At 54.4% G+C, this 230,686-nt stretch carries 198 protein-coding genes, 3 tRNA genes and 1 pseudogene (2 of these 202 only partly in view); 77 read left to right on the forward strand and 125 right to left on the reverse strand.

Features of this window, described 5'->3' with window-relative positions:
- The 15 genes from fliQ to AC5S16_RS18260 all read right to left on the reverse strand — a co-directional run.
- Nucleotides 1–127, reverse strand: partial view of a flagellar biosynthesis protein FliQ gene (gene fliQ / locus AC5S16_RS18190; RefSeq protein ID WP_493931530.1) — the 5' end (the start) only. The gene continues 140 nt to the left of window position 1, outside the view; 127 of the gene's 267 nt are visible here — the first part of the coding sequence; its start codon is at nucleotides 125–127; its stop codon lies beyond the left edge, outside the window.
- A gap of 22 nt (nucleotides 128–149) precedes the next feature.
- On the reverse strand, nucleotides 150–926 hold the full coding sequence (locus AC5S16_RS18195) for a hypothetical protein (RefSeq protein ID WP_493931531.1): 777 nt from the start codon (nucleotides 924–926) through the stop codon (nucleotides 150–152).
- 29 nt (nucleotides 927–955) lie between these two features.
- Entirely contained in the window at nucleotides 956–1,360 is a 405-nt protein-coding gene (locus AC5S16_RS18200) for a flagellar biosynthetic protein FliO (protein WP_493931532.1), read from the reverse strand.
- A gap of 1 nt (nucleotide 1,361) precedes the next feature.
- Nucleotides 1,362–2,690 carry a type III secretion system cytoplasmic ring protein SctQ gene (gene sctQ / locus AC5S16_RS18205; protein WP_493931533.1) on the reverse strand — a complete coding sequence of 443 codons (1,329 nt, stop codon included), beginning with the start codon at nucleotides 2,688–2,690 and terminating at the stop codon, nucleotides 1,362–1,364.
- 109 nt (nucleotides 2,691–2,799) lie between these two features.
- Nucleotides 2,800–3,405, reverse strand: coding sequence for a flagellar hook-length control protein FliK (locus tag AC5S16_RS18210; protein ID WP_493931534.1), 606 nt, complete (start codon nucleotides 3,403–3,405; stop codon nucleotides 2,800–2,802).
- Nucleotides 3,402–3,887 carry a hypothetical protein gene (locus AC5S16_RS18215; protein ID WP_493931535.1) on the reverse strand — a complete coding sequence of 162 codons (486 nt, stop codon included), beginning with the start codon at nucleotides 3,885–3,887 and terminating at the stop codon, nucleotides 3,402–3,404. The genes AC5S16_RS18210 and AC5S16_RS18215 overlap by 4 nt, the downstream gene beginning before the upstream one ends.
- A 1-nt stretch (nucleotide 3,888) precedes the next feature.
- Nucleotides 3,889–5,220 (reverse strand): type III secretion system ATPase SctN, encoded by a 1,332-nt coding sequence (gene sctN / locus AC5S16_RS18220; protein WP_493931536.1) that lies wholly within the window; start codon nucleotides 5,218–5,220, stop codon nucleotides 3,889–3,891.
- Nucleotides 5,204–5,833 (reverse strand): FliH/SctL family protein, encoded by a 630-nt coding sequence (locus AC5S16_RS18225; RefSeq protein WP_493931537.1) that lies wholly within the window; start codon nucleotides 5,831–5,833, stop codon nucleotides 5,204–5,206. The genes sctN and AC5S16_RS18225 overlap by 17 nt, the downstream gene beginning before the upstream one ends.
- A gap of 292 nt (nucleotides 5,834–6,125) precedes the next feature.
- Nucleotides 6,126–6,929, reverse strand: a complete 804-nt coding sequence (locus AC5S16_RS18230; RefSeq protein WP_493931538.1) for a hypothetical protein — start codon at nucleotides 6,927–6,929, stop codon at nucleotides 6,126–6,128.
- Between the two features lie 12 nt (nucleotides 6,930–6,941).
- Nucleotides 6,942–7,478: a hypothetical protein gene (locus tag AC5S16_RS18235; RefSeq protein ID WP_493931539.1), complete on the reverse strand. Its 537-nt coding sequence runs from the start codon at nucleotides 7,476–7,478 to the stop codon at nucleotides 6,942–6,944.
- Nucleotides 7,479–7,496: 18 nt separating this feature from the next.
- A complete protein-coding gene (locus AC5S16_RS18240; protein ID WP_493931540.1) occupies nucleotides 7,497–8,210 on the reverse strand; it encodes a sigma-70 family RNA polymerase sigma factor in 714 nt (237 codons plus the stop codon).
- Nucleotides 8,207–9,130 (reverse strand): protein kinase domain-containing protein, encoded by a 924-nt coding sequence (locus AC5S16_RS18245; RefSeq protein ID WP_493931541.1) that lies wholly within the window; start codon nucleotides 9,128–9,130, stop codon nucleotides 8,207–8,209. The genes AC5S16_RS18240 and AC5S16_RS18245 overlap by 4 nt, the downstream gene beginning before the upstream one ends.
- A gap of 158 nt (nucleotides 9,131–9,288) precedes the next feature.
- Nucleotides 9,289–10,056, reverse strand: coding sequence for a protein phosphatase 2C domain-containing protein (locus AC5S16_RS18250; RefSeq protein WP_493931542.1), 768 nt, complete (start codon nucleotides 10,054–10,056; stop codon nucleotides 9,289–9,291).
- A 2-nt stretch (nucleotides 10,057–10,058) separates the two neighbouring features.
- Entirely contained in the window at nucleotides 10,059–11,249 is a 1,191-nt protein-coding gene (locus tag AC5S16_RS18255) for a hypothetical protein (RefSeq protein WP_493931543.1), read from the reverse strand.
- Entirely contained in the window at nucleotides 11,246–14,230 is a 2,985-nt protein-coding gene (locus AC5S16_RS18260) for a protein kinase domain-containing protein (protein WP_493931544.1), read from the reverse strand. Before AC5S16_RS18260 ends, AC5S16_RS18255 begins: the two co-directional genes overlap by 4 nt.
- Nucleotides 14,231–14,726: 496 nt before the next feature.
- On the opposite strand from AC5S16_RS18260, the gene AC5S16_RS18265 reads away from it, so the two are divergent.
- Nucleotides 14,727–15,308: a sigma-70 family RNA polymerase sigma factor gene (locus AC5S16_RS18265; RefSeq protein ID WP_493931545.1), complete on the forward strand. Its 582-nt coding sequence runs from the start codon at nucleotides 14,727–14,729 to the stop codon at nucleotides 15,306–15,308.
- Nucleotides 15,309–15,359: 51 nt separating this feature from the next.
- Here the strand turns inward: AC5S16_RS18265 and AC5S16_RS18270 are convergent, their stop codons facing one another.
- The 3 genes from AC5S16_RS18270 to AC5S16_RS18280 all read right to left on the reverse strand — a co-directional run bounded on the left by AC5S16_RS18270 (nucleotide 15,360) and on the right by AC5S16_RS18280 (nucleotide 18,521).
- Nucleotides 15,360–17,240 carry a winged helix-turn-helix domain-containing protein gene (locus AC5S16_RS18270; RefSeq protein ID WP_493931546.1) on the reverse strand — a complete coding sequence of 627 codons (1,881 nt, stop codon included), beginning with the start codon at nucleotides 17,238–17,240 and terminating at the stop codon, nucleotides 15,360–15,362.
- A 264-nt stretch (nucleotides 17,241–17,504) separates the two neighbouring features.
- Entirely contained in the window at nucleotides 17,505–17,807 is a 303-nt protein-coding gene (locus AC5S16_RS18275; protein ID WP_493931547.1) for a putative quinol monooxygenase, read from the reverse strand.
- Nucleotides 17,808–17,894: 87 nt separating this feature from the next.
- Nucleotides 17,895–18,521, reverse strand: a complete 627-nt coding sequence (locus tag AC5S16_RS18280) for a DUF3455 domain-containing protein (protein ID WP_493931548.1) — start codon at nucleotides 18,519–18,521, stop codon at nucleotides 17,895–17,897.
- A gap of 559 nt (nucleotides 18,522–19,080) precedes the next feature.
- Here AC5S16_RS18280 and AC5S16_RS18285 point away from each other — a divergent pair.
- From AC5S16_RS18285 to AC5S16_RS18295, 3 genes and pseudogenes are all read left to right on the forward strand, one after another.
- Complete coding sequence (locus tag AC5S16_RS18285; protein WP_493931549.1) at nucleotides 19,081–19,641, forward strand: sigma-70 family RNA polymerase sigma factor; 561 nt, start codon at nucleotides 19,081–19,083, stop codon at nucleotides 19,639–19,641.
- A gap of 153 nt (nucleotides 19,642–19,794) precedes the next feature.
- A pseudogene (locus tag AC5S16_RS18290) lies at nucleotides 19,795–19,896 on the forward strand (hypothetical protein); the annotation flags it as partial.
- A gap of 48 nt (nucleotides 19,897–19,944) precedes the next feature.
- Complete coding sequence (locus AC5S16_RS18295; protein ID WP_493931791.1) at nucleotides 19,945–20,664, forward strand: hypothetical protein; 720 nt, start codon at nucleotides 19,945–19,947, stop codon at nucleotides 20,662–20,664.
- 165 nt (nucleotides 20,665–20,829) lie between these two features.
- On the opposite strand, the gene AC5S16_RS18300 is transcribed toward AC5S16_RS18295, so the two are convergent.
- From AC5S16_RS18300 to AC5S16_RS18345, 10 genes are all read right to left on the reverse strand, one after another.
- Nucleotides 20,830–23,871 carry a TonB-dependent receptor gene (locus AC5S16_RS18300; RefSeq protein ID WP_493931550.1) on the reverse strand — a complete coding sequence of 1,014 codons (3,042 nt, stop codon included), beginning with the start codon at nucleotides 23,869–23,871 and terminating at the stop codon, nucleotides 20,830–20,832.
- A gap of 108 nt (nucleotides 23,872–23,979) precedes the next feature.
- On the reverse strand, nucleotides 23,980–25,473 hold the full coding sequence (locus AC5S16_RS18305) for a YncE family protein (RefSeq protein ID WP_493931551.1): 1,494 nt from the start codon (nucleotides 25,471–25,473) through the stop codon (nucleotides 23,980–23,982).
- Nucleotides 25,474–25,634: 161 nt separating this feature from the next.
- On the reverse strand, nucleotides 25,635–28,193 hold the full coding sequence (locus tag AC5S16_RS18310) for a TonB-dependent receptor (protein WP_493931552.1): 2,559 nt from the start codon (nucleotides 28,191–28,193) through the stop codon (nucleotides 25,635–25,637).
- 57 nt (nucleotides 28,194–28,250) lie between these two features.
- On the reverse strand, nucleotides 28,251–29,663 hold the full coding sequence (locus tag AC5S16_RS18315; protein WP_493931553.1) for a sensor histidine kinase: 1,413 nt from the start codon (nucleotides 29,661–29,663) through the stop codon (nucleotides 28,251–28,253).
- Complete coding sequence (locus AC5S16_RS18320) at nucleotides 29,660–30,340, reverse strand: response regulator transcription factor (protein WP_493931554.1); 681 nt, start codon at nucleotides 30,338–30,340, stop codon at nucleotides 29,660–29,662. Before AC5S16_RS18320 ends, AC5S16_RS18315 begins: the two co-directional genes overlap by 4 nt.
- 109 nt (nucleotides 30,341–30,449) lie before the next feature.
- Complete coding sequence (locus AC5S16_RS18325; protein WP_493931555.1) at nucleotides 30,450–31,472, reverse strand: metallophosphoesterase family protein; 1,023 nt, start codon at nucleotides 31,470–31,472, stop codon at nucleotides 30,450–30,452.
- A gap of 55 nt (nucleotides 31,473–31,527) precedes the next feature.
- On the reverse strand, nucleotides 31,528–31,737 hold the full coding sequence (locus AC5S16_RS18330) for a hypothetical protein (protein WP_493931556.1): 210 nt from the start codon (nucleotides 31,735–31,737) through the stop codon (nucleotides 31,528–31,530).
- 322 nt (nucleotides 31,738–32,059) lie between these two features.
- Nucleotides 32,060–35,059: a TonB-dependent receptor gene (locus AC5S16_RS18335; protein WP_493931557.1), complete on the reverse strand. Its 3,000-nt coding sequence runs from the start codon at nucleotides 35,057–35,059 to the stop codon at nucleotides 32,060–32,062.
- Between the two features lie 34 nt (nucleotides 35,060–35,093).
- Nucleotides 35,094–35,612, reverse strand: a complete 519-nt coding sequence (locus AC5S16_RS18340) for a hypothetical protein (RefSeq protein ID WP_493931558.1) — start codon at nucleotides 35,610–35,612, stop codon at nucleotides 35,094–35,096.
- A 29-nt stretch (nucleotides 35,613–35,641) separates the two neighbouring features.
- On the reverse strand, nucleotides 35,642–35,824 hold the full coding sequence (locus AC5S16_RS18345) for a hypothetical protein (protein ID WP_493931559.1): 183 nt from the start codon (nucleotides 35,822–35,824) through the stop codon (nucleotides 35,642–35,644).
- A gap of 207 nt (nucleotides 35,825–36,031) precedes the next feature.
- Between AC5S16_RS18345 and AC5S16_RS18350 the strand changes: the two genes are divergently transcribed.
- On the forward strand, nucleotides 36,032–36,706 hold the full coding sequence (locus tag AC5S16_RS18350; RefSeq protein WP_493931560.1) for a response regulator transcription factor: 675 nt from the start codon (nucleotides 36,032–36,034) through the stop codon (nucleotides 36,704–36,706).
- On the forward strand, nucleotides 36,703–38,136 hold the full coding sequence (locus AC5S16_RS18355) for an ATP-binding protein (protein WP_493931561.1): 1,434 nt from the start codon (nucleotides 36,703–36,705) through the stop codon (nucleotides 38,134–38,136). The genes AC5S16_RS18350 and AC5S16_RS18355 overlap by 4 nt, the downstream gene beginning before the upstream one ends.
- Before the next feature lie 233 nt (nucleotides 38,137–38,369).
- Here the strand turns inward: AC5S16_RS18355 and AC5S16_RS18360 are convergent, their stop codons facing one another.
- Nucleotides 38,370–39,614 carry an O-antigen ligase family protein gene (locus tag AC5S16_RS18360; RefSeq protein ID WP_493931562.1) on the reverse strand — a complete coding sequence of 415 codons (1,245 nt, stop codon included), beginning with the start codon at nucleotides 39,612–39,614 and terminating at the stop codon, nucleotides 38,370–38,372.
- Nucleotides 39,615–40,030: 416 nt separating this feature from the next.
- On the opposite strand from AC5S16_RS18360, the gene AC5S16_RS18365 reads away from it, so the two are divergent.
- The 7 genes from AC5S16_RS18365 to AC5S16_RS18395 all read left to right on the forward strand — a co-directional run bounded on the left by AC5S16_RS18365 (nucleotide 40,031) and on the right by AC5S16_RS18395 (nucleotide 51,071).
- On the forward strand, nucleotides 40,031–41,335 hold the full coding sequence (locus AC5S16_RS18365) for a nucleotidyltransferase family protein (RefSeq protein WP_493931563.1): 1,305 nt from the start codon (nucleotides 40,031–40,033) through the stop codon (nucleotides 41,333–41,335).
- A 381-nt stretch (nucleotides 41,336–41,716) separates the two neighbouring features.
- Nucleotides 41,717–44,467 (forward strand): SLBB domain-containing protein, encoded by a 2,751-nt coding sequence (locus AC5S16_RS18370; protein ID WP_493931564.1) that lies wholly within the window; start codon nucleotides 41,717–41,719, stop codon nucleotides 44,465–44,467.
- 8 nt (nucleotides 44,468–44,475) lie between these two features.
- Nucleotides 44,476–45,798 carry a GumC family protein gene (locus AC5S16_RS18375; protein WP_493931565.1) on the forward strand — a complete coding sequence of 441 codons (1,323 nt, stop codon included), beginning with the start codon at nucleotides 44,476–44,478 and terminating at the stop codon, nucleotides 45,796–45,798.
- Nucleotides 45,795–47,135 carry a lipopolysaccharide biosynthesis protein gene (locus tag AC5S16_RS18380; protein WP_493931566.1) on the forward strand — a complete coding sequence of 447 codons (1,341 nt, stop codon included), beginning with the start codon at nucleotides 45,795–45,797 and terminating at the stop codon, nucleotides 47,133–47,135. The genes AC5S16_RS18375 and AC5S16_RS18380 overlap by 4 nt, the downstream gene beginning before the upstream one ends.
- A 35-nt stretch (nucleotides 47,136–47,170) precedes the next feature.
- Nucleotides 47,171–48,316, forward strand: coding sequence for a glycosyltransferase family 4 protein (locus AC5S16_RS18385; protein ID WP_493931782.1), 1,146 nt, complete (start codon nucleotides 47,171–47,173; stop codon nucleotides 48,314–48,316).
- Nucleotides 48,316–49,230, forward strand: a complete 915-nt coding sequence (locus tag AC5S16_RS18390; protein WP_493931567.1) for a WecB/TagA/CpsF family glycosyltransferase — start codon at nucleotides 48,316–48,318, stop codon at nucleotides 49,228–49,230. Before AC5S16_RS18385 ends, AC5S16_RS18390 begins: the two co-directional genes overlap by 1 nt.
- A gap of 296 nt (nucleotides 49,231–49,526) precedes the next feature.
- The gene (locus AC5S16_RS18395) at nucleotides 49,527–51,071 is read left to right on the forward strand and encodes a cation:proton antiporter (protein WP_493931568.1); all 1,545 of its coding nucleotides are present in this window, start codon (nucleotides 49,527–49,529) and stop codon (nucleotides 51,069–51,071) included.
- A 124-nt stretch (nucleotides 51,072–51,195) separates the two neighbouring features.
- Here AC5S16_RS18395 and AC5S16_RS18400 read toward each other — a convergent pair whose 3' ends face one another.
- The gene (locus tag AC5S16_RS18400) at nucleotides 51,196–51,438 is read right to left on the reverse strand and encodes a hypothetical protein (RefSeq protein ID WP_493931569.1); all 243 of its coding nucleotides are present in this window, start codon (nucleotides 51,436–51,438) and stop codon (nucleotides 51,196–51,198) included.
- Nucleotides 51,439–51,543: 105 nt separating this feature from the next.
- Here AC5S16_RS18400 and AC5S16_RS18405 point away from each other — a divergent pair, with 105 nt between their 5' ends.
- A complete protein-coding gene (locus tag AC5S16_RS18405) occupies nucleotides 51,544–52,851 on the forward strand; it encodes a M23 family metallopeptidase (protein ID WP_493931570.1) in 1,308 nt (435 codons plus the stop codon).
- Between the two features lie 74 nt (nucleotides 52,852–52,925).
- Here AC5S16_RS18405 and AC5S16_RS18410 read toward each other — a convergent pair whose 3' ends face one another.
- Nucleotides 52,926–53,063, reverse strand: coding sequence for a hypothetical protein (locus AC5S16_RS18410; RefSeq protein WP_493931571.1), 138 nt, complete (start codon nucleotides 53,061–53,063; stop codon nucleotides 52,926–52,928).
- A 236-nt stretch (nucleotides 53,064–53,299) separates the two neighbouring features.
- Nucleotides 53,300–53,704 (reverse strand): hypothetical protein, encoded by a 405-nt coding sequence (locus AC5S16_RS18415; protein ID WP_493931572.1) that lies wholly within the window; start codon nucleotides 53,702–53,704, stop codon nucleotides 53,300–53,302.
- A gap of 1,018 nt (nucleotides 53,705–54,722) precedes the next feature.
- Between AC5S16_RS18415 and AC5S16_RS18420 the strand changes: the two genes are divergently transcribed.
- The 4 genes from AC5S16_RS18420 (at nucleotide 54,723) to AC5S16_RS18435 (ending at nucleotide 66,644) form a co-directional block, all read left to right on the forward strand.
- On the forward strand, nucleotides 54,723–57,338 hold the full coding sequence (locus AC5S16_RS18420; RefSeq protein ID WP_493931573.1) for a M14 family metallopeptidase: 2,616 nt from the start codon (nucleotides 54,723–54,725) through the stop codon (nucleotides 57,336–57,338).
- 230 nt (nucleotides 57,339–57,568) lie between these two features.
- Nucleotides 57,569–60,472 carry a TonB-dependent receptor gene (locus AC5S16_RS18425; RefSeq protein ID WP_493931574.1) on the forward strand — a complete coding sequence of 968 codons (2,904 nt, stop codon included), beginning with the start codon at nucleotides 57,569–57,571 and terminating at the stop codon, nucleotides 60,470–60,472.
- Between the two features lie 12 nt (nucleotides 60,473–60,484).
- Complete coding sequence (locus AC5S16_RS18430; protein WP_493931575.1) at nucleotides 60,485–62,449, forward strand: S9 family peptidase; 1,965 nt, start codon at nucleotides 60,485–60,487, stop codon at nucleotides 62,447–62,449.
- A gap of 481 nt (nucleotides 62,450–62,930) precedes the next feature.
- Nucleotides 62,931–66,644, forward strand: a complete 3,714-nt coding sequence (locus AC5S16_RS18435) for a carboxypeptidase-like regulatory domain-containing protein (RefSeq protein WP_493931576.1) — start codon at nucleotides 62,931–62,933, stop codon at nucleotides 66,642–66,644.
- A gap of 504 nt (nucleotides 66,645–67,148) precedes the next feature.
- Here the strand turns inward: AC5S16_RS18435 and AC5S16_RS18440 are convergent.
- Nucleotides 67,149–67,541 carry a VOC family protein gene (locus AC5S16_RS18440; protein WP_493931577.1) on the reverse strand — a complete coding sequence of 131 codons (393 nt, stop codon included), beginning with the start codon at nucleotides 67,539–67,541 and terminating at the stop codon, nucleotides 67,149–67,151.
- Between the two features lie 19 nt (nucleotides 67,542–67,560).
- Here AC5S16_RS18440 and AC5S16_RS18445 point away from each other — a divergent pair, with 19 nt between their 5' ends.
- Complete coding sequence (locus AC5S16_RS18445) at nucleotides 67,561–67,881, forward strand: alpha/beta fold hydrolase (RefSeq protein ID WP_493931578.1); 321 nt, start codon at nucleotides 67,561–67,563, stop codon at nucleotides 67,879–67,881.
- A 238-nt stretch (nucleotides 67,882–68,119) separates the two neighbouring features.
- On the opposite strand, the gene AC5S16_RS18450 is transcribed toward AC5S16_RS18445, so the two are convergent.
- The 3 genes from AC5S16_RS18450 to AC5S16_RS18460 all read right to left on the reverse strand — a co-directional run bounded on the left by AC5S16_RS18450 (nucleotide 68,120) and on the right by AC5S16_RS18460 (nucleotide 71,591).
- Nucleotides 68,120–68,193, reverse strand: a tRNA-Gln gene (locus AC5S16_RS18450).
- A 142-nt stretch (nucleotides 68,194–68,335) separates the two neighbouring features.
- Nucleotides 68,336–70,906: an ABC transporter permease gene (locus AC5S16_RS18455; RefSeq protein ID WP_493931579.1), complete on the reverse strand. Its 2,571-nt coding sequence runs from the start codon at nucleotides 70,904–70,906 to the stop codon at nucleotides 68,336–68,338.
- Nucleotide 70,907: 1 nt separating this feature from the next.
- Complete coding sequence (locus tag AC5S16_RS18460) at nucleotides 70,908–71,591, reverse strand: ABC transporter ATP-binding protein (RefSeq protein WP_493931580.1); 684 nt, start codon at nucleotides 71,589–71,591, stop codon at nucleotides 70,908–70,910.
- Between the two features lie 31 nt (nucleotides 71,592–71,622).
- Here AC5S16_RS18460 and AC5S16_RS18465 point away from each other — a divergent pair, with 31 nt between their 5' ends.
- Entirely contained in the window at nucleotides 71,623–72,267 is a 645-nt protein-coding gene (locus AC5S16_RS18465; protein WP_493931581.1) for an arylesterase, read from the forward strand.
- Between the two features lie 15 nt (nucleotides 72,268–72,282).
- On the opposite strand, the gene truB is transcribed toward AC5S16_RS18465, so the two are convergent.
- From truB to AC5S16_RS18490, 5 genes are read right to left on the reverse strand one after another with little or no spacing between them, the layout of a single operon-like run.
- Nucleotides 72,283–73,158 carry a tRNA pseudouridine(55) synthase TruB gene (truB, locus tag AC5S16_RS18470; RefSeq protein WP_493931582.1) on the reverse strand — a complete coding sequence of 292 codons (876 nt, stop codon included), beginning with the start codon at nucleotides 73,156–73,158 and terminating at the stop codon, nucleotides 72,283–72,285.
- A gap of 21 nt (nucleotides 73,159–73,179) precedes the next feature.
- Nucleotides 73,180–73,794, reverse strand: a complete 615-nt coding sequence (gene folE, locus AC5S16_RS18475; RefSeq protein WP_493931583.1) for a GTP cyclohydrolase I FolE — start codon at nucleotides 73,792–73,794, stop codon at nucleotides 73,180–73,182.
- Nucleotides 73,795–73,824: 30 nt separating this feature from the next.
- Nucleotides 73,825–74,253 carry a 6-carboxytetrahydropterin synthase gene (locus AC5S16_RS18480; protein WP_493931584.1) on the reverse strand — a complete coding sequence of 143 codons (429 nt, stop codon included), beginning with the start codon at nucleotides 74,251–74,253 and terminating at the stop codon, nucleotides 73,825–73,827.
- Nucleotides 74,250–74,660, reverse strand: a complete 411-nt coding sequence (locus tag AC5S16_RS18485; RefSeq protein ID WP_493931585.1) for a 6-pyruvoyl trahydropterin synthase family protein — start codon at nucleotides 74,658–74,660, stop codon at nucleotides 74,250–74,252. Before AC5S16_RS18485 ends, AC5S16_RS18480 begins: the two co-directional genes overlap by 4 nt.
- Nucleotides 74,661–74,706: 46 nt before the next feature.
- Nucleotides 74,707–75,750 (reverse strand): glycosyltransferase family 2 protein, encoded by a 1,044-nt coding sequence (locus AC5S16_RS18490; RefSeq protein WP_493931586.1) that lies wholly within the window; start codon nucleotides 75,748–75,750, stop codon nucleotides 74,707–74,709.
- Nucleotides 75,751–75,790: 40 nt separating this feature from the next.
- Here AC5S16_RS18490 and AC5S16_RS18495 point away from each other — a divergent pair, with 40 nt between their 5' ends.
- Together AC5S16_RS18495 and AC5S16_RS18500 are read left to right on the forward strand one after the other, a co-directional pair.
- The gene (locus tag AC5S16_RS18495) at nucleotides 75,791–76,276 is read left to right on the forward strand and encodes a TlpA family protein disulfide reductase (protein ID WP_493931587.1); all 486 of its coding nucleotides are present in this window, start codon (nucleotides 75,791–75,793) and stop codon (nucleotides 76,274–76,276) included.
- A gap of 28 nt (nucleotides 76,277–76,304) precedes the next feature.
- Nucleotides 76,305–76,586 (forward strand): hypothetical protein, encoded by a 282-nt coding sequence (locus AC5S16_RS18500; RefSeq protein ID WP_493931588.1) that lies wholly within the window; start codon nucleotides 76,305–76,307, stop codon nucleotides 76,584–76,586.
- On the opposite strand, the gene AC5S16_RS18505 is transcribed toward AC5S16_RS18500, so the two are convergent.
- Both AC5S16_RS18505 and AC5S16_RS18510 read right to left on the reverse strand, forming a co-directional pair.
- Nucleotides 76,587–76,982, reverse strand: coding sequence for a YybH family protein (locus AC5S16_RS18505; RefSeq protein ID WP_493931589.1), 396 nt, complete (start codon nucleotides 76,980–76,982; stop codon nucleotides 76,587–76,589). It abuts the gene before it with no gap.
- 25 nt (nucleotides 76,983–77,007) lie between these two features.
- A complete protein-coding gene (locus AC5S16_RS18510) occupies nucleotides 77,008–77,754 on the reverse strand; it encodes a class I SAM-dependent methyltransferase (RefSeq protein ID WP_493931783.1) in 747 nt (248 codons plus the stop codon).
- Between the two features lie 194 nt (nucleotides 77,755–77,948).
- Here AC5S16_RS18510 and AC5S16_RS18515 point away from each other — a divergent pair.
- Nucleotides 77,949–78,025 (forward strand) — tRNA-Arg (locus AC5S16_RS18515).
- Nucleotides 78,026–78,758: 733 nt separating this feature from the next.
- On the opposite strand, the gene gltB is transcribed toward AC5S16_RS18515, so the two are convergent.
- Nucleotides 78,759–83,216 carry a glutamate synthase large subunit gene (gene gltB, locus AC5S16_RS18520; RefSeq protein ID WP_493931590.1) on the reverse strand — a complete coding sequence of 1,486 codons (4,458 nt, stop codon included), beginning with the start codon at nucleotides 83,214–83,216 and terminating at the stop codon, nucleotides 78,759–78,761.
- Nucleotides 83,217–83,429: 213 nt separating this feature from the next.
- Here gltB and AC5S16_RS18525 point away from each other — a divergent pair, with 213 nt between their 5' ends.
- The 9 genes from AC5S16_RS18525 (at nucleotide 83,430) to AC5S16_RS18565 (ending at nucleotide 92,228) form a co-directional block, all read left to right on the forward strand.
- Nucleotides 83,430–83,885 (forward strand): arginine repressor, encoded by a 456-nt coding sequence (locus AC5S16_RS18525; RefSeq protein ID WP_493931591.1) that lies wholly within the window; start codon nucleotides 83,430–83,432, stop codon nucleotides 83,883–83,885.
- A gap of 2 nt (nucleotides 83,886–83,887) precedes the next feature.
- Nucleotides 83,888–84,949: an N-acetyl-gamma-glutamyl-phosphate reductase gene (gene argC, locus AC5S16_RS18530; protein ID WP_493931592.1), complete on the forward strand. Its 1,062-nt coding sequence runs from the start codon at nucleotides 83,888–83,890 to the stop codon at nucleotides 84,947–84,949.
- On the forward strand, nucleotides 84,946–85,728 hold the full coding sequence (gene argB, locus AC5S16_RS18535; protein ID WP_493931593.1) for an acetylglutamate kinase: 783 nt from the start codon (nucleotides 84,946–84,948) through the stop codon (nucleotides 85,726–85,728). The genes argC and argB overlap by 4 nt, the downstream gene beginning before the upstream one ends.
- 14 nt (nucleotides 85,729–85,742) lie before the next feature.
- Complete coding sequence (locus AC5S16_RS18540) at nucleotides 85,743–87,002, forward strand: aspartate aminotransferase family protein (protein WP_493931594.1); 1,260 nt, start codon at nucleotides 85,743–85,745, stop codon at nucleotides 87,000–87,002.
- On the forward strand, nucleotides 86,995–87,984 hold the full coding sequence (gene argF / locus AC5S16_RS18545) for an ornithine carbamoyltransferase (protein ID WP_493931595.1): 990 nt from the start codon (nucleotides 86,995–86,997) through the stop codon (nucleotides 87,982–87,984). The genes AC5S16_RS18540 and argF overlap by 8 nt, the downstream gene beginning before the upstream one ends.
- Nucleotides 87,985–88,073: 89 nt before the next feature.
- Nucleotides 88,074–89,438 carry an argininosuccinate synthase gene (gene argG, locus AC5S16_RS18550; protein ID WP_493931596.1) on the forward strand — a complete coding sequence of 455 codons (1,365 nt, stop codon included), beginning with the start codon at nucleotides 88,074–88,076 and terminating at the stop codon, nucleotides 89,436–89,438.
- Complete coding sequence (argH, locus tag AC5S16_RS18555) at nucleotides 89,438–90,916, forward strand: argininosuccinate lyase (RefSeq protein ID WP_493931597.1); 1,479 nt, start codon at nucleotides 89,438–89,440, stop codon at nucleotides 90,914–90,916. Before argG ends, argH begins: the two co-directional genes overlap by 1 nt.
- Nucleotides 90,903–91,424, forward strand: a complete 522-nt coding sequence (locus AC5S16_RS18560; RefSeq protein ID WP_493931598.1) for a GNAT family N-acetyltransferase — start codon at nucleotides 90,903–90,905, stop codon at nucleotides 91,422–91,424. Before argH ends, AC5S16_RS18560 begins: the two co-directional genes overlap by 14 nt.
- A gap of 48 nt (nucleotides 91,425–91,472) precedes the next feature.
- Nucleotides 91,473–92,228 (forward strand): hypothetical protein, encoded by a 756-nt coding sequence (locus tag AC5S16_RS18565; RefSeq protein ID WP_493931599.1) that lies wholly within the window; start codon nucleotides 91,473–91,475, stop codon nucleotides 92,226–92,228.
- A 50-nt stretch (nucleotides 92,229–92,278) separates the two neighbouring features.
- Here the strand turns inward: AC5S16_RS18565 and AC5S16_RS18570 are convergent, their stop codons facing one another.
- The 5 genes from AC5S16_RS18570 to AC5S16_RS18590 all read right to left on the reverse strand — a co-directional run bounded on the left by AC5S16_RS18570 (nucleotide 92,279) and on the right by AC5S16_RS18590 (nucleotide 97,816).
- Nucleotides 92,279–92,968, reverse strand: a complete 690-nt coding sequence (locus AC5S16_RS18570; RefSeq protein WP_493931600.1) for a lipid-binding SYLF domain-containing protein — start codon at nucleotides 92,966–92,968, stop codon at nucleotides 92,279–92,281.
- 625 nt (nucleotides 92,969–93,593) lie between these two features.
- A complete protein-coding gene (locus tag AC5S16_RS18575; RefSeq protein ID WP_493931601.1) occupies nucleotides 93,594–96,035 on the reverse strand; it encodes an ADOP family duplicated permease in 2,442 nt (813 codons plus the stop codon).
- A 7-nt stretch (nucleotides 96,036–96,042) separates the two neighbouring features.
- The gene (locus tag AC5S16_RS18580) at nucleotides 96,043–96,831 is read right to left on the reverse strand and encodes a hypothetical protein (protein ID WP_493931602.1); all 789 of its coding nucleotides are present in this window, start codon (nucleotides 96,829–96,831) and stop codon (nucleotides 96,043–96,045) included.
- 142 nt (nucleotides 96,832–96,973) lie between these two features.
- Complete coding sequence (locus AC5S16_RS18585; protein WP_493931603.1) at nucleotides 96,974–97,462, reverse strand: cupin domain-containing protein; 489 nt, start codon at nucleotides 97,460–97,462, stop codon at nucleotides 96,974–96,976.
- A gap of 69 nt (nucleotides 97,463–97,531) precedes the next feature.
- Nucleotides 97,532–97,816, reverse strand: a complete 285-nt coding sequence (locus AC5S16_RS18590; protein WP_493931604.1) for a hypothetical protein — start codon at nucleotides 97,814–97,816, stop codon at nucleotides 97,532–97,534.
- Between the two features lie 74 nt (nucleotides 97,817–97,890).
- Between AC5S16_RS18590 and AC5S16_RS18595 the strand changes: the two genes are divergently transcribed.
- From AC5S16_RS18595 to AC5S16_RS18610, 4 genes are all read left to right on the forward strand, one after another.
- A complete protein-coding gene (locus tag AC5S16_RS18595) occupies nucleotides 97,891–99,270 on the forward strand; it encodes an FAD-containing oxidoreductase (RefSeq protein ID WP_493931605.1) in 1,380 nt (459 codons plus the stop codon).
- Nucleotides 99,271–99,640: 370 nt separating this feature from the next.
- Nucleotides 99,641–103,195, forward strand: a complete 3,555-nt coding sequence (locus AC5S16_RS18600) for a carboxypeptidase-like regulatory domain-containing protein (RefSeq protein ID WP_493931606.1) — start codon at nucleotides 99,641–99,643, stop codon at nucleotides 103,193–103,195.
- Between the two features lie 126 nt (nucleotides 103,196–103,321).
- Entirely contained in the window at nucleotides 103,322–104,920 is a 1,599-nt protein-coding gene (locus AC5S16_RS18605; RefSeq protein WP_493931607.1) for a Na+/H+ antiporter, read from the forward strand.
- Between the two features lie 117 nt (nucleotides 104,921–105,037).
- Nucleotides 105,038–105,730 (forward strand): DUF4765 family protein, encoded by a 693-nt coding sequence (locus tag AC5S16_RS18610; RefSeq protein ID WP_493931608.1) that lies wholly within the window; start codon nucleotides 105,038–105,040, stop codon nucleotides 105,728–105,730.
- Nucleotides 105,731–105,811: 81 nt separating this feature from the next.
- Here the strand turns inward: AC5S16_RS18610 and AC5S16_RS18615 are convergent, their stop codons facing one another.
- Together AC5S16_RS18615 and AC5S16_RS18620 are read right to left on the reverse strand one after the other, a co-directional pair.
- Nucleotides 105,812–107,941, reverse strand: a complete 2,130-nt coding sequence (locus AC5S16_RS18615) for an alkaline phosphatase family protein (RefSeq protein ID WP_493931609.1) — start codon at nucleotides 107,939–107,941, stop codon at nucleotides 105,812–105,814.
- A gap of 145 nt (nucleotides 107,942–108,086) precedes the next feature.
- Nucleotides 108,087–109,820, reverse strand: a complete 1,734-nt coding sequence (locus tag AC5S16_RS18620) for a multicopper oxidase family protein (protein WP_493931610.1) — start codon at nucleotides 109,818–109,820, stop codon at nucleotides 108,087–108,089.
- 257 nt (nucleotides 109,821–110,077) lie between these two features.
- Between AC5S16_RS18620 and AC5S16_RS18625 the strand changes: the two genes are divergently transcribed.
- Together AC5S16_RS18625 and AC5S16_RS18630 are read left to right on the forward strand one after the other, a co-directional pair.
- On the forward strand, nucleotides 110,078–110,338 hold the full coding sequence (locus tag AC5S16_RS18625; RefSeq protein ID WP_493931611.1) for a hypothetical protein: 261 nt from the start codon (nucleotides 110,078–110,080) through the stop codon (nucleotides 110,336–110,338).
- A gap of 22 nt (nucleotides 110,339–110,360) precedes the next feature.
- Nucleotides 110,361–110,843, forward strand: a complete 483-nt coding sequence (locus AC5S16_RS18630; RefSeq protein WP_493931612.1) for a cupin domain-containing protein — start codon at nucleotides 110,361–110,363, stop codon at nucleotides 110,841–110,843.
- Nucleotides 110,844–110,856: 13 nt separating this feature from the next.
- Here AC5S16_RS18630 and AC5S16_RS18635 read toward each other — a convergent pair whose 3' ends face one another.
- Complete coding sequence (locus AC5S16_RS18635; protein ID WP_493931613.1) at nucleotides 110,857–111,669, reverse strand: tetratricopeptide repeat protein; 813 nt, start codon at nucleotides 111,667–111,669, stop codon at nucleotides 110,857–110,859.
- A 166-nt stretch (nucleotides 111,670–111,835) separates the two neighbouring features.
- On the opposite strand from AC5S16_RS18635, the gene AC5S16_RS18640 reads away from it, so the two are divergent.
- Both AC5S16_RS18640 and AC5S16_RS18645 read left to right on the forward strand, forming a co-directional pair.
- Complete coding sequence (locus AC5S16_RS18640) at nucleotides 111,836–112,984, forward strand: tetratricopeptide repeat protein (RefSeq protein WP_493931614.1); 1,149 nt, start codon at nucleotides 111,836–111,838, stop codon at nucleotides 112,982–112,984.
- Between the two features lie 80 nt (nucleotides 112,985–113,064).
- Nucleotides 113,065–114,000 (forward strand): tetratricopeptide repeat protein, encoded by a 936-nt coding sequence (locus tag AC5S16_RS18645; protein WP_493931784.1) that lies wholly within the window; start codon nucleotides 113,065–113,067, stop codon nucleotides 113,998–114,000.
- Nucleotides 114,001–114,093: 93 nt separating this feature from the next.
- On the opposite strand, the gene AC5S16_RS18650 is transcribed toward AC5S16_RS18645, so the two are convergent.
- Nucleotides 114,094–117,735: a TonB-dependent receptor gene (locus AC5S16_RS18650; protein ID WP_493931615.1), complete on the reverse strand. Its 3,642-nt coding sequence runs from the start codon at nucleotides 117,733–117,735 to the stop codon at nucleotides 114,094–114,096.
- Nucleotides 117,736–118,124: 389 nt separating this feature from the next.
- Here AC5S16_RS18650 and AC5S16_RS18655 point away from each other — a divergent pair, with 389 nt between their 5' ends.
- From AC5S16_RS18655 to AC5S16_RS18690, 8 genes are all read left to right on the forward strand, one after another.
- Nucleotides 118,125–119,096: a substrate-binding domain-containing protein gene (locus AC5S16_RS18655; protein ID WP_493931616.1), complete on the forward strand. Its 972-nt coding sequence runs from the start codon at nucleotides 118,125–118,127 to the stop codon at nucleotides 119,094–119,096.
- Nucleotides 119,097–119,104: 8 nt separating this feature from the next.
- Complete coding sequence (locus tag AC5S16_RS18660; RefSeq protein WP_493931617.1) at nucleotides 119,105–121,207, forward strand: histidine kinase; 2,103 nt, start codon at nucleotides 119,105–119,107, stop codon at nucleotides 121,205–121,207.
- On the forward strand, nucleotides 121,197–122,006 hold the full coding sequence (locus AC5S16_RS18665) for a response regulator (RefSeq protein ID WP_493931618.1): 810 nt from the start codon (nucleotides 121,197–121,199) through the stop codon (nucleotides 122,004–122,006). Before AC5S16_RS18660 ends, AC5S16_RS18665 begins: the two co-directional genes overlap by 11 nt.
- Nucleotides 122,007–122,079: 73 nt before the next feature.
- Nucleotides 122,080–124,122, forward strand: coding sequence for an alpha-L-arabinofuranosidase family protein (locus AC5S16_RS18670; RefSeq protein ID WP_493931619.1), 2,043 nt, complete (start codon nucleotides 122,080–122,082; stop codon nucleotides 124,120–124,122).
- Between the two features lie 97 nt (nucleotides 124,123–124,219).
- Nucleotides 124,220–125,347, forward strand: coding sequence for a cellulase family glycosylhydrolase (locus AC5S16_RS18675; protein WP_493931620.1), 1,128 nt, complete (start codon nucleotides 124,220–124,222; stop codon nucleotides 125,345–125,347).
- Between the two features lie 148 nt (nucleotides 125,348–125,495).
- A complete protein-coding gene (locus AC5S16_RS18680) occupies nucleotides 125,496–125,918 on the forward strand; it encodes a MarR family winged helix-turn-helix transcriptional regulator (RefSeq protein ID WP_493931621.1) in 423 nt (140 codons plus the stop codon).
- Between the two features lie 103 nt (nucleotides 125,919–126,021).
- Nucleotides 126,022–126,978 (forward strand): ring-cleaving dioxygenase, encoded by a 957-nt coding sequence (locus tag AC5S16_RS18685; RefSeq protein ID WP_493931622.1) that lies wholly within the window; start codon nucleotides 126,022–126,024, stop codon nucleotides 126,976–126,978.
- A 1-nt stretch (nucleotide 126,979) separates the two neighbouring features.
- Nucleotides 126,980–127,648 (forward strand): alpha/beta hydrolase, encoded by a 669-nt coding sequence (locus AC5S16_RS18690; RefSeq protein WP_493931623.1) that lies wholly within the window; start codon nucleotides 126,980–126,982, stop codon nucleotides 127,646–127,648.
- Between the two features lie 311 nt (nucleotides 127,649–127,959).
- Here the strand turns inward: AC5S16_RS18690 and AC5S16_RS18695 are convergent, their stop codons facing one another.
- The 4 genes from AC5S16_RS18695 to AC5S16_RS18710 are packed head-to-tail and all read right to left on the reverse strand — an operon-like array spanning nucleotide 127,960 to nucleotide 130,722.
- On the reverse strand, nucleotides 127,960–128,709 hold the full coding sequence (locus AC5S16_RS18695; RefSeq protein ID WP_493931624.1) for an anti-sigma factor family protein: 750 nt from the start codon (nucleotides 128,707–128,709) through the stop codon (nucleotides 127,960–127,962).
- Complete coding sequence (locus tag AC5S16_RS18700; protein WP_493931625.1) at nucleotides 128,706–129,233, reverse strand: sigma-70 family RNA polymerase sigma factor; 528 nt, start codon at nucleotides 129,231–129,233, stop codon at nucleotides 128,706–128,708. The genes AC5S16_RS18695 and AC5S16_RS18700 overlap by 4 nt, the downstream gene beginning before the upstream one ends.
- A 29-nt stretch (nucleotides 129,234–129,262) precedes the next feature.
- Nucleotides 129,263–129,700, reverse strand: coding sequence for a c-type cytochrome (locus AC5S16_RS18705; protein ID WP_493931626.1), 438 nt, complete (start codon nucleotides 129,698–129,700; stop codon nucleotides 129,263–129,265).
- 38 nt (nucleotides 129,701–129,738) lie between these two features.
- The gene (locus AC5S16_RS18710) at nucleotides 129,739–130,722 is read right to left on the reverse strand and encodes a metallophosphoesterase family protein (RefSeq protein WP_493931627.1); all 984 of its coding nucleotides are present in this window, start codon (nucleotides 130,720–130,722) and stop codon (nucleotides 129,739–129,741) included.
- A 178-nt stretch (nucleotides 130,723–130,900) separates the two neighbouring features.
- Between AC5S16_RS18710 and AC5S16_RS18715 the strand changes: the two genes are divergently transcribed.
- From AC5S16_RS18715 to AC5S16_RS18745, 7 genes are all read left to right on the forward strand, one after another.
- Nucleotides 130,901–132,184: a di-heme oxidoredictase family protein gene (locus AC5S16_RS18715; RefSeq protein WP_493931628.1), complete on the forward strand. Its 1,284-nt coding sequence runs from the start codon at nucleotides 130,901–130,903 to the stop codon at nucleotides 132,182–132,184.
- Between the two features lie 487 nt (nucleotides 132,185–132,671).
- Complete coding sequence (locus AC5S16_RS18720) at nucleotides 132,672–133,850, forward strand: Gfo/Idh/MocA family protein (protein WP_493931629.1); 1,179 nt, start codon at nucleotides 132,672–132,674, stop codon at nucleotides 133,848–133,850.
- A gap of 10 nt (nucleotides 133,851–133,860) precedes the next feature.
- Nucleotides 133,861–134,991, forward strand: coding sequence for an FMNH2-dependent alkanesulfonate monooxygenase (gene ssuD / locus AC5S16_RS18725; protein ID WP_493931630.1), 1,131 nt, complete (start codon nucleotides 133,861–133,863; stop codon nucleotides 134,989–134,991).
- Between the two features lie 15 nt (nucleotides 134,992–135,006).
- The gene (locus AC5S16_RS18730; RefSeq protein ID WP_493931631.1) at nucleotides 135,007–136,275 is read left to right on the forward strand and encodes an MFS transporter; all 1,269 of its coding nucleotides are present in this window, start codon (nucleotides 135,007–135,009) and stop codon (nucleotides 136,273–136,275) included.
- A 369-nt stretch (nucleotides 136,276–136,644) separates the two neighbouring features.
- A complete protein-coding gene (locus AC5S16_RS18735; protein WP_493931632.1) occupies nucleotides 136,645–139,899 on the forward strand; it encodes a TonB-dependent receptor in 3,255 nt (1,084 codons plus the stop codon).
- Between the two features lie 198 nt (nucleotides 139,900–140,097).
- Entirely contained in the window at nucleotides 140,098–142,476 is a 2,379-nt protein-coding gene (locus AC5S16_RS18740; protein ID WP_493931633.1) for a glycoside hydrolase family 2 protein, read from the forward strand.
- A gap of 261 nt (nucleotides 142,477–142,737) precedes the next feature.
- Nucleotides 142,738–143,139 (forward strand): VOC family protein, encoded by a 402-nt coding sequence (locus AC5S16_RS18745; protein ID WP_493931634.1) that lies wholly within the window; start codon nucleotides 142,738–142,740, stop codon nucleotides 143,137–143,139.
- 175 nt (nucleotides 143,140–143,314) lie between these two features.
- Here AC5S16_RS18745 and AC5S16_RS18750 read toward each other — a convergent pair whose 3' ends face one another.
- From AC5S16_RS18750 to AC5S16_RS18775, 6 genes are all read right to left on the reverse strand, one after another.
- Nucleotides 143,315–144,298 (reverse strand): zinc-dependent alcohol dehydrogenase family protein, encoded by a 984-nt coding sequence (locus tag AC5S16_RS18750; protein ID WP_493931635.1) that lies wholly within the window; start codon nucleotides 144,296–144,298, stop codon nucleotides 143,315–143,317.
- Between the two features lie 274 nt (nucleotides 144,299–144,572).
- Nucleotides 144,573–145,013: a cupin domain-containing protein gene (locus AC5S16_RS18755; protein WP_493931785.1), complete on the reverse strand. Its 441-nt coding sequence runs from the start codon at nucleotides 145,011–145,013 to the stop codon at nucleotides 144,573–144,575.
- A 74-nt stretch (nucleotides 145,014–145,087) separates the two neighbouring features.
- Complete coding sequence (locus AC5S16_RS18760; RefSeq protein WP_493931636.1) at nucleotides 145,088–145,720, reverse strand: response regulator; 633 nt, start codon at nucleotides 145,718–145,720, stop codon at nucleotides 145,088–145,090.
- A 77-nt stretch (nucleotides 145,721–145,797) separates the two neighbouring features.
- The gene (locus AC5S16_RS18765) at nucleotides 145,798–146,268 is read right to left on the reverse strand and encodes a MauE/DoxX family redox-associated membrane protein (protein ID WP_493931637.1); all 471 of its coding nucleotides are present in this window, start codon (nucleotides 146,266–146,268) and stop codon (nucleotides 145,798–145,800) included.
- A 74-nt stretch (nucleotides 146,269–146,342) separates the two neighbouring features.
- On the reverse strand, nucleotides 146,343–146,729 hold the full coding sequence (locus AC5S16_RS18770; protein WP_493931638.1) for a cupin domain-containing protein: 387 nt from the start codon (nucleotides 146,727–146,729) through the stop codon (nucleotides 146,343–146,345).
- 46 nt (nucleotides 146,730–146,775) lie between these two features.
- Complete coding sequence (locus tag AC5S16_RS18775) at nucleotides 146,776–147,234, reverse strand: carboxymuconolactone decarboxylase family protein (RefSeq protein ID WP_493931786.1); 459 nt, start codon at nucleotides 147,232–147,234, stop codon at nucleotides 146,776–146,778.
- 163 nt (nucleotides 147,235–147,397) lie between these two features.
- On the opposite strand from AC5S16_RS18775, the gene pdxR reads away from it, so the two are divergent.
- A complete protein-coding gene (gene pdxR / locus AC5S16_RS18780) occupies nucleotides 147,398–148,813 on the forward strand; it encodes a MocR-like pyridoxine biosynthesis transcription factor PdxR (RefSeq protein ID WP_493931639.1) in 1,416 nt (471 codons plus the stop codon).
- A gap of 63 nt (nucleotides 148,814–148,876) precedes the next feature.
- Here the strand turns inward: pdxR and AC5S16_RS18785 are convergent, their stop codons facing one another.
- The 4 genes from AC5S16_RS18785 to AC5S16_RS18800 form a co-directional block, all read right to left on the reverse strand.
- Complete coding sequence (locus AC5S16_RS18785) at nucleotides 148,877–149,356, reverse strand: hypothetical protein (RefSeq protein ID WP_493931640.1); 480 nt, start codon at nucleotides 149,354–149,356, stop codon at nucleotides 148,877–148,879.
- Nucleotides 149,357–149,642: 286 nt separating this feature from the next.
- A complete protein-coding gene (locus AC5S16_RS18790; protein WP_493931641.1) occupies nucleotides 149,643–150,533 on the reverse strand; it encodes an alpha/beta fold hydrolase in 891 nt (296 codons plus the stop codon).
- A gap of 505 nt (nucleotides 150,534–151,038) precedes the next feature.
- The gene (locus AC5S16_RS18795) at nucleotides 151,039–151,956 is read right to left on the reverse strand and encodes an NADP-dependent oxidoreductase (protein ID WP_493931642.1); all 918 of its coding nucleotides are present in this window, start codon (nucleotides 151,954–151,956) and stop codon (nucleotides 151,039–151,041) included.
- 206 nt (nucleotides 151,957–152,162) lie between these two features.
- Nucleotides 152,163–152,489, reverse strand: coding sequence for a hypothetical protein (locus AC5S16_RS18800; RefSeq protein ID WP_493931643.1), 327 nt, complete (start codon nucleotides 152,487–152,489; stop codon nucleotides 152,163–152,165).
- 378 nt (nucleotides 152,490–152,867) lie between these two features.
- Here AC5S16_RS18800 and AC5S16_RS18805 point away from each other — a divergent pair, with 378 nt between their 5' ends.
- Nucleotides 152,868–153,386 (forward strand): YkgB family protein, encoded by a 519-nt coding sequence (locus AC5S16_RS18805; RefSeq protein WP_493931644.1) that lies wholly within the window; start codon nucleotides 152,868–152,870, stop codon nucleotides 153,384–153,386.
- A 1,428-nt stretch (nucleotides 153,387–154,814) separates the two neighbouring features.
- On the opposite strand, the gene AC5S16_RS18810 is transcribed toward AC5S16_RS18805, so the two are convergent.
- From AC5S16_RS18810 to AC5S16_RS18820, 3 genes are all read right to left on the reverse strand, one after another.
- Nucleotides 154,815–155,891 (reverse strand): hypothetical protein, encoded by a 1,077-nt coding sequence (locus tag AC5S16_RS18810; RefSeq protein ID WP_493931645.1) that lies wholly within the window; start codon nucleotides 155,889–155,891, stop codon nucleotides 154,815–154,817.
- 105 nt (nucleotides 155,892–155,996) lie between these two features.
- Nucleotides 155,997–156,329, reverse strand: a complete 333-nt coding sequence (locus tag AC5S16_RS18815) for a hypothetical protein (protein ID WP_493931646.1) — start codon at nucleotides 156,327–156,329, stop codon at nucleotides 155,997–155,999.
- A gap of 215 nt (nucleotides 156,330–156,544) precedes the next feature.
- Nucleotides 156,545–157,216: a hypothetical protein gene (locus tag AC5S16_RS18820; RefSeq protein ID WP_493931647.1), complete on the reverse strand. Its 672-nt coding sequence runs from the start codon at nucleotides 157,214–157,216 to the stop codon at nucleotides 156,545–156,547.
- A gap of 654 nt (nucleotides 157,217–157,870) precedes the next feature.
- Between AC5S16_RS18820 and AC5S16_RS18825 the strand changes: the two genes are divergently transcribed.
- A complete protein-coding gene (locus tag AC5S16_RS18825) occupies nucleotides 157,871–158,443 on the forward strand; it encodes a TlpA family protein disulfide reductase (RefSeq protein WP_493931648.1) in 573 nt (190 codons plus the stop codon).
- A gap of 146 nt (nucleotides 158,444–158,589) precedes the next feature.
- Here AC5S16_RS18825 and AC5S16_RS18830 read toward each other — a convergent pair whose 3' ends face one another.
- From AC5S16_RS18830 to AC5S16_RS18960, 27 genes are all read right to left on the reverse strand, one after another.
- Nucleotides 158,590–159,027, reverse strand: a complete 438-nt coding sequence (locus AC5S16_RS18830; RefSeq protein WP_493931649.1) for a lysozyme — start codon at nucleotides 159,025–159,027, stop codon at nucleotides 158,590–158,592.
- A 512-nt stretch (nucleotides 159,028–159,539) separates the two neighbouring features.
- Nucleotides 159,540–161,324, reverse strand: a complete 1,785-nt coding sequence (locus tag AC5S16_RS18835; protein ID WP_493931650.1) for a beta strand repeat-containing protein — start codon at nucleotides 161,322–161,324, stop codon at nucleotides 159,540–159,542.
- 9 nt (nucleotides 161,325–161,333) lie between these two features.
- Nucleotides 161,334–165,437, reverse strand: a complete 4,104-nt coding sequence (locus AC5S16_RS18840) for a hypothetical protein (RefSeq protein ID WP_493931651.1) — start codon at nucleotides 165,435–165,437, stop codon at nucleotides 161,334–161,336.
- Nucleotides 165,430–165,873: a DUF6950 family protein gene (locus tag AC5S16_RS18845; protein WP_493931652.1), complete on the reverse strand. Its 444-nt coding sequence runs from the start codon at nucleotides 165,871–165,873 to the stop codon at nucleotides 165,430–165,432. The genes AC5S16_RS18840 and AC5S16_RS18845 overlap by 8 nt, the downstream gene beginning before the upstream one ends.
- Nucleotides 165,860–166,441 (reverse strand): hypothetical protein, encoded by a 582-nt coding sequence (locus AC5S16_RS18850; RefSeq protein ID WP_493931653.1) that lies wholly within the window; start codon nucleotides 166,439–166,441, stop codon nucleotides 165,860–165,862. Before AC5S16_RS18850 ends, AC5S16_RS18845 begins: the two co-directional genes overlap by 14 nt.
- On the reverse strand, nucleotides 166,441–167,064 hold the full coding sequence (locus AC5S16_RS18855) for a hypothetical protein (protein ID WP_493931654.1): 624 nt from the start codon (nucleotides 167,062–167,064) through the stop codon (nucleotides 166,441–166,443). The genes AC5S16_RS18850 and AC5S16_RS18855 overlap by 1 nt, the downstream gene beginning before the upstream one ends.
- Nucleotides 167,065–167,067: 3 nt before the next feature.
- Nucleotides 167,068–169,422 (reverse strand): phage tail tape measure C-terminal domain-containing protein, encoded by a 2,355-nt coding sequence (locus tag AC5S16_RS18860; RefSeq protein WP_493931655.1) that lies wholly within the window; start codon nucleotides 169,420–169,422, stop codon nucleotides 167,068–167,070.
- Nucleotides 169,423–169,424: 2 nt separating this feature from the next.
- The gene (locus AC5S16_RS18865) at nucleotides 169,425–169,889 is read right to left on the reverse strand and encodes a hypothetical protein (protein ID WP_493931656.1); all 465 of its coding nucleotides are present in this window, start codon (nucleotides 169,887–169,889) and stop codon (nucleotides 169,425–169,427) included.
- Nucleotides 169,882–170,070, reverse strand: coding sequence for a hypothetical protein (locus AC5S16_RS18870; protein WP_493931657.1), 189 nt, complete (start codon nucleotides 170,068–170,070; stop codon nucleotides 169,882–169,884). Before AC5S16_RS18870 ends, AC5S16_RS18865 begins: the two co-directional genes overlap by 8 nt.
- A 164-nt stretch (nucleotides 170,071–170,234) precedes the next feature.
- On the reverse strand, nucleotides 170,235–170,603 hold the full coding sequence (locus AC5S16_RS18875; RefSeq protein ID WP_493931658.1) for a hypothetical protein: 369 nt from the start codon (nucleotides 170,601–170,603) through the stop codon (nucleotides 170,235–170,237).
- Between the two features lie 71 nt (nucleotides 170,604–170,674).
- Nucleotides 170,675–171,148: a hypothetical protein gene (locus tag AC5S16_RS18880; protein ID WP_493931659.1), complete on the reverse strand. Its 474-nt coding sequence runs from the start codon at nucleotides 171,146–171,148 to the stop codon at nucleotides 170,675–170,677.
- Between the two features lie 55 nt (nucleotides 171,149–171,203).
- A complete protein-coding gene (gene gp17, locus AC5S16_RS18885; protein ID WP_493931660.1) occupies nucleotides 171,204–171,578 on the reverse strand; it encodes a tail completion protein gp17 in 375 nt (124 codons plus the stop codon).
- Nucleotides 171,575–171,925: a phage head closure protein gene (locus tag AC5S16_RS18890; RefSeq protein ID WP_493931661.1), complete on the reverse strand. Its 351-nt coding sequence runs from the start codon at nucleotides 171,923–171,925 to the stop codon at nucleotides 171,575–171,577. The genes gp17 and AC5S16_RS18890 overlap by 4 nt, the downstream gene beginning before the upstream one ends.
- A 5-nt stretch (nucleotides 171,926–171,930) precedes the next feature.
- Complete coding sequence (locus AC5S16_RS18895; RefSeq protein WP_493931662.1) at nucleotides 171,931–172,776, reverse strand: head-tail connector protein; 846 nt, start codon at nucleotides 172,774–172,776, stop codon at nucleotides 171,931–171,933.
- Between the two features lie 138 nt (nucleotides 172,777–172,914).
- Nucleotides 172,915–174,102 (reverse strand): phage major capsid protein, encoded by a 1,188-nt coding sequence (locus tag AC5S16_RS18900; RefSeq protein ID WP_493931663.1) that lies wholly within the window; start codon nucleotides 174,100–174,102, stop codon nucleotides 172,915–172,917.
- A gap of 87 nt (nucleotides 174,103–174,189) precedes the next feature.
- A complete protein-coding gene (locus AC5S16_RS18905) occupies nucleotides 174,190–174,927 on the reverse strand; it encodes an HK97 family phage prohead protease (protein WP_493931664.1) in 738 nt (245 codons plus the stop codon).
- Nucleotides 174,927–176,252: a phage portal protein gene (locus AC5S16_RS18910; RefSeq protein WP_493931665.1), complete on the reverse strand. Its 1,326-nt coding sequence runs from the start codon at nucleotides 176,250–176,252 to the stop codon at nucleotides 174,927–174,929. The genes AC5S16_RS18905 and AC5S16_RS18910 overlap by 1 nt, the downstream gene beginning before the upstream one ends.
- Entirely contained in the window at nucleotides 176,252–177,922 is a 1,671-nt protein-coding gene (locus AC5S16_RS18915; protein WP_493931666.1) for a terminase large subunit, read from the reverse strand. Before AC5S16_RS18915 ends, AC5S16_RS18910 begins: the two co-directional genes overlap by 1 nt.
- Nucleotides 177,873–178,343: a hypothetical protein gene (locus tag AC5S16_RS18920; RefSeq protein WP_493931667.1), complete on the reverse strand. Its 471-nt coding sequence runs from the start codon at nucleotides 178,341–178,343 to the stop codon at nucleotides 177,873–177,875. Before AC5S16_RS18920 ends, AC5S16_RS18915 begins: the two co-directional genes overlap by 50 nt.
- A gap of 87 nt (nucleotides 178,344–178,430) precedes the next feature.
- Nucleotides 178,431–178,790, reverse strand: coding sequence for an HNH endonuclease (locus tag AC5S16_RS18925; RefSeq protein ID WP_493931668.1), 360 nt, complete (start codon nucleotides 178,788–178,790; stop codon nucleotides 178,431–178,433).
- Nucleotides 178,791–179,033 carry a hypothetical protein gene (locus AC5S16_RS18930; protein ID WP_493931669.1) on the reverse strand — a complete coding sequence of 81 codons (243 nt, stop codon included), beginning with the start codon at nucleotides 179,031–179,033 and terminating at the stop codon, nucleotides 178,791–178,793.
- A gap of 7 nt (nucleotides 179,034–179,040) precedes the next feature.
- Nucleotides 179,041–179,556, reverse strand: a complete 516-nt coding sequence (locus AC5S16_RS18935; RefSeq protein ID WP_493931670.1) for a sigma-70 family RNA polymerase sigma factor — start codon at nucleotides 179,554–179,556, stop codon at nucleotides 179,041–179,043.
- On the reverse strand, nucleotides 179,546–179,794 hold the full coding sequence (locus AC5S16_RS18940) for a hypothetical protein (RefSeq protein WP_493931671.1): 249 nt from the start codon (nucleotides 179,792–179,794) through the stop codon (nucleotides 179,546–179,548). Before AC5S16_RS18940 ends, AC5S16_RS18935 begins: the two co-directional genes overlap by 11 nt.
- Nucleotides 179,791–180,012: a hypothetical protein gene (locus tag AC5S16_RS18945; RefSeq protein WP_493931672.1), complete on the reverse strand. Its 222-nt coding sequence runs from the start codon at nucleotides 180,010–180,012 to the stop codon at nucleotides 179,791–179,793. The genes AC5S16_RS18940 and AC5S16_RS18945 overlap by 4 nt, the downstream gene beginning before the upstream one ends.
- Nucleotides 180,009–180,386 (reverse strand): hypothetical protein, encoded by a 378-nt coding sequence (locus AC5S16_RS18950; RefSeq protein ID WP_493931673.1) that lies wholly within the window; start codon nucleotides 180,384–180,386, stop codon nucleotides 180,009–180,011. The genes AC5S16_RS18945 and AC5S16_RS18950 overlap by 4 nt, the downstream gene beginning before the upstream one ends.
- Nucleotides 180,387–180,455: 69 nt before the next feature.
- Nucleotides 180,456–180,944, reverse strand: a complete 489-nt coding sequence (locus tag AC5S16_RS18955) for a helix-turn-helix domain-containing protein (RefSeq protein ID WP_493931674.1) — start codon at nucleotides 180,942–180,944, stop codon at nucleotides 180,456–180,458.
- Nucleotides 180,941–181,267: a type II toxin-antitoxin system HigB family toxin gene (locus tag AC5S16_RS18960; protein WP_493931675.1), complete on the reverse strand. Its 327-nt coding sequence runs from the start codon at nucleotides 181,265–181,267 to the stop codon at nucleotides 180,941–180,943. Before AC5S16_RS18960 ends, AC5S16_RS18955 begins: the two co-directional genes overlap by 4 nt.
- A 536-nt stretch (nucleotides 181,268–181,803) precedes the next feature.
- On the opposite strand from AC5S16_RS18960, the gene AC5S16_RS18965 reads away from it, so the two are divergent.
- From AC5S16_RS18965 to AC5S16_RS18980, 4 genes are all read left to right on the forward strand, one after another.
- On the forward strand, nucleotides 181,804–182,907 hold the full coding sequence (locus AC5S16_RS18965) for a hypothetical protein (protein WP_493931676.1): 1,104 nt from the start codon (nucleotides 181,804–181,806) through the stop codon (nucleotides 182,905–182,907).
- Between the two features lie 218 nt (nucleotides 182,908–183,125).
- Entirely contained in the window at nucleotides 183,126–183,560 is a 435-nt protein-coding gene (locus AC5S16_RS18970; RefSeq protein ID WP_493931677.1) for a Panacea domain-containing protein, read from the forward strand.
- On the forward strand, nucleotides 183,560–184,063 hold the full coding sequence (locus AC5S16_RS18975) for a hypothetical protein (protein ID WP_493931678.1): 504 nt from the start codon (nucleotides 183,560–183,562) through the stop codon (nucleotides 184,061–184,063). The genes AC5S16_RS18970 and AC5S16_RS18975 overlap by 1 nt, the downstream gene beginning before the upstream one ends.
- A gap of 29 nt (nucleotides 184,064–184,092) precedes the next feature.
- Nucleotides 184,093–184,239 carry a hypothetical protein gene (locus tag AC5S16_RS18980; protein ID WP_493931679.1) on the forward strand — a complete coding sequence of 49 codons (147 nt, stop codon included), beginning with the start codon at nucleotides 184,093–184,095 and terminating at the stop codon, nucleotides 184,237–184,239.
- Between the two features lie 257 nt (nucleotides 184,240–184,496).
- Here the strand turns inward: AC5S16_RS18980 and AC5S16_RS18985 are convergent, their stop codons facing one another.
- Nucleotides 184,497–184,685: a hypothetical protein gene (locus AC5S16_RS18985; protein ID WP_493931680.1), complete on the reverse strand. Its 189-nt coding sequence runs from the start codon at nucleotides 184,683–184,685 to the stop codon at nucleotides 184,497–184,499.
- 211 nt (nucleotides 184,686–184,896) lie between these two features.
- Nucleotides 184,897–185,355, reverse strand: coding sequence for a hypothetical protein (locus tag AC5S16_RS18990; protein ID WP_493931681.1), 459 nt, complete (start codon nucleotides 185,353–185,355; stop codon nucleotides 184,897–184,899).
- 93 nt (nucleotides 185,356–185,448) lie between these two features.
- On the opposite strand from AC5S16_RS18990, the gene AC5S16_RS18995 reads away from it, so the two are divergent.
- Nucleotides 185,449–185,658, forward strand: a complete 210-nt coding sequence (locus tag AC5S16_RS18995) for a helix-turn-helix domain-containing protein (protein ID WP_493931682.1) — start codon at nucleotides 185,449–185,451, stop codon at nucleotides 185,656–185,658.
- A gap of 12 nt (nucleotides 185,659–185,670) precedes the next feature.
- Nucleotides 185,671–186,816 carry a tyrosine-type recombinase/integrase gene (locus tag AC5S16_RS19000; RefSeq protein WP_493931683.1) on the forward strand — a complete coding sequence of 382 codons (1,146 nt, stop codon included), beginning with the start codon at nucleotides 185,671–185,673 and terminating at the stop codon, nucleotides 186,814–186,816.
- 161 nt (nucleotides 186,817–186,977) lie between these two features.
- Here the strand turns inward: AC5S16_RS19000 and AC5S16_RS19005 are convergent.
- The 4 genes from AC5S16_RS19005 to AC5S16_RS19020 all read right to left on the reverse strand — a co-directional run bounded on the left by AC5S16_RS19005 (nucleotide 186,978) and on the right by AC5S16_RS19020 (nucleotide 192,234).
- Nucleotides 186,978–187,054: transfer RNA gene (locus AC5S16_RS19005), tRNA-Asp, on the reverse strand.
- 247 nt (nucleotides 187,055–187,301) lie between these two features.
- Nucleotides 187,302–190,043, reverse strand: coding sequence for a M14 family zinc carboxypeptidase (locus AC5S16_RS19010; protein WP_493931684.1), 2,742 nt, complete (start codon nucleotides 190,041–190,043; stop codon nucleotides 187,302–187,304).
- A 126-nt stretch (nucleotides 190,044–190,169) separates the two neighbouring features.
- The gene (locus tag AC5S16_RS19015; protein ID WP_493931685.1) at nucleotides 190,170–191,555 is read right to left on the reverse strand and encodes an ATP-binding protein; all 1,386 of its coding nucleotides are present in this window, start codon (nucleotides 191,553–191,555) and stop codon (nucleotides 190,170–190,172) included.
- On the reverse strand, nucleotides 191,548–192,234 hold the full coding sequence (locus AC5S16_RS19020; RefSeq protein WP_493931686.1) for a response regulator transcription factor: 687 nt from the start codon (nucleotides 192,232–192,234) through the stop codon (nucleotides 191,548–191,550). Before AC5S16_RS19020 ends, AC5S16_RS19015 begins: the two co-directional genes overlap by 8 nt.
- Before the next feature lie 148 nt (nucleotides 192,235–192,382).
- Between AC5S16_RS19020 and AC5S16_RS19025 the strand changes: the two genes are divergently transcribed.
- A complete protein-coding gene (locus AC5S16_RS19025; protein ID WP_493931687.1) occupies nucleotides 192,383–192,817 on the forward strand; it encodes a DUF4890 domain-containing protein in 435 nt (144 codons plus the stop codon).
- 11 nt (nucleotides 192,818–192,828) lie between these two features.
- Here the strand turns inward: AC5S16_RS19025 and AC5S16_RS19030 are convergent, their stop codons facing one another.
- Complete coding sequence (locus AC5S16_RS19030; RefSeq protein WP_493931688.1) at nucleotides 192,829–193,722, reverse strand: alpha/beta hydrolase; 894 nt, start codon at nucleotides 193,720–193,722, stop codon at nucleotides 192,829–192,831.
- A gap of 324 nt (nucleotides 193,723–194,046) precedes the next feature.
- Here AC5S16_RS19030 and AC5S16_RS19035 point away from each other — a divergent pair, with 324 nt between their 5' ends.
- Nucleotides 194,047–194,688 (forward strand): hypothetical protein, encoded by a 642-nt coding sequence (locus AC5S16_RS19035; protein WP_493931689.1) that lies wholly within the window; start codon nucleotides 194,047–194,049, stop codon nucleotides 194,686–194,688.
- 216 nt (nucleotides 194,689–194,904) lie between these two features.
- On the forward strand, nucleotides 194,905–196,335 hold the full coding sequence (locus AC5S16_RS19040; protein WP_493931690.1) for a glutamine synthetase family protein: 1,431 nt from the start codon (nucleotides 194,905–194,907) through the stop codon (nucleotides 196,333–196,335).
- Nucleotides 196,336–196,456: 121 nt separating this feature from the next.
- Here the strand turns inward: AC5S16_RS19040 and AC5S16_RS19045 are convergent, their stop codons facing one another.
- The 14 genes from AC5S16_RS19045 to AC5S16_RS19110 form a co-directional block, all read right to left on the reverse strand.
- On the reverse strand, nucleotides 196,457–199,126 hold the full coding sequence (locus AC5S16_RS19045) for an ABC transporter permease (RefSeq protein ID WP_493931691.1): 2,670 nt from the start codon (nucleotides 199,124–199,126) through the stop codon (nucleotides 196,457–196,459).
- Nucleotides 199,127–199,172: 46 nt separating this feature from the next.
- On the reverse strand, nucleotides 199,173–199,502 hold the full coding sequence (locus AC5S16_RS19050; RefSeq protein ID WP_493931692.1) for a PadR family transcriptional regulator: 330 nt from the start codon (nucleotides 199,500–199,502) through the stop codon (nucleotides 199,173–199,175).
- A 333-nt stretch (nucleotides 199,503–199,835) separates the two neighbouring features.
- Nucleotides 199,836–200,195 (reverse strand): hypothetical protein, encoded by a 360-nt coding sequence (locus AC5S16_RS19055; protein WP_493931693.1) that lies wholly within the window; start codon nucleotides 200,193–200,195, stop codon nucleotides 199,836–199,838.
- A gap of 12 nt (nucleotides 200,196–200,207) precedes the next feature.
- Nucleotides 200,208–200,399, reverse strand: coding sequence for a hypothetical protein (locus AC5S16_RS19060; protein WP_493931694.1), 192 nt, complete (start codon nucleotides 200,397–200,399; stop codon nucleotides 200,208–200,210).
- A 294-nt stretch (nucleotides 200,400–200,693) separates the two neighbouring features.
- A complete protein-coding gene (locus AC5S16_RS19065) occupies nucleotides 200,694–200,954 on the reverse strand; it encodes a 4Fe-4S dicluster domain-containing protein (protein ID WP_493931695.1) in 261 nt (86 codons plus the stop codon).
- Nucleotides 200,955–201,043: 89 nt separating this feature from the next.
- Nucleotides 201,044–201,937 carry an inositol monophosphatase family protein gene (locus tag AC5S16_RS19070; protein WP_493931696.1) on the reverse strand — a complete coding sequence of 298 codons (894 nt, stop codon included), beginning with the start codon at nucleotides 201,935–201,937 and terminating at the stop codon, nucleotides 201,044–201,046.
- Nucleotides 201,934–202,260: an RNA chaperone Hfq gene (locus tag AC5S16_RS19075; RefSeq protein ID WP_493931697.1), complete on the reverse strand. Its 327-nt coding sequence runs from the start codon at nucleotides 202,258–202,260 to the stop codon at nucleotides 201,934–201,936. Before AC5S16_RS19075 ends, AC5S16_RS19070 begins: the two co-directional genes overlap by 4 nt.
- A gap of 12 nt (nucleotides 202,261–202,272) precedes the next feature.
- Nucleotides 202,273–203,172 carry a VWA domain-containing protein gene (locus AC5S16_RS19080; protein ID WP_493931698.1) on the reverse strand — a complete coding sequence of 300 codons (900 nt, stop codon included), beginning with the start codon at nucleotides 203,170–203,172 and terminating at the stop codon, nucleotides 202,273–202,275.
- Entirely contained in the window at nucleotides 203,169–203,867 is a 699-nt protein-coding gene (locus AC5S16_RS19085) for a molybdenum cofactor biosynthesis protein (protein WP_493931699.1), read from the reverse strand. The genes AC5S16_RS19080 and AC5S16_RS19085 overlap by 4 nt, the downstream gene beginning before the upstream one ends.
- Before the next feature lie 143 nt (nucleotides 203,868–204,010).
- Entirely contained in the window at nucleotides 204,011–204,832 is an 822-nt protein-coding gene (locus AC5S16_RS19090; protein ID WP_493931700.1) for an RES family NAD+ phosphorylase, read from the reverse strand.
- A gap of 32 nt (nucleotides 204,833–204,864) precedes the next feature.
- Nucleotides 204,865–205,314, reverse strand: a complete 450-nt coding sequence (locus AC5S16_RS19095; protein ID WP_493931701.1) for an antitoxin Xre-like helix-turn-helix domain-containing protein — start codon at nucleotides 205,312–205,314, stop codon at nucleotides 204,865–204,867.
- Between the two features lie 90 nt (nucleotides 205,315–205,404).
- Complete coding sequence (locus AC5S16_RS19100; protein WP_493931702.1) at nucleotides 205,405–205,599, reverse strand: DUF3311 domain-containing protein; 195 nt, start codon at nucleotides 205,597–205,599, stop codon at nucleotides 205,405–205,407.
- A complete protein-coding gene (locus AC5S16_RS19105) occupies nucleotides 205,596–206,150 on the reverse strand; it encodes a DUF488 domain-containing protein (protein WP_493931703.1) in 555 nt (184 codons plus the stop codon). Before AC5S16_RS19105 ends, AC5S16_RS19100 begins: the two co-directional genes overlap by 4 nt.
- Entirely contained in the window at nucleotides 206,116–207,327 is a 1,212-nt protein-coding gene (locus tag AC5S16_RS19110) for a GGDEF domain-containing protein (protein ID WP_493931704.1), read from the reverse strand. Before AC5S16_RS19110 ends, AC5S16_RS19105 begins: the two co-directional genes overlap by 35 nt.
- A gap of 142 nt (nucleotides 207,328–207,469) precedes the next feature.
- Here AC5S16_RS19110 and AC5S16_RS19115 point away from each other — a divergent pair, with 142 nt between their 5' ends.
- From AC5S16_RS19115 to AC5S16_RS19125, 3 genes are all read left to right on the forward strand, one after another.
- A complete protein-coding gene (locus AC5S16_RS19115) occupies nucleotides 207,470–208,372 on the forward strand; it encodes a glycerophosphodiester phosphodiesterase (protein WP_493931705.1) in 903 nt (300 codons plus the stop codon).
- A gap of 166 nt (nucleotides 208,373–208,538) precedes the next feature.
- Nucleotides 208,539–209,915, forward strand: a complete 1,377-nt coding sequence (locus AC5S16_RS19120) for a PP2C family protein-serine/threonine phosphatase (RefSeq protein ID WP_493931706.1) — start codon at nucleotides 208,539–208,541, stop codon at nucleotides 209,913–209,915.
- A 57-nt stretch (nucleotides 209,916–209,972) separates the two neighbouring features.
- Entirely contained in the window at nucleotides 209,973–211,781 is a 1,809-nt protein-coding gene (locus AC5S16_RS19125; RefSeq protein WP_493931787.1) for an amidase, read from the forward strand.
- Nucleotides 211,782–212,232: 451 nt separating this feature from the next.
- On the opposite strand, the gene lon is transcribed toward AC5S16_RS19125, so the two are convergent.
- Together lon and pheA are read right to left on the reverse strand one after the other, a co-directional pair.
- A complete protein-coding gene (lon, locus tag AC5S16_RS19130; RefSeq protein ID WP_493931707.1) occupies nucleotides 212,233–214,674 on the reverse strand; it encodes an endopeptidase La in 2,442 nt (813 codons plus the stop codon).
- A 245-nt stretch (nucleotides 214,675–214,919) separates the two neighbouring features.
- On the reverse strand, nucleotides 214,920–215,744 hold the full coding sequence (gene pheA, locus AC5S16_RS19135) for a prephenate dehydratase (RefSeq protein WP_493931708.1): 825 nt from the start codon (nucleotides 215,742–215,744) through the stop codon (nucleotides 214,920–214,922).
- A gap of 107 nt (nucleotides 215,745–215,851) precedes the next feature.
- On the opposite strand from pheA, the gene AC5S16_RS19140 reads away from it, so the two are divergent.
- Entirely contained in the window at nucleotides 215,852–216,004 is a 153-nt protein-coding gene (locus AC5S16_RS19140) for a lmo0937 family membrane protein (RefSeq protein ID WP_493931709.1), read from the forward strand.
- A gap of 84 nt (nucleotides 216,005–216,088) precedes the next feature.
- Here AC5S16_RS19140 and AC5S16_RS19145 read toward each other — a convergent pair whose 3' ends face one another.
- The 5 genes from AC5S16_RS19145 to AC5S16_RS19165 form a co-directional block, all read right to left on the reverse strand.
- Nucleotides 216,089–216,958, reverse strand: coding sequence for a UbiA-like polyprenyltransferase (locus AC5S16_RS19145; RefSeq protein WP_493931710.1), 870 nt, complete (start codon nucleotides 216,956–216,958; stop codon nucleotides 216,089–216,091).
- A 102-nt stretch (nucleotides 216,959–217,060) separates the two neighbouring features.
- On the reverse strand, nucleotides 217,061–217,849 hold the full coding sequence (locus tag AC5S16_RS19150; protein WP_493931711.1) for a BON domain-containing protein: 789 nt from the start codon (nucleotides 217,847–217,849) through the stop codon (nucleotides 217,061–217,063).
- Nucleotides 217,850–217,993: 144 nt separating this feature from the next.
- Nucleotides 217,994–222,112: a translocation/assembly module TamB domain-containing protein gene (locus tag AC5S16_RS19155; RefSeq protein ID WP_493931712.1), complete on the reverse strand. Its 4,119-nt coding sequence runs from the start codon at nucleotides 222,110–222,112 to the stop codon at nucleotides 217,994–217,996.
- Entirely contained in the window at nucleotides 222,109–222,840 is a 732-nt protein-coding gene (locus AC5S16_RS19160) for a peptidylprolyl isomerase (protein WP_493931713.1), read from the reverse strand. The genes AC5S16_RS19155 and AC5S16_RS19160 overlap by 4 nt, the downstream gene beginning before the upstream one ends.
- Before the next feature lie 71 nt (nucleotides 222,841–222,911).
- Complete coding sequence (locus tag AC5S16_RS19165; protein WP_493931714.1) at nucleotides 222,912–226,007, reverse strand: BamA/OMP85 family outer membrane protein; 3,096 nt, start codon at nucleotides 226,005–226,007, stop codon at nucleotides 222,912–222,914.
- 176 nt (nucleotides 226,008–226,183) lie between these two features.
- Here AC5S16_RS19165 and AC5S16_RS19170 point away from each other — a divergent pair, with 176 nt between their 5' ends.
- From AC5S16_RS19170 to cyoE, 6 genes are all read left to right on the forward strand, one after another.
- Complete coding sequence (locus tag AC5S16_RS19170; protein ID WP_493931715.1) at nucleotides 226,184–227,221, forward strand: ThiF family adenylyltransferase; 1,038 nt, start codon at nucleotides 226,184–226,186, stop codon at nucleotides 227,219–227,221.
- 156 nt (nucleotides 227,222–227,377) lie between these two features.
- On the forward strand, nucleotides 227,378–228,007 hold the full coding sequence (locus tag AC5S16_RS19175; protein ID WP_493931788.1) for an RNA polymerase sigma factor: 630 nt from the start codon (nucleotides 227,378–227,380) through the stop codon (nucleotides 228,005–228,007).
- Nucleotides 228,004–228,309, forward strand: a complete 306-nt coding sequence (locus AC5S16_RS19180) for a hypothetical protein (RefSeq protein WP_493931716.1) — start codon at nucleotides 228,004–228,006, stop codon at nucleotides 228,307–228,309. Before AC5S16_RS19175 ends, AC5S16_RS19180 begins: the two co-directional genes overlap by 4 nt.
- A gap of 76 nt (nucleotides 228,310–228,385) precedes the next feature.
- Nucleotides 228,386–228,952, forward strand: coding sequence for a shikimate kinase (locus tag AC5S16_RS19185; protein WP_493931717.1), 567 nt, complete (start codon nucleotides 228,386–228,388; stop codon nucleotides 228,950–228,952).
- On the forward strand, nucleotides 228,949–230,001 hold the full coding sequence (locus tag AC5S16_RS19190; RefSeq protein WP_493931718.1) for an AI-2E family transporter: 1,053 nt from the start codon (nucleotides 228,949–228,951) through the stop codon (nucleotides 229,999–230,001). The genes AC5S16_RS19185 and AC5S16_RS19190 overlap by 4 nt, the downstream gene beginning before the upstream one ends.
- Before the next feature lie 224 nt (nucleotides 230,002–230,225).
- On the forward strand, nucleotides 230,226–230,686 hold the beginning of the coding sequence (cyoE, locus tag AC5S16_RS19195) for a heme o synthase (protein ID WP_493931719.1). The gene runs 514 nt beyond the window's last position; 461 of the gene's 975 nt are visible here — the first part of the coding sequence; its start codon is at nucleotides 230,226–230,228; its stop codon lies beyond the right edge, outside the window.

Here is a 230,686-nt window from a genome sequence, read left to right on the forward strand (position 1 = left end):
GGGTTGTTGCCTGCAGAATGCTGATGACGACTCCTACCAGGAGACTGATCAGCATTGGCCCGGCTGACAGCAGCAGCACCATCATCAGGGCCTCGCGCAGAATTGTGATAATTGCTTCTGTATTCATAAGGACCAATCTCCATTGCAGCTCAAACGTAGCTGAGCACTAGACCGCGGATGATGAGGAACCATCCGTCTACAAGGACAAACAGCAGGAGTTTGAACGGCAATGAAATAACGCTCGGAGAAAGCATGCTCATACCCATCGCGAGCAATATGTTCGCAATCACCATATCGATGATGACGAAAGGAATGAAGATAAGGAATCCGACTTCGAAGGCCTCTTTCAACTGACTCGTCACAAAGGCAGGAATGACGACTTGAAAATCATCCTTGGAAAGTGCTGGAGAGGGTGGCGGTATTGGCACGGCCGCGGCTTGATTCACGGCATTATTCACTGGCGGCGTTGCCTGTGTGCTTGAAACAGGTGCCGTAGCAGCTGCCGGAACTGCTGGTGGATTTGCCATAGCGGGCTTTGCCTGGGCTTTATTGGCTTCCTGGTCGAGCCGCTTCGCGAGCTCAATAAAGAGAATCCTGTCTTCATCATGCGAATGCTTGACCAGAAAGTGCCGAAGCGGTTCCCGTCCCCGACCTATAGCTTCAAACAGACTCTTGACGCTCGACTCGGAAAACATATCCCGGGTTTCCGCAATAGAACCCGCAGCAGCATACATCTGTTTCGCCACCGGCGTCATGATGAAAAAGCTCAATACGAAAGCGATCCCGGTGATGACCTGATTTGGCGGCACTGACTGTGTGCCGAGAGCGTTACGCAAGATAGAAAGCACAACAGATATCTTGACGAACGACGTCAACATAATCAGCACAAACGGTGCCAGGGTAAGTGCACCCAGGACAATCACCATAACGACTGGATTAGGAAGAGAGCTTGCTGTCATAGAGATTTATCCTGTTTCCGCTCTGCAAGGTTCCGCGTGATGCGCTGGAAAGCAGAGTCTCTTGTAGCGCCGCTCTGGGCCTGCGTATCGCTCTCTTCAAAATCTTCTGAATTAAGTGTCGTCATAAAGTGAACTGCATCTCCGGAAGTCGCCAGAAGGACAACAGCCTTACCTGTTTTTACGAGGTAGAGCGTTTTTCTGGGTTCCAACGAATATCTTGCAAATACATGAATCTGGTTCGAAACAGATGCTGCATAACCTGTAACCTTCGGGAGCAAAACTTTAGCTCCAACGAGCGCAAGCAAGCAGATTCCGCCAAGCACAAGCAGAGTCTTGGCATAGTCGAGCCACATGCTCGATGAAGCAGCCGCTTCAAGCATTGCTACACAGAACAGCGACATTTCAGGCCTTCCGCCAGCGCGTAATCTGAACACCGAGACGGTTGTCTATCTCAACCAGATCTCCGGCGCCTAGCACTTTGCCATTCGCCACCAACTGCGCTGTTCCGGTGTTTTCTCCGTCGAGTTCAATAATGCTTCCTTCAGCCAGGCCTTCCAGGTCTTTAAGAGAGATTTCAACCTGGCTTAAAACAACGTGTATACGAACAGGAAGATCACCTAACTCGACCTTTCCCGTCTCTTCCATTTCGTTCTGAGAATTCGTGGTTTCTTCCATACGAACACTCCTTTCAAAGGGTTCCTTAATTTCAAAATGACGCGGACTGTTTTCATTCCGCACAGCGCGCCACCCACGTTCCGGCGTGTGGCCCGCTGTGCTTCTCGGCAGAACGAATTCTGTTTCTGGCGTGTAAAGCAGCGTGTCGCCTGGTTCCATATCTTCGAGATCGCTCGCTGCAAAATTGACGAAACCAACACGAACCATGACCTGCCACCTGAGCTGTTCTTTCATGCTGGTATTTAGTCTGACAGCTGGTGCGTCTTGCAGTCTCCGTAAGCATGTATCCGGAAGAAAAAGCAGAATGCTGCCCTGGGCATGGGCCAAACGCATGGATGCTTCCAATGTAAGGCCAGGCCCGTCATGCATCGTAAAGCGGCTGCTGGGCACAAGAAGGCATTGAAAAGGAAATCGGAGCGTGCGATTTGCCCGCTCAAGAATACTGACCACCACAAACTCAAACAGGCCTGAATCGGCCTCGGCAAATTCCGAGATAGGATCCCTCATCAGGCGCGAAAGAATGGTCTTCAAGAATGGTCGAGCGAGTGCGATCACTGCATTTCCCATGTCGGGATGAATGCGAAACTGGAAGAGGCACAGGTCTGACCCGAGCCCAGAGACAAACTCAGATGCTGCACTAGGGCTGAGGCGGCTAGAATATGTCAGCTTTACTTCGTTATCGCGAGTCCATAATTCCTGCGGATTTACCCGAAGGACATAGGGAAAGATGAGCACCTCATCTCCGCTTGCCAAACGGCGCGCGTGACCAGGTTCGAGTTTTTGGCGATTTACATAGGTGCCGCTCGCGCTTTCAAGGTCCTCGATGTAAAAACCGTCCTCGCGCTCAACAATGCGTGCATGCTGTCGGCTGATCGAGCGCAGTGGAAGCGAAATGTCGTTGTCACTGGTCCTGCCAATCGAGATTTGTTTTTGCTCAAACGCATATTTTTGTGTTTGTTCGCCATGGAGCTCACTGGATTGGGTAATCTCGAGTCTTTGGCCGGACGGCACTTCAAGAAGCTCCTGCAGAGTATCTTCCACCCAGGTCTTCCACAAGGAAACATCCTTGAACAATCTTCCATATGCATTGATGGAAGCCGCCTGGCTTGCTGTGTATCTGCGCAGACTGCGAAAGAGCGCGGGCTTTACCATTGTCTGCGTCAGTTCAGGCGCCAGCATATCCGTTCCTCCGCATCACGGGCACACTATGAGAGGAGACCGTGATGTTCCGAATCTTTACTCCCTTGCCTGTCAATGCTTCCTTAAGCTCTCCAGTATGCTGGCTGAGCAGGTTCGATACATTTTCAGACTGCGTAACGAAATGGATGGCCATTTCCCCATCCTGCTGTCGAATCTGCACCTGCAGACCTTCGAGCGTCTTTGAATCGAAGGTGATGTTGACTCCCTCTGTCTTTCCTCCCTGTTTAACAAGGTCGATCTGCTGCCCTATTTCATTCGCCAGCTTTTCGATTTGAGGAACAGTGCTGGCGCCTGATTGCGCGGTCTTCCCGGCATCTGAGGTCTGCAGCTGAGGAACACGCGAAGAGGCATCATTTGCGCCCAGAAGATTCATAGATTGTGGATCAGCTGCCTCCTGAGAACTCTTCGATTGAGGAGTGCCGGCATCTCCTTTACTACTGCCCTGTTTCTGCTGGTTCTGTTCCTGTTTGCTCTTCATGAGCTGAGAGAAACGATCGGAGGTTTTCCTGTCGTCACTCCGGCGTGTGCCGTTCTGTTTCGTCTCGTTGACTGTCTCTGCAGAAATTCTCATATCCTTGCCCGCCTGCTGAGATGCATGACATTTCCAATCTCGTCCTGCTCCAGCTCTTCCTTATATGCAGCTTCCTGAAGGAAGTGCTTCTCTGCCTTCTGCCTGTACTTCTCAAGAACTTCCACTTCGCGCCGCCGCTCATCGAGTGCTGCCCGTGCTTCCTGAACTGCATCACTCGCCTGATCGACAAAGACCTGCTGGGAAAGCGCTCCCGACTGTGCTGCCTGTACATCAAGCTTCAGTCCAAGCAGGAAGTCACTCTGCTTTGTGAGTGTAGAGCCTGCCTGAATACTTGTGAATCGTTCCGTACGTTTCCGCTGGTAAAGCTTCTCTGCATGCTTCACTTCTTCTTCCAACTCCTTCAGCGTCTGCTGCTCTTCCGCAAACTCTCTTTCGCGCAGTGTCAGCAACTCTTCAGCATGTTGTTTTGCTTCAGTCCGCTGATCGAGAAGCGCCTGAAGGCGAAACTGAAAGGCCGGCATGCTACTCCGTAAACATCGCGCACAGCTTTTCTACAGATTCTGTCCGCGGCATCTTTTCATCTGTGGCCTGCTGTAGAAATCGGTTGATGTCGTCGATCCTCAGGATTGCATCGTCGGTTCGCGGATCTGATCCGGTCTGGTAAGCGCCCAGTGCGATCAGGTCTTTCTGCTTGTTGTAAGTTGCGAGCACTCCACGCATGGCAGAGGCTGCCTTACGATGTTCTTTCGTAGCAACTGCAGTCATGACGCGGCTCACGCTTCCGAGTACATCAATGGCCGGAAAGTGACCGGCTCCCGCCATCTCGCGTGATAAGATGATGTGACCATCGAGGATTGATCGAACTTCATCTGCCACGGGCTCATTCATATCATCACCGGCAACAAGCACCGTATAGAAAGCAGTGATGGAGCCTTTATCAGAGTTCCCTGCCCGCTCTAATAATCTCGGGAGCTCTGCAAATACTGATGGAGTATAGCCGGCACGCGCAGGAGGCTCACCGCAGGCAAGTCCAACTTCACGCTGCGCACGCGCAAAGCGCGTGACCGAGTCCATCATGAGCATGACCTTCTTGCCCTGATTGCGAAAGTACTCGGCAATGGCCGTGCCGACATAACCTGCTTTGAGCCTGACCAACGAAGGCTCATTCGAAGTTGCGCAGACGATAATCGAGCGCTTCAGTCCCTCCGGGCCTAAGTCCTGCTCGAGGAAATCACGAACTTCTCGTCCGCGTTCGCCCACAAGAGTGATCACGTTCACATCAGCTTCCGTGTTGCGGGCGATCATACCGAGCAGCGTACTTTTGCCGACACCTGCTGCTGCAAACAAGCCGATGCGCTGTCCTTCTCCACAGGCGAGCAGCGAATCAATGGCACGTACACCTACTGAAATGGGCTTGTTTACACGATTGCGATGCAGTGGGTCGGGCGCTTCCTGGTACACCGCGTATTCTTCACTGGCGGTGATTGGCCCCTTGAACTCAGCATCCATAGGCTCACCCAGTCCATTGAGCACTCGCCCCAGAAGCTCGTTGCCAACTTTTACACTCAGGTATTTGCCAGTAGGAACCACCTCGCTTTGCGGCCCGATATCCACCAGCGCTCCAAGCGGCATGAGAAGTACGTCGCCATTCTCAAAGCCGACAACTTCCGCCTTTACAGGATGCGGAGAGCGCGGGTTATAGATCAGGCACAGTTCCCCTATCCATGCATCAGGAACAGTGGCTCGAATCAGTAGTCCGACAAGCGCCTTTACACGGCCTTTGACGACAAATAAAGAAGAGCCGTCTATCTCGGACAGATATCTGTCGAGCTCGAAACTAGCTGTTGCTGCCACCAAGCCTCCGCAACAAGGCGTTTTCTATCGACGCCAACTGTGTGTCGATCTGAGCATCGATGATGCCCAGATCACTTTCCACGATGCATCCACCAACTGCAATGGAAGGGTTTCCAATCACAACGAGCTCTCCTACTTCAGCGCTCAACATCTTCAGAGCTCCTGCTTTTTCGCGCAGTGCAGCTTCATCGGAAGGATTCACCTTGATGGTGACTCTTCTTTCACTGCGTACAGACCGAAGCGCTTCTTTTACAGTCTCAAGAACAATGCCTGCATCTTGCTCTACGCTGCGGGCTATGATTTTTCTGGCGACAGCAACCGCCAGCTTTACAAGTTCAGCTTCATGCATGGCGAGAAACTCTTCCCGCTGCTTCCAGGCACTCGCAAGAGCATCGTTCCATTGGTCCAGCCCAGCCGCATAGCCCTGCGCTCTGCTCTCTTTCAGAACCTTTTCTTTTTCTAGCTGGGCCTCCTCAAACAGGCGCTCGGCCTGCCCTCTGGCTTTCGCCAGAATGTCCCCAGCCTCGAGAGATGCCTCATGCACCTCTTTCGTGATTCTGGACACCGCAGGCGTGCCGTTATTTGCATGAACCTTGATGACGTTAGCGCTCATCGGACTCTTTCTTTAAAACGGCCTAGTCAGCCAGGTATATAGTTTTGGCGAGATGCGCTCGACCTGTAGGCCGGTCCGCTTCCTAGCGCTCTCTCGTTGGCGGTCGAGCTGATCTTCTCGAAGAGTTCTGAATTGCTTACGAATCTCTTCCGCAGACATCTTTTTGGCCTTCTCTACAATGGACTGCACATCCGAACGGCGCTCTTCCGATAGCAGCGACATCAGATCGCTCCTTGCTTCGCCTCCGCGCAGAAGCAAAATATATGCAAATGCAGATGCACTCATAAACTACTTACGCCTTAACTATCTCGGATGAGCTAGCTTGTGCTTTTGCGAGCTGCTTCTCAAGCGCCTTGATTTTGAATTTCCTCTGTTGACTGAGTGAGAGTACCAACAGGGCGGCGAGACCTGCTGCTCCTGCCAATCCGACAGCTGCGATCTCAATCCAGGCGGTTACTGAAAGCGGACCAAATATCTCTGTTGGGATCGGCTTGATCTCAACTCTCTTGAATACAACTGCTACATTCGCAGATGTAAGGCCCTCAATACTTTTAGCTATTAAGGCTTGAACTTCTATCTCTTTCAAGGGCGGTTGGTCACCACGAAACTGTATCAAGGCAGATGCGGTCGGTGGAGCCTGTTCACTCTTGTCTATCAGCGGCGTGTTATCAGGTAGAACCACTTGCACTCGCGCGTCTACTACTCCGGGAATTGAATCCAGTGTGCGCATCAATTCTCCATTCAGGCCAGAAAGCAGACGCGCCTTTTCCTCCGATGCAGTAGGAATCATGCCGGAATTTGCAAATACGTCATCCAGCCCCTTTACTTTTTCGCGAGGAAGGCCGTTCTCGCTGAGAATTTTCCACGCCCTGATCAGGGTGTCGTTCTGACCACGCACATTCACCACCCACGCAGCAGAGTCTTTCTTCTGCGTGGGATCAAGCTCCGTTGTCGCATTAATCCCGTTCTCCCGCAGGAGCACTACGATCTGCTGTGCATCGTTCTCGGTTAAACCTGTTTCCAGTTGCCGAGTACAGCCAGTAAGAGACATCAGCAGTACCGCCATTAAAGAGCTACAGTAAAATGCTTTTTTCATTTGCCTTTCCAATTACACCTGTGTTTGCAGAAGAGTTTTCACTCCGCTCGCAGCCTGGCCAACCATCTTTGAGAGCACACCGATGTTTTCATTCATGCTGTATACCTGCTGCTGCAAAGACAGCCATTGCTGCGGACTGGCATTCGGCGGCAAGGTCTTTGCGGCCGCATCAAGCCGGGTGTACTGGTGCTCGATGCTTGTTAATCTGTTTTGAATACCCTGCATCGAATTCATTCCCGGAGTCGCTTCAATACGCTCTTTCAACTGGGCCAAGTGGTGCTGGCTTGCTGTGAGATTCTGGTGCACGCGATCTGGCACAGGCATGGCGGCATTCTGTGTACGATCTACAGCTTGAGCACCATTGCTTGCAGCGGTAGAGTTTGACGGAGACACTGACATGTCTGGCGACGATGCCTTGCCAGAGGCGTCTTTTAACTGGCTGCTGATTTTGTCGAACCTTGAGGGGCCGCTTTTTGTTGGCTGGCCACCGGCATCCGGTTCTTGAGAATCAGGCAGCGTTGTCGTCAGCTTATTGACTACAGGGTCCATGATCGCCTCAGTTATCGGTTATTCAGAACAAAGAGTTGCTTGCAGAGGAATGGTTCGTGCTCTGCCGCGAGAGGAAGGTAGCCGTTTTTGATCGGATGACATTTGAGGCTCCTGCAAAATCTTGCGGACCATAGCAAGAGCCTGCGCATGAATACGCGAAACCCATGACTTTGACAGATTCAGCTGCTTGCCAATGCTGACAAGTGAAAGGTCCTCATAGTAATGCGCGCGCAGCACAAACCGATGGCGATTCGGCAACTGGAGAATTGCCTCTTGTATGGCTGCGGATTCTTCATTCTTTATGACATGGGCTGCCGGCGACTCCGTCACAGCCGACACAGGCTCTGTATACGTGCTATCCAGAGAAACAAAATAAGCAGCGCCTTCCAGAGGAGAGGAGCTATCTTCAGTCTCTTTCCATGGGGCGCGAGTTTCCTGAAGCGGTGTTTCTTCCAAGAATTCCTCAGCCAAGGAAGTATCGGGCGCGCATTTCAGATGAGAAGCGTGCCATGACTTGCGTACTTCATCGAAAATTGCGCCGCGTATCCTGTAATATGCGAAGGTCGCGAAAGATGCGCTCCTTGTTGGATCATAGCTGCGGGCTGCCTGTACAAGACCGAACTCAGCAGCTCGTTCCAGATCAGCGCGTGTGATATTTGGAGGGTACTTGCCCATAAGTTCAGCGGCTATGGCATGTGCGTATCCAAGATGGCTTTCGATTAACTCATTCATTGTTCAAGTCCCGATCCTTTTCTGCTATTTGGTGACTGCTGGGCCCGAGCGGAATTGGCCCGCTCAGCTCCTCCTTGTCTTAAAACCTGCTGTATACCTGAATGTCTGTGATTCACACGCAGCAGTACTCGCAGAATACTGCGCATTGAGCTCACAAGCCCGCCCCAATAGTTATCAGCTTTCTGGGCGACAGATGTTCTTTGCGACATATACGGATCGTCACTGCCTTGCAACATCGAAAGATCGCTGATCATCATCGTTGCCTGCGAGGCACCACCAATTGTGTTGGCAACCCAATGAAAATCCGTGATTCTCTTCGAAGGTTCTTTTGCCATCATTCCCTCGATGACATTGGACAATACTGAGGGGAATCCATTGATCAGCTTGCTGAGCGGCTTCGCGTGCTTTGTCTTGTCAGCATGCCAGGCGAGCCAGCCAAATTTGCCCTGCACGACCACATCCAAGAACTGCCGTTCAAAAAGATCGACTCCAAGAAACATCTCATAGAACACGAACCCGAGAATGTAACTGTCGAGCAGGCCGCTCTCGACCTGGCCGGTAGTATCCTCAACCATCTCCGGAGCGGAATACTTCGAGGAACTAAGTACGACAGTCATTCCTGAATCTGGTCGAGCCAGAGTAGAAAGCTCAACAGTGCCGTCGTCCCTAAGAAAAATATTTCGAGGATCCAGGTTGCACCGCTGCCCCTTGTTTGTGCGATGCACTTCTTCTACGGCCACAATTACACTCAGGAAAGTAGAAAGCATCGGCTCGGTAGGGGCTGGTTTGGATGAGAGAAGGCGGTTAAGAGTGTTTCCACCTTGGCGTTGCTCCGAGTATGCCCGATCCTTGTATGTTGAACCGATGCGACTCGCCATTCGTCCCCCTAAAGCAATTGCTAACTCGACCGCGACAGGCATGCGGTGGCTCTCACTAGTAACAATGCAAAGAGAGCAACTTTATTCCAGAACAACACGACAACTTACTCTTACGACTAAGATGGATTCCTAAGAGGGGGAATAAATACAAAAGGCCCGCCTAAGACTTGGCAGGCCTCCAGCGATAAGAATGATTCGAGTCAGCGAATACGCAATAGCAGGCAGGTGACATTGTCTTCTGCTCCGCCTCCGTGAGCAATTGCAATCAGACTGCGACATGCTTCATCAAGATCGGAATGCGCGTAAATCTCCATCGCGAGTTTGTCTGCATCTGCGTAACGGGTCAGACCATCTGTTGTCAGCAGTACCGTGTCTTCCGGTTCAAGATTGATGGAGAAAAAATCGGGTTTCACGTGCGCATCCACTCCTATCGCACGGGTAATGATCTGCTGTAGCCGCGCAGATGTGATCCCGCTCGCGCCAGCCATTCCTCTCCGCATCTGCTCTGCGGCATAAGAATGGTCTTCAGTAATCTGCACACAGTCCTCATCTCTCAGAAAATATGCGCGGCTATCGCCAACATTACCGATAAGGAGTTTGTCGTGCAGGATGCATGCCGCTACCAAAGTGGTCCCCATACCGCGCAGTTTGCGATCCTGTTGCGCCAGATTCCACACTGCTTCGTTTGCACTGGCGATAGCAGAGTATAGCCGCTCTTCCGAGTCCATCTCGCGTGAGCACAACTCTTTATATGTCCGCAGGGTAAGTTCAACAGCCGTGCTACTGGCAACTTCTCCAGCAGCCACTCCTCCCATGCCATCGCATACGACAAAGATGTTGGCGTCTGGGTCGTAGCCGAAGCTGTCCTCATTGTTTGCACGGCGGCGCCCAATATCCGAGAGAACCGCTACATCTATTTGCAACTCGGTCATCATTCCCATCACTTTATTTCTCTGGTGATCGATCATTACTAATTGCCTATTTGCATCCACTGCGTAAAGACTTTTGGAGACAGAGCTGACTCTATAGGGATGTAGTGAAGTTGTTTGGCGAGCATGAACTGAGCCCGCGCTTGCTGGCGCAACATATCAACCTGAGGCTGGTTTTGGGCAGAGGTCAACAGAGCCTGCATCAGCAGTGAAGCCCCCAGGTAGAAATGCGCAGCACCGGCATACTGCTTTTCTTCGCCCTGCAGATACGCACTGAAGGCATCGTTTGCACGCAAAAAGTGCGACGCATAGAAATCTACGATCCCCTCTTTCAGATTGTCGTCCATCGCTTTTGAATCTTCCTGTGCCTGTCCAGGCTGCTGCTTGCCGGTAACAGAAACCGACTGCGCAGTATTGGACATCTCATTGTGGTGTGCCGCATCAAGTGAATTCCTAGCTTTGACCACGTGGTTTGCTTTTGCCGGCTGCTGTGTCAGTTTGCTTTGCATCGCTGACTGCTGCTGCGCCTTAGCTGCTTCGATTCGAGCTTCCGCGGCCTTCACCTCTCGCAAACGCTCCACCGGATTGCCGGGGCCGTTCTGCTGGATCACTGCAGCGAACTGATATTTCTGTTCAGCCCCTTTGAGGTCACCGACACGAAACATGGCATCAGCCTGCTTCATATTGTCGCGATAAATACTAATGTTGGTCAGCAACTGGTTTGTGGCAGACTGAATTGCTGGCGCATGGACAAGTTTCGCCTGCGCCTCCGCCATGTCGAAATCTCCATGAAAATAGGCGGCACGAGCTGTATTGAAGGCGGCTAGACTTGAAGGATCAACAGGAGTCCCGCCATGAATACCAATCTGCGCCTGTCGTATAAGCTCCTGTGCTTCAGCCCTGTTTGGCCCAAAGGTGATTTTCTGCAGGTCCCGCAATGCTCCCGGATAATCTTTACGTTGTAATTCCGTGCGGCCCATTGCTAGGTCCGCCTGGAATTGTGCGAACATTTTGGATAGATTGTCCTTCGCCTGATCGCATTTCTTCCTGTATTTTTTTTGATCAAGGTCAGCAGCTTGGCAAAGATAATTGACTTCGGTCTGCAGATCGTTAGAGGCTTTCGCACTGTTTGCGAAATCTCGCAGTTGATCTGCACTTTTGCCTGCCTCCTGCCCTTGGGCCAACAGTGTTGCCGCTGCTAAAAATAATGCTGCACTCCATTTCACACTCATGGTTGCCTTCCCTTCAGCACCTGTGCCGTATCAGGCACTCCCATATCGGCGGCACAGAGGTGCTCGTTTGCAGACACATTGCACTCCACTGTTTGCTGCTTGTTATCCGTGCCAGCAAAGGTAACTTTGTAGACTCCACTATTTACTCCCTCAAGGCGTAATGGTGTGGTCTGATCTCCCTCTGGCAGAGCAATGTTCTTGCCCACCTGGTCCTGAATACTGACAATTTTTGCCCAGGGTGAAGCATTTATTTCTATGTCAGTCGGCGCACCTGCAGACGCTAGGTCGTGAGACTTTGGTGCTGGCGGAGATACAGTGATCGTATTCTGAGGAGACGATGTTTCATGCTGCCAATAAAATAACCCTGCAATTCCAAGCGCTGCGATGACTGCTATAGAACCCGCTGCATACCATTTCACTTTGCTACGCTTGTCCGGCGAACTGACCTTTGCACTCTGCGCAGCCATACATTCTTGCTGTAACTGCTGCCACTCGCTACGAACCTGTGCCCTTGCGAAGGGTAGTGCGGATTCAGCGTCTCTCAATGCCCGGTCGGCTTTTTTAGCGGAATGGCTCCTCAGTTGGCGTTGCGCGACTTGTATTGCATCACGCACTATCTTAGTTGCTCTCTGCTCGCGCCTTGATTCGCATGTTTGTTTGGCGGTAAAAACTGCGCTCTCGCCATGCTGTTTGGCCAAATCCTCTAAAGGACGCATGCAGCTGTCCAGCCTGCCTGCCGCTATTGCCTTGTCGCACGCAGTTACAGCCTTGTCGACAGCGGCACGAATCTCCATGGGCTGACGCTCTGCTGCAGCTTTTGCTTTTGCCGCCTCTTCTTCCTCTTTTGCACGAGCGTCCTTTGCCTGCTCCTGTAGCGCAGGCGTTACTTTGCGGGGCAGTACTTGAAATACCTCGGTAAACTTTGCCGTTGACTCAGATTGCCCATTGTCCTGGCCCTGATTTTGTGACGGCTTTTCAAGCAACATTGCCGCTTCAGCAACACTGTTAGCTGGCACGCTCTGCTCGAGACTAGCTGGTACCTGCACGAATGGAACAGTTTTCAGTAGCTCTTGCGTGTCTTGCAGTTCTTCGTTGGACTGCGTCTTTTTACGGAAAGCAGCCGCTGCTTCATCACGTTGAGGACGATTCGCGCTCTTCTGAATGTCTTTTAAATGATCCAGTAGTCTCGTCCGGAATTGAATCAGTGTATCGCTGTCTGGGGCTTCTTTGAGTCCTTGCTCGATCACCTGCAAAGCCTGCTCGGGATGATCCACAAATAGCTGCTGCGCTTCTAGGACAGCCTTCCGTACAGTCTCCTGGATACCCGCTTCTCTCTTCTGTTCTTCAATTTGCGATTTGAGTCCCAGCAACGACTGGTCTCCAGGAAGAATTTCGAGCGCACGCGTGACGTGATCATCGGCTGAAGCAAAATCTTCGCGATCGAGGGCCTCCCTGACATTTGAACCGGCCTGTTCTCTTAGATTCTTTTGGCGTTCTTCCTTCTGCCGAGCAGTTACCGAAAACAGCAATTCCTGCACTTCCTGACGATCTGGGTCGATTTCCACCGCTTCGCGCAAACGCGAGATTGCTTCCGTATATCGTTGCTTACTGTTATCTACGCGCGCTTCGTGCACTAACTCTTCCACGCGCAATTGTTGTTGCCTGCGTTTCGCCTCCCGTAGCAAATCGGAGTACGCATTTCGTAATTCCGTATTGCGTTCGTCGATCTGCAAGGCCTGATCCAGGCAATCCTGCGCTTTTGTCAGATCACCAAGGTTGCGGGCCTCGTCGGCCTGCTTCCACAGCGCAAGGACTTGCTGCTGCTGTATTTTCTGCGTTTGCGCGTATTTCAGCCGCTCATCCAGATGGAATGTGTCCTCCGCATCCAATTTTTGAGCTTTTTCCAGAAGAGTGACGGCCTCGTTCCATCGACGACCATTAGCAGCATCCTGGGCCTGCTCTACGATCTGGCGTAGCTGCTCGCTACGATGCATGTCTGTCAACCGATCTTGCACATTCCCCAATAATGTCTTTGTCTCAGAGTTACCCGGGTCGATCCGTTGCACCTGCATGAGCACAGTGCGCGCGCTAGCATATTGATTTTCATCTGTGAGCCGTTGAGCCGTTTCAAGTAATGCTCCTACACGATCGTGCTTCAGACCTTCTGCTAATGCCCGGAGATCAATGGCCATTTCCTCCGCAGTTGCGTAACGCATTTCAACTTGTTTCGCCAGGGCTTTGTCGAACACACGGTTCACCCCGTCGGGCAGGTCTTGAATATGCTCTTCCAGAGGAACAAACGGCTCGTGGATCACGCGGTACAAGGACGATATATCGCCGCCCTTAAAAGGCAGCTCGCCCGTGAGCATCTCATATAAAATCACGCCTACAGACCAGATATCAGCCCTTCCATCGCTGGCCTCGCCTTTGAGGCGCTCAGGCGAAATGTAGTGGAAGGTGCCGAGGAGCGTGTTTGTTTTGGTTAGCTGCCGGGTTTGATCGGCAAGACGGGCAATGCCGAAATCCACAATCGTGACGCGCCCATCCGGACGCACCAGAATATTGGCAGGCTTAATATCTCGGTGAAGAACTCCGTGCTCATGAGCATGACCGAGGCCTGCACAAAGTTGCTCAACTATGGAGATTGCTTCCAGCAATGGCAGGCGCTTTCGCAGGCGCAGCATATGCTCAAGCGAGTCGCCTTCGACAAATTCCATTGCAATGAATGGATTCCCTTCATGCTCCCCGACTTCGTACACGGTGACGATATTTGGGTGACTCAGGATTCCAGACTTTGCTTCAATATAGAAACGTTCCCGCAGCTCAGGAGTGACTTCAGTGAGGGTCTTGATCGCTACGCGTCTCCCGATCAACCGATCTTCTCCCTGGTACACCACGCCCATGCCACCGCGCCCGATCTCACCGGTGACACGGTATCTTCCGATCTTCTCTATCTCACTGGTTGACACTTTTGCCGTCATACAAGACTTCCCCTCTGCTGCTCATGACGTGGCTCGGTAATTCGCTATGGCTTATAGCCGATCGTTTTCAATAACACCACCGAATGGACTTTATTCCATCCGTTCAGGCACAGCGAGAGCCTCTTCTGAGTAATCCGTACAGTAAGCATTTGGGGTGGTTTCAGGTGGAGCGAATAAATCCCGTGTTATCTATGCTCTATTTATTTACCTATCTCCACAGCGACAATCGGCCGTCACGTGCGTGACGCTTAATCGTCACAAAAAATCAACGGGAGAAAGACGGAGGCTTCATACTTTGAATCTCTTCTCTTTCGTATCTTGAAACTGTTATGTACGCAGGTTTTTAATATTTCGGCTCTTTGAGAAACCTTTGGACGGAAGGATGACCACAGACTGTCCAGAGTCCTATATGCAGTTGTGGTAACACACACCTGCGTGGTCCCTTGAAATAACTTCTACCCGGGCCCCTAAAATTTCTCAACGAGAGTGAACTAACATGTCGCAGAAGTACGATGGACAGGATGAGACAGACACCCTGGATATCGAATATGTAGATAGCCTGTATAGCTATGCATTGATTTTGACCCGTAACCGTGCAGCGGCAGAAGACCTGGTTCAGGAAACCTATGTTCGTGCCATACCGGCAGCAAAAGGGCTCCGAGCGGGCAGCAATATCAAGGCATGGCTGTTCACCATTCTGAGGAATCTCTGGCTCAACGAGTTGAGAAGAATGCGGCGCAGTCCTCAAGCATATGAGATCAGGGCAGACAGCGACACTGTGCATTGCATCCCGGAGCCGTCCAGGAACTCCCACGATCTGTATGTGGGCAAGTTGGAAGCGGAGCAGGTGCGAGCAGCCATTCAACAATTGCCTGAAAAGTTTCGCGAGATCATTCTGCTAAGGGAATATGAAGATCTGTCGTATGAGGAAATTGCGGATATGCTGAATTGCCCAGTCGGAACTGTGATGTCTCGATTGGGCCGGGCACGAGCAAAGCTGCGTACATTACTCGTGGAAGATAGCAGCAACCTGTTTTGCCTGGAACATGAGGTAGAAAATGAAGGATTGCGACGATAGTCTGCAGGCCATTGCTGATTGCGGGCGAGTAACTATATATATGCTGGAACCCTATTGCGGCAGCCGCATTTTCGTGAGGAGTGCAGTAAACCTAGGATCGTGGTGCAGGGTCTTCAATAAGGGATCGATCTTGAGATCGGTCAAGCCGCCATCGCGTTGACTGTAGGCGTGCTCCAGCCACTCAAACGATTTGTCCGGTTCACCGCGAAAAGCATACACCTGGGCGATCTGAAAGGCTGACTCACCTCCATACTTTGCAATAAGGAGGTTCAATGCAGCATCAGAATCCTGTTCACGCCCGAGCGCATGATAAACCAATGCTTGCCCTGTGAGTTTTCCCCACTCGTTTGATTCCTTGTCTATTTCTGCGAGCGCCTCCTGCGGCTTGCCTTGTGCAATGAAGATTTTTCCTAACGCGACATGAGCCAGAGAAACCTGCGGATTCAGGTCCAGGGCTTCTTGCAATCTGGCTCTAGCTTCATCGTACCGGTCAGCTACATACAACAGGTGTCCCAACCCTAAATGGAAGTCGGGACGAAGAGGATCCAGTGCAATCGCTTGTTCATACAACTTAATGGCCTCGTCCAGATTACCCAACTCCCTCGACAGATATGAACGTAAATGGAAGATCTCGGCACTGCCGGGTTCCAGATCAGCCGCTTTCATAAGCGAGGTATTGGCTGCGCCCCAATCCCAGTCGTAGTCGTTCTGAGTTCTTGCCAAAGCCAGATAGCCTGAAGCCGAGGCTGGATCGAGTTCAATCGCACGTTCTGCATCGTCGCGGGCTTTGCGGGAGCCTTCTGTGATATCGATCAGACTGAACCCGGCCATCCTGTTCTGTATCGCCGCGCGCAGAGCCCAGGCCGGTGCGTACTTTTCATCGAGCACGATTGACTGATCTGCGTAAGCAAGCGCTTTGCTGAGTCCGTCCTTGCTGTATCCCTGGCCAAGCAGATAATTCGCTTGCAGATAAGCTTGATATGCTTTTGGATCGGACGTAGGCAAAGTTGAAGTAACAGGTTGACCGTGGCTCCCAAGTAATTTGACCCGCAACGCCTGGGTCGCAGACCGGGCGATCTCGTCCTGTATCGCGAAAATATCGTTGATCTCCCGATCGTATGTCTGCGACCAGAGCTGAAAGCCATCGTCTGCCTTGATCAGCTCTGCGGTGATACGCACATGGTTACCATCGCGACGCACACTTCCCTCAAGAACATTGGCAACACCGAGCTTCTGCCCAACGGTGCGCAGGTCTTCATTCCTGCCTTTGAACTGAAAGGCCGAAGAACGGCCAACTACCTTGAGACCTGAAACTTTGGCGAGGTCGTTAATCAATTCCTCGGAAAGCCCATCAGAAAAATACTCCTGGTCTTTGCGAGCGCTCATATCTACAAAGGGCAGAACAGCGATGGACGTGTTGTTCAATGCTGAAAGATTCAGCCCATTCCTTGCCGCCCGAAAGTGCCTAACCAAAGCCGCTGCCATCACTACTGTCAGCATTGGTATTAAAGCAAGCCACAACCAATGTTTCCCCGATGAAGGCTTCGCTTCTAAATGAATAGTAGCAACGTGAACTGCTTCTTCCGGTGTTTTAGATATGCTCGGATTAGGCAGCTCGACCACATCTTCATCTGTTACGGGAGCAACGAACCGGTATCCCCGCTTAGGCAAAGTTTCAACAAACACTGGGCTCTCAGGTCGATCGCCCAAAGCTTTTCGAATTTCCAGAATATATTTTCTGAGAACCTCGGGATTGACGTAGGTCTCCGGCCATAATGCTTCGAGGATTTCGTCTTGCGTTACAAGCTGTCCCGCATGCTCGATCAGATACGTAAGCACATCAAAGGATTTTGGCGCCAGAGGTACCCGCTCCCCATCGCGCCACAGAATGTGGTTTGTCGCATCCAGACGGAACGCTTTGAATGATTTCATCCGATAGACCTGCTCTTACTTTTGCACTGGGCGTCCGGAAGGCAACCACTATATTTGCTGTCATCTCGCGATTGCAGCATTTGCAACTACTGAGCACGTCATCACAGGTGTGATTGTGCACGTCATGAAAATTTAACAAGGGACCTAGAGTTCACTATACGCGAAAATCGACATGTCCGAAGCAACAGATTAGCCTGCAGCTCCATTGCTTCAACTGCTATGCAATAAGGTTTGCGCCTTGTTGCACGGCAGCAATACTTCAATTCACAATGGAAGCTTCACACCCAGAATCTGTACTCGCTCAATCACTGGAGATGCGTCAAGCAGATGCGGAGCCTGCGCCATAAGAGCCTGGGCGATGGGCCCATCGAGATGCTTCTGCCGCCCCGTCTCATCGGCGAATGCATCGAATATAGCAAATGTGGTTTCACTGATTCTCAGCGCGAACCACAGCGGTGTAGTCGCCTCCTGGTTGGCTAGTTGGAGTCCCTGCGCAAGGAATTCGGCAACCTCATTTTCTTTACCGGGCTTTGCTTCCAAGCGGACAAATAGACCAAGTGCAAGCATTTCAAATCTCCTTTGAGCCTGAATGGCTAATCTGAGACTAGATCTTGACACTTCCATAGACAAGAATGGCTCGGCGCAAGTTTCAGCTCATGGCAAAGAGGAACTATAAAACAAATAAGTTGCAGTATAGGGAACCCGCAATTCCCTGCCCTCGCTGCAAGCTTCCTGAGGAGCATTTCCACCATGCGTCTCTGTGCGCTGAACAAAATCTACCCTCTCCAACTTTCCGGTAGCGCGTATAGACTGAAGCAATAACCAGGGAACAGAAGCCAGGTCCGATGAAGCTCGTTTGCCCACCGCATTTGCGTGCACCTGGCTGCCATCGTGAAGCTCCCAGGTGGGACCTGCGTAATGCCTGCCGATCAAATGCCCCTGTTCGTCAAACAGTCTGGCATCTGGCGCCTGTAGCGTCCACTTTTGACTGATGCAGTCGTAGATTTGGACTCCTTCTCCGATTGCTTTCAACACAAGTGAAGAGTTTGCAGGCACGTCAATCGAATCTTTCATGCTCTGAGCAGATATACTGGGTATCGAACAGAACCTGGTCAATATAAAAGCAAAGAACAGAATACTTCGAATATTGTAGAGGAATCTTCTCTTCCTGCTTAGTCGTGGTATTTGATCAGAGGTGAACAATTCGCCCCCAGTATGATGATTTACCAGATATCTGTCGTCTTGAACCAGTTCGGTTGCGTTGAAACGCATATTTGACATCTGGTCGGCTCTCCTATGAACAGAACAAGCAGACAGCTCATTTATTCCACATGGATTTACAGGAGAGTAAAGCTCATGGCTGCAAACACCCTGCCTTTGCTGTGAGTGCTGCATTAAAACACGATGAAATGCTTCAGTCCGCTAAGGTCGGCGAGAATGAATATAGAATATGAAGTCGAGTCAACAGCCTCTTTCGTTATCTAAAAAAGAAAATGTCTCTGGCCGTGCTCTCCGCGCATCCGGATAGATACACTAAGCTCACGACAACAACTAGGGCTTTAGTAAAAACACAGAAATATGAAATTTATTCCCGAAATATCTGCAGAGAAATCTAAGAAATGAGAAGCACTGAAGACCGTAACTATCCGGCCTGATGCTGCACCATTCCGTTAATGGCCATCATCCAAATATGTGAATACTCCCTCGGGTTGTCATCTGAAGTGATCGATTTTCAAATACACGAAGACAGGTTGTGCAAGAAATCTCACCCACTCCGGAACTCTGAAAACGATCCCTCGACAATCTTCACAAAACAAGGTTCCTGCTGCTGGAGGAGAGGATGAGCGCTCATTCGCAGCTCGCTGTGAATTTGAGCGAGTACCTGGACGGTCTCTACAGCTACGCTTTGATGCTCAGCCGAAATACCGCTCAGGCGGAAGACATGGTGCAGGAAACGTGTCTGCGCGCTCTTCGTGCGATGGATAAACTCCGTCCGGACAGCAATGAAAAGAGCTGGCTGTTTACGATCCTGCGCAATATCTGGCTCAACTATCTCCGGCAATCGCGGACGGCGCCTGCAATGGTCGAGCTTGATCTGGACGAGAACCGAGCCGTAGATCCAGCAAAAGATCCTCACGCGGCCTACATCAGCAGCGTCGAAACCGAACAGGTGCGCGCTGCCATCCAGCAACTTCCCGTCGAATACCGTGAGATCATCATCCTGCGCGAGTACGAAGAGCTTTCTTATCAAGAGATTGCTGCAATTCTGGAATGTCCTATTGGAACAGTTATGTCGCGGCTGGCAAGAGCGCGCTCCAGAATCCGGGAGTTACTTCTTGCCCCGGCACCAGTTCATTCAGAACGCAAAGGCACCAGCGATGCCGAGGAAACGATAGCATAAGATGGAACGATAAACTGGACGAGAGGAGCGTCGCAGGCTGAAAAATTCACTAATTTTCTTGAAGACAGGAATATTTCCCTGCCCCGCGTGTTTTGTCATAGGCGACACAGCTTTAACACCTCTTCCATGGCCAAGAAGAGGGGAGGATGCCGAATGAGCTCCTGTGACGAGTATCGTGTCAAGACTTTACTTTTCCTGGATAACGACCTGCACGGGCAAGAGCTAGAAGAATTTCTCGCTCATCTTGAAACTTGCGCGGATTGCCGCGAGCACGTAGAGGCGGAAGAATCACTATCACGCCTTATGCGCCGCTCCCGACCACTGTATTCAGCCCCGGATGCGCTGCGCGCTCGTGTGTCCGCAGCCATGGAGCAGACTGACAAAAAAGTCCGTCCAGACTCTTACAAGCATCTGTCGCAAATACTGCAAAGGGCCTTCGCCATTCCTGCACGCAGAATGCTTGCGCCGGCAGCCCTGGTCCTCCTCGTCGCACTGTTTATCGCATTTACCCCGAATGTCGTGCGCCAGGCGCGCGCCACAAGCTACGTGGAAACTGCTGTCGCAACACACCGCAGTTATGTAGATGGCGAACTTCCTCTTCAATTGCAAACAAGCTCGTCGGAAGAGGCGACGGCATGGTTTGCGGATAAGGTTCCCTTCCCGTTCCGCCTTCCCAATGCTCAGACTGTTCCCGGCAGCACGCCCATGTACCAGTTGACCGGCGCAGGCCTGGTGCATTACCGCGGAAATCCGGTCGCTCTTGTCACCTACGAGAAACAGAATGAAAAAATCAGCCTTTTGGTTGCGTCCAGTAATTCTGCCGTAGTAGCTGGCGGAGATGAAATTCACTCCGGCCCCCTGACCTTTCACTATCGTGTGCAGGATCGCTTCAGAGTTATCACCTGGACCACTCACGGTCTCTCGTATGCCATGGTGTTCTCCGGTACAGGCTCGGCTCAGCAATCCTGCTTGGTTTGCCATCAGAACATGGCCGACCATCGTAATTTCGGGTCAGGCCAGTAATCAGAAATCTGGATCAGAGCTCTTTGGCTGGACAATGCTTGTAACAAATCCGTAGGGTGTCGGCTATCCATCACGAATTCATCAGAGGAGAGATGGCTCAGGATTCTCTCTTTTTATCAAGAGCCATCTCACAAATAAGAACAACATACTAGCAGCCCATATCGGTTAGTAGGTGATGCGCAATGAGAACTCCAGTACTCGCGGAGTTCCAGTGCCGACAAGTCCTGCGGAATTGACGGTAGATGTAATGGCGCCGAAGCTCGCCGGAACGGTGAGAGTACGCGTGCCTGATTTTGTCGTGACGCTCAAAGAGGAAGACGGCTGGCCATACTGGGCACGATTGAAGAGATTGAATGCCTCTGCCCGAAAAAGCACGCTGTTGCGTTCTGTGATGTGAAAGTTCTTCTCGACCGCAGAGTCATTCTGCCACAGAGGCGGTCCGGTTAGGAGATTACGGCCAGCATTGCCCCAAGTGCCCACAGCTGGCAGAGAGAACGCAGCTGGATTGATCCAATGCGAAATACCGCGGCTGCCAAGGTAAAGCGGAACTCCCGAAACTCGGTTGGGCCTCTGGTCCACGTTATTGCCATCAGACAGTTCAGTGCTGCTGCGGCTGACGGTCACATTGACAGGAAAGCCAGCGCGAGCGCTTAACAAGGATGTCACAGACCATCCTCCTGCAAGAAGGTCCGTGGCAGTTCCGCCGTTAAAGTAGCGGCGGCCGCGACCGAACGGTAGATCATAGACCGCACTCACAGTTCCGCTGTGACGTGAGTCGAAATCGCTGCTGGCGTAATCACAACGGAAACACGCTATATTCTGAGCAGAATCGGCATCGCCCGCGCCCACTGAACCATCGTCCAGAGCATGAGAGTACATATAGTTTCCAGCAAGGAAGAAGCCACGGTGGAAGCGTCGGTTTACGCTCGCGATGAATGCAGTGAAATTGGACATGCCCTGGTTATATTTCGTATCGATCTGGCTTGGATACTGCGGAAGCGGACGGGTATTCGTCGCCGGATCAATCAGGTTTGTGTATCCTCGCCGAAAGAGATGGACGCCATGCGATCCCAGATAAGTTGCAGTGAAGACGGTTTGCCCGGGAAGAGCCTGCTGAACGGAAGCAGTCCATTGCTCTACATAGGAATCAGAATGATGACGCGCCATGGAGCGCGGCGTGAGCGCAAAACCGGTAGAAGGAGTCAGTTCGGGAGGTACAGGATAGGAATATTGCACCGTCGTCCCATCCGACTGAACACCACTGGTCAGTAGGGTCGAAGGTTCCGTGTTGACTACGGGGCTATCTTCATCGCCAAGCTGCACCTCGCCATGATAGACGCCGAATCCCGCGCGAAAGACCGTGTTGCCATTCATCGATTCCGGCGCATAAGCTACTGACGCGCGTGGATCGAAGCTCAGATAGTTCGGATGATAGAAAGAAGCTCCCATTCCGCAGTATCCGCCGCAATCAGCAATATCGAAGGGGTTCTCGTTGTCGTGAACCTCAGTAAATGGAGAGAAATAGTTATAACGGAGGCCATAGTTCAAGGTAAGGTTTGGCGATACCTTCCATTCATCCTGTACGTATCCTGCAATGTGCACCTTGTGCATGCCCTTGTCAGGAAGCGCCGCTGTTGTCTGAAAAGTGTTGAGCTGATTCGCAAGAAAGGCTGATTCATTGAGGTAAGTCGCAGTGCCGTCAACTGAGTTCTGCTCATTAAACCATGGTAGTTTGACCTCAGCTCCAAACTTCAGCGTGTGATATCCCTTCGTCCAGGTAACTGTGTCGTTCAGCGATTCCGATTGTCCTACCTGCTCCTTGGTATAGTTTTCTGAAAGTGACGTAAAGCCTGTAATAGAGAAGTTGAAAGGGAGGCCGGTTTCCTGCGACTGGATGAACGTATTGCGGTTGAAACCTATCTGAACCTCATTGATGACACGTGGGTTGAAGATATGGGTCTCCTCTATCACAAGGTTCTGTACACGCGAGTTTACGGTGCTTCCTTGTGCAAGAGCATTAAGCGCGCTGGTCGAGGCTCCATCGTCGATGTTGTAACGCACATATGCGGAATCTGCATCAGAGAAGCGATGATCAACACGGACAGTACCTGCATTTTCCTGGTTCGGACTTGGGACCAGGCCCGTGAATGAGTACGCATTTAAATCGGCCGTAGGTGCCTGCCCTTGAGGATAAGCATTCACGATGAAGGCCAACGCGGGCTGTTGAGCCGCCACTTGAGCTCGGAACGAGGGGCTGGGAACAAATCCTGTCTGCGGCACTCCGCCTAACTGCTGCCGAAAGCCTTCATAGTTGGCAAAGAAAAAGGTGCGGTCCTTAATAATCGGCCCACCAAGGCCGGCTCCGAACTGATTGAGCTGGAATACGGGAGCCTTGTTGGCATGCTTGATGGGCCCGCTTGCATCGAAATAGCTGTTGCGGAGATAGTCGAACACACTGCCATGAAATGCATTGGTGCCAGTCTTCGAGATCAGGCTGACCTGTCCACCTGCAGAGCCGCCTGTGTCTGCTGTGTAGGCTGCGGAGTCAACTTTGAATTCTGCAACTGCTTCGGTGGAAAACTGTAGCCTAAGTGCAGATTTCAGAGAAGCATGGAAGACACCGCTCGCATCGACTCCATCAAGCCGAAAATTGTTGTCATCTGTCCCATTTCCTGAGAAGCGGATGGATGACTGCGCACCGGAGCCGGAATCGACGGCGCCAGGCGCTAGAAGCTCCAGGTTGGTGATGTTGCGGCCATTGAGGGGAATCTTTGAAACCTGGACGGACTGGATCGTTCCACCAAATGTTGCGTTGCTTTTATCGAGTTGTGCGCCTCCTCGATCCGGCTCGACACCGATTGTCTGCGTTACTTCTCCCAATTCAAGTTTCGCGTTCACTGTACGAACGTCGCCAGAGTGCAGATCAAGATCAGCGATACGAAGATCTCTGAAGTTATCGTGACTGAACACAATGATGAAACGCCCAATCGGAAGTGAAGAAACAACAAACTGTCCGTGATCGTTTGTAGTAACGATTCGGATCTGGTTTGTCCCCTCCTGCGTCACTGTAACCCTGACGTCAGCGATCGCTGCGCTTGATGGATCTGTGACAGTTCCATTGATCTCGGTTCGATCAATTTGCGCAAAAGCGAAGGCCTGGAAGAACATCAGGAAAGACAGGAATGCATATTGCGTCAATGATTTCATTTTTGTGAATCTCCGAAGTTTGAAGTGCAGCGGTTCATTGATAATCCGCTGCGCGCAATGCAGGTTGCGCGGCAGCGGATCGTATGGCTACGCGAATCTCTTACCGGCTCATTCACCGACAGCAGTGGCAAAGAGAGAGGACAGGCTGGGAATCTTTCTTGATACTTCCTCGCGTATGGCGGCTGCTTTGTGAGCAGCGTCTTCTTCGCTCGCCGCATCCGTGCAAGCAATCTCCATGACAAGGATTCCGATCCTCCGGCCTGCTGCATCGAACATGGGCATCTTCATGTTGTAAAATTCGCCATCGGCGATCCTGGGACCATAAATTCCGCCATTCTTTACGGCGGCGAAATCACCCTCTGAGGTATGGATACCGATACGAGTAGCATTGCCGTTGGCAACGATGACCATATCCTGACTGCCAGGGGGAATAACGTGGAGCCCCATCTTGCGCAGCAGTGGATGAGCGGAGAGCGTTTCAAGCACTATCTTTTCGGCGGCAGGCGCATTGACGGGCAGTTTCGTTTCAGCCGGTTTGACCTTTGCTTCTGGCGTGTTGACCGGCTCATAAGCGAGGATGCGTGCGTTCTGTTCTCCACTTGGTGGAATAGCTACAAAGAGCCGGTTCCACTCAGGCACCAATTTCGCTGTGCGGCCATTTTCTCCAGTAGAAACGCTTCCCAGCAATATGTAGTGGTTGAGGTCCGTCTGCTCAAATACGTTTATGGCGCCATTGGCGGCTGCATAGATCCGCTTGGTTCCCGCATCGTAGATAAGATCATCGATTCCATCAGCGATAGGCAACGCTTGCAGTTCCTTGCCGGTATTGCTATCAAGGACGACTATCTGGCCGCTTCTGCAGCCTACAAATAAGCGCTGCCGCTGCTCGTCGAGCGCCATCGCTACATTCTTTTTCCCAAGTGTGATGGGCCACCTGGCAATAACGGCATTCTTGAAGCGATCGATTACTACTACTTGATTCATTGCCGTGTTATTCAAGTAGGTACGAGGGCGATAATTGTCGAGCGCCATCGCCTCAAGCGTGTCTCCCTCGATCTTAATGTCCCCAAGTTTTGAGTTGTTCTCTGTATCGATGGCGCTCAACATCGAATACTTCTGGCCAACCTCGCCGCCGCCGTTGTCAATGTAAAGATAGTGTCGTGAAATATCGTAGCCGATCGAATCCGCGTCTTTAAGCAGTGGAATACGGGTCGTCTGACCATAGGTCTCACCATCAAAAACCTTGACCGAGCCGTCGGCGCCGTCGGTAATATACAGTCGGTCCGTATCTGCGCGATAGAGAACAGCATGAGGACGCAGAATGTCCTGGATCTCATGAACAAGTTTTCCGCTATCGGCGTCAAAGACCAGCACCGCCTTGTAATCTTCTGCGGTAGTGAAGAGACGGTGCCTCTTGAGATCGACTTCGAAATGATCAAACTTGCTTTTAATCTCTGAGGAGAGATCATAGGTCTGCACAAGCTTGAGAGGTTTCTGGTTAGGAGAAGAAGCCTGGATTCCGTTCTCGCAACGACCTGAGAACGCGTGAAGAAAGATAGCGCAGGCCAGCACAGGAATGAGTGAATGAATTGAGACTTTCAAGCGCTTTTATGCTCACTCTCTAATGGAAGTAAACAAAGAGTACGAGCGGCTTTATGCGCTTATCGTGACGATGGAATCAATTTCAGAAAAATCGCAATTCAGAAAACATTCAGGTTTGTAATCTAGTGTTGACTACTGCTCCACGCAATCCATTCACGTACCTAGAATTTGATTCTGCCGGTAAATTGCAATCTTCTGGCCGGCAGTGCGGCAGTGGGTTGGCCAAAAAACGATGACTGCACATTGCCGACGTATGACATATAGTTTGTCTGGTTGGTGATGTTGAACGCATCGACCGCAAGCGAAAAGGCGGGCATTTTGTCCTTATGCGATAGTAGTTCGTGACTCCATCGGAGATCGAGTTGAACGGTTCCGCCGCTCTCCAGACTGTTTCTGTTCACGCCCGCCGGCCGCGCGTTCAGGATACCTGTGTTGAATGTATCGTTGCCGGAGGTCTCCGTGTAAGGAGTGCCGGAATACAGCTTGGCGACAATTCCAAGATTCAGCCAATGATCTTCATTGAACGTTCCAAGCAGATTCAGGCGATGCCGCTGATCAAAATCGGCGCGGCTGTACTCTCCTTCGAGTGAATATTGATTCGCCGGGAACCACGCAATGCCACCGGTATTATTGTTTGTGCGGCTGAGTGTATACTGTGTGATCCCTGAGAACCAGCGACCAGCTTTGCCGTTCAGCGTTAGCTCTAGTGCATTGCCGATCTGCCTGCCCTCAGATTCCATCTGCCGCACGACACCGAGATTCGAGTTGGGCCGTCCTTGATAAAAAGGCGGCAAAGGCGCATTGATGTCTCGGGAGCGAAACAACGCGATACCAACCGTTCCGCGATAGGTAACGGCCGTCGTCAAACCTTTCATTAACTGCCGTTCAACGCCTGCACTGTAATTCGTGATGTAAGGGACGCGAGCGCCAGCCGCTTCACGCACCAGATTGGTTGGCAGAGTATCTGGATTCATGCCTGGCGGATACGGATCAGGATAACCCGGGTTAAGCAGAGTGAAGGCGCGAAGAACCACTCCGTTATAGCGCTTCAGGTCGGCCATTGGCGACGCGCCGGAGCGATCGTAGAAGAGCCCGACGCCGGTGCGCAGAACTGTCTTATGGTCTGCGGTTGAATAAGCAATCGAGAAGCGCGGAGCAAAATCGTGAAATGATTTGAAATAGGTCTGCCAGTCATAACGAAGACCAATGGACGCCTGAAGGTTCGGACGAAGCTGGATCTGATCCTGAATGAAGATGCCAATCTCATTCATCCAGAAAACAGCGCGGCCTGACCCAGCCTGCTGGGTGAAGGAATAGGGTGAATTAGCCTCAAAGTCAGTAAGGCTTGAAAAATTGAAGGTGCCGACTCTATTCGCACGATCTTCCCATGCCCGGCGGCTCAGATTTGGAGTGTTGATGCCGAACTTTACGTAGTGGCGCGTGTGATTCCAGCTGACAATATCGTTGATCTTAAGATTGTTCTCCGTATTCAGCAGATCAGCCTGAGCGCCGCCGCCGGTAAAGGAGCCATCTACAACTGTCTTCTGTGCGGCAAGGACGCTGCGTGTGGGGTTGTGGTCTTTCTCAAAGAAGAGCTGGAGCTGGTTCAGTAGTGTGGGCGATATGACGACTCGGTCGTTAAAGATGACATCGTCTTCACGAGCCTGAGCATTGACGCCACTCCGCGGAAGGATAAGCCCACCTACACCAAGATTTCTGGAGATCGTATCGATAACGTTGTATTGCAGTGAAACCCGATGTGTTGCAGAAAAGTCATGTGATACGCGCGCTGCAAATTCCGTGTCATGAACCGGCGTGGGAACGTTTGAAGTGATCAGGCCGGTTGGCGTTTGCGCGTGAACCACGGATTGCAGATTATCTTCCTGGCGTGTACCTGAAAGCAGAAAAGTTGTTTTGTCGTCAAAGCGCAGCGGACCTGTAATAGAGCCTTCATAGATACGTTTCTGCTCGAAAGGCTTCGTCAGGGCAAAGTAGTTCTTCGCATCGAAGACAGAGTCTCGGAAAGTAAAGTTAAGCGTGCCGTGAAGCTGCGGCGAGCCCGGCTTGGTGATAATCTCAATCCTGCCCTTGCCCGGCCGATTGGTTTCAACGCTGTAAGGATCATTATTGATATGCACTTCAGCGATGGCAGAGGCAGAAACGCCGGTACCCTTCATCTCAACGCCATCAACAATAATCGAAACACCGCTGGTAGCAACTCCTGTCTGATCGAGAAATGGTGTGAGCGTTGCAACATAGTTCTGATCGAAGACTGGAACCTTCTCAAGCATCGGCGCGGCAGTCATGACCTGGTCTCGATTGGCGGAAGAGTCGATCGTGACCTGATTCGTATCGGGAGCAACGGTCACATCCTGTGCAACGACAAGAGGCGTAAGTTGAATGCGCAACTCATGTATTCCCGGGCGAATGGAGAGAGGCGCAAGATAGCGCTCAAATCCATACTTGGAAGGAACCTCGATTTGATACTCTCCGGGAGCAACGCGCGAAAAATGAAAATGACCTTCAGAATCGGCGGTCGCGCTGGCCTGATCTGCGGCTCCGTGCGACACCCTCAACAATACATCGACAGACGAAACCGCGGCGCCATCAGGATCAACAACCGTGCCTGTTACATTCGCCTGAGCGAAAAGATAGCAGCAATTCAAAAAGAGAAGCACGCCAGCAAACCACCGCGCTCCATAATGAACTAAACAATTCATGAGCTATGAATAACCCGAGCTACCTGAATTTCTTCTGAGGGTCTGCAACTCTTGATGCTAGTGGACCGGTTGTGATTTGAGGCCTGCCTGTGGAACGTCTGCTCTGGGAAAAGCCACTCTAAAGCTGGCGCCTTCGCCGATGGCGCTTTCGACACGAATTGTTCCGCCATGAAGGTGGATCAGGCTTTTTGCAATAGACAGGCCAAGTCCCGAGCCTCCATCGCGAGGTGTGCGCGCCAGGTCAACGCGGAAGAACCTCTCGAAGATGCGTTCCTGATCAACCTGAGAAATCCCGATGCCTGTATCTCGAACTCTAAACCCGCAGGATTCGGAACTGACCCAGGTCGTGATCCCTACTCTACCGCCCGGCGCGGTATACCGCACCGCATTGTCGATCAGAATCATGAGAACTCTTTCGATCATGTTTTGGTTTCCAAGCAAGGGAACAATCTGATCGTCGAAATCATATTCGAGCGAGAGGTTACGCATAGAGGCCAAAGCTCTAGCTCGATCGAGAGTTACGCGCGCTACCTCATTCAACTCGAGCAACTCCATCGAAATCGCATCTTCGTCATCGCTCCGGGCGAGGGTGAGAAGATCACCGATCAGGTGAGTCATATAAGTGCTTTCAGCGAGAATGTCCGACAGCCCCTGTTCAACTCTTGAGTCAGTCTGAGGTCCCATAAGCAAAAGCTCGGCATTGGAGCGTATCAGTGCCACGGGCGTTCTCAATTCGTGAGATGCGTCGGCAGTGAACTGCGCAATGCGTTCATACGATGTTGCGATGCGGTCAAGCATGTGGTTAATCGTGTCAGAGAGGCGATCGAGCTCGTCATGTGTTCCCAGCAGTGGAAGCCTACGCGAAAGATTTCTCGCATCGATCACATTAGTAGTTTGCGTAATCTGATGGATTGGCGAGAGTGCGCGCCCGCTCATCCAGTAGCCGGCAAGCGCTGCCAACAGTCCAGCGACGGGAGCGCTCAGGATAAGTATCCAGGTGAGCCCCATGGTCAGCTTCTGATACTCGGTTTGATCTACAGCCACTTGAATGAGAAAAGTGTACGGTCCAACTGCAGCGAACCTGCTGATCGAGCGGTATGACCGGCCGCGGATGACAAGATTTTCTTTGCGAAGCTCATTTGCTAAAGGGATTACCGCTGTAACTACAGCCATGGCATCAGGTTGATAGACCAGCGAACCATCCGGATAATTGACACGGAACATTTTTCCGCGAGGCAAGAGTGCCGAATGCTCTCGCAACTCTTCGTTCAAGTTGTTCATCTGATGGATGTCAAGCTTGTGCCGGAGAAATGTAGCAACGCCATCGATTCCGGACGTAAGTTCTTGATCCGCCACCTTGCGCAGCCCCCAGGACGCGCCGAGCAGGATGCCAACCCCAACCACCATGAGAATGGCAGCCACTAATGCTGCATACCAGATGGTCAAGCGTGTCCTGATCGACAGGGTCACAGTTCACCTTCAGCGGTGAGCTTGTATCCGAAGCCACGCACCGTATGGATCAGCCTTGTGTCAAATCCGCCATCGACCTTCGAACGAAGCTGCTTCATAAAAGCATCCAGTGTGTTGTTCTCGACGGTGCGCTCGTATCCCCAGACAGCGTTGATAATCGTATCCCGCCGCAGAACAACACGCGGGTTCCTCATGAGGTATTCAAGCAACAGGAACTCGGTGCGGGTAAGATGGATTGGCTTGCCAGAGCGAGAGGCGGCGTGCGTGAGAGGATCCAACTCCAGGTCGGCTATACTGTAGCGCAACGACGTTGATGTGGTTGTTCTCCGTCCAAGAGCTCGCAGGCGGGCAAACAGTTCCTCGAATGCGAACGGCTTGGTCAGGTAGTCATCTACACCGCTGTCTAATCCGCGAACAACGTCGCTGGTTGCATCTCTGGCGGTAAGCATAATAATCGGCGTAGATATTTTGGAGCTTCGCAAAGACCTAGCAACTCCAAAACCATCCAGCCGCGGCAACATGGCGTCCAGAATAATGCACTCGAACTGATGATTGAGGGCAATATCGAGTCCTTCGGCTCCATCAGACGCAAACACGACTCTATGCGACATCTTCTCCAGCGCATCACGCAAAAGAATCGACATCTTGGGGTCGTCTTCGACAATTAAAATCCGCATGGGCAGCCTGGAGTCATCGCTATGTTTATCCGCGGCACCTGAGTTTTTCGTGAAGACTGCCAGGAACCCGCACCATCGGCGCCTTACTGGAATCAAACCAGGCGCCAGCTCATTTCGCCTGTATCGTGAACTCGTCGCGGAGTTGCCATGAAGGAGAATCTGCATTCACATCGGCTAACCTGTACATGCTGGCATGCAATGTATTTCCATTCAGAACGAACTTGACATAGTGATAGTTGGGGAAATCATTGCTCTGGTAGAGGTCCTCCGGTGCGCGATCGACGGGGACAGGAGAGGCACCGCCGCCACCCGAGACTAGATAGGTCACATCACCCCTTAGGAACCTTTCATAATTGTGGATATGCCCAGCGCTCACAATGATCTTTGCGCGCATTTGAGGGGCAACACTTTCCAGAAAATCACGCAGCGCGATCTCGTTTGGGCGAGGATTGTGGCTGACGTTAACCCTGGTCTGAAAGTCTGCAACAGGAGGATGATGAAGGCTGATGAAGACAAACTTGGTATCTTTAGGTAACCCCTTTAATTGCCCATCGAGCCATTTCTGCTGGTTGCTCCCGGGAAACAGTGACGTATCACTGTCGAGTGCGATCGTATAGACCTGCTTGCCCAGCTGCACAGAATACCAACGTCGGTCTTTCATCTCAGGAAACGCAGCCCACCAGTGATCTAAGGCCTGTTGCGGATCCCCATGGAATTCATGATTTCCCAAGGCCGGGTAGACATGGATCTGCCCATCCCGCCAGGGCTGCGATTCGGTTTTATACACCTCATAGTCATTGACGTTGTCACCGCTGTAAGGAACGTCCCCATTCAGCAATACAGCATCAGGCTTTTCAGCGGCGATCTTCTCCACCAGCCAGCGCCGCGCCTTCGGGCTCGTAACCTTGGTATTTGTCGGATCGGTAAAGCGCTGATCGCCGTAAACAATCACGGTGGCTGTTTTACCCACATTCGACACGTGGAAGCTGGGACCGCTCTTGCTGATGAGATTTGATGTAGGCAGATCTTCCGGCTTCAGCTTCTTTACCGTGTTATCTTCTTGAGCAGCAAGTGACAATATAGTTCCGACGACCAACACTCCGCAGAGAATGATGCTTTTATGTTTCGACATAAATAATGCAGGCTCCAGTGTTATGTGATCAGTTCGTTTTGATCGCTGCAGGAAGCTATAACATCACCACAGCAATCGGGAAGAAGATTCCGAAAAGTACAAGCGCATAAGCAATCCGCCGATCTCCGCCATAGAGCAGCGACATGATAATGCCAAGTAGCGTAGTCGCCACAAGCGCAAAAGACATGACAAAGACAAATAACTGCAAGAAGAACTTTGATCTTGGCGCCTTCAGGCTTTTCTGGCTTTCCTCGAGATCAGACACCGTCTTTTGCCCCTTAGGAGCAGGAAGAGCAAGCGTCTGCTTCTTGTGGATCTGTGCAATCTTCAGAATCCAGTGAGCCGGTATATAGCTGCTGCCGCGAGACGCCTGATGCCAGCCAAATACCTGGAGTGCTCCGCTAAAAGCAAAGAAAAGGATTGCAGGAGCAAAAAAGAGTCCAAGATATCGATGAGCTGACCTGACTGTTCGGATGATTGAGTTACGCTGCATTCTTTTAAATACCTTTTCTGCGATCTCGCTTCACGCAAGACATTCAATACCGCGCTGCATGAGAATCGATGATGCAGCCCGGTATTGAACTGGATCAGAAATCCACCTTCAGGCTGAACTGCAGCTCTCGTGGAGTTCCAGTGCCAGTGGCGTTCGTACTGTATGATTCGGTGATCACACCATAGCTATTGGGGTTTGGAGAGTAATCGGGAGCGCCCGGCGTTCCTGTAGGTGGCGCCCAGCTGGTTCCAGGCTGTCCATATTGCGCCCGGTTCAGAATGTTGAATGCTTCAGCACGAAAATTCACGCCTACGCGCTCTGTGATTGCAAAGCGCTTGCTAAGGGCGGGGTCAATCTGCCAGACACCTGGAGCACGCACTGCATTGCGTCCTAGGTTTCCCCACGTTCCCGATGCCGGTGTCGTAAACGCTGCCGGGTTGAGCCAGTTTTCCGGTGTTTTGTGGTCGGCATAGAGTGGTATGTGAGGTATCCGGTCAGGACGTTGCCCTTTATTGATCTGGTCGGGAAGCGCACTCGCCGGACGGCTCATGGTGACATTGAGTGGTAGACCACTGCGTGCAGAAGCAATGCCACTCAGCTGCCAACCGCCAATAAAGAGATCCGCAATGCGAGAGGCGTTGCCCATGAATGTGCGCCCGCGGCCAAATGGAAGCTGATAGATGGTACTGGCTGTAAAATAGGAGCGCATATCCTGGTCGCTGGGTCCACGTTCGCAAGAAATGCAGTTTGAGTTCTGCGGCGTATCTGCTTCGCCGCCGCCAATTCCACCATCATTGATCGAGTGCGACCACTGATAGTTCGCAGATAGCATCCATCCCGTCGAGAAGCTCCGCTGGATGCTGGTTTGCAGAGCATGCGTATACGCGTCATTGGAACTGTTCTGGTAGCCCATGGTAGAAAACCCGGCATACGGGCGCTTTCCTGTATTTGGATCAATGCCGTTCAAAGTGATGCTTGAGAAAATATGTGTTCCACGTGTTCCAAAATATGCAGCCTGGAAAATCGTCTGCTTCACAATTTCCTGCTGAACGGAAAGTGTCCATTCATAAATCGAGGTGATTTTACGGTGGATGGAAGCAGCTGCCGGTGAATTGCTGTGTGTTGCAACACCCAAGTCTGGAGGAACCGGGTAGCCGAAGCCAGGCGCTTGCGTCTGGTTCAATGTGTATTTCGTAGCAAGGTTGCCAATGGGCTGGCCAAGGCCGCCGAACTGACCGAAGCCGTCATAGATTCCGAATCCGGATCGCACTGCCAACCTCCCATTAAAGACAGCAGGAGCCCAGATGATGCCGATGCGAGGAGAAAATAAAAGATTGCTTTGGTAATACCACGGCGTAGATGAAGAGCAAATCACACCCGGACAATTGATAGGATCGGCATTAATACCACGGCCTAGAACTTCATGGTCAACACCGAAATTTTCATAACGCAGTCCAAGATTAAGATTGAGCGTGGAGCCAAGCTTGAACTGATCCATGACATACCCGAAATATTCGGTCAACCGCTGGCCGGTTACAGGCACAGCGCCCGCATAACTATCCGAGTCAATTAGGTTCTGAAGAAATGTATCTGTACTGTTGTATTCAATGGTCTCATCTGGAGTATTTGGCGAAGCTTTGTTCTCCTGCACGCGGCGAACTGTAATGCCTGCCTTGATTGTGTGTTTGCCGCGCAAGAAAGTCGCGTCATCCATACCGGTGAAGGAGTTATCGTTTCTAATGGACCCACTAGGAGAATCGATGGTGCCAAATGGTGCGATCTGCAATGCAAACGGGAATGGAGTATTTTGCCCCTGAGAAAATTCGGCCCGGTTAAAACCATACCTCGCATCGTTAAAGAATGTTGGAGAAAAAACATTCTGCACACCAATCGTCGCGTTGGGCGTATTGAGATTGTTGAAGGCCGTCGATGGATTGAAGTTGTCAGGAGAGGTCTCCGTATAGTGATCTGTATTGAAACGGACAAATGTGCTCATACGGTCGTTGATATGGTAGTCCGCGCGTATAAGGCCCGAATCCTCATGCGTAACATCCGGCCCGCTTCCAAACCATCTGGCGCTGATGTTATCGATTGGCACCTGACCAACAGGATATGCATTTATGAGCGGAATCAGAACTGGCTGCTGTTGGGCAACCAGCGCACGAAAAGCCAAGCTGGGAACTTGCCCGCTGAGAGCCGTATTCAGGTTCTGCCTGAGTGCTTCATAGTTAGCAAAGAAGAATAGCTTCTTCTTAATGATGGGACCTCCAATGTTAGCGCCGAAGTTATTCAGACGAAGCGCTGGAGGTGCCCCCTGGAAGTTCCATGGAGCCGCATCGAATACGTTATTGCGAAGAAATTCCCAAGCTGCGCCATGATACATATCGCCGCCGGTCTTGGACACAACTTCGATCTGGCCGCCGACAGTGCCTCCCTGATCCGCGCTGTATGCAACACCATTCGCTCGAAATTCAGCAATGGCCTCGGTGGATACCTGCAGGTGTAGATCAACCTTCTGGTACTGGTGGTTGACTCCGGAATTGTCGACACCATCGAGATGCCAGTTGTTGTCTTCATCGGATAATCCAGCAAATCGAACATCCTGCTGTGTTCCCGTCCCTGAATCAATTGCCCCTGGCACTAACGAAACCAGTCCTACAAAACTTCGTCCATTAAGCGGCAGATCCTGCGCCTGCTTGCCATGGACAACGCCACCAATTTCTACTGAGGATTTCGATAGCCCCGCATCGGCAACTTCAACCTGAACATTGCCTCCTGCAACTGATAACGCTGCATCCATGGTGCGAATCTGGCCTACGTCTAGGACAACGTCATCGAAACGAAACGGCGTAAAACCCGCCGCTTCGATCGTGACCTGGTATCCTCCGGTTGAAAGTGAAGTTACCGTATATACCCCAGCGTCGTTGGTTTTACTCAATCGCTCAAGTCCCGTTGCAGTGGACCTGACCGTGACATTCGCCCCAACCACTCTTTTTCCTGACGGATCGGTAACCGTGCCCGTGATTGTGCCGCGATCAGTTTGGGCAAGCACAGGCAACGCAGAAAGCAGGAGAAACAAAAATAGCCTCTTCATGACAATCCCTCTTTCCGGTCTGAACCAACAGTTATCAGGGCTGGTACAGAGCAGCTTTGCTCGAAATCTGAGCCTGCAACTCATCGCGAATTGCAACGCCAATCTTCAGTGCCTGCTCTTCATTGCTTGCCTTCGAGAACGGAACTTCCATAACTACAAAACCTCCGCCCAGGTCTCCTCCATGCGCATCCGTCATGGGAATTAGCAAGTCAAAAATCTGGTCTTTCTCGACGCGAACCGCCGTCGGCTTGCCTGTCGCCAGCTTTTCCAAGTCTTTCGCAGATGACTTCTTTCCATTCTTGGAACGGGTGATGTTGGCGATGATGACGTTGTCAGTTTCCCCCGGAGGCACGGCATGAATTCCCAGTTTGACAATGTCGTCATGGTGCGCCTTGACCTTGTCGACAAGATCCTGAGCAAAGGGAGCATTCACATGCATATAGGTGGATGGATCCTGAGCCGGAGCTTTTGCCTTCTGTGCCTGCACTATGCAAGGCGCAAAGTTAAGGAACAGCGAGCACGCGAGAACAGTTCTTACGATATGTTTGGACACTTCGGAATTCCCTTCTGGAGTCAAGACGGCTATAGAAACGCCGGATTAGAGGTGCTTTTGAAGATCAACAGTGCTGCATCATCGATCTGAGTCTTGGGGTGAATAATATAGAGTTGCTTTACTTCCGGAACATAGAGCGAAGCTTTGCGGCCATTCCTCAGAATCTGCGCGAAGCCTGAGTGACGCTTTGTCGATGTAACGTAAGGTTCCATTTCTGCTAAAAATCCCGCTCTGCATACAACTGATGGCTGCTCCACTTCAGTGCAATAAAAGCTGGGCTCTGATCATCTGTGATAGCGGTGGCGGTAGAACCAGTCAAACGAATGAACCTTAGTTGAGCCTTAGAAAACCAGACTTGTCATGCAAGATTCACAATTCTTCAGCGAAATTTTCATATTCTGGAGTTCAGATAACCCTCTATGAATGTTCTTGTAATCGAAGACGACAAACGTATTGCAAATATCCTGCGCATGGGCCTGCTTGAAGATGGGCATCAGGTTGAACTGTCTTATCGCGGCGACGAAGGCCGCGACCTTGTAGCAAGCGGGGATTTCGATGTGGTTGTGCTCGATGTAATGCTGCCCGGGCTCGACGGTTTCAGCATTCTGAAACATGCCCGTACGGGAAAACGTTCTGTTCCGATCCTCATGCTTACGGCGAAGGACTCCATGATGGATGTCGTCCATGGACTTGATCTCGGCGCGGATGATTACCTCACCAAGCCCTTTCAATTGGAGGTTTTCCTCGCGCGCGTGCGCGCAGTAGGACGGCGCGGGCATATCCCACAACTACCTCGCCTGGCTGTGGGCGATCTGGCTATCAACCGGAGCAGCCGAACCGCTTTTCACGGAGAAGAACAGATTGAGCTCACCAAAAAAGAGTATGTAATCCTGGAGTTGCTGATGCGGCGCGTCAACCAACTAGTGACACGCGAACAGATCATTAATGCAGGGTGGGGATATGATGCCGACGTACGGGACAATACTCTCGACTTCTACATGCATAGCCTGCGGCAGAAGATCAACCGGACGGACAAGCCAAGTGTGATCCGGACCATACGATCTCTTGGATATTTACTGGAACATTCTGAATGAAATTTTCTATCCGGTCTTTGCGCGTCCGTATGACGCTGCTATATATCTTTCTTACGCTTACTTCGATGGTGTGTCTGGGTTTCTTTTCCTACTGGTACCTCGGACGTATGCTCTCCAGTTCCAGGCAGCAAACCATGATAAGGCGCGAGGAGCGCATTGTCGCTTTCATCAATAAATGGCCAAAGCATGACACATCCCTCAGTCTTATCGAAAAGTTGCGCCAACTAAGCATTGCCATCGCTGAAACAGATACGGTTCAGGTCTATGACCTGAACGGAAAACTTATTTATTCTTCTCCCGCCCCTGACATTTACAAAGTTTCCTGGCCGGGCAGCGATTGCATTCAACCCTGCTATGACATGGTTAAAAAAGGGCCCCATGTCATTCGAACGCTCAACCATGTAGTCATGCTGGATGGACAGCAGGTGCGGCTTTCGATCGCTGGTACAACTGATGAACATTTCGACCTACTGCGAAAAATTAGAAACTCTTATCTTATCTCCTGTCCACTGCTGCTGCTTGCATCCGTAGCTGGGGGTTTCATTTTGAGTCATCGTGCGCTGAAGCCTGTACACCGCATTACTAACGAGGCGCGCACCATTGGTATTCAGGATCTAAAACATCGTCTGCCGGTTCCAAATACTGGAGATGAACTTCAGTTGCTGGCCGAGACATGGAATGATCTTCTGGCCCGTCTGGAAATCGCGGTGAATCGCCTCACGCAGTTTACGAGCGATATCTCTCATGATCTGCGCACCACCGTTACGGTCATGCTTACGACTGCGGAATTCGCTCTCAGAAGAAACCGAGCTGAAAAAGATTATCGCGAAGCCCTGAATACTATTGCCGACGAGTGCCATACAACTTCGCGGCTTCTGGATGATCTTCTCGCCGCATCTCGAGCGGACATCGTGCAGAGAAACATTGAATGGGAACCGGTCAATCTTGAGGCAATCACTTTTGAAGCTTGCGATCACATACGTGCAAAGGCAGAGACCAAGCATCAAATACTCAATTCCCGTCTTTGCAGTAACGCATGGATACGAGGCGACGTTTCTCTACTCCGCCGCATGCTCAATATCCTGCTCGATAATGCAATCAAGTACACGCACGAAAGCGGAACTATCCTAGTCAGCCTGGAGAAAGCAGGAAATCAATTTGAGCTTAAGGTCAGTGATACGGGTATTGGAATTCCACCTGACTCGCTGTCGATGATATTTGATCGCTTTTATAGAGTAGATAAATCGCGTAGTCAGGAAGATGGAAGCGGACTAGGGTTGTCGATTGCAAAATGGATTATCGAATCTCATAATTCGACAATTCAGGTGGCTTCAGCCATAGGGATTGGCACTACTTTTACCATTTCTATACCTGAAAATACGAGCGTATTTTCACCAGGGATTCAGACTCAAAAGGCAGTTGCAGTCTAATTTGAATGCTGACCTCAGCATTTTGGGTCACACAAAATCAGACGCAGAGAAACATAGTCCAGAGCGCCTAAAAGCAAGATTTTATTAGAATGAGTAAACGATACAGAGCAGATCTCTCGGAATCGTTGTCTCCACACTAGGGCTTGTAACCATTTCTGGCTTATGAAGCTTTATGCTCGTTGAGCGACTGCGTCAAGCACATCAAGCAAACCGAGTATTGCGCAGAAGAAAGCTTATATCCTTGGCAGCGAAGCTTGTGCGGGTATGCGAGGAGGATCAACAATTGCTATCAATACACTGATCATAATAACCCCCCACAATGGAAGAGACAGATCAAACGGCTCAGTATCAGCCAATCCGCGTATAAGAATAAAGGTTAGGAAACTGAAAAAAAATGCTTTCTGGGGGCTCGAAGCAAGCTTACGGATTTGAAGATAGATACTGCCGTAAATGCCTATGAACATAATGACTCCACTTACGCCATAGGCATAGAATTGTTGCAGTAGCTCATTATGGGCATGGCGTGCTTCAAACTGATCCGGCCCAAATGGCGGAATCACTTTCCAAACAGAGTGAAAGCCGTGACCGAACCATGGCTGCTCGATAGCTTCTGACAAGATATAGGCCCATATGCCGAGGCGACCAGTCAGGGTTTCAGACTGGTTACCTGCATTGGTATAAACCTCATAATAGGATGAGAGCAGACCCCAGAAGATACCGACAATCAGAATCGCCGCCAGAGCCAGGACAACCTTCGCTTTGCGACTCATAGTCCTGTCACGCATAAGTAGAAAGGATTCGCCAATGAGAAATGCGATGATCGAAGTTTTGCTGAGACTGCGAAGCAATGTGACTGCTAACAGAAGCACCGCCGCACCCCACTTTTCCGCTTTCTCGCGCATGAGATATTGTGCAAAGTAAATGGCAAATGCGCAGAGATAGCCGATCTGGTTCGGTCCTAAAAGTTCTTCATCCCCCAGACGCAGGTCGGATTGTGCAGGCAGCAACCAAGCGATGATCGCAACTGCGCATGCGCCCCACACGTAACCTTTCATGATGGAAGCTGCAGTTTCCTTGACTGAACCTGCGCGAAGCAACAATACGACGATCGCAATGTCGGCAGCCATCGCACACCAAAAAGAAACCGCCGCAGAGAGCGATGCTGTGCTGCTCCAAAGGAGACTGCAGGCTGTGAAACCAAGAAAAATGAACGCCCAACGGACCGGTGGCAACCGCAGCATCTGCTTCAATGGACAGCTGACTTCTCCCAAATAAAAACATGCAACAACAACCAGAAGTAGGATATTCAGAACAAGACTCATCTCAATGCCGGTCTGTGGCTCTGTTCCAAGAATACGCACAGAGAGAAGCATGATGAAGGTTCGAAAAGAGAAGAAAAAACCCACAATGACAGGCAGCTCAAATCCGGATTGCGTGACGAAATAACTAACCTCGAAATCGCGAGTACTTGAAGACATATTTTTGCCGATTTCAGTGCGTGGATATCTCTTGGTTTTTGTCGATGCGATGGAAGGTCATAGTCCTACCCACCTTACAGGCTTACAACAATGCCAGTTGTCATATGATAGTTAGTCAATTGTCATCATTTTGTCGCGTGCCAATAGTTTGCAGGTACCATGCAAACTTTGCATGACGTGAATGCAGCACAGGATGTGATATAGCTGGCACACCCGGCGATTCGGCCAGTAGTGTAGTTCGGCGTCGCTTCTTGGGCTCCTAGCTGTTCCACTCTCACGTCGAATACACAACAATGCAATGACAATCCCCTAACTATGGTCTGACAACTCGTCCATGGAGAGTGCGTATTGTCATAAGAATAAAAACTGCGCGACCAGTAGATGACACACATGCAACGGAGTTGGCGCCTGACTTTATGTACAGACTGGATATCAGTGCCGTTCGTACGACCTACAACAAAGAGAGGTGCGCTCGTGAAGCCGCCCTGCTACTCTTTTGCGATCCATTACCGGAACGATGCATACGGTTGGCAATGCTTTCACACAGGGAGTGGCAGAGATTGTTGCATTGGCTGGATGTCAGCGGCCTGGCTCTTTATTTCCTTGATCGAATCTCCGAGTTAAAGCTGCACAGTATGCTTCCGCCAACCATGCTGGTTCGTTTACAGCAAAATCTGATTGATAATTCCGAACGAATGCACGGCATGATAGAAGAATCGGCTGCGATCCATCAGGCATTTCAGGCTGCTGGCATCTTTTACGCAACACTGAAAGGGTTTTCGCTCTGGCCATCATCCTTGCTGAAACTAGAGCTTCGCTCACAGCTAGACCTGGATTTTCTTGTAGCTGAAAAAGACATGACAGAGGCACGGCGGATCCTCGAAAACAGAGGGTATCATCTGCACGCCGCAAGCGGTAAAAGCTGGGAGTTTAAGATTAGTGGGTGGCCCACCGCCTCACTTAAGAACATGTACAAACCCACACCTTACCGGTGTGTGGAATTACATATTGAGGATAATGGCCCACGCCACACTTCACAACTCATTCGCACAGAAAGGCGCACGATTCATGGCATCCATATGCCGGTGTTCGCTCCTGTCGATTTACTTCTAGGTCAGGCAATGCATTTGTTTAAGCATGTGAGCAGCGATTTCGTTCGCGCAGCTCACCTTATCGAATTCCGCCGTCACGTGCTTGCCCGATCTGATGAAGCTGACTTCTGGACGGAGCTGGAACAGGCTACGGCAGAGAATCGGCGAGCGTCATTTGCACTCGGCGTAGTCACATCATTGATCACCCACCTGACAGGTGATTTCGCACCTAAAGAGCTTACCAGTTGGACCGTCGATACTCTTCCATCGTTTGTCCGGCTCTGGGTGGAGCTGTACGGAGCCCGTGTGATCTTTGCGAATTTTCCTGGCAACAAGCTCCATTTGTTGCTGCAAAAGGAACTTGAATCAACAGGAATTCCTACGAAGCGGTCACGTTTACGAGCACTGCTTCCGACTAGCCTGCCACCTGCGATAGTGAAAGCGTCTGCGCGGGAAAGTCTATCTGAACGCATTGGCCGCTATTACGGACAGATATGTTTTATTTTTTTTCGCCTGCGCTTTCATACCAAAGAGGGGCTCTGTTACCTGTTGGAGACATTTCGCTGGAGAAAATATAAAGCTGCGCTGGAAGATTCGGGTTCTTTGTCTCTCCATGACTCACTTGTATAGAAAAACGATCTGATTTGCAGCAGTCTCTGCAACTCCAACAAGGGAATGACAATTCGCTGACGAATCTATGACACGCTTCGCGCACTAGTTTTTTAGGTTCATAAACAAGGGACAAAGCGAACCATGCAGCAACTATATGCGTCATTCGATGTGGTCAACAATGTTTACAAGCGAAATTTCTATTCGCTTACGGTCTTGGCAACAATTTGCTGCTTGCTCGCACTTATCTTCTTATCGCCAAACGCTAAAGCGCAGGAATCTCCCTCCTCTTCTCAGACACAGCCCTCGGGAAATGATTCCAACACGGCAATTCAAACATCGACAAGCAACGACACAAGCCTGAACAATCATGGCTCCAATGCATCTAATGACAATCCCCCGATGCATTCGGTCGCTCTTTCCGCAGACCAGATTATTCAGATCCTGCAGCGGAACCCTGATCTTATGGTGGAGCTGAAATCGCAAGTCGCAGATCGTCTTCGAGAGCAAGGGACTGAAATCAGCGCTAACGACATTTCTGACCAGATGCTTTATGACCAGATAGCATCAAACGCCAGCCTGCGTGCCAACATCACAACCTTTCTGCGATCACGCGGATATGTAACCGATGAAGATCTCCAGACTGCACGTTTAGGCATCGGGAGTGACAGCACAAACGATGCCTTGTCTTCCGATCAGCACGCGTTGTCGCAAACAGCAGAAATGGATGCGGAAGGACTCACCGCAAACGGCGACTTACATACTGGGCAAACGATGGCCGATGAGAATGGTCTTGCTCATCCAGCAAACCGTCAGATGACGGATACCCTCACTGGTAAAACTCCTGGAGAGAAACAGCGCGGCAATGAGCAAGTGAATGCATCAACCGATCCGCCAAAAGTACTTAGGCAAGTGACTCCCTACAACCTGCAATCGATGCGAGATCTTTACACGCAGGTCACGGATCGCATGATGACTTTAAAACGATTTGGTTCTGATGTTTTTGAAAATCATAATCGCTCGGCCGCTATGCTTGGCACAGCAGACCGTGGCAATTCGCTTGATGTAGCGTTAGGACCGGACTATGTTGTTGGCCCCGGAGACTCACTCACAATCAGCCTGTGGGGTGGCATTACTCAAAGCTTTACTCGCATCATTGATCGTGAAGGCCGCGTGTTTCTACCCGAAGCAGGTTCACTCCAGGTTGCTGGGCTCTCACTCGAACGCGTGCAAAACCTGGTCAATACGGCACTCAAGCAACAGTTCCGCAATGCCCAGGTTTCCGTCACGGTTTCGCGCCTGCATTCAGTACGTGTTTATGTCGTCGGAGACGTCCAGCGTCCGGGTGGGTATGACATCAGCGCACTTGCAACTCCGGTAAGTGCGCTTTATGCCTCTGGTGGCCCTACGGCAGTTGGCTCGCTGCGAATGCTACGCCACTATCGTGGCCAGCAGCTGGTCGAAGAAATCGACCTCTACGATTTCCTGCTTCATGGAATACGTAACGGAAGTGCACGCTTCGAAAGCGGCGATACTTTGCTAGTACCTCCCGCAGGCCCACAGGTTGCTGTTTTCGGAGCGGTCAAACGTCCGGCCATTTATGAGCTTAAAGCTGGTGGAACAACGCTAAATAAGATGATCAGCGATGCCGGCGGTTTTACCCCTGCAGCTTCACTTAGCCACATCACCATTGAACGTATCGACGCCAACCGTCAACGCGAGACAGTAACGCTTGACATGACAGGCAATCAAGGCCTGGAAGCAGAGCGCGCCGCCGTTTCGAAATTTCAAGTGCAGGATGGAGACCGCATCCACGTGCTGCCAGTACTGCCCTACAGCCAGCGCGCCATCTACCTCACAGGCCATGTTGTGCGTCCAGGCCGTCTGCCTTACACGGACGGAATGCATCTTAGCGACGTGCTTCGCAGTTATCAGGACCTGCTGCCTGAACCCGCTGCTCGTGGCGAGATTATCCGCCTCATTGCACCCGACCTCCATGCAGAAACAATCAACTTCAACGTTCCTGACCTGCTCATTGGAAATACAAATGTCGACCTTCAACCTTTCGACACCATTCGCATCTTTGGCCGATATGAAGCCGACGCTCCGAAGGTTACGATTCGCGGCGAGGTGCTGCGGCCGGGTACTTATCCACTTTCAAAGGGCATGACGGCAGCGCAACTTGTGCGAGCAGCTGGCGGCTTCAAGCGCGATGCACTACTGGAAAATGCCGACATTACTAGTTATGAAGTCATTAACGGTAACCGGATAGCAGCGAGCCTGTCCAGTGTGCGCATTGGTGTTGCTGTCGACAAAAAAGATGTTAGTGCTGATGTCATACTCAAGCCGGGTGATCTCCTCACGGTCTACCAAATTACCGGATGGAGTGATATTGGCCAGTCAATCACGATTGAGGGCCAGGTCAAGTTCCCTGGAAGCTATGGCTTTCAGGAAGGCGAACGCCTTAGCTCTGTCCTGCGTAGAGCAGGTGGTTTTCTGCCGACAGCGTATACCACCGGGGCAATATTGGTCCGCGAGCAGGTGCGCGAACTTGAGCAGAAGAGCCGCGACGAACTTATCCGCCAGATAGAAACAAACTCCACCGCAGCACGGCTTTCTCCCAACATAGGCGCCAGCGATACGACAACAACACTGCAACTTATCAAGGCACAGCAAGAACAGGCTTTGGCAGATCTGAAGAGCCATCCACCCGTTGGGCGTATGGTGATTCACATCACTGCCGACATTGACAGCTGGGCCAATACGCCAGCCGATATTGAACTGCGTCGCGGCGATGTACTGACAATTCCCAAGCGACCCGGCTTTGTGCTCGTGACAGGACAGGTCTATAACGCGACTGCGCTGGCATTTACACCAGGCAAAAACGCAGGCTGGTACCTCTCGCGTGCTGGAGGAACAAATTCGGCTGCAAACCGGAGGGAGATATTCATCATTCGTGCTAACGGTTCGGTGATTGGCCATCGCTCCGGAGGGTTCTTTGATGGCGATGTCCTCGCAACCAAACTTGATCCAGGCGATGTCGTGGTGGTGCCCCAGAAAATTATTGGCTCATCGCTTCTCTGGCGAAATCTGCTGACGACTGCGCAGCTTGCTTCGTCGATCGCTATCACCGCGGCAGTGGCGGCCCTGTAATCGAGAAAATGATGCACACCACGATTTTTACCGATGAGCGCGTCGCGCAGACGGCAGTGAGTGGGCAACCTAGTTGGGCCATCCGCGCCAAAATTCTCTGGAAACACCGCAGAATACTCTCGCGCGTGACGGCGTTTTCATTGATTGGAAGTCTGTGCATCGCATTTGTCATTCCGAAGCAATACAAGTCAGTAACACGCATCATGCCGCCGGATCAACAGGCCGGCTCCGGGGCAATGATGCTCGCGGCCCTGGCGTCGCGCGCAGGAGGGCTTGGAGGATTAGGCGCTCTTGCAGGAAGTCTGCTGGGTGGCCGCACCACAACTGCACTCTTTATCAGCCTGCTGCGAAGCGGCACAGTCAGTGGTCATCTCATTGACCGATTTAATTTGCAGCATGTGTATCACAAGCGCTACAGGATTGATACAGCCAAGCGCCTCGCCCACCTTACAACCATTACGGACGACAAAAAAAGCGGCGTTATCACGATTGAAGTAGAAGACACCAGCCCCGTGCGAGCTCGTGATCTGGCTCAGGGATATCTCGATGAATTAAACAGGCTTGTCACACAGACCAGCACGTCGTCTGCCCACCGCGAACGCGTCTTTATTGAACAACATCTCCAATCTGTCAAGAACGATCTCGAACATGCGCAGCTTGAGTTGAGCGAGTTCTCAAGCAAGAGCAACGCCATTGACATCAAAGAGCAAACTCGCGCAATGGTTGATGCAGGCGCGCGTCTCCAGGGAGAATTGCTCGTCGAACAATCCGGACTTCAATCGCTGCGCCAGATTTATGGCGATGGCAATGTGCGTGTGCGTGAGACAGAAGCGCGCATTGCGTCATTGCAACACGAGCTGAATAAAATGGCCGGCTCATCCACTTCTCTTGAACTGGAAACCGACGAACAGAACAACGAGCCTCCGAATTTGGCCGGTAAAGGCGAACTCTATCCTCCCTTGCGGCAGATTCCAAGACTCGCAGTTCCCTATGCCGATCTTTATCGTCGCGTCAGGGTTCAGGAAACCGTTTTTGAGCTTCTTACGCAGCAATACGAAATGGCACGTATTGACGAAGCAAAGGACATTCCTATTGTCAGCGTCATTGATCCTCCAGGCATTCCTGAAAAAAAATCCTTTCCTCCACGATTGTTGCTGGCTCTTTTACTCACCGCTACTTGTATGACAGGCACGTCAGTAGTGATCCTCCTGCGTGAGCGCTGGTCAATGCTCAACATGGACGACCCGCGCAAATCACTTGCAGTCGAAATATTTTCCGTTCTACAGACTCGAGTCCATTCCATTTTCAGATTCCGGCGAGGTACAGCATGAAGAAACATCTGGCAAATGCTGCCTACGGCATCCTGGACTATGCAATTTATCCACTCGGAATGCTGTTGGCCGCGCCGATCGTATTGCATAAACTTGGCGCTTCTGAATATGGCATATGGACTGTCGCTACTGCAGTTGTCAGTATCGGAGGCATTCTCGCCTCAGGCTTCTGCGATGCAAATATTCAGCGCGTCGCGCGTCTTCGCGGCAGCGGCGAAACCGGCGCCATGGTACACACGGTTCGCAGCATGCTGGGCATCAACCTCGTGCTTGGATTCACGCTCGCGCTCGTGGCATGGCTGGCTGCGCCATATGCCGCAGGGCACATCTCACTTCATCACACAGCACAAATGTGGGAGTGCCTCATCTGTCTCAGGATCGCGAGTGTATTGATCCTGGTACGCGCGATCGAGAGCGTCACCGTCAGCACGCAGCGCGCCTTTGAAGAGTATCGCGGAAATGTGCAAATCAATACATCAGTCCGCGTGCTCACGCTAGCTTCGGCGGCGCTGCTCGCTCTCTCCGGACGAGGGACTGTAAGCATTCTGACAGCTACTGCTGTTTTCCTGACTATTGGCACATTTCTACAGTTCTGCCAGCTTCGCAAATTTCTCGGAGAGATTCCTATAAGGCCTGCATTCCGACCTCATGAAACGCGGGCATTGCTGCGGTTTGGTATTTTCAGCTGGCTGCAGGCGCTGGGCGGCGTCATCTTTAATCATCTGGACCGCGTGCTGCTCGGCATATCTCTTGGGGCGTCTGCCGTCGCTCCCTATGTTCTGTGCGTGCAGTTTTCACAGCCTCTTTCTGGGCTGACGGCTTCAGGGCTTCAATTCCTGTTCCCTCACCTCTCCAAGCGCATGGGAACAGCCGACGATGCAAGTTTGAAGCAGACATTGTTGAAGGCATTCGTTTGCAACCTGCTGCTTGTTCTTTGTGGCGCAAGCTTACTGCTCCTCTTTGGTGACCGTCTGATCCAGATATGGGCAGGCGCCGCAGTAGCGCACCGAGCGACCACCATCCTTCCTTTTGTCGTGATAGGAACATCACTGGTCGGACTGAGCGTCACTGGAACTTATGCCCTGTTGGCGTTTGGCATGTTTCGAACGCTGGCCTGCTTCAACCTTTCTAATAAGGTCGTCATGTTGCTGCTGATGATGTACCTGTTGCGCCATCACGGCCTTGAGGGATTGGCGTTTGCCCGCGTCAGCTATGGAACGCTCGCGCTACTGCCGTATATACCGCTTCTACGAAAACTGGGAATCGGTACTCGGGAACAGGGCCCGAGCTCATCTATCGCAATGCCGTATGAGGTAAGCGGAGGACCTGATCTATGAAAGTCCTTATTTCTGCTGTAGCGTTCTCCACTGAAATGTCCGGAGTGCAGCGCCATGCTTTTAACGTAGTGCGATGCCTTCTTACGCGATCGGAGATTTCAGAGATACACCTGGTGGTTGCTCCGTGGCAATACCACCTCATGAAGTGCTCTGAGCTCGATCGGGACAGCCGATTCAACGTTCACATAGCCACGATGAATAAGAACGCGATCGGCCGGAATCTCTGGCATTACCGGCAACTGCCTTATCTGGCTACTGATCTGCGTGTTGATCTGGTGCATCTTTCATATCCGGTTCCGGTCGATGCAACCGCGCTATCGTGTCCAGTTATTGTGAGCCTGCATGATTTATATCCTTACGAGATCCCACGAAATTTTGGATTTCCGCAGATCATTTTCAACCGTTTGATCCTGCAACAATGCCTACGCAGTGTCAATGCGATTGCCTGTGTTTCCGATACGACCATTCACAGGCTCGAGCAATACACGTCACCTGCCGTGCGCCGTAAGGCAGTCCGTATCTACAACTGCATCGAGGCTCCCGCTTTTAATAATTTGAGCTGCCCCATTCCCGGATGGCGTGAAGAGCCTTTTCTTCTTTGTGTCGCACAGCACCGCCGGAACAAGAATATCCCCTTGCTGCTTCAGGCCTTCCGGCGACTTCTGCTCAATCAAAAAATTGATGAAAAGACGCAACTGGTCATCATCGGCATTGAAGGTCCGGAGAGCCGTCGCATCAGGCAGCTCGTTTTCAACGGCGGTCTTGCACAAAAGGTGCATTTTTTCGAAGGGCTGTCGGAGCCTGAGCTCCAGTGGTGCTACACGCGATGCGAGGCGCTCGTTGCGCCCTCCCGAACTGAAGGATTTGGTCTGCCTGTTGCCGAAGGGCTCATGGCAGGCTGCCGTGTCGTCTGTTCCGATATTTCAGCATTCCGAGAAGTGGGTAATGATCACTGCTACTTTGTGCAGTTAGGTAGAAATGCTGAGATGACACTGGCAGAATCCATTGTCACAGCTCTTCAGTCTCTTGTTAAACAACCAGTCTCTCTTCCGCAATTCTCTCCCAGCGTCATTGCCGAACAGTACATCGGTCTTTATCGCAGACTTATGACGCATGCTTCTGGCATACAACATGCCAGGCTCTCTTCTTTCCAGACAGCTGCAACAGAAAGGCGTCCTTGATGAGGCCAACCAGCCATCGTCCTGTAGCCAATGTCCTCGGCATCGATGTTGATGCTATCGACATGGAGCGCGCACTCAAGCATATCTCTGCAGTATTGCACAGCGGACGTAAGGGATATATCTGCGTTGCCGGTGTTCATGGAGTGATGGAAGCTCAACATTCTGAAGAGGTATTCCAGGCCTATGCGCGTTCAGAAATGACCGTACCTGACGGTATGCCGCTGGTTTGGGTTGGACGCATGCAAGGGCATACCGCGATGCAGCGCGTCACTGGCCCGGACCTGATGCGCGAAGTTTTCCGCCGTAAAGAATTCGCCAATCTTACCCACTATCTCTATGGTGGACGTCCAGGTATCGTGGGCGAGCTACGGGACAAGCTAAAGGAGCAATTCCCATGGGCGAGGATTATCGGCACATATACGCCACCCTTCCGCGATCTCTTAAGTACCGAGCAAGATCAATTTACTGCTGAGATCCGCAAGTTGAAACCTGACATTATTTGGATCGGTATTAGTTGCCCCAGACAGGAGGTATTCATGGCACGCCATCTCTCAAAACTTGAGACGAAGTTGATGTTTGGTGTCGGCGCCGCCTTTGATTACCACACCGGACACATCCGCGATTGCGCCGAATGGGTCAAGAGTGCTGGCATGCAATGGCTGCATAGACTGTTGCAGGATCCACGCCGCTTATGGCGCCGCTATCTCCGCGTTAACCCTGCATTTCTCTGGCGAATTGCATGGCAGCTTTGCGGATTACGGCAATATCCCATGAGGCGGGGAACGAGTACTTCAGAGGCACGGCATTTTCCAGGATTGCCACCTACGCCATACATAAAGTCGAGCATGGCCCGTACCATCGTTAGCAATCGAGATGGATGTATGGAAGGTTACGTTTCAGAACCATACCCTTAGGTATTCTGCAACATGGCGGTGGCCGCATTATGATGCGTCCATTCGGATAGCAAGTCAAGTCTACCGGTAGCGGGAGAAGGAAAGCGGTAAATCGGCATTTCTTAGTAGGCTGCTCCAGGTTACGGTATCCGGCATCCCGCAAGCTAGACGAGGGACTTAAGACATTAAGAACCCCGATCGCTTTTTTGCTTCTGAGATTCCGGCGCCACTTTCTGGCCTCATCGAAGCTCCTGGTAATACAAAGATTGCCTTTCGGAATATCTTTTCGGTCTCGAGCGATGATATAAGACGATTCGATGACATTCTTCGAAAGCCTTCTTCTGCTTTTACTCGTCGCCATCATTCTCCTGCAACTGGCACGTCGTTTGTCATTGCCATATCCTGTAATGCTCGCCGGAGCAGGTGTTGTCGTCGCACTCGTTCCCGGTACGCCAACGATCTCGATTGAGCCTTCAACCTATCTGGCTCTTTTTATCGCCCCTGCTGTTCTGGATGCCGCATACGATTTTCCACCCGGAGCAACCCGGCGCTTTCTGGCGCCACTTATTGCATACGCTGTTGTGGCTGTTGTTCTCACTGCAGGCGTTGTCGCCTGGATCGCCCGCGTTCAACTGGGACTGCCACTTGCTGCGGGTATTGCATTGGGAGCCATTGTGGCTCCTCCGGATGCCGCCGCTGCAGCAGCTATATTAAGGAGATTCCGCCTCCCGCGGAGAACAGGCGCAGTGTTGAAAGGGGAAAGCCTCTTTAATGATGCCACCGCCCTGCTCCTGTTTAACGGTGCGCTGATTGTTCTTGGACGAGGAGGGCTCACTCTCCCAGTCGGTTTACGTCTTGCCTTCGCCCCGCCAGGAGGCCTTCTGCTGGGCATTGTATGTGCCCATGTCGTCATCCGCATCAATCGACTCGTAAGACATACATTGGGAGGCAATCTCCTTCAATTTGTGATCGCGTATCTCTTATGGGTCACCGCGGATCATCTCCACCTCTCTGCCGTGCTTTGTGTGATCGGCTTCGCGATGACAATTGCACGTAATACAGATTCAGCCGACTTCGACGCGCGGATGCGTGTTCAGTCTTACGCAGTATGGAGTTCTGTCGTTTTTACCTTGAATGTATTCGCATTCCTCCTGATGGGCATGCAGGCAAGATCGATCTTGATGAGGACGCAGGGAGCTCACCTGCGCCAATCTCTGGTTTTCGCAGGACTAATAGTCTTAGCGGTCATATGTGTTCGTCTGATGGCTGTTTTTGTTTTCACGCATCTGGAATCCTGGTGGAAAGCTTTCAAGCGAAGGCCTTCATCTGTGACTTCTGGTCAGGCATTCTTTGTTGGTTGGTGCGGCATGCGGGGTTTCGTTACCATGGCTGGCGCTTTTGCCCTGCCAGCTTCGTTCCCTCATCGTGACGCGGTAGTTCTGGCTGCCTTTTCCGTTGTTCTAGGTACCCTTGTGCTTCAGGGGCTCACGCTGGCTCCCATCGTCAGACTCTTAGGCTTAGATCGGACGAATGAGGCGGCAGACGAACTTGCATCTGCTCGCATTGCCCTGGCTCGCGTCGCCCTGGAGAGCATTGCGGACGAGACTGGACCAGAAGCAGAGAATTTGAGGTACCGGCTTCTTCTTAAATTGCAGCTGTGCATTGAATGCACGGATATCTTCCCGCTAGAGCGGCTTCGCGGCCTGGGATTGACTGCCATCCAGGCAGAGCGTACAGCATTAGAAGATTTTCGTAATAAAGATCAGATTGGTCCCGAAGCCTATCTGGACCTACAGGAGCAACTCGATTGGAATGAACTGACTTTAGTCCGAGATCCGGAACGGCAAATTGAGGAGATTTAGATGCTGAAGTCATTTTCCTTTTCACCAGGGCGGCGTCATGGGAGATGATCTTAGCGCGGTAAAAGAAATGGTGCCAGTCACGAGCAAAATGCCTGACACCAAATTAAGTCCGCTATCCACCAACTTATTTTGCAGGTTGTTTGGACTTCCTGATGGCGGCCCACCTTTTCTTAGTGGCTTCGGAGATCCTTTTTCGAGCAGCGGCGGAAAGTACTCGCTTCTTAGCCGATTTGGCTGACACAGAAGCAGGAGTCGGGCGCGTTCCAACAGGTTGAGCATTGGGCAGTCCAGCTAGAAGTGAATCCCGTATTTTGGTAATACGGTCGATCTCTTTATTCAACTCAGCCACTGCGGCTTCTATACTCATTCATTCCTCCATGGCATTGCTGTGGTAAGTTACAAGTCCATTACAGGCTTACAACCATATTCAGTTTCTGATATTAAATGAGTCAATCAGACGCTAAAATAACCCGTGCGCAAAATCTTTCTTATTGTTCTCATTCTTGTAGTTCTCTTGCCTGCCGTTTTTCTCGCTACGCATTCAAAGACACCTGTTATTGACGTACCAACTCCCGTCACGATCCTGGGACAGGAGACTCCGATCACCATACACGTACACGATCAGCGCGGAATTCGAAGACTGGAAGCATTCCTCGAACAGAATAATGTTCGTTATCTAGTCTGGAAGATGAACCAACCCTCGCATCTGGCGGAGAGCACTTGGAACTTTACCGCCGGGGTCAAATCTACGCCGCAGCTCAAAGACGGGAAAGCCAGGTTGATCATTGAAGCCACATCGGATGACTTGCTCCGAAAGACTGGGCGTTGGGAACGTGAAGTTACGGTGGCGACAAAACCACCGGTTGTCAATGCCGATTCTGACCAGCACTATCTTTATCTAGGCATGGCTGATCTTGCCACCTTAAACATCTCTGGAACTTGGACCGAGGCAGGTATCCGTATCGGCGATCAGACCTTTCGCGCGTGGCCTATGCCTAATGGCAAGCCCGGCTACTTTTCACTCTTCGCATTTGCCTGGAACATGCCGCCGAATACCACTCCGATGGCTTACGCATCAAACGGCACTGGAAATGATGTAACCAGCCCTCTCGTCATACAGTTCCCTCAAAAAGAACAACCGAAGTACACTGTTCATGATTTGCAGATCACTGACGCCTTTATTCAGAAGGTGGTCAATGAACTCGATCCAAACGGTTCAGGTGATCCAGTAGCGCGCTTTGTCAGGATTAACAATGAAATGCGGCGCGCTAACAACAAGACACTCTTTGATCTCCGTCTCAAGACTACCGATAAGTTCCTATGGTCGCAGCCCTTTGCGCGGCAATCTCATGCACAGTCAGAGGCTACTTTTGCCGATTTGCGGAATTACATCTACCAGGGAAAGAAGATCGACCAGCAGGTCCATCTCGGTTATGACCTCGCAGTTACCCAGCACGTCGGTGTCGAGGCTTCCAATGATGGCCGCGTTGTCTATGCAGCACCCCTTGGCATCTATGGCAACTGCATCGTGGTCGATCATGGTTATGGTCTGCAAACCCTCTATGGCCATCTGAGTCGCATCGATGTGCATGAAGACGACACGGTGAAACGAGGCCAGGTGATGGGCATCAGTGGCCAAACAGGAATGGCTGGAGGCGACCATATTCACTTCGGCATGCTACTTGATGGTGTCCAGATCGACCCAAAAGAGTGGTGGGATTCTCATTGGATCAAGGATCACATTGCAAAGCGTGTAGATCTGCTGGGATTTCACGACTGAACTAGCATATATCACTGGCAAGGTATCAAGGGGTGATTGGCCTTTTAAAGAGTCGAAGCATACGCTTATCCAGGTCAAGCAAGCAGGATGGAGTTCAGCGGCGACTCCATGCTGCCTGCGCCCGTGTCCACAAATGGCGATGAAAAAGCTGATTTCTCCTGCTCATCGCTGACAAATCGAAGTTTTACCAGACAAGCCGAAGATATCCTCATCGTCCTCCTTAACGACTCAGAGTTCCACCAACGCTTTGCAACAGTAATGCAGTGTCAGCACGTCGTTAAATATTGATCGTTAACGATGATATGAGTCGCTCTCATGGAAAGCAGCGATCAAGAATCAAGGTGCCGCACACCGCATTTTTGACCAACAAGTTCGAGACCAAGTGCGCAGGCTATTCCTAATGGGAAGTGATCTCCCCTATGTCGGAATATTAATCATGAGTCCCCGTTTAGTGTTCTGTTGTAAGGATATCCGCAATGCACCTGGCAAAGTCATCTGGCACCGAGGGAGACAGTTTCTTCACCCAGCGCACAATGTCCTGTTTTTCTGAAGGTGTTGCATAGCCACCCCAGACATCATGGAATGTCAGGCCGGTCTTTTCCTTAGAGTAAAAGAATATGCCCTGCTCCATGTCTTTGGGTGTAGCCCAAATAGCAGTCCAATTTCCAAGTGTAAGTGCCTTATCTATTTGGATCTGGGTTGGCGACTGCCACTTCGTCAGATTGCTGGAAATAGAGCGCGCGTACATCTTCTTTTGCGTGGTTGCCAATACCGTGGATGCGCTTGCACAAGGATCAGCACCGAATGCCGGAATCGAACACATCAACAGAACTAAAGCAACAGTTGTTCGCACGGTGTCTCTTCATCGATTCTGATTACATCTTTTGTGCCCATAATATCAAATAAAGAGCTTTCGACAAGAATAAGCATCCCGGTAGGAGCAGTTTACAGCCAGGCGGCATGCTTCTCATTGCCTGAGTCATCGCGTTCGACGTCATTTTCATCATGAGCATGTTGTCTGACATTCCTGAGTTTGCTGGATGAGAATACCTGGCCGCCCACGCCGCCAGCACTGCTCGCACCTCGCCAATCTGACGCTGCTCGTTGGCACAGTTCTCGAGGTTGTGAAATGTCGTCTTCTTACTCGTTGCAAAGACGGCAGCGCATAGATTCGTCGGGGCCTTGTTAAAATATGCGGTTGCAAACCAGGCATTCTTTCAATGTGATCCAGCGCCGCTGCCACAAGAGAGTCGGTCGCTTCGAAGTTCTTTAGATCGGTTTGATCGATAGTTACAAAGAATTGATTGTCAGGTGTGGGAAGCGATAAGAGTTAGCCGCCCAAGTCGCGATCTGCACAAGAAATGGAATCCTCACAATTCACGAATAATTCTAGTTCTGGGGATTATGCGGAAGCTGACTCAGGAAAATTCTGGCAAGAATACCCCAGCAGACTGACTTAGAAATACCATTCGAAAATTGCTGTTGCACCGAACTTTAGAGGCGGGCTTGACTTTCTTCCGGTATATGATATTTCTTCTAGCAATGAAGCTGACATTTCAATGCGCATTCTCTACACAGCGTCGTGTCGGCACGCGTGCCTTTACTCGATGTCGTTCCTGACATACGGATCCTCCCAAGAAAACTGAATTCATGACCCCTTGTTCTCTGTATCAGCTTCATTGCCGGGATACAGATACTCGGTTACGGGCTTACCTAGATCGCGCTTTCAAGTAGCTCCGGTTATTGAATTCGTATTTTTTCGATCTCAAGACAGCAATCCTGACTGGCCATAAGCCGGTTTGTGTCGCGCATTTTCCTGAAAGTGCTTCGGCTGTCCACTAACTTTGGAGCGGTAGAAGGGTTAGATACGCATGAAAAAGTTGTTTCTTCTTTCTGTCTTTATTGCACAGCTGGCATCCGCAGCTCCCGCCAGTCACATCACTTCTCCGGAAGAAGCTTTCGGATTCAAGCCGGGCACAGACCGCAAGCTGGCTGACTGGAAGCAGCTGACGGCGTACTTCGAAAAGCTCGCATCTGAATCGGACCGTGTTCGCTACGCAGAGGTCGGCAAGACAACTGAGGGCCGTCCGTTTGTCGCAGTAACGATTTCCGATCCGGAGAATCTCGCTCATATCGAACGCTATCAGGAAATCCAGAAAAAGCTTGCAGATCCGCGCACTACGACTCCCGAGGAAGCAAAGCAGCTGATCGCGGAGGGAAAGACAGTTTTAGTTGTTACCTGCAACATTCATTCCACTGAAATTGCCAGCTCGCAGAGCGCAACGGAATTTGCCTACCATCTGGCAACAGGCGATTCCCCCGAAATTCGTTCCATCCTGCACAACGTAATCATCGTGCTCGTGCCGTCGCTCAATCCCGATGGCCAGCAGCTCGTCGTCGACTGGTACAAGAAATACCTTGGCACTCCCTATGAAGGAAGCAGCCCAGTTGTATTGTGGCATCACTACGTGGGCCATGACGACAACCGTGACTGGAGCTCGTTCACGCAGGTGGAAACACGTCTCGCGGTTGAGAAAGTCATCAATCCATGGCATCCGCAAATCCTCTACGACATCCACCAGATGGGATCGAACGGGCCACGCATCTATCTGCCTCCCTGGGTTGATCCCATCGATCCCAATGTCGATCCGCTTCTGGTGGAGTCGATGAATGCTCTGGGAACGAATACCGCTCTTGAGATTGCGCAGACCGGCAAGCAGGGCGTGCTGATTCACGGCGTGTATGATTTCTGGTCGCCGCTGCGCGACTACATTGCTCTGCATAACGGGCTCCGCGTCCTGACGGAATCGGCAAGCGTCAATATCGCCTCGCCCATCAACATTCCATTCGAGAAGCTGGATCGCGGCATCGGCTATGACGCAAAGATGGCCGCATGGAACTTCCCTGATCCATGGAGAGGTGGCCTCTGGCGGCTGAGCGACATTGTCGACTACCAGATTGACGCGTTCTTTTCCATAGCAAACAATGCCGCAACCTATCGCGAACGCTATCTGAAGAACTTCTATCAGATTGGCCTGCACGCGGTGAATCCGCAGTCCGGGCCTTATGCTTACGTAATTCCGGCCGAGCAGACGGATCAGGCGACAACTGCAAGGCTCATCAACATACTCCGCATTGGCGCCGTCGAGGTAGAGAAAGCAGATGCTGACTTCGACGCTGACGGTCAACACTACGGGCGCGGCAGCTACATTGTGCGCTTGGCGCAGCCCTATGGAAACTTTGCCAAAACGCTGCTTGAAATCCAGCATTATCCGAACATTGCGCAGTATCCCGGCGGCCCATTGCAGCGGCCCTACGACGTCACCGCACAGACGCTTCCCTTGCTGTTCGGTGTAAAGGCCGTCGAAGTTCAAAACAAATTCACCGTAGCCGCAAGCGAAGTGAATGACGCTGCACCCGCGGCAGGACATTTTGAAAAAGCCTCCGGCGGACATGGTTACCTGATCGCCGATAACACAAACAGCGGCCTCTATGCCCTGTTCGCACTGTTAAAGGACAACGTCGAGGCCTGGCGTCTGACAGGAAACGGTGTTGATCCGGGAACGATTTATATTCCGCAGCAGAAAGGCATTGACGCGAAACTCGCTGTAGTTGCCGCAAAGTTCCCCATCGATATCCGCCCTTCGTCCACACCGGTTCAGGGCAATGCTCTGCGGGTGCACCTGCCGCGGATCGGCCTCTATCAGAGCTGGATTGCTTCAATGGATGAAGGCTGGACGCGCTGGATCTTAGACCAGAACGGTATTCCCTACACCAGAGTCGTCGACGCGGATGTCCGCAAAGGCAACCTGAATCAGCGCTTCGATGTAATCATCCTGCCAGACAACGCGCCGCGCGCCATCACAAGCGGGCGGGCGGCATTTGGCGGCGAATCTGCAGGCGGTCCGGAAGTTCCGCCGGAATTTCGCGGCGGACTTGGCGAGGATGGGCAGGCTAGCCTGAAGGCATTCACTGAGGCCGGAGGGACAATCGTCACGTTGAACCGCGCCTCTGAAATTTATGCGAACAAAGATTCCGGCGATCTGACCAATGTTCTCGAAGGAGTCAGCAACAAGGACTTCTACATCCCGGGATCTATCCTTCAGATTTCCGTGGACACTACCGATCCGATTGGCTTTGGTTCGACGCCTACCGTTCCTGTCTTCTTTGAGCAGGGGCCGACTTTCAAAGTCACCGGCAACGCACGCTCCATTGCTTCTTATTCAAGCGACAATCCGCTGCTGAGCGGCTGGATCCTGGGCGGCAAATATCTCAACGGCGCATCGGCAATCGCGGAAGAGCCCGCTGGCAAAGGTCGCATCATTCTCTTTGGCTTCCGGCCTCAGTATCGCGCGCAGTCTGAAGTCACATACAAACTGTTCTTTAACGCGCTGCTCTACTCTTCCTCCACACCGGAAGCAATCGGCGCAGCCTCCACACACTCGGCCCGAAAGAAACTCTCCTCGGAGTCAGCTCATGGCCAGTAAACACTTGCAAACCACGACGTACTACGCGCAGGAATTGCCTCTTCGCACTACCGCAATGCTCTTTTCGTGTTGTTGTTGCCGCTCTTCTAACTGAGTTCAGCGGACGGCTATCCCATTTGCCGCATTCGGACTCAGACCCCTCCTCACAATCGGACAACCAACTAACAGGATTGCTCCCTCGCAGGAGTGCCCCTGCCGCTCTTACACGAACGATTTCAGGAGTCGCGACAATGACAAGACAAAATATCTATCTGTGGATTCGCCGCAGCGCGGCACTTGCTCCACTTCTCCTCAGTTTTCTGGTTTTTGCTCAGACATCGGCTGACGGCAGCATTTATGGTCACGTCACAGACAATACCGGGGCCGCGCTCACAGGCGTGCAGATTGTCGCCCACAGCCCCGCAGTCGGAGGCACCTTCAAAGCGGTCACCGATGACCAGGGAAATTACCGCCTGATCGAGTTGCCGCCATCGAACGACTACACGCTGGAAGCTGAGAACTCAGGCTTCCAGAAATTTGTCCGCGTCGGGCTCATCGTGCGCGCAGGACTCAACGTGACCGTGGATATTTCTCTCAACGTTGGTTCGCAGGCGCAGACTGTGCAGGTTTCGGGCGATGCCCCTTTGATCGACACGCAGAGCTCGGAGCAGGCGGTGAATCTAAGCGGCGAGCTGCTGCGCAATATCCCCATCACTGGCCGCCACGACTGGTCAGACTCGCTGCAGGTCACGCCCGGCATCATCAGCGCATCGAGCGACGCCGAAGGCGGGCAGACATATTTTCTGCGCGGCTCGGAAAATGAAAACCACGCAGTATTGCTGGACGGCATGGACATCGGCAGCTTCGAGCAGAACTGGCCGTCGAACAGCATCAGCATCGCCAACGAGTCGCTCGGAGATATTCAGATCAAGACCGGAGCGAACGATGCCTCATCGCCCGCTGCAATGGGCATGGTCATCAACCTTGCGAGCCCGGTAGGCAGCGATCAGTTTCACGGCTCCGTCCTCTATCTCATCGGCCCGGCAACGCTCAATGCAAACAATGTCTCCGGCGGCAACGCCGCAGCCTCGGCATCGGAGCAGCCTGATTTTTCTATCGGTGGCCCTATCAAGAGGCAGCGGGCCTGGTTCTTCTTCTCCGGCCGCTACATTCATCGCGATGATGGAATCAGCCAGACAAGCGCGCAGACGGATTATCTGCGGCAGATCGATCCAGGCTTTCAGCCATTTCCCAATGAGTCGCGCGGGTTTGTCTTCCTCGGAAATGCCTCCGTACAGCTTTCGCCGCGTCACCGGCTCATGGGCATCGCCCAGTATGACAGCCGCAAGCAGGATGCCAATTACCAGTGGTACACAACGGACATTGCGAAGAATCAATATGGCGGCGGCGCGTATGGCCTTCGCCTGATCTCGCAGTGGAGTCCACAGCTTTTGACTCGCTTTCTTATCTCGTACAACAACAAAGGAGCAAACAGCAGCCTGGGAGCTATCGGAGGCGTCGGGAACAAACCGGAAGAAGATATATATGCAACCTCTACCGCATCTGCGGGCAAGCTACTCGGTCAGGGCGCTTCACTCGCAACTCTGAACAACCTGTCCTCTGTATCGTTGAATCCGGCGCAGAAACTTACGCTTACAGGCGATCTCACCTACTACATTCCCAGGGCATGGGGCACGCACGAACTGGATGCAGGCTTTTATCTGGAACCGCACGAGCGCGATAAAAATACCACATATTATGCCAATGGCGGCGGCATCGTTCAGGAAGACGCAGCCCTCAACAATCCGAGTGACGCTACGCAGGGCTACACAATTTTTCATACGCAGTCGGTGAACGGCACCCAGAGCTTCCTGGCCAGCTACATCGGCGCCAACGATTACGCCTGGTATATCCAGGACCGCTGGCGGCCCATTCCCCGGCTGTCCATTACCGCAGGGCTGCGTCCCGACTGGATTTCAGGGCGTGACTTGGAGTTCAAAGTCACAACCCAGCACTCATGGAACTATGCGCCCCGCATTGGCGGCGCCTACGTTCTGACCGCAAATCAGAAGAACGTCGTCCGTGCCAGCTGGTCGAAGATTACCGATATTACAAATGCGAGCTATCTCGGGACCGCAGCAACTAGCACTGTAACTACGACAGATACGTATTACAATCCGAATGGCTCAGTCTTCGGGCAAATTGTCACTCCGGGAAGCACATCCAGCTTCCTCGGCAAGACTTTCGATCCGCACCGCCACCAGGGTTATGTGCAGGAATGGATTGTTGGCTACCGGACGCAGCTTCCGGGAGAAGTCGTGGTCGACGCCAGCTACATCCACCGCGACTACAAGGATCGTCCTGCCGAGTACGATACCAACCAGATTTACAGCACCACTTCCAGCGGAACAGTCTGGGGCGGCCTGGTAAACCCCGCGCTCAATAACACCTACTATGTCACCAACAATAAGTGGAACTGGTTTGTCTATCAGGGCATCGAGGTAACGGTTACGAAACAGGCGCGCAATCTCCAGTTGCTCAGCACCTACTCTTACTCTCCCGATCATCTGGCCGGCACATGGCAGCCATATGATCCCGCCGCAATTCTGGAGCCAACTAAGTTTGCCAACAATGCAGGTATAGGCTCGGTGCGCGGATATGTCACGAACGATTACACCGGCGACACGCGCAACCGAATGTGGCAGCGTCACCAGTGGCGGACCGGTATCAACTGGCAGGCGCCCTGGAAGCTGCGCGTGTCGAATACGTTCACCGCGCAATCGGGCACTCCCGGCGGTCCGGTCATCATTACTCTGCCCAGTTACAACGGTCAGTATGGGCCGGCAACCATGAAAACTGATGGCCGTACAGTTTCGAATCCACTGGCCACCACATACCGTTTCCAGAATGCGAATCGCGGTGAAGGACAGATCTGGTGCCCCTGGCTGATCCAATGGAATACGCTTGTAGGCCGCGTATTCAATCTCACCGATCGTCAATCGGTGGAGGCTGACGCGAATCTCTACAATCTCACAAACCGCGGCGCGGGCCAGCAGTTCGTCAACGGTAACAATGCCTCATCCCAGACCTTCGGCGAGTTGCAGAACATACAGCTTCCGCGATCGGCGCAGTTTACCGTGCGCTATCGTTTTTAAGGAGAAATGAAGATGAAGACCGCTTTTGTGCGCCATTCGGTATCGGGTCTTTTTCTCGCAACGGCGATTTGGAGCAGCGCCGCTACGGTCAATGCCCCGGCAAAACTTACGCTGGAAGATCTGGCCGACGCAAGCGGTCTGACATCTGTCGATCTCTCGCCCGATGGGCACGAGTTCGCGCTCGCACATGGGGGACAGATTGCTCTTGTTTCTTCCGAAGGAGGCTGGCCCGCTCAGTTGACGACAACGCCGGGCGGCAAGCAAGGAATCAAATGGTCGCCCGACGGGCGGTCGATCGCTTTCGTCAGTGAAGGCGCGATATGGACCGTGCCTGTTGCCGGAGGCCAGCCGCAGCGGTTGACCGAGGGCCGCCACGGCGCCGGTGATCCACGCACTGCAACCGATCGCAGTCCACTGTGGTCGCCGAATGGCAAATGGATTCTCTTCGAGACAGGCCGCCGCGGCAATGCTGATCTTGGCGTCGTCAGCGAAGACGGCCTTTCCACCAGCCTTCTTACTACCTCCCCGGCGGATGAAGAAAATGCTTCATGGTCGCCCGACGGCACGCGCATCGCCTACGTCGAACGCTCGCCCGAGCATTTCAGCGGACGCCTGCTTGTGGCGGAATTCGATTCCGCGGCCGGCCGGCTCAAAGGCGAGCCCAAAGTGATCTACACTGCGCAGGAAGACCGCGGAGGAGGCTGGTCCATCCGCCGTCCTGAATGGTCTCCCGATGGCAAATCGCTGGCCGTCATTTTGCAGAACACCGGCTGGGACAAGATTTATCTCATTCCGGCGAACGGCGGCGATCCTCATCCGGTAACAACAGGCGACTCCGAAGACGAGAGCCCTGTGTTTTCTCCTGACGGAAAGTACCTGGCCTTCGCTTCCAATCGAAACAAGCTGGAAGAGCGGCACATCTGGATTGTTTCCGTGGATGGAAGTCATCCTCGTGAAGTGGCCTCTGTATCGGCCGGCACTGAAGGCGAACCCATCTGGTCGCCGGATGGACATCGCATTTATTTCCTGCACAACTCATCCTTCGAGCCATCGAGTCTTGCCGTTGCCTCACTCAACGGCAATGCCGCTCATCTTCTGCTTCGCACGCAGCCCATCAGCTTTGCGAATACAGGTCTCGCGCAGCCCGAGGTCGTTCATTACAAGAGCAAGGACGGCCTGGACATTGCCGCCATCCTCTACAAGCCGCTGCATTACGTCGCGGGCAAGCAATATCCCGCAGTGCTCTGGATCCATGGCGGCCCTGAAGGTCAGGACACTCTGGGATGGGACCCATGGGCGCTCTACCTGGCGCAGAACGGCTACGTCGTTCTGACTCCCAATTACCGCGGCAGCAGCGGCTACGGAGAGAAGTTCCGCAACCTGAATGTCGAAGACAGCGGCGGCGGTGAAGTCGATGATGTAGCTCTCGGCGCTGAATACCTGGTCTCACTGGGGTTCGCCGATAAAGAACGGATCGGCATCGGCGGCGGAAGCCACGGCGGCACGATGGTGGCGTATGAAGTTACAAAACAGCCGCATGTGTTTCATGCCGCCATCGAACTCTACGGCGTGGTTGACCGCGCATCCTTCATCGAGCGCACCAACCGCCCATCGGCAATTCGCTGGACGGAAAAAATGGGAGGCGATCCTAAAAAGAAACCGGAAGTATATCGTAAAGCAAATATCCTGCCCGATGTTCCCAGAGTCACCGCTCCCCTGCTGATCATGCACGGCGAAGATGATCCACAGGTCCCGCCCTATGAGTCGCAGCTGTTTACGGCAGCGCTCAAAAAGGCCGGCAAGCCATATCTGTACTTCACCTACCCCAAAGAGCTGCACGGATTTTCGCAGCGCGATCACCGTCTCGACGCGTGGCGCAAACAAATCGCATTTCTGAACCTGTATCTGAAGCATGAGGCCGGACGCAGCATTACCTCAACGCAGGACATAGTGCTCGACGAATCAAAAATAGAGTAGCGCGAATTCCACCCACGACTGCCGGCAGCATACGATACAAATCAGACATGATCACGAGAGGGATGCCGTCGACGGAAATCTCCTGCTTATGAACAGTCGGTTTGAGACCAGCGGGCAGTGTTCATTGGAGCTGATTCGACGCTAAGTTTCCCGATTCTTCCCAGTTCATCTGGTTCTCTCTCTTCCGTCCATAGCAGGAAGAGGCTCCAAACGCATCAGCAGGCAATATTTCATTTATGGAAACGTTTCCAATAAAAAATCCAGAAATATGTAGATTCGCCGGCTGATATTTATACGGTTGCACTCTGCAACCCCTCAGTTCTGAAGGAAAAATCACAAGTACACTGTTCTGCCAGTTATAAAACTTATTTGGCAAGTTAATTGCTGAACGATAAACATCCATTCATTCATTTCTGTATTTTTTATCCATCAGTTCAACTTCAATTCACTTTTTCTTTTGCTTTAGGAGATCTCTCAGAGAATGCGTGCTTTTGTATATAGAGTTTTGTTGTTAGCCATGCTTGCCGCGTCTCCATCGCTTTTGCATGCACAGGCAGTAGCAACCGTCACAGGCGTCGTTACGGATACATCAGGAGCGGTGGTTCCAGGCGTGCACGTAGTGTTGTCCAATCCCACAACAGGCGTGCAATACACGGCAGACACGAATTCTGAGGGTTCCTATCGCATCTCGCCTGTTGCTCCAGGCCCGGGCTATCGGCTGGTATTCACGCAATCAGGCTTCTCTCCTTTCCAGGTAGATAACATCTACGTCAATGTTGCGAACGTCCGCACCCAGAACGCAAAGCTCAAGCCGGGGCAAAACGTAGAAATCACCGTGAATGCCGCAGGCCAGGAGGTTACGCTCAACACGGAAGATGCCTCAATCGGCAACAATCTCGAGGTCTCCAAGCTGAATGACCTGCCTATTCAGAACCGCTCGTCACCCTCAGTACTGTTCACTCTGCAACCGGGTGTCACTCTCAGCGGCGCGACCAGCGGTGCGCGAACCGATCAGACGAACGCCACGCTCGATGGTCTGGATGTCAATGACTTCGGAACGGGAAACTTCCAGTCAATTGTTGCCAACGCTCCAGTGGACTCCGTGCAGGAGTTCCGCGGCACCACTGGCGGCTTTACGTCCAGCAGCGGCCCTGGCGGCGGCGGACAGTTTCAGATGGTGACCAAGAGCGGCTCCAACCAGTGGCACGGCAATCTGAACGAGTACCATCGCGACAACTCAACTGTCGCCAACGACTGGTTCAATAACCTGGCAGACGTCCGCTCGCCCAAATTGGTGCGTAATCAGTTCGGCGGTGCAGTGGGTGGCCCTATTAAGCACGATCGCCTCTTTTTCTTCTTTGACTACAACAACTCGCGGATTTCACAGAGCACGGCGGTGACCCGCACGGTGCCATTGCCTTCATTCACTTCCGGCAATGTCTCCTACATCAACAACAACGCAGGCTGCACAGGTGGAAGCCGCCAGAACACCACATCAAATTGCATCAGCACATATACGCCGGCGCAGGTGCAGCAGCTGGACCCCGCAGGAATTGGCGAGAGCCCGGCGGTTCTCGCGCTGCTCAAGCAATATCCGGCGCCGAATGACCTGACACATGGAGACGGCGTGAATACTGGCGGATTCCGGTTCAACTCGCCTCAGCCGGACATGGCCACAAATTATGTCGGCAGACTCGATTACAACCTGAGCGACACCATTCACCTGTGGGGACGCGGCACCGTTGCGCGCGAGAACCAATACAATTCAGCCTCGCAGTTTCCAGGGCAACCGCCTGCAAGCCAGTTCGTCGACCGCAGCTATGCCTACGTCATCGGCATGGACTGGCAAATCAGCAAAAACAAGACGAACCAGGTCTCCTATGGCACGAACGTACAGGACTGGAGCTTCCCGAGGCCCAGCAATCCCTGGGGCCTGACTCAGGTATCTATGGGCGGAGGCTTCGATAGCTACTACTCAAGCCCATCCAATGCACAGGCACGCCGTATTCCCATCCCGCAGGTGCAGGACAACTTCAACTGGCAGATCGGCAACCACAACCTTACCATCGGCGGCACCTTCAAGTGGATTACCCAGATGAGCTCCACCACTCTGGCCTATGACACCTACAACATCGGCTTGAACTTTACCGTCCAGGCGTTGAATGGCAGCCTGCGCCCGAAGAATATCTTGTCAACTAGCTCAACAGCTCAGTCCACCTGGGACAATGCCTTTACAGATATCCTGGGCCGCGTCGGCGGCGTCAGCGGTACCTTCAACTACAATGCCCAGGGTCAGCCTCAGCCCCAGGGCACTGCGCAGGTTCTCAACTACCGCTACTACCAGCCACAGGTATACGTCGCCGATACCTGGAAGGTCACTCCGCGTTTCACTCTTTCCTATGGTCTGAGCTATCAGTACTTCTCCGTGCCGTATGAAACACACGGACTGGAGACAGTGCAGACCACCACATTAGACAGCTATATCAAAGCCCGCGTCGCGCAAAGCTCCGCCGGCGCCAGCGGCAACGATGCAGTTCCCTTCCTGACCTACGTGCTGGGCGGCCCTGTGAACCATGGCCCGGGACTCTATCATTCAGACTTCAAGAACTTCGGCCCCCATGTGGGATTTGCGTGGAACCCGGGATTCGATCCGGCAACGGTCTTCAGCGGCAGCTTCGCTACCGTCTATGACCGCACCATCGTCAGCGCTGTCCAGTATCAGCAGACCCAATTCTCTTACCTCTTCCAGCAGCCGCTCTCCGAGCAGTTCGGTTCAGGTACAGATCCGGCAGGAGCGCTCAGGACCGATGCCCGTTATGATGCGCCTCCGGCCGTCGTTCCTCCCAGCACGCCAAAGCCTCCGTTTACCCCATACGTCACAGACGGTGTTCCTACCGGACTGCAAAGCGGCGCTGCATTCAATGAAATGATTGACCCGACGCTGAAGACGCCGTATTCGCTGATGTTCACCTTCGGCATGCAGCACGCGTTTTCCAACTCAACGCAGCTCAGGATCGACTACGTTGGCCGTCTCGGACGCCGGCTGCTGGCACAGGCCGACTCAGAGCAGCTGATTGACTTCCCCGACCGGGCCTCCGGACAGATGATGGCGCAGGCTGTCGGCAACCTGACTAGAGCGTTGCGCACAGGGCTTGATCCAGTCAACAACCCGGGTAGCGTGCCCGTGCAGCCCTGGTTTGAGAACCAGCTACCTGCAGGATATGGAGCCAGTCAGGGCTTCCCAAGCAACACTGCGTGGGTAGCCAATAACTATCAGACCCTGCTCACACGTGGTGATTTCGCCGATACGATTCAGGGGCTCTCAAGCCTGCTGCAGCCGAACGTTGGCATGGCGGCTCAGTTTTCGGAGAACACCATGTACACCAACAAAGGCTTCTCCTCCTATCATGGCCTGCTTGTGACCTTGCAGAGGAACCTGTCGCACGGACTGCAGTTCACCGCCAACTACACCTGGTCGCACTCCATAGACAACGTATCGGCAACAGCGAATACGGTAGCCTATGGCGGCTATGGCTTCATCTGCGATGTACTGCGTCCGCGTAGCTGCCGTGGTAACTCCGACTTCGATACGGCCCATTACTTCAACAGCACCTTTACCTACTCGCTTCCCTTCGGACGTGGACGCACCTTTGGCGGCAATATGCCTCTGGGTCTGGACGAGATCCTGGGCGGATGGGATGTCAGCGGTATCCCCATCTGGCACAGTGGCCAGGCATTCACCCCGGTAACCAGCGCGTTCGTTGCAGGCTATGCCAACAACGCACCGGCCATCTTCAATGGCGATAACGGAGCAATACAGCGTAAGGCGCACAAGACAAACGGGATCATGAATCTCTTCAAAGACCCGGATGCTGCTGTCAATGCCTTCCAGGGACCGATCGGCTTCGAGATTGGTAGCCGCAATATCCTGCGCGGACCGCTGTACTTCAATATGGACGCCGGTCTTGCGAAGACCTTCAAAGTCGTCCCCGAGTGGGGACTGATTCTGAAGCTAAGAGGCGATGCATTCAATGTGCTGAACCATCCTAACTTTGAGACGCCCACCAACACTGGCGGCTTCAATGACATCACACAGCCAAGCAATTTTGGTCAGCTGACCAAAATGATCACCGGAAATAGCGACACTGCATGGGCTCCGCGCGTTTTGCAGCTCTCACTGCGCATGGAGTTCTAAACGAAACCTAGAGACCGTTTGACTTACAAAAAAAAGGGCGAATTTCCTGATGGGATTTCGCCCTCAAAATTCGCAGCCTTGTGATCTTTGGCAGCCAAGTTTCTGATAAATTTCATTACCATTCGTGATCCGCAATCCGGGATGTCAGCTGCATTGAATTGCCTTAAAGTCAAGCACTTATCCAGGCTAAGCCTTCTTTCCTAGTGGCAGTCTCTCACTTTGTGTGGTGATGGTCTGCCTAAGATACTCGTTCTTTTCGAGTATGTAGGCTACTAGGTGCTGAAGCCGAACTATCTGTTCTTGCGGTGATGCGCTGTATTCGAATTTGTAGTTGATATCTTCAGTCAGCGCGGAAATGATCCGTTCTTGAGCCACAGCTTCCTCCTCACGCGGTTGTCCATTTCAAATGCTGAGCGACACCGCAGTCGTCTCAAGCTCATTTAGTCCCGTTAGGGTTTGTGGCCATTCCTTAAGAAAATTGGGAAGTTCTACACTGAATCTTATCTAAAGCATTATCTTGGCGGGGGCATTCTGGATGAACTCGATCGTTACCCCGTCAGGCCCACGCAAGTAGATAAGACGCATTCCGTCCCGGTCACCGCCTTCGACAGTCTGTGGTTCCGCAACTGGGAACCAGCGAGCCTCGGCTACGCGGGCAAGTGCGGCATCCATATTGTCGACGTAAAGACAAACATGAACTGATCCCACGTCACAGGAGCGAGGCTTGAACGTCTGGCGATCACCTGGCGCCTGATATTCGAGCAATTCAATTCGATGGCCATAGCCCTCGACCATCGCAATCGACATTGCAGCGCCATCAACACCCACCAGCTTCTCGATAAATGGACTATTCTCGAAGTTCCATGCATAGAGATGCTGGAATCCAAGAATCTTCACCCAAAAATCGAGCGCGTCCTTGAGCGAGGGTACCGTTATGCCGGTATGCTCAACTTTGGAGATGGCGACTGGTGATTTCGAGGTCCTGGTATTGGGTGCTGGATGGGCATACTTCGCTTCATGGCCAGAGACGGCTAAAGATTTTGCTGGATTATCCCAAACCAAATTAACTATGCCCGTGCTATCTATCGCGGGTGAAAAAGGAAGCGCAGCGATCCTTGGCCCTCAGATGAAGCGCGTAGCAACGGATGTCAAGGTGATCGATTTGAAGGATACCGGCCATTGGCTCATGGAAGAGCGACCCAAAGAAACAATGGATGCCCTTATTGCATTTCTGTGATGCCTGCGAAGGCGTCTGCTACATTTTCTGATCGGACCTGACAAAGAAAAGGAGCTTGGTTGGATCATTAGCGGGAAACGCGCGTTATCAATCCTCGAAACACACCATCAATCCATCGAAGACAATTTACATCTGTCCTCTCATCAGTAGTTTACTGATAAGTAGCTGGCCGGCCGCTTTTAATAGGTTTCGAACTTATATCATCTATATTATAGATTACAAATAACTTATATGATATTGGCTGCCCCCCAGGGATTCGAACCCCGATATGCTGATCCAGAGTCAGCTGTCCTACCATTGAACGAGGGGGCAGTGCTTAGGCGCTGTGGATGCACGCTTAGAAGTGCTGCTAATTCATAGTAAAAGCTGCAGCAGCTTCGGTCAACTTCTGATGGGTGTCGGGCGGGCTTCAAGTAAGGAGTCTCGTCATGTATGCAGTGCCCCACATAGAGGTCTACTCTTCCCGCAAAACTTCCAAGGGTTTCTGGCCCAGAATTCTGAAGCTTGCAATCCATCCCGTGATCACGGCAAGAACAACGGTTGCTATCACTGTAATTGCGCTGGAAACATATTCGATGCGGTAGGGGACTTCCATTTTATGGAGCAGCATGGCTGACAGAAGATTGGCGAAGATCACTCCTACAATGCCAGCAAACAGTCCCAACAAAGCAAATTCTATGCTGAAAACGCTGGCAATCCGGTTACGCGTGGCCCCTAATGTCTTGAGGACTACCACCTCGCGAATTCGTCTGAACCGGGTGCTGGCAACGCTTGACGCCAAAATCACTGCTCCAGAGAGAATTGAGAATCCTGCCAGAAAACGGATGACCAACGTGATCTGATGAATGACTCCTTGCACAGTTTCGAGAATGTCCGCAATGTTGATGACCGTCACCGTTGGATAAGTAGCAAACAATGCCCGCTCCATGGATGCAATCTGTTGTGACTGGATGTGCACGGTCGCATACCAGACTACGGGTAATCCCTGCAGTGTTCCGGATGGCAAGATAAATTCGCTGCGGGCGAAGACATGCTCTCCTTCTGCTTTGTAGGTCAGGGTAACGTGCGAGTGAATCTCCTTTTCTCCGGAAAGGAAGACGACCTCGGAACCGGGATGCAGGTTCAGCCTGCGGGCAACACGGTCGACAACGGCAAGACTATCGGCATCGCTCTTCCGCCACCATTTGCCCTGTACGATCTTCACTCCATCCGGCACTGCATCTGCCCATGTCACCGGAACGGAAGACAGCATACGTGGCGGATAGTTTTTCAATTTAAGCTTGGCGGTGTCCATTCCATCAACAGAAATAATGCGCGCTGTAACGATTGGAATAGATTCGAACTTCCCCTGTACGCCTGGCTGATGCGCAAGCAGGTCCTTCACCCCCTGCAGTTCATCCTGAGCAATGTCGATGAGAAAGATATTCGGAGCACCGGTGGTGGCATCGGAATTCATGCGGTTGACAATGGCATGCTGCATCAGAAATACACTCAGGATGAGCATCACACCCGTGCCCAGCGCAGCCAGTACGGCTGCAGACTGATTTCCTGGGCGGTACAGATTGGCAAGGCCATGCCGTAGCGTTGAGTTCAGATGCAGCCGCGTCTTATTAAGAAACGCTCGAAGAGTCCGCAGCGTGAATGCCGCCAATACAAGCACGAAGACAAGGATCCCGCAAAGCGCCGCGGTGAACCACTTTCCTACCAGCATGGAGTCAGCCAGTGCAGCAGCTATGCCTCCCAGGGCAAGCAGGACAACGACAACGGAAGTCCACTGTACTCTGTTTTCGCTGAGTCTCTTCCACCAGCTCTGTTTCTCGGCATCGCCTTCGACTGTTTTTCGCAAGACGACATTCGGCCTGACCTTGCGCACGTCAAGTAATGGTGGAAGGCAGAACAATAGCGTGGTCAGTATTCCCGTGCCAAATGCTGCGGAGACAGAACGAATCGGCAAGCGTAGCGGCGGCTGGAGCGGCAATAGTTTTCCAAACAACATGGGCAAAGCCCACTCAACACCAATGCCCAGAGCGATTCCGAGGACAGAGCCAGCAACTCCGAGCAATAGCGTCTGCAACAGATAAATGCGCAGAATATCTGACGAGCGAGCGCCGATTGATTTCATGATGGCGAGGATATCGATGCGCTGCTGCAAGTGGGCGCGCATGGCCATGGCCACTCCTATCGCTCCAAGCACCATGGCAACCAGGCAGATAAGGCTTAAAAGGCCAGTCGCACGGTCGAGGCCTTCTGAGATCGCAGGGCTCGTCTCGCGAAAATCAGAAATCTGCGCATCAGGAAGAATCTTTTCCAGCTCTGCACGCGCACTTGCAACATTGATGCTCTGCGGATTGAGCCGAAAAAGATAGCGCTCTGTCGCGCGACTTCCCTCCTGCAACAATCCAGTCTTATTAACTGCAGTGCGGGTCATCATCACGCGCGGCCCCATGCCGACACCAGCAGTCAGGCGGTCGGGCTCCTTTTCGATCACTGCAGCAATGCGGAAATATTGCCCGCCGATCTTCAGCTGGTCTCCAACATTCGCGTGCAGACGCACCAGAAGATTGTCATCGACTACGACGGTTGAGTCTGTTAGTGCGGTGGGCAAGTCCCCGGCAGGATTCAGAATGATCTTTCCATAGAATGGATATTTTTCCGGATCAACGATCTTCAATGACACCAACAACGGCACTGGATCGCCCTGCCGCGAGGCCATCGAGACAGTCTCTGTTACCCATGTGCGCTCAATATCTTTTGATGTCGCAAGAGCATTCAGCTTTACGGTTTCTTGAGGGTCGGCGATGCGAAACATGCGCGCTGACAAATCAGCCGACATGATGCTGCGCGCCTGGTCGAGCATTGTCTTCACAAACGATTCGCTGAAACCGCGAACGCCGGTGAGCGCGGCCACACCAATAGCAACAGATAGGATGACAAAGACAAATTTCGCTTGCGAAGCATGCAGCTCGCGCCATGCAATCTTTGCCGCGGTGCTCCAACCTAAAGCAGGTTTCTGTTCTGCTGCCATCTCACGCCTGCTTTCCAATTTCATCCGAAACAATGCGGCCGTCTTTCATTACAATACGGCGGTCGGCGCGGTCGGCAATCTGCTTATCGTGCGTCACTAGCACCAGTGTCGTCTTCGCCTCGCGCTGGCGGTTGGTAAGCAGATCGAGCACATGCTGTCCGTTGTTTGAATCAAGGTTGCCGGTTGGCTCATCGGCCAGCACAATCGGCGGCTCCAGCACGAAAGCCCGCGCAAGGGCCACGCGCTGTTGTTCTCCACCGGAGAGCTGGACAGGATAATGCTGCAGGCGATCCGCCAGGCCGACAGTTTCAAGCAGACCAATAGCGCGGTGCTTTCCGTCCCCACCGTTTGCGTTCAACTCATACGGGAGCAGAACATTTTCAAGCGCCGTCAAAGTCGGAATCAGCTGATACGACTGAAAGACAAAACCGATCTTTTTGCCGCGTACCTGTGCGAGTTCATCCTCCGGCAGCCGGCTGATTTCAGTTCCATCAACAAGCACCTCACCTTCTGTCGGAGCATCCAGTCCTGCCATCAGTCCCAACAGCGTGCTTTTCCCGCTGCCCGAGGCGCCCATGATGGCAATGAATTGCCCGCGTGGCACAGTCAGATCAATTCCTTTTAATATGTCGACCGCGCGGGCGCCATTGCGGATCGATTTTTTCAGCCCGCGAACTTCAATCATTCCCAACTCCAGTTCTGCATACAATGAAGATGTGACACGACGGCATATTTTCCTCTTATTTCTTACGCTTTGCCTCACATCTGCGTTCCCGCACAACCTGATTCCTCAGACGAAAAATTCAAGCAGTTCCCCGTTTATCGTCTGCTTTGGAAATTCGCTGACTGCAGGACACAGTGTTGAACCCGGCCACACCTATCCAGACTACCTGCAGAAGCTGCTCAACGAACGCGGCTACTCTTACCATATCGTCAACCAGGGCGTCAGCGGCAATACATCCAAAGACGGAGTGGACCGACTAAAAGACGTGCTGGCCTTGCATCCGAAAATTGTGGTCCTGGAGTTCGGCGGCAACGACGGACTGCGAGGATTGCCTCTCACCGTCACAAAGCAGAACATTGACCAGATGCTTGCTGCATTGCAGAAAAATGGAATCAAAGTTGTGCTTGCAGGCATCACTCTTCCACCAAATTATGGGCAGGACTACATTCAGCAGTTCAATGCACTCTATGCATCGCTCGCGAAGAAATATAAGGTGCCGCTGATTCCCTTTTTTCTCAAAAACGTGTACGGAGTGCCCGGCTCCATGCAAGATGACGGTATTCATCCCACAGCGCAGGGCTGCAAACAAGTGGCTGCAAATGTATTTGAAATGCTCAAGCCACTGTTGAGAAAGTAAATTTTTGTTAAGGCACTACCCCAGCACGACCATAGGCTGAAAGAGCGTTCCGGCAATTCGCTTTCCGACTGCAATCAAATCTCGCTGACCTTCAAATATCTTCACCAGCGGAGCATGCGAAAACTCCGGAAGGTTCACTGCCGCTCCATTGCGCAGCCGGCCAGCTGAAAATGCATCGGCGGTCACAGCAGGCAGTTCCAGCAAAAGCGTGCGTGGATGTGGCATCTTTTGGACTAACGAATCTGCAACAACCCGGGCTTCTACTTCTTCGAGTGGAATTGCATCCTCAATCAAAAATGGCCCCGCCGCTATACGCCGCAGGCTTGCAAGATGCGCACCGCAACTAAGCGCCATACCTAATTCATGAGCCACACTGCGGACGTATCCGCCTGCAGAAGTCGTCATCACAAATGAAGCAGTATCATTTTCAATCGAAGTAATCTCAAATTTCTGAATCGTGATGTGAGCGGGCTTCAGCTTTGGAGTCTCGCCGGACCGCGCTACCTGATAGGCACGCTTGCCATCTACTTTTTTTGCCGAGAATGGCGGCGGCATCTGTTCCATCTCTCCGTAAAACCGCGTTGCCGCACTGCGCACCTGATCAAGCGCGAGTGCAATGGGAGCGGCTTCACCGATAACCTGACCATCAGCATCGTAAGTATCGGTCGCGAAGCCGAAGCGGATCGTTCCTGTATATGTTTTTTCGAGAGAGACGAAAAACTGCGCCAGCCGCGTGTACTTTCCCAGCAGTAGCGGCAGCACTCCAGTCGCCATGGGATCAAGCGTGCCCAGGTGCCCGATCGAGCGCTCCTGAGTAGCGCGACGCACGCGGGCTACGACGTCGTGCGAGGTCATTCCGGAAGGTTTGTCAACGATCAGCAGCCCATTCACTCTGACTACTATAGCTGCATTTCAGAAACCGTTTGCCGTGCGCTCGCGAACCAGGGCCAGGAACTCATTGCGCGTGTTCTGCTTCTGAAAAACTCCCAGCATCGCCGAAGTTACCGTCGAAGAGTGCTGTTTTTCGACGCCGCGCATCATCATGCATAGATGCCGCGCCTCAACCACTACACCGACACCCTGCGGCTCAATGGCGTCCTGGATTGCGTCAGCGATCTGCCGCGTCATGCGCTCCTGCACCTGCAGACGGCGGGCAAATACCTCAACCAGGCGTGGAATCTTGCTCAGCCCGATGACCTTGCCGTTGGGAATATAGGCAACATGCACTTTACCGAAGAACGGCAGCATGTGGTGCTCACAGAGCGAGAACATCTCAATATCCTTGACGATGACCATCTCATCGTAGTCGACATCAAACAGCGCCCCGCGCAGGATTTCCGTCGGGTTCTCGCGATAGCCCTTAGTCAGGAACGCCAGTGACTTCTCTACGCGCTCCGGAGTGCGTTCGAGTCCGTCGCGCGTCGGGTCTTCATCAAACCTGCGAATGATCTCGCGGTACATATCCTGTGTTGATACGTTTTCCAGGCCTGTCGTCATGGCTTTGCGCACAATTGCTGGTCTCGGCATCTTCGTTCTCTTTTCTAACCCGTCCATCGCTCAGCGCCCCGCCGCAAAGCGTCTGTCTACCGGATATTCGAATGAATTGTTGCTCGTCTCTTCCACCCGGACACGCACCACTTCCGCCTTATCAAATGCGGCTTTCAGCAGACGATACACCTCAACACATAGATTCTCCGTCGTTGGTACACGATCCTGAAAAAGCGGGTCCAGGTTCAGATTCGTATGGTCGAAGCGGCTGACGACCTCTTTCTGAACGCAGGCATCCAGATCAACAAGATCGCAGACCATACCTGTATCTTCAGCCACCCGCCCACCGACCGTAACTTCGATCACATAATTATGGCCGTGTCCGTAAGGATTGTTGCACTTGCCATAGACAGCACGGTTCTTCTCTGCGCTGAATGAATCCGTGTGCAGGCGATGCGAAGCACTCATGCGGTATCTGCGCGAGAAATAGGCTCTCATGGCTCACCGTAGTAGTCGGCAAAGAGATCGGGCAGCTCGTAGACTCGCACGTGATACAGCTTTGCTCCGGGAATTTTTCCCTCAAGCCGTTTCCATACGGCAATTGCAATGTTCTCTGTTGTCGGGATCGTCTTTAGAAACTCCGGCACTTCCTTGTTCAAATGCCGGTGGTCGTAGACACTCACGACCTCGCGCTCCATTACATCTTTGAGGTCTTTCAGATCGACCACAAATCCAGACGCCGTATCCACATCGCCGGCCACCGTCACTTCCAGCGTGTAGTTGTGCCCATGTCCATTTCTGTTAGCGCACTTGCCAAAGATGCGCTCGTTCTCTTCCTGCGGCCACGCATCGTTCCAGTAATAATGCGATGCGGAAAATTCAGCTTTCCTTGTAAGCAAAATCATTGTTTTTAGCTTCTACTGAATGGATTCAGTACCATCCTCAAACGTTTCAGCGGCTTCCGCCCGCGTATTCCCGTCCTTTCCAGACTACGCGTTTTGTTACCGTATGGTCGAACCAGCTTCGCCACAGCAGCCAGATAAACAACGGCAGGCCGAAGACGCTGAGCAGGCAGTCGCTGAAAGGAAAATTTGACTTCATCACCCGTCGATAGAAGCGCCACAGAGTCCGCGCCCAGACCAGCAAAATCAGCAACCGTGCGGTGATCCATGGCATGGTCAAGCTTACCGGCCAGCGGAAATACCATGCCAGCACTGGTAATCCTGCCAACAGCAAAACATCGAGCACCTTCCACGCTGCTGTTGTCAAAGTATTACTGAAGAGCAGAGCCAGGTTCTTGGTCCAGCCTTCACACATCTGCCCAAAGCTGCGATACATACGCGTGCTTAGCGCATCAGGAGCATAGCGGAAGCGCAGCCCCAGCTTGCGCCGCTTCACCAGATAAGCCAGCTCCACATCTTCAAGCACGGACTGCGCTACCGCCTCATGGCCGCCGATCTTGAAGTAAGCATCACGATCCACCAACAGAAACTGCCCATTCGCCGCAGCCAGCCGCGATTCCGGATCAGAAACCTTCGCCGACGGATATGCCAACGCGAGTTCGCTGAAGACCAGCGGCATCAGCGCGCGCTGCCAGAAACCCGACACAATCTGCCCGGGTGAATAGGAAAGCATTGCTACCGTATGCTTCTCAGCTTCATGTAAGGCTCGACGCAGGTCGCCCGGCTCATGCACGGTGTCGGCATCGGTGAACAACAGCCACTCACCCTGCGCCTGTTTGGCTGCTGTCCACGCAGCGTTGACTTTTCCCGTCCATCCTTTAGGAGGCGCCGGAGCGCTCAACACCGTCACACTGGAGAAACCGGAAGCGATTTCCCGTGTGCGGTCGGTTGAGCCGTCGTCGATGACGAACAATTCCCAGTCCCGGCCTAGCTTCCAGTCTTCGTCCGACTGGGAGACCAGCGATTCAAGGCACGCGCCCAGGTTGTCCTCTTCATTTCTCGCCGGAATAATGACGCTTAGTTCCAAATACACTCCATCATGTTCCAGACCGTATTATAGAAACGTGCGGCAGATGCGAAAATTGATGGCGGTCGTGCTGGCGCCGCTGCTCATTGCTTTTACTGGATGCGACCGTGGCTCACATCCTACTCAGGTAGCCACTCGGGCTCCCGGTTTCACGATCACAGATGATCAGAAAACCATCAGCCTCAGCGATTACCACGGTAAAGTCGTCGTGCTTAACTTCTGGGCTTCGTGGTGCGCGCCGTGTGTTGAGGAGCTGCCGTCGCTCATCAACCTGCAGAAACAGATGCCGCAGATTGTCGTTCTGGGCGTGGACTTCAACGATGATGTGGACTCCTATCGCCAGTTCCTTACCGACCATCACGTCAACCTGCTCACAATCCACGACGAGTCTCAGGTCAGCAATCTCGCGTTTGGAACAAAACGTCCGCCGGAAACCTATGTCATCGATGGCAATGGCATGATCCGCCGTAAATTCATCGGCCCACAGGACTGGACCAACCCCGAAATCATGAACTACCTCAGGAACCTGTAGTTGTTCAATTCCCTGCTATCATTGGGTTATGACAACGGTTGAAGTCCTCTTTCGCTATGAACAGCACCCCACGGAAGCTGCTATGTACGCGCTCGGCAACATGGGCGAGGTTTATGGCATTCGCCGCATTCAGCTGAAAGAAGAAGAGAAGACCGTTCGTGTCGAGTACGATGCCACGAGACTGAACAAGGCCGTTGTCGAACAGCTGCTTCGCCGGGCGGGAATCAACATCACTGAAGAAGTCTCTCTCATCCCACCGCCGCCACCTCCTCCTATGGAAGCGGAAGCTGCGCCGGCACCAACGAAGTAGCTACTCCGGATTTTCGACTGTTAACAGATTTGCATCACGCGACAAGAGCCACCTTCCATCTAGCTGTTTACGAAATACACTAAGCGTATATCCGGTGCGTTTCATTGGTACTCCGCCTCCGTGGGGAACCATCGAAACCCGAAGATGGTTCCGCGTGTACGCCACGTCGCCGGCTACCTGAATCTCTTCCAGTTCCGTGCGACCTTCCGTGCGCACATGCTCCATTCCCGCTCTGGAAGCTTCGGCAAAAACCTCTTTGCCAAATGGAGGCCTTCCCGGAACTAGAAACACTGCGTCTTCCGCAATCAACCCCAGCACAGTCTCGAGATCACCGGCCATTAATGCCTGCATCCACTTTGCAATAAGATCGCGAATTGCCTGCTCATCTGTAGGCATGTATCAATGCTCCTCCAAGAGACCACTACATAAGTGCTTTTATCAGCATATTCTGAGACAAAACAGCGGCAGCGCTGCCTGTTTCTGCAGCCAGCATTACACGATGGTAAAACGTTCCAGCGTCCCAGATCACGCGCCGGGCAAGGCTCTTCATTCCGTGAACCACTGGCTTGTCTTCATAGCAGCTGACTTTACTGAAGCCGACCGTGCGGAAAAGCTGTCTGGCAGACGTCGGGGTAAACGCCTGTTCATGCGTCAAATCGCCATAGCGGATTCGCATGCCGTACAGTCCCTCAGCATTGGGTACATGGGCAATACACATGCTGTCGTGCTTCAGCACGCGATGGATCTGGTCCAGTGTATGAAACAATTCATCTCTGGTCAGATGCTCCAGAACATCCATCACCAGGACCACATCCACACTGCCATCCCCTTCTTCGGCGAGCAGTTGCTCCAGCCCCCCCTGACGCGCCTGGGAAATTCCTAGCTGGTGCGCCAGTTCCACCTGTTCCGCCGAGATGTCGATTCCGCAGATGTTCTTATAGCCTGCCCGCGACAAGAAATACAGAAACGTCCCATGCCCACATCCCAGATCAAGGATTCTCGCGCTTCGGTCACGAGGAAGGTGCTTTTCGATAATGGCGCTAAGAAAAGCCTTCCGCGGACGAAACATCTCCTCCGCAGTTCCCTTCACTTCACTCCCGGCCTGCTCACTGGAGATGTAAGAGTCGTAAAGTCGGGATTTCCATGATGTACCAATACTGCTCGACATTTGCTTCACTCCCCTAGAAATATCTGCTTCTGCCGCTCCAGCATGCAGGCGCGTAAATATGCAAAACCTTTCAGGTCAATGTAATAGAAAAGCAAATGTTTTGCATTTTGGCTCGTGGTAGGTCCATCATGGCTTATTGCGTCATCATCGATAAATTGATATCTTAGAAAGAGTTCGCAGTCACCTTCTCTTGCGCGCCCATAGCTCAGTTGGATAGAGCGATTGACTACGAATCAATAGGTCGGAGGTTCGAATCCTTCTGGGCGCGCCATAAAATCCAACAATTGAATCGAAGCTCAAAAGTCGCTGACTTTACAGCCCCTATCCATTAACTGTGTGATGATCCTGTCGTTGTGATGAAGGAGTTCACCCTTAACGGCTGCCCATCGTGAGCATTTCCATAAGACGGGTCGATGATGCCTCCTGACAGGGAATCCTGTTGAGAAGCCATGTCCCCGACACGATTCCTGATCAAATTTAGAGCTTGGGTCCATGATGAATACATGGGTTTCTTTCCGCCTATAGGGTTGACCTCGCGGACCGTTGGGACCACTGAGATTGAGGAAAGAGCATTGACGAAGGAGAGATAGCTATTGCAAAAATATCTTTTGATCGCACTTGGAGGTTCACTTGGATCAATCGTCCGTTTCTGGGTCGGCTCAGCGGTCGCCAGCCGCCTGGGGACTAAATTCCCTTACTGAACGTTCGTGATCAATATCACCGCCTGCAGCATTTTTTATTGCAGCCTCGTATGTACTGTTGAGTTTTATTCTGGGATTGATCGGCGTCTAGTGCGGCGTTCTGCTTGCGAGGGCGCGCCATGAGAACGCGAGAAGGCTAAGAATTGACAATTCCCTGAAAGGGGCTGGTGGCCCTCTCCGATGTTGAAATCATCAAGTATGCCTATCACGCAGTCGAGATTGAATCATGAAAGGGGCAATTCCTGGAGTGAGTACTGTTCCGAAATCCAGCAGCCCCCGCTTAAGGGGGCTGCTTTTTCGAGACTATGATTTCGGCGTCAGCCTTACAAACGACTTGCTGAACTGCTCCCAGTCCGAGAGCAACCAATTTGCGCGTGTGCTGCCGGTCTTCTCGGCGTGCAACGCAATCAGTTCGCGAATACTCTCCTGTGCCTCGGCATCAAGCGCGCTGTAAGGTTCGGCTGTGAGGAAGTCCGGGTGGTAGCGCTCTTCGCTGAGAAACTTGCCATCCTCATCAAAAACCCACGCCAAACCTCCTGTCATGCCTGCGCCGAAATTGATACCCGTGCTGCCCAAGATGGCCACCTGGCCACCGGTCATGTACTCGCAGCCGTGGTCACCCACGCCTTCGACAACAGCCAGCGCTCCAGAGTTACGGACGGCAAAGCGCTCGCCCGCGCGGCCCGCGGCAAAGAGCGTGCCGCTGGTGGCGCCATAAAGAGCCACATTGCCCAGGATCACGTGCCGGTCACTTTCGAGCGCAGCGCGGCCCTGTCCACGAAGAATGACCTCGCCACCACAAAGCCCCTTGCCAACAAAGTCGTTGGCCAGCCCCTCGAGCGTCAGCGTCATTCCTGGAACAGCAAAAGCGCCGAATGACTGACCAGCAACTCCACGCAGTCTGAACGTGACGGGCGCCTTGGGAGCGACTCCATAATCCTGCAGAAGGGCAAGTTCTCCAGCGAGACGCGCGCCCAGCGTGCGGTTCTCATTGGTGACGCTCGATTCGAGCTCGAACGGCGTGCCTGCTTTGTACGCGGCAACAGCCGGCTCAACCCAGGCGTCGTCAAGCTGCGGATGCTCTTCCGGCCGCAGGTTGCGCTCGCCATGCCACCGCGTCACCCCGTTTGCAGGAGCAGCCAGCAGCGGCTTCAGATCAAGACCGCCATTGTACCGTACCTGATCAAGCAGATCGGTGCGGCCTACGGCAGCTTCAAGAGATGGCAGCCCCAGTTTGGCAAGCAGTGCCTGGATATCACGCCCCAATTCTTCAAAGAACTTCACCAGATGCTCCGGCCGTCCACGGAACTTCGCCCGCAGATCAGGCCGCTGCGTCGCAATGCCAGTCGGACACGTGTTGAGATGACATTGCCGCGCCATGTCACAACCGAGAGCAACAAGCACCGCAGTGCCGAAGGCAAACTCGTCTGCGCCGAGCATCGCGGCATACAGAACATCTTTCGCCGTGCGCAGTCCACCGTCAGTGCGCAAACGAACGCGCCCACGGAGGCCAGTCTCGATGAGCACCTGCTGTGCTTCAGCAAGTCCAAGCTCCCACGGATTGCCCGCGTACTTGATGCTTGAAAGAGGCGAAGCACCCGTGCCGCCGTTATGTCCGGCAATAACAATGTAATCGGCATACGCCTTGGCAACACCTGCTGCAACAGTACCTACGCCAAGTTCGGAGACAAGCTTCACACCAATTGCAGCCTTGGGGTTCACACGTCTCAGATCATGGATCAGTTGCGCGAGGTCTTCAATCGAGTAGATATCATGATGCGGCGGCGGACTGATGAGCTGAATCCCTGGCTGCGCATGACGCAGGCGCGCAATCAGCTCTGTGACCTTGTGTCCCGGGAGCTGTCCGCCTTCGCCCGGCTTCGAACCTTGCGCAATCTTGATCTCAATCTCTTCGGCGTTCATCAGGTACTCCGCTGTGACGCCGAAGCGCCCCGACGCGACCTGCTTGATCTTGTTGTTCAGCAGATGCGCAGGAACGTTCGTGCCATTCAGCGGCAGCTCGCCGTATGGATCGTAGACGGCGCGGTCTTCCCCGCCCTCACCTGTATTGGAGCGCCCGCCCAGCATGTTCATCGCGGCGGTGATGGTCTGATGCGCCTCAGGACTCAGAGAGCCAAGCGACATGGCGCTCGCAATAAACCGCTTGTAATAGTTCGAAGAAGGCTCAACCTGCTCAAAAAGCAGCGGCGCGCCTGCAGGACGAAACTCCAGCAGATCGCGGAGTACCGCCGGCTCTTTCTCGACCGCAATACTGGCAAAAGCCGCCCATGCCTGCCCCGGCTCGGCAACTGCTGCAGCGCTGCGTGCCGTGCCCACAACTGTCTGCAGCAGACGCACTGTCTGCGGCTGCCAGGAATGCGGTTCGGCCTTGTCTGCCTTGCGGAAGCGCACCCAGCCGTAGTCGGGCAGGTCTTTCACAGCAGTAGCAGTGCCGCCCTGCCCTTCTCCGGAAGCAGCATCTTCGTTAAAGCTTGCCAGCCATTGGCCGCGGATGGTGCTTTCAAGCGCCGCGAAGCCAACGCCGCCCAGAGGAGCAGGCGTGCCAAAGAAGCACTTGTCGATCACTTCTTCATTGAGGCCGATCGAATCGAAGAGGTGCGCGCTGCGGTAACTGTCCACCACAGAGATACCCATCTTCGACATGATCTTCGCCAGGCCAAGGTCAAAGGCATGCAGCAGGTTCGCTTCACCCTTTTCGGCGTTGGTCGAACGCGCAGTCTCTAGAGCGAGCCACGGACAGACAGCTCCAGCGCCCATGCCAAGCAGCACTGCGCCATGATGCAGATCGCGGCAGTCGCCGGCTTCAACAGCAAGGCCCACGCGCGTGCGCTCTCCGGCGCGGATGAGCGCGTGATGCACAGCGCCTGTCGCGAGCGCCATCGGGATGGGAATAGTCTGCTGACCGCATGTGCGGTCGGTCAGCAGCAGAATTGCAGCGCCTCCGCGCACCAGATCGATAGCTTTGGCGCAAAGATCGTCAAGCGCGGTCACCAGAGTGCATGCCGGATTGAAAACGCAATCAAGCACGGCAAGCGGCAGCTCATCCGCCAGGCCATGCTGGCGCGTGCGCAATGCTTCACTCTGCCCCAGCGACAGAAATGGCGACGACAGAGAAAGTCCAGGCAGAGGCGTCTTCTTACTCAGAAGATCAGGCCACGGACCCAGACGCGTGTGCAGTTGTACGACAACGGCTTCACGCAGTGAATCAATTGGCGGATTCGTCACCTGCGCAAAACGCTGGCGGAAGTAGGCATACACAGGCCGCGGCGTGCGTGCCAGCGGAGCCAGCGGTGTATCATCGCCCATCGACCAGACGGCATCTTTGCCATCGGCAACCATCGGCTGCAGGATCATCTTCACGTCTTCGCGCGTGTAGCCGAAGCCATGCTGCAGGCGTGCGAAGTCGGCGGCTTCACGCGTTGCGACCGGCGTGTTCGGATCAAGCGTAGTTTCTTCAAGAAGATTTTCGTACTGCGGCGCAGCGTTATCGAAAATCCGCAGCAGCTCATCGTTCTCATACAGCTTCTGCTTTTCGATGTCCGCGACCAGCATCTCACCCGGGCCAAGGCGTCCGCTATGAACCACCTTTTCAGGATCGAGATCCACAAGACCGGCTTCCGAGCCAACCACTACAAGGTCATCCGTAACGAAGAATCGACAAGGACGCAGGCCGTTGCGGTCAAGCGCAGCGCCAACGAAACGGCCGTCGGTGAAGGAAATTGCAGCAGGGCCGTCCCATGGCTCCATGCAGTCTTCGTTGTAGGCAAAAAACGCCGAGTTCCCTTTTTCCTCTGCGGGAGGAAGCAGCAAACGCACCGACTCCGCAACCGTACGCCCATTGTGTGCCAGCAATTCCAGCATTTCATCCAGGCTGGTCGAATCCGAACCATCGGGGGTGAAAAGAGGCTTCAGTTCTTCCGGCAGAGTGGCAGCGCGAGCATCCATGCGAGCGCGGTTTCCCCACACGGTATTGATTTCGCCGTTATGCGCCAGCATGCGGAACGGCTGCGCACGGTCCCATGAAGGCGCAACGTTGGTCGCATATCTCTGGTGGAAGACAGCAAACGGTGTGATGAATCCCGGATCGGCAAGATCAGGGAAGAACTCAGGCAGCAGGCGTCCGGCGCACATGCTCTTGTAGATCATCGTCGTCGACGAGAGCGAACAGACGTATCCCGGCGCTCCGCTGCGCTCAAACTGCTTGCGCGCAAGATAGAGGCGGCGGTCAAGCTGGTCATCACTGCTGGAGGTAATGAGCACATGCCGGATCACAGGCATGGTGGACAGGGCAATTTCACCGAGGACTTCAGGACGGGTAGGAACCTCACGCCAGGCAAGGATGCTACAGTTCTGTGCGGCGAGCGCCAACTCCAGTTCCGAGCGAAACTCCGCCACATCCTGGGGAAAGAACACCACGCCGACCGCGAAGGGCGCGTCAGGCAGCAGCGAAACACCGGCTGATTCAAGCAGCAGTTCCCGCGGAATGCCGGTCGAAATGCCGATACCGTCGCTCGATTTTCCGTCAGCGGCCACAGCGCCGCGATGCGCCAGGCGTGCAAGCGCGGTCAAAGCCTTCTCGATAATATCGTGCGAAGGATTGTGGTTGAGGGTCGCAATAAAGCCCACCCCACAGGATTCGTGCTCAAAGCGCGGATCAATTAAAGAAGGACGGGCTGAGGCCTGAGAGACACCCTGGCGCTCCGGCGTAGCCGGCGAATCAAAATTATTTATGTAGCCCATAGCTCACTATACGACCCTTTCTTCCGGCAACGGCCAGAAAATTTCATGGAAATTCAATGAATCGCTGGTCGACAAATTAGTCCTGTAGTTTTCTTTATTGGAGAGAAAAAAATCTTTTATAAAGAAGGTTGACAACAGCGATATGTATATTTATACAATTGAATTGTATTTTTATGCAAATGGAGGAGCGGCCACCGGCTGCGTTTTTTCAGTTTGAGCAAGACGGAAAGACACAACGCAATTCGGGAACTCGTGGCTAACGCAGTGATTTCCAACCAGGAAGAGCTGCGCCGCAAGCTTGTCCGCCGCGGCTTTGACGTGACACAGGCGACAGTCTCGCGCGATATTCACGAATTGCACCTCTATAAGGGGCCGAACGGCTATGCCCTGCCCAATGGCAACGGCAATGGCCGCGTAGAAGATGACAGCAGTTTGCCGTCTATTTACGAAGTTTTGAGAAGCTTTGGGTTGAAGGTGAATCAGGCGCAGAACCAGCTTGTTCTGATCACCGCAAGCGGCGCCGCGCAGCCTGTGGCACTCGCCGTTGACCACGAAGACTGGTCAGAGGTAGTCGGCACGCTGGCCGGCGACGATACGGTTCTGATTATTTGCCCCGACCAGAAACGCGCTTCACAGCTGCGCACGCGCCTGGAAGAGATGATTGGTTGACGATGCAGAAGAAAATACAAACCGCAGTGATGGGAGTGACGGGCTACGCCGGCATGGAGCTGGCGCGCCTTCTGCTGCATCATCCCCGGCTGAAAAACACGCCGCCCATCTTTCTCGGACGCTCCGAGGCAGCGCACGGCGCTGTTGCGCTCACTGAGCTGCATCCTCAGTTGATGGACAACAACGGCTCGCAGGCGCTGAAGGTCGAGCCCTTTTCCTGGGAGCTGCTGAAAGACCGCGGCGTCGATGTGCTTTTCCTCGCGACTCCGCACGAGCAGTCGCGCGAATGGGCGCCCGAAGCTCTCAAGCATGGTCTGCGCGTCATCGACTTGAGCGGAGCATGGCGGCTCGCGCATTCTGAGAACCGCGCTGTCTACAAATTTGCTGACGAGGGTGCCGACGCTGCTGTGAAAGTCCAGGCTGAAAGCGTGTACGGCATGCCGGAACTGCACCGCAATGAAATCAAGCATGCGGATCTTGTCGCCAATCCCGGATGCTATGCGACATCCATCATCCTCGCGCTCAAGCCGCTTGTGGCCACGGGCTGGGTCGATCTCGATCGTGGCATTGTGAGCGATTCCAAGTCCGGCGTCTCCGGCGCGGGCAAGACGCCGTCAGCAAAGACGCACTTCATGTACGCGGCAGACAACCTCTCCGCATACGGAGTCTTCAGCCATCGCCATACGGGTGAGCTTCTGGAACAGCTTGAGATTGCGCCGGAGCAGATCGTCTTCACGCCGCATCTGCTGCCGATTCCCCGCGGCATTCTCTCGACCACCTACGTTGCGTTCAAAGAGAAGAAGGCGCCGGAGAAAGTGGAGGCCTGCTACCGCAGCTTCTACAAGGACAGTCCTCTGGTTCGTGTCTTCCCTGCCGGCCAGCTTCCGCAGATTCAGTATTCCGTGCGCACCAACTATTGCGACATAGGGTTTCAACTTGCCGCTGACGGGCGACGATGCATCATCGTCTCCTGCCTGGACAACCTGCTCAAAGGCGCCGCCGGACAGGCGGTGCAAAACATGAACGTGATGTATGGATGGAACGAAGCGGAGGGGTTGGCATGAAGTTCGTTGTGAAACTCGGCGGCGCTGCCCTCGAAAACCCTGCATTGAGAGAAAGCTGCGCGAAGGCCATCGCAGAGCTGGTAAAGGACGGCAACCAGGTCACGCTGGTACATGGCGGCGGCGTGCAGCTGACAAAAACGTTGCAGCAGCTCGGCAAGCAGAGCGAGTTCATCTCCGGCCTGCGGGTCACGGATGCGGAAACGCGCGATGCGGCCTTGATGGTCCTGAGCGGGCGTGTGAATAAATCGCTCGTTGCCTCTCTGGGCGCGCACGGCCAGTCTGCCGTCGGGCTCTGCGGCGGAGATGGCCTGGTCTTCCGCGCGCGCAAGAAGCGCATGGCTCCTGATCTTGGCTTTGTCGGCGAGATCGTCGCCTCCGACCCGCGCTGGCTTGAGGCCATCTGGAAGATGGGCGCCGTGCCCGTCATATCGAGCCTCGCGCTTGGCTTTGACGGCGAGTACTACAACATCAATGCCGACGAGATGGCGTCTGCCTGCGCTGCCGCATGCAAGGCCGACGCGCTGGTCTTCCTCACCGATGTTCCCGGCGTGAAAGACGCGAACGGCGACGTCATGCGCTGGCTCACCGTCGATCAGATTGCCAGGCTCGCCAAAGACGCAGTTATCAGCGGCGGCATGCTGCCCAAGCTGAGTGCCTGTCGCGAAGCATTGCTGCAGGGCGTGAAGCGCGTGCGCATTCTGCCCGCGGAAGCCGCTGCCCTGCTGCCCGACCTGTGCAGCACGCGCATCAACCACGGCACCGAAGTGATGGTTGCATAGGAGATTTATTCACGATGAAACTGGATGCAATTCGCGCAGCCGAAGCAAAGCTGCTGCTTTCTACCTATGAGCGTAATCCGATCCTCTTCGTCAGCGGAGAGGGCGTTCATCTTATCGACGAAAACGGCGGCCGTTACCTCGATCTGCTGAGCGGCATCGGCGTCAACGCGCTCGGATATGGCCATCCTGCAATCGTCGACACCATCGCCGGGCAGAGCAGGAAGCTGATCCATACCTCAAACCTCTTCTTCCATGAAGGCCAGGCAGAGCTCGCTCTGCGCCTCACAGAAAGAAGCGGAATGGATCGCGCCTTCTTCTCGAACAGCGGAACGGAAGCCATTGAAGCCGCGCTCAAACTTGCCCGCGCTTATTCAGGAGCAAAACGTAGCGAAGGCAAGCAGCTCAGCACAAAAATTCTCGCGCTCGAAAACAGCTTCCACGGACGCACCATGGGCGCTGTTGCAGCCACGCATAAGGAAAAGTACCGCGCTCCGTTCGCTCCCGTGATGCCGGGCGTGGAGTTCGTCCGCTTCAACGACATTGAACACCTGAAGGCGAAATTCTCTAATGAGTTCTGCGCTGTGCTGCTTGAAGCGATTCAGGGTGAAGGCGGCATCCGCCCGGTCTCGCAGGAGTTCCTGCAGGCCGCTCGCGAACTGACCCAATCCACCGGAGCTTTGCTCATCATTGATGAAATCCAAGCCGGCCTGGGCCGCACAGGAAAGTGGTTCGCCTATCAGCACTACGGCATCGAGCCCGACGTGGTCACCCTCGCCAAGCCCATTGCCGGCGGCCTGCCGCTGGGCGCAATGCTCTGTACGGAAGAAGCAGCGCAGGCGATTCATCCCGGCATGCACGGCACAACCTTCGGCGGCGGCCCGCTGGCCTGCGCCGTTGCCATCGCCGTCATCGACGCAATCGAGAAAGAGCATCTTCTCGACCATATCAATGAAACAGGCAGCTACTTCATTGAGAAGCTCAAAGCCCTAAGGCAGAAGCACAGCACTATCACGGAAATTCGCGGCCTCGGCCTGATGCTTGCCATCGAGCTTGAATCGGCCGACCTGGCAAAGACAGTCCTGGCGGAAATGATGAAGCGCCGCATCCTGATCAACCGCACCAGCGAGACAGTGCTGCGCTTCCTGCCGCCCTACACTCTCGAAAAGCAGCATGTGGACGAAGCCATCGCTGCTCTCGACGCAATCTTAACCGAGCACGGACCAGCCTATGCTGGCGAGCAGGCTCGCACCCAAGGAGGAACCAAAATTGGCTAGCAAAACACTCGCGGTTCTCGAACAGGAAGCTGGCCTGAGCGAATCGCTCGCCGGACGCGACCTGTGCTCCATCGCCGACCTCACGCCCGCCGAAGTCTCCGCAATTCTGGGGCTCGCGCACGACGTGAAGGCCAACCCGGGCAACTACCGCCACGCGCTCGACGCGAAGCAGATGGTCATGTTCTTTGAGAAATCATCGCTGCGCACGCGCCTGACCTTTGAGACTGCGATCAACACCACGGGCGGCAATGCCATCTTTGTCGACCAGACGCAGTCGCCGCTCGGTGAGCGCGAATCGCTTGCCGACATGGCGCGCAACCTCGAGCGCTGGGTCTCTGTGATCGTGCTGCGCACCTACGCGCACGAGACCATCACCGAGATGGCGCAATACGCGAGCGTTCCCATCATCAATGCGCTGAGCGACCTCGAGCATCCCTGCCAGGCGCTGGCTGACTTCATGACGCTCGAAGAGCGCTTCGGCACGGTGAAGGACCTGAAGTTCACCTACGTCGGCGACGGCAACAACGTTTGCCATTCGCTCATGCTGCTTGCGGCCCAGCTCGGCGCGCATTGCACTGTGGGTACTCCGAAGAACTACGCGCCCAAGGCGGACATCGTCGCCCAGGCGCGCGCCATCGGGAACGTGACCGGAAGCAACATCACCATCATCAATGATCCGGTTGCCGCGGTCACCGGGGCAGACGCGATCTACACCGACGTCTGCACCAGCATGGGCTTTGAGCATGAGGCGACCAAGCGCGCGCCCATTTTCAAGCCCTATCAGGTGAATGAAACCATGATGGGTCACGCCGCTCCTCATGCCGTGTTCATGCACTGCCTGCCCGCGCACCGCAACGCTGAAGTGACCGATGCGGTGCTCGATGGGCCGCAATCAGTAGTCTTTGATCAGGCGGAAAATCGCATGCACGCGCAGAAGGCATTGATGCTTCTGTTGCTCGGCGGGGCAAAACCGGCGAAGTAAATTCGTCTCCCACTCTTTACGCCAAATGGTGGGAGGCCCCATGCTGGCCGAATATCACAACAATCGAAGAAATCCGAGGTTTGCATTAAATGTCTGTCATTCTTGAAAGTCTGCCGGTTGGGCAGAAAGTCGGTATCGCTTTTTCCGGCGGCCTTGACACCAGCGCTGCGCTTCACTGGATGAAGCAGAAAGGTGCGGCGCCCTACGCCTACACCGCTAATCTCGGTCAGCCGGACGAAACCGATTACGAAGCCATCCCCCGCAAGGCCCTTGAGTACGGCGCGGAGAATGCGCGGCTCATCGATTGCCGTGGACCGCTGGTTCGCGAAGGCATTGCCGCACTGCAGTCCGGAGCCTTCCACATCTCGACTGCGGGCATCACCTACTTCAACACCACGCCTCTTGGACGCGCCGTTACCGGCACCATGCTGGTCACAGCCATGAAAGAAGATGGCGTCAACATCTGGGGCGACGGCTCGACCTTCAAGGGCAACGACATCGAGCGCTTCTATCGCTACGGGCTGCTCGTCAATCCCGATCTGCAGGTCTATAAGCCCTGGCTCGACCCGCTCTTCATTGATGAGCTTGGCGGCCGCGCCGAGATGTCTGCCTTCCTGCAGAAGTCCGGCTTCGGCTACAAGATGTCCGCTGAGAAGGCCTACTCGACTGACTCCAACCTTCTCGGCGCCACGCACGAAGCCAAGGACCTCGAACAGCTTTCGAGTAGCATCCGCATCGTCGAGCCCATCATGGGAGTGGCCTTCTGGCGTGACAATGTGGATGTAAAGCGCGAAGAGGTGACGATCCGCTTCGAACAGGGCTTCCCCGTAGCACTGAACGGTAAGGCATTCTCCAACCCGGTCGAGCTGCTGCTCGAAGCCAACCGCATCGGCGGACGTCACGGCCTGGGCATGAGTGATCAGATAGAAAACCGCATTATCGAAGCCAAGAGCCGCGGCATTTATGAAGCTCCGGGCATGGCCCTGCTCTTCATCGCCTATGAGCGCCTTATCACCGGCATTCACAACGAGGACACCATCGAGCAGTATCGCGAAAACGGTCGCAAGCTGGGCCGCCTGCTCTATCAGGGACGCTGGTTCGACCCCCAGGCCATCATGCTGCGCGAGTCCGCACAGCGCTGGGTGGCGAGCGCCATCACCGGAGAGGTCACGCTCGAGCTGCGCCGCGGCAACGACTATTCGATTCTGAATACCGAGTCGCCCAACCTCACCTTTGCGCCCGAACGCCTCAGCATGGAGAAGACCGAGTCGGCCTTTTCACCGCGCGACCGGATCGGCCAACTCACAATGCGCAATCTCGACATCACCGACACTCGCGCCAAGCTGATGACATACGCACAGACCGGCCTCATCACACTGAGCCACGGCTCGGAGATGCCGCAACTGAACAGCGGGACAAAAAATGGGAGCACAACGAAAGGCGAAGAGAACTGATGAGCGAACAGCACGCCAAGATGTGGTCTGGCCGCTTCCGCGAGCCGCTCGACCCTGTTTTTGATCATTGGCAACGCTCATTCCGCTTTGACCGGCAGCTGCTAGGAGACGAAGTAGCTGCCAGCAAGGCGCATGCGCTTGCTCTGCGCGCTGCCGGAGTACTGTCAGATGCCGAACATGAAAAAATCATTGAAGGGCTGGATGGCATTCTGGACCGTTTCGTTTCGCAGACACATCGGATTGACGAAACACCGAAGAAGCCTGAACCCCTCGGCTCCGATGCGGAAGACATCCATCACTTCGTCGAGATGAAACTCGTCAAAGCGATCGGCGATCTCGGCCTCAAATTGCATACAGGCCGCAGTCGCAATGAACAGATTGCAACCGACCTGCGCTTATACATTCGCTTTCGCATCGACATGTTGCTTGTGCACGTTGCCGCATGGGCACAGCAGCTCGTCGAAAAAGCCCAAGCGATGGGCGATGCCGTTATGCCTTCGTACACGCATCTCCAGCGCGCCGAACCCGTGCTGGTCGCGCACTGGCTGCTGGCATATGTCGAGATGCTGTTGCGCGATGCCTCGCGTCTTGAGGATTGCGCGAAGCGGCTGAACTACTGCCCGCTCGGCTCCGGCCCCATTGCCGGAGCAACGCTCGCGCTCGACCGCACCATCGCGGCAAAGGAGCTTGCCTTCATCGCTCCCACCGCCAACAGCATGGACGCAACCAGCGACCGCGACTTCGTGCTCGAATACCTGAACGCGCTCACGCTGCTCGCATTGCACGCAAGCCGCTTTGCTGAAGAGCTCACGCTCTTCTCGACCGCGGAATTCGGCTTCGTCGATCTGCCCGAGGCCTTCTCGACCGGATCGAGCGCAATGCCCCAGAAGAAAAACCCTGACTTGACCGAGCTCGTCCGCGCGAAAGTCGGCCGCGTCAACGGAGCGGCGCAGGCCGTCACGCTGCTGCTTAAGGGCCTTCCGCTGGCCTACAACAAAGACCTGCAGGAGACACAGGAGCCGGTCTTTGCCGCAACCAGCGCCATGCATCTCACGGTCTATCTGCTGGCGAAGTTCGCCGCTGCGCTCAACTTCCGTACTGATCGCATGCGCGCCGCCTGCGAGACCGGCTTCATGAACGCGATGGCCGCCGCAACCTATCTCGTGCACAAGGGAGTTCCCTTCCGCAAGGCGCATGAGAAGATCGGCAATGCCGTCCGCTACTGCCTCGACAAAGGCTGCGAGTTAAACAATCTTACGCTCGATGAGCTGAAGCAATTCGGCCCGGAGTTCGAGCAGGACTTCTTCGCCGCCGTCACGCTTGAAGCCACGCTCGACTGCCACGACGTGATCGGCGGAACAGCGCGGCACCGCGTCCGCGAAGCTTTGAAGGACGCGGAGGAGCGTGTGCAGAAGCTCATCAAGACCTACGGCACAGTCGATCTAGGCAACCAGGAGGCAGTCCATGCTGGTGCGTAAGGCGCGCCTTCAGGACGCAACAAACATCTACGAGCTGGTCAACAGCCTCTCCGGCGACGGCACACTGCTGCGCCGCGCCTTTGCCGAGATATGCGAGAACGTTCGCGACTTCACCGTCGCCGAGAGCGACTCCGGAGTCTTCCTCGGATGCGGGGCGCTGCACCTATACGGGCCGCATCTTGCCGAGGTGCGTTCCATCGTCGTGCGGCCTGAAGCCAAAGGCCAGGGCGCGGGCGCGAAGCTTCTGAGTGCACTGCTTGAAGAGGCTGAAGACAACGGCGTGGGCTGCGTCTGCCTCTTCACGCGCATCCCTGACTTCTTCTTCCGCTATGGATTCCGCGTCGTCGAAGACCGCGCGGCCCTGCCCGACAAGGTTTTCAAGGACTGCCAGAACTGCCCGCGTCTCTATCGCTGCGATGAAGTGGCCATGGCGCGCGGACAGGTGCCCAAGGTCTCGATTCTCGGGCCTCGAATTGAAGCCGAGCAACTCGTCCGCCTTACGGGATAAATTCCTTTCCTTCCCCTCCATGCGATAGACTCAACTTGCGTTCACGTCATGCATTGGAAGCTTGCACTTGCGATCGGCTCCTGCGCGCTGCTTGGCCTGCGCCATGGCTTTGATTACGATCATCTCGCGGCCATCTCCGACATCACTGCTGTGCAGCGCACACGCTGGGAAGGGATCCGCCTCGGCATCGTCTATGCTCTCGGACACGCCTTCACAGTGCTTACCCTCGGAGCATTTGTCGTCCTGCTGCACGTCTCCCTGCCTGCGCATCTCGATGCATGGGCAGAGCGCCTCGTCGGCCTCACTCTGATCGTGCTTGGCCTGCTGGTGGTCGCGAACCTGGTGCGACAGCCGCAGCATTCTCATTCCCACCAGGCGATGCAGAGCCGCTGGGTGCTGCTCATCAACGCCGTGAGACATCTTGCCTGGCGTGTGCGCCGAGTTTTTCAGAGTGATGCGCCGCGCCCCGAGCCTTATGCCTGGAACTATTCGAGTGGCTCCATCTTTTTGATTGGCGTCCTGCATGGCTTAGGTGCTGAAACACCTACCCAACTGATGCTCTTTTTATTGGCAGCCAGCCTTGGAGGCACCGCTCTCGGCCTGCTGGGACTTTTTGCCTTTGGACTGGGACTGGTGGCCATGAACGCCCTGATGACGATGGCGCTGAGCGGAATCTTCGGGACAGGCCGATTGCATCCACAGTTCTATCGCATCGTGGCGGCTGCCGGAGCGGTCTACAGTCTGGTGATTGGTTTTGTCTTTCTTCTCGGAGCCTCGGAGCGGCTTCCATCGATCAGCGGATAGATCAGTGAAGCGAACCGAAAGCTGCCGCCCCCGGTTCGCTCCTCAGTGAATCAGGAAGTATGATGCGGTGAAACGCGGTTCAGAATCCCGAGCAGGCGGGCTGCTGCTGCCGGGGCTTTGACCTTCCCTTCGCGAACGATTTGCGTTGCGGTCAGGTCCTGTCCATAGATGCTCTTATTGGCATCGCCATCGGAGCGCAGCGTGGAGCCCGCCAGAGAGATGCCGGCAAAAACGCCGCGATTGCGTGACCACGAAAGCATCTGCGCCTTGAGCACGACGTCCGTTTCGGCAGTACCAGCGCGTCCCACCGGACCGGCTGCAACAGAAGCATCCGCGCCCAGCTTCACTTTGCTCGACATAACGGAGTTTGCCCCGCCCTCATTCATCACCAGGATCACGAAATCCGTTGCCTGGCCCCCGATCTGAAAGCCGATGCTCAGGCCTTCGAGCGCGAACATAGCCGGAGCGCTCCAGGGCCCGGTGAAATTCACGCCTTTACGGCAGGTAATGACGCCTCGTCCATAGCTTCCGCCAACGACGAAGGCTGCCTTCTTCACAGAAGGAAAGACGATGACGCATTCGGACTTATCGAGCAGGTCCTGGGGGATGCCCTTGTCCGGCGTCTGCAAAATCTCTCTCAGAACCTGGCCAGATTGCTGAATGCGCGTTTGTTCGGTGGACTGCGCAAAAACCGGCAGAGCGAGACAGATGCCTGCGGTTACCGCGAGTACTCTTTTCATTTTCTCCTCCTTACGGCTGATACTGCGATGCACTGCGTTGTTCTGTTTCTGCCTGCGTGGGAAACAGTAGCACGATCTGTGAGATGCGAACAACTTGCTGTGCCGTAAAGCGGGTTAATCGGAGGGGGAGAATCTTCCTTTGGGACTGGAACTCGCCCGGCCCGGGATGAGCAACGAGCTGCTTGCCAAGTCTAAAAAACAGGGGTACCCCCCTCCCCCCTATGTAGTGCTGGTTTTATTTGTTCTCAATGACTTACGGGGGAATCACCCCCTGCTATCTTATTGATTCTTCTATTGCTTGTGCACTACTACTGTGTTTTCAGATATTTAGAGGGGGGTCTATTTCAGGCATCATTAAACAGGGCACAGCGCTCAGGGCACAGAAATTAAGAACGCCCGCTTTCTGCGGACCTCTGTTTAAATTCTCCCTCTATTTTCAGAATACCAAGTTCAGCGAAATAATATGCCAAATTTCTCATTCTACAAACTACTTGTTTTCTGTGGTTTACAAATAATTTTGCGATCCGGGACTTGACATACTCACCTGTGCCGATCATCCCAAAGAGACGCCCAACGCCGACAAGACCGCAGAGGTATGAGCTCTTCTTCTCCATTCAGCCGTTTCTTATTCCGCCCTTAATGTGTCGGCGGCCTGGATGCGGCTGATACGGAGGGTGGGCAGGAAGCTGGCGGCTGCGGCGATGACTGCCAATAGAAACAGTACTGCCACAAATGTGACAGGATCATAACTCTTCACTCCATAGATGTAGCCTGCAAGCATACGCAGAACCACGAAGGAGGCGGCGATGCCGATACAGAGTCCAGCGCCTGCAGCGATCAGTCCTGAAGAGCCTATATGCAGCATGGCCTGCCTGATCGTCGAACCCAGTGCAATGCGGATGCCAATCTCACGCGTGCGCTGGATGACGAGGTTTGAAACAAGGGAATAAATTCCAATGGCAGAAAGCGCCAAGGCCAGCCCAGCGAGCACTGTAAGCAAAAGTACCTGAATGCGCTGCTGCTGGAGCTGTTCATTAAGAACCTGCTGCATGGAATAAAAGCCGGAGAACGGCAGGTCCGGATCGGCATTTGCCAGCGCCTGTTGCATTGCTTCGGTGAGCCCTTCGACAGGCCCACGCGTGCGCACAATCCACGAAGGCTGCACAAAGGTATGGATCAGCGGCAGAGCTTTTCCTGAAACCTGTGCCGCAGGAATATAGAAGATTGGCTCTGTATCGATAGGCGCATTCCGGCTCACATTGGACTGGTCCTGCACGTCACCAACAATGCCGATGATCACGCAAACGTTGCCTCCCATCTTGAAATGCCTTCCGATGGGCGACGGGTCGTTGTAGTAACGCTTCCCGAACGACGGATTGACGACCGCTACCGATTGTGAAGTAGCTGTATCGCCTTCCGAGAAGGCACGTCCGGCAAGGATCGGCATGCGCAGCACGGAGAAATAATCAGGCGTCACGTAGGCCAAGCTGCTGGCATAATCCGTACCGGCCATCTTTCCATCAGCAATCACGATCTCGTCGTTCAGGAAAGTTTCATAAGGTGCGCTGAGGCCGACGGCAGCGCTCTCCACACCAGGAATCTGCCGGATGGCCGCAACACTCTTTTTCAGCAGCAACTGAAAGGCTGCCGCATCGTGATAGCGGACATCATCGAGCGAAACCTTCGCCATCATGACATTCGACGGATCGAAGCCGGGTGGCAGCGTCTCCAGATGCACCAGCGTACGCACCAGAAGACCGGCAGCAGCCAGAAGAATGACGGCGAGCGCCACTTCCGCTCCAATCAGCCACTGGCGCAGGCGGCCTGAACCGCCGGCAACTGCCTTGCCTCCGGCGGCAATCGAGGAACGCAGATCGACCCGCCGCGTCTGCAGCGCCGGCAGAGCACCGAAGAGCAGGCTTGTGATAAGAGAAGTCCCAAAGGTAAAGGCAAGCACGCGCGCATCGAGATGAAAACCGCCGATGGGAACCATTTCCTTCGACAGAAAATGAGGCAGCCCGTTGAGGACGAGCCCTGCCAGCGCCAGCCCTGCTCCCGCGCCAATCAGCGCAAGCACCAGGTTTTCCAGCCAGAGCTGGCGGAGAATCACTGAACGCGTAGCGCCCAGCGCGAGCCGCGTGGCAATTTCCGGAGTGCGCCGCGAAATGCGGACCAGCGCAAGTCCGGCAAGGTTCGCGCAGGCAATGAGCAGAATGAAACTGACGGCCAGCATAAGCGCGGAGACTTCATCGCGCATACCTTCGGCAAGATCAAGCTGCAACGAGCGCGCATAAAACCATGCATGTCCGTGATATTTGTTCTCAATCTCAGAAAACCTGGACAGGCGGACACGACCGAGCTGCGTATTGGCCTGCTCCCAGGTTGCTCCCGAGTTGAGCCGCGCAATGATCTCACAGTTCTGCCCTCCACACTCGCCGGCAGAATCTGAAGGATGCAAAGGCGTGAAGAGATCGGCTGTCGTCGGAGTCACTGCGTTTTGCGGCAGAATGCCGACGACGGTATAAGGCTCGCCTTTGAGCTGGATGGATTTCCCGATGATGCCGTGATCGGAGCGAAAAGCCGACTGCCACAGCCCATAGCTGAGCACGGCAACCGCAGGACCATGCGTCCGATCTTCATCCTCGGTGAAGCTCCGCCCGAGGAAGAGCGGGATGCCAAGGACATTGAAGTAGTGCGCCGAGACGCGACCGTTATGCACATAGCGAACAGCACCGCCGGCAGCCTGAGAGGCTTTCAGGTTGACGCCGTTACTGCCGCCACTCGATGCAAAAGTGACAGCGCTGACATTGTCCTTCAGCGCTTCCCATGCGGAGGTGGTCAGGTTGTTCTGTTCTGACATGCCTTCGCCCTGCTCCGTGTGCAGCATGATCGCTGCGATGCGCTCGGGCTGCGGATAGGGCAGGCGGCGAAGGATGAAGCCATCAACCATGCTGAAGACAGCAGTATTCACGCCGATTCCGAGTGCAAGGGTCAGGATGACAGCGAGGCTGAATCCTGGGCTCTTGTGCAACTGGCGGCAGGCAAAGCGGAGATCATTCCAAAGCATGCGGCTCCTATTGTTTTTTCGGTTGTGATTGAGCGGGATCTTCCGGCCACTGATGCGTCACTTTGCCCTCAGCATCGAGAAACTGCATCGTGGGGGTTCCATTGGCAGCTACGCGCAGCAGAATACGGGTATGGCCTTCGGGATCGCAGAGGCGCAGTTGGGAAGACTTATCCGGTCCGCGCTCCAGCCTCGCACGCGCTGGCAATCCGATCGGATACCTCGCTCGAAAAGCTGCTCTGGCTTTCTCTTTCTCAGGACCGTCCGGCATGGCGTGTATGGAAGCAAAAAGCTCCGTCACTTCCGGCGTTTCCAATGTATCAGTAGCGTTATCGTTGATCTCATAAGCTGTACCGCGCTCGTCGCCATCCTGAAATGTAGTCAAGGACATGGTCTGGTCCTGCTCATACTCATCAAAACTGAGGTGTCCGTAGGAGTGCAGTTTCCCATCCGGCGTTCGTTCGCCGCCGAAAACCATGCCGCCGTTCTCAGTTCCCTCATCGTTCATAAAGAGCATGCCGGCACTTGAGCGGTCAGCACGGGTGAACTCCTTGCCTTTGAAAAACCCTCCAGGGAACTCGGCCTTATCGGAGATCACCAGCCGCGTCGTGCCATCCGGCTCAACAACATTCATGCGATGCACGGTGATCTGATCGAATTCGACGGGATGTGTGTCTTTCTTTTCCGCGCCGGACACGCGCACCAGTTTGAGATTCATGGCGGTTGTCACGACAAAGACGATGGTGAGCACAGCGGAATAGGCGGCAAGAAAACGCGGATGCGAGAAGAACCTCGCCATGATCGGGATCTCCTTAGCAAAGATGTACGCTGAACGGCTTAGTTCAGTTCGCACATTTTACTGGAAGGAGCAAACTTCATGTAATCCTTTTACAACCACCGAGCAGATTACTGGACAACAAGGAGATCATGCCAACAATATTTTAAGGATAGATTTCCATCTCGTACTGCGGCGCCAGGTTTGTGAGCCTGTCGAAGACCTGAGGATCGTCATGTTTCGGGGCCTGGTTCGCGGAACCGGGCTGTCCTACATCCGCCCAGAACCGCTCAATCCCACCCGGCGAAAAAATGACGAGGAGCTTGCCGGGGACAGCGCCTACATTCTTGTAGGTGTGCGGCACTCCCTTGGGGATGCGGAGGAAGTCGCCATCGGCAGCATCCACGATGCGGTCGCCCATAATGACCGAAAACGCGCCCTCAACAATATAGAGGCACTCTTCTTCGCGCCGCTGGATGTGTGCCGGGGGACCATTGCCGGGAAACGACTGAATCTCCATGACGGAGTACGCGCCTCCGGTCTGGTCGGCGGCGGTCTTAATGGCGTAGAAGTCTCCCATCAGCCAGAAACAACGGCTTCCCTGTCCTGTTTCAAGGACCGTAGTTCCAGGGTCTAGGAGAAGATTCTTGTCCATGGCAGAGTCATCCGTACGACTGGTGATGACCGATTTTAGCCTGATTCAGGCATGTTTGAGCGGTGAAATTCACAACAAATGAGAGGCTATCTCATCCCATTCTGATTCAAGAGACGATTTGCTATGCGGTTTTGCTGCACGGCGATACCAGTACCCGGCATTCCATGAATCGCCCTCTTTCCGGTGCAGATAGGCGTGCACCCAGGCAGCATCCGGCGACTCAATCTCCTGCGCTATCTCATGGGCACGGTTCCAGTCGCCTTTGGCATCCCACCAGAGAGCCTCGAGCAGAGGCAGCAGGTTCGCAGGCGGAGCGTCGAGTGAAAGCGATGCGCGCAGTTCGTCGGAGGTCATTGTAGGCAGAGAATCCAAATCCGAGACAAAACTGCTTTAATAGTAACGCGCAGCCCGCATTGCGAGGAGACTCGATGACCACCAGCTTCGACTCGATCATCATTGGCGCCGGCCAGGCCGGCCCATCGCTTGCCGGACGTCTTACCCAAGCCGGCCAACGCGTCGCCATGATTGAGCGCAAACTTTTTGGCGGAACCTGCGTCAATACCGGCTGCATCCCTACCAAGACGCTGGTCGCCAGCGCCTATGCAGCACACATGGCTCGCCGCGCGAGCGATTTCGGCGTGCATATCGAAGGCGTGGTCGGTGTCGATATGAAGGCAGTCAAAGCTCGCAAGGATGCGGTATCCGCACGGTCGCGCACCGGTGTCGAAAACTGGCTGCGCGGAATGAAGAATTGCACCGTCTATGAGGGGCATGCCCGTCTGCTCTCAAATCGTGAGGTGCAGGTCCGCGATGAAGTACTGACGACAGAGGCTATCTATCTCAATGTTGGCGGCCGTGCGGTTGTGCCCTACTTTCCAGGGGTGGACGAAATTCCTTACCTGACGAATTCGAGCATGATGAATGTCGACTTCGCGCCGCGCCATCTGGTGGTTGTCGGCGGCAGCTATGTTGGCCTTGAGTTTGCGCAGATCTACCGCCGCTTCGGCAGCGAAGTCACTGTTGTGGAAAAAGGCGACCGGCTGGTACGGCATGAGGACGAGGATGTTTCAGCAACCATCAAGGAGATTCTTGAAGCCGAAGGCATTCATATCCGTCTGAACGCTGAATGCATTGCCTTCCAGAAACACGGCGACGATGCATGTGTTCACGTCGACTGTACTGTCGGAACCCCGGAGGTCGTTGGGTCGCACGTGCTGCTCGCCGTAGGCCGCGAGCCGAATACCGGCGATCTTGGCCTTGAAAAGGCTGGAGTCGCTGTCGATGAGCACGGATACATCAAGGTAGACGACAAACTGCGCACAAGTGCCCCGAACATCTGGGCTATGGGAGACTGTAATGGAAAAGGCGCTTTCACACATACTTCATACAACGACTTTGAGATTGTCTCCGCCAATCTTCTTGATGGCGATTCCCGCAAGGTGAGCGACAGAATTCCCTGTCATGCGCTGTATATCGATCCGCCTCTGGGGCGCGCCGGCATGACCGAGGCCGATGTGCGCAAATCCGGAAGGCCCGCCCTGATGGGGACACGCGCCATGACGCGAGTCGGGAGGGCGATTGAAAAAGGAGAAACCCTGGGCTTCATGAAAATACTTGTTGATGCTGAAACAAAAAAGATCCTCGGAGCATCGATTCTGGGGACAGGCGGCGATGAAGCTATCCACTGCATTCTGGATGTAATGTATTCCCAGAAACCCTACACGATGCTGCAGCGCGCCATGCACATCCATCCCACCGTTTCTGAACTCATCCCGACGGTCTTAGGTGATCTGCAGCCGTTGAAATAAAAAGTTATTTGGCTAAATATTCGCATGCCAGAGGCGGGCTATGTAATGTACTATGTTTGCCGCTGGCGATAAGCAGTATTTCGCGGCACTTTCCGAGCAGGGTTTCGATAGAAATCAGTTCTAGATGACGCAGGACTAATCCGTAACTATTTCTGTTACAGATCTACGGATGTGTCCGCACTTGCTGTTGGAGTCGAGTCGCACAGCAGGTTATTCCATACAAATAGACCTTACTTAACAGGCAAAAGCCCGTCACTGGAACGCACTGCGGTGGTAACGATACCAGCTCCAGCCCCGCCTATCTGTGCCGATGTCGCGTAAGTAGTGCAAACCGAAACCTTTCGTCAAGCATGCTTTCCTGGAGGCCGGCATGAACTCTCTCAAGCGCAAGCTGTCTTTTCTGCGTTGTCAGAAAGCCCTCTGCCTTTGCGCAGTGGCGCTCGTCTACATCATCTTTTCCCCCGCGGCATTCGCGCAGAATGACGTCGGCTCGATCGTCGGGTTTATTACAGACCAGTCCGGAGCTGTAGTGCCCAATGCAAAAATCACCATCACCAATGAGGGTACAAGCGAAGCGCGCATCGTTACGTCAGATGCGCAGGGACGCTATACCGTCCCCAACCTCTCGCCAGCCGTCTACACCATGACCGCCGAAGGAGCCGGATTCCAGAAGTTTGTCAGCACCCATAACAGACTGTCCTCGAACACAACCATCGACATTGATGCCAAGCTCACCGTCGGACAAGAAACCCAGACCATCCAGGTATCCGATACGGCGGCGGTTCTGCAGACGCAGTCCGGATCGGTGCAGAGCGAAGTCACTGGAACCCAGGTGCAGAAGCAGGAGCTGAATGGTCGCAACCCTATCTATATGGCACAGTTGCTCCCCGGCGTGAACAGCAACAGCACCATGGGCGACTTCAACTATTCCTTCAACAGCGGCGACACCTTCCGCATCAACGGTGCGCGCACGCAGGACACACAATATACTCTCGATGGAGCTCCCGCGACCCGCACGCGTAATGACGGCGAGATCATCGCCGGCTCAAATGTCGATGCGGTGCAGGAAATCCAGGTGCTCACCGCCGATTACTCCGCGGAATACGGCAGCGCTTCCGGCGCGCAGATTCGCATCGTCACCAAGAGCGGCACCACAGATTTTCACGGCGATCTGTATGAGTACCTGCGCAATTCAGCCATGAACGCCAACACCTGGTCGCGCAATCTCAACCCGGCAACGCAGTTTCCTTCTCCATTTGTCTACAATAATTTCGGCTTTGCTGTTGGCGGTCCTATGTGGATTCCCAAGGTCCCCTTCATGGAAAGCTGGAGAAACAAATTCTTTTTCTTCGTGAACGAGGACTGGGTTCGCTACCGTTTCAGCGACACGCAGAACCAGGCCGTGCCCACGAATCTCATGCGCCAGGGAAATTTCAGCGAGCTGCTGGGTCCCAATCCCTGGTATCCCACCGGCACCGTAATCTACGATCCCACAACATGCCCTACCGCAGGCGCTGCCAGTTGCGTGCCTTATCCCAACAATGTCATTCCTCAGAGCCAATGGAGCCAGAATGGAATGGCAATCATCAACAGCTTTCCCGCGCCGACTCCCGGTTTTTTGAATGGCACGAGTAACTGGGCCGCTTCCGCTCCTCATCCGATCAACCAGCGCAAAGGACAGATCAATGCTGATTTTCTGATTACTCCAACCCAGCATCTCGAATACCGGCGCGCGGACAACTCCTATAACGAATCCGCGCCCTTCAATCAGAACAATCCTCTCGTTCCTCTCCTGTGGCAGAGGCCAAACCAGACCAACGCCGTGGGCTGGACATGGACGATCAGCCCGACCATGATCAACGAAGCGCGATTCAGCGTCAGCATCGATGATGTCTACATCGGCATCAACCCCGCGGGCGCAGGCTACAATCGCGGAGCCTTCGGCATCAACTTTCCTTATATTCTTCCCGGACAAAAAGCCGCAGAGGACAAGATTCCGACTGTGAGTCTCCCGACATTCCTGAGCCTCTCCGGCGGTCCGTATCCGTCACACTCTTCCGGCATTATCTATGCAGGATCTGACAGCTTCACGAAGGTATGGGGCAATCATACGCTCAAGGTCGGATTCTTCTTTAACTATGCCGGCGAAAACGACAACGATCAGATCAACGTGGACACGGTTGCAAACGGAGCAAGCAACCAGAACGGAAGCTTCACCTTTACCGACAGCAGGACGGGACTGGGTGCAACTTCCGGTGTAGGACTTGCCAATCTTGCGCTGGGACTGGCCGACAGCTACACCGAAATCGGCCCGAAAGCCTACACTGTATGGCGCGGTAAGATGTTCGAATACTTCGCGCAGGACAATTGGCAGGTTAACCCGAAGCTGCATCTCGATTACGGCCTCCGCATCACCAACACAGTTCCGGCGCATGCCCTTTGGGGCAACGCGACCTACTTCGATCCGGCTTCCTATGATCCGACCCAGGCACCGACGATCGATCCCTCGACGGGCAACGTCATACTGGGCACGGGCAATCCGTACAACGGCATTGTGATTCCGGGCTTCAGCAGCTTCCCGAGCTCGGCCACGCAGAACAACCGCGTGCCTGCTGCGAACCCCGCGAACAATGCCTGTGCCGGACAGCCCTGCACTGGCTTATTTGCCCCCGACCTGCCGAAGGGTTATGTAAGCTCCACCACGGTCGTGCAGCCTCGCCTCGGCATTGCCTACCAGGTCACGCCTACGATGGTCGTCCGTGCCGGCGGAGGAGAATTTGTAACCAACAAAGGGATCATCGACAACATCTTCCCCGGCGGCAACTCGCCATTCCAGCCGACAGTGACGGTCAACAACGTGTCAGTGGATAATCCGGGCGCAGGCCTCAACACAACTGTAGAAGCGCCCATCATTATCACCACCATGAACAGGCACATTAAACCTCCAGTAAGATGGAACTGGAACCTTTCTGTCCAGCAGGAGGTTCAGCCGCTGCACTCTGTATTTCAGCTCGCCTATGTCGGCGCGCACGGCTCGCACAACTGGAATGTTATCGACATCAACCAGCCGGCAGTCGGCGCGTTGCTGGCTAATCCAGGCGTCAGCGTGAACTACCTCCGGCCGTATAAAGGCTTCGGATTTATCCAGCAGGAACAGAGCGGCGTAAACTCTTCCTACCATGCTCTGCAGGCTTCGTGGAGCAGCCGCTTTGGCGACGGCTCAACGCTCGGCATTGCCTACACCTTCTCCAAGAGCATGGATAACAGCTCAAACTACCGCGACATCGTTCCCGACAGCTACAACCTGAGCAATCTGTGGGGACCATCGGAGTATGACATCCGCAATGTTCTCATCATCAACTACCTCTACGCTCTTCCCTTCTTCAAGGGGCAGCATAATCTGACGGGAACCCTGCTCGGCGGCTGGGAGCTTAGCGGCAACACCCAGTTCCAGAGCGGCCAGCCCTGCGGAATCGGAACCAATAACGACTTCGCCGGAGTAGGCGAGTTCGGGAGCTTCGGTTGCGGCACAGAGGGCCAGTTCTGGGTAATGAACGGAACCCCGAAACATATCGGCGGTTTCGCCGGGCCGGCCGGCAACGGCTCGAAGTGGTTCTCGATTACGAATGGTGCGGGAAATCCAATCTTCACACAACCCGCCTCAGGAACTTTCAACCTTCAGCATGGAGTGCGCAACAATATCTATCAACCGGGCCTGCAGAACTGGAACCTTGCGCTGATCAAGAGCTTCCCGTTCTATAAGGAGAATGCTTTAGAGTTCCGCGCTGAAGCCTACAACTTCATCAACCATCCCAACCTGTCCACTCCGCAGCTGACTCCAACTTCGTCTCAATTTGGCGAAGTTACCAGCAAAACCACCAGCAACCCCCGCACCCTCCAGGTCGGGTTGCATTACCGCTTCTAGCTGTTCTGATGTAAAGGCAGAATCTCAGCGGCGCTCGATGCTCTCGGGCCCCGCTGAGAGTTTCCGCTTCGCTCGACCGAAAGAGTGTATTGCCGTGCCGCCGCCTGACGTGGTGCAATCGCATTCATGAGCGAGATCGGGAAAGTTGAATTTGTTTTTCTGCTGCTGCTCTTCTTCGTTGTGGTCTTCGGAGTGCTCGCGCGCAGACTGAAGACGCCGTATCCCATCATCATGGTTATCGGTGGGCTGGTTCTCAGTTTCATACCACAGGTCCCCGACATCACGCTCAACCCCGACCTGATCTTCGTCGTCATACTCCCGCCGCTTCTCTATTCTTCGGCATGGGAGACTTCCTGGCGGGACTTTCGCTACAACATCACCAGCATTTCATTGCTCGCCTTCGGCCTGGTGGCATTTACGGTTATCGGCGTTGCTTTCGCAGCCCCTCGCGTCTTTCCCGGCTTTGATTGGCGCCTCGGCCTCGTGCTGGGAGCGATTGTCGCCCCAACAGATGCTATTGCCGCAACTTCCATCGCCCGGCGCATCGGGCTGCCCGGCCGCATCGTGGACATTCTTGAAGGCGAGAGCCTCATCAACGACGCCACCGGCCTGCTGGCCCTTGAGTTCGCGCTTGGGATTCTGGTTCACAAGCGCATCCCCACCGTTTCCACCGGTCTCCTGACGCTGCTCTGGCTTACAGCCGGGGGCGTCGCTATTGGGCTGGTCATCGCCTGGATTGTCTACAAATTTGAGCGCAGGATCGACGACGGTCCGGTGGAAGTTGCGCTGAGTATCATTACGCCTTACGTGGCCTACCTGGCTGCACAGACGGCGCATGCCTCCGGCGTACTCGCAGTAGTGAGCTGCGGATTGTTTCTCACAAGACGCGCAACCCATCTGTTCTCACCTTCGGTTCGCATGGGGACATGGTCTGTATGGCAATCGTTGACCTTCATCCTGAACGGACTGGTGTTCGTACTTATCGGGCTTGAATTCTCTGCGATTCGCGCTTCGATTCGCGGATACGACCTCTGGGTAGTCATCCAGTATGGCGCAGTCTTCAGTATCCTGCTCATCCTGCTGCGGCTTGTATGGGTCTTTCCCGGCGCGCGTCTGGCTTACCTGATCCGCAGGCAGGTCCAGCACCAGAGGGAGAGACGCCCAAAGCTCTCCCAGACTTTTGTTGTCGGTTGGACCGGAATGCGCGGAGTAGTCTCTCTCGCAGCTGCTCTCTCTCTCCCCACTCAGCTGATGGATGGCTCACCCTTCCCGCAGCGAAACATGATTCTGACTCTGACTTTCTGCGTCATCCTGGTGACGCTGGTGCTCCAAGGACTCACGCTACCGCCTCTTATCCGCGTTCTCGGTCTCGCCGGAGAAGCAGGCCCCAACTGCGAAGAGCTGGAAGCACGCCGCATCCTTGCCCGTGCCGCTGTGTCACACCTCGAAGGCGCAAAAGAGCGGGACAACGGCGAATCCGCTGATGTGTATGAAGACCTGACTCACCATTACCGCCAGCGACTGGCGAGCCTTGAAGCAGGCGAGAACACCTCAGAGGCCGACGACCACGCGCGCCATCTTGAAATCTCTCTGGAGACATTGCGCATTGAACGTGAGACTGCAATCCGGCTGCGCAATGAAGGCCGCATCAACGATAGCGTGCTACGCCGCATCGAACGTGAGCTGGATCTGAGCGAATCGCACCTCGCCCAGAGTGGTGAATAAGCTTCTGCTCCTGGCGTTCTGAGCACACTTCCATAGCAACAAAACTTTCTCTACAGCGATAACTCCTGAGTTGGCTTATTTGCTACAACGAACTAACTGAAGGAGTGACTTTAGTTTATGGGTACTGTTGGTGGAAGCCTGCCTCACCTGACCATCCCCGATAACAATGATGCAATCTCTCAGATTCACGGCTCTCCGGCAGAGGAAGACGATGAAGGCTCAGATGCCGCCACTATCCGGCAGGGAGATATAACTCCCCAAGCTCAAAGTCCTATTGATGGTTTCGGCGATTCCATCCCCAGCAGCCCGACAGCTTCTGGATCACACCTCACGTCGCTGAGCGACCTGGCCGCCAACCATCCTCCAACCTCGGAGGCCGAGGTCGCAAATGCCGTCAACTCAAATCAGCACCGTGATGTAACGCTCTGGCGCGGAACCTCAGCCGAGAGTGCTGAAGGCATCCGGAGCCATGGCACGGCGGGTGGCGTAGAAGGTCGTAACGAGAATACTGCCGCCCCGACAGAACATGAGGCTCTAACTCAGGTTGCTGGAGGTTCACTTCCTGCCAACCAGCGAGCAGCAAAGAAGCCTACGGAATATACAACAAGCCCTGGAACAGCGAAGAGTTTTGGTGGTGCGAACCAAATTGTCGCTGTTCAGGTCAACACGCGATATCTGACCAAGGGAAGCGGCGATGGAGAAAATGGATGGACTATCCATAACGAGGCTCCAGTCAAGTACCTGGGCGCGGCAGAAGGCGAACGTGCCGGAGAAGGTTCACATTCCGGGTCACTCCCGGATGCGGGCTGACACACACAACTTGTTCCCCCTAAAAAGTGCAAAACAAAAGACCGGAGCCGATCTCTCAGCTCCGGCCTTTTTTGTTGAGTACTACTGACCGATTCCGTAAGGATGCGAATGCGGGTTGTGATCATGGCCGTGGTCATGATCACCGTGGAAGTCGAACAGGCCGAAGAGATCATCGATGGCCGGGCCATTGAGCGGCACATACGGATTCTCAGACCGGGCAACCGGGTTCGGGAAGTTGTCACGGCTGCGGCGCGTGACAGGTTCCAGGCCCCAGTTTTTCTCGATGAACTTCAGGATCGATACATGGTCGGAGTATTCGTGCGAAATGTGTCCGGCCCTGGTGTACGGAGAAACGACGATCAGCGGAATACGCGTGCCGTCACCGAAGTAGTCGAGCGGCTGCACGTAGCCCGAATCATAGTAGCCGCCGCCTTCGTCGAAGGTGATGAAGATAGCGGTATCTTTCCAGAGTTTCGGGTTTGCCTTCACTGCATCGACGATCTTCTTGGTGAAGCCTTCAAAGAGGTCGAGCTTCGAAGAAGCCGGGTGGCCGTCGACCAAGCCGCTCGGTTTGACCACGGAAACCGCCGGCAGCGTACCGTTGGCGATGTCCTGATAGAGGTTTGCCGTGTCCTGGATATGCGCCGTGCGGATAGACGCATTGGCCATGATCGAGGTGTCGTACTGGAAGGGATTGCAGATGGTGCAGTACTCATCGGTCTTCGCACCGATCGCGTTGAAGTTGAGCTGATAAGGATCGGGAACGTAATTGTTCCACTGGTCGCCATAGTATTTCCAGGAGACACGTTTTTCCAGCAGCTCGTCGCCGATGCTGCGGACTGAAGACGGCGGAATAACGAACACCGTGTTGTTGGCATTCGTATCGGTGAAAGCATTGTTACCGTTACCGAAATATCCCGGGTTGTAGTTGTTCAGCAGATAGTAGTGGCCGGCTTCGCAGTTCGACTTGATCGACCGCGGCAGCGAGTGCAGATATTTCACGATCGTTGCCACGCCCGGCTGCGAGATGTCCGAGCAGTTGGTGTAAGAACCGCCACCAAAGGACGGTGAGCCGAAGGAACCGCCGCCGTATCCATCTTCCATGTACCAGTTATTGGTGCCGGTAGCAGGATTCGGGTTCTCTACTTCGTCGACAACACCGGCATTCGCCGTGCCCGTCGCAACTTGCTGGTTGTGAGGCGGGGCTGCAGCATGGCCTTTGCCGTCACTGAACCAGATCATGTCGCCATGGCCGAACATGATGTGATTCGCTCCGGTGCCGCCATTTACTGACTGATGGAAGTTATCGCTCATCGCGTACTCATCAGCAAGCTGCTTGAAGTAAGGAGCATCGCCCTTCTGCACGTTGTAGAAGCCCATGGCAGTCGACCCTTCGCCGGTGGTAACAGCATCCGCTGAATACTCCGTGCTGAAGTTTGCAGGCTGCTTGATGCCGTTGGCCCCGGCACCAACGGTCGTTTCTACCCACGGGAACAGCTTGGCATCGCAACCGGACAGGTTATCGATCGTAGCCCTTTCCGCGCTGCAGTCCAGCTGCTGCCACATCTGGTAGAAGCGATGCACCGGGCTGGCCGAATACGCGTTGTAGTTGAAGGTGTCGCCGTTCGTTAACTGGAATGGCCCTGAAGGAAGATTGTTCACGTTCTTGATGCGCGCGTCGGGAGTGGCAGCAGTCTGGCCGGTTCCGCCGCTCACAAGATACTGATAGTAGTTCTCGGGAAGACCGTTCTCCGACTGTTTCGCCAGAGTAAGGCTGTCACCCTGCACAAAAGAATCCGTCGGGCCGCCAACAAGGGGAGCAGGGAGTACGGCGCCGGGAAAATCGGACTTGGATGGGCTCAACAGGAATGCATCGGGCGCTTCATCAGAAGCCGCTTTCTGTTCGGCTTTGGAAAAATTCGGGCCCGGTGTTCCGTCAGCGTTCACAATACCTTCGGAAAGGAGGTTCCAGACTTTTTCGCCTCTCTTGGGAACATAGGTTGCGAAAACGTGATCGAAGCTACGGTTTTCGCCAATAATTACAATCACATGCTTGATAGGTGTAGCTGTCTCATTGTCACGGCGGGATGATGCGGCTTGCGACTGCGCATCGACAATGGTGGTGCCGATTGCGAACTGAAAGACAGCCGCTGAGATCACACCCGTTCGCATTGTTTTCAATGCCGTGGATGCGATTTGCTTTGCATTCATTACTACCTCCTATGTTGAAGCCGTCCAGCATCAACCTGATGAGCATACGGCGGCAAAACTTGAGGGAAGGTGTCCGTACAGTGAATGCAGTATTAAATATTTGTTACACCGATTTACTACTCTTCTATCAGCGTCGAGATGGAATTTATTGCCGGTAGTTCTTACTTGTTCCGGAACTTATTACATTCTGAGCGGACGAATTTCCCGTCTTGTCTGCCGTTGCTGCTGCCTGCGGCACAACCTGAATGGTCCCCATCATGCCCTTGTCTTCGTGCTCAAGCAGATGGCAGTGATACGGAAATGTGCCCACAATGTTGGGATCACGAAAGTCCATTCGCACGCGAATGCTCGGATAGGTCAGCAGGCGCCCATCGCGGTATGGCACGTTGACCGTATCGCGGACGAAATCCTCATGGACCGGCCTGCCCAGATAATCCACCAGCAGAAAATGCAACTGATGAATATGGAAGGCATGGAGTTCCTGCGATCTGTTTTCGATGATCCAGTCCTCCACCGTTCCCTGCTGCACAACAATATTAGGAACAGTCGAGTTCATGTCGAACATCTTCGGCTCCTGCCCCTCGACAGTCAGGTAAAATTCGACAGCGCTTGTCGGATCGTTAGGATCGGCCAGCTTCTCTGAAAAATAGAGGTGCCGCACGCGCACCGGAGCCACGTTTCCCAGCCATGGCTTCCCCGGTGGAGGCAGCGGCTCCGGCGAACTCTCCAGCTTCATGCGGGGCTCCGGAGCATCCGTACTGGTAACGATCTTCGCCAGCGCCCGGTTCGGATCATTCTCTCCGCCCGGCCCTGTATCCACAGTTCGAGTCACAAGTAGACCCGTCTCGCCATTCGCCGGGGCCTGCACAATAAACTCAACGCGCGCCCCTGGCGGAATTCCGAGGTGCGGCTGCGGATTCGCCGCTTCCCTGGACGCCTGTGAATATTCATTCATCGGCACGCCGTCCATAGCGACAAGTCCCAGCTGCTGTGGAACACGGTTGTAGAGGACCGCAAGATTTAAATACGTAATCGCCGATGCGTTCAGCACTCTCCACAGCTGCCGCTCTCCCGGCTTCATCCGGATCGTCGCAGGAGGATAATCCGGGTATGGCACCGGAACATAATTAATGGACAGGTCTTTCGCCGGCTTGCCAAAACCAGTGCCTGTATTTGCCGCATCTCCGTCGCGGTCCACCATGAATTTCGGTACAACAGGCTCTGATTTGGACGGCGGCGCATTTGGATTCATCAGGTCTTCGTCGCGAATGATGAAGACGCGCTCCGGCAATCCCGCCAGTTCCTTGTTCGCGCGCTCAATCCCTTCAACAATCAGCGCGGCAGACGCGCCGCCCAGCACCTGCTGCTTGCTGAATCCATGAATGTGCGGATGGTACCAGTAAAGGCCCGGTGGCTCGTCTTTAGGAACACGAAAGCGATACTCAAACGAGGCATCTCCCGGCTGAATCGATGTCTTCAGAACATCGTCCTGATGGCACGTCGGCGGGATCGTCATTCCATGAAAATGCAGATTGGTGGAGACCAGGCTCATCATTCCGCTCGTGCAGCTGTTCCCTGCCTTGGACATGTGTGCATGCGCCGCCTCCGCACTGCCGTCGAAGTCTGTCATCGCATTCTTCAGATGAATGACCACGAGATCGCCGGGATGCACGCGCAGGTTGGGCGATTCCTCTCCTTTGTCATCGGTAAAGCAGTAGCGCGTGCGGCCATCGCTCTCTTTCACATTTTCAGCAACCAGGTTGACTTCGAGCGTTCCGTCTTTGCTATGCAGATCAGGTGGTTCGCTGACGACACTGCCGATCTGTGGCCGCGCACATACTTCGCCTTTCAGAAGATGAGGCCACAAGACAACAGACACGATAGTGAGGACTATGAGGACACTGTTCGTAAATCGGAGAGCTCGCTGAAAACTACGACCGGCGGGTAACTTCATCACAATTCCGTGAATTATGGTTTCAACTGTTTCCGCCGCTCGCATTAAAGCGCGATGAAATACGCAGACATCCTTTTTGAAGCACAGCGTTCCTGTTTCTCAGGGAATAAGTCTGCTGCGCACGTGTTTCTTAAAGTAGAGAACCCAGGATGTTCGTGTGTTCTCAATGGAGGTAATCGCTTATGTTCCCTGCAGTCATTATGGAAGAGCCACCAACCGTGCGTTGTTCAGAGATATTTGCAGACTGGTTTTCACGCTACCTCGGACTGCTTCACTTCACCGCATCCAGAGTGCTCGGCGATTCTGAAGAAGTTGAATTGGCAGTCTGGAACTGCTGGCTCGCAGCATCCCGCAACCCACAGCGTTTTGAACACGAGGGCGAGCACCGCAGCTGGTTGATCAGGCTTCTTATCGACAGCGCTCTCGAAATCCGCCACCGCTGAAACGCACGCTTAAGGAGTTCTTGTGTCTGCGAAACCAGAAATCTTCAATGTCATGGGAGTGCTTCTCGAATTTCTCGCCTCCCCCGATGCCATCCACGACGAGATGTGCCTGATCCGCGGCACGATGCCGCCTGGAGTCGTGGTCCCTCTGCATAGCCACGAGGAGCCAGAACTTCTTTACCTTCTTGAAGGCTCACTCGATTTCTTCCGCCTGAATGAAGGATCTGGTGAATGGACGACGGCACATGCGGGAGATACCGTCGTCATACCCGGTGGCATCAAACATGCTCTTCGCAACTCTTCGTTTCAACCAAACATCTCGACATTAATTACTAAACCGAAGCTATATGAATTTTTCCAGGAACTTGCACGGCCATTCGATCAGAATCAGCAGCCGGCTCCTCCTACACAGGAAGAAGTAGAAGCATTTATGGCAGCGACCGCAAAATATGGGTACTGGCTCGCTTCGCCGGAAGAGAACTCCGCCATCGGTATTGTCCTGTAATCAACCGAGAAATTTATTGTGGTTGATAAGGCTTCACGGATAAGCGCTTTGTTTGTTCCTTGCGCGCGTTCTCGGCATCAGCCAGCTTTACAGCGATGTCCAGTTCTTTTTCAGATTCTTCTTTTCGCCCCAATTTGGCCAGAGTCAGACCGTGATAATACCGTGCGGTCTGTAACTCGGGAGCTTTTTGAATCGCTTTCTTGAAGTCCTGCTCCGCTTCCTCATACTGCTTTGTGTTGTAGGCCAGAATCCCGAGGCCAGTCCATGCTCCGGCATGACCGGGGTCATGCTCTGTTGTCTGTATGTAAAACTGCTTTGCTCCTGCCGTATCTCCGGCATTACGGGCCATCTCTCCCAGACGGTAGTAGGACTCTGACTGGCGCGGAGACAAAGCGATTGATTCCTGAAACTCGGCGCGCGCATCGTCTGTCCGCTCGATCATCTGCAGGAGCAGACCGTACCCATAATGAGCCGAGGCATCATCGGGACGCTGGGCAAGATAGACCTTCCACGCTTCCTCCGAGGCCTGTATCTGATTCAGCTCCATTTTGGCGCGAGCGAGAGCATAAAGCGTCTTCGCATCTCCGGGACGAAGCTGCCGAGCCTTCGTCAGGGCGGCATCGGCATCGTGATAGAGATTCATTGCCTCTTCCTGAATGCCAATATCCGCCAGAAGCTCGGGATTGTCCGGTATCCAGTAATTTGCCCGCAGAAGGAATGCCAGCGCTAATTCATTCCTGCCTGCGCGTCGCGCGGAAAGCGCCTCGCTAACGGCCGTTTCTATCTCGCCCTGGGTTGCTGCGCGATCGCCAGGATGCTGTTTCAACACCTGCTCATATGCATCCATCCTGATACTCTGTGGGCTTGCGGAGTCATCATTTTGCTCTGCAAAAACAAATCCGCTGACAGACACAGCCATAAGAGATAATGCGCACATTTTCCAGCGTATTGTTCTGTGCCCGATCACCGCGCTTCTAGCATATTATGGGTGCGTGAAGCTTCGCCGCTCGTATATCTGTGCTCTTTCCTGCCTCTGTATTCCACCTGGGACCAGCCTCTTGTTTGCGCTTACTCCAGCTTCTCCTGCTCAGGAATCGCAGGCAGTTCAATACCTGCGCGCAGGCACTCAGGCAATGCACGAAGGCAAAGCTGCAGATGCAGAAATGGCGTTCCGCAAAGCCGTGGCCGTTGCGCCTCAGCTCACAGATGCCCATCTTGATTTAGGCCTTGCGTTACTGCGCGAAGGCAAATCGGAGGAAGCAGCACTGGCGCTCCATAAAGCCATTGAACTTGATCCTGCCGCACCGGGAGCATATCTCTTTCTTGGAATCGCAGAGTACCAGAGCAACCATCTCGATGACGCGCGCACGGCGCTAAAACAGGAAATTGCGCAGAACCCTAAAAGCACCGAAGCTCTCACGTGGCAGGGCATCGTTGAGCTGGCTGCGCACAATCCTGATGCTGCCACAGCGCCTCTGGATGAAGCAGCCAGATTAGCTCCGGATGACATGGATGTTCTTGACTATCGAGCCCGCGCTCATAGCCTGGTCGCGAATGACATTTATGCACGCATGCGTGAACTTGATCCCGATTCATGGCACGTGCATCGCGCCCTGGGGCAAGCGCTTGCCGATATGGGCAATCCCCAGGGAGCAATCAAGGAGTACCAGGCCGCAATTGCGAAGCAGCCTGGAAATGCTGACCTGTATGAAGCGCTTGGTGCTGAGCTGCAGAAGATGAGTCAGTTTGATCAGGCAGTGCAGGCATACAAATCCGAATTGAAGCTGAGCCCGGATAATCCGGTCGCGCTCTACAATCTTGGCAGGATTGATGTGGAGCACGAGCATCCTGCTGAAGGCGTCGCGCTTCTGCAAAAAGCAGTGCCACTGCTGCAGCAGCCCGCTCCGGGGTTCTTCTATCTTGGCTTAGGAATGGAGAAACTGGGCCGCGATCAGGAAGCCGTAGCCTGGCTCGAAAAAAGTCTCCGCGCCGAACCATCCGACTTCATCAAGCAGGGCGCTTACTACCGGCTGGTGCAGCTCTATCAGCGCCTGCACAGACCCGACGATGCCGCGCATGCTCTTGCTGAATTGAAAAAGCTAAAATCGGCGGAAACCACCACGGCACAGGATCCTAAGTGAACCATCGCCTTTTGACAATTGTTGGACTTCTACTCATAAGCATCAGCGCTCCGGCTGCAGAAGCTCAAAATACTCTTTACGTGCAGGGCAGGGCTGCTTTTGACACACAACAGTGGGAAAAGGCAGCAACACTGATGACACAGACAGAAGCAGAAGCACCCGGCTCGACCGACGCTCTCTTCTTCGCAGGAAAAGCGTTTCTGCACCTGAATCGTTTGTCTGAAGCCGACAAATCTCTGACAGCTTTCGTTGCGAAGCATCCCGACACTGCCGACGCGCTCTATACGCTTGGTCTTGTGCAGCAAAGGGAAAACCGACCGCGCGAATCGCTGATGACCTTTACACGCGCAGCGAAACTGCGAACACCAACGTCAGAAGAACTCCGTATTGTCGGACTCGACTATGTGTTGCTCAATGACTATCCTGACGCAATTCGCTGGCTGGAAAAAGCCGTGCAATTTGACTCTAAAAATGCGGAGGCCTGGTATTCCCTGGGCCGCTGCTATTACACGCAGAACCGTTTTCAGGATGCCGAGCAGGCATTCCAGAAAGCTCTTGTGCTGAATCCGAAATACGTAAAGGCCAGTGAGAATCTTGGCCTGGCCTATAGCGCTGAAAATCGACCAGCAGACGCTGACCAGAGTTTCCAACAGTCCATCGTTCTGGCGCGCGGCACAGCGGACACAGATGAATGGCCTTATCTGAACTATGGAAGTTTTCTGCTTGACCAACAGCGCGCCCAGGACGCGATTCCACTGCTGGAGCGGGCAGCAACCATCAATCCTGAATGTGCTGCATGCCATGAAAAGTTGGGCCGCGCCTTGAGCGCCACGGGTAAATTGCAAGAAGGTATTGCCCAGTTGGAAAAGGCAGTTACGCTGAACCCGAAGGATGCCCGCCTGCACTATGAACTTGGTCTTGCCTGTCACAAGGCCGGCATGGAAGACCGTGCAAAGGAAGAGATGGCGCTGAGCAAAACGCTATACGGCACCAAAGCCGCAGAAGAGCCGCAATAAAGCGGAATAAAAAGAGCCCATCGGTGAGAACACCGATGGGCTTGGGAGGCACATCATAATGTTGGATTGGCTTCCTAAGCCTATCCTCATTTGTCAGAAGTTGATTCTCCCGGTGATCTGAACGTTGCGCGGAAGCTGCACAGTACCAGTGGGAACGCCAAACAAGTTATCATTCGGCGCTAAATCTGGAATAGAGAAAGTATGACGGTTAAAGGCATTCAACAGTTCAAATTTGAGTTGGAACACCACATTTTCACGAATGGGTGTGTTCTTGAGAATGCTGAAGTCTTCGTTGTAATACGCAGGTGTGCGCACTTCCCCAGTAACACGAGGCATATTGCCCAAACCAAATGCACCATAAGCTCCGCGATTTCTTTGATCATTCTGGTCATAGAAAGCAGGGCGTGGATCAACAACAACGACAGTTCCATCAGAGTCGGTTCTGGCAGCGTTCGTAGTTGAAAGATGAAATAGTGTGTTTACTTCTGGATCAGCAGACGTTGCGCCTATGGGATTGATATGTCCATTATGGTAGGCCGGACTTTTTAAGTCTGACCCAGGCACACGATCAAAACGAATAGAGTTCTGGAAGCCGGGGATTCCCGTAGCGCAACAGAAGGAAAGCGGTTGACCAGACATATATCTCTGAACACTTCCCAACTGCCATCCGCCCGCGACATAGCTCGCGAATCCATGATTCAGCCATGTTTTGCCTTTGCCGAATGGCAGCTCATAGAGCCAGCTCACAACAACTGTATGTGGAATATCCTGTGCGCTGATTGATTTCTCTGCATGCAGGTTGTTTACATTTTGCACCTGGGCCACACCCACGCCATTGTTCGGCAGCAGGCTATCGGAATTTGTGATTGATTTCGCCCATGTATAGGAGGCCAACAGATTCACACCGTTACGGAAGCGACGCTCCAGCGAGACCAGCATGGCTTCATAACTGGACATACCGACATTCTGCAGGCAGCAGCCTGTGTCAATATAGTCATACTGCGGGAAGGGACGAAGAGCGCGCTGCACCTGCGCCCCATTCCATAACTCATTGAAGCCGGCGAATGGCTCTGCCACTCCCACCGTGTTCCCCACGACCTGATCATTCAGGTGGTTGCCGAGCGCGAAATACTTCTGATCGATATTGTTGATGTTCTGAATATTTGAGTGCAGATTCTGCGCCTTGTTTCCTATATAGCCCACACTCAGGATCAGGTCCTTGGCGACTTCCTGCTGCAACTGCAGTGTCCATTCGCTTATCATTGCTGGGCGGCCATATTGCTTTTCTATGTAGGAGCCGCTCACAGGCTGCCCATTGAAGATGCCCGGATCAAGGTTCGGCGGCTGCGCAAACTGCGGATATCCTGAATCAAGAGCAAACGACGGATCGAATCCATTATTGGGAAAGCTGGGATTTGCTCTGTAACCGGTATTCATGCTCCCGCCAAAATCGGAATACTGCAACGGACCATAGATAATGCCTGCGCCGCCACGAAGGACAGTCTTCCCGTTGAACTGCGGCGGAGTGTATGCGAATCCAACCCGTGGAGCAATGTCCTTGTACCAGGTATCAGCCCATGCTGAATTACAACCATTGCAGTTGGTCGCAAAAACAAGAGCCCCAGGAACATTGAACTCAGGATCGTTAGCTGTCGGACTGAAATTGGAAGTGAAGTCCTTGGCCTCATGGCGCGGCATATCAACATCCCAGCGCACGCCCAGGTTTAGCGTCAGGTCTTTGGTCACCTTGAAATCATCCTGTGCAAAGATGCCGTAGTACCACGAAGTCCAGCGGGACGCATGCGGAATAATGCTCTGGCTGCCACCGCAGGCAAGACCGAGCATCTGGCTGGCAAGACCATATCCGTCGGTACTGTCGGATGTCGATGCTGTCTGGTTTGCGCAAAAATTCACTACTGGACTGTTGCCATTAATAGGAGAATACTGCTGCCAGCGAAGATCGACTCCAAAGGCAAGGCTGTGTCGACCCTTTTGCCACGCGATGCTTTCATTCAGACGTAGACCGTTGTCAATGTTGTCATCATTCTGTCCTGGATTGCCTAAATTGACAGTCTCCCCACTCGCACCTATGACTGGATGAAACGGATCAGTGTTTGTGACCTGTGGGAAGTTCTGGGATATCGCATTGCCAAGCCCCAGTTGCTCTGACCAGTTCACACCGGCAAAGAGTGCCTGAGCATAGTTGATACTATTGCTGCGATTCGAACCGAAATTGAAGTGATTGAGCAGATATGGGGTAAAGGAGTAATCCCAGCCGAAGCGGCCAAAGTGCGTTATAAAATCCTGCTTCCACGTCACGGGGTCGACAGGATCCGGAAGATCGGGAGATCCACCAGTCGTCAGGTTGTTCTCACGCGTACTGTACGAACCCCAAAGCTTACTCTTGTCTGAAAGGTTGTAGTCGATGCGGACGGTATACGTCGTGTTGTTGAAAGGAACGTTCCCTGGAAATGCAAAGTTATTGAACGTCTGGCTGTTGGTGGGCAGCGGATAATACTTCAGCAGATTGAGGGCCACCGGGCTGAAGCGGCTTGAGTCAATCTTGTTCCCAGGGAACTGATCGCGGCACGTAACAGGGCCGTTTGATGTGGATACAGTCCGCTCTGTCTGTGGGTCGAAGATTTCTCCTTGATACACCGGGGCGTTGCCCTGGCAAGGGTTTGTTCCTACTGGAGCAAGATCAGTGCGGTAAACCAGGGGATCAGAAAAATCGCCATTTCGCATAGCGACGGTCGGAACAGTAGAAGTAGTAGTCGACCCCAGCGTGTATTTAAGCTGTTCCCAGGAGAAGAAGAAGAAGAGCTTGTCCCTGCCGTTAAAGAGTTTCGGAATCCAGACCGGTCCACCGAGTGAGCCGCCGTAGTCGTTCTTCTTGTCCTGCCCTCTGGCATACTGCTTTCTGCAGGCTGGCGTATCGTTATCACCGGTGCAATAGAAAGCTCTGTTTCCGTTGTTAAACCAGGTATTCGCATCCAGGTCTTCGTTGCGGAAGATGTCGAAGGCAGTGCCGTGAAAACTATTTGTGCCGCTCTTGGTTACAAAATTTTCAATACCGCCTGTGGTGCGTCCATATTCGGCAGGAGGCAATGCCGTCGTGATCTTGAATTCCTGCAGCGCTTCCACTGATGGCGCTTCTTCATCGAAGGACGATCCATTTTCGCTGCGCTGCTGGCTCGCGCCATCGATCAGCACTTCGTTGCCATAGTTCTGACCGCCGGCGATCTTGGATAAGAAGATTCCGTTATTGCTGTTTGCCGTGCCCGGACCTGTTGTACCTGGAAGCAGAAATTGAAATGCTTCTGGAGAGCGCAAAGCTCCGACACCGCCCAGCGCCAGCGGCAACTCGACGATCTGTTTATCGGAGACAACGCCGCCTACGTCCGACGATTCTGTCTGGATTGTCGGTGCATTGGCACTCACAGTCACAACTTCGGTCGTGCCGCCAGCCTGCAAAGTCACATCGAGTGCCGTGATCTGCTGGATTTGCACCAGAACGCCAGTCAAGACCGAGTTCTTGAATCCAGTTGCAGACACAGTGATGTCGTAGCTTCCCAAGGGGAGTTCGGGAAAGCGATAGGATCCCCCGGAAGTCGAAACTACCGTCGATACATCGCCTGTCTTCTCATTTTTCGCCTGGATCGTCGCCCCTGGAACGACGGCCCCCGATGAATCCGTGACTGTGCCGGCAAGTCCCCCGCGTACGGTCTGAGCCAAGGCGGTACCACATGCGATTGCGCATGCGCACAGGCAAATCTGCGCCGCGAGCCTCCACATGCTCTTCTGCATCTCTTTTCTCCTGAAACACACCAAGTGCAAAACAATTTTGCGTAAGCGCTTCCATAAGAGAGCTGGATCTCCCCCTATCAAATGCACTCGCGCTTCTTATTTAGCCAGAATCCCCACTCCATTTATCCATGGAAGCGATTACATTAAACCTATTCTTGATATAGAACTGAGGCAAGAGTTGTCAATGACTTTTTATTGTTACAACTTTAATTACTTGATTCGTTCAGTCCTATAGAAGCCCTCGTGGGAGGTGCTGATTATCCCCTGTCCATGTGGGAATCGGTTAGACTTCCGGACACAAGCTCATGCAATTGACCATGAAAAACCGGTCACACTTTCGCGCAGTTTTATTACTGGCAGCTGGAATCATAGCCATCTTCGGATGCAGACAATCCAGTCTCCGTATTGCGGTAGTCCCGCGAACGACAGCGCTCACCATCTGGGAAGCCGTGCATGCCGGAGCGGAGTTTGCAGCGGCATCCTCAGGAGCACAGGTGTACTGGAATGCTCCAACCAGTGAAGATGATATTCAGCAGCAGGCAGCCTTGGTGGACCGTATCATCGATGATCACTACCAGGGGTTGATCGTCGCTCCGGATCAGCCTCTCGCCCTGATGGCTCCCGTACAGCGGGCAGTCAGCAAAGGATTGCACACGGTAGTGATCGCTTCCCCGCTGCCCATCCCTTCGCAGCAGAACCTTGCCTATATCGTGAATGACGATGAAGCCAGCGGACGCATGGCTGCCATGCGCATCGGCCAGATTCTTGAAGGCAAAGGCCGCGTGGCAGTGCTCGGAGTCAATCCCGAATCCCTGAGCGACCTGACCATTCTCCATGCTTTCGAGACAACTTTAGAAAAACACTTCCCTGGGATTCTGATTGAAGACAGACGCACGGGAACGCACAACCGAGTGGAGGCACAGCAGATTGCCGACGAGGTGCTGACCACGCATCATGACCTGAATGCGGTTTTTGCCCTGTCAGCCATTGCAAGCTACGGAGCAATTGCTGCATTGCAATCCAGAGGGCTGACGAGCCACGTCAAATTAGTGGGATTTGAACAAAGCGTGGAGCTTGGAAATCAGGTACGCTCACAAACGATAGACGCTCTGGTTGCAGAAGACACCTACCAGATGGGCTACCGCGCCCTTGCCCTGCTTGCCGCAAATCGCAACAGGGCTCTGCCCGCACAGGAAATACGACTACAACCGACTCTTCTTACCCGCGAGAATATTGACTCTCCCCAGGCGCAGCGTCTGATCAATCGTGATTGGGGGCGCAAGCCTTGACTCGCATTATGATCCTGGTCTGCCTGGGCGTGCTTGTTCTAGCCGCCATCGCCTTCTATCTGCGCAGCCCCTGGCGTGGCCTTCCCTATCAGGACTCATTCACCGCAGGCAAAGCTGACGAGTGGACTCCTTACTCCGGGAATTGGAGCATCGTGAACGACACAATCCAGAATGATTCCAATGATCGTGGAGCAAAATTTATCAGCGGCTCACCCTACTGGAAAAACTATTCCGTAGAAGCGGATATACAGCTCCTGGGATACGGAGGTGATGCAGGAATCATGATTCGCTCGAGCGATATCGAGCACGGTGTGGATTCCTACAATGGCTACTACGCAGGCCTGCGTTCCTCGGATCAAGCCCTCGTGCTTGGCCGCGCAGAACACGGATGGATTGAGTTCCCACCCGTGAAAATGCCGGGCGGTGTGGAACCGGGCAAGTGGTATCACCTGAAAGCGGGAGCTTATGAATGCAACATTAGTGCTTCCGCGTCCGAGATCGGCACAAGCAACTCGGCAACAACAGCTGCCCGAGATCCACACTGCTTCCTGTCAGGAAAGATAGGGTTGCGCTCCATGGCGGCGGGCGGCATCTGGCGCAACATCCGCGTAGAACGGTTGTCGGGCGAGGATGCATCGCTGCTCGCCGCCGCGAAACCTCCGTCTCAAACCGCCGTCTATCCGACGAACCAGGGAAATCCCCTGCTAACGTCTGCTCCCTTGTTGGAAAGCCTGCCTGCAGTGGGACCTGTGCACGCCATTCAAACTCTCCGGCTGTTTTCCACTACGCGCCCATCCCAGGTAACGGTTCGTGGTTCCGTCATTTCTACCGATCCGTTGTATGTTGAGGATTCGAGCGGGGGAACACGTGTGGAGCTGAAGTCCAGGCTGCCTTTGCGCGTGGGCGATGAAGTGGAGATTGAAGGCGATGTCTACCCTCATGGCCTGACTACAACCATTCGCAATGCAACAGCACGTCCGCTGGGAGGTTCCGCTCCGCGTCCGCCTCTATCGGTTACTGCCGATCAGGCTGCTACCGGAGCGTATCATGCCATGTTTATTGAAGTGGAAGGTACTCTCCGGGGGGAAACGACAGCACCTGACGGGTTGATGGCCCTGGAACTGCGAGACGGCCAGCAGACATTCCGCGCACTCGCCAGTTCATCAACCACCGCCGTATCTTTCAAAAAGCTTGAGAAGAACAGCCTGCTACGCCTGCGTGGAATCTGCCTTGTGGACGCGGCTTATACGCAGAACACCGTTCCATTTGCAGTGCTGATAAGCTCGGCAGAAGATATCAAGGTGCTGGTAGGCCCTCCCTGGTGGAGCACGGAGCACCTGATCGGCCTTGCCGTCACGATGCTCGTTTTAGGATTCACCGTGCACTTCCTCTATAGCCGCGCAGAAGAATGGCGGCTGCGTGCGGTCATCGACGAACGTGAGCGGCTTGCCCATGAAATTCATGACACGCTCGCACAAAGTTTTGCCGGAATTGGCTTCCAGCTGCGCGCCATTCGCAATCGTATTGTGAAGAGCAAGACTCCCCTCGACCATGCTTCACTGCTTGAGGAGTTGAATCGCGCCAGCGACCTGGTTCGCCACAGCCATGATGAAGCAAGACGCAGCATTACGACATTGCGCCCGGACGCTACCGAAGCCGGCGGCCTGGTCGCTGCACTCGAACAGATTGCGCGCCAGATGATCGGGCGCGCGCCGGTAGAGATTGAGACCTCCGTCGAAGGAGAAGTCCGCCCTATTCCTTTGCGCATTCTGGATTCCCTGTTCCGCATCGGCCAGGAGTCTATTGCAAATGCCATGCAACATGGCCATCCCAGCCTACTGGCGATCCGCGCTATCTATTCGCCCTCTGCCATTACGATGGTGATCGAAGACAATGGAATCGGCTTTGTTCCCAAACCTGATGACAGCGGTTTTGGGCTCACAGGCATACGGCGCCGGGTGGAAAGCATCCAGGGAACTCTGGAAATCCAAACTGCTCCAGCAAGCGGCACGCGAATTACTGTAAAGGCTCCCGTTCTTTTAAAGCGATTCAAATTCTGGCCACTCGCTTATGATGATGAGGAGCGGGAATTTCATAACCATGTCTCGTGAAACAAAAGATCAGATCCGTATTCTGATCGCAGATGACCACCCGGTGGTACGTGCCGGACTGGCAAGTATGCTGGCGACATACCCTGATCTGGAAGTCGTCGGCAGCGTTTCGGACGGCAATCAGGCAATTACTACACTTGTGCGGCATCCGGCAGATATCCTGCTGCTTGATCTTCGCATGCCGGCGCTGAACGGCATTGAAACTCTCAATGCGCTCAAGCAGCTCAAATCGCCGCCGCGGGTTATCGTGCTCACGAGCTACGAAAGCGATGAGGATATTTATCAGGCCATCCGAGCCGGGGCGCAGGGCTATCTTTTAAAGGCATCGTCAGAAGACGAGATGATCGATGCCATCCATGCAGTTCATGCGGGCGAAAAGTATTTTCCGCAGCACATTGCCACGCGCTTTGCCGATAGCGTCCCCCGCGCACATCTCGATGCGCAGCAGGCCGAAATTCTCGATCACATTGCCGAGGGAATGACAGATACTCAGGTCGCAGAAAAGCTCGGCCTTAGTGTCTCCGAGCTATGGAGCCAGCTCAACACCATTATTGAGGCTCTGGATGCGCTGGAAGGGGCCAGTACCCGCAAAACATCACGGAAGCGTGCAACGATTTCGGACATCGCGCGCAAAGCCGGTGTATCCATGGCAACCGTATCTCGCGTGCTTCACAACACTGGCAACCATACGGAAGAAACTCGCCGGGCCGTGATGAAAGTGGTGCGCGAATACGATTTTCAATTAAACGATAATGCAGCTTCCCTCGCGATGATGCGCAACACATCATCGCAAAGCTGATTCGCCAACCTTGCGCTTTTCAATTTATATTGGTTTCGCTTCACCCCTAATCCCTGGAAGGATATCCAGACAGATGATGCGGATCATTTGTGCAGTGTTTATCGCCCTGGTTAATGTAAGCGCTTCCAGCTATGCCGGCGCTCAAATCACTGTCAACCAGCCGATTCCTTCAACCGTGACAATTCAGGTCGATGCGTCGAAGCCTGCGGGTAACGAAATTCCACGCACTATTTTCGGAAGCTTCTTGGAGCCGATCGGCAATTCCACCTACAACGGCCTCTGGGCTGAAATTTTGCAGAATCCAAGCCTCGAATCAGGATTGTGGAGCGCGGGCAATGTCGAACGGATGCTGCACGAGGAACCAGCTCTCGCCCAGGCCTCGCAATTAGGGCTGCCCCTGCCCTGGGAGCCGCTCAACCCGAACCAGGGAAACCGCTATGAGCCTCTCTATGGCAATGCAGCGAATTCCTGGCAATCGCTTGTCATCATGGGCATCCCGGACGAACCGACTGGTATCCGGCAGAAGGTATATCTGCCAGTCCACCGCACGCTCGACTACAAAGGCAGCCTCTATGCGCGTCATCTCAGCGGGCTCTCCGGCCTCACGGTCTCACTTCGCCTCCGCCATGGCAGCGAGGTACTGGCATCGGCTCACATCGACACTGCTTCCGGTTCCTGGACAAAATACTCTTTCGCATTGCATCTGCCGGATGGAAAGCTGCACCGTCTCGATCCGGCTGATTTTGTCGTCGAAGTCAATGGAGACGAACGCGTTGAAGTAGACCAACTCTCTCTCATGCCCGCCGATGCTCACGATGGACTTGATCCGGACGAAGTTGCTATGGCAAAAGCCATGGAGACGCCTCTCGTCCGCTTCGGAGGAAATTTCACCTCCGGATACCACTGGAAAGACGGAATTGGTCCGCAGGACAAGCGCGTCAGTATGTTGAATCTCTCCTGGGGCATTCCCGAGTACAACACCTTCGGCACAGATGAATTCCTTCGCTTCTGCAGCTTGATCGGTGCAGAGCCGCAGTTCGCTCTCAATCTAGGCACTGGCACTCCGGATGAGTCCGCAGAATGGGCTCGCTACATCTACGAGCACTGGCACAAGCACAATGGACTGACATGGGAGTTGGGCAATGAGCTTTGGGGCAACTGGAATGCCGGCTACCCCACCCTCGATCAGCTGGCCGCGCGTACGCTTGCCTTCAGCCGGGCCATTCGCGGCGTTGATCCGGATGCAGAGCTGATTGCAACAGGTGCCGATCCGGATGGATTCACAAAATGGAACGCGGCGCAGTTGAGCAATCCCGCAAATACGTTCGACTATCTCTCGACTCACTTTGTCGTAACGAACTCCGACACACAGATGCCGCGCGCAAGTGCTGACTTTGTTGCTCAGGCAGCTTTTGCTTTGCCCATCGGCCTTGAAGAGAAGCTGAAATCCATGCAGGCACAGATCGATCAGACTCCGGCATTTGCGAACAAAGCCCACATTGCCTTTACAGAATGGCTCTTCATCGGGCACCGTCCCGGAGCGCCGACCTTCACCAGCATGGGCGGCGCCATCGACACCGCCGGTTTCTTCAACATTCTGATGAGAAACAGCTCGATCGTGCCTATCTCCGATATGACCGGCATCATGGAATTTGCCGGAATCTGGAAGAAGCGCAGCCAAGTGTATGCCGCACCCGGCTACTACGTCTTCCGGATGTACTCTTCAGCTCACGCCTCACGCCCTGTCACTGTCGACGCGAAGTCCGGCAGCTATTCTGTCCAGCATGGCGTAGGCAGGCTGCCCGACATCGCCAATGTTCCCTACCTCGACGTTGTCGCAGCGCTCAATAAAAAAGGCGACACGCTTACTTTATTCTGCGTGAACCGAAGCCTGGAGACAGATATCTCCACGAGCATTCGAATTGCCGGCTTCGCCGCAGCCGATGATGTAGCCGTCCAGATGCTGCATGCAAGCAGCCTCGATGACGCGAATGACGAAGACGATCCGGAGCGGGTAATCCCCGTAAAAAGAGAAGAGCATCTTGCGAAACATGCTTTGGAACATGTCTTCCCTCACGAGAGCGTAACCACCATTACCTTTCACCACAACCGTTAGAAATAACATGGCGCCAGGCAAAATCAATTTTTTATAGACGATGTAAGCGCTTCCACCTATCATCGAAGTGTCTTCCCTGGAGGCTTGCTTGTCCTTGTTGCGTCGACTTCTTTTGCTTCTCGCAGGTGTTCTTTGCCTGTCGCCGCTCTATGCACAGAAATGGTCTGAGGAAAAAGCCAATATCTGGTATGCACAGCAGCCATGGTTCGTCGGCAGCAACTTTATTCCGGCCGATGCTATTAACCAGCTCGAGATGTGGCAGGCAAATACATTCGATGCGCAGGAGATCGACAAGGAACTAGGCTGGGCGGAAAAGATCGGTATGAGCACCATGCGTGTCTTTCTGCACGATCTGCTCTGGCAGCAGGACGCCGCAGGTTTCCGCCAGCGAGTCGACACATTTCTTACAATTGCCGACAAGCATCACATCAGGCCTGTTCTTGTGCTTTTCGATTCCTGCTGGGACCCGAATCCAGCGCTTGGCCCCCAGCATCCTCCCATTCCCGGCGTGCATAATTCCGGCTGGGTGCAAAGCCCCGGGGAAAAAGCGCTTCAAGATAAATCACAATATCCGCGCCTGAAGTCCTATGTTCAGGGAATCATCAGCGCATTTGCCAACGACAACAGAATTCTGGCCTGGGACTTATGGAATGAGCCGAGCAACGACAACCATAGCTCCTATGGAAGGGACGATCCCAGGAACAAGGCACAGCTGGTGCAGGCCCTGCTGCCGCAGGTTTTTAAATGGGCGCGTGACGAACACCCCATTCAGCCCTTGACGAGCGGCGTATGGACCGGAGACTGGTCTTCTCGCGACAAGATGGACGCCATCACCCGTATTCAGATCGATGAGTCCGATGTCATCTCATTTCACAACTACGGCTGGCCCGAGGAATTCGAGCAGCACATACAGTGGCTGCGCCAGTTCCACCGCCCGCTCATCTGTACCGAGTACATGGCGCGCGGCGCCGGCAGCACGTTCGATACGATTCTCCCCATTGCAAAGAAATACCGTGTTGCAGCCATCAACTGGGGATTTGTTGCCGGCAAGACGCAGACCTATCTCCCCTGGGACTCCTGGCAGCATCCTTATGTGGTCAGCCAGCCTACAGTCTGGTTCCACGACATCTTTCATGAAGACGGAACTCCCTACCGCCAGCGCGAGGTTGACCTGATCCACGAACTCACCAGTTTGCCCCTTTCATCTTCGGCAGCGCAGCCATGATCCAGGAAGAAAACCCGCAGTGGGTGAGTGTTCGCCTGGATGCTATTCTCCGGGAATCTTATTTCGATATCGAATCATCTCATAAAGTAATATGCCTGTAGTGCGAGGAAAAATAAAAGATAGCACCACAGGACCCAAGCTCTGGGTTGTGCTGGCGCGCGCTTACGATGCGCTGGCCTCTTACGTAGAACAGATCGTCGCCAAAGAAGGGCTGGGCCTCAGCGATTTTATGGTGCTGGAGGCCTTACTGCATAAAGGCAGCATGACGATTTCCGAAATTGGAGAAAAAGTTCTTCTTGCTGCCCCATCCATGACATCTGCGATCGACCGGCTGGAAAAACTGGAATGCGTGGTTCGAAAGAACTCAAAAGAAGACCGGCGAATTCGCCTTGTAGAGCTTACGCCCAAGGGCCGCAGGTTTATTTCGGAGCTGTATAAACGTCATGCGCAATCTCTCGAGCTGGTCGCTGACGTTCTGGACCAGACGGAGAAGGACCAGTTGCGGGAATCGCTGAAGAAGATCGGACTGGCAGCCACCGCTCATCTTGAAAATCATAAAAAGCTGAATTAGAAGCGTTTAGCAATCAAGACATAAGAGCTGCTGCAAAGTCAGGCGTCGAATTTGAATCTTTTACTTCGATATCGAATCATTTGTCAGTGAAGGAGATTACGCTATGCCCCAACCTATCGCAGGGCTTCACCACGTGACAGCAATTGCATCCGATCCACAGCGCAATCTGGATTTCTACACCCAGGTTCTCGGCCTGCGGTTTGTGAAGAGGACGGTCAACTTCGACGATCCCGGCACATACCACTTTTACTTTGGCGATGATGCCGGATCGCCCGGAACTATCATGACTTTCTTTCCGTGGCCCTACGCCACCCGCGGCCGCGCCGGTGCAGGCGAAACTACGCGGACAGCATTCAGCGTGCCACTGCCTTCCCTCCCCTACTGGCGTGAACGTTTGAAGACAAAAGGCGTTCTTTTTGAAGAAACCGGTAAGCGCTTTGATGAAGAGGTGCTTACACTTCAGGACCCGGACGGCATGGCCATTGAGATTGTCGGTCACCAGGACACAGCGGCGGCTCTCGCTCCCCGCACCTCGGATGTTCCGGCTGAACATGCAATTCGCGGCTTCTTTGGCGTGACGCTGCTCGAAAGAAATGCCGAAGCGACATTTGCGACCCTTCAAGTTATGGGTTTCCGTGAAATCGCGAGTGAAGGTCAGCGGCATCGGTTCTCCGCAGACGGCAATGCACTCGGCAACCATATTGATGTGGTCGTCGACCCCGAGGCACTTCGTGGACGTATGGGCGCAGGCTCGGTGCACCACATCGCATTCCGCGCCAAGGATGATGCATCTCAACTGGAATGGCAGAAAGTGCTGTCCGAGCACCTGTCCGTAACACCGGTGCAGGATCGCACCTACTTCCATTCGATCTACTTCCGCGAACCGGGCGGAGTGCTCTTTGAGCTGGCGACAGATCCTCCGGGCTTTGGACTGGACGAGCCTGCAGAGTCACTGGGACAGACCCTGCGCCTTCCCGGCTGGCTTGAAGGTCATCGCCAGCAGATAGAACAGCAACTACCTAAAATTGTCGATAAGACAGCACAATCTGTGGAGGCATAACATGGCCGCAAATGATCCTCATGCCAACCAGCCGGTTCTTGGCGCTGGCGCTGCTCTGGAGAAGGCCACATCTGCCGTGGTCCTGCTCCATGGCAGGGGTGCTTCAGCCGAGGGCATTCTTTCTCTTGCCGGCGAATTTCAGAAGGCCGGCAACCTGCAGCAGGTTGCGTTCGTTGCCCCGCAGGCCGCGCAAGGCACCTGGTATCCCAACTCGTTTCTCGCTCCCCGGACAAGCAATGAACCGTGGCTGAGCTCGGCACTTACCAAGATTGAATCCGTAGTCAAAGGTCTGGTAGACGCGGGCATCCCACGAAGCCGCATTTTGATCAGCGGCTTCTCCCAAGGCGCCTGCCTCTCGACAGAGTTTGTCGCGAGCCATTCGGCACGGTATGCAGGACTCCTGGCCTTCACCGGAGGGCTCATCGGCCCGTTGGGCTCGGAGCTGACACGCGAGGGCAACCTGGAAGGGATGCCTGCGCTTTTCTTGAGCGGCGACCCTGACCCGCATGTTCCCTGGTCGCGCGTCGAGGAGTCCGCAGCCATTTTTAAGCAGATGGGCGCAGTTGTGCAGGCAGAGAAATTTCCGGGAAGGCCGCACACTATCTCAGCTCAGGAATTACGGCTTGCACAGTCTTTCGTGGAAGAGGTTCTGGCCAGCCCAGTCTCATAATCCGCAGGGGGGTCTTCTCCCCCTCCCCTGGGGGTGTTAAGTCTTTGAAAAACCATGGCTTCTGTTTTAGGCGCGGCAAAGTATTGAAAACAGGATGGTTCCATGCAAAGTCCTGATTCCGTGCCAATTAAAAAGCCTGCCCGGATCCCCGGGCAGGCTTTTGTTCTTATTTTCAGGATATCAGAAAGAACAGAAATACCAGCTCATTGCCTGTTGCAACAGATATGGTTTGAAACCAGCAGCTTACAGCAGAATGTTACTTTCGGGATTATTGACAAGGCGTATTGAATACCCAAAGCCAAAAGCCACTACTACTCATTCGCCGCTCTGATCATTTGATCAAGCTTGCGAATCTCGTTCGGGTCCGCATCGCCAATGACAACAAAGCGCAAATTCTGATTGCTCCATACCGCTACGTTGAAGGAACTGCGCTTTTCCACATCTCCTCCAGCGGTCAACTCTCCAGGTAAAACTGAAGACTCCCGAAAGACGAGGGCGGAGATTCTGTGCTGCCTCAGGGTGAAGATCAACTGCGCTCCGGGCTGCTGATTCAGATAAACGACGCGTCCTCCAAGCAGGGTGAATTCCGTACCCGCGAGTTCCGGAATGTTAAAAGAGAACGGAATCCGCCCCTGGAACCACGGTTTTACCGTATGCCGGTCCGTCGATACGACGTCTACTGGATTATTGCTGGCCAGCGCGCTTGCGTGCAGATCGGCAATCTCGCTAAAAGAATCTGCATGCTGTGGCTGCCTGAGCCAGACCAGAGAAGCAACAAGGATCACTGCCAGCGCGGCAAATGCCCACGCATAACGCATGTTCCATGCGCGGCGCGGCTTTTGTGAAACCTGCTGTTGTATCTTCCTTCTGAACTCGTCCGTCGGTATGAAACGACGATCTGCTGCCTTGAGGCCTCGCCGCAGGCTCACAAGAGCGGACACCTCCGCGGCACACTGCGGGCAATTGCCGACGTGTTGCTGGATGAAGCTTGCATGCTCCGGCGAAAGTTCCCCGTCGAGATATTGCGCCAGGGTACCGGCTTCACATTCACACTGCTTCATGGTTGCATCCTCATCAATGGCATTGCTTTCAGCCTGTCGCGCAGCGAAGTCCTGGCCCGTGACAGTCGTGACATGACTGTGCCCACAGGCAGCGACAATACATTCGCAATCTCCCGGTATGAGAGTTCTTCTACCTCGCAGAGCAGAATAATTTCACGATAGTGCACAGGAAGCGCCATCAACGCGTCTAGAATCATCTGCTGATTCTCGCTCTGCAACAGGACTGACTCGGGAGTGATCTCATGCGCCGAGATGTCCTCCAGGTCCGTTTCTTCTTCAAGCGGCAAGGTATTGCGCACCATCAGTCCACTGCGTGAAGTCAGAAATGTGTTGCGCAGAATACGGAACATCCACGCTCTCAGGTTTGTTCCCTCCTGAAAAGACTTGAAGCCTTTCAATGCCTTCGCGTAGGTTTCCTGCACCAGGTCTTCTGCGTCGATGCGATCGCCAGTCAACCAGTGAGCCATGTTATAAAGTGAATCGAACAACGGCAACGCCAACTGTTCAAAATGCTCAGGGTCCATTCATTGCGCCCTCTTGCAGATCGCAAATCTTATTTCATGGAAACAGCTTTCAGGAAACGGATAATATCTGCGCGCTCGTCGGGTCTGGGGATATGAAAGGTCATATCATTGTCCGCAATCAGCGAGTCCGGATCGGCAAGCCACTTGTCCAGAGAAGCATCATCCCAGGTCAGTTGCGATGATTGTAACGCTGCGGAATACTTGAAGCCCGCAACCTTGCCTGCCTTCCTTCCATATACGCCGCGCAGGTGCGGGCCCTCTTTATCCAGATCAAGCGCATGGCAGCCAGTACAACGTTTTTCAAAAAGCAGCTTGCCTCGACTGACTCCGGCATCTGCGCGGCTCATAACAGGCAGTATCATCAGCGCAAGCAACATCAGAACTCCTGCGCCGAAACCTATGATGAATGTGCGGCGTCCATGAAAGCGCTTCACGATCCACACCAGGGACGGTTCCAGTCTCATCATTCGTTTGCTCCAGATTATTTACAGTGCCCTGCCCGGAATCATTCCGCGCTCGGCGATGTTAATGCCGGCGCCACAGCAGACAGCGCAGAGTCCACCACTGCCAGCTGGTGCCGCTGCGCCAAGAAATGCACTTCTGTGATGCCGAGCACGCTGCGCAGCTTTTCATCCGGCACTTTCATTGGGCCGGGCGCCTGTGCAGTGCCAGGAACGGGCTGAGGGAATGCGGTCGACATCGCAGTGTGGAATGTCGCGTTGCCTTCTACTTTCTGCATGATCTGATGAATGTGCCCATTGAGCACCGTGACCGAGCCAAATCGCTTGAGAAGAGAAAGCGCCTGCTCGCTGTCCTCGGTGCCCCATCCCCAGTCCGGATATACCGCCCAGAGCGGGATGTGCGCAAAGAGCACGATCGGCGTGCTGTTCTTTCGCTGACTCAGGTCCCTCTTTAGCCAGTCCAGCTGTGTCTGGCCGAGCTTCCCCATGCCTTCCAGCTGGACTACATTCACCAGCCCGACGAAATGCACTCCCTTATGGTCGAAGCTGTACCATCCGTTCCCTGATGAATCTTTGCCATAGCGCTCCAGATAAAGCTTCCCGTCATCGACAGAAGTGTCGTGTTCGCCGGGAACGTAGAAAATCTGCCGCCTGGTTCCGGTAAGCACCTGATCCATCGTGTCAAATTCTCCCGGCTTCGAAGCGTGCGTTAAATCGCCGGTGTGGATTACAAAATCCGGTGATCCCGGGATTGCGAGTATCCTGTCAACCGCAGCTTGCAGCGTTCCGATAACATCGGTGTTCGCCGGCTTGTTAAAGCCTATGTGACTGTCGCTGATCTGCACGAAGCTGAAGTCTTCCTGCTTTTGTTGAGGCGCCACAGCTCCAAAAGCACGTGATACTGGAATGCCCCCGGACAGAGTCCATATCACTCCGGTTCCAGCCCATGCCATGCACTTAAGAAAACCGCGGCGGTCGATGCCGTCCGGCGATGCGGGATCGAGAATCTTTGGATTGCTCTCTTCCATGCCTGATGTTGCTCCTTGATGAAAATGCGCTCGTCTTCGAAAACTGGCACAGCCGAGATTTATTCCACGCGAGTAATGTCTGAGAAAAATTTTGTACAGCCGGAATATTTTGCGGAATCGCCAGTTAGCGAAGGTACAGGGCCACTAACGTTATTCCCCACAATCAGGAGGAACACACATGTCCCTTCGCAAAGCTCTCCTCAGAGGTTGTCTTCTCGCAGCAGTGGTAAGACTGGCTATTGGAATCGCTGGAATCAGCCAGCAGTCTGCCAGGGAAGCGCCATCGGGCTTCAATACTCCCAGCTTTGACGGCGCGCACAGCGTCAGCAACGGTATCTCCGAACCACCGGGCGATACCTTCGCTCTCGATCAGCAGGTCTATGAGCTAAACCATTCCGCGCGGCAGGATTTGGGCCCGGTATACAACGCGACTGCATGTGTCAGCTGCCATGAAAACCCAAACAGCGGCGGCGCCAGCCAGATCACCGAGATTCGCGTCGGTCATAACGATGAGGACGGCAATTTCGTCAATCCGACCGTTTTTATCAATGATGGAATGAGCACCATTACCGGGCGCTCGATCGTGAACGACCGCGCCACTTGCCCTCAGGCCCAGGAACACGTGCCTGCTACTGAAAACATTCGCACTCTGCGCGCTGCCTTGAATACGCTGGGCGATGGGTTCGTCGAAGCTATTGATGACAACACACTAACAGCGATCGCCCAGCGCCAATCGGATGAGACTGGAGGCAGGATCCATGGTGAGGCGATACAAGTACCGATATTTGAAGCACAAGGACAAACTCGTGTCGGACGCTTTGGATGGAAAGACCAGCACGGCAGCCTGCTCTCATTTATTGCGGATGCGTATTTGAACGAGATGGGAGTCAAGAGCCGCCTCCGCCCCAAAGATGTAACTACGGTATGCAAGACTACGACCGATCCTGAAGATCAACCGGACAATCTTGGCCTGGCGGACATCGATCACTTCGCTCAATTCATACGCGGCACCATGGTTCCACCACGCGATACAGTCTTAGCGGCAACGCCGGCGGCGCGTGAGGGACAATATCTGTTCGCGCGCATCGGCTGCGGCAGCTGCCATGTGCAATCCATTAAAACAGCCCCTGCGGGAACCGTGATTGACGGTGGCATGTTCACTGTACCGGATGCTCTTGGTAACAAGATCATTCATCCATTCAGCGACTTCCTTCTACATGACATTGACACCGGCGACGGTATTGTCCAAACTGCCGGCCTGCAGGAGACTGCAAACAAGCTGCGAACCGCTCCGCTTTGGGGCCTGCGCACCAAAGCGCGATTTATGCACGACCTGAAATCACTGTCTCTTGAAAGTGCAATTGAACGTCACAGAGGCGAAGCACACGAAGTCGAGCGGCGCTTCGATGAACTAAGCCCACAAGAACGAAAGGCACTCATCACTTTCCTCAACTCGCTATAACCAAACACTCTGAACTCTTTCCAAGGCCAGCCCGGATGTATACCATCCTGGGCTGGCTACTGTTAACATCATTGAGTTGTGGACGCTCATCTCTGCTACTCAATCACGATTGACTCAAAGGGGAATTCAGATTTAGGTTAAAAGTAAGAGCCTTTCCTTGCGTTATTTGCTCCAGACCGTACCTTGTTGTCGCTGCCACTCCTTCGGCAGCGCCGCATTGTGTTGTTGACTCTCACGGCATTTTTCCTCTTCTCCATATAAGTGATCCGGAAGGCAACCTAATCGGTTGATCCCGCTCCTATATTCATTCCCGCACATGATATGTACGGAAAAAGCAGTGAGGATAGTTCATGCACACGACAAGTAGACGGCAGGTTTTGCGGGGATTGAGCGCGCTGACAATCAGCAATGCAGCATTAACGTTTTTACCGAGCGGATGGGCCAGCATCGAGCCTGCATATCGCGCATTGCGTGGAGCCTTGTCCGCATGAATCGCCGCAATTTCCTGCGAACCTCAGCGACCGTTGTCGCGGCAATGAGCACGCGTTCCTACGCTCGTGTTCTAGGCGCCAACGATCGCATCGGTCTTGGCGTAATCGGCCTGGGGCGCCGCGGCACAATTGTTACCGGCGCTCTGCTCGCTGACGAGCGCGTTCATATAACAGCTGTCAGCGATGTCTATGATGCGCAGACAGCGCAGTTTCTCGCGCAACTTGCCAACGTCACACCCAAACCTGCATCTTTCGTCGACTACCAGGACCTTCTTGCGAAAAAAGATGTCGACGCAGTTCTGATTGCCACGCCCGATCACCTGCATGTGACCATAGCCAAAGCTGCTCTTGGTGCCGGCAAGCATGTGTATCTCGAAAAACCGACGCTGCACCGCTGGGAAGAGCGCAGCGTTTTGACGGAAGCGGCACAGCAAAGCAAGTCGGTTCTGCAATGCGGCATGCAGCAGCGTAGCGGCGCCCATTATCGCCGCGCCAAAGAGGAAATCTTTGCTGCAAACAAGCTTGGCAAGGTCTTGTTCGCGCGTGCCGTCTGGCATAACTTTCCCTGGCAACAGCGGCGCATCGAGCCCGCGCCCAAGCCTGCTGGTCTCGATTGGGACCGCTTTCTGGGACCTGCGCCGCATGTGCCCTATGCAACTGCACGCTACACAGCATGGCGCTACTTCCCCGACTATGGCAACGGATTGCTGGCTGATATTCTCACGCACTGGGTCGACGTTGCTCAATGGATGCTCGACGATTCGCATCCACATGCAGCAACAGCGCTTGGAGGTATCTACCAACTGCATGACGGACGCGAGAACCCCGACACGGTCAGCGCGCTTGTGCAGTACGACGGCTGGAACCTGAACTTCGAGTCGAGCGTGCTGCCAATCAAGAACGACAGGCCAAGCGTCTTCTTCGAAGGAACAGAAGGCACGCTCGATCTTTCACGTGAAGGCTATACCTTTACGCCGAATAAGGGCGCTCCGGAAAGCGTTCCCGCTACCGAATCACTGGAGCGAGCGCATGCGCGCAACTTCATCGATGCCATTGTGCATGCCGGTCCGGTGAATGCGCCGCTCAGCGCGGGCATCGACGCTTCGCGTCCGGTGCAAATGGCTTTACGTTCTTACTGGTCGCGCCAGACAATTACAAATACAGATTTTTCCTGATGGAGATGAGATGCAGATCAACTGGTTTATCCCGACAACAGGTGATGGACGCTATCTGGGTTCGAGCCATCAATCGCGCCTGACTGATTACGCGTACCTGCGGCAGATCGCGCAGGCCGTCGACGACCTTGGCTACTATGCCGTGCTTTTGCCTACGGGCAATTCGTGCGAGGACTCCTGGGTGGTAGCTTCCGCCCTCATGCCAAGCACACGCCGCCTTAAGTTTCTTATAGCAGTGCGCCCCGGTATCATGTCGCCCACTGTGGCTGCGCGCATGACGGCAACCTTCGACCGTCTCTCCGGCGGCCGGCTGCTCATCAACGTTGTCACGGGAGGCGACCCGCATGAGGCAGCGGCCGATGGCGTCTTTCTTTCGCATGATGAGCGCTACGAAGTGACAGGCGAGTTCCTGAATATCTGGCGGCGGATTCTTGCCGGCGAGACTTACTCAGTTGAGAGCAAACATCTGCATGTTGAGAATGCGCGCGTCTATTATCCAGCCACGCAGCAGCCGCATCCTCCGCTGTATCTTGGCGGCTCGTCTGATGCGGCTCTTGAGATTGCCGCCGAACACATTGACTACTACCTGACCTGGGGCGAGCCACCTGCGCAGGTCGCCGAAAAAATTGCCCGCGTGCGTAAGCTGGCTGAAAGCAAAGGACGCAGCGTTCGCTTCGGCATTCGACTGCACATCATCGTGCGCGAAACGAACGAAGAGGCGTGGAGCGCAGCAAACGAGCTGATCAAATACATCGACACAGAAACAATAGAACGCGCACAGAAGGGGCTGGCAAAGTTCGATTCGGAAGGCCAGCGACGTATGGCAGCCGTAGTCAAAGGCAGCGGCGCGAATCTCGAAGTTGCTCCGAATCTCTGGGCAGGCATTGGCCTGGTGCGCAGCGGAGCAGGCACCGCTCTGGTAGGCGACCCCTCCACCGTGGCCGAGCGCATGCTGGAATACGCAGACCTGGGAATCGAGAGTTTTATTCTCTCCGGCTATCCGCATCTTGAAGAAGCATATCGCGTCGCAGAATTGCTCTTCCCTCTTTTGCCAATCGACCATGCAGATACGAATGCAGGACAGACTCAGGTACGCCGCGCGGAAGACTTCGTGGGCAATGAATTTCGTCCCATCAAATAAAGATAGATGAAGCGAATGGCCGTACTAGCAGAAGATAGAAGCGAACCCAGCCTTGAAACGCATACGGCTGCAAGCCGTCGGCGCGGAAGCGCTCGCTGGATTGTGCTCTCTCTGCTGTTCGCTATCACGGTCGTCAACTTCATCGACCGCCAGACCGTCTCCGTCCTTGCGCCTGTGCTCAGGCAGATGCTGCACTTGACCAATGAGCAGTACGGACGCATTGTTGCGGCCTTCCAATTCGGCATGATGACAGGCGAGTTCCCTATGGGCTGGCTCATGGATCGCTGGGGCGTGCGTTTCGGGCTGGCCGGAGCTGTGCTGTGGTGGTCCATAGCCACAGGCGTTCAGGCAACAACAAAATCCGGCCTACAGCTCGGCATTACACGCTTCTGGATGGGCACCGGCGAATGCGGTAACTACTCGGGCGGTATGAAATCAATCTTCCGCCTGTTCGATCCGGGCGAGCGCACGCTTGCCATCGGCATCTTCAATACCGGCAGCATGATCGGCGCCACGCTCGCACCTCCGCTGATCGTTTACCTCGCGCAGCATTATGGGTTTCGCATCGCGTTTCTGATCCCCGCATCTCTTGGAGCCATATGGGTTCCACTCTGGATTGCACTCTATCGCGACCCACGCATGGAGCGGAGCCATAGCGCAAGTACTACATCACTCGGCTCGCTGCTCGGACAATCTTCTGCATGGGCAGTCATGCTCTGCCGTTTTTTCATCGGTCCGGTCATGCAGTTTTACTGGTACTGGATTCCAAGCTACCTCTACAGCGTGCGGCATCTCACGCTCGCGCAGGTGGGCTTTCTGGGGTGGATTCCCTTTCTGCTGGGCGATGCGGGGGGCGTGCTGGGTGGATGGGCAGCAGGACTGCTGACGAAACGCGGCTACAGTGCTTACACCGTGCGACGGATCACCATGTATAGCAGCGCTTCACTGTGCTTGAGCAGCATGGCCGTTCCCTATCTGCACAACACAGCAGCGGCATTCCTGGCAATCGGACTGGCGGTGATGGCTGATAATTTTCTTTCCGCCAATATGTTCGGCGCGGTGACCGATCTTTTTCCCGATCACACTGTCGGGCGTGCTACTGGCCTGACCGGAGTGGCTGGAGGTCTAAGCGGGTTGCTCTTTCCGCTGCTCACGGGCTATCTTGTCGATCGCGTCTCATACGCGCCGGTTTTCATCACGGTCGCGTTGATGCCGCTTGTCGGCGCTTCGCTGCTGTTTCTCGTTGGGCGGCAGTATCGCATCCAGAACCGGCATGCACTTTGACTTCCAGAAAAGTGAGTGATATGTTTCAGCCATGACTCCGACACAGCACTTTCTGTCCATGCTTGAGCACGGAGTATCCGTGTGCGTTGAGTCTCCCTTCGCTTTCACTACCCTTCGCGCTTGTTGTTGTCGCTGACTCTTCTACAGCGACAGCTGCACAGACGCCGGCATCAGTCCACAAGAGATTGATTTACCGGTCAGTTCGTTGAGCAATGTTCCCTGCGCGACTCTGCATCCATCTCTAGTTCGTACGCGTAAGACATCTCCTCACTGATTCTTCAGGCTGTGCCGCTCTATCAACAATTCACATTTCAATATCTGCAGTTCTTTTCTAAACCGTGGGAGCGGTTCACCCACACCGAGGAGATTATGATTCAGGCCAGACGCGGTATCTTTGCAGCATTTTTGTTTTCCCTGCTTGTTGCGGCATCAGGAACAACGCTGTTTGCCCAGGCAATCGGGAGCATTCGCGGTACAGTCTCTGACAAAAATGGCGCGCGAATCTCAGGCGCTACTGTCACCGCCACAAACGTCGAGACGCGAGTTGCGCGCTCCGTCGTCAGCAATGAGGAGGGTATTTATGTCTTTCCCGACCTGCCCATCGGGAACTACTCCCTTGAGATTCACCGTGATGGATTCGCATCGCAGAAACGCGACGGTATCGTACTACTGACCGGCCAGACGCTTGATATTTCTATCCAGATTGAAGTGGGCAGTGTTACGCAGTCCGTCGAAGTAAGCTCTGCCGCACCGCTCATTCAGACAGCCTCATCGAGCGTGCAGACATCGGTAGCCCAACAGCAGATTCAGGAGCTCCCGCTGAACGGACGCAATGCATTGCAGCTTACCGTGCTGACTCCCGGCACAGCATTGACCAGTGTAGGTACTGAGAGCGGACAGCAGGACAACACCGGCCTTACCGTGAACGGCCTGCGCGCTACGCAGAACAATTTCCAGCTCGACGGCGCAATTTACACCAATCGCTTCTTCGATTCTGTCCCGATTCTTCCCAATCCTGACGCACTGCAGGAATTCACCATCCAGTCATCCGACTATGGCGCGCAATACGGCGGCGCAGGAGCATTGGTGCAGCTCTCCACACGCTCAGGAACAAATCAGATTCACGGTTCAGCATATGAGTTCCTGCGCAATACGGTGCTCGATGCACGCAATTACTTTCAGCAGACAGCTCCTCCGTTCAAGCTCAATCAATTTGGCGGAACAGTGGGCGGTCCAATCGTAAAGAACCGTACCTTCTTCTTCTTTGCTGCAGAAGATTTACAGCAGCGCTCCTCGCCAAATCCAATCTCGATCACCGTTCCCACAGCTGCTGAACTCACCGGAGATTTCTCCGCACTGCTGGCGCAGGGCATTGCGATCTACGATCCTTCCACTGGCCAGCCATATCCGGGCAACAAGATTCCGACGCCCATCAATCCACTCTCCAGCAAGCTGGCACAAAAATATCTCTCGCCGCTGGCTGCGAATCCTACAACCGGTGTTTTCAATTCCACTTCGAACTCGAATGTCGACAGCACGCAGTACCTGGTCAAGATCGATCACGCCGTCACACAGAATAATCAACTCAGCGGACGCTATTTCTATAACCAGGACAATTTCCAGCGTCCCTTCAATGCGCCGCTAGGATTCTATGCTGAAAATCTCTTCCGGAATCAATCGCTAATTCTGACAGATACTCAGGTCTTCAGCCCAACGCTTACGGCCACTTTTTCAGCCAGCGCCGGGCGCTTTGCGCGTACGCAGATTCCGCAGGATCCGGGCCTTCAGTCGCTTCAGGATCTTGGCCAGAACGTTCCGCTTGGCAGCCCGGGCGAAACGATTTTTCCTGGTATTCGCGCCAACATCTCAGGGTTTGTAAACATCTTTTCTGGAGGCGCGCTTACAGAGGATGCAACATCGTTTGATTACAAAGGCGGGCTGGTAAAGGTTCTGCATACACACACACTGAGCGTGGGTGCGGAACTCGAGCGCGACCGGGTCGACATGAATGACTATTCCTACACACCAGGAGACAACACCTTCAATGGCCAGCGTACAGCAGCGCCCACAGGTGCAACGCTACCTGCGGGAACTACGAAGAGCGGATCGGCCCTCGCAGATTTCTATCTCGGCCTCGATTCGCAGTTCTTCCAAGACAACGGCCGCAAAGCCTACCTGCGCGAGTATCGTCCATCCATTTATGTGCAGGATGATTGGCAGCTGACGCGCAGCCTTACGCTGAACCTTGGCCTGCGCTGGGACCCATGGCTCCCGCCCACCGATTTGAATGAGACGCTGGTGGGCTTCATTCCCGGCTTCCAGTCCAAAATTGCACCGAATGCACCATTAGGCTTGATCTTCAAGGGCGATACCGGCTTGCAGGATTCCGTCTTCCAGAAAAACTGGAAGGATTTCGCGCCGCGCATCGGTTTTGCCTACAACGTGGATGGCGCCGGCAAAACTGTTGTGCGAGCAGGCTATGGTATCTTCTACGGATTTCCCGAAGGCCTGCTCTACCAGCGCACCGATGCAATGCAGCCTGTGGACCTGTATCTGACCTATCCTGCTCCTACTGCGGCCTGGGATGACATTTATGCAGGCTACCCTGGAGGCAGCCCATTTCCCCGCGACCATGTCTCACCCAGCCAGTTCGGTAACTATCAGTTCCAGCGCCCAGTTTCTGGCGGTGTACTCGATCCGAAATCAAAAGTGAACAACACGCAGAACTGGAACCTCACTGTGGAACAGCAGCTGCCTGGGCATACGGCCTTCTCCATCGCATACGTAGGCAATCATGGTGCGCATATCATGGGCTCACGACAGTTCAACCCGGCGGTTTATGCTCCTGGAGCCACGGTAGGCAACGAAAATGCACGCCGTCTGTATCCGGGGCTGGGCGCGGTCGAACTGGCGCAATCGTACGAGTACTCGATCTTCCATTCGCTGCAGGCCAACCTGGTTGTGCGCGCGCAGCACGGGCTTACACTGCTCACCAACATCGTCTGGTCCAAGGCCATCGACAACACATCGAGCGCCACCGAGGGCAACGCCGGACCACCGAATCCTTTCAATCTGCAAAGCGGGCGCGGTCCGGCAGATTTCGATCAATCCGTTCGCTATAACCTTTCGGTGAACTATGTAACACCGCATCTTGCTGTTACCGGCTGGCGAAGCGCTCTGCTCAATTCCTGGCAGGTCAATGGCATCGTGAGCCTTCAGACAGGGCTGCCATTCACCGTAATCAGTGGTACAGACCGCTCACTTTCAGGCATCGGAAACGACTTTGCTGATATCGCTGGAAACCCAGCACGACCGGCAGGCGTGAGCCCTATTAAGGAGTACTTCAACAAGGATGCCTTTGTTCCCGCCGCCATCGGGACTTTCGGAAACATCGGACGCAACAGTCTACGCGGACCGGGCTATAGTGATGTAGACACTTCGATCTTCAAGGACCTGTTTCAGAAGGAACGAGTCCATGCCCAGTTCAGAGCAGAAGCATTCAACACTTTCAACCGTGTAAATTTTTCGAATCCTGTTTCTAATGTTTCTTCCGGAACCTATGGACAGATCACGTCGGCAGGTTCTCCGCGAGTCTTTCAGTTCGGATTAAAACTGCTCTTCTAGCGATGGCCAGGCTGAAACATTGCTGACAGTCTGTGTTTCAGCCTGCGGTACAGAAATGACAAGCATGAATTGTGTATGCACATGCATCTGTAAAATCGGATGAAGAAGAAACAAGCCTTGGGAAAGAAGCGAGCCGGTATCCACCACGTTTCCAGACGAAAGTTTATTCAGGACTGCGCACTTGCAGCCCTGGCACCCTTGCCTGTTCTAAAAAACCTGACTTCGGCCAGCGAGCGTGGCGCGGCTCGGCATATTCTTCCTCTCGACAACGACTGGCTGTTTGGCGGAAAGCTGAATTCCGCAGCATTGAAATCCGATTTCAACGATGCAGGATTTTCACGCATTACGCTGCCGCACACCATAACTCCGCTTTCATGGCAGAAATGGGACCCTTCCTCATGGCAGGAAGAATGGTGTTACCGTCGCCATTTCGATATCCCAACAGAGCTAAGAGGACTGCGGCTCTTTCTGCATTTTGACCGGGCCATGGTCAGCGCAACGCCTCACGTGAATGGTCATGCTCTACCGCAACATCTTGGCGGCTTCCTGCCGTTCGAGCATGAAATCACAGACTTGGTGAAAGAAAAAAATAACGTACTGTCTGTTGCCGTTGATGCTCGCTGGATGAATGTTCCTCCTGCAGGCTCTGCTGTTGGACCGCGCTCCGTCGATTATCTTCTTCCCGGAGGCATCACCGGCTCTGTAAGCCTTTATGCAGTCCCCTCTAGTTTCATCAGCGATGTCTTTGCCAAGCCCGTTCGTGTCCTCGAACAGGACCGGCAACTGGAAATCACCTGCCACATCAACAGCAACAGAACCCCGCCATCCACGATTCGCCTGGAAGCAAAACTGCTGAATGGCTCCCGCGTTGTTGCCAGAATTTCAGATAAGACAGACCTTGAGAAATCCGACCAGGAGATTCATCTGACCCTGGACAATCTCAGAAACATAACTCTTTGGGATGTGGACAAGCCTTTCCTCTACGATCTCGTTGTTACGCTCCTGGTCGACGATCATCCGGTGCATGAGTACAAAACTCGAGTCGGATTTCGCAAAGCAGTCTTCACCCAGGATGGCTTCTTTCTGAATGGCCGCCGCCTGCAGCTTTTCGGGTTGAATCGCCACGAATTGTATCCTTATGTCGGTTTCGGAGCGCCCCATCGCATCTTGCGCAGAGATGCGGAGATTCTCCGCCGCGATTTCAATTGCAACATCGTCCGCTGTTCTCACTATCCGCAGTCAGAAGCATTTCTCAATGCGTGCGATGAACTAGGCCTCTTGGTGTGGGAAGAAATCCCAGGCTGGCAATATATCGGCGACGAGAGCTGGCAGAATCTCGCACTCCATGATGTAGAAGCGATGATTCGCCGCGACCGCAACCACCCTTCCATCGTCATCTGGGGCGTGCGCATCAACGAATCGGCGAATAATCCTGCTTTCTATCAACGGACGCGCGAACTTGCAAAGTCACTCGATGACTCCCGTCCCACATCAGGAACGATGACACCATCTTCCAAAAAGAACTGGCAGAAGGAGTGGCATCAGGACGTCTTCGCATTTGACGATTATCACTCTGCTCCAGACGGCAGTGTAGGCATTGAAGAACCGGTACCCGGAGTACCCTATATGATTGCCGAAGCTGTGGGCCAGTTCGATTACGGCACGGGAAAGGGCTTTAGGCAGATATACCGGCGCGCGGGCGACATTGCCATGCAGGCGCGGCAGGCATTGCTGCACGCACAGGCGCACAACAAGGCCGCGAGCAATCCGCGCTGTGCTGGAGTGATCGCATGGTGCGCATTCGACTACGCCAGCCTGCTCAATTCCTATGATGCGGTGAAATGCCCGGGTATTGCGGATTCATTCCGTATTCCCAAGCTCGGCGCGTCTTTTTACCTGTCGCAGACAGATCCGAGAATACGGCCAATCATTGAGCCGTCTTTTTATTGGGACTTTGGTCTATCAAACCCTCATGGCCCCGGAGAGCACGCCGTCATTTTTTCAAACTGCGATCAGCTGGAACTCTCAATCAACGGCAACCGGCACGCAACGCTGCATCCCAACCGCCAGGAGTTCCCAAATCTTAAATACCCTCCGTTCTTTGCGGATCTCAGCGTGGACGGATCGGGCTCGCCGGAACTCCGCATGGATGGATTTGTGAACGGCAAGCTTGTCCTGTCGCGTCGCTTTTCATCCGATCGCTCAGCAGACAAATTGTGGCTGCATGCTGATGATCTCGAACTGCAGGCAGATGGATCCGATGCCACTCGGCTGGCGTTTGGGGTAGTCGATAAATTTGGCTCGCCGCGACTCTTCGCGAATGGTGACCTAGCCTTCACGATCGAAGGCCCAGGAGTAATTGCAGGTGACAACCCATTTCATCTAGAGCCAAGCGGAGGAGTGGGTGCAGTATTTGTGCGTACCATCATGGGCCGCGCAGGGCGAATCAGGATCGAGGCAGATCATACCCGGTTAGGAAAGAGCATAGTGGAAATCCGTAGCACCCAACGACTCCCAATTGCTGCAATGAAAACTTCACCGGGCTGGTCCCAGAGCCTCATGACGATGACGAAATAGGCCAGCAATTTGTGACGCGAAGACTGTGCAAAAAAGCTCAGAACTTACAGATCTGCGGCGCTGGCGACCCGGAGGCCGTCCCCTCGTCTTCATAGATGACACCTGGGGCCAATGTCCTGCCAACGTTTGGATTCCCGCTATGCTGCAAGCTGTTTGGAGACGAGCTTTGAGATAACGAGAACCCGCGTTTGCCACAATTGGGGCACCTAGTCAGTAAAGTGGAAAGGTGCAGGAAAGCAGACGAGAGGAGGGTACATACCGATGCTTGAAAAAAGTGATGTCGCTACCCGGCTCCCAGCGCGAGATTTGAGCCGAGCCAGGAAGTTCTATTCGGAAAAGTTAGGCTTGGAGCCTCTAGAGGAACGGCCTGGCGGCCTTCGCTACCGAAGTGGCAATAGTTTTTTTGTTTTGTTCGAATCCGCAGGAGAAGCATCGGGCAGTCACACCCAGATTGGCTGGGAGGTTTCTGATATCGAGGCGGTCGTGGCAGCGCTCAAAACACGCGGCGTGGTCTTCGAAGAATATGATCTGCCCGGTCTAAAGACCGTGAATGGAATCGCCACAATCGCCGGAAATTATCCCAGCAAGGGAGTCGCCGAGAAAGGATCGTGGTTCAAAGACAGTGAGGGCAATCTCCTTAGCATTGGCCAACCCCTGCGTTGAAGACTCACTATGGTTAAGTACCTTCAGGTATGGCGGAAAGAGTCGCCCTGTCCTGATGATGAGCACTTCGTCTTTCCGTCGATTTCTGGACGCAACGATTTCAGGCCGGAATCGACGAGGTTTTTGAGCAGCTGAGCCGGGAAGTTACCCCTCTAAGCTCCGCTGCTTCGCCTCCTTAGAGCATGATGACGACCTTGCCTACTTGCTGATTGCTCTCAAGATACCGATATGCGTCGGCAGCTTGTTCGAACGGGAAGGTACGGTCCACATGAGGTTTGAACGAACCATTCGCAAGGTGCTCATATACGTACCGCTTCATCCGATCGAATCGTTCGGGCGTCTTCATCTGGTACATCATGTAGCCGGTCAGGGAAATAGCCTTGAAGAAAGCGCTTACTGGATAGTGGTTGTCTTCCTCAGAGAGCAGACCGTACAGATAGATCGTGCCTTCAGGAGCCACAGCTTGCGCGAGTGTGTCGATATACGATCCCCCGATAGCATCGAAGGCTACTCGTGCGAGCTTGCCATCTGTAATCTCGCGGACGCGTGTCGGAAGGTCCTCTTCCTGGGTAGCGATCACATGGTCCGCCCCGAGATCCAGTAATAACTGTTTCTTTGCCGACGTTCTCGTGGTTGCGATGGAGATTGCTCCCTGAGCCTTCACAATCTGTATGGCCGCGAGCCCGACCGAAGAGCTTGCGGCCGTGAGCAGGACGGTATCGCCTGGACCTACTTCGGCAAAAGCTACGAGAGCGCCGTATGCAGTAGCGTACTGCATCCAGGCGGCCGCTCCTTCGACGGATGACAGTGATGGAGGCAGTTCCGCGACGTCTTCCGCTGGCACAACGGCTCTTTCGCCGAGCACAGGATACCGGTTCATGGAATAGACGGGGATCGTTCCGATCCGTTTGCCTACGAGTGAGGAATCTACTCCTTCGCCGACAGCTGTAACTGTTCCGACTACTTCATAGCCAAGTCCGGAGGGAAATTCGGGCTTTTGGGAGTAGTTCCCACGGTAGTACATGCTTTCAGCCCGGTTCAGGCCGACGGCTGCAACATCGATGGCGACCTCGCCCGCTTCAGGATGCCTTACCGGCACTTCCTCAATCTGTAAAACTTCGGGACCGCCGAGCTTGTGGAACCTTACTGCTTTTGGCATACATCACTCCTGGGTGCAAAATAAGGGCTCTCGCCCCGGCTAAAGATTGGGATGGAGGCCGCGAATAGATACTTCTCTTGCGAAAAACGTTCTGGCAATGGGTCGAAAAGTCTGTTTTTTGGCCTCAAAGGGAACCAAAGCTCCTGATTGAGAAGCTTTCGGTGGAAGTTGACACTCTGGGGCACTCGGTCGAGCGGGCGCCGCCTGGCGATTCCGGCAGACGGCTCCCGATTTGATCACGGGCTCGTGAAAATACCACTCCTACGACGAGCTGTTAGGCCAATTTGAAATCATCGAGAACAGATGGATAGCTGAACGTGACGAGGACGGTGCATCCTGTCTTCGTCGTGTGGGGGCCGTGAATGGTATTTGGCTTGATATTGATTTCCGTGCCCTTCGGATACGAGATGCCTTCGCTGATGAAGTCACCGTCAAGGACGTACGACATTTCGGTTGTTCGCTCGTGGAGGTGTCTTGGAATTTCGCTCCCTGGCTCCATTCTCAGTAGGGCCACCGCTGGACCCAAGGATTCTTCACTATTTAAGACTTTGAGGGTCGCAATCCCTTTGGTCTTTGGAAATGGTGCCGGTATAGCCTCGATCTTCGAGGCTTCGACAGTTTGTGTAACACTCATAACGTTCTCCCCTTTTTTGTCTCCCGTACTCCAATCGCTAACGCAAAAGGTCAGAGCGCGGAACACTTGTAGGCTAATCATCAAATCGGACAAATTGGCTGACCTTCAGAACAGCCGGAGGCCTGAATTTTTCTATAGGAGCGGTGTTCCGCTATCTATTCGAGTTCCAAGAGGCCACGTTGAAAGCCGATGGTCACGGCGTGGGTCCGATCATTTGCCTGGAGTTTTTCGACGATGTTCCTGATATGGAAATTGACCGTCGTTTCGCAAATTCCTAAGCGTGGGCCGATCTGTTTGTTCCGATAGCCATCTCGGATCAGCCTCAGGACTGAGATCTCCCGTGGGGAAAGCTCCTCCTGTCCGAGATGTTCTGCGAGCGTGCGCGCTACCTCGGAAGGGATGTGCCTACGGCCCTCAGAGACCCAACGGATCACGCGCAGCATCTCTGCTTTTGGGGTGTTCTTCAAAACATAGGCAGCAGCCCCCGCATTGAGCGCACGGCGTACGTCCATATCTCGTTTCGAAGTACTCACCATCATCACGATCGCTCGAGGGCTTTCCTTCCGAATGGCAATCAGCGCATCGGTACCGCTAGCGTCTGGAAGTCTCTGACCCATAATCGTCACGTCTGGGCGGATGCGACGAAACTGAGAAAGAGCATCCTCCGCGTTCTCCGCCTGACCGACAAGGAGCAAATCAGGCTGCGATTGGATGACCATACTTAGCCCTTCGCGAAAAATCGGCAGGTCGTCGACCAACAATATCCGTATAGGTTTCGGTGGTGGCATATCGCACTTCCAATGTGTCTATTACGCGGAACGTTCGCGCTATAGAAGTTAGTGTTGTTCGTAATCGGATCTTCCGCTCAGTTTCGTGATCGATTCAGAAGCCTGTCCAACGTGAACCGGTCAGGCTCCCAGAACGCCAGTAAGAATGCTGCAGCGGCTGCCGAGAAGACCGAATAGTCGAATGGCGTCTTGATGCCAAGACCTGTGACCATGCCTATAGCAAATGACAAAAGGAGAAGACCCGAGAGGACGGAGGCCATTCGTATTTTTAAGCCTGCGATAAGCAATGTCCCCAAGAGGGTCTCTGCGACGGTAGCTGCCCACGCAAACGGTACTGTTAATGAACTGGGGAAGAGAGACGTCACCGCGCCCGTGTACTCCACGAAATGAGCGAAATTTCCCCAGGATACGTTCTTCGCGCCATATGGCCCCCACAAGCCAAAGCGATCAGCCACAGCGGATAGAAAGGAAGCTCCTAGCGCAAACCGTGCGAACAGGCGGACAATCTCTGTCCCATTCTCGGTGAGTTGCGCGGTTTTTGAATTCATACGCGCCTCCACGTGAGGAATATTGCTTTAGGCAAAATGGTTTCATCGGAGACATTCAACGCTCGCGTCCGAAGCTAGTGAACGGGAGTGAGAATCGGTGCTCCTTCATTTTTGATAAAAAATACGACAAACTTCGCTGGTTTCGTCTTACTCGCGTTACGGCTTACGGTATGAACGTCTTCAGGCGATTCATAAAATATCTGCCCGGGACCAAGCCGTCGAAGCGTGCCTCCGCGAACCTGCATCTCAACTTCCCCGTCGAGGACATAGACGACCGCGTGCGCATCATGCCGGTGGATCGCGTCGACGGCTCCTGGGGCGTAATTGACAGTAATGACTTCAATCTCCTTACCCGGTACTTCCGGAAGCTGTTTCGTAAAGAGCGTATTCACTTGCTGGGCATGCGTTGCCGTGGCAAATCCAAAGGTAAAGATAAATACAGAGAGGATGAGCTTCTTCATGTTATGCATCGCTTCTGTCCTTCGGGATGATGCTGCGATAACCGGCTTAACCGACCTTGCGTGGCTGATACTCACCTGGGAGCTTGCGGAAACCTATCGCCAGTCGATTCCAACCGTTGATCGTGATAATTGCGAGTGAGAGGTTGACGAGTTCCTCTTCGCTGAACTCCCTCCGGACTTCGGCATAGACATCATCTGATGCGTGTCCTTCCGTGATAAGAGTCAGCGCTTCGGTCCATGCGAGAGCCGCGCGCTCGCGGCTGGTAAAGAAGGTTGTTTCCCGCCATGCAGACAAAGCGTAGAGGCGCTGCTCCGTCTCGCCATTCATACGCGCGTCCTTGGAATGCATATCAATGCAGAAGGCACACCCATTGATCTGGGAGGCTCTCATTTTGATCAGTGCCAGGAGAGATCCCTCAAGCTTCGATGACTTCCTGACGAAGCTCTCCACTCTGAGGATCGCATGGTAGGCAGAGGGTGAAACCTTCGCCAGCTCCAGTCTCATCTTCACGACGTATTCCCCTTCCACAGTCAGGCTATCTTGGAATGGAATACCTGGAAGGTCCATAATCAACGAGATGACCAGTCCATAATGGGTGCCTGGAACAGTGTCGAAGACAGAGACATTTCAAGACCTGGTCTTAGGACCAAGGAAGAGCAACCAGGAGATGTGGCGCTGGCTATACACGGAGCTGCGCTCAGCAATTATTGATGGCAGATTGAAATCTGGAGCACGATTGCCGTCGACGAGAAACCTGGCAGCGCAATACGGCCTTGCCCGGAGTACAGTCGTGGCAGCATTCCAGCAACTTCAGGCTGAGGGATTCGTTTCGTCCGAAGTGAGTGCTGGAACCTTTGTTGTACCGGCGCCAGTGTGGGAGATGACCTCTCCGGCTAAACAAAGATCTTCCCGGCAGGTAATCTCCAGAGCGACTATAGCAAAGCGCACGCAGTGTCTTCTTAAAACCACATTTCTCCAGCCAGCTTCGCATTCCATCGGTAAGGCGTTTCGGGGGTATGAGCCGGCGATCGACCTGTTTCCAGTCGAACTGTGGGCGCGGATTGCGTCGCGCGTTTTTCGCAAGGCACCGCGTTCTTTGTATGGGCAGGGTGATGCAGGTGGTTATCCACCGCTGCGAAGAGCTATCGCGGAATATGTGGGCCACTCCCGCGGAGTACGTTGTTCTGCTGAACAGATCATCGTCACATCGGGCGCGCAGCAGGCGTTGGACCTCTTGGCGCGAGTGCTTCTCGATCCCGGCGACGAGGTGTGGATGGAAGATCCCGGGTACCCTGGAGCTTCTCAAGTCTTTCAGAGCGCCGGCGCGAGTGTGATTCCCATTCCAGTTGATGGAGATGGTATAGATGTCGCAAGAGCGATGAAGTTATCTCCCGCTGCCCGTGCGGTGTATGTAACACCAGCCAATCAGTTTCCGCTTGGAACTGTCATGTCTGCAGAGAGACGAGCCGAACTTCTTTCCTGGGCCGCACGTGCGGGGGCATGGATTATCGAAGATGAATACGACGCGGAATATCGCTATTCCGGGAAGCCGATTGCGTCACTGCACAGCCTCGATAGATCTGGATCGGTCATTTATGTTGGAACATTTACGAAGATGCTCTTCAACGCTCTTCGCATTGGGTTCATCGTTGTTCCGGAACGGTTAGTCGAAGCATTTAGAATCGCACGAAGCTTCATGGATCGCCATGCTCCGACGTTAGATCAGGCCGTGCTGACGGAATTCATCAACGAAGGTCACTTCGGCCACCACGTTAGAAAGATGAGGCAGATCTACTCGGATCGTTCGCAGCTACTTACAGAAGAAGCGAATAGGCGTCTTTCCGGCTTGCTCGAAGTGGAGAACGCGCAATCTGGGATGTGTACCGTGGCCTGGATCAAAACACATGTCACTGAAATGGTGGTGACACGACGGGCAGAACAGCTGGGATTGGAAGTAGTTCCAATCTCCTCATTTGTCAGCAGGTACGAGCAGAAACCCGCGTTGTTTCTGGGCTTCGCAGGGTGTAATGCAAGTGAGATAAAGAGGGGCGTGTCGGTTTTGGAAGCTGTACTCTCTCGATGAGTCCGCACCAACGGACGCTCCAAATGTGTATTGCCCTTTCATCTCCTCCAAGTATTGAGCAAATCAGTACGTCGTGCTTGTTTCCAATTCATCGAAATTGAGCGGGCTTGCATTGGCGTCCAACCACTTCCTAAGAGCGTCGCCTTCAATCGTGCCTTGGGACGTCAACTCGCGAGCGAGAGATTCAATCAGCGGTTGATCCGTCCGCAGAAGCCGAGAGGCCAACTTGTACCCGGTATGCGCAAAGGGATTAGTGTCTGTCACTGCTTCGGCGACGCCCCAATCGACCGCAGTCTGCCGCGCGTCAAGCGCACTCGACATGTCGGATACAAGCTCTTTGCGCAACTCATCCGAAATCGGATCACTGATTGCCTGGTCCACGATCGATCCGATGTAGACGAAGGCGAAGGCTCTGCCTAGCAGCTTCGCGTCATTGTGGAACGAGTCACGCTGGCCCTTCCAGTCGCATATGATACCGCTGGGGCGCTCGCTACTACTAGTAACCGAAAGCAGCGTAACCGGAAGTCCTGCACGATATGCCATTACGGCTCGTGCGGCGAGATGTTTTGCGCTTTGTTGTTGTGGCGCTATGTTTTCTGACATTGAATCAACTCCTTGCATTTCTCTTTGACGTCCACTTCTGTTCTTGACCGGTGCGGTTTGACTCCCAGCTTCATAAGCCAAGGCTGTGACCTGTTCTTTAGGCGCACACACCCAAGGTCCGCCTTCATCAAAGATCGAACTTTCAATTCCGGGTCCCTCTCCATTGGGTATCCAATAGAGAGGACCCAAAATCAAAAGAAATCTCTTGGCAACACCCTTTCAGTACTTATTTCTTGTTTATTGTTCGGTCGAGAAACTCATGCATCAACGACCCAATCCGATCCACTTCTTCTTCCAACGCGAAATGGCCCGTGTCAAGAAGATGGAGCTCTGCGTTGGGAAGCTCTCTCTTATAGAGCTCAGCGCCCTCGACCGTAAAGATTCCATCATTTTTACCCCAGGTGATCAGCATGGGCGGCTGTTGTTTGCGGAGATACTCCTGCCAATCGGCATAGGCATCCAAATTCCTTTTGGCGTTGTAGAGGATTGAAAGCTGGATATCCTTGTTTCCCGGCCGATCCTGATTCGCCTGGTCGATTACCCAATTGTCTGGGCTGATCCTCGACGAATCGCGGACGCCATGCAGATAATGCCACTTGGTTCCTTCAATCGTCAGAAGCCAGTCGAGTAGAACCTGAGCGTTCTTTTCGCTCCGATCTTCCCAATAGTCGAATAATCCCTTTGAGAACTCCTTATCGAAGGCTTCAAAATGAGCCTCCCCATTTTGGACGATCAAAGCGGTCACTCGTTCGGGATGCATGACAGCTAACCGGAAGCCAATCGATGCACCTATGTCCGAGAGGTACATCGCATATGAAGAGATGTTCAGCTTTTCGGTGAACTTCTCGGTCACGATTGCTAACCGCTCATAGGAATATTCGAAATCGTTGACCGCCGGTGCTGAGCTTTCGCCATATCCAGGGAAGTCTGGGGCGACGACATGATATTTATCCGCGAGCATGGGAATCAGGTTGCGGAACATATGAGAAGACGATGGAAAGCCGTGCAAGAGAAAAACGGTGGGAGCATCTCGGGGACCGGCTTCGCGATAGAAGATTTCCAGCCCCTCCACGTTAAGCGTGCGATAGAAAACGGTCGGCGTGATCGTGTTCGACATCCAAACTCTCCTTCGGCGCGTGAATCGCACCTTCAAGAGATTAAGCCGTGATAAGACGCGACTCCCTATAAAAATGTTTAGGTCTCGAACAATAAAAAATAGCAACTGCAGAAAAGAGCAGGCGCGTCTTCAATAGTCAAAACTATGCTTAATTGACTCTTTACTTCTCAGGTATTTTCGCTGATCAGCGCCACAGAGAATCGTCCCCACAAAGCCTTGCTCTCATACTTACTAATGAAAGATAGACTTCGCGGTTCAGCCATAGACAGAGGGGAACAGTAGACATTTGTGTGTCTTACATATCACCGATAAGCGGTGGCGCCGGAGCACAACACAAGAATAGGATTGGCGGACGCCTGACGTTTCCTGAATGAGGATGGTGCCGTGCCCGCTGAAGCTTGACTGGACCCTCTGACGCGCGGTGCTTGAGCATCGTCGATGCTCAAGCACCACTCGCGAAGCTGTGGAAAGTATACGGCGTGGGTCTTGGGCAATCCCCAAGTCCTCATTGATGAACGCAGAAGATCGTCTTTCCCTTGATCCGCTCGGTCGGGTTGAAGGCGGCAACGGCATCGTCGAGGGTAGCCACGTTGCCGATGTTTGTCCGCAGCCGACCATTCCGGAGCCGCTGGACGACCTCACTCAATTGGGCGCGATCGGGTATGACGACGAAATCGATAGTCAGACCGTCAGCGGGTCGCGCCTCGGTCGGGCCGGTGATGGTCACCAGCGTTCCTCCCGCGCGAATCACGCCCGCAGACTGCTTCGCGATGTCGCCACCGAGTACATCGAAAACCAGATCGACAGCGCCGACATCTTCTAGCGCGTCGTTGTCGAGGTCGACGAACTCCTGCGCGCCGAAGTCGAGAGCCCTCTGACGGCCGCCAGCACGCCCGGTGCCGATGACGTACGCACCGGCAGCACGTGCGAGCTGGGTCGCCATCGAACCGACTACGCCGGCAGCACCGTGCACGAGGACGCTCTGCCCTGCCTGAAGGCGGCCGTGCTCGAACAGCCCCTGCCACGCGGTCAGGCCTGGCATCACGAGGGCCGCACCCACCGTGAAGTCAACGTCGCCCGGAAGCGGTGTGAGGTTGCGTCCCTCGACGGCCACATACTCCGCCAGCGTGCCGTCGCGATACCAGTCCGTGAGGCCGAACACCCGCTGTCCAATCGACAGCCCCGTCGTGCCATAGCCGAGAGCGGTGACCACTCCGGCCAGCTCGTGTCCGGGGATTGAAGGCGTCCGGTCACGGCCGACGCGATCGGTCCAGGTCGAGGGCCACGTCAGCTCATCCCCGGTGAATCCGGACGCATGAATCTGAACAACGACGTCGTTTATCGCTGCCTGCGGCTCGGGCCGCTCCACCAGCTTCACTCCGGCTGTTCCCGCGGCCTGATCCGTCACCACAATCGCCTTCATCGGTCACCTCCCTGTGTCGAGTTCTTGCCTGTAAAGTCGCCGCTCCATCCTTTGTTGCCGTGCCATGTCTGTTTCATAGGAATTGTCTCCTCATAATGTGTTTCTTTACTGCCCTCAACCGGAACGCGTTACCGGTTGGCTCTCGTTGGGTTATGTTAAGAGCCGCATCCTTTTTCAGAAACCGCGGAAATCATAGGGGTCAACCTCTATTTTTCTGCAGCTCTGATCGCCGCGTCCCAAGGGGAATTCGCCGCACTGTCGATCGGGTGCTTCACAATATTGCAGAATTCGTTGAAGAAGTACCTTTTGCGGCGCGCGAACTCGACATCGCGCTCTTTGACTATATTCCGGACAAACGTTAGTTGGTTGGCAACGCCACACGAGCAAGCGGATGTGGCCGCAATCATCAAATGGTTGATGATCAGTTCGATAACCTCGTCCTTCGATGCAATGGCCTCACGAAGCAACTGATTTTTATAAAGCAATTCTCCGATCAGAACTAACAGGCTCTCATAAGCGTCGTCTTCGTTCATGGTCGTCCACTCCATCCCGTCTACCGGAAGCGCTCTTGCCCGACGGCTCGACATTAGATTGACTTCAGCTTCCACGATTCTGTTCGAAAAGTTCTTTCACGGCGACATCACATCCCACAGTCCAAATACTCTAGTTCTATCTAGGTGCATAGTGCTGCGTGCCTGCACCTAAGCCTCTAGCACCTAAAGAAAGCAACAGCATTCCAACTATCGCGTTCGATGGTAGCCGCGACAAGCTTCCGGCGCACAATCCTGGTGTGCTTATCCGATTCTTTTGCCGTTTGTCGACCACACAAGCTGCGGCAGCAAACCGGCGCGATCTATGAATCGGAAAAGTATTGCTCACGCGGAACAAATCAGAAGGAAGAGGAGCCGGCCATGAAGTATTCATTGCCCGAAGTAGACACCAGCAAGAGGGGAAGAGTCGCAAAGATAGAACGGCTGGGAGCGATTCTCCTTCGTTATGGTTTGGTCGTCGCAATTGGCTGGATCGCAGCGATGAAGGTCACCGAATATGAGGCAAAAGGCATTCAGCCTCTCATTGCGCATAGCCCATTCCTGAGCTGGGGCTACAACGTTTGGAGCGTCCGTCATTTCACGATGATCATAGGTGCCATTGAGATGAGCATCGCAATATTGATTGCTCTTCGGCGATGGTTCCCAACAGCATCCGCAGCCGGAAGCCTGGGAGCGGTGTTTATGTTTTTGACCACGTTGTCATTCATCATCACAACTCCAGGCTGGGAGCCGACCCTCGGTGGTTTCCCTGCACTTTCAGGTGATGTAGGAGAATTTCTAATAAAGGATATTGTCCTGCTTGGTGCTGCGCTCTGGACGCTCGCGGACTCTCTGAGCGCCGTCTCCCCCCAACCCAATTTTCTGCGAAATCACGAGTAGTCGCCGAAGCGTATCGGAGTCGGTTGACTCCCTGCGCCACGACGCCTGGTCATTAAACTCACAAAGCTTCACAACGGAAAAAGAGGTTTCTGTGCACCTCAAAGGAAAAGTAGCGATCGTTACCGGCGGCAGTTCGGGAATTGGCAAGGAAACGGGGAGGAGGGAAGGCGACGTGAATTGAATTCACGACCCCCGCATGCGGTTTCTCCTAACCCATACCGAGGCAAGCACATGCTTTGTCTTCACACTGTATTGGCGGATAGTTACGAGCTCTCGATTTGCTCCATTTCGAGCAAATCGAGTTATGCGCCGCTAACATTTGGCGAAGCTATTCAACAAAACACATTTACAAGGTCTATCTGGATCATTCCCAAATGGGGCGAACACCGGCTCAACGAGATAAGGACAATCGAGGTCAAGACGTGGCTTCGAGGTTTGTCGATCGCACCAAGTAACTGCGCAAAGATTGCAGTGTCATGTCAGTGCTGTTTGAATCATGCCTGCAGGTATGGACACTCCACCATACGATTGACTCTGGACGTATATACGCAAGCCGTTACACCTGCTAAATAATTGCACAAGCCGCAGTCATTTCCTTGGGCTTATCTTCCAAGGTGCACATCCATTCCTAACATTTTGATGAGCGGTATCAGGAGATACGATTCAGGGTGCAAATTGGGTACAAGAACTCACCCAAATTGCACCCTGTTTTTGTCGAACTCTTTAGTGCCGATAGATCCATTAAGTCTTTAGAATCTATGGCGGGGACGACGGGGCTCGAACCCGCGACCTCTGCCGTGACAGAAGGCTTAAGTATAAGAAACGCAAGAGCTTACGAGGACGAAAAAGGAACGAAAAGGACCGGAAAGAAACGGTCGGAGCGCACTTTTTTCAACGACTGTTCTTTGATTGTTCTCTCGTTTTCCGGCTTCGTCCACTCACCGAGATTTCTGCCTTTCAGCGGCAGCGATCATCCAGGGCGACAGTAAAACCTCATCGCTGACCTAGCTGCACTCGACGGGCTGGCACCCATTCCCGTGCAGAAAAGACATCTCGTGACTTTTGTCGCTTCGGTGACCTCCTACCTTCACCTTTCTCGCTCCTCACACCTTAATGGCTTCGCGCCATGCAGGGCGAACTCACCCATCCCTACGATGCCGTGCCCGATCAGTCGCAGTTCAATGTCAAACCGCATGGGAGCAGCGGCTACATATATGGAGGATTCTGGAGTATTGGTTCAGATGCTCTGATGGGCTTGGGGGTGTGGAACCGGAAGCATCGCCGGTCGGCAAGACTGAAGTGATCGAGTTCGCGCCGAGGGGCGAGCGGGACTCCGCCGTTTCTTGTGCTGTAAATTGAAGAGGCCCCGGTGATGAACACCGGGGCCTCTTCTACGGTTTGATACCAAACTTTCTGTTAAGTAATGATTCACCATTGTAGTTTGTACTTCACGATCATGTGAATCTGTGCAGCACCTTGGTTAACGAATCCAGTACACTCACCCGTACGCCCGTATATAGTCCCCTTGTCTGGTTCCCTTTTTTGTTCTGCGTTTAGGTTGAGCCCTCCAGGAGTGCAGTCCACTTCATAGACTGGTCCTGGCGCATCCATTTCAAGACGCCACTGGTTGAAGTCATTCTTATCCTCACCGATTCTTCCATATGGGGTATTAAAGCAACGCTTGGTCGAAACTTTCTCTTTGTAATCCTGACATGCGGGCTCTACCCACCAGCTAAGAAGATAGGGACTGCCTTCCTGGTCCTGAATATGCCAAGCCGCCGCCTGGGGATCACCTGATGGTCGAGTAACCATTCCCGGCAGTTTGGCTTGAAGAGGAACCTTATTTGTATTTGCTGTGATGTCTACGGCGTCTGAAGGAGACTTACGCTCGCAATTGAGTATTATCCCAGACGAGTCAAGATCTTTGCGCCAGTACCAATGGGGATTCAACTCTGGACTACAAACGATGTTGGCAGGTCGTGCAACGAAACTGCTGATCTTGACGATAGGCGGAGGTCCTGCCGGTGAATAAGAAAAAATTACATTGAACCCCTTTGGATCTTCGGTTTGCTCCAAAGTGAGATGTGGAATGCCTTTAATATTCAGGATACAAGCTTGCCATGCTGCCACAATAGCGCGATCTGCTTCATCTGTTGTATGTGCAAACTGATCGAGAATCTTGGTATCTGAAAAGTTTAGAGTCTGGAGGCTTGCCTGATACTCATGCCAGCTAGTGTTTCTATTATGGCCGGATAGCGAGATTGGTATTTCATCAATGGAAAATCCTAACTTACCTGCTGCTTCATTCGCCTGTCCGTAGCTGTCGAATGTGCTTTGCGAAAGCCAATTCAAGAAAGTCTGCGTTTTAACGCTGAGCGAAGCTGTTGAGGAATGTGTGAAAACACCGTGTTCAAGAATCTCATTGCAATCCTGTGCGTTCAGATAATTCGAACAAATCACGCACACAAAAGACAAATAAAGGCCCACAACAGAAATCTTCCGCATAGTTGTCAAACCTTTGGATTGAATTCAGGGGAGACCCGTAGCATAGCCTTTGCAGCTAGACTGATTCAAATGAAATTTATTTTACTTCTCATCCCTTTAATGTACTTAATGGGGACCACGGCAGCTACACCAGAGACCGCCCGTTGAATCATGCACGACAACGCATGGACCCGAACCACAGCCTCCCCAACATGTGGATGGGTCGTTTGGGCATCCAGACTGCGTGACTTCTTCCGGAGATATGCCTTGAAAGGCGGCTTCTTTTTCCCGCCACTCGGCCTCCGTCATTGCCTGCCACTTCTTCTTGCCGTTCACTTCAATCACCTTGTATCCGAAAGGCGCATGGAATTGGGCAAAGTCTGCATTTCGTAAAGCTTCTTCGATGCCAGACCAGATTTCTCCGGATTCATAAATCGTAAACTGGCCTTGAACTTCCATTTGTTCCTCCGTGGAGATGGATTTTCAGGGGAGGACGGTAGTGTACTCTTGAAATCGATCTGAGAACACTACTATTTAGGGCACATGACAGTTGCAGCGCCTAAACGCCGGATGATGAGCGCAGCGGCGAGGAAGCGAATCGCCGATGCTCAGAGGAAGAGATGGGCACAGGCAAAAAAGCCGCCAAGTGAGACGGCCTTTCTTAGATAACTGGGTTATTGATCCGAATTATCGCTGTATGTCCATTCAGTGATTTCTACCTTATACGGTTGTTTCCATTGAGGGTGCGTATTGTGCCTCCATTGCGCGGCTTCGCTATCACGACGCGATTTGGCAGCCGCAATGGAATGTTCTTGCGGACCAGGCCGCGTTCTACACTGAGCAATCGGATGTGATCCGACCACACCAGCGGTTGCTCCTGGAAAACTTGCTTCGATGTAATTCTGGAAAGCTTGATTATAGTCAAAAGACTTGCTTCTATCGCCATGAAAGATGCCACTGAAATAAGCTGTCCCTTCCATTGGCCTGGTTACAATCAGATCGCACCAGTACGCTGGTCTGTCATCTTCAGATGTGCCTGGTTCCCAATTGGTATCAATATACGGTCGAGTGAACCAAATACTAGTCGACTTTTGTAACGTATCCTCTGTAGTAAAAGCCCAGCAAGCAGCCCCGATTATGGAGTAGCCTTTGTCCTTGACATACTTCTCGAACTGTTTAGATAGATTCGACGTTGTGTAGCTTTTTTGCCCGACGAAAATGCCACTTACCAATATTTCTCCGTTAGAAGCATTAGATACGGCAGAACATCTCCAGTAGTCGCTCGCAAATGCCTTAGCCTCAAAACTGAAGATCATAAGAAGGCCCACAACAAGAATCTTTCTCATAGTTGTCACCTTTGGGTGGAATTCAGGGGAGAATGAAAGCATAACCCACATCGACGCCTATTGACATCTGCTAAATGGATATCCGCTCAAGCTATGAGTTTGACCGGGGCTCTTTTCATCTCTTCGTATATCAGGCCGCGAATTCAGCCCTCTCGGCTTGCCGTCTCCGCAGCAGACCGGCCACAACCCTCCCCCTTGGGCAACTGAACCAATGGGGTCATCCTCCGGAGCAAACAGATTGAATGGAGCAGCTTCCGGTTTAGAGTATATAAACTCAGTACATGGATGTGCGAACGCTTGGTGAGCAGGATTCGTGAGCAAAGAAATAAAAGAAGCGCGAGATAAATCAGAACAACTTAGGGCAGAAGTCGCCGCACGACAGCGTAATACCGTGTGGCCTGATCCTCTCATAAATAGCCGGGCAGTCGATGAGTACCTCTGGAAAGGAAACTCCACTGCCCCTCTTGTGCAAAGGGTGGGAGCAATCGTATTCGGTTGCGCCTATGTCTTAGCGGGAATAGGGCTTGCATCCACGATATTAGAAAAGCACGCATACGCCCTCTTGGTAATAGTGCTGATCGGCTGGATTGCAGCCGGGCGGATGTTTGTAAATGCATTTAGACGCAAGCATGTCCGGGGAGAGCGCCGTCGAAAGTGAAAAAACGTAAAGTGCTGATCTTCATCGGCATTGTTTTCATAGCCGTTTTTTATATAGTTCGAATTGCTCTACCCAATTGGGTCCTTAAGAGAAACCTTCAATGGACCAAGCAATCTATCCGTGATTTTTCCTTCCAGACAACAAATGGAAGTCTCGCCTCTTCGCGTGATCTCAAAGGGCGCACAGTTGCCATCTTCTTTTGGGCTACATGGTGTGCTCCTTGTGAGGCAGAGCTTCCCCAAATCTCTGAACTACAGAAGCGATATAACGCACGAAGTGACGTTATCGTCCTTGCCCTCAATGCCAAAATGGGTGGTGATACCGCAGATCGAGCGCAGGAGTTTCTTAGCCATCATCACGTGCAGATCGTCAGCGCAGTCGATGCGACAGATGATCTTCATCCGGCAGGGCTTGGATCGGCAGGGCGCAGTCTTGGGCTCCGGGTTATCCCAAGCTTTTACATCATTGACCGCCAAGGCCAGCTGCGAGTTGCGGAAGCGGGATATGTAAGTTCAGCAAATCTCGTGACCGTTGTATCGCATGTGATTGATCAGCTGTCGGAGGAATAAAACTTGGCAAGCAGCCGCCAGAAATCCAATGTTCGCGCCCCTTCCGTCCCCAAACTCATCTCCTCCCGACAACCTAAAGAGCGCCATGCTTCGCATGGGGGAATAGTGTGACACATCTACTCCGAAGGTAGAGCTTGTTAGAAGACCTACATTACACCGACAAATATCCGCTGCTCTGCTTCTCTCCTCTTCATGAGCCCATCGATTTCAACGCCACTAGCGTGGTCCCAAGCCATAAACTGACCCGCAGCCTCCTCATACTTTCCAGCGTTCAGCAGCTTCAGCAAAGTCGAACGCTGCAACGTCGCCGCGCCGAGGTTATACGTGAAGTCCGCCAGTGCATCGAACTGCCCCTGTGTCAGCGGAACCTTGACCAGAGTATTGACGGCGTGCTCGGCATAACTCACATCTTCGAGCAGCAATGATGTCGCTTGGTCTTCAGTGATGCCGTCTGGGAATGACTCGCCGTGCTTGAGAGCATGGCCATAGCCGATGGTCTGGATGCCAGCAACATCCTTATAAACGTGATCGCGGAAGCCCTCGGATTGCTTAATGAGGTTCAGTCCTTGTGTCGATAACTGCATGGTGGGATACCCTTTGGAGAGGAGGATGGATGGAAACGAAAGAGATAGTTACGGAGATTGACCGCGAGATAGCGCGGCTTCAGGCCGCTAGAGCCTTACTTGCAGGAAGCTCGAATGGACACACGAAGGTCGTTGTGCGTAAGCGTGAACCGTTGAGCGCAGCAGCTAGACAGAGAATTGCTGAGGCTCAGAGAAAGAGATGGGCGAAAGCAAGGAAGGCCGCCAAGTAAGGCGGCTTTACTTATGTAGCTCTACGATCATCCATGCTAGACATGACACAATGCCTGACACGCCAGCCGCAGCGCCCAACAAATACCACCGCCAAGCTTGGAGACGCGAGACCGCATCCTCGATCCGCTGTAGGCGAGAGGGCTGCCCATTGCCCGTGATTCCAGTCTTTACTTGCAACTCCAATGCGGAAAGCCGTTCGCCCGTTTCACGGGCATGATCGTTATAGTCGGAGCGGAGTTCACGTAACTCCGCCAGGATAAGAGCTTGGGTATCTTGCATGATTAATTCGCCTGTGTGGTAGTGGAGTTGTCGATGATGACTTCCAGATTGGGCTGGTCAGCGCGGACAGCCTTCACTTCCCAATAGAACTTCTGGCTGGAGTTGTTCGTATCCACAGCGCGAACCGTAAACTGTCCGTTGGCGACCGCCGATGCGGCCAGGCTGCTGATCGCTTCTGTCGAATCAAACATCGGTGTCAGCATGACAGTGCGTCCGGTGGCCTGCGTCAGCGCCTCGAAGTAGGCGGGCGGGGTGATCGTCGCCGTGCCATTCTGAAGCTGACCTTCACCACGGTAAAAGACCGCGATCTCCGGGCCTTCGAGCGAGGAATGCACCAGAGTCTTCGTAGAGTCGCCGGGGTATGGAATGGAGAAGTTCTTGGTCGTTCCCGTGATCGATCCGGCTACCGACAGATTGCCGTTCGCTTGGATTGCCATCAACTGGTGTGAGTCAGAGGTCTGCACCATGAAAGTTGTGCTGGAAGTTCCAGAGCTTCCCCACGATGCAGTGCCAGTCACTGCGAATCCTGCCCAATATCCACCCAGGTTTACGACGCCAGGAATCACAACAGCCTGGGGGCTGATTCCGTAATATGTCGATGTGGTGGTGTCATAGATGCCAATGAATGACTGCCCGTCTGCCTGGACATACTTAAGCGCCCCACGAGCACCTTGAGTACCGGCGGTGAAGTTCGCAGTTGCATTGATGGTGTTGGCGGTCAGCGTTCCGCTCACGGTTGCAGTGCCCACATGACTTGTCGCCGTAGTGATATCCCCGCTCGCCGTATAGCTCGCAGCGCTGACCGCCCCAGAGGCATTGACACTCGTGGCATTCACTGTCGTCGCGTTGACGGTCGTGATGTTGCCTGTCGGCATTGTCTGTGCGGCGGTAAAGCTCTGCGCAGTATTCAGTTTGGCGAGATTCGCTCCGTCGCTCAGATTGCTGCTGGCAAGAACGGTCCCATTGACTTTAATATTCGCTGTCGCGTTGATGGTGTTCGCCGTCAGTGTGCCGGTAACGGTTGCATTGCCCGTCGAGAGAGAACCAGAGGCCACGGCACCGGAGGTAGACACGCTGCCTGCATTCACAACGCCGGTCGCATTGATCGAGGTCGCACCGGTTGCGTTGACGGTCGGCACCGTGAGGTTGCCGGTCATCGTATCGCCAGCAGCAGACACGCCACCGAGAGCCCTGAGCGCAGCGGCGGCTGTGGTTTCGCCGGTTCCGCCGTTGGCAATGGCCACGGTGCCGGAGACATTCGCAGCAGTGCCGGTGGTGTTCGCGGCATTGTTGGGGATATCACTCGCCTGCAACACACGCGCATCCCAATAACCCTGGTTCGCGCTGCTGACGATGAACTGCCCAGACGCAGTGGCCGTGGGCAGAGTCGCGCCTGACCCGCCACCTGAGCCCGGCTGTCCCTGCGGACCAGTTGGGCCTTCCGCTCCCTGGAGAGCGAGGATACCCCAAGAGGCCGTGTTCACGTCCGGCTCGGCATTTGTATTCGCGTGGGTCGCAATGTAGCTGGAGCCGTTATAGCTGACAGCATCATCGACCGCATAGGCCGTGTTCGCATTCCACGGGCCGCGCCATGTCAGACCGGCGGGGCCAGTCGGACCCGCCGGGCCGGTAGCGCCCGTACCGCTGCCACCGCCAGAAGACACTTCGGTCTGAAGCTGATGGATAACGGTGTCGAGCGTCGAGAAGTTGCCGTTAATGGGACCGTCCCACTCAGTGGTGCCGGAGTCAGGCAGAGTGAGGCCAAGATTAGGAGTTGTAGTGCTCATGCTTTGTCCTTATGCTTCAGGTGAGAGGTTGGAGAGGTTCGGGATGTAGCTGTAGCCCTGGACGCTCAACTCTTCTGTGACAGACCAGTCATAGACCGAGGAGTCTGTCTCCTGGATATCCATTTCGGTGCCGAGCAGAGTGACTTCCTGGCCGTTCGACTGATCCGACTGAACCTTCTCAAAGGTCAATCTGGTGTTAGCGACTTCGACGATCTTGTTCTCCCAGGCAAAGGGTTTGTAGCTGAGATAGACAGTATCGAGCGGAGCGGAGCCGTACATCGTCATCATGCCTTGCAGAGCGCCGCGTCCCTGTTGGCGGATACGCATCAACTCGATCTTCGCGATGCGCTGAGCCGCACTGACCGAGGTGGTGAATGGAAGCTGGATGTCCTTCCAGAGCCGTCCACCATCGGCCTGCGAGTTCGCGTCATATTGATACGCTGGCGAGCCGTCTGTGTAGCCGTGAAGCTGGTCCTGAGCATAACTCGGGAAATCCGACTGCTGCCACTGGTTGGCCTCAGAGATGTACGTTCCCTTGATGCCGTTGTAAAGCTGATGCTTCGGCAACTTGGGCCGCCAGGTGATGCCGCCGCGCAGGTCCTTGACCGTGTAGCCGATATCGCCACCCACATCGACGATGTTGAGCATGGCGAAATTCACCATGCCATCGATCCAGGTGATTGCCTGCTGCTTCATCGCCGAGTTGTTAGTCTTCTGAGTCCAGGTAACGAGCAGCGAGAGCGTGCGGAGGATTTCGCCATGCCAGAAGCCGTACCAGTCGAGCGCTCCAGTCGGATCGGTGCAGAATGTCCCGGCCATCACACCACTGGTGACATACAGCGCCTGCCAGAAGGCATAGACCTTGTTCAGCAGCGACTGATAGCTAGCGTTCATCGTGCCGGTGCCGTTCGGACGCTGGACCTGATCCATCAGCAGGACAGCCCGAAGGATCAAGGCAGCAGCGTGAGGCTCCTGGTACGTGGTCTGAGCGCCGGTCTGCGGGAAAAGTGTCGGTGGACCCGCTGTGGCATTGGTCCAGTTGGCATCAAGCCAGGCCAGGAAGTTGTTAGTGACAGTAACCGCCTGGGCATAATACGGCTCGCTGCCATTGCAGGCAGCAATAAGTTCGCCGAGTTCTGCAAGAGGACGGTATTGATACCCACACCATACGGTGTTGGGATCAGGACCATTCCATCCCCAGGTGTTCGCCGGGCCGTACTGCACAGCATCCGGCTTAACGAAATAGAACACTGGGCAGAATGGCCCAACATCCTTCGTCGCCGACTGCGCCGTCCAGGCCGCCTGTGAGTCGGCGAGGAACTGCACGTTGGTCGAAACGTTCGTTTCGTTGCCAAGCTGCTTGATCGCCCACGGAGACTGATACCCGGCATAGCAAGGTCCCTGCCAGCCGATGAGCGAAGCAGGATTGCCGAGGAAGTTTGCTGTGAACGGAATCGCACCGCCCTCGTACTTTACTTGCAGGTCGGGATACTGGCGTACTCCGTAGATGGTCACAGAGTCACCGGCAGGCAAGCCGAGACCCGGCAACTGCACGCCGCAGGTGTAGACCGGTGAGCCAATCGGCAGCGCCTGTCCTTTGTCATTCACGAAGTCCGTGTTGTGCAGCGTCAGGTCATAGCGCCAGCCGCTGTTCACCGTAAGGCTGAAGGTGTAACGGTTGTCCGCGTTAAATGTCGGCTGCTGATTCTGCGTGTCGATGTACAACTGGATCTCGTACACGCTGCCTTGTGTGTCGCCCTTAAACGACAGGACTGTGTAATCGCCAGCATTATAGGTGTCATTGATGGATGCAACACCGAACTGCGTAACCGTGCCGGATGTGCTGTCGGCATTGAAGGTCAGCACGATATCGCCAGCCGCATCGCAGGTGATTGCTGGAGGGTTCTCGATATCGGAAAATGTGAAGCTGCCACTTTGCGAGAACGGCTGCAACTGCACCGAGCGGCTGATCCACTGCCGCTGGTTGTTGACCTTATACACAACAGCCGCTTGCTGCTTCGTGGCGTTCAGCATGGCGAGGTACTGGCTGTTAGTCGTCGGGCTCTCGACTACAGGATCACCGTAGCTTACGCCGTATGGGCTCCGTCCATAGCCTGAAGACACTACGGGTGCGCTCGATGTCGACACCTGATCGATCACTGTGGCAGCCGCATCAAAGCAGCGCATCGCCCAGTTATAGGTGTCGCAGGCGGAGTCGATCTCGCCTTGCGCGAGTGGCCGCCAATCGGGATAAGCTTCGAAGTCCTGGCCGGTCAGAATGGCCGGGCCGGATAAGCATGAGTAGATGACGCAGAGCGTTCCATTGAAGCTGGTGTCCTGTAGCGTGACGACAGTTCCCTGTCCCTGGACGTACTGATAGCTCGCAACCGGATATGCGGTGCCGGACTTAGGCGGTGAATATGGGCTTGTGTAAATAAGCTGGTAGCCCGGCGTCATCGCCTGGAAGACATAGCGCACTGTGCCATAAGTGTCTGGCACAGTGGCAACACCGTTGGTGAACGTGAACTCGTCTTCATAGCGGACCACAGCCGATGTGAACGGCTGCTTGACGTTGAAGAGCCAATGGGGCGGATAGATCGCCGTGTCGGTGACTGTCTGCGGCACCGGATAGTTACGATAAAGGACTTCCTCCATCGGCGAGAGAGTGAGTTTCGCCAATGACAGGGCTTCGACGTTGCCCGTCGCCTGGTAAGCGTTCAGCATGCCTAGCGTGAACAGGAACTGTGACTCCGATGTACCCGCTGAATCTGGAAAATATCCCTGGCGTCCGCCGCCTGTCGGGTTGTTGTAGCTGTTGACTACCAGACCGTCAGAATTGAGAAGCATGTTCGGGCCAGTCGAGCCATCACCGATCGTGATCGAGGCCGAAGGCGGGACCCAGGCTGCGGGGTTGATGATGAACTGCCCGCCCGAGTAGACAAGACGGCCAGCGCATGAGGTCAGCAGGTTCTGAAGAACATCGCCGCGCTTAACCGACACGTCGAAAGAACCATCGCAGCAATAGCGTGATTCCGTCCCGCCTAGAGCGAGCGGGACCTTCTCATTGCAGATATTCGCCGCACTGATAAGCGCATCGGTCGGAATCTGCGAACCATACGAAGCATTGAAGCCCCAGATGGGATTGTGCAGGTAGTCCGCGATGCAGAGAGCAGCATTGTCGGTGTAGCCGTATGTGTTCGTGCGGCAGTCATAAATGTCGTTCTTTCCCTGCACAACGAAGCTGATTTCAGGCAGGCCGTTGTATATCGAGGAGTCATACTCAAGCTTCAGCGCGACATAGGTGCGTCCTTTGAGGATGCAGTCCTCGGTCCAGTAGCCAGCGGTGTTCCCGAGAATGATGCCGGACGCTTCTGTCTGATTACCGAGATAGTATCCAGCAGTGACAGTTGTGCCGTAATCCGGCCATGTTGACTTGAGTGTGCCGGTGTTCGCCTGCCCTGCTCCTTGTGGACCGCCGCAAGTATAGGTGAAGGAACTAGGTCCGGTCTGGACAACCGGGAAATAGCCGTTGAGGCTATCGCCACCCTGGCTGTCTATAGTGCCCCGAATCCAGATGGTCTCGCCGTTGTAACCCGAATAGATGCCCTTGTCCGTCTGCTCGAAAGTGACGGAAACTACATCATTCGTGCGACTGATGGTCTCGATGTTCCAGATGCCTTGTGGAGGCGTGAATGATTGCCAGAAACCGTTCGGATTCGATGCGTCGGCAAATTGGCCGTTCAGCCGCATCTGGAGCTTCTTGTTGTTGAACCAGATTTGTTCGACCTGCTGGCATGGATGCGCGGCGACCGCGACCACGAGAAGCAGGATGCGATTGTTCGATGCAACCTCTTCCTGGTACACGATGGTCCCGCCAACCTTGGTGCGGCCATATACAATCTGCCACGGCTGGAGCGGATTACGGCTGGTCGTATGGACACCATTCGCCCGCTGAGACAGCAGTGTGCCAATACCCTGCAATACGAAGCCGGTGCCAGCAGAGGCGAGCATCGATGACATCGAGGCGCTGAGCGCGATGCCCATGCCGGGAAGAGCGAAGTCCGCTGCGATGAGAGCCGCGCCAACCGCAACATCTGTAATTACCTTACTCAAGATGCCAAGCCTTAATTGCGTGTTTGAGAGGCAGCCGAATCAGGCCGCCATGAGAAATGGAAATGATGTGTCTGCCGTCCAGGGCGATGATGCCGAGCGAGATGCCCTGATCGTGTTTGAGCAGGACCGGATCGCCCCGATGCGCCATCAGAGGAACGGCCTCATGGAATCCATGCTCAGCAAAAAGCGCAGTGACGCCAGCTTCAAGCGAAGCTCTGCCGCAGTAGTTGTGAATGACGCGCAGTGAACCGCGCTCGGTGGTGTACTTTCCCCTGAACGGAGCTCCAACATCGAGCTCTGTTTGCACTGCGATTGCTCCGAAAGTAAGAGTGCAGCAATCGAGGCCCAGCGAGGAGTCGTAACTGAATCTCGTGTCTTTGTTGCGGAGCAGGTAGGAATCAAGGTAATTGACCCAATCAGGCTTACGGGTTGCCATCTGAATTTGCTGACTGTCCCCAATAGATCGGGATGTTCTGGATTGCATTGACCCACTGGAAGCCGAGATCGCCTGGGTAAAACAGTTGCTGATCCTGGTTGGTGTAGCGATACGGGATAGCCACATTCATATCGAGCAGGACGGACTCACAGGCGACGGTGATCGTCGCTGTCTTTTCATCTGCACTGATCGTCGGCTGATCCATGCGGCCAGCGAAGCTGACCACGGGATTAGGGATCAGGTTCTTGTTGCCGTCGAAGAGGCCAAGGTAGATCGTGACCGGCAGGCCGACCTGGAATTCATTGAGCACACCGGCGAGCAGGTTGGAGTCGATGCCGCTGAGCGTGACATTGCAGCCACGCGCCTGGACATCGCTTCCCTCTTCGATTGTCGATATGTCGAGCAATGAACCGATGCCGGTCCATGTCTGATTGTTCCAGGCAATGTTGCCATAGCCGGACCAGATGTAGACCGGGCCGCTGACAAAATTCGCCTCGATAAAGATCGCCGGATAGAGGACTTTTTGTGCGAGCGCCTGAAGATAGGCGGTGGTGGCATTGCGCGGCATCAGAGCGCCTCGCGTATCTGGAAGCTGACGCCATAAGTGGTCAGGTAAGACTCACTCCACTGCCGCTGGTTAGAGGCGAGTCGGAACAGGCCCTTCGCATTGGTGATGATGATCGGCGTGCCGTTTGGCGGCGTCTCTCGAATCTGCGGCCAGATGGAGAATGAAGCATTGCCCTGGGAGTCAGAGTTCACTGTGTCCAGACAACGAAAGAGACGATATCCGATCTGGAGATAGTCGCCTGTGACCAGGACGTTATTCTGGTTTGCCGCCCATCCGGTTGTGTTCAGCGTGTAGCCGCTCTGCACCGAGCCGAGGGTGACAGGCGTGCCCGACGCTGACCCTTGCGGTGTGCCGACCGGATCGCCGAAATAGAACACGCTGCTTTGACCCTGGGCGGCGAGCAGAAAAGCAATCCATGCATTCGCTTGCTTACGCTTCATTGGAGGAAGCGTCACTGTGGCTGAAAGCCACGATGCCTGCCAGTTCTGGATCTGCTGCTGGCCGGTGAAAGGATTATTCGCCGCCGCAACCGTGTCATTCGCTGTCCACTGGATATCCGTAGGAGCAGGCGAAGTAGGCATGGCAATCAGAGGAGAGCCATTGATGTTTCCGATGTTTGCCATGCGTTACTTGTGTTGCGGTGTGCGGATACTGCGTTGATGTTGGGCTTGCATCGAGCCGGAGACGGCCTGTGGCAATGCGCGGCGGACCGCTGCCTCTACACCGGCAGGATCAGAAGAACCACGAGCGTCGATGTGATAGGTGTGAGAGACTCCACCGATGGCATGGTTCGGAATCACGGTTCCGGCTGTATTCGGCCACATGATCTCGGGACCGTTCTCGCCGACGAGCACAGGGCGATTAGCGACAACATCGCCGCCACCCGCTCGGCCTCCCTGGAAGCCAGAAAGCAGCGATGCGAAGAATCCTTTGATTCCGCCGCCAGAGTTGCCGGAGTCACCAGAATCGTCGGATGTATCGCCAGCGAGACTGCCAAGTACGCCTGTCACTGAGCCAGCCGCACCGGCCATGAGGACATACAGAGGATTTTGCTTCGTCCCGTCAGGCTTGCCGCCGCCGAAGCCGAAGTGATGAAGGATCGAACCTTCCAGTCCCTGTAAGCCTGTCTTGACGAGCCCCTGGCCGATGCCCTGGAATGTCCCGCCGAAGTTAGTCTTCTGCCCCGTGGCCGCTTTTGCGATCTGATCGTTCAGAGAAGTGATGGACTGCGTGAGTACCTGGCGAATCTGAGTCGCCATGTCCCGCCATTCCGTCACCATCTCATCGAGCGCCTGATGCGCCGCGCCGCCGATTGTCTGGCCATTGATCGTCTGCTGGTCTTGCATGACCTGAATCTGTCGCTGGCCATTCAACACCGCGATCTGGTTATTCAGGCCGGAAGTCCGCTGCTGCCGCTCGATTGGCGAAAGCGTTGGATCGCTAGCGACAGACTTCAGGGCATCCTGAAGCTGCCCAAGGGTCTGCTCATATTCTTGCGCATGCAGACGAGCTATCACCTGGGCAGCATCGAGCCTGGACATCTGCCCGGTAGCCACGGCCATCTGGAGAGATGCCTCTGCGAATGCAGCCGCGTTCTGCCGCTGTAACGCCACACCTTCATTCAGGTTCTTGATGAAATCGGCAGCGGCTCTTCCCTGGTTTTGCAGGTAACCCTGATCCGTTTTGCCGAGGTCGAAGCGTTCCATGCCAACAGGCCCTGAAGCCGTCTTTCCGAACTCGGCATTCGAGTGAACATTCTCCTCGCGAACTTTCGCAATCGCTTTATTGGCGTTGTCCAGGGCAGCGAGGTAGCTCTGACTGCCAGCTTTGGCCGTGGCGACACGCTGCGCCCAGAACGAGATTTCCCGCTCTGTGTCCACATCTTCGACAGCCTTCAGGTTGTCAAGCTGCGACTGCCATGCCTTGATGATGGCTTCCTGTTGCTTGCGGGTAGCCTCGGCTGCCTGACGCGCGGCCTCTTGGGCTTTACGCTGCGCTTCCTGCTGTCTGCGTAACCGGTCTGCCGTTGCCTCATCCTGCTTATTACGGGCCGCTGCGGCATTATCCGCTAACTGGTCAGAGATGTTCTGTAGGAATCCCTGATCGGTCTTGATTCTGGCCGACTGGTTAGGAGCAGCAAATGGATTGAGCCAATAAGGGAGTTGCCCTGGCGTATGAAAGATACGAGTCGCCTGAATGCCCTGCGCTTCTCCGAGATCATTGTTCGCCCAGGTGTGAGCAGCCGCATACTTGTCTGCGATCTGCTTATCAAGAGACGTGACTGAGCCTTGATCGTTGATGGCCACCGCACGCGCTCTTTTGCGGCTGAGCTCGTCGAGGTCATCCTGAAACGACTTGATTGATCCTATCTGTCCCTGTGTGGACTGCTGTCCAGGCGTGTACCAGTGAGTGCTGTTCTGCTGGAGCAGCTTGGACACTTCCTCGTTGGCTTTAGAGATGGCCTTTACAAGATCCCAGGCAGCGGCAGTATCAGCAGCGAGCTGCGTGGCAAGCGTGTCCGGAGCCTTCCCGGAGAGAATTGCAATCTGCTCTTCCAGCTTGGCGTTCTGCAGATTGAGATTCGCAATCGTTGACTGCGCATTCGTATCAATCGCTGTGAAGCCCGACTGAATTGCGTTGGGAATCTGCCGCGCCGTCTGGATGAAATCGTAGGCTTCCTTGCCCATGCGGACAAAGATCGACGCTACGGCGATACCGCCGACGAACGGGAAAATTTGCTTGGCTAAATTAGATAGCTGGGGCGACAGCGCGATGAAGCGCTCACCTGCTCGAAGCAGGTTATTGAAGTTGCCCTCAGCGAGGCGCAGCGACGCGGAGATGGCCTGGACGCTGGTGACTCCATGCTTACCCGCACCATCGTAAGCATTCTGCATCTGCTTCAGCTTGCGATTGATTGCGTCAACCTGGGCGCTGGCGTTCGCGCCGTTGACCGAAACTTCGAATTGGAGTTTGTTCGCCAAGCTTATTTACCGTTGAATGCTTTAACTATGTCTTCTTCTAGTTGCTTCTGGATGGCGTCAGCTATTTCCTGCTGCGAGGCCTCAAATGCAGCACGAATGCGCCCGACGTTCTTTGTGACACGTTCTTCTTTCCCGGTCTTCGCGCTCTTGCGTGTATGAACGAAACCAAATTCCTGCCAGTTCATGACGTGAGCGGAATACTTGCCATACTTGACGATCACAGCGGGACTGTCTGTTTTCGCTGTGCCCTTCTCAGTTGCGAGCACAACGTCAGCTTTGGCGAAGCCCGGAGGCAAGGCATCTGATCCGGCGGAGTGCTGGTCGATGGATACCGGCGTAGCATCTTCGACGGCTTTCTTCAGCACCAAGCCGCCTGCTTTGGCCGCGCGGAGTTTGATCGCGCTGGCCTGGGTGGCTTTCAGATTGGAGAGTAGCTCTTCCAATCCTTTGATTTTGATTTCAAGCATCGGAATCTTTGTGCGTCACGCCGAAGATGACATTGAGCGCTTTGACGATCTTCTTCTGGGAGGGCTTACGCTTCGGCTTCTGCCGCTCCAGCGAGGACAGCATGAAGTCGGTGACTTTGTATGGAGTCTTCGGGCGGCACATGGAGAAGTTGGCCGTTACAGCGGTAAGCTGAGCGACCATGAACTCCTGGTGCTCTGTTTCATGCTCTTTACGCTTGATGAGCGCGTCGAGCTTGCGAGGAGTCAGCGCGTAGAACTCAGCATCTGTCAGGCGCAGGTCATATCTGGCGATAGACCAGAGGCGCAGCCATTGCTGTTCACGGCCCAGTGGTTTAGCGGCGAATTTTACTCCGCCGCTTCGGCGTTTCCCTGTGCCACCTCTACGTCAGGCAAAGCAGCCTTCCAGGCGTCGGCAATCACACTTGCGATTGGATAAACAGTCTGCAGGGTAACGAGCTTGGTAGCATCCTCAAATGAAAGTTCGGAATGGAACTTGCGAATCGCAGCCGCAAAGATCACGCGAACATTGGAGAGATTGAGGACTGGCAGCGCCGCGAGCAAATTGACCTGTTGGCCTTCTGCGATGAGTTCCTGCTCGGCTTCTGCAAGAGCGCCGAAGTCAAAACAGAGATTGTATTCGGTCCCGCCTAGCTTGATCGGTGTCTTAGGCAGGGTGGGGTCGGCAAGTGTGCCTGTGATCTTACGTTTGCTCATGGGATGATTTCTCTTGTGATGTTGTGCGGCCTGACAAGTAGGCAGGGAGCGACCCTGCACCCAGAAGTTGCTTAGCTACCGATGGCAGCCGACGTGACCGTCCAAGCACCATCTACCTCAAGCGTGACCTTCGAGGTGTTGACCTTATCCTCTTCAAGATCGATCGCACCGGCTTCGGTAACAATCGCCGAGAAGGAGACAGTTACAGTCTTCTGCGCATCACGGTCCGTATAGACAACCTGGAAATCGTTAGCGTCGCCAGCGATTACCGCCGCAGTTACGGCGGACTGCCCGGCATCGCTCGAAGCATTCTTCACCGTGAAAGTCACAGTCTGGTAATCCAGCGTGGTGCCGAGACGACGCACAAGGTCTGATGACAGATCAGTCGTGGTCACAGTACCGCGCTTCATTCCAGCAGCCTGGATATCGGTGATGCCACCGACAGGCGTGTAAGTAGTCGAAGGAGTGCCGGGAACGGTGGCTCCGCCGATGGAGAGAGTGGCGAGTTTTCCCAAGGACCCGCGAATGTACGATGGTGTGGGCATAGATGATTGCTCCTGTGTGCCCGATGACCGGGCAAAGTTGGATTTGAAAGGGGTTTCAGTGCCAGATGTAGACCTCGATCATGGCCATGTATTGCAGGGCTTCGTGATCGAAGTAGTCTGTCTTGTTGATTTGCTTGATGTTCTGGATGCCGCCGAATGACAGGCTTGAATTCAGCAGCGTATCAGTGATTGCCTTGCGGAGATTCACCGCGTCGTTATATGTTGCTCCTACAGCCTCAAGCTGAAACCTACTGCGAGTAAGTCCGGTCGAGGTCTCCAGAGAGGGATCAGGAATGTCTGCGATTAGCTTGTAGGTGATCGCCGGGAGCGTTGGGCCAGTAGGCAGCACAAGCGGATAAATGCGAGCGCCGCACAGCGTCGTGATCGCCGGAGCCGTACTCAGGATAGTAAAGAGAGTCTGCTCGATCATTCCGCACCGTTGAGCTCATAGCAGAGGAAAGTCAGCCAGAAGTTCTCCTGCTTGGGATTCAAAATCGACTCAATGTTGTAGGTGTGAGTGACGTTGGTGGCTGGCTCGATAAATACAACCCGCATGTTCGACGCGAAAATGACGCTCTTCGTCCAGCGAATCGTGATGCGATGCGTGACCTTCTCCACGAACTCAGCGGTAGCATAGATCAACTGGCTCTGCTGCACGTCGATTTCGGACCAGCACTCATAGACAGTGTTCCAGGTCTGCTGTTGCTGACCGAATGAGTCCTGACTGGTCGTCTGCTGCTGCACCTGGATGCGTCGATTGAGATTCGGTGTCGGCATTGGCGCTACCAGTCGAAAGTGTCGAAGACTTCACCGGCGAGTAGTTCAGCAACGCCAAGCGGAATCTCTTTAAGGTTGTTGGCCGACGCGGCCTCGCGGTTGTCATACCAGTGCTTAATGAGCAGGTACATCGCCCAGATGATGGTCTGCGGGCATGCGTTGACGGTGTACGAAGCAGTGAGTATCTGGCCTTCAAGGGAGGCATCAAAAGTCAGCGCACCAGACGCATTGCTGCACGTAACAGCTTCAGCCTCTGCGTTCGTCACGCCATTGAAGGTGACAAGTTTGTCTACCTGCTGGAGCGTGTATGTATAAGGAGCGGATGCGGGTACGCTGAAAGTTTCAGTGACCGGCAACTCATAGGTTCCAGCAGTGAAATTGACCTTGACCTGACCGGGAATATAGTTCTGCTGATATGGCCACGTGTAGCCTGGAATCGGTGCGATCCGCGCAGGCTCCGATGTCAGGTCTACGATGTAGTTCTTTGGGTCGATCGTGATGACGGTCACGCCATCGTTTGCGAGATATGAAAGCGACTCTACGCTGACCGTCGCTGGCTTCGGGAGCCGAATCGTCAGGCCGCGATAATACCAGTGCATGAAGTAGTCATGCGCCGTCGATCCTGTGGTTGATCCCCATCCCGGCCACGGAAAGTAATCCAGCGTGAGCAGCATACGGCGGTTGAAGATCGCTCGATTGGTGATCTTCTCTACGTGCTGCCGCGCCGCTGTAATGAGCGCGGTGATGTATGCATCATCGTCGCTAAAGTCCACGCGCAGATGTGACTTCGCCTGGGCGAGCGTGATCGGCTCGGCTGCGGGCTGCGTCAACTCGCGATAGGAAAGTGGCATGGGAGCTTAATAGATTCCGTAGTGGATTACCCAGACGGGCTGCTGCTTTGCAGGCCGAGGCTTGGGTTTGGACTTGGGGCGTTTCTTGGACATTGTGGGTGAGTGTCCCCGGAGTTATGAGGCTCCGGGGACCGAGGGTTACTGAACCTTCAGGCCCTGGATAGGCGAGTAGGTCGTGTTGTTGGCGAGGGTCACATTGCCACCAGCGCGAGCGAAGCCGACGATGCCCAGGCGGTTCAGTTCGATCCAGCGCTGAGCCGACTGCTTGATGACCAGGCCGGGATTGACTTCGCGCAGGAGATAGCCCTTCTGGAAATCACCGAACAGAACCGGGACATTGCCAGTCGCAACAGCCGGAGCATACTGGTTGATCTTCACGGGGAAGCCCAGAATCTGACCGGCGAAGCCAGAGGTCGCACCGTCCAGGTAGGGGATGAAGATCGGACGCATCTCGCTGTCCTTGATCTTCAGGACCTGACCGAGGGTCGCGTTGCTGAAGGCGAACACAGCGTTTGCGGCGTAGGCCGGGTCGAGCGCCGCGATCAGCGCTACGAAGTCGTCGTAGCCCAGAGCACCAACCGTTTCGGTGGTGACAGGAGCAGGCACATTACCGGTCAGGCCGACAAAGTTCGAGGTGTTGCCCTGGTTGATGTACTGCGAGATGCCACGGGTGTAGCGCTCGGTCAGCGACTGGTTGACATACGACACGAGGTCATACGACAGGTCCGCGATGAGCTTGTTGTCGACCAGGAGGGGATCGCCGGTGCGCAGACCGTCTGTCTTGACAGTCACGCCAGTTACGGAGGGGTCGGTGCCGTTGCCGATAGCGGCGGAGTCGAGCACCATACCATTCGACGTATCATCCCACAGGGGAACGCGAACGTCTTCGCCGGAGTTCGTGCGGAGCTTGCCGACGATGTCATAGATCGAGCCAGCGCTACGCTGCGCCACGACAGGCGGCAGGGCTGCGACAGGGATCATTACGCCGCCATCAGCAGCTACGGTCAAGTCGCGGGCTTCAAAGCGCTCACCACGGAAATAGGAGCGGAGAGCAACGTTGGTCGCACGGTTGCGCTCTTCCTGGGAGCGATTATCTGCAGCTTCAGAGTCGAAGCCCTCGCGCGGAGGACGGTTGGTGGGGAGGCTGCGCTCTTCTGACTCGGCACACGCTTCGATGCGCGTGATGTCGGCCTGGAGGGCATTGGCATCAGTCAGCATGGTGTCAACCTTGCTGCGCTGCTCGGTGGTCAGTTCGGTCGCCGACATCATCTGCCGGGCTTCTGCGAGCAAGCGATTGCGCTTCTCGTTCAGTTCGCGAAGGGTCATTGGGTGTTTCCTCGTATTTGTTTGGGGTTCCGGTTAAGACCGGAGTTGGAATTAACCGGAACCGGGAGGCTCCGGGTACTGCAAAGCCTAGATAGCTTCGGCTAAACGGAGACGAAGCATAACATCGTCATGCCAGGAATCGGATGAGCGCTGAGATGAACGTTCTGCGCCGAGGCACTGAGGATCGGCGGAGCAAATGCCGCAAGAGCCTGCGAAACACTGCGGGCAGGGGCAGGTGCAGGTGCATTGATCGGTGAGGGCGCGGAGAGATTTCTCGCTGACATCGTCCGCCTGAGTCTCAAAGCGCGAACGCATTTCTTTCGGCATTGACTCCGGCAGAGAGCGAACTCCCGATGACGCTTGATCGTATGCAGCAAACGTGACCGGCGAAACATCGATGAGCTCTTCAATTTCCAGAATGCGGCGAGTCACGGAGCCGTCTGGATTGTCTGTCCACTGGTCGCGCTTGCAAATGAAAGCAAACGATGACTGGTTGATATCGCCGCGCTTCATCGAAACGATAAGATCACGGGCGAACGTGGTATCCGGGGGCGTAACGTTGTACGCCAGGCCACGCGCATCGATGCTGAGGCGGAGCGTGTTCGCCGTGGTGCGTCCAAGCACGTGGTCTGGGTGATGGTTGAAGAGAGCGCGAACGTCAGGATTCGCCGCCATCACCGCGTCAAAGGCATGAGGATCGATTTCCTCCGTCCATCCAAGGTCATTCGACGGAGAATCGAACACGGCTGCATAGCCGGTGATGATCGGAATCTCATCCTGGGAGACGCGGAACTCCTGTGTGCTGTATCGGCGTTCTTGTTTCATCAATTCTTCCGGGGCTTGGGGTTCTGGGGATCTTCCTGCTGCTGTTCTGTCGGATCAGGCTGCTGCGTCATCGGGATCAGGTTCTTGTCCTTCAGGAACTGCTGCTCATTCGCCATGTTGACCGGGGCGAGGAGCACATCTCCCTCAGGGCCAACAGGATTGAGGCCCATATCTTCACGGACTTCATTAGCCGTCAAAATGCCCCACTGTCTGCCGAGCGCATACGACTGCATCTGCGTCTGGATATCACCGCGCAGTCTCTCTGACAGGTCGAACTCGACATAGAGGCTCGTGCTGTTGGTGAGCAGCTTGCGCTTCAGTTCGGACTCTATGCGTGTAATGATCGGGCGCAGAGTGTCAGTGACAAACGAAAGCTGGGCCTGCGTGTGATTGGCATTGGAAAGCCGCGATGTATCGCCGACTTGATGCGGCTGGAGATGAAACATCGCTGCGATATCTGCACGCTGGAAGTTTCGTGTCGCAAGAAACTGACTGTCTTCAGGGGACAAGCCAACTGTCTTCACGTCCCAATCGCCAAACAGGATCGCCTGCTTGTTCGCGTTCGAGCCACCATAAGCCTGCTGCCAGGATTCCTTGAATTCCTTCTGGACCTTCGGATCAGGCTTCGGGCCTTTGTTGATAAGGATGCTGGGCGCATGAGCGCCATTACCGAACCAACGGGCTCCAAATTTCTCAGCGGCCTTCGCCAGCGCGAATGATTCCCGCGCCGCACGAACAGGGCCAACGCCCTTAATGCCGTCCAAAGCGAACAGCGGAAAGTGAAGCACATCCTTGGCAGAGATGATGCGATAGGTGCCGTCCTTCATCCCGTCATTTGTGCGGAATGCGAGAGTCCCATCGGGTAAGCGGATCGGCTCAGTTTTGAGCGGATGCAGCGGCCAGATTGCACTCACGGTGCCATCAGGATCGCGAACAATCTGCGCGTACCCGTTGCCTGTCAGCGCAGAACAGCCCACCATCGTGGACCAGAATGTGAAGGCCGTCATCTCCGGGTTGGGAGAGTATGCCAAAAGATCGTACAGATAATGTTCGGTTGCTTCCTGCCGTCCCTTGTCGAGTCGGCGGAACAGCTTGCACGGCAGTGATGCGACAGCCTCAGAGAGCGTGGTGACGCAGGTATAGACCGTGCTGATCGCCATCGCCGTCCGCTCATTCACGAGCTCGCCGGATGCGGTCGGGCCTCCGTCCAACTCGTTCCAGACAGCGACGGCTGTAAGCGGAGTCGTAGGATCGTCAAACATCCCGCTGCGCTTCTCCGGCGGCTGCAAGCCGAGTGTCGTGATCGCTGAGTCGAATAGAGGCATTAGATGATGAGGAATCCTATGTCTTGTGTTTCTTGTGACGGTGCAAGCATGGCGCGACTCATGGCGATGAAGAGCGCGATTGCCGCGTCGATCTTGTTTTCCGGTCGCTCTTTGTCCGGCATGGTGTAGTTGCCTGCCGGGGTCTCGCGTGTGAGAACGTTGCTCATGCACCAGGTCAGGACAGGATGTCCGTCGTGATGGAACCTGCCGTCATATATGGCAGCTTCAACTTCCTTCATCGCCGGACTGAGGACAGCCGGTGACGGAGGAACTTCTACGCGAGTGATGCCGGTCTGCTCAGATACTCGCTGCGCATATTGGTCTGCGTAACGAGCGTCATAAGCCAGTTCCTGGGCTTGATACGAAGCAATGTCGGCAATCGTGTCCGCTTCGATCGCGGAGTAATCAATGCTGCTGCCCGGTGTCGCAGTTAGAAAACCTTGCTTGGACCACTTCTGGTAATGCTGATTCTCCGGCGCATTGACGCGCTCTCCAGGGAGATAGCACCGACAGAAACAGTAATAATGTGGTTTGCCGTCGATGTCCCTGCGATGCAGCCGAATGGCAGCCGACAGGTCGAGCTTGCTGGCAAGGTCGGAACCAAGCCAACATAGAAGGTCTTTTACTGACTCATCCGTGAGGTCAGGGTCATAACACTTCTGCCACGCCTGCATGTTCATCCACGCGGACGCAGCCGTAGACCAGATATTAAGGTGCATCGCCTTGATGTTGTTCTGGTGCGCTGGATTGCGTTGAGCATCCGCAATGGCAATGCGAATTTTCTCTGCGTCATTGCTGATCCCAAGATTGGGATTGGCCATGAGCAGCGCTTCTTCCGAAGTCCAATCTACGGAATCATCAGCGCAATAAAGCGCTCCAAACAGCCGGTCATCCGGCATCGAACCGTCGAGCATCTTCTGCGCCCGTTGCTGCAACTGGTAGCAAGGGTTCTCTAGGTGCGCGACGCCCGCTGTCGAGATCGTCAGCAGTAATGAGTTCGGCGTCTTGTTGCAGCCGGTCTTAAATGTCCCGTACAGATCACTGCTGGTCGCCTGGTGTAGTTCGTCCAGGATCGCCAGATACGGTCTGGCTCCATGCTTGCCCTTCGAGATGACAGGCTGGAATCGAGCGCCGGTCTTGGAGAAGATCGACTTCTTCAGCGCCGTAATGCCGAGCCGGTTGTATACAGGCTGCTGCTCTACAAAACCCAGAGCAGGCCGGAATACTTCGAGTGCCTGCTGAAGGTTTGTCGCACCGCAGTAAACTTCAGCATTCGGTACGCCATCAAAAAATGCGAACCAGAGACCGAGCGCTGCGATCAGGGGAGATTTACCATTCCCCTTAGCGATCATGATGATCGCTTCGATGTACTTCCTGAGTCCGGCTTCATCCACCCAGGCAACTAAGCTGGATACGAGCCAGACTTGAAAATCTTGCAGGACGAACGGCTCACCCGATGGAAGCTGATGCTGCTCGATGAAGGTGCAGACGTTGTTCGCCTTGACCGCATCGAAGTGCCAGCGCGAATCGATCTTCTTCAGGTCCGCAAGATGACGAGCCGCCGCAAGCTTGATCCATTTCGACGCGGGGACTTTTCCGTCTACAATCGCTTTCGCGTAACTATGAGTCCTCTGCGCATACGTTAGCCTGCTTGTCGTCGCTGATGTCATCTAGGTGCATATCTGTTGCGCCGATGCTGGACATAAACTGGGCGAACGGGTCTGCCTTCTGCTCGGGCGGCTGCTCTACTTGCAGGCGTGTACGGGCCTGGGGATCAAGTCCAAGGCGAGATAACAGTTGCATCAGGATCGCAATGCGAGATGCCTGCATCAACGGGTCAGTCCGGAACTGATGGAGAAGGCGACTGGCCATCTCGATCACTTGTCGATCGGAGCTACCGGCGACACCAGCAGGGATGGAGGAGGCAATCTCTTTCCAGACCTTCTTCAAAGCAGCGTCGAAATATTTTGGTGGGTTCCCGATCGCGCCGACTGTCTTCGGAGATTTCTTCCGGTCGGCGAACCGGCCAGCGTTTGCAGCGAGAGAACCTCGCATCTCCGCTTGGTCGATCGATAATCTTGGTTTCGGCATTACAATCGGCGTTTATTGAATTGCAGATAAAAAAATTTGCCCAGCGCGTGGTCTGGGAAGGGCCGAAGTCGTAGGTATTTTGACCCCCTACCCCCTTGACCCATCGCTTTCCGTCTTACGCTGATGGCATGATCGACATAGGCTCTGCAGGTTGTCGAGGTCGAGCCTGCGCTCTGGTGCTTGGCTGATCGGTACAGCATGGTCCACATCGATAGCCGGTATCGCTCTACCATCTCTCAGGAGGCAATGCTGACACAGATACTTGTCACGCCTCAGTGCTGCGAGCCTTACACGCTGCCACGCTGCGTCATATCCTCTGCTAGCTGCTGTACCTCGCCATCGATCAGCCTGTTTCCGTACTGTCTGCGTGTGCTCGGCGCAGTAACCTGAATCGGTTAGTTGCGGACATCCGGCTCTACGACATGGCCGCTTCGGTCGTACCGGCAATTACTGCTTGCCCTTCCACATCGCTAGTCCGGCAGCAATCAGTGCCTGACCGGTGTCATGCTGGTGGGTGATCGAGAGCAGTGCTCCACAAGCCAGGATGAGCAGCGCCTGCACGTGATCGGGGATTTCGGCGACGGCGTCGATAATGCGCTTGACCATTGGATGTCCTGTGCGAGGCGGGAGCGGGCTGAGGATTATCAGCCCGCCAGAGATGCGCTGCGCTGAGGTGTGTCTGTAAGCCAATACCCACCTACACGGATTTTTTCCGATCGAGAACGAAATATTTTTTCACTTTTTGTATTGCGTAGTCAGCTTGGCTGCGCTTAAGACCAAGAATCTGGGCTACATCCTTTATGCTTACTCCGCTGGCGATCAATGAGATCAATTCGGCCTCTACAGGGCACTCCCGTATAAGCTGACGCATGCGCTCGGACATAATGTCGTCCCTCTCCGGTGTCAGGTCGGCGAGGTGGTCCTCTTCGCGATATGCCGTCCTGTGCATGGCGTCACAGCCCTGGCGGTGCCATTTGGCCGCCGAGTTATGCGCGATTGTCCTCACCCACCCCGCAAATGAACCCTTGGACGGATCATACTTGTCGAGATACTGCCACACCCGCAGTGTCACAATCTGACTAACATCTTCAGAAGCGGTCTCACGCAGAACATAGGAGCGCACACCGGTAAGCAGAGCATCAAGGCTCGCATCACCGGCTGCGTACTGCGCGTAGAGGTCGCAGAGGGCTTCTCCTCGTGTCTTAGTTGCCACGGCGCACCTCTGCGATGATCGCTAAGCATTCCATCCCCAGCATCTCGGGCCTGGCGAAGCAGGATGGATGGATGCAGCGGAGTGTTGCGATGCGCTGCTGTTCCTCCGTAAGGCCGCTGAAGTGGATCGCAAGCTTGGGGAGCACTCTCCGGATTGCATCGCGTTCTTCAGGCGTTTTGGCGGCGAGCAACCGACGTGTCTGCTCGGCAAGCATGAGATAACCGGCGCGGGGCATCATGACCGCACCTCGATGACCGGCGCGAGCAGCCGATAGCTGTGGATGATCGCCTGGGCCTCGGGTACGCCCATGACGTACTTGTTGAGTGTCTCGACATTCGGACAGAGCGATTCGGCCCGCTTCAAGGCGTTGGCTGTTGAGTGACAGAGCAACACGGCATCGGGGATGTCCCGGTTCCAGGTCTTCTTCTTCCGGTGGCTGCGATGACGGCGGCTCACTGAATCACCACCTTCTGACCGGTCGCCTCCACATAATTGGACAGTTCCTGCAGATCATCACAATCGAGACCTGCCGCTTCGAGCGTGGTCCGCTCATCGCGAACTTCGGCGATGAGCCGATCAACTGTGGGGAACCATTTATCCAGCGTCAGGGAATCCGCGCCGGTCGCGTCCATGACACCGGCAACCCAGCCAGCTTCCCAGTCAGAGAGCTTGGCGGTGCGGCAGAGGCGGGCGGCGGCGTAGGCGCGGCGCAAGGGCGAGTCTACGTCGTCAGGGCCGCCAAAGACGAACTTGGTTTTGGGGGATACGGGCAGACTGGGCACAGTGAGGACGATGGGCTTGGGAGCTTTGCGGCGGGGTGAGACAGACATGATGGATGGACCTCCGGGGAGCCGATTGATTCGGGCTCTACCTAGCGGTCCATAGTCAAGATGTCTGAATTACTTTGATTTCTGTCTAGAGGCGACAAGACCTCCTGTCAACACGGGCAGCAAACCGGCGGTAGCGAATCCACCGAGTAAGGCCCCTGAACCAATCGCGAAGAAGACCGCTGGTGAGACATGGAACCGGCGACTCAACTTCTCTATATGGTCCTTATTCATTTCGCGCTTGCCTGAAAGCACCAACGACACAGTGCTCTCCACGCCGAACTCAGGAACTAGGTCCTTTTGTTTGAGCCCGTGCATCTCCATCAGATATTCCAGAACCGTAACTGGGTCCGCCGCTGGTACCGGATAGCGCTCTGCCTCATAACGCTCGATCAGGAGAGTGAGGAGCTCGATCGCTTCGTCCTCATCGGGGGTGGTTTCTTCCTTAGCGGTGAGCTCGAATAGCGCCTTGGTGTATTCTTCAAGCTCTTCATCGGAGTGGATAAGGTGAGGAGCACCGCGATGAATCATTTCTGCAGGGTTTGCGAGGACTGTGCTCATGTTCCGTACTCCTTGTCCCAGTTGGCTTTGTTGTCGTATTCCTTATGTGTCAGGAACGACCTAATATAGATGTGGCCCATCGTGGGCTTGCCGTTACGCTCTTTAGCGTAATGGATGATTGTTACCAGACGATACCGGTTGTGCCTTATATTGAAGATCACATATCCGTCAACGTCGTCCGCATCCGGGAACGTCTGTCTGACCTCCACGAAGCTCGTCCAGCGAACCGTCTTTACGATCTCGTACCAGGCAGCTATTTCTTTGGCGGCATCCTGATATCTGGCAGACGCTTCATTCAGGTGCTTCAGGGTCACCACGTGCATTAACTAATTATCTTTTCATTTTGAAAACTTGTCAATACGAAAAGTTTCCGGGTAGACTGTGTTGCTGCTGCGCACAAGCGACGACCAGCGGCGCGGCGGCGGAATCTTGGGAGCCCTTTCTGGGCTGAGTTGGACAGGCATTGATATCCCGCTGTTCTGCTTTTGCTTTTATCCTGTCCTGTCCTCTAAGAGCGCTATGAGAGCGCTCATCCTGTCCTTATCTTCGGAGTCGTTTTGCTGGAGGCTGATAGGAAGCTCTTAAAGAGCTGATAGGAGGCTGGCTAAAGGCTGAGGAAGGCTGATACGGCGGACGGTTTTATCCCGATTCAAGGAAATTTTGTCCTTAATACGGAAAAAACATTAGCCCAAACCCGGTCACGCTAGAAAATCTGTCCTGAAACACCCGCACACGAAAGACAAAAATTCCAGTAACGGAGAACTTCTTGACTACGGACCTCTATATCGAGGATATTTTTTTCCTCGATAAACGGGGTAAATCCGGCGCGGTCCGGTATTGACCCCTCATAGAGGTTGCGATGAAGGACACACTCACGACACTGGACATCCTGCGGGATGCCCGCGATTCCGGCCTTTTCAGAAAAGCCGAACAGACTCTCTACTATCACCTCGCATTGCGTGCGGACCAGTGTAAGGACTATTCGACCTTCGTAGGATACGAGACTCTCTCTGAGGATACTGGCCTCGACATCAAGACGCTCCAGAGGGCGGCAGCGAAGTTGGAAGCCGCTGATCTGATCTCACGCAAGCTTAGGCCAAATCACTCAAATGTCTGGTACCTGAATGTGGCCAAAGTCAGGGAGGTCGCCCGGAATATCAAGGCAGAGCGGAAAGCAGCGGAGCCTGTAAGCCCCTTCGCTCCTCCTGTAATTACAGATGCGATTGGACCTGAGACCGTCGACACAGAGTTTCCGGCAAAGCGCTCCGCAGAAGAACAGGCGGACTTCGAGCATATCCTCAAGGTGCTGAAGAAAGAATTCCCCGATCATCCTACCTATAAAGAGGCTGACGCCGACAGGATTATGGCTTCGTGCGTGGAGACCCTGGTGCGTAAGGCCGGATATGTGGGTCGTGTAGGCTCCGTGCTCCACTGGGCGATTCATGCCCCGATCCTCAACAGGAAGATTAAGAATTCGAATAGGCTCGGAGGGTTCCTTACGTCATACTTTGATGGATGGAATCGTGATTTTCAGCCATTGTTCGAGGCTGAAATGCGCTCGGAGCTCACATCTCAGGCACGAGGAGAGGGTATGGACTCGTATCCGGTAGGCTGTCCGAGCCATGTAGAGTTTCCCGACTTCGTCAAGCGTTTGCTCGGCGATCATCTGATCGATGTGACTACGGAGACGGCGGAGAATGGCGACATCCGCTTCGGCGTCGATATGACTCCACGCGCTAAGCTGGCGCTGATTATCACTCAGGCTCTTGCAGCCGATCAGCTCATTGATCCCAACACGATCCATAGCTGGGTCGATGAGGATGAAGTACAACAGGCCATCCGCTTCGTTGCTGATGACGAATTGGTGGGGGAACTGAAGAGGGCCGACGATCCGGTTGCATACTTCTTGGAGTATCGCTGGGAGTTGGCGGAAGACTCGGACACGGATGTTGAAGCCGCTTAATTTTCGCAACAACGTCAAAAACCAGACTATGTGCTTTTTATGAGGGACCGGTTGACCCAATATGGGCTGTTCTGGTCCTGCACAGAAATTCAAAAGAAAGAATCAGAGCAAAATGTGTCAAAATCGAATAAGAGGGAATCTACCGAACAGGCCAACTTTCCGGAGACGGTTGCCGTCCTGTATATTGTGCTATTCGGTAACAGGAGAGGGGTGCGGTCATGCGAGCGCGTGTGATTGATCTTGCAGACTACATTCTGCGCAAATTAGGTCCAATGTCTGCTATGAAGCTGCAGAAGCTCGTCTACTACTCGCAGGTGTGGTCTCTCGTTTGGACAGAGAAAGAGTTGTTTACAGACAGGATCGAGGCGTGGGCTAATGGTCCTGTTGTACCCTCTCTCTATGCTAGGCATCGGGGACACTTCCGTCTGTCCAAAGGATTCTTTCAGGGGGAGCCTGAGCGCCTTTCTGCTGACCAACAGGATGTGGTTGATAAGGTACTCGGTTTCTATGGGGAGAAAGACCCGCAGTGGTTGAGCAACCTTACTCACATGGAAACGCCGTGGCTAACCGCGAGAGAAGGTCTGGCGGCTGGCGAAAGAGGAAACAGCGTCATCACAAATGAGTCGATCTTAGAGTATTACGCAAGCCTCTAATGCCCGTTCCCGCAGAACAGCGCCAACCTAAATTCAAGACTGCTCCTGATGATCGAAAGATAAAAACCGGGGGCGATCCAGAGCAGACAATCAAGATGGGGGGCGACCCCAATTCTTATGAGAAGCAAACAATAGCTTGGCATTTTCATGCTCTCGACAAGGAACATGATGATTGGGGCTGGAATAAGTTGAAAGCTCCCCAGTGGAGAGACATTCTTAAACATCTTGTTGCGTTTGAAGGTCTAACCTGGGCCACTCTGAAACAGCAGGCTGGTGGAAGAAGACAGGGCACGAACCATCATTCTCTCTCCGTGACAGGCTTCAATAAAGCGGCACAGGAGCGGTTGAGAGAACTCAAGCTGGATGACTATGAGTCTCTCTTCTCTCTCAGGATCAACAACACGTTACGTCTCTATGGCGTCCGAGATGGTCGCGTCTTGCGTCTCCTGTGGCATGATCCGTTCCACGGGGGTAAAAAGGGCTGCTATCCAACTGGCAAGTGATGTTTCATGACTTGAAGGATTCTGCCAATTTGACGGCCAAGGTGGCCGCGCTCGATGCTGAACAGCGCTGGAACCGAATGACCGAGATCGCTGACTCAGGCGATGAGAGTGATGAAGTCGCGCTTGAATTCGTAAAGCTCTTTTTTGGTCCCGAAGCTACAATGAGCGAGTCCTAGCCCTTCGCATGCTCGGCGTCAGGTGCATCTCCTAAATGGCGACCCCGCCGACTGATATCGGCAGTCGGCGGGGCCTTAGCAATTCTCATCCGATGTGCTGCTGAACAAGTAGTGCTCGCTGCCCCAGGGGAGTATGCAGCTCCTCCGGGCCTACTTATTCGCTGTCAGGATACCATTCACCTGGAATGTGATATCGAGTTCTGAACGCATAAGAACTCGCAGCGGCTCCCCAGTCATGCGCCATATAGCTACTAGACTCATTGGCGCAATATTGTGACGCCCTTCTTCGCATCCTTGGCGTTGACGTAGCCTTTGGGAATGGGCCACTGTTCCGCTGGCTTGATGAGATCCACCCGAGACCCCGGGCGGACTGCCCGCTGGAACAGATCGTCTAAAGGAGCGAAACCGTCCAGAAATGCCAGCGCGATGTTCTTCCAGTTAGCCATGAATTACTTCCTTCACTTCCGCTAGATGAGCATAGTCCTTTTGCGGATGCCGGACAATGCCTCAGACGGCCTTACAATGCTTGATTATGGACGCTGCACTTCAGCAGACCCTAGCTGACCGATACCTTGAATCTCTTGAATCTGGAGGACGGACCGTGGGGGTCCTTCATGGTGTCTCCATCATCCTACCTCGCCGTGCAGGAGGAAAATGCTAAAGCGCGATTAGGTTGCGGCTCAGGAAGGCGATATTCCTTTTCCGGAAGGCTTCCGGACTCCGCGCCAGCTTTTCCTGAACGAATTCGGACATATCGAGCCCCAGCTCTTCCACCGGGTCCCAGGGTCTGGGCAGGAAGTACTGCGGAGCGTCCGTCCATGCCGGGTGTGGTAGCCCGAACTCCGCGCTCAACCACTCCGCTGCGCCTGCCAGCAGCGCCTGCCATTCAGGGCTCAGAGATGTGGGAGACGGATAGAGGAACGCCGAGGCGTCCTTATACTCGTAGAAAGCGTGCAGGAAGTCGCTCCATGCGTCCTCGAACTCGGCACCGTCCTGCAACCGGCGCTCCAGATCCCGATAGTCCAGCGCACGCCATCCCCCGCTTTCCGCAACGGGACGCGGCGGTCGCTCGTGAATGGACTGCCATGCGAGTTTGTCGATCTGTGCGCGGTTCATCGGGGATTGGATGTGTGTGGAGCGGTCTGCGCCGCCCTATTTCGGCCAATAAACCGGGAAAACCGGCCTCCGGGGGTATTAACCCCCATGAGTATGACGCGATCCGAACTTCCCTTTGAACGCCTCTGGCATCCTCGTGATGCCGCTTCCTACCTTGGCATCCATGAGAAGACCACAATCAAGATGGCCCGGACTGGTCAGCTTCCTGCCCTTCGCCTCGGTAAGCATTGGAGGTTTCGCCGGACTGATCTTGCAGCCTGGGCGGAGTCTCAGGTAGAGTCGACATGCCAGCCCGTCGAGTGATGGAGAGAAAGCATGTCCAGCACTCGCTATCAAGAAGGAACCATCACCCGCATCCACCGCGCCAAAGGGCCGGATGTTTGGGTGTTTCGCTATCGCGACGAAAATCGAAAACACCGCGCCCGCACCATCGGCACCATCCAGGACTATCCAACCGTCGCAGACGCGAAGCGTGCCAATGACAATTTCCGTGCGTCCGTAAACGTCGCGCGGGAACGGGCCGGAAAGATGACCGTCCGGGACGCCTGGGGTCATTTCCAGTTGCACGAATTGCGCGACCCCGATGTTGATCGCTCGCCTACGACCATCCAAAATTACTTGGATTACTTCAAGGGCAGAATTATCCCCGATTGGGGGAACACTCCGCTCGACGAAGTCAAGCCGGTTGCGGTTGAAAAATGGCTTCGCAGCATGACCGATCTCGCGCCCGGCACTCGCGCCAAAGTCCGGAATCATCTCTCCTCCCTGTTCAGCCATTGCATTCGCCACGAGTTGTATAAGGGCGAGAATCCGATAAAAACAGTGCGTCAGAGTGCCAAGCGGCTGCGCGAGCCCGACGTGCTCACGGTCGCTGAGATGCTCTCCGTCCTGGATCATCTGCAAGTGCCGGTGGTCACGGTGATGGTCAAGACTGCCGCTGCCACTGCATTGCGGCGCTCCGAAATGCGTGGACTCAAATGGGCGGACCTCGATTTCGAACGTCTCTGGTTCAACTTGCGCCGTGGCAAGGTAGGCAAGTGTGAGACCAAAATGAAAACGGAGGCGTCGCGCAAAGGCATCCCTATGCTGCCGGAGTTGGCTGAGGTTCTTCAGGACTGGCGCACGAAAACGCCTTATCCTCGTGATGAAGACTGGGTCTTCGCGTCGCCGTTCACTGATGGGAAACAGCCGTATTGGTTCGACCCGATGCTCACCGATTATGTTCGTCCGGCAGCCGCAAAGGCCGGAGTCACGAAACACATCGGCTGGCACACCTTCCGCCACTCACTTGCTACGTTGCTTGGCCGCAGCGGCGAAGACATCAAGGTCGTTCAGGAATTGCTACGGCACGCCAATGCAAGGATGACGCAGGTCTATCAGCACGCCGACCGAGATGATAAGCGCTCGGCTCTGAGTCACGTCTCCGGTCTCTTCGTCGTCCCTGCTCGCAAAGCTGGCTGACCGCCCTTAGCTATACGCAAGAAAAAGGCTCCCGGTTTCGGGAGCCTTTTTCGTCTGAATTTTTTCTCTTGTCACACCGAGAGAAGCCCTATAGAGTGATGACTGTTCTTTTTTTGTTCTCTCGTTTTCGATGCCAGATCGGACTTAAGTCCTTTGTTATCTGGCGGGGACGACGGGGCTCGAACCCGCGACCTCTGCCGTGACAGGGCAGCGCTCTAACCAACTGAGCTACGTCCCCTTGCTGTGCTCAGAACATTCCGTTCAATGCTCAACAATCAAATTGTAACAGACAAAGTCGTGTCTGGTGTTCAAGATCGACTCACAGTAAGTCTGAGGAAAAACGAAATATTTCCCGCAATCCGACCACAAGCAATAATGGCGTGAGTATGCATCGGGCATAAAAGCCAGGTTGCAGCAAATCCAATGACAATCATGCGCCTGGACGATCGACACCTCATCATCTCGTCCAGGCAACCCAGCCCTGCTTATTGCAGGTTTTTGTAATTGATGAGGGTATTGAAGACGAGCTTATACTCTCCCAGGTTCTGCCATCTCCAGATGGGATTTGTCGTGAACATCACAACCTCGCCCTGACCGACAGGCAGCGTAACCAGAGCGGCACGGCCCTTGATCTCATCCGGTTCGCGCATCAGTCCGCTGAGCACGTTCTCTTTTCCTCCCGGATAGCGCATAAGCACATTCTGCTTGTTGACTGTCTCCTCCAGGCGGAACAGCGGACCATTGGCCCAGCGCACAGGCATGGTCTTGTCCGTGTATCCATAAAAGATGGGGCTGTTGGGCCTGGTGATCTCCACCGAAACAATAGGACCGGGCCCATAGAACCTTGGCGTCGTCGTACCAGAGTCAACCTGCGGAGTAATTCCATAACCGGGCGGGAAGGCGCTGGAACTTCCCAGCGTGACCATCAGGCCACCTTCGTCGACGAATTTATGCAGTTCGACAATGCCCTGCATGCTCATGCCTCCGGTAATGTCATCTGAGCTTCCGTAATCTCCGAGGAACTTGAACTGCGCCGTCTTGGTGTAAGCCAGCGGAGTCTTGCTCCTGGGGATATCATCGACCAGTTGCTTAGCCGTGCGTGTCTGGTCAGGAATCACGATGACATCGTAGCTTCCCTTCAGATTTCCCTTCACTACCTGCTCCTTGAAAATCAGGTCGTAAGGAACTTTGTATTGTTCAAATGTGTATCGCACCCAGCCAACATTCTGCGTAGCTCCCCATGTGCTGTATACAGCGATACGAGGCAGCCCCGCATCATGGCTGGCAACTTTTGGTTCTGTAGCAAGCGCAACAGTATCGAGGCCAAGGGGTACTGCAGCTGCCTTCAGCTGATCAAAGGCCGAAGCCGGCACAAGAAAAGACCCGGCCGGAACAGTAACGCTGCCCTGCTGGAATGAAGTCTCAGCAACCTTCAGCTTGACATCTTTCAGCGCGTAACGCAGCGTGATCATGTTCGGCGAACCATGGTCGAGAACCGCATAAGCCACTGCTCTTTTCGCCGAGTCCACCTTGCCGGTTGGGTTGAACTCATCGACAGGCGTCACAGCAGTTTTTAGAATGGCGGCATCGCTCACAGGCTTGATGATCGTATGCGTCATCATGCCCATGGTCCAACCGCTGTCATCATAGGTAGAAAGCTCCGGATCAGGATCAACCTGAACATCGAGCAGTGTCTTGGCCAGACGCCCATAAGGCTGATTCAGCTTAATGACAAATGACCCTGCCGGATATGTAACGTCTTTCAGCTTGATCTCACCGGTTGCGTGCCCGACTTCAATTCCCTGTTCGTGCAGCTCATGAATCACAAAGCTGACCTTGGTCATGTCAACCTGATCGCCCGGAATTACAAAAGCATAAGGCGCTTCCGTCTCGCCCACATGGATGGAGTTCTTGCTCTTCGTGTAGAAGTTCTCGAGGATGACCTGCGGAAACGCAGCCGTAAGCTGCAACCCGGTAAGCACCCCGGTTTCCGAATAGTTGGTATTGTTCCGCATCGACCACATCACTTCCTTATATGGAGGCAGCGGCCGAAACCATTCTCTTTTGGTGACATCTCCACCTGCCGCCATACCGCCTTTAACCGCGGGATCGGGCCTGGAAAAAGTGCGCTTCATCGTGGTCGCGCCACCATTGCCAAAAATCTCATACATGCGCATCATGCCGTTGTGATTGGCGGACATGATGCCGACGTATCCGGGCGACCAGCCATCCATGAAGCCGTGGGTCCACACGCCCGGCATTCCATACTTCGCCATCTGCGCTACTTCGAAGTTCGAAAACCATGGCAGCTCGCCCCACAGAATCGGATCGAAGTTCGTGTTCTGCGGTGCGTTGCCGCTGTACGTGTACATGAAGGCAATCGATTCATGCAACTCGTGAATGATCGGCGGATGATATTCGAGATACCACTTCAAATAGTTCTGGTTAGCCAGGCCTGCGTAGTTGATATCGCGATTGTCATCGTGCTTGAAATATTTGCCCCAGTACGGAACACCGCCCTCAAACGAACCGTTCGTATCTGTGCGGTCGACCATGTAGCGGTAATACCAGTCGATATTGCGGTCACGGCCATCGGGATCAGCCACTGGATAAATCGCGACAATCACTTCATCGCGAATCTTCTTGATCAGCGGGGTATCTTCAGTCGCTAATCGATACGCCAGTTCCATCAGCATTTCAGGCGGCCCCAGCTCGGCGCTGTGCAGACCGCCCATCAATGTATAGATGGGCTTGGTTTGTGCGATGATCTGGTGAGCTTCTTCATCGGTCAGCCCGCGCGGATCTGCCAGGCGTGCCAGGTTTTTGCGGTTCGTCTCCAGATTTTTGATCGAATCCTCAGAACCGACGAAGATGATCATGTTCTCGCGGCCTTCTTCCGTCTTGCCGATATCGATTACCTTCACACGCGGAGATTTCTCAGCCAGCGCGTGATAGTACCGCGAAATATCCGCATAATACGTCAGCTTTTTGGGAGCCCCGATGTAGTAGCCAAGAATGGCTTTGGGAGAAGGCACAGTCGATGAAGCCGGAAGGTGATCCACCAGAGGGCTCATAAATTCCGGACGAGTCGTCCACTCTTTCACTGCAGCCGCATAATCAGGATCCATATTCTGATCACTGTTCCCGTGATCGTTCTTCTCGCCCATCAGTACCGCAGAAAAAACGCACAAACATAGCACCACCAGACACTTCGCCCATCTATGCATTCGGATACCTTCCTTAGGAAAATCAGCCCTGATGACCAGCAATTTAGGTTTGTGAAATTTGAAAGAAAGTATCGCAAGAGAGGCCGTAATCGACAAGAAATATCTACATGGCGAGAAGAAATGAGCTTACGACGGGAATCGGGCAGGCATCTCTGTCTGGTTTACGGCGGTAGCTGCAGGAAGACGGATTTGAACCTGAAGGCCGCTGCCGGACAGGTTCTGGGCAATGATGCTTCCGCCATATAGAACTGCGATTCTTTTGCTGATCGACAAACCAAGTCCAGCTCCGCCCTGCTTGTGAGAATCCGGGGAGGAAACCCGGAAAAACGGGTCGAAGATTTGTTCGATCGCATTTTCCGGAACGCCATTGCCTTCATCCGTCGTGGTGATCGCGAGTGTTTGATTTCCATTGATGGGAATGTCGGCGAGATTGACCTCCACGATACCCCCGGCAGGCGTATGCTTCAAGGCGTTCCGGACAACATTCTCAATACAGCTATGCAGCAATCCCGCATCGCCCAGTACATAACGGTCAAAGACTCCTGTCTTCACGACTGTCTTGTTTTCCGTGACGCCCTCGAAGGATGCGTCCTTAACAATGCGTTGCACCAGTCGACCAATGTGAACAGGCTCTCGCCGCGAATACTTATCTGAGGAATCAATCCGTGCAAGCGTCAGCAGGTCAGAGATCATTTTTTCCAGCACGTTGATATCAGATTGCATCCTCGTCACCGCACTGAGGTCGCCGCGCCGTACTAATTCAGCAGAAACACTAAGCCTGGAGAGAGGAGACCGCAGTTCATGGGAGATGTCCCGCAACAGCAGCTTCTGCTGGTCAAGCAGAAGCTGCACACGCTCTGCCATGCGGTCGAAGTCACGAGCCAGAAGAGCGATTTCATCGTGCCGACCAGCCAGAGCCGGTGATACGCGTGCGGTAAGGTCCCCGCCCGCAATATCCATCGCTGCACTCTGAAGGCTGCGAATCGGCCTCGTGATACTGCGTGCAAGCAGGCTGCAGATGACTACAGAAATTACAAAGGCAACGATCAGTCGAACGGGACGTTTGTCCGGATCGCCAAAGTTGCCAAACACTCTTGCCGGCTGCACCTGCGCCACGAAAAAGTAAGTATTTCCGTCCCTCACCTTCCGCACAACGCCGAGCCAAGGAGATTTGAAGGAAAATTCTGATTGCTGTGCGCTTCTGGCATGGGCCAGCAGGTCTACCGCAGCACCCGGAACAGGAATGCCCGAGAGATTGGCATCATCTCTAAGCAACGTGGCGGAAATCTGAGAATCGGTTTGAATGTCCGACAGATATTCATTCAGCCTTGCTTCACCACCGTGTTCATAAGCATCGATGGCCGTCTCTGCATAGAGATCGAGCGAATGCGTCAGCCATCGATGAGAGAGAGGCCGGGCATTCGTTACTGCAGTGATGATAGTCAGACTTACAACCACCAGTACCGTAGCCAGCCAGAAGGCAAGGAACACACGCACAAAAAGGCTACGCATGGGGAAATCCCGTATAGCAGTAGCCAAGGTAGCGAATGCTGCGGATTCTTTCAGCAGTTCCGGTCTGAGCTCCGAGCTTTCGGCGCAGACTGCTGACGTGATTGTCGATAGCTCGATCAGCAACGCCAACCGCGCGACCTAATACCTGCTCAGTGAGTTCGTCGCGCGTCACACATTCACCGCTCTTTCGAACTAGCATGAGCAAAATATCGAACTCAGCTGACGTAAGAGCTACCTCATTACCGTCTTTAAAGACCCTTCTCGAAGAAATCTCGATCCTCAGGTCTCCTGCCATAAGAACATCAGCCTTCCCTCCCAAACGTCGCCGCAGAACAGCACGAATGCGCGCAACGAGCTCACCTGGAACAAAAGGCTTGGCGATGTAATCATCTGCACCATTCTCCAATCCGGCAATCCGGTCGCCGGCATCGCCTTTTGCGGTGAGCATGATCACGGGGACATCCGAGCGTGTGCGAATCTGCGCAAGCAGATCACGCCCATCGCCATCCGGCAGCATGACATCAAGAACTACAAGATCGTATCGCTTCGACCGTAGCTCCAAGTTGCCGCCAGCTATGTTATGGGCAGACGATACTTCAAAGCGGTCCATCTTCAACAGGCGAGTTAGTGACTCGCAAAGCTCTGTGTCGTCATCTATCAGCAGGATGGAACTATCCATAGAAACACCATAAGTCATCGAGCATCAGCTGGATATAAAGCTATTATGCGCGACCCGAAAGCGCAGGTGCTTTGTCTCCGACAAAACTTTACACATATCACTGAGATTTTCCAGCTAAGTCTGCCCTAGATTCGAGATAGGAGGAAACATGAAATCGAAGCACTTATTAATTGCATGTTTTATAGCTTTCGCCATTCCGGGCTCGTATCTTGCCTTGGGCCAATCCGCAACAAGCAGTTCAACCAGTCAGGATGCCTCTGCTCCTCAAACAACCGGAGGCTGGCCTACTCCGGAGCAGGTAGTTGCCAGAATGAGCAGCAAACTGAATCTGACAGATGATCAGAAAAGTAAAATCACGCCCATCATCGCGGACAGGCAGTCACAAATGAAGGCGCTGATGGCCGACAACTCAGGGAGAGGATTCCGGAAAGCTCGCAAGGCCAAATCGATCATGTCCGATAGCGACAAGAAGATTGAAGCCGTGCTGACCAGCGATCAGAAGCAGGCATACGAGCAGATGAGAGAAGAAAACCGCGAACAGTTTCGCGAGCGCATGCAACAGCGTAACAATCCGCAGCAGTAGGCTGCGGATTGTTACTGGAGACGAGTAAGTGGCTTAATAGGAATTCCATCACTCCAGTACCCCATAGAAAGAACTCCGGGATCGAGAAAAAAGCCGCTGTTCTGCGGATGCATAAAAGCAGCGTCAAGCAGCTGATCCAGTAGCCGCCATATTCCCATGTAGTCGAGGGCATCTACCGTGCCGGCATTCATCGAGTTCCGGCTGATCGCAAATCTGAATGGCTGCTCGGCGGACTGGCTGTCACCGGGGAGCGTGGCTGAAGGAGCAAAATGGTTCGCAACCAGCGCAGGCGAACCATGATCGTCGCTGTGCAGCATAAAAAGCGCCTTATTGCTCTCGGGCACATGCACTGATTCGTGAAGGATCCGCTGGCCATCGAAAGTTCCTACCGAAGTGTCATCCTCGCCTACCAGAACTAAAAGCAGCGTGTCGTGTGGAAGACTGCTCAAGTCAGCCAGCGGCACCGAGGCAATGCCACCGCGGCGGCTGTCCCCCGGCTCCACAGGCATCACGGCACTTATTTGCGGCAGGCCTTCTGATGTGGCCTTCGCCGCGATTCCTGCAGCCACCATTCCACCCGCTGAATGCCCCGTCACTGCCATGCGATCGGTGTCTGGAAGCACACCGGCATGTTCCGTGCGCAGCAATTCAAGCCCGGCCTTCACCGCTGCAATCGCATTCGGCAGGAACTGCGCGGTGGGCGTGCGCAGATTGTCCTGATAATTCGGCCATAAAACAATGTTTCCTCGCATCACGAGATGATCAATCCATGCCTGATAGCCTCTGGAATTGATCGCACCCCATCCATGGCAGAAGATCACGACAGGCGCCTTCTCAGGCACAGGATCAGATGGAAGAAACAGCCATCCTCCTTTCCCTCCATCTGCAATTTTGAGAGAAATCACCGAGTGCGATCGTGTTTCACTGCTCCCCGGCCCATGCAAGGGCTGCTTCGGTTGTGCAGGCTGCGCACATACGGTACAGAAAGCTGCCAACCAGACAGTCAACAGAACGAACCATTTACATCGAATCATTTGCCTCATCGCTTCCCTGCTACATCCACTCTCAGTTTGGGCTATGCAGGACCAGTCAGCATGTAAAGATTTGTCCGCGATAAAAGCATCGACGGACTTTACAAATCCCTACATTTGTCATGGCGACTTGAGCATGCGCAATGAGTTCCAATCAATGCACGGCTTGTTCCGTGACTCTCTTCAACGGAGTACATCATGACTTTGAAAAACAAATTTGGTTTGGCTGTCGCTGCCCTTATGCTCGGAACCAGTCTGGCGCCGGCCCAGGCAGTCCGGCACAGATGGAGCGCCGGGCCTCGTGGCACTCGTTCCGTAACCCAGACTCGCGGCAATGGGCAATTCTCCAGTACGCGGAATGCAACTGGTGCAAATGGCGGAACTTACTCAAATCAACGGAATGTCTCTTCCGGCCAGTACTCAGACTCCCGCACCGCAACCGGCCCTAACGGAGGGACTCTTACGTCGCAAAAAACAGTGCAGAATGGCCAGCTGGACAGCTCAAGAACAATCACCGGACCGAATGGCGGGACCTATACTAACCAACGGACTGCCGGCAATGGCCAGTATTCGGATACACGCACAGTAAACGGCGCAAATGGCGGGACCTATACCAACCAGCGAAATGCGAGCAACAGTCAGTACTCGGATAGCCGCACCGTCAACGGCGCTGCTGGAGGAACCTATACGTCTCAGCGCACCGTCCAGCCGGGACAGCTGACCAGTTCGAAGACAGCCGTCGGCCCCAATGGAGCCAAATATACCGATCAACGCACAGTCTCCAATGGCCAGGTGACAAATACCAGGACGGTTACCCCAGCGCCGCAGCCTCAGCTTTAACATTGTGGCAAAGCATGCATACCAGGTCGCATACAATGGGTATGCGACCTTTATTTTTTAATAACTAATTTCTATTGTCGTGATTACTTTTTCTGATATGCGAGCATTGTTTATATCGCACGCGATACCCTAATTGGCAGAGAAAAACAACGAGCCAGGTCGAGCTTGCCCGTCAAGCCACGGTGGGCTTTGGTTGAACCCATCCAGAGGAGATGCATGTCCAACGAATTTCGTAATTTCCTGTCGCTCTCATACGCAGAGCTCGAAGAGAAAAACCTCAAAGCCAAAGAACAGCGCAAGAGCCGCGTAGCACCCGGAAAGATTCAGGAAGAACGTCTCAAGTACCTCACCGATACTAAGGAAATCAAAGCTGTCACCGTGCTGTTCAGCGACCTTGAAGGCCGCCTGCACATGCTCGACTACGATAAGAAGTTCCTTATCAAGAGCTATGACAACCTTACCTTTGACGGCTCCTCCATTCGCGGCTTTACCGCGCAGCGCGAGAGCGATCTCCGCCTCGGCATTGACTGGGGCTCGTTCTACTGGGTCCCGGCAGATTTCTTTGGCCCTGGCAAAGTGCTCGTCTTTGGCGACGTCATCGACAAGGGCGGAGCACCCTATGCCGCCGACGTGCGCGGCCTTCTGAAAGGCTTCGCTGAAGACCTGCACAAGAAGCACGGCTACACGCTGAATGCCGCCAATGAAATCGAGGGTTTCATTTTCGCTGGAACCGACGCGGAAAAGCGCTTCCCTGCAACCGGAAAATTCGAATACGTAAACACCGGCGGCTACTACCACTCGCTGCCCGGCGACCCCCTTCGCGCCTTCATCGACACGACTGCCGAAGTGCTGCGCGCCATGGGCTTCGAAAATGAAAAGGACCACCCCGAAGTTGCCCCCTCGCAATTTGAGATCAACTATGGATATGGCGAAGTTCTCGGCGCCGCTGACCAGATCCAGCTCTACAAACTGATCTGTCGCCAGGTCGCAACCAACCTGGGTATGACGGCCTCCTTTCTGCCGAAACCAGTCGTTGGCGTCAACGGCAGCGGCATGCACACCAACGTCTCCATCAGCAAGAACGGCAAAAACCTTTTCTGGGATCCCAAGGGCGAAGAGAAGCTATCCAAACCAGGCTGGGACTTCGTCGACCGCATCCTGACGCATGGCAATGATATCTGCCTGCTGCTCAATTCGAGTGTCAACTCCTACCGCCGCCTCGATCCGCACTTCGAAGCTCCGAACCAGCTGAAGGCTTCAGCCACCGATCGCGGTTCCATGGTGCGCATCCCCATCGGCAACGAGAAGAGCATGCGCGTTGAAGTGCGCTCGGTCGCTCCGGATGCGAACCCGTACCTGGTGCTTTACTCCATCTTCAAATCGGGCATCGACGGTGAAACCGCGACCATTAAGAACCTACGCCAGGCGCAGCGCTACCTGCCTGACAACGTCTACACCGCCATCGACAACTTCCGCAACGCCACCTGGACCACGAAGCTGCTCGGCGAAGACGTCAAGGCACGCTATGCCGATCTCAAGCAAGCATCAGCTGATCGCTGCCCGCGCCTGCTCGGGACCTTCGTCAAGCCCGCGGAAGTCCAGTTCCACCACGAGGTCTACAATCAGTTCCTCTGGAACGAGTTCTAAAAATAAACAAAATCATCTGCGTTGTTGCTTATCCGCCCCGGTTTCCTGCCGGGGCGATTTTCTTATGGCGAAAGACAGACGTATTTTCGGCACTCCATCTTTCGTTTCATAGGCCCAGCCCTTACTCTGTTCTTAAAGCCTGCATCGGATCCATTCGCGACGCCCTCCACGCCGGCAAAGCGCACGCGAACACAGCAACCAGAAGCAGCATCAAACAAACCAGCACAAACACTGAGACATCCAGCGGGCTAGTCCCATAAAGCACCGATCGGATCAGCTGCACCACACCTATGCTCCCTGCAATGCCAAAAGCCACACCCAGCAATGCTGGACGAAGCCCATCCAGCAGCACAAGCCGTAATACTTGTTCCCTGTTCGCGCCCAGAGCAATTCGCACTCCGATCTCCGTCGTCCGCTGCGTTACCAGATACGCCAGCACTCCATACAAACCAACCCCTGCCAATACCAATGAAAGTCCAGCAAAGGCAAGAACCAGCGTTGCGTTAAAGCTCGAATCCGCAGTAGACCGTCCGATGACCTCGTCCATCGTAAGCACTCGAGCCACAGGAAGCGCCGGGTCCAGCTCGGATATCTGCTTCTGAACCTGCAGCGCATATGCTACAGGATTTCCAGCTGTCCGCACTACCAGCGTTGCGTCCGTTGTGTTCATTAAAATTCCGGAGAGGATGGGGAAATACATCATCACCCGCTGCTTTTGCTCCGGTGTTTCCTGCAAGCTATAAAGCGTATCGCCAACCACGCCGACAATCTCGTAGTCCTCGCCATCTTTGTTCCGCCACTTCACATGCAGATGCTTACCGATCGGGTCCTCATTTGGAAAATACGCTCGCACAAACTGCTGGCTGATAATGACGTACTTATCGCGCTCCAGTCGTTCGTCTTCCGTAAAGAACCTGCCCCGCATCAGGGGAATTTGCATCGCGGAAAAATATCCGGGATCAACAGAGCGAAACATCGCAAAAACATGTTTCCCCGGCGGCAGCGGCGGATGCTCGGGAATCGTAAATCCTGTATCGCCGTAATAGCCATCACCCGGAACAACGGATGTAAGCCCGGCAGCCCGCACTCCGGGCAGATGACGCACACGTTCCAGCAACTGTGTATGAAATCCGATTACCTGCTCCGGCTTCTCATATTTCGCGTCGTGCAGAAAATACTTTATCGTCAGAATATTCTTGGTCGCGCAGCCCAGATCGGCGGAGCGCAGCCGCAGAAAGCTCTTGAAAAGCAATCCTCCACAGACAAGCAAAATAACCGTAAAAGCAATCTCCACCGCGAGCAGCGTCTTGCGCAATGCAGTACGCGAAGACCCGCCGCCGACATTTCTTGACGATTCCTGCAGCGCTGCCAGCATCCCGCTGCCCGTAGCAGAAATCGCAGGCAGCAGACCGGCAAAGATTCCAGATAGAAAGGTAATTGCAATTGCAAAGGCACACACGCCGCCATCAAGATGAATGGTGTCCGTGCGTGGCATGTCGCTCCAGTGCGTTGTAAGCCAGCTCGTTACAGAAAGCGCCAGCGTCACGCCGAGCACACCGCCAATCACGCAGATCAGCAAACTCTCGGTTAATTGCTCGCGGCAAAGACGCCAACGGCTGCTGCCCAGCGCAGAGCGGATGGCGATTTCCTTGCGCCGGGCGGACGCGCGCGCTACCAGCAGATTTGAAATGTTGAGACACGCAATCAGCAGCAGACATCCCACAGCGCCCATCAGGACATAAAGCGGCGTCTTTACATCCCCGACGATGTCTTCCAGCATCGGACGATAGCTCACGCCTTGTGCAATCGGGCCCTTCGTATTCAGGCTCTGAAAAAGCTGGTATTGCACTGCATCCAGTTCCTTCGTAGCTCCTTCGGCGCTCACACCAGGCTTCAGGCGCGCTACAACGTGGGCCATGTGATTGTAGTGGCTTTGTAAAGCTTCCGCAGTGTTGTCGATATGGTATGGAACCCAAAGCTGAATTACCGGATCGGGATAGCTGAACGATTCCGGAAGCACTCCCACAACCGTATACGGACGCTCGTTCAGTTTGATCGTCTGCCCCACAATCGCGGGATCGCCGTGAAACCGCCGCTGAAACAAGCTCCACGTAATCATGCACGTCAATGAAGCAGATGCCGTATCCTCATCCGGTGAGAATGTCCGCCCCAGTGCCGGCTGAACACCCAGGATCGAAAAGATATTCCACGATGCAGTGATCGCATTCAAAGCTTCCGGCAATTCGTTATTGTTGCCGGTAATGTTGAAGCCGGACCAGCGCCAGAGCGCCATCTGCTCAAAGCCATGTGATTGCCGCTGCCAGTCATAAAAATCGCCTGCAGCAACAATGTTGTATTTCGTTTCCCCTTGATGGCTATAGAGCATGACCAGCCGGTTTGGCTCTTTGAACGGCAGCGGTTTGAGCAGCACAGAACGCACAATCGTAAACAGCGATACATTCGCGCCAATGCCAATCGCAATCACAAGAATGGAGATAACAGCAAACCCCGGCGTCCTGGCCAGAGTGCGAATTCCAATCCGTATATCTCGAACCGACTGCTCCAGCCAGTTCCAGCTCCACGTATTGCGCGTCTGGTCGCGCAGCGCCGTTGGATTCCCGAAGCTGCGCATAGCCGCATGCCGTGCCTCTTCCGCGCTCATTCCAGCGGCCACATTTTCGGCGGTCTGGTGCTCAAGATGAAACTGCAATTCCTCATCCAGCCGTGCTCCGGCCTCACCTCGATGAACGAGCATCAGAAACCACATTCTCACCTGATGAATCCAGCGCATCGCAATTGCCTCCGTGTTCTCTGTGCTCCCTGTAGTGAAATCTTTCTTACGCCCCTTCCACCACGAGATTGATCGCCTGCGAGAGCCGGCTCCAGTTCGCAGCCTCAGCCTCAAGCTGCTTGCGGCCCGCCATTGTCAACGAGTAGAACTTCGCCTGCCGCCCGGTTTCGCTCTCCGCCCATTTCGCCCTGATCCACCCTTGCTGCTCCAAACGATGTAACGCCGGATAGAGCGAGCCCTGCTGCACCTGCAGCACCTCACCTGAAACCTGCTGGATGCGCTTCGCAATCGCCCACCCATGCTTCGGCTCAAGCGAGATCGTCTTCAATATCAAAAGGTCGAGTGTTCCCTGAACAAGATCGCTGGGTTTTCCCATGCCATGATTATCTACATATCATCTTGTAGACCGTCAAGGTATCAAGAAAAAACTTCCACAATGCAGCGCATCAGCCTGTGATATTCTAGGAGAATAAAAGGCGAATACAATTTGGCTCACATTTCGACACGAGTGAGACAGATTGGGCTGACATCAAAGTCTCCGCACTCCCAGTGAGGTGCCGGAAGGCGACTCAGATGAGTCTTCCAGATCAGGTGCTCAAAGTGGCTAAGAACAAAGGCAATCGTCGGAAGCGGCTCAGCAAGGCAGTTGTTCTCACCGAACCACCGAAAAGCCTGAAAGGGTTCCGGCGCGAAACTGTAGTGGTAGAGCCTAAAGAATATCTTTCCACCGAGCCGCGGGCTTCCGCATCTCAATCTCCGAGCTCTTCGCCTTGCGGCGCACGGCCCTCTTAGCTCTGGGATGGCCGAACACAGCTCGAATGCACAGGATCAACAATCCAGCCACTTCGCCAATGGTGGCACCGCCCAGCCAGAGCAAGACGTCTTCGGGCAGGTTAAACCCCTGCACTCCGAAGCCCTGCAGGAAATAAATCCCCATCGTGGAAAGCAGCAGAAATCCAAACGCGCAAAGCAGAAAAACGAGAACGATATTGCGCAGCCGCCACGATTCGGCTTCCACCCGTGTTGTCCAGTCCTTCGGAGTCAGCCGGGTTTCTGTTTTACCGCTCATTCCTGCACAAAACTACACACGCGCTGCACGCGAAGGCGCCTGCTGGCGCACTGCACGCTGTTTTGCAATCTTCTGAAGAGCAGGTGTGACCAGGACCCGGTAGCTCTCGTCGTCTTCGTTCACTGCGGCGATTTCGTTGCCGTTCCTCGTCTCATGCACTGCCCACTCAAAGATCGTCAGTGCGTTATTGATAAGGTCTTTCATTGTGTCTAAACCCGCTTCGGATTGGAGTTCTTTTAGCTCGTGAATACGCTCTTCTGGGAATTCAAAATTCAATCTCATTGTTTCGTTTCTATGCCCTCTTTCCTTGAGATTTGATTCAAGGACATCCTGGAGCCTGTACTGATAAACAGCATGCTTTCAGAATATGAGCAAATAACATATATGTAAAGTGTATATAATGAGTATATTTTACTCATTAAACCGAGGGGAAATTCCTGCCCAGAAACGGAAACGCGCAGCCCGGAGGCTGCGCGTTTCTTGGATATCTAAAAAAAATTAACGCCCGAAGTAGGTAGCGTTCTTCTGGGTGAACTCCTGCCATTTTTCCGGCAGGTCATCGGCGGCAAAAATTGCCGATACAGGGCAGACGGGAACGCAGGCGCCGCAGTCGATGCACTCGACAGGATCGATATAGAGCTGCTGCTGTTCGGCGTGAGGAGCTTCATCCTTCTTCGGATGGATGCAGTCAACCGGACACGCATCCACGCAGGCTGTGTCTTTCGTGCCGATACAGGGTTCCGCAATTACATAAGCCATGAAAGCTTTTCTCCGGTGCAGGTAATTAAATTTATTGTATCAGCGCTGGCCGCGCGGATAGACGCGCTCTGGGACGTAAAAACAAAAATCTAGCGCCCTCGTTCCGCCCTCCGCTCGGCGAACTGCTTCGGAGTCGGAATCGGATCCAGATTGCGCCCGGCAAACATGTCCTGAAACAGCCCAATCACTTCCTTCAGGATCAGCCCGTTCGTAGCCAGCACTTCCCTGCTGTTCAGCTTAAACGGACTGCCGTCGAACGTAGTCACCGTGCCGCCAGCCTCGAGCACCATCAATGCTCCGGCCGACGTGTCCCACGGATTCAGATTGAACTCCCAATACCCGTCAAACCGCCCACAGGCTGTATACACAAGGTCAATCGCCGCTGATCCCGCGCGACGCACGCCATGTGACCGCAGAGTCACCTGCTGATAGAAATGGACATTCGGATTCTCATGGCGTGAGCGGCTCGGAAAACCCGTAGCCAGCAGGCCTTCCGCCAGATCATCTGTGCGCGATACATGAATGCGCTTGCCATTGAGATATGCGCCCTTGCCCTTCTCTGCGACAAAAAGCTCATCGCGCGTCGGGTCATAGACAACGCCCGCGATCAGCACTCCATCCTCATCCGGAGCGAGCCCCGCCGGGCGATGCTCCAGCCCCAGCGAGATGCAGAAAACCGGAAAGCCGTGTGCGAAATTCGTCGTCCCATCCAGAGGATCGACATACCAGCGGTATTCGCGATCAAGATGGTCGCGCGTTCCCTCTTCGCCGTAGATACCGTGATCCGGAAACAGAGCGCGCAGGCGTTCGCCGATCAGCTTTTCTGAAGCGCGGTCGGCTTCCGTCACCAGATCCACATCGCCCTTGTATTCGGTGGCCACTCCGCGATAGTAGAAGTCGCGGATAAGCGCACCGGCCTCAAGCGCAATGGCTGCAGCCGGCCCCGCAAATTCCAGAGAGACATCAGAAGGCAGTTGGCTCACTTATGTTCTCCGTTAGCGTGGCCTTCGCCTTCTTCCGGAGTCCTGCGCGTATTGCGCACGCGCGCTCCGTGGCGTCCCGCCTGTTCCGTGATCGTGCGAATCTGGTGCTTGTAGATGAATAGATTCGGCTTGCCTTCGCGTGTGAGGCGAATCATGCGGTCGTCGAAATACTCGATCCATCCGGTGACCGTCTCGCCGTCGCGCAGCTTCACCGCAACGGGAACCTGCTTTTCGCTCAAGAAGCGCAGGTAGAGAGCTTCCTGACCGGTCTCTCCGGGAGGCGGACTTTTTTGTCGGCGGCGGGAAGAATGAGAAAAGACCATGCCCAATTGTATCTACTGGGCCGGAGTTGCATAGTATCCCGTGCGGTGGCGCACCGTGTAATGCGCATTCGACGGCTGCTTCACCGTCACGTTGATCGTGCGGAAATCAGAGTCCGACCGTCGATGTTCAGGATAGTACGCCAGCAGATACTGTGTTCGCAGGTCATCTGAAACTTTCTGGAAAACCTGTGCCAGGTGCGCAGCATCCGCGTAGAAGTACTTCCCGCCAGTCTCCTGCGAGAGCGTAATCATCGCGTGCTCGCCACCGGTATCGCGCCCGGCATCCGCGGCAATCGGCACATCAATAATGCTGTAGACCATCGTCTCCGAGCGCACTGCCTGCTCCAGCGCATCGGCATAATCCACGCCCTTCACCGTGTTGCTGCCGTCCGAGATCAGCACCAGCACCTTCCGCCCCGGCTGGTTGGAAAGATTCTGCGCCGAAAGATACACCGCGTCATAAAGCGCAGTCGCCGGACCGCTCGCCAGGTTGTCAATCCCGTAATCGATCCTGCTGAGCTTGTTAGTGAAAGGCACGACCTCTCTCACATCGGAAGAGAAATCAATCAGATCGAGCCGGTCTACAGGCCGCAGCAGCGAATGCACGAAGCTATGCGCGGCACGCTTTTCCACTGAGAAATCCTTGGCTACGCTGCCGCTCGTATCAATCGCCAGCACAATCGAAAGCGGCATCCCCAATTGCTTCTCAAATACAGCAATCTTCTGCGGATGCCCATCTTCCGCGAGCGTAAAGTCCTCTTTCGTGAGGCCGCCTACCGGAGCGCCATTTGTATCCGTCACGTTGACAAATACATTGATCAAGTGAACATCCACCCGGATCGGAGGCATCCCCTGCGCCTGCAGTACAGCTGCCGCAGCCAGAAACATCGCCATGGCGGCAAGCTGCTTCATGACGCGATAGGCCCTCGCAGCTTCTCTGGAAACGGCTCTCCGTCAGCCCACACGACGCCGTCTTCAAAATGCTCTTTCTTCCAGATGGGCACCGTCTTCTTCAGCGTGTCGATGAGCCAGCGGCAAGCATCGAACGCTGCCGGGCGATGCGCCGAAGCCACGGCAATCAGCACGCTTGTTTCGCTGACCTCCAATTTTCCCAGCCTGTGCACCAGCAGCACATCGCGCACGGCGAAGTGTGTCAGCGCCTCTGCGGCGAGAGCCTGCATCTGCTTCAGGGCCATCTCCTCGTATGCTTCGTAAACCAGATACAGCGTGCGCCTGCCATGCGTGTTGTTGCGGACAATCCCATCAAAGACGACTACTGCTCCATCTTCTCCATGCTTCAGGCGGTTCACCAGCGCATCGGCCTGAATTGGCTCACGAACCAGCGCCACGTGCGATGCCAGGCTACCTCCGCTCACCGGAGGAAGCAGCGCAACTTCATCCCCCTCAGCCAATGGATGCGCAGGCGCAGCATATTCCTGGTTGACTGCAACAGCTAACGACTCCCAAAGCTGCGGATGTTGTGCCGACCGCGCGCGAAAATGATCAAGCAGTGTCGAGACCGTGGCGCCTGCCGGCATTTCCAATAATTCAGCGGATTCGGGGAAGAGGTCTTTGAGGACGCCAAAGAACAGTACGCGCACGTGCATACCTACAGAATACTTACATTAGACGGATGGACGCATCCGTCTGGAAGCAGAAGCTACGCTATGGAGCGACCTCTATGCTCTCTGCGTTGGGAGCTGGTTGAAGGATGGTGAAAGATTTTTTCATCCTGTATGAATGCCAAATCTCAAAACCCTTCCTTCACCAAAGTAGCCCGGCTTGGAGTCCATGTAAGCCGGAAGCGGCTCCCTTTGCGAACATTCGCCACGACACTCGGCTGAAAACACGCAATGCACGTGCCGCCTGGCCGTCGCACGCTGGGATAAACCACTCCAAGCGAGCCCTGTTCCAGCAACCGTACCGTCAGCTTCTGCGATTCGACGTAGCTGTCAGGATCCAGGCAGCTGGCAAATCGGCCTGTTTTTTCGGCATCCGCGCGCAGGTCGTGAAAGCTTCCGGTAAAGTCTGCCAGATACTCGTCGTATTGCATCACCTCGCGCTCCGTCCAGTTGACCTCGGCAAATTCGACGGATTTATGAAAGATAATTTCGGCCTTCGAAGTAGCCAGCTCAAACCCCGCATACCAAGCACCACGCTCGGGCGTAGAAAACCGCGCCCCCAGTGGGTTGGGATGCGTGAACGCAGCATTGATGATGCGGTAGCACGGAACGTTGAAAACCAGCTCGCGGGGCGTAATCCCCGGCCGCAGGTTCTCTTCCGCCTCCAGGCGCGCATTGGTCGCATTGTCCAGCTCAAAGATCTGCTGCAGATGATCATCATCGTCGGCAATACGCGTCAGCACCGATTCGAGGTTCGCGCTGTACTTCGCCGGAAGCAGCCGATGCGTATCGAAGCGGCGCAGCTGCGCCAACGGCGGCAGCGAGAGGTCTGCCTTCGGAGCTTCCGCCAGCGGCAATTCGGGATGCGCCTCCATCTGCGCGCGCACAGATGCCAGAGTGCCGGACGGATCATCAGGATTGGGTAAAGAAACAGCTTTGGCCCGTGTCATTTTGGAGGAGGTCTGCAAATTTCAATCTTGATCTAGCCGCCGCGACGCGCATCCAGCAACCGCCGCACTATGTCCATCGCCGGTGTTCCGCCCTGCAGCATATACGCAAGCGGCGTGCGCCCTGTAAACAGCGGATTTGTATTCGGAAGCTGTACCCAGCTATCCGCAAGCTTCGTCCCGTAGAGAATATTCAGCGCCTTGAATATCCCGATCAGGTATGAGACACGCTGCAGCCGGTCCTGGTCGAGCACCTGCCGCGAGTCCCGCTTCATCTGGTAATACGCGCCGTTCGAAACGCCGCCCAGCAACTGGCGCGCATCCTCATCGCGAACCTGCCACTTCTCCACAATGTTGAAGAAGGCTCGCAGTGCTGCAGGCGATAAGCGCCGACGCTCTTCTCTCTGCGAAAGGTCCGGCAGTGCCGGCGGCGCATACAGTGTCGCCGGATACGCAAACGCATGGCCGGCATTTTGCCTTATCAAGGAATTTTTCTCCCTGGAGAGCATTTCATCATGCGCTCCATTTATGGAGAAGTATAACTCCAACAATAATGCAATTCCAAACAAAAACGTTCAGGAGCGCTTCGTCGTCACCAGATAAACCAGCCCTGTAACCACTCCCGTCAGCACAATCCAGACCATCTGGTACCAGTAAAAGAAAGGAAACCCGTAAAGCTCGGGCGAGCGGCGGGCATAGATTCCGGGAAACAGGAGTGCCAGAGCCGGGATCAGCAGCAGCCAGTTCCAATGTGCGCGGCGCAATTTCATGTTGTCTCGGATTGTAAACCGAACAGATCGTCTTCCGCCGGATACCACAGCCGCTCACCCTTCACCCGCGCAAAAGGAGTCATCTTATGCGCCTCGCGGCGGCTCTTCCCCTTCGCGTCATAGTAAATGTCCTCAACCGGAACACCGCGCACCATCAGCGCATCTCCCACCAGTGAACGATGACAGCGCCACGGAACAGCCTCCGCGCACATAATCGCCTTCTGCTCATGCGGACTCGCCGCCAGCAGTTCATCCATGGCCGAAGCAAACTCGGACGTCTGCATGTAGTCGGCATATCCACGAAAGCTCGAGTTGCGCCAGCCCGTATTGATGGAATCCTTCCGCGCGGCGCGCAGTCCACCCAGCGTTTTCTGCCACCGGTAGTCGATCCCGGCCTTTCCAAGCGACTTCTCCAGATTCTCCTGCGCAAATTGCGGATTGTGCCGCGACTTCGGAATCGTGCGAATATCCACCAGCCAGCGCACGCCATTTTCTTTCAGGATCGCCAGAAAAGCCTCAATGGGCAGTGTCGAATGACCGATGGTAAGCATCTCTCGCCTCAATATCGGGCAGATACAAGAAATCAGACTCCAGCATGACACGATTGCGGCCTGCCAGCTTGGCCGCATACATCGCCCGGTCAGCGCGGCGCAAAACCATTTCGAACGTGTCTTCGGCATCCAGCAGCGCCACACCAAAACTGGCCGTGACATTCATATGGCGAGATTCGTAGATGATATCGAGCTCTTCCACAATCACTCTCAGGCGCTGGGCCGTCTCCATTCCATTTTCAACACCAGTGTCCGGCAGCAGAACAACAAATTCTTCGCCGCCAAAGCGCGCCAGCACATCCTGTTTGCGCAAAGCCTCGGCGAGAGCCTTCGCCACTGCACCCAGCGCCGCATCGCCCACTTCGTGCCCATATTGATCGTTAATGTACTTGAAGTGGTCGATGTCCACGGCAAGCACCGCCAGCGCCTGACGATTGCGACGGCTGCGTTCCATCTCACGCAAAGCATGTTCCTCGAGAGCGCGGCGATTGGGCAAACCTGTCAAGGAGTCCGTTCGCGCCAGCTGCTCCTGGTTGGCATAGAGACGGGCCGACGTCATCCAGAAATACCCCAGCGGCACTCCGGCGATCAGGACATCGAACCCCAGAAACTCGAGCAGGTGCACAAATGCCGAACTGAAGAAATCGCCCGGAGTGCCTCTCACCGCGATGCTCACGCCCTGGACTGCAATTGCGCAGACAAAGATGGCAAAGAGGGACGCGGTCGAGATACACGGTGTTCGAACCGCGGCTTCCGCATAGCGGATCAGCACATACACGCTGAGCGCGCTGATACACACAACCGCAACGCTTATAACCAGCGTCCTTCCCCCAAAGCTGGGCCGGATGTACGTGTAGTACGCCACTCCCACGATTGTCCACGTAAGGATCAATACTTCCGGCCAGCTTCCTGTCCTTGCTCTCAGAAACCTGGCAAAGCAGCGATATGTCAGCAGGAGTCCGGCCATAACCAGAACATTCGACATAACCAGAGAAATGAAATCCGGAATATGTCCCTGCCCGATGCGGATCACCACACCTACCGCGCCCATCAGATAGGCAACGGCAAGCCAGAGAATCTGCCGGTAGCGCGGATTGTGCAGCGCAATAACAGCTAGCCCAATCGCATATCCCGTAAGCAGAAATATGTTGATATACAGGATGGTGTGGATTTCCATCGAATCTTGCTATAACCAGGCAAAAATAAAAAGCAGCAAACTATAGTATAGGCTTCCCTACTTTACGTTGCGAGATTACCTTGGCAACGTGTTTTAACTCCGTTGCAACATGCTCTATGCCGCGAAACAATACACTCGCGCTATGTTAAGAACGTTCGCCTTATCCCTGACTGTCTTGATTGCTTCTATATCCAATGCGCAAACCATTCTGGTGCATGGACATCGCGGCTCCCGCGCCACGCGCCCGGAAAATACCGTCCCGGCCTTTGAATACGCCATCCAGCACGGAGCCGACGTGCTCGAAATGGACCTTGCCGTCACCAAAGACAATGTCCTCGTCGTCTCGCACTTCCCTCTCATCACACATGACTATCCCGGAGAGCGGGTCTGCACCGGACCGGAGACACCACCGCACACCGCGATCCATTCGCTCACACTCGCACAGGTCAAGCAGTACGACTGCGGAGCAACCACACTGCCTGCATTTCCCAAACAGGTTGCCGTCCCCGGAACACACATTCCCACCTTCGATGAAGTGCTCGACCTCGCGCCCCAAGGCAAGTTCGAATACAACGTGGAGACTAAGAGTTTTCCCAGCCACCCGGAACTGACTCCCACCCCGGAAGAATTCGTCAAGCTGATCGACGACGCGGTAAAGAAGCACAACCTGCAATCGCGCGTCATCCTGCAGAGCTTCGACTGGCGCACACTGGTAGCGATGAAGAAGCTCGACCCATCCATCCGGCTCTCCGCGCTCGTCAGCAACGATCCAAAGAGCGCCGCGCTGATGGGCATCACGGACATGGATACCGACTTCGTCTCCATCGGCAAAAAGACCGGAGCACAGATCATCAGTCCCGAGTTTCATCTGGTAACGCCGGAAAAAGTCGCCGCCGCGCACACAGCCGGGCTGCAGGTCGTCCCCTGGACGGCAGATAGCCCCGAAGACTGGCAGAAGCTGGTTGATGCGAAGGTAGATGCCATCATCACCGACGATCCCGAGGCGCTTGTGCAGTGGCTGCGCGAAAAGAAGCTCCACCCATAGCTACGCAACTTGTAATCACAACCGGTAAATAATGTAGTTTTGTCATCCTGAGTTGAGCGTTGGGTGCCGCGGGTTCGCGCAGCTAACCTGGGGTAGTTTGTTAGTTCCCCAAATACCATGTGCCCAACCAACAGAACACATCACCCCTCATGTAATATCCTTTCGAATGCAACTGACAGCCAACGAAGTCCTGCGCATCTTTCACCGCGATGAAATTTCTCTCTTCCTGGGCTCAGCCTTCGTCACCGTTGCCTTGATCTCCTTCAGCCTCCTCATCATCCGGCGCAAGTTTGACGCCATGCTTTTCTGGCTTGCCCTCTTCGCCATGTTTTACGGCACGCGGCTCTGGATACAGACAGACATGATGTCCCTCACGTTGCCGCGGTCTGAATTTTTTGAAAGGCTGAAGACTTCCGCCAGCTACCTTACAGCCATTCCCGCCTTCTTCTTTTTTCAGGCAACAGGCCTTCTGGGCCGTCTCGGCGATTTCGTGGCTTATATCGCCTCCTCGCTGCTCTCTGTTCTATTTCTTGCGGCTACTTTCGGCTCGTCAATTCCGCTTCTTGAGAAGATCAACAGTGGGATTGTCATTACCGGCGTAGTTTCGATCATCGTGCAATCGTTCCGCCTTCGCGCCCCCGATAAAGACCTCGCCATTATTCGAAATGGCCTGTTGATCTTCGTGGCATTCGTCCTGTGGAACAACATCAACGGTCTCTTCCTTAAACGAACGCATCTTGAAATGTACGGCTTCGCCATCTTCCTCGGCTGCCTCGGTTATGTCGCAGCACACCGTGTGCTCCGTCGCGAACAACAGTTCAGCGAGCTCCAGAAAGAGCTTGACGTAGCCCGGCGCATCCAGCTCTCCATTCTTCCTGGAGAATTTCCAGCATCCCAGAACTTCCGCGTCGCCGCCCGCTATGTCCCCATGCGCTCGGTCGCCGGAGATTTCTACGACTTCCTCATTGCCGACGGCCACCAGGCCGGACTGCTCATCGCCGACGTCTCCGGCCACGGAGTGCCCGCGGCCCTGATCGCCTCCATGGTGAAACTGGCCGCAGCATCGCAACGCGCCACAGCAGACAATCCTTCTGCATTGCTGACCGCCATGAACACTACGCTCTGCGGCAACACGCAGAGCCAGTTCGTCACCGCCGCCTATGTTCATCTGGACGCGCAAAGAGGCGAACTGCGCTATGCCGCAGCAGCCCACCCGCCGATGCTGCTTCTGCGCGATGGCAAGGTGACACAGGTTCAAGAAAACGGCCTGATGTTGGCGCTCTTCCCGGTCGCAGCCTACACCTCCACGGTTCAGCCCCTGGAGCCCGGAGACCGCATTGTTCTTTACACTGATGGGATCATCGAGGCCGCCAATCTCCGCGAAGAAGAGTTTGGCGTGGAGCGGCTCTCCCATATACTGCGCGAAAGCGCCGCACACACGCACACCGCAGCAGCTGATCACATCATCGCCGCAGTCCAGGAGTGGGCCGCCTCTCAGGAAGACGACCTGACCGCCATCGTCTGCGACTATGTCGGAGCTTAGAAAGCATGGGAGGAGCGAAGTCAAGATCATGTGTCTGAACGTAAGAAAGGAACCACCATGCCGAAATCGCGCAGAGATTTCCTGACGCACACATCGCTCGGCCTGCTCGGAGCTGCAGTCGCATGCAAAAGCAGTCCGAAGCCGTCTGCAAATCAGCAGCCGTCAGCACCCACTCCCGGAGCGCCGCCTGCATTCGCTACCGCTCCCGCCTCAGGGCCTGAAGTCTCCGCCTCCACCTTCGCCGAAGCGGAAAAGTTAGTTGAAGTTGAACTAAGCCCCGCCGAGCGAGATCAGGCAGCAAAGAGCTGGCGGCAGGCCATGGCCCCGCTTTACGAGCGCAGAGTTGGTCCACGCAAAGTTGCCCTCGAACCTGCACTCGCTCCGTGGTCGCGCATTGAGGCAGTGCAGCCCGGATGGCACGCTGGTCCTGATCGCAGCCGCTTCATCCGCAGCAAATCTAATGCACCTCTGCCCGCAAAAGATGAAGAGATCGCCTTCGCCCCGCTTACACAGCTCTCGCGCTGGATCGAGCAGCGCAAGCTTACCTCCGAGCGGCTCACCAATATTTATCTCGACCGCCTCCAGCGCTTCGATCCAAAACTGCGCTGCGTCATCACGCTCGCCCGCGAGCACGCTCTCATACAGGCCAAGCAGGCGGATGAGGAAATCGCCGGAGGCAAATACCGCGGCCCTCTTCATGGAATTCCCTGGGGCGCGAAAGACCTGCTCGATACTGCCGGCATCCCGACCACCTACGGAGCCGAGCCTTTCAAAAACCGCACGCCCTCGACCGATGCAGCCGTCGTCCAGCGTCTCAATGACGCAGGTGCAGTGCTCGTAGCCAAGCTGAGCCTCGGAGCATTGGCATTGAATGATATCTGGTTCGGCGGGCAGACCATGAATCCCTGGCTGCTCGAAGAAGGATCATCGGGGTCAAGCGCAGGCCCGGGCGCAGCAACCGCCGCAGGCCTCGTCGGCTTCGCCATCGGCAGCGAAACCGGAGGCAGCATCGTAAGCCCCAGCATGCGCTGCGGCGTCACCGGCCTGCGCCCGACCTATGGCCGCGTGCCGCGCACCGGAGCCATGACTCTCTGCTGGTCGCTCGACAAGCTCGGCCCCATGGCACGCAGTGTCGAAGACACTCTGCTCGTCCTCGCGGCCATCTCTGGTATTGACGCCGGCGACACAGCCAGCGTGCCCAGCAAACTCGACTTCGACGCCACCCGCAACATACACGGCCTTCGCGTCGGCTATTTTCCCAAATGGATGAAAGAGGCTCCGGCCACCGACGTAGATCGCGCGGCATTGGAAACCGCGCAAAAGCTGGGCATGGTGCCGGTCGAGGTATCCATCCCTGACTGGCCCTACGACTCACTCGACATCATTCTCTTCGCCGAGGCTGCAGCTTCCTTCGAAGAGCTGACGCTGAGCCATCAGGCCGACCAGCTCAAAGCGCAGGTTCCCGACGCCTGGCCCAACATCTTCCGCCAGTCGCGCTTCCTCTCCGCCGTCGACTTCGTGCAGGCCGACCGCTTCCGCCGCAAAGTAGCGCAGGAAATGGCGCGCGTATTTTCCGAAGTAGACCTGCTGCTCGTGCCATCGCTGCGCGACGAGATGCTGACGCTCACCAACTTCACCGGCCATCCATCGCTGACACTGCGCGCCGGTTTCGTTGAAGTCTCCGAAGCGCGCAGCGACTGGGCCCCCGACCCCGGCAAGCCTCTGCCGAAGTTCTCCCCGCCGCGCCGCGTTCCTCACGGAATCACCCTGATCGGCAAGCTCTTCGACGAAGGCACCCTGGGCAGCGCTGGCAGCGCCCTCGAAAAAGCCTTCGGCGTCGCCAACGAACCTCCACCAGGCTTTTAGCGCTGATTCGCTTCCCTAACATCCGGTTCTCCATGCGACCCTCCTCCCCCCTGGGGGAGGTGTTAAGTCTTTGAAAACACATGGTCTCTGTTTTCAGCGCGGCAAAGTATTGAAAACAAGCAGGTTCCGTGTAAAGTACTGATTCCGGACAATAAAAAACCCGCCGGGATCCAGGCAGGCTTTTTGTCTATTTGCTCTCTTTTCAGGATACCAGAAAGAGAAGGAATATCAGTTCATTGATCGTTGCAACAGATATCATTTGAGACCAATACTTTACCGCAAAATGTTACCTTCGGAATCTTTGACAGGACGTAATTTTAGAGCGGATTAGAAAAATGTGTTCCGCCCGGGCAGAGATAGCGTGTGAAAAAGCTTCACCACAGAGGACGCAGAGAGCACAGAGGTAACAAAAAGGCCCGCTTTTCAGCGGGCCTTTTCTAATCAGCCTAGATCAGGCATGAGCATGCTGCAGCACTTCCTCACGCACCTGCTCGTCCTTCTTCTCTTCTGCTTCAGACTTGGGCAGCGCCACGGCCAGCACATCTTCAATCTGGCTGGCGTAGTGAATCGCCACGCCTTCGATCTGCTCCGGCGTCAGGTCTTCTTCCACGTTCAGCCGGTTCTCTGCCGGAAGAATGACCTGCTTTACGCCTGCGCGCTTGGCGGCAAGGAACTTCTCCTTGATGCCGCCCACAGGCAGCACGTTGCCGCTCAGCGTGATCTCGCCCGTCATCGCGGTAAGCGGATGCACCGGCGTATCGGTAAGCAGTGAGATCAAAGCAGTAGCCATGGTCACGCCCGCCGAAGGTCCGTCCTTCGGAATCGCCCCCGCGGGAACGTGAATATGCAGATCGATGTCCTTCATAAAGTCTTCTTCCAGACCAATCGACTTCGCATTCGAACGCACCCACGTCAGCGCCGCCTGCATCGATTCCTGCATGACTTCGCCGATCTGGCCTGTCATCGTGAACCCGCCTTTGCCCTTCATCTTGTTGGCTTCGATAAAGAGCACGTCGCCGCCTGCCGGAGTCCACGCGAGACCCACAGCCACGCCTGCGCGCTTCGTGCGCTCGGCAATCTCCGTGTCCACGCGAACTTTGATGCCGCCCAGGAACTCATGAATGATCTCCTGCGTGACAACCAGCTTCTCCGTCTTGCCTTCCGCGATGCGGCGCGCCTGCTTGCGGCAGACCGTTCCGATCAGCTGTTCGAGCTTGCGCACGCCTGCCTCGCGTGTGTAGTGCCGCACGATGTAGGAAATCGACGGCTCCGGAAACTCAATGCTCTCCTCTTTAATGCCGTTCTCTTTGATCTGCCGCGGAATCAGGTAGCGGAACGCAATGTGCCGCTTCTCTTCTTCCGTGTAACCCTGCAGCTCGATGATCTCCATACGATCGAGCAGCGGCGCAGGCATCGTGTCGAGCATGTTCGCCGTGCAGATGAACAGGACTTTCGACAAATCAAATGGTTGGTCGAGATAGTTGTCGCGGAACGTATTGTTCTGTTCCGGATCAAGCACCTCGAGCAGCGCTGACGCCGGATCGCCGCGAAAATCGCGGCCCAGCTTGTCGATCTCGTCCAGCATAAAGACCGGATCGTTCGAGCCCGCGCGGCGCAGGTTCTGGATGATCTGCCCCGGGAGCGCCCCTATATAAGTGCGCCGGTGTCCACGCAGCTCCGCCTCGTCATGCATGCCGCCCAGCGAGATACGCTGGAACTTCCGCCCCAGCGAGCGCGCAATGCTGCGGCCAAGCGAGGTCTTGCCCACGCCCGGAGGCCCGACGAAACACAGGATCGGTCCCTTCATGTCCGGCTTCAGACGCCGCACTGCGAGGTAATCGAGGATGCGCTCCTTCACCTTCTTCAGGTCATAGTGGTCTTCGTCGAGAATTTCCTTGGCCTTCGTAATGTCTACTTCGCTGCCCGAGGACTTGTCCCACGGCAGCACCGCAAGCCACTCAATGTAGTTGCGAGTGAGCGAATAGTCCGCAGCCATCGGCGACATGCGCGAAAGCCGGCCCAGTTCTTTCAGCGCCTCTTTCTTGGTCTCCTCCGGCATGCCCGCGCCTTCAATCTTCTGCCGCAGCTCTTCAATATCCTTCTGGCTCTCGTCCTGTTCACCGAGTTCCTTCTGGATGGCCTTCAACTGCTCGCGCAGGTAGTAGTCGCGCTGCGACTGCTGCACCTGGTCCTGCACTTCAGACTGGATCTTGTTGCGCAGTTGCTGGACTTCGATTTCCTTGACCAGATGTTTGTGCAGCCGGTCGAGCCGCGCAGCCACATCCGGAGTCTCCAGCAATTCCTGGCGATCGGTCGTTGCCAGGAACGGCACCGACGAAGCCACAAAATCACTCAGCCGCGCCGGCTCATCCATCTGCGCCGCAATCGCCGAGAGCTCATCGGAGAGCGTAGGCGATGCCGACACAATCTGCTGGAACTGCGCCAGAATATTACGCTGCAGGGCTTCGAGCTCCGGGCCAGGCTTCGCCGTCACATCCTGCACCGGATCGAAATGCGCCGTCATAAACGGCTCTACCTGGGTAAACTCGCCGAGCTTTACGCGTTCCGTGCCTTCCGTGAAGACAAAGAGGCTCTGGTTCGGCATCTTCACGACCTTATGCACCGTCGCAAGCGTGCCGTAAGTATGCAAATCCGCCGGCTGAGGAGTATCGAGGTGCGCATCGCGCTGCGCCACCACAACGATGGTCTTCTCCTCGCCCAGCGACTGAATCAGCTGGATGGAACTTTCGCGTCCAACAGTAAGCGGCAGCACGGCGTGCGGGAACAGAACGGTGTCCCGAACCGGCAGGACGGGCAGCACCCGGCCCTCTGGACGGCCCTCGCGCTGCTTAGGGTCGCTGGGTTGAATTACACTGAGAAAATCGCTAGCCATGAGTGTCTCTTTATCAGATTATATGATCTGAACACAATTCAATTTCTTTCTTAGATTCACTTCCTGTGCAAAAGTCGCACTGCCGCGCAATTTCAAATACCCGTATTGAAAACAAACCACTTACTCTGGCCCGTAGTATTTTGAAACGACTGATGTGATTCGATTGGATGCGGCTATGCTGGGTCTGATGTTGTCGTTTCATCCCAAATTTCATCGGCAATCGCTGCCCGCAGGATGAAAAGTCCCTATTCCGGTCGCGGAGCAGCCCGGTATCGCCCCAGCTCCTTCACCATCGAGCAATGCCGTGCCAGCAGTCCCAGGGCAACATCGGCCCGCGACTCGGTTGAGAGCTGGTAATCGGCATAGAAGACATATTCCCAGGGCTTACCCTGTACCGGACGTGACTCAATCTTGGTCAAATTCGTCCCTTGTCCGGCAAAAACCTCCAGTGCCTTTACCAGCGTTCCCGGACGGTTCTCGACCGTAAACGCCAGGCTCACTTTGTCCGCATCCGGTTGCTTTACCACTTCCTCGCGGCGGCGGATCAGAAAGAACCGTGTGAAGTTCTCCTGGTTGTCCTCAATGCCCGGAGCAAGAATCTGTGCGCCGTAGTATTCCGCAGCCCGCGTGCTGGCAATGGCTCCGGCGCTCGCGTCGCTGGTCTCCATCAGATGCTTCACACTGCCGGCCGTGTCGTAGTAAGGTGAAGGCTCCATAGCCAGGTGCTTCTCGAAAAACATCCTGCACTGCGCGAGTGCCACCGGGTGCGAGTACACTCGCCGGACTTGTTCCAGATTCACTCCGGGAACAGCAATCAGATTATGGCGGATGCGCAACAGGCTCTCGCGCTCGATGGCAACATCGTGGCGAAGCAACAGATCATAGTGCTCCGTCACTGAACCGGCGAGGCTGTTTTCGATCGGAATCACGGCCGCATCAACTTCCTTCTCTACTAGCGAGCGAAATACATCGGACGAAAGTGCGCGCGGCAAAATGGTTGCCTCTGGAAGCATCTTTCCTGCAGCTTCATGACTGAACGACCCCGGCTCTCCCTGAATGGCAACCTGCATCCCCGCTGAATTCTCCCTGGTCAATGATCTCTGCCGACAACCCACCACGGCATCAAACGCACCATACCATACTGGAGCACATTGAATATCGCCAGGGAGAAGACAATATGCTATGGACAATTTTTGTAGTTCTTCTGGTGTTATGGCTGTTAGGGCTGGTAAGTTTTCACGCCATCGGCTGGTACATCCACATCCTGCTGGTCATTGCTCTAGTGGTGCTACTCATCCAGCTCATCGGCGGCAGACGCCCCATCACCTAACCGCGAGTTTTCCATCCTGTCGCACCGTTTGCGACAGGATGGGAAACCTCTGCGGACCTCCGCGTCCTCCGCGGTAGAGAATTTCTAGCCGACTCGCCGAAGCAGCAGATCAGCCGCTACAAAAACAAAGAAGACAATTGCGATCACGCCATTCATGGTGAAGAAGGCCGCATTCAGCCGCCGCAGGTCCCTGGGCGAAACAATCAGATGCTCATAAAGCAGCAGCGCACCGACCACAGCAACGCCCACGAGAGCCACCGGTCCGAGCGCGAACAATTTCACCAGCCAGAGCAGCAGTCCCAGCATCACCGCATGCATCGTGCGCGCTACCCAGAACGCTCCTGCGATCCCGATAGTTGAAGGAATGCTGTACAGATGATGGCCGCGATCGTGCTCCACATCCTGGCATGCGTAAAGCACATCGAATCCGCCGCCCCAGAACAGCACCGCTGCGGTGAGCACAACAATGCGCGGATCAAGTGTCCCGCGAACTGCGATCCAGGCCGCAGCCGGAGCAATGCCCATCGAGAGCCCCAGAAACAGGTGCGACCAGCGCGTGAACCGCTTGGTATAGGAGTAGAATAGAATAATGGCCAGCGCGACTGGCGAGAGCCACAACGTAAGCCGGTTCAACTGCGAGGCTGAGAGCACGAACAATGCAGCCATGACAGCTGCGAAGACGCCGACAAATCCGCGCGTTAACAATCCTGCCGGAATGTGCCGGCTGGCCGTGCGCGGATTCTCCGCATCAAGATCGGCATCAGCCCAGCGATTGAAAGCCATCGCTGCGGAGCGCGCTGTAACCATGCAGGCAATAATCCAGACCAGTTGCAGAGGACGCGGCCATCCATGCGCAGCAAGCATTGCCCCGGTAAGCGCAAACGGCAGTGCAAAAACCGAGTGCTCCCATTTGATCATTTCAAGTGTCGTGCCAATGCTGCGCAGCAATGCCATGTGCTGGTTATGTCCTCTCTATGCCTCTAACCAGTTTAAGCCACGCAAAAGAAAACAGCCTCGCGCAACGCGAGGCTGTTTTCCGATACAGCAATCCCGAAACTACTTCTTCTCCGGCTGCCCCGCAACCTGAAGATTATTGGTTACGTGGAAGACTCCGGGAACCGAATTGGCGCGAATACCCGCCGCTTCCTTGTCAGACTGGCTGTTCACCACGCCGTACAGGGTCACATTGCCGTTCTGCACCGAAATGCGGATCGGCTTACCGGGGTCAATCGCATACCTGTTCAGGCTCGGAAAACCATAAACCGAGCGGAAGACTGCAATCCGGATACGGTCATCCATCGGAGAGACCGGATCCACCTGAATGTCGTTGACGACGTCCTTCACGCCCTTGGTGTTGGCCGCCACCGCTACAGCTGAATCCGCATCTACCGGACCATAAGCATGGCCGGAAAGTGTGACCACGCCGTTCTGCACCTGGACACCGATTGCATTGAACGCTGTCGTCCCATAGCCGACGCGATCATATTCAATTGCTTTCACGAGCTTTTCCTGCAGTTCCTGGTCCGGAACTTCCGGGCCAGCTACTTCGATATTGTTTTCAACTGCCCTGACGTTCTTGACACGATGCACCCGCTTATCCGCATCTGCCTTGGCGTCGTAAACATCTACCGTGCCGGTAAGCGTTACGACTCCGTTCTGTACCGACGTCTGCACGTTCTTAAACTGGGACTTGTTCAGCGCCTTGTTCAGGATCTCGGCCTTGATCTGGCCATCCTGATCTCCCTGCGCTGCAGCAACCAAAGAACGAGGCGACACGATGGAAGGTGAAACAGCAAATAAGACTGCCGCTAAAGCTGGAATAAAACTCCGCCAAACATGCTTCATGTCTAACTTTCTCCTGGCGGGCTGCAATCCGGTCCGGATCAAACAGACTACTGCTCGCCGGTATCGTAAGAGCAGCCTCTGTTACTACAAACACATTCTACTGAATTTGATTCCCTCTTTTTCGCAAATTCCCTTGAATCGTTTTCACCGGTAGCGCCTGTGCACCTTGAACATCAGGCTGAAGACACCCGACTCATCGCGCACCGCGAGAACCGAAATCGTAGGAGTCACATTCAGTTCTCCCTGAATCAGCTGCTGTGCCGTCGAGTTGATGTTGGTCGCATAAGTAAGGGTTGCATTTTTTGAGACCTGCTGAGAAACAGTAATGCGCGCGGTCGAGTTGCCGACCGACCCCACCCACGACGGATCGATTTTCACGCTGCCGCCGCCAAAAAGCCTCTGAATCCGGCTGCTGATAGTGGCGTTCAGCGCTCCGCCCAGCAGCGCATCGGCGGCCGTATTCACGCCAGCCTGCTGCGCCTGCATGCTGTAGATTTGTTGCTCTTCCTGCGTGCGCCCCATTGCCAGCAGGGAGAAGATGTCCTGCTGCGCAAGCGGAGGCTCTGAGCGGAAGCTCGGCGACAGGTTGCTCGGCGTCCCAGTCAGGCCGATCGTGATGTCGTAATCTTCGACGTGCGCGGTAGCGGCAAGGTCGATAATCGGTTCAATCCGCACCGGATTGCTGAAGTAAATGTCCCCATGCTGCAGCTGATACTTCGTGCCTGCAAAAGTGGCATTGCCCTCGGTAATCGTAATGTGGCCCAGCACAGAGGGCTGCGCCACCGTGCCGCGAACGCGCAGGTCCACATCGCCCGCAAGCTTGGCAAAGGAGTTCTGGAAATCGAGCTCCGGCGAAGAGGTCACGTGGATATCGAGCCGGATCCGGTTCGAAAAGGCAGTCGGATCAGGAGGAGGCGCAGCGCCCGCAGAAGGCCCGCCGAAGCTGGCAAAATCAAGATTCGGGCTGATGGTGAAGCGCGTCAGCTGCACGTTTCCGCTCAGCGTCATGCTGGCCTGTGTTCCCTGCAGCCGCAGCCTGGTGTTAATCATCGAGCTGATGCCCGCCGGATACCGAATACGGATGTCTTTTCCGGTGGTCGTCATATCAACATAAATGCCCTGCTGATATGTAACATATCCGGTTACACTTACCTGGCCGCCCCCCGTAGTCCCGGTCAGGCTTTTCACCTGCAGCCTATCCTGCGTGAACTCGAGAGTACCGTTCAGCTGGCTCAGCCCGTTGGGGAAACTCTCCACACTCGCCGCCGCATTCGTGAGGTTCACCTGCCCGGTAAGATCGGGCCGCGCAAATGTGCCTCCGGCGTTCATCGTGAATGTCACCTGGCCTGAAGAATTCAGGTCAGGGTAGAGCGTCTGCAGAAGCTTCAGGTTGATCGATCCCTGCGCCTGCACGTTCATCCCATGCTGCGCTTCGAGCACTCCGGCTTCACCCTGGGCACGCAGGTCGGTATTATCGCCCGTAATATGCAGCGGGTCGAGATGCAAAGATCCATTCCGCAGGTGAGCATGCAAAGGTCCTTCATTTTTCAGCGGGATTCCGCCAAGCGTCACCGCAAACTGGCTCAGCTGAGCATCGCCCTCAAGCTGGCGCGGCGTGCGCAGCGGCCCGGAAACCGTCAGCGTCCCGGCAATCGCAGAGCTCCCTTTCACGCCCTCGACGTGAAACATATCGAGATACGGAGCAATATCGAAATTACTGAGCTGCGCCTGCGCCTGCGTTGCATAGTCGCCACTCACAGCAGTCTGTCCGTGGACCTGCAGTTGCGCCGATGCCAGGTGGCCGTTCACCGTGTAGAGCAGATTACCGCCGCTGGTGTGCGCATCCAGATCGACAGCACCGTCCTGCTGGTTTCCAACCGAGATATGTGTCAGATGCGCATTGGCCTGCAGGTTCGGTGCTTCAAACGTCCCCGAGCCGTTGGCGGCAAAAACCAGTTGCCCCGTCACTGGGATGCGCGAGCTCTTGAAATGTTCCAAGTGGGCCAGATCGAAGCCTCTGCCCTCGGCATTGAAGTGAAATTGCTTGGCCTGTATCCGATAGCCGCCGTCCCCCGTAAGCTGTCCACCATTTTGTAACAGTGTCAGTTTCGAAACGCCGATCTCGTCTCCGGCAAAGCGCAGATCGGCGTTCAGGCTGCGGTAAGGCTCGTCATAGATTTTTCCACCCTGCACCGCGAGATGCCCGCCGCCGTTAAGATTCGTCAGCGAACCGCCAGCGTGCGCATTCAGGTTCAGAGTTCCCGTTACTGGAAGGCTCTGGCCTGCCATCGCCAGCATTTCCGCAACCTGCGCGTCCTGGATGCGAACATCGGCCGTAATCGCTGATGCGTCATCGAAAGCATAGCGGCGCGGGCCTGTCTGATGTGCATGCAACTGGCCCGATGCATGAACCGTAGTCTTGCCGCTCGTCAACGTCGCCTGCTGTATCGAAATCAGTTGCGAAGAATACTCCGCGTCGGCAACAAGCGAATCCCAATGGATTGCCTGTTCTGCAGGAGCAGGCTGGGCCGGCGTGCTTGCTTGAACCGCTGCAGGAGCGCTCTGTGCCGCTGCCGGCAGCAGCAGATCAAAGTTGTTCGCAATCACATGGCCCTTTACATCCGGATCCATCAGTGTTCCTGAAACTGTTCCGTGAAACTGTGCCTGCCCCTGCAACCGCAACGGCAGTGCCTGCACTCCGCGCTTGCCGCCCGATGCCACCCCAACCGCCGTCAGCGTCCTGTCAAACTCGCCGAGATTCGTTGTCTCGAGATTCACCTGAAGAGTCGAGGGCCGGCTGACAGGATAAACGCCCAGACCACCGGAAATATCCATCTGCGTCGCCGGAGTATGCGCCTGGAACTGCCTGATCTGTACACTTCCGTTCTTCTGGAAATACGTTGCGTCCACCACTCCTGACAGGGGCACTTGTCCATTCGGAGGCTGCGATGGCGGTGTGAGCGTGACGTTGCCCCGCGCCGAGAGGTCAGAAGCATTGCCGGTCCAGTCAACAAAACCATCTCCCGAAATAAAGGTGCTAAAACCCAGGTCCTGATACTGGCGCGGCGCAACCATCGTCATCACAGTCTGTAGAGAGATGCCGCTCATCTTCGCGCGGATCGTTCCCTTGCTCGTCGCCGCAACCAGCTGTCCGTTGCTCGCAGGTGCGGTTCCCAGCCAGTGAGCGAGGCGCAACTCTGCATTCACCGTGCCACCACCTGCCAGGCGCGCCCGAATTCCCGTAAGCGCCAGTTCGTCTGCTGTCGCCTGCAGCGCCATATCTGCATTCACGCCGGCAATATGGACTGTGCCCACATGATAGGCAGCGCCGGCAACGCTCACCTGTCCATTCAGTGAAAACTGCGCCTTGATCCCCTGCCCCTTAACATCGAGGCTGGCGACGCCTTTATCCACACCATCAACCGGAGCCAGCGCCATTATTTCGCGCACATCCACCTTGCCCTGCGCAGCCAGAGTCCAGTGCGGATTCGCAAAGTCGCTGAGCGCCGCTGTCGCTTTCAAAACAGATGATCCTGTCTGTAACTGCAACTGCGACACATTCAGCGTGTTCCGTCCTATCTCAGCTGCAAGATCAAGTTGCGAATGCAGCGGAGACAGCTTTCCCCTCTGCGCAACAATGTCCGCAGCATGTACCGTTGCCAGGTAGTGATCTTTTGGAGCGGAGTAAGTAACAACAACGCCAAGATCATTCGCAGCCAGATTAAACGGAGTGGCCTGCTGATTCACCAGCGCAACACCGTCATGAATCTCCGTCCTGCCCACCTGAAGATCGAGCAACGTGTCTGCCACTGGTTTTCCCTGGCTTTTGGTTTTCGGCTGCGGCTGGTTCGTTGATCCATCCGGATAAATAATGAGATGAAATGTCGGGTGGTCTGCTTCCAGGTAACTCAGGTCAATTTTCTTTGGCCCAAAGAGCGACAGCAGCTTCACCCGCACATAGATCCGGTCAACATGTGCATAGGGCGCTTCATTCGCCGCTTCGAGTCCATGAATCGTCAGGCCATCAGCCTCAAAGGCAAGATGCCGCAACGACCAGCGGAAAGCCTGCAATTCCACGCGGCCGCCCGTTGCCTGTTGCAGCGTGGCGACAAGTTTTTCGCGCACAATATTCTGGAACTGCGGCGTGGACGCATACCAGATGCCCGCGCCGATCACGAGCGCGAACACAACCACCGCGGCCAGCCCGGCTCGCAGCCAGAACCTTCGCGCTGTTGCCGGTGGTACAGGAGGCTGAGTGCTCATGCGCCGCCTCCCGAATCTTCCTCGTCTGTGCTGCCGCTGCTCTGACCATAAGCAGGATCGAGAACCTGCACGCTGCCCTGCTGGCGGAGGCTCTGCAGCCAGTCACGCAGCTGCGCATTCACCTGCTGCTGTAACAGAATTTCGCGGATGCGCGGAGCCACGCTCTCGAGCGTTGGCGGCGGCTGCTTGGTCTTGGCAAATGCGGGCAGAAAGCTCTTCTGGTAGTAGCTCTCAATGTCCTGCTGGCTGATACGGATGCTCACTCCAAACCGGGCATCGATAAACTTCAGAATCTCCAGCCGCTGATGCCAGCGATCCTGCACTTCCTGTTCGCTAAGATTGCTCTTTTTAAGGAAAGCCTGCCATCCCTCTTCTGTCTCGCAATGCATCGCACCGCACACGGGAATCTGCCGCCGCAGTTCTTCCAGGCTCTTGTGAACATCATCATCTGTCACTGAATAGTTGATCTGGTTCTGTTCTTTCATCTGCCGCTGGATAAGCGTGCGGCTGACAAGCCTCTGCGTCGCGCGCTGCACCGTATTCTGATCGGCGGGGATGGAAACCGGCTGAAGGACAGAAAAGCGCATCTCCTCGCGCACATCGCTTTCGAGCAGCACATCACCATTGATGATGGCAATGACGCGGTCAAGAACAATCGGCGTCTCGGCTGCATTGTTCGCTGTCTGTACAGGAGCCGGAGATGGAGCAGCCTGCGGCGTCTGTGCCAATGCCTCCGCGGACAAGCATAACGCCAGTACGATTCGCGCTGCCCGCCATGCGTTTTGTCCGCAGTGCTTCATCAGAACGCCTGCCCAATGCTGAAGAAGAAGTTAAAATGACTCGCCTGACCCACGCGTGTCGGGCCGCCAGAGTAGTCGATGATAATCGGATAAATCGGCGGATTCAGGTTATAGCTGAAGTCCAGCCGCAAAGGACCTACAGGCGTGTGATAGCGCACGCCCGCCCCCACGGCATGCGAAAAATAGTTGAAGCTGCAAATGCCCGCGCCGCCAGTGCTTGTATGCTCATGCGGCACTGACTGGTCGTCTTCATTCAGGTCCTTGCAGGTATAGCTGTGCGGCTGCTTGATACGGATGATGCTCGACCATATATCGGACGAGTTCTCAAAGACATTGCCCATATCGTGGAAAAGCACAAACCCCAGGCTGTTGCCGACATAAGGCAGTGTGGGATTAGGCATGCGCAATTCCGTGCTGTTGATGAATGCCCCTGCGCCGCCGATGGGAAATCCGGTGAGCGAATCGCGTGGCCCTGCCGCATTGATGCCAAAGCCGCGATGTGATTGCGCCCCGCCGCCATAAAGGCGTTCCGGCAGCGGAATCGCTTCATACTTGTCCGCGCCATACGACCGCTCTATAGCGATGCGCGTGCTGCGTGCCAGCGTCCATTTGTTCATCTCGCCAAATGTGTAATAAGTGGAATTGGTCGCGTCGAAGCGGTTGAAATTCGCCTGCGAAGAAAAGTGCGAATCCGCCCACGTGTCTTGAATAGTGTTATAGGTTCCCCGCGTCGCATCCAGAGGCGTGGGCACGCGCGTGTCTCGAATCCACGTGATTCCCGGTCCGCCCACGCGCACCGGCTGTGACACCAGGGGAATCTCATTCGGCGCAACCTGCACGCTGTTCGGATCAACCTTGACGCGGCGATAGCTGTAGGAATAGATCAACGTGGTCGGCTTGCTCACATGATGTGTTACGCGCAGCGAGGCTTCCAGGCGCGACGACGCATAGGTCGTCACGTCCTGCGCGTTGGTGTAACCGCCTGACAATATCGCGTCGAACTTCTTATCGCCAAAAAGGTGCGGATAAGAAAAAATGGTCTGTATCCGTTGTTCCAGCAAGCCATACGTTGTATTGAGTGAAATCGACTTGTCGCTCCCCCAAAGGTTGATGCGCGAAATATTGAAGAGAAATGCCGGACTGACGCCTGTCTTGCCGTTCGGGCTGCAGTGAAAGGTCGAGGGGTTGATGCCCAGCTGAATCAGCTGCTCCGGCGTAAGATTACTGCAGTTCGTCTGTGGATTGCCCGTCTGCGCCTGGAAGCCAAACCCATAACTCATGTCCCAGCGGCGCGCTTCCGTGAATTGCACCAGCACGTTCTTGCGCAGTTCATTCCCCTGGGGATTTTGAATCGCCGTGTTTACCTGGTTGAAGAGGGTCAGGTCATAGAGCTTGCGCTGTGTATCCAGCAGCGCAGTCTGGTTCAGAGGATCACCTGGATGCAACAACACACTGTCTTCTACCGTACTGGGCCGCGTGTAATGCAGCCCTGAAATCAATACACGATTGACAAACACCTGCTCGCCTTCGCTGATGTTCATGTTTATATCAATCAGGTTCGGGTTCGCAGACGATGGACGCTGCGTGATTTCTACCTGCGCCTTCTCAAACCCCTGGCTCAGGTAGTACGTAAGAATCGCATCCCTGTCAGCATTTACATTGGCCGAAGAGTAAGGCTGCCCCGACTGCGTATTCAGCAGCTGCGTGAGCTCTGCCAGCCTGATCTGATCCGCGCCATGGATATCGTAGACGCCGATATGCACCTGCGAGCCTTCCTCGATTTTGTAGTTCACGCTGAGATGGTTCAGTTTCCCCTGTTGCCCCGGTACGTTGGCCTCTACATCTTTAATTTCCGGCGTCACTTTCACATGGCTGAAACCATTGTTCTGGTAAAGGGCCATAATGGAGTTCGCATCTGCCTGCGCCAGTGCCTGGCTGTACAGACCTTGACGATTCACGATGCTGGACGGAAGAACACTCAGGCGCTGCCGGAGCACGTCGTTATCAAAATATTTATTCCCGGAAATCGTCACCTTATCCACACGGTGCTTGTTCCCAAGGCTCACATTAAACGTAATGGACGAGTGCTGGGGGTCTGCCTGGTGCTCTGTGTGCGTTACCTTCGCGTTGAAATAGCTTTGTCTCTGGAAGTAGTCGCGGATGCGCCGGTCGCCTTCATTCAGCAGGTCTTCATCGACCGTGCCTTCTTCATAAATCGGCACCAGGTTCTTGATTTTGCCTTTGCTCAATGAAGCACCTTCCACCAGAATCCTCACCAGTGGGCCGCGGTTGGAAGTGAATCCATAATCCAGATGGTTGACCGGCGGCTGATAGTCGCGCGAGTCGAGCTTCACTGCGGCCTCAAGGCGGTCCTGCTTCTGATAAGCCTGGCGCAAACGCGTAAGCGCGCGGCTCACCGTATCGCGCGAAACCTTCGAGTTTCCCTTCAGCTTTCCCGTCTTGCGAAACTTCTCGACCGTCATGCCGGGATCGCCGCCGACCGTCACATTGCCGACTCGCGCCTGCTTACCCTGTTCGATCTGAAAAATGATGCTGACCTGGGAATTGACGTCGTCGATGGTGGTGCTGGCAAAAATCTTTGACTGGTAATAGCCGTTCTCTTCCATCGTCTGTCGCAGTTGCTTTTGCGCCAGCAGAACTTTCGCATCCGTGTAAGCGGTGCCGGGAACCATCCTCGTCGAACGCTCGAGTATTCCGGAGAGACGCTCATTCACTCCCTGTACCGTGATGCGCCCAATAAACAGGCTGGGTGTCCCATTAAAAATAATCGTGATGGAATCACCGTGACGTGTTCCCTCGACAGCAATATTTTTATAGAGTCCGGTTTCGTAGAGGCGCCGCAGACTCTCCCTGACCTTCTGCGGATCGAGCGGCTGATTGGGCTGCAGAGCCAGACTTTCCGGCAAAGGACGCAGCCGGTCCGCCTCAATGCCCTTAAACTGTATGTCTGAAACCTGCAGGCCTGTCCAGGTTCGCAACGTGATGTCGCCCGTGGATTCCTGCTGCGCGCTTACCGGCGCGGATTGCCCTTTGGCCTCGGAAGCAAATCCCGGAAAACTAACCGCAATGACCAAAAGGCCTGACCAGCAAATTCTCCACCAGGATTTGCAGCGAAAATCCAATCAGCCCCTCTTTTAAACCCATTTAGATACTTACGATGCTAGCTCCCGGAAAAGCAGCGGCCTCATGAACCGATGTCATGCTCCCGCATCAACTTTTATACTAATCAGGAAAGCGAGAACGCCAGCCGATGCCGGTAACGCATGTTACAGATCGATTCACCGAACGATACTCCCGGCAGGTCCTTTATCCGGGAATCGGTGAGCAGGGCCAGGAAAAACTCTCCCATGCGCGCGTGGCCATTGTCGGCTGCGGAGCTACAGGGGCTGCGGCAGCCAGTCTCCTTGCCCGCGCCGGAGCCGGCACGCTGACGCTCATTGACCGCGATTTCGTCGAAGAAAGCAACCTGCAGCGGCAGGTGCTTTTCGATGAGCAGGATGCCCACGAATCTCTGCCAAAAGCGGAGGCGGCCTGTAGAAAAATAGCTCTCTTCAACAGTGAAATCACGGTTCATGCCCATGTTGCCGACCTCACCCCCGGAAACATCCACGAGCTCCTGCGCGATTCAGACCTGGTTCTTGACGCGACCGACAATTTTGAGACCCGCTATCTCATCAACGACTACGCCATCGAGCAGGACAAGCCGTGGATTTACGCCGCCGCCATCGGCGCCTATGCCGTGACGATGAGTGTCCTGCCCGGAGAAACCGCCTGCCTCGCCTGTATCTTTCCCAAGCCACCGGGCGGCACAGTAGAAACCTGCGATACCGCCGGCATTCTCAACACAGCCGTCAACCTCGCTGCCTCCATTGAGGTTACAGAAGCCATCAAGCTCATTGTCGGTGCGAAAAACAAGCTTCGCCGCAGTCTTCTGTCCTTCGATCTCTGGACCAACGAGCGCTCCGAAGTATCCACCGCGCGCCCGCGCCATGACTGCGAAGCCTGTCAGCAGCGCAACTTCGCGCACCTGCGCGGCGAGGGCCGCCCTCACATCACGCTTTGCGGACGCAATTCCGTCCAGATTCACGAGCGCCACCGCCCTGTAGACTTCAGCGAGATGGAACAGAGGCTCAGCCCTCACGGCCGCGTACGCTACAACAGCATGTTGCTGCGCTTTGAGTATGGAGACTTCGTGATGACGCTCTTCACCGATGGCCGCGCCATGATTCAGGGCACTACGGACGTAATGCAGGCACGCAGCCTTTACGCGCGTTTCATCGGCTCATGACCGTCTGTGGCAACCTTTAACATCTGCACCATCTCTAAGTACTAGTAACATTCCATTCATAGAATGATCGTCATGCATCTGGCCACACCGACAAAACCCGACAACACGTTGACGGAAAAGGCAAAGCATGGAACTTTCAAGACAGGTAATTTGCGAATGAGCGCCGAACCCACTCAGGCAAAAGCAGCGCAACATATACGCCGCAATCCTCCCATTGCCGGAGAGGAAGAAGCCATTGCCAGTGCCCAGGCAGGCGACGCCCGGGCCTTTGAAACGCTATACTCCATGCATAAGCGCCGTGTCTATTCGCTGTGCCTGCGCATGCTGGGCAACGTCGCTGAGGCAGAAGACCTCACCCAGGAAGCATTTCTCCAGCTCTACCGTAAAATCGGGACTTTTCGTGGAGACTCGGCCTTCTCCACGTGGCTGCATCGCTTGTCCGTAAACGTTGTGCTGATGCATCTGCGCAAGAAAGGCCTGCCACAGGTCTCGCTTGAAGAAACACTCGAGCCCTCTCAGGATGACGGCCCCCGTAAAGACATCGGTGAGAGAGACCTGATGCTCTCCGGCTCCGTTGACCGTGTTGCGCTGGAACGCGCCGTTGAAAACCTGCCTCCAGGCTACAGGCTGGTCTTTGTCCTGCATGACGTGGAAGGCTATGAACACAATGAAATCGCCGATATGCTCGCTTGCTCCATTGGCAACAGCAAATCGCAACTGCATAAGGCGCGCATGAAGCTGCGCGATCTCCTCCGGTCCGGGGAACCAAAGGAGTCGGTCGCATGAGCAGCCCAGGCAGCGGTCAAGATAAGGGAAACATGAATTGCGCGGAATTTCAGGAAAAACTGCCCGAACTGTTTGAGGCGGGCATAGATGTAAGCAACGAGCAGCACATAAAAGGCTGCGAGAACTGTGCTGCACTTGTGCGCGATCTTGAGTACATTGCAGCCCAGGCAAAACTTCTTCTGCCGATCCACGATCCCAGCCCGGAAGTATGGGATAACATCCAGTCTGCCATCCGCAGCGGATCTGGGGATAATACATCCACCGCCTCCGGGAAAAAAGGCGCAAAATTCGCCAGCTTCTAAATCAGCAGGCACCCAGCCCGATAACCCCCTCCCCCATGGGTATTCAGCACCGGGAAACTTATAATGCAGGGAACGCATGAAGATCACCGCACAGTTCCCTGCCGGCGTCTCGCGCATCGTGCTTGTAGGGTTTATGGGCGCAGGCAAGTCCACCGTGGGCGCATTGCTTGCTCCGCAATTGCATTGGCGTTTTCTTGATGCGGATGCTGTTCTGGAAGAGCGCGCAGGTTCTACCATCGCAGAAATTTTCTCCCGTCGCGGTGAGTCCGTCTTTCGCAAGCTCGAAGCTGAAGTCATCAGCGAATTGCTTCGCGAGCAGCATCTTGTTCTCGCGGTAGGAGGCGGCGCCATTGAAACAGAAGCCGCACGCCAGGCGCTCTTCCAGTCGCCGGACACCTGCGTCGTTTTCCTCGAAGCTCCTCTCGAAGTCATGATCGCCCGCTGCGAGGAGCAGCCGGGAGCCGCGGTCCGTCCGGTACTGAACGATCGCGAGCGCCTGCTGAAAAGATTCGAGAACCGGCTGCCGCATTACCGCAACGCGCATGTAGTCATTCAAACCGCATCGCTCACCCCCACAGAGACAACGCAACACATCATTGAAGCTGTAACTCGCCTCTACAGGAAGGAAGATGCGCTCGCATGAGGCAACGCTCCCTTCGCAGTGATATTGTTTTCGCCTTTGCCCTTGCCCTTGGACTTTATCTCGCATGGCTGGTGCGCAACGTTCTGCTACTCCTGTATGTCAGCGCGCTCTTCGCCGTCGTGCTCATGCCTGTGGTCCGCGGCATCATGAAGTTGCGCATCGGCAAGTGGCACCCCAACCGCGGCATAGCCATCCTGATCCTGTTTCTTCTCGTTGGCGGCTTTGCGACTCTCTTCTTTGTCTTCGCGCTCCCTCCTGTCATCCATGACACACGGGAATTCGCCAACGAGCTGCCCACGCGCGGGCCACAACTCCTCTCCCGCATTCGCCAGCTTCCGCTGATGCAGCGCATTGACATCAGCGCCCTCAATGCCAAACTGCAGGACTTCGCCGCAAATTTTGCGACCTATCTCTTCTACTCTGCCCGCCAGTGGGCGAGTAAACTCTTCGACATCATTACCGGCATTATTCTCACTGTCTACTTCATGCTCGAAGGCGAGCAGGCATACCACTGGCTCCTCAGCTTCTTCCCCGTCAACACGCGCCAGCGCCTCGACACAACTTTGATCCGCGCCGAGATTCGCATGGGAAAATGGCTCCTCGGCCAGGGCATGCTGATGCTGATCCTTGGGGTCCTCAGTACCGTCGTATATCTTGCCCTCGACATCCGCTACGCCTATGCGCTCGGCGTGCTGATGGGCCTCTTCAACATCATCCCCATCGCCGGAGCCGTCATCACCGTAACACTTTCACTGCTCGTCGCCGCCATCGACTCCTGGGGCCGAGTCCTTGGCGTCGGCATCTTCTACGCCATTTACGCACAGATCGAAACATCGTTCCTTACGCCCCGCATCATGCGCTCAAGTGTCGATCTCCCCGGACTCGCCGTCATCGTCGCACTGCTGTTAGGCGCCGCCTTCGACGGAATCCGCGGCGCACTCGTAGCCGTGCCAACCGCCGTCCTTGTCACTGTGCTGCTCGACGAATACGCCGTAAACCAGGACCCAGTCATCGCCGAACCCAAACCACTCACCGAAGTACAAAGGTAGCCATGATCTGGGTGCCCCAGGTTCGCGAAGCTAACCTGGGGTCTTTTATCAGAACGAACATGGACTCCGGGTGTCCTATCCTTTCGTCGTAGTGCTCGACAAAAGGGTGGAAGACCGAAAATCTTTTTCGACATCCGTTAGCTACGCATTCCTCGATCCACCCGCTTGCTATCATGGTGAGTGGTCTCAGCCGCAAAATTCATCCCACTCCGGGCGGAGCAGCGATGACGCCAGCCGCACCTGCATCCCCAGCGCTTGAAGCTATCGCAAGCGAGGAAAAGCACACCCATCTGCGCGCCGGAGAAACCGCCTCCCGCATCACCGACTACGCCGAGCTCTTCAAGTTCCGCGTCACCGCGCTGGTCGTCATGACCGCATGGGCCGGCTTTTATCTCGCCTCCATGCGCAGCGGCATCAGCAGCATACAGCCGGGGCTGATTGCCGCCCTGGCCGGCATCGGACTCGTCTCTGCCGGCTCAGCCGCGCTTAACGAAGCGCTTGAGCGTAAGCTCGACGCCAAAATGATCCGCACAGCACAGCGCCCCATGGCCTCCGGACGCATCAGCCTGGCACATGGCCTCGTCCTGGGCATGATCGCCATCATCGCCGGTTCGCTCTGGCTGACCTACGCCACCAACCTCGTCACCGGCACACTGACCCTCATCACGGCGTTCAGCTATGTCGC

This window comes from Acidobacterium sp. FHG110202_01 (assembly GCF_059115305.1).

Coding starts and splice junctions, on each gene's coding strand:
- AC5S16_RS18195 (WP_493931531.1), bottom strand. CDS start 926: ATGGTGATTGTCCTGGGTGCACTTACCCTGGCACCGTTTGTGCTGATT.
- AC5S16_RS18200 (WP_493931532.1), bottom strand. CDS start 1,360: ATGTCGCTGTTCTGTGTAGCAATGCTTGAAGCGGCTGCTTCATCGAGC.
- AC5S16_RS18210 (WP_493931534.1), bottom strand. CDS start 3,405: ATGAGAATTTCTGCAGAGACAGTCAACGAGACGAAACAGAACGGCACA.
- AC5S16_RS18215 (WP_493931535.1), bottom strand. CDS start 3,887: ATGCCGGCCTTTCAGTTTCGCCTTCAGGCGCTTCTCGATCAGCGGACT.
- AC5S16_RS18225 (WP_493931537.1), bottom strand. CDS start 5,833: ATGAGCGCTAACGTCATCAAGGTTCATGCAAATAACGGCACGCCTGCG.
- AC5S16_RS18230 (WP_493931538.1), bottom strand. CDS start 6,929: ATGAAAAAAGCATTTTACTGTAGCTCTTTAATGGCGGTACTGCTGATG.
- AC5S16_RS18235 (WP_493931539.1), bottom strand. CDS start 7,478: ATGGACCCTGTAGTCAATAAGCTGACGACAACGCTGCCTGATTCTCAA.
- AC5S16_RS18240 (WP_493931540.1), bottom strand. CDS start 8,210: ATGAATGAGTTAATCGAAAGCCATCTTGGATACGCACATGCCATAGCC.
- AC5S16_RS18245 (WP_493931541.1), bottom strand. CDS start 9,130: ATGCCTGTCGCGGTCGAGTTAGCAATTGCTTTAGGGGGACGAATGGCG.
- AC5S16_RS18250 (WP_493931542.1), bottom strand. CDS start 10,056: ATGATCGATCACCAGAGAAATAAAGTGATGGGAATGATGACCGAGTTG.
- AC5S16_RS18255 (WP_493931543.1), bottom strand. CDS start 11,249: ATGAGTGTGAAATGGAGTGCAGCATTATTTTTAGCAGCGGCAACACTG.
- AC5S16_RS18260 (WP_493931544.1), bottom strand. CDS start 14,230: ATGACGGCAAAAGTGTCAACCAGTGAGATAGAGAAGATCGGAAGATAC.
- AC5S16_RS18265 (WP_493931545.1), top strand. CDS start 14,727: ATGTCGCAGAAGTACGATGGACAGGATGAGACAGACACCCTGGATATC.
- AC5S16_RS18270 (WP_493931546.1), bottom strand. CDS start 17,240: ATGAAATCATTCAAAGCGTTCCGTCTGGATGCGACAAACCACATTCTG.
- AC5S16_RS18275 (WP_493931547.1), bottom strand. CDS start 17,807: ATGCTTGCACTTGGTCTATTTGTCCGCTTGGAAGCAAAGCCCGGTAAA.
- AC5S16_RS18280 (WP_493931548.1), bottom strand. CDS start 18,521: ATGTCAAATATGCGTTTCAACGCAACCGAACTGGTTCAAGACGACAGA.
- AC5S16_RS18285 (WP_493931549.1), top strand. CDS start 19,081: ATGAGCGCTCATTCGCAGCTCGCTGTGAATTTGAGCGAGTACCTGGAC.
- AC5S16_RS18295 (WP_493931791.1), top strand. CDS start 19,945: ATGCGCCGCTCCCGACCACTGTATTCAGCCCCGGATGCGCTGCGCGCT.
- AC5S16_RS18300 (WP_493931550.1), bottom strand. CDS start 23,871: ATGAAATCATTGACGCAATATGCATTCCTGTCTTTCCTGATGTTCTTC.
- AC5S16_RS18310 (WP_493931552.1), bottom strand. CDS start 28,193: ATGAATTGTTTAGTTCATTATGGAGCGCGGTGGTTTGCTGGCGTGCTT.
- AC5S16_RS18320 (WP_493931554.1), bottom strand. CDS start 30,340: ATGCGGATTTTAATTGTCGAAGACGACCCCAAGATGTCGATTCTTTTG.
- AC5S16_RS18325 (WP_493931555.1), bottom strand. CDS start 31,472: ATGTCGAAACATAAAAGCATCATTCTCTGCGGAGTGTTGGTCGTCGGA.
- AC5S16_RS18335 (WP_493931557.1), bottom strand. CDS start 35,059: ATGAAGAGGCTATTTTTGTTTCTCCTGCTTTCTGCGTTGCCTGTGCTT.
- AC5S16_RS18345 (WP_493931559.1), bottom strand. CDS start 35,824: ATGGAACCTTACGTTACATCGACAAAGCGTCACTCAGGCTTCGCGCAG.
- AC5S16_RS18350 (WP_493931560.1), top strand. CDS start 36,032: ATGAATGTTCTTGTAATCGAAGACGACAAACGTATTGCAAATATCCTG.
- AC5S16_RS18355 (WP_493931561.1), top strand. CDS start 36,703: ATGAAATTTTCTATCCGGTCTTTGCGCGTCCGTATGACGCTGCTATAT.
- AC5S16_RS18360 (WP_493931562.1), bottom strand. CDS start 39,614: ATGTCTTCAAGTACTCGCGATTTCGAGGTTAGTTATTTCGTCACGCAA.
- AC5S16_RS18365 (WP_493931563.1), top strand. CDS start 40,031: ATGTACAGACTGGATATCAGTGCCGTTCGTACGACCTACAACAAAGAG.
- AC5S16_RS18370 (WP_493931564.1), top strand. CDS start 41,717: ATGCATTCGGTCGCTCTTTCCGCAGACCAGATTATTCAGATCCTGCAG.
- AC5S16_RS18375 (WP_493931565.1), top strand. CDS start 44,476: ATGATGCACACCACGATTTTTACCGATGAGCGCGTCGCGCAGACGGCA.
- AC5S16_RS18380 (WP_493931566.1), top strand. CDS start 45,795: ATGAAGAAACATCTGGCAAATGCTGCCTACGGCATCCTGGACTATGCA.
- AC5S16_RS18385 (WP_493931782.1), top strand. CDS start 47,171: ATGTCCGGAGTGCAGCGCCATGCTTTTAACGTAGTGCGATGCCTTCTT.
- AC5S16_RS18390 (WP_493931567.1), top strand. CDS start 48,316: ATGAGGCCAACCAGCCATCGTCCTGTAGCCAATGTCCTCGGCATCGAT.
- AC5S16_RS18395 (WP_493931568.1), top strand. CDS start 49,527: ATGACATTCTTCGAAAGCCTTCTTCTGCTTTTACTCGTCGCCATCATT.
- AC5S16_RS18400 (WP_493931569.1), bottom strand. CDS start 51,438: ATGAGTATAGAAGCCGCAGTGGCTGAGTTGAATAAAGAGATCGACCGT.
- AC5S16_RS18410 (WP_493931571.1), bottom strand. CDS start 53,063: ATGAGGATATCTTCGGCTTGTCTGGTAAAACTTCGATTTGTCAGCGAT.
- AC5S16_RS18420 (WP_493931573.1), top strand. CDS start 54,723: ATGAAAAAGTTGTTTCTTCTTTCTGTCTTTATTGCACAGCTGGCATCC.
- AC5S16_RS18425 (WP_493931574.1), top strand. CDS start 57,569: ATGACAAGACAAAATATCTATCTGTGGATTCGCCGCAGCGCGGCACTT.
- AC5S16_RS18430 (WP_493931575.1), top strand. CDS start 60,485: ATGAAGACCGCTTTTGTGCGCCATTCGGTATCGGGTCTTTTTCTCGCA.
- AC5S16_RS18435 (WP_493931576.1), top strand. CDS start 62,931: ATGCGTGCTTTTGTATATAGAGTTTTGTTGTTAGCCATGCTTGCCGCG.
- AC5S16_RS18455 (WP_493931579.1), bottom strand. CDS start 70,906: ATGGCAGCAGAACAGAAACCTGCTTTAGGTTGGAGCACCGCGGCAAAG.
- AC5S16_RS18460 (WP_493931580.1), bottom strand. CDS start 71,591: ATGATTGAAGTTCGCGGGCTGAAAAAATCGATCCGCAATGGCGCCCGC.
- folE (WP_493931583.1), bottom strand. CDS start 73,794: ATGCCGAGACCAGCAATTGTGCGCAAAGCCATGACGACAGGCCTGGAA.
- AC5S16_RS18480 (WP_493931584.1), bottom strand. CDS start 74,253: ATGAGAGCCTATTTCTCGCGCAGATACCGCATGAGTGCTTCGCATCGC.
- AC5S16_RS18485 (WP_493931585.1), bottom strand. CDS start 74,660: ATGATTTTGCTTACAAGGAAAGCTGAATTTTCCGCATCGCATTATTAC.
- AC5S16_RS18495 (WP_493931587.1), top strand. CDS start 75,791: ATGCGAAAATTGATGGCGGTCGTGCTGGCGCCGCTGCTCATTGCTTTT.
- AC5S16_RS18500 (WP_493931588.1), top strand. CDS start 76,305: ATGACAACGGTTGAAGTCCTCTTTCGCTATGAACAGCACCCCACGGAA.
- AC5S16_RS18505 (WP_493931589.1), bottom strand. CDS start 76,982: ATGCCTACAGATGAGCAGGCAATTCGCGATCTTATTGCAAAGTGGATG.
- AC5S16_RS18510 (WP_493931783.1), bottom strand. CDS start 77,754: ATGTCGAGCAGTATTGGTACATCATGGAAATCCCGACTTTACGACTCT.
- gltB (WP_493931590.1), bottom strand. CDS start 83,216: ATGGGCTACATAAATAATTTTGATTCGCCGGCTACGCCGGAGCGCCAG.
- argC (WP_493931592.1), top strand. CDS start 83,888: ATGCAGAAGAAAATACAAACCGCAGTGATGGGAGTGACGGGCTACGCC.
- argB (WP_493931593.1), top strand. CDS start 84,946: ATGAAGTTCGTTGTGAAACTCGGCGGCGCTGCCCTCGAAAACCCTGCA.
- AC5S16_RS18540 (WP_493931594.1), top strand. CDS start 85,743: ATGAAACTGGATGCAATTCGCGCAGCCGAAGCAAAGCTGCTGCTTTCT.
- argG (WP_493931596.1), top strand. CDS start 88,074: ATGTCTGTCATTCTTGAAAGTCTGCCGGTTGGGCAGAAAGTCGGTATC.
- argH (WP_493931597.1), top strand. CDS start 89,438: ATGAGCGAACAGCACGCCAAGATGTGGTCTGGCCGCTTCCGCGAGCCG.
- AC5S16_RS18560 (WP_493931598.1), top strand. CDS start 90,903: ATGCTGGTGCGTAAGGCGCGCCTTCAGGACGCAACAAACATCTACGAG.
- AC5S16_RS18565 (WP_493931599.1), top strand. CDS start 91,473: ATGCATTGGAAGCTTGCACTTGCGATCGGCTCCTGCGCGCTGCTTGGC.
- AC5S16_RS18570 (WP_493931600.1), bottom strand. CDS start 92,968: ATGAAAAGAGTACTCGCGGTAACCGCAGGCATCTGTCTCGCTCTGCCG.
- AC5S16_RS18575 (WP_493931601.1), bottom strand. CDS start 96,035: ATGCTTTGGAATGATCTCCGCTTTGCCTGCCGCCAGTTGCACAAGAGC.
- AC5S16_RS18580 (WP_493931602.1), bottom strand. CDS start 96,831: ATGGCGAGGTTCTTCTCGCATCCGCGTTTTCTTGCCGCCTATTCCGCT.
- AC5S16_RS18585 (WP_493931603.1), bottom strand. CDS start 97,462: ATGGACAAGAATCTTCTCCTAGACCCTGGAACTACGGTCCTTGAAACA.
- AC5S16_RS18590 (WP_493931604.1), bottom strand. CDS start 97,816: ATGACCTCCGACGAACTGCGCGCATCGCTTTCACTCGACGCTCCGCCT.
- AC5S16_RS18595 (WP_493931605.1), top strand. CDS start 97,891: ATGACCACCAGCTTCGACTCGATCATCATTGGCGCCGGCCAGGCCGGC.
- AC5S16_RS18600 (WP_493931606.1), top strand. CDS start 99,641: ATGAACTCTCTCAAGCGCAAGCTGTCTTTTCTGCGTTGTCAGAAAGCC.
- AC5S16_RS18605 (WP_493931607.1), top strand. CDS start 103,322: ATGAGCGAGATCGGGAAAGTTGAATTTGTTTTTCTGCTGCTGCTCTTC.
- AC5S16_RS18610 (WP_493931608.1), top strand. CDS start 105,038: ATGGGTACTGTTGGTGGAAGCCTGCCTCACCTGACCATCCCCGATAAC.
- AC5S16_RS18615 (WP_493931609.1), bottom strand. CDS start 107,941: ATGAATGCAAAGCAAATCGCATCCACGGCATTGAAAACAATGCGAACG.
- AC5S16_RS18625 (WP_493931611.1), top strand. CDS start 110,078: ATGTTCCCTGCAGTCATTATGGAAGAGCCACCAACCGTGCGTTGTTCA.
- AC5S16_RS18655 (WP_493931616.1), top strand. CDS start 118,125: ATGAAAAACCGGTCACACTTTCGCGCAGTTTTATTACTGGCAGCTGGA.
- AC5S16_RS18660 (WP_493931617.1), top strand. CDS start 119,105: ATGATCCTGGTCTGCCTGGGCGTGCTTGTTCTAGCCGCCATCGCCTTC.
- AC5S16_RS18665 (WP_493931618.1), top strand. CDS start 121,197: ATGTCTCGTGAAACAAAAGATCAGATCCGTATTCTGATCGCAGATGAC.
- AC5S16_RS18670 (WP_493931619.1), top strand. CDS start 122,080: ATGATGCGGATCATTTGTGCAGTGTTTATCGCCCTGGTTAATGTAAGC.
- AC5S16_RS18685 (WP_493931622.1), top strand. CDS start 126,022: ATGCCCCAACCTATCGCAGGGCTTCACCACGTGACAGCAATTGCATCC.
- AC5S16_RS18690 (WP_493931623.1), top strand. CDS start 126,980: ATGGCCGCAAATGATCCTCATGCCAACCAGCCGGTTCTTGGCGCTGGC.
- AC5S16_RS18695 (WP_493931624.1), bottom strand. CDS start 128,709: ATGAAGCAGTGTGAATGTGAAGCCGGTACCCTGGCGCAATATCTCGAC.
- AC5S16_RS18700 (WP_493931625.1), bottom strand. CDS start 129,233: ATGGACCCTGAGCATTTTGAACAGTTGGCGTTGCCGTTGTTCGATTCA.
- AC5S16_RS18705 (WP_493931626.1), bottom strand. CDS start 129,700: ATGATGAGACTGGAACCGTCCCTGGTGTGGATCGTGAAGCGCTTTCAT.
- AC5S16_RS18710 (WP_493931627.1), bottom strand. CDS start 130,722: ATGGAAGAGAGCAATCCAAAGATTCTCGATCCCGCATCGCCGGACGGC.
- AC5S16_RS18715 (WP_493931628.1), top strand. CDS start 130,901: ATGTCCCTTCGCAAAGCTCTCCTCAGAGGTTGTCTTCTCGCAGCAGTG.
- AC5S16_RS18720 (WP_493931629.1), top strand. CDS start 132,672: ATGAATCGCCGCAATTTCCTGCGAACCTCAGCGACCGTTGTCGCGGCA.
- ssuD (WP_493931630.1), top strand. CDS start 133,861: ATGCAGATCAACTGGTTTATCCCGACAACAGGTGATGGACGCTATCTG.
- AC5S16_RS18730 (WP_493931631.1), top strand. CDS start 135,007: ATGGCCGTACTAGCAGAAGATAGAAGCGAACCCAGCCTTGAAACGCAT.
- AC5S16_RS18735 (WP_493931632.1), top strand. CDS start 136,645: ATGATTCAGGCCAGACGCGGTATCTTTGCAGCATTTTTGTTTTCCCTG.
- AC5S16_RS18745 (WP_493931634.1), top strand. CDS start 142,738: ATGCTTGAAAAAAGTGATGTCGCTACCCGGCTCCCAGCGCGAGATTTG.
- AC5S16_RS18750 (WP_493931635.1), bottom strand. CDS start 144,298: ATGCCAAAAGCAGTAAGGTTCCACAAGCTCGGCGGTCCCGAAGTTTTA.
- AC5S16_RS18755 (WP_493931785.1), bottom strand. CDS start 145,013: ATGATTAGCCTACAAGTGTTCCGCGCTCTGACCTTTTGCGTTAGCGAT.
- AC5S16_RS18760 (WP_493931636.1), bottom strand. CDS start 145,720: ATGCCACCACCGAAACCTATACGGATATTGTTGGTCGACGACCTGCCG.
- AC5S16_RS18765 (WP_493931637.1), bottom strand. CDS start 146,268: ATGAATTCAAAAACCGCGCAACTCACCGAGAATGGGACAGAGATTGTC.
- AC5S16_RS18770 (WP_493931638.1), bottom strand. CDS start 146,729: ATGAAGAAGCTCATCCTCTCTGTATTTATCTTTACCTTTGGATTTGCC.
- AC5S16_RS18775 (WP_493931786.1), bottom strand. CDS start 147,234: ATGAGACTGGAGCTGGCGAAGGTTTCACCCTCTGCCTACCATGCGATC.
- pdxR (WP_493931639.1), top strand. CDS start 147,398: ATGTGGCGCTGGCTATACACGGAGCTGCGCTCAGCAATTATTGATGGC.
- AC5S16_RS18785 (WP_493931640.1), bottom strand. CDS start 149,356: ATGGCATATCGTGCAGGACTTCCGGTTACGCTGCTTTCGGTTACTAGT.
- AC5S16_RS18790 (WP_493931641.1), bottom strand. CDS start 150,533: ATGTCGAACACGATCACGCCGACCGTTTTCTATCGCACGCTTAACGTG.
- AC5S16_RS18795 (WP_493931642.1), bottom strand. CDS start 151,956: ATGAAGGCGATTGTGGTGACGGATCAGGCCGCGGGAACAGCCGGAGTG.
- AC5S16_RS18800 (WP_493931643.1), bottom strand. CDS start 152,489: ATGAACGAAGACGACGCTTATGAGAGCCTGTTAGTTCTGATCGGAGAA.
- AC5S16_RS18805 (WP_493931644.1), top strand. CDS start 152,868: ATGAAGTATTCATTGCCCGAAGTAGACACCAGCAAGAGGGGAAGAGTC.
- AC5S16_RS18810 (WP_493931645.1), bottom strand. CDS start 155,891: ATGCGGAAGATTTCTGTTGTGGGCCTTTATTTGTCTTTTGTGTGCGTG.
- AC5S16_RS18815 (WP_493931646.1), bottom strand. CDS start 156,329: ATGGAAGTTCAAGGCCAGTTTACGATTTATGAATCCGGAGAAATCTGG.
- AC5S16_RS18820 (WP_493931647.1), bottom strand. CDS start 157,216: ATGAGAAAGATTCTTGTTGTGGGCCTTCTTATGATCTTCAGTTTTGAG.
- AC5S16_RS18830 (WP_493931649.1), bottom strand. CDS start 159,027: ATGCAGTTATCGACACAAGGACTGAACCTCATTAAGCAATCCGAGGGC.
- AC5S16_RS18835 (WP_493931650.1), bottom strand. CDS start 161,324: ATGAGCACTACAACTCCTAATCTTGGCCTCACTCTGCCTGACTCCGGC.
- AC5S16_RS18845 (WP_493931652.1), bottom strand. CDS start 165,873: ATGGCAACCCGTAAGCCTGATTGGGTCAATTACCTTGATTCCTACCTG.
- AC5S16_RS18850 (WP_493931653.1), bottom strand. CDS start 166,441: ATGCCGCGCAATGCCACCACCGCCTATCTTCAGGCGCTCGCACAAAAA.
- AC5S16_RS18855 (WP_493931654.1), bottom strand. CDS start 167,064: ATGGCAAACATCGGAAACATCAATGGCTCTCCTCTGATTGCCATGCCT.
- AC5S16_RS18865 (WP_493931656.1), bottom strand. CDS start 169,889: ATGCTTGAAATCAAAATCAAAGGATTGGAAGAGCTACTCTCCAATCTG.
- AC5S16_RS18870 (WP_493931657.1), bottom strand. CDS start 170,070: ATGGTCGCTCAGCTTACCGCTGTAACGGCCAACTTCTCCATGTGCCGC.
- AC5S16_RS18875 (WP_493931658.1), bottom strand. CDS start 170,603: ATGAGCAAACGTAAGATCACAGGCACACTTGCCGACCCCACCCTGCCT.
- AC5S16_RS18880 (WP_493931659.1), bottom strand. CDS start 171,148: ATGCCCACACCATCGTACATTCGCGGGTCCTTGGGAAAACTCGCCACT.
- gp17 (WP_493931660.1), bottom strand. CDS start 171,578: ATGATCGAGCAGACTCTCTTTACTATCCTGAGTACGGCTCCGGCGATC.
- AC5S16_RS18890 (WP_493931661.1), bottom strand. CDS start 171,925: ATGCCGACACCGAATCTCAATCGACGCATCCAGGTGCAGCAGCAGACG.
- AC5S16_RS18895 (WP_493931662.1), bottom strand. CDS start 172,776: ATGCCACTTTCCTATCGCGAGTTGACGCAGCCCGCAGCCGAGCCGATC.
- AC5S16_RS18900 (WP_493931663.1), bottom strand. CDS start 174,102: ATGACCCTTCGCGAACTGAACGAGAAGCGCAATCGCTTGCTCGCAGAA.
- AC5S16_RS18905 (WP_493931664.1), bottom strand. CDS start 174,927: ATGAAACAAGAACGCCGATACAGCACACAGGAGTTCCGCGTCTCCCAG.
- AC5S16_RS18910 (WP_493931665.1), bottom strand. CDS start 176,252: ATGCCTCTATTCGACTCAGCGATCACGACACTCGGCTTGCAGCCGCCG.
- AC5S16_RS18915 (WP_493931666.1), bottom strand. CDS start 177,922: ATGACATCAGCGACGACAAGCAGGCTAACGTATGCGCAGAGGACTCAT.
- AC5S16_RS18920 (WP_493931667.1), bottom strand. CDS start 178,343: ATGCCGAAACCAAGATTATCGATCGACCAAGCGGAGATGCGAGGTTCT.
- AC5S16_RS18940 (WP_493931671.1), bottom strand. CDS start 179,794: ATGATGCCCCGCGCCGGTTATCTCATGCTTGCCGAGCAGACACGTCGG.
- AC5S16_RS18950 (WP_493931673.1), bottom strand. CDS start 180,386: ATGTCTGTCTCACCCCGCCGCAAAGCTCCCAAGCCCATCGTCCTCACT.
- AC5S16_RS18955 (WP_493931674.1), bottom strand. CDS start 180,944: ATGAGCACAGTCCTCGCAAACCCTGCAGAAATGATTCATCGCGGTGCT.
- AC5S16_RS18960 (WP_493931675.1), bottom strand. CDS start 181,267: ATGCACGTGGTGACCCTGAAGCACCTGAATGAAGCGTCTGCCAGATAT.
- AC5S16_RS18965 (WP_493931676.1), top strand. CDS start 181,804: ATGAAGGACACACTCACGACACTGGACATCCTGCGGGATGCCCGCGAT.
- AC5S16_RS18970 (WP_493931677.1), top strand. CDS start 183,126: ATGCGAGCGCGTGTGATTGATCTTGCAGACTACATTCTGCGCAAATTA.
- AC5S16_RS18975 (WP_493931678.1), top strand. CDS start 183,560: ATGCCCGTTCCCGCAGAACAGCGCCAACCTAAATTCAAGACTGCTCCT.
- AC5S16_RS18985 (WP_493931680.1), bottom strand. CDS start 184,685: ATGGCTAACTGGAAGAACATCGCGCTGGCATTTCTGGACGGTTTCGCT.
- AC5S16_RS18990 (WP_493931681.1), bottom strand. CDS start 185,355: ATGAACCGCGCACAGATCGACAAACTCGCATGGCAGTCCATTCACGAG.
- AC5S16_RS18995 (WP_493931682.1), top strand. CDS start 185,449: ATGACGCGATCCGAACTTCCCTTTGAACGCCTCTGGCATCCTCGTGAT.
- AC5S16_RS19000 (WP_493931683.1), top strand. CDS start 185,671: ATGTCCAGCACTCGCTATCAAGAAGGAACCATCACCCGCATCCACCGC.
- AC5S16_RS19010 (WP_493931684.1), bottom strand. CDS start 190,043: ATGCATAGATGGGCGAAGTGTCTGGTGGTGCTATGTTTGTGCGTTTTT.
- AC5S16_RS19015 (WP_493931685.1), bottom strand. CDS start 191,555: ATGCGTAGCCTTTTTGTGCGTGTGTTCCTTGCCTTCTGGCTGGCTACG.
- AC5S16_RS19020 (WP_493931686.1), bottom strand. CDS start 192,234: ATGGATAGTTCCATCCTGCTGATAGATGACGACACAGAGCTTTGCGAG.
- AC5S16_RS19025 (WP_493931687.1), top strand. CDS start 192,383: ATGAAATCGAAGCACTTATTAATTGCATGTTTTATAGCTTTCGCCATT.
- AC5S16_RS19035 (WP_493931689.1), top strand. CDS start 194,047: ATGACTTTGAAAAACAAATTTGGTTTGGCTGTCGCTGCCCTTATGCTC.
- AC5S16_RS19040 (WP_493931690.1), top strand. CDS start 194,905: ATGTCCAACGAATTTCGTAATTTCCTGTCGCTCTCATACGCAGAGCTC.
- AC5S16_RS19045 (WP_493931691.1), bottom strand. CDS start 199,126: ATGCGCTGGATTCATCAGGTGAGAATGTGGTTTCTGATGCTCGTTCAT.
- AC5S16_RS19050 (WP_493931692.1), bottom strand. CDS start 199,502: ATGGGAAAACCCAGCGATCTTGTTCAGGGAACACTCGACCTTTTGATA.
- AC5S16_RS19055 (WP_493931693.1), bottom strand. CDS start 200,195: ATGAGCGGTAAAACAGAAACCCGGCTGACTCCGAAGGACTGGACAACA.
- AC5S16_RS19060 (WP_493931694.1), bottom strand. CDS start 200,399: ATGAAAGACCTTATCAATAACGCACTGACGATCTTTGAGTGGGCAGTG.
- AC5S16_RS19065 (WP_493931695.1), bottom strand. CDS start 200,954: ATGGCTTATGTAATTGCGGAACCCTGTATCGGCACGAAAGACACAGCC.
- AC5S16_RS19075 (WP_493931697.1), bottom strand. CDS start 202,260: ATGGTCTTTTCTCATTCTTCCCGCCGCCGACAAAAAAGTCCGCCTCCC.
- AC5S16_RS19080 (WP_493931698.1), bottom strand. CDS start 203,172: ATGAAGCAGCTTGCCGCCATGGCGATGTTTCTGGCTGCGGCAGCTGTA.
- AC5S16_RS19085 (WP_493931699.1), bottom strand. CDS start 203,867: ATGCACGTGCGCGTACTGTTCTTTGGCGTCCTCAAAGACCTCTTCCCC.
- AC5S16_RS19090 (WP_493931700.1), bottom strand. CDS start 204,832: ATGACACGGGCCAAAGCTGTTTCTTTACCCAATCCTGATGATCCGTCC.
- AC5S16_RS19100 (WP_493931702.1), bottom strand. CDS start 205,599: ATGAAATTGCGCCGCGCACATTGGAACTGGCTGCTGCTGATCCCGGCT.
- AC5S16_RS19105 (WP_493931703.1), bottom strand. CDS start 206,150: ATGCTTACCATCGGTCATTCGACACTGCCCATTGAGGCTTTTCTGGCG.
- AC5S16_RS19110 (WP_493931704.1), bottom strand. CDS start 207,327: ATGGAAATCCACACCATCCTGTATATCAACATATTTCTGCTTACGGGA.
- AC5S16_RS19115 (WP_493931705.1), top strand. CDS start 207,470: ATGTTAAGAACGTTCGCCTTATCCCTGACTGTCTTGATTGCTTCTATA.
- AC5S16_RS19120 (WP_493931706.1), top strand. CDS start 208,539: ATGCAACTGACAGCCAACGAAGTCCTGCGCATCTTTCACCGCGATGAA.
- AC5S16_RS19125 (WP_493931787.1), top strand. CDS start 209,973: ATGCCGAAATCGCGCAGAGATTTCCTGACGCACACATCGCTCGGCCTG.
- lon (WP_493931707.1), bottom strand. CDS start 214,674: ATGGCTAGCGATTTTCTCAGTGTAATTCAACCCAGCGACCCTAAGCAG.
- pheA (WP_493931708.1), bottom strand. CDS start 215,744: ATGCAGGTTGCCATTCAGGGAGAGCCGGGGTCGTTCAGTCATGAAGCT.
- AC5S16_RS19140 (WP_493931709.1), top strand. CDS start 215,852: ATGCTATGGACAATTTTTGTAGTTCTTCTGGTGTTATGGCTGTTAGGG.
- AC5S16_RS19145 (WP_493931710.1), bottom strand. CDS start 216,958: ATGGCATTGCTGCGCAGCATTGGCACGACACTTGAAATGATCAAATGG.
- AC5S16_RS19150 (WP_493931711.1), bottom strand. CDS start 217,849: ATGAAGCATGTTTGGCGGAGTTTTATTCCAGCTTTAGCGGCAGTCTTA.
- AC5S16_RS19155 (WP_493931712.1), bottom strand. CDS start 222,112: ATGAGCACTCAGCCTCCTGTACCACCGGCAACAGCGCGAAGGTTCTGG.
- AC5S16_RS19170 (WP_493931715.1), top strand. CDS start 226,184: ATGCCGGTAACGCATGTTACAGATCGATTCACCGAACGATACTCCCGG.
- AC5S16_RS19175 (WP_493931788.1), top strand. CDS start 227,378: ATGAGCGCCGAACCCACTCAGGCAAAAGCAGCGCAACATATACGCCGC.
- AC5S16_RS19180 (WP_493931716.1), top strand. CDS start 228,004: ATGAGCAGCCCAGGCAGCGGTCAAGATAAGGGAAACATGAATTGCGCG.
- AC5S16_RS19185 (WP_493931717.1), top strand. CDS start 228,386: ATGAAGATCACCGCACAGTTCCCTGCCGGCGTCTCGCGCATCGTGCTT.
- AC5S16_RS19190 (WP_493931718.1), top strand. CDS start 228,949: ATGAGGCAACGCTCCCTTCGCAGTGATATTGTTTTCGCCTTTGCCCTT.